Genomic DNA, 230,686 nt, shown 5'->3' with positions numbered 1-230,686 from the left:
TGCATTATTGTAGCTACAGGTTTAAATGCTATCCTAAAGTAAATATCCATTCCATTTGATATCCCGCCTAAAATACCTCCTGAAAAATTTGTTTTAGTGCTTCCATCACTATTAAATAAATCATTATGTTTAGATCCAGTCAATTCAGATCCAAAAAATCCACTACCATATTCAAAGCCTTTGACAGCATTAATAGAAAGCATAGCTTTTGCCAATTCAGCATGTAATTTATTAAAAACAGGTTCTCCAATTCCTACTGGAACATTGTTTATAACACAGGTTATAGTCCCACCTATGGTATCTCCTTTTTTCTGAATTTTACGGATTAGAGATATCATTTTTTCTGCAGCATATGGATCAGGACACCTGATAGAGTTTTCTTCTATTTTTGATAAGTCCAAATCTTGATAAGGTTTTTTTATAGATATGTTTCCCACGGAAGAAACATAAGATGTAATTTTTATGTCTTTTATTAATTGTTTAGCAATGGAACCAGCTACTACTCTACATATTGTTTCACGTGCAGAAGAACGCCCGCCTCCTCTATAATCTCTTATTCCATATTTTTTTTCATAGGTGAAATCTGAATGAGAAGGACGATATATATTTTGAATATGTCTATAATCTTCTGATTGATGATCCTTATTGAAGATAATAAATCCAATAGGAGTTCCTGTAGTTTTATTATCCAAAATTCCAGAAAGAAAATTTACTTTATCCGGTTCATTTCTTTGAGTAACAATAGAGGATTGACCTGGTTTTCTTCTATTTAATTCATTTTGAATTTCTTCAAAATTCAATTCGATTCCAGCGGGACATCCATCAATAATACCTCCTAAAGCATTTCCATGGCTTTCTCCGAAAGTAGTCACTCTAAATAAATTCCCAAAAATATTACCAGCCATAAATTTTAATTTTTTATTTCTATAGAAAGAGGTCTTCCAAAGTGATGGATTTTACTCATACCTATTAATATTTTTTTTTGATAACGTTTTTCTACTTCAAATAAAGAAAAGTTGGATAATATTTCTATATTTCCAATATTAACACGTGAATTACGAACGGATTGATTGATTAAATGAATCAGGCCTAATTTTGTTAGATTATCTTTATATCCTATATTGAGAAAAAGTTTTGAAAAAGATTCTTTTTTTACTTTTTTTAAGCTTTTGAAAAGGAATTTTTTTTTTGAAGAATAATTTTTTTTGTACGAAGAAATAGAATTGTTTAGATTTTTAGAGTTTTTGTAATAGGAAAAAAAACGATTAAATTCTATCCAAGAGAAACGTTTGATTAATTCTTTTCGATCAAATAATTCCAATCTTTTTTGGATTTCTGGAAGAAATGTTTTCATAGATTGTTCATCTACTACTACTTTTTTTATTTTTTCTATAAAATGAAAGAGTTTTTTTTCACAGACTTCTTCTCCAGAAGGAATCATGATTCTCTCAAAACTTTTTCCTATTTTTTTTTCAAATTCTCGTAGATTTTTAGTTTCTCTAGAATGAATAATGCAAACAGAAACTCCAGTATTTCCTGCCCTTCCTGTCCGACCACTTCTATGTACATAGATTTCACTTTCATCTGGAATATTGTAGTTAATGACATGAGTCACATCATTTACATCTATCCCACGAGATGCTATATCTGTTGCCACAAGAAATTGTAAAATTCGATTTCTAAACCTGTTCATGACGGATTCCCGTTGTGATTGTGAGAGATCTCCATAAAGTGCATCAGCATTATAACCATCTTTTATTAAAGATTCAGCTATTTCTCTAGTTTCTTTTCTAGTTTTGCAAAATATAATTCCATAAATATCTGGATTGATATCTACAATACGTTTTAAAGCAAGATATTTGTTTTGATTACTCACTATGTAATAGATATGCCTCACATCGTCAGATGCGAAATTTCGTTTTCCTGTAATAATTTCTATAGGATCTATTAAATAATCATGTGCGATTCCATTCATATATTTAGACATCGTAGCAGAAAATAGTAGACTTTGTCTTTTTTTCGGTAGTTTTTTTATAATAGAATCTAATTCTTCTTTAAAACCCATATTTAACATTTCGTCCGCTTCGTCAAGGACTAAATATTTTATATCGGATAAATGTAGTTTTTTTCTTTCAATTAAATCAATAATTCTACCTGGAGTTCCGATAATAATGTGAGTTTTTTTTTGTAAAGATAATATTTGATTCTCAATACTAACGCCTCCATACAAAGGGATAATTTTGATTAATGAAACATATTTAGAAAAACGGAAAAGATCACGTGTGATTTGTATACAAAGTTCTCTTGTAGGACATAAAATTAATGCTTGAGGGAAACGGAATTCTAAATTTATTTTTTGTATGATAGGCAAACCAAAAGCAGCTGTTTTTCCAGTTCCAGTTTGCGCCAATGCTATTAGATCTTTTTCTGATTTTAATAAATAGGGAATAACTTTTTTTTGTATAGGTGTAGGAGTTTTTATTCCTAGATCTTCTAAAGCTCGAATAATTTTATCATTTAAAAAATTATATTCTTTGAATGTTTTCATAAAAAAATGAAATTAATTAAGAACACTTAATTAAGATTTCAACATTAATACATAATTATACATACTCTGACAAATATAGATATTTAATCTTTAATGAAGATTCAATTATTATTCATTTTTATGAGTCTATTAGTTATAATTTCATATCTTATCATCAGTAGTATAGCAGAAATAGTGAGTCCTGTTCCTAATCCAATCCAAACTCCGCCACCACCCATTTTAAAATATATAGAAAGAATCCATGCTATGGGTAATGCAATAATCCAATAAGAAAAAAAACTTATCCACATAGGAATTTTGACATCTTGTATTCCTCTCAATGCACCGAGAAGTATTCCTTGTAATCCATCAAATAATTGAAAAACGCTAGCAATGATAATCATTTTTTTTGCTATACGAAAAACTTCATGGTCGTTTTTTACATATACATATGGAATGTGATTTCTAAATAAAATAAAGAAAAAACTACATATGAACATAAATATCATTCCCATAAATATAACAGACCATCCTATTTTTCTTAATTCAGAATAATTTTTTAATGCTAATTGATTTCCTATTCTTACTGTTGCTGTTACAGAAAATCCTGTATTTAAAAGAAAAGTAGAAGAAACAAGGCTAATTACTATTTGATGTGCAGCTAATTCTTTAATTCCACATTTTCCAGTGATAAAAGAAGATATAGAAAAAGTACTCATTTCAAATAACATGTGTAGTCCAGAAGGAATTCCTATTTTCAAGATTTTTTCAAAATATTCTTTCTTAAAAAGAAAATGAAAATAGTTGTAGTAAATACGGACTTTTTTATACTTATATAATAGAAGATAAAGACCTATGAGCATAGTTATACGAGAAATAAGAGTAGCATAAGCTATTCCCTTTACTCCTAAATTTGGAAAACCATAAAATCCGTTGATAAACAAATAATTTAATATTATATTGATAAAAGCAGAAATCCAAGTAATAATTAGGCTAGGAAAAACTAAAGATAATCCTTCTGAGAACTTTCTAAAAACTTCGAAGACCATCCATGGAATAAAAGATAAAGCTATAATTCTTAAAAAAGATATGGTATCACTTAAAATTTCTTTAGGTTGTCCTAAATATGGAATAACATAGAAAAAAATATGTATAAACACATACATAAGAATTGACAAAAAGAAATTAAGAATTAAACCATGATAAAAAACCATGGCTCCTTTTTTATATTCTTTTTTAGCATCCAAAGATGCTATCAAAGAAGAAATAGAGGTGGAAATTCCAAGTCCAAATATGATAATAATAAAAAAAACGGCATTAGCTAAAGAAACTGAGGCCAAAGCTTTTTTTCCTAAAAAACCTACCATTACATTATCAGAAAAACCAACAAATATGACTCCTAATTGAGTAAAAGAAATAGGAATAACTAATAAAAAATTTTTTTTAATATGTTGTAAATATGTTATTTTCTATATTATTATGGTTGAGGTAAGGAAATACAAAAGATATTTCTATATTTTTTTTAGGAAGGGGAGTTTTACTATTTGAATAGGAATATTTTTGTTTCTGATTGAAACAAAAATAAAATTTTTATCTAAATCACAATTATTTTTTGTTAGATATCCTAATCCTATTCCTTTTTTTAATACTGGAGAATATACTCCAGAAGTTACTATTCCAATTGTGGAATTTTTTGCATTTTTTAATACATATCCTGATCTAGGTATTTTTCCTTTTTTTTCTACAAGAAAAGATATAAACTTGTTATAGTTTCCTTCTTTTTTTTGTTTCCACAATATTTCTCTTCCTATAAATTTTTTATTAAACTTTGTAATCCAAGATAATCCAGCTTCTATAGGGGTTATTTTTTCAGATAATTCTTGACCATATAAACGATATCCCATTTCCAATCTTAAAGAATTTCTACTGGCTATACCACAAGGTCTTATTTGAAAAGATTCTCCTATTTTCAAAATTTCATTCCAAATATTTTCTGCATGTTTATTACGGATAAAAATTTCCACTCCTTTAGATCCAGTATATCCTGTACGAGATATCAAAACATCATCTATTTCTGAAAACTTTCCTATTTCAAAATAATAAAAAGGAATTTTAGATAAAGAAATATTCGTTAATTTTTGAATAGAAGATAAAGATTTTGGTCCTTGAATAGCTAAAAGAGAATATTCTTGAGATAAATCTATAAATGTTAAATCTTGGTGATTTAAATGATCATTTATCCATTTTTTATTTTTATCAATATTAGCCGCATTAACTATAAGTAAAAATTTTTCTTCTGAAATTTTGTAAATAACTAAATCATCTATAATTCCCCCTAATTGATTAATGAAACAAGAGTATTGAGCTTGTCCGGTCTTTATATTAGACAGATCGTTAGTGGTGAAATATTGTAGAAACTTATGAGAATTTTTTCCTTTTAAAATGAATTTTCCCATATGACTTACGTCAAAAATTCCAACATTTGTTCTTACCGTCATATGTTCTATTAATGAAGACACATATTGAAGCGGCATATAAAAACCCGAATAAGAAATCATTTTTGCTCCTAATTTTATGTGATTCTTATAAAGAACTGTTTTTTTTACATTATGATCCATCATATTCTACAAAATTATTTTTAGTTTCATACAAAGTTATTTTTAAATGTAAGTTAGACGATATTTTTTTTTTTATTCGATTCCACAAGAAAATGACAATATTTTCTGCAGTAGGATTAGTTATAGAAAACTCTTTAATATCGAGATTAATATTTTTGTGATCAAAAAGTTCTTCTATTTCTTCACAAAGAAGATTTTTTAATTTTTGTAAACTGAAAACAAATCCAGTTTCCGAATTTATTTTTCCTGTAAGACTTACTATATATTCATAATTATGTCCATGATAATTTAAATAAGCACATTTTCCAAACACTTCAATATTCTTATGATAATCCCATTTAGAATTGTATAATTTATGTGCTGCACTGAAATATCCTTTTCTACTTATAGTTACTTTCATCTAATTTTTTTTTATAAATCTAAATTAATTTTTTTAGATAATTATTAATAATAATTTTTAACCAAATAGTGTAAGAATTCGGATCAAGTTGAATATCTTTTCTTAATTTTTTTAGAGTAATCCATTTCCAATTATTTACTTCTTTAGAATTAATAACAGGAGAATAAGCGTAATATCCTACAAATACGTGATCTAATTCATTTTCTATTAATCCATTATTTAATAATTCATAATAGGTAAAACAAAATTTTTTTTCTAAAAAACAATCAAATCCCATTTCTTCTATTAAACAACGATGTGCAGCTGTCAAAACAGATTCGTGTTTTTTAGGATGACTACAACAGGTATTTGCCCATAAAAGTGAAGAGTGATATTTTTCTGAAGATCTTTTTTGCAACATTAACAACTTATTTTCATCTTTTTTAGATTTTTCGTTAAAAATAAAAACAGACACCGCACTGTGTAACAAGCCTTTTTTATGAATTTTTTCTTTTTTTTCAAAACCGATAATCTTATTATTTATTCCTAATAAAGGAATAAAATCCTCTTTTTTTTTTTCCATGGTTAATTTTTTAACGGGCAAATGTACGTATTAGTATGGGAATATATTTTTTGAAAACCTTCATTGAAGTTCTTTTTATACATCATTTATATATAGTAATAAAATCTTTTATTACTATTAAATAGAAATTCATCTTTTATTTTTTTATATACATTTGATTCGTTGAAAATGAAAAAAAAAACAAAATTTTATTATGGAGACGTATTATTAAGTAATGACGTTGGGATTTTATTAAAAAAATGGAAAAAAAAAATAAAAAAATATTAGAAGAGTTAAATAGTTTAAGAAAAAATACATTGATGAATACTCTTCAAATAAAATATATCTATTTAGGATTAAATTTTTTAGTGGCAAAAATGCCCGTCAACAAAAAAAAACTACAACCTATAGGTTTTCTTCATGGTGGTGCTACAATAGCTTTAGCTGAAAGTGTTGGAAGTTCTCTGTCTATCATAAATGTAAATAAAAACATTTTTAATGTGTTTAATATTGAAATTTCAGCAAATCACATACAAAAAGTTATGAAAGGTATAGTCTTTGCGAAAGCAAAGATAATTCATAAAGGAAAAACTATTCATTTCATTCAAATTAGTATTTACAATGAAAAAAAGGAAAAGATTAGTTATTGCAAAATGACTAATATAATAATTCCAAAAAAAAAACAATAACTATAAAATGGTAGAAATAAATGTGATCAACTTATATAAAAAAATAATTGAAAATTATTGGAACAATAGAAGTTTTGTACTGTTTAAAAAACCCTATGAAAAAAAAATATATTTTTTTTCTCAAGAAGAGAAATCTAAAAAAGAAAATAACTTTTTCCTCATTGTCAGTTTTGATCAAAACTGTATTATAAAAATTTATACAAAAAAAATTTTTTTTATAAATATAGAAAATCAAAAAAAAATGAATAATTTCATTTTTCCATTGAAAAATAGGGAAACTTCTTTATTAATTTATTCGAAAAAATATAAGAATTTGATTGAAAAATCTATTGAAACTATAAAAAAGAATAGAAATTTAGAAAAAATAGTTGTATCTAGGTGTATTAAAATTCCATTTCAAAATTTTTACTTGAAAAAAACCTTTCAAAAACTTATTTATTCATATCCGAATGCATTTATAACTTTATGGTATGACTTGAATCATGGTTTTTGGATTGGAGCTTCTCCGGAGTTACTAGTTAAATGTCATGATAAAAAGTTAAAAACTGTAGCATTAGCTGGGACTATTTGGGGAAACCATAAATGGACTAAAAAAGAAATCGAAGAACATCATATAGTAATAAAATATTTTCTTAATTTTTTTAAGAAATTTTCTGGAAATCTTTGTATTGAAAAAACTAGAATTTTGAATATAGGGCATCTACACCATTTAGAAACTCCTATTAGTTTTTCTTTTTTGGAGAAAAAGAATTATTTTAAAATATTAAGCGATATGTCGCCTACACCTTCTATATGTGGATTTCCTAAGAATAATTCTTTAGAATATTTACAAAAATATGAAGGATATCAAAGAAATTTTTATGCAGGTTATCTTGGTCCTGTTTATGATGGAGGAAGTAAAATAGAATTATATCTTAATTTGAGATGTGGAAAAATAAAAATGGAAAAAAAAGAAATTATTTTATATGCAGGAAGCGGAATTACAAAGGATAGTGAAACGAATAAAGAATATACAGAAACAGAAAATAAATTCAAAAACATTCTTTCTCAATTTATTTTTGATTAATTTTTTTTCTGTGAAATGGTCTTATAATAAGTCTTACACTTTTATTATAATGAAAATATTGAATAACCCAATTCATTAAAGCGATAACTCTATTTCTAAACCCCACTAAACTAACTAAATGGACAAACATCCAAACAATCCAAGCTAAAAATCCTTTTAATTTAAAGCATGGAAAATCACATACTGCTTTATTTCTTCCAATAGTGGCCATAGTTCCTAAATTTTTGTATCGGAAAGGTTTAATTTGTTTTTTTTCTAGAAAAAAATTAAAATTATCCGCTAAATAATTTCCTTGTTGAATAGCTGGTTGAGCCATCATAGGATGTCCATTTGGATAAGATTTATTTTTAATCATATAAGCGATATCGCCAATAGCAAAAATATTTTTATATCTTAAAGTTTTCAAATAATTATCCACCAAAATTCTTTTTCCTTCCATGTCTTCTTTTAGAAATCCTTTTATCATAGCACCTTTTACTCCTGCTGCCCATATAACGTTAGCAGATTCTATGTTTTTATTTTTATCTATAAAAACAATTTTTCCGTTATAATCTTTAACTAAGCAATCTAACCAAATATTAACTCCTAATTCTTTTAAATTTTTAAAAGCTTGTTTTGCAGAAGTTTCAGACATTCCATCTAATAATCTTGAAGTCGCCTGCAATAAATGAATATTCATACGTTTTATATCCAAATCTGGATAATCATTTGGTAATACGTATTTTTTCATCTCTGCTAGTGCGCCTGCTAATTCTACTCCAGTAGGACCGCCACCAACAATCACAAAAGTCATAAGTCTTTCTCTTTCTTTATAATCTTTAGTAAGTAAAGCAGATTCAAAGTCTTGTAAGATAAGACTTCTTAAATTTAAAGCTTCTGGTATAGATTTCATAGGTAAAGCAAAATGTTCAATATTTTTGTTTCCAAAATAATTGGTAACTGAACCAGTAGCCATAATTAAATAATCATAAAATAAGCATCCAACATTTGTATATATTTTTTGTTTTTCTGTATTGATATAATGAACATGAGCTAATCTAAAAAAGAAATTTTTCGTTTTTTTGATAATCGTTCTAATAGAATGCGCAATAGAATCTGGTTCTAATCCTGCTGTAGCTACCTGATATAATAAAGGCTGAAAAGTGTGGTAATTATTTTTATCTATAAGTACCACTTGAAACTTATCCCTTTTCAATTTTTTTGCAACTTGTAAACCAGCAAATCCTGCACCAATAATAACGACTCTTTTTAGATTATTGACTGTTGGGATATTCATGGTTGTATGTTTGACGTTTATGAATTTATAAATTTATAAAAATTATATTTTCATTTTAATTAATAAATTAATAATTTTGTTAATAAAAAAATAGATCTGTATTTTTTATGACTTATTATTGGATTGTAGGGGTAACATTTTTTGTTAGTGTTATTTTTAGTAAAATATTAAAAAATAAATTTAGAATTTATTCTGAATTGTATTTGAACAATCACATGAGTGGAAAAGAAATAGCAGAGAAAATGTTAACTGATAATGGAATTTATGATGTAAGTGTTATATCTGTTGAGGGGGAATTAACAGATCATTATAATCCTATGAATGGAACAGTTAATTTAAGTGAAAGGGTTTATCATGAAAAAACTGCAGCTGCAGCTGCAGTAGCAGCTCATGAATGTGGTCACGTTTTGCAACATAAGTTAGGTTATAATATGTTAAAATTACGAAATCAGTTGGTTCCCATCTTAAATTTGAGTTCAAAATTTACGAATTTAGTGCTCATGTCTGGACTTGCGATTTTCTATGGTTCAGGAGGAAAGAATGCTTTTCTTCTTCAATTAGGAATTGGCTTGTTTTCCTTAGCTGTGATTTTTTCCTTTATTACTCTTCCAATAGAGTTTGATGCAAGTAGAAGGGCTTTAAATTGGTTAAAAACTAAAAATATAGTTTCCTATCAAGAGTATGATACTGCAAAAGATTCTCTGAAATGGGCATCTATGACTTATGTAATTTCAGCATTGGGAAGTTTAGCTCAATTGATATATTTTATGTCTATTTTTAGTGATAAAAAAGATGACTAGTGATTAGTTACTCTTTTTTTTATTCCTTGCATTTCTCGGATTTGGACGAAGATTTCCATATGTTTTATTTCTTATTTTTCCTCTTCTAGTTTTTTTATCTCCTTTTCCCATCTTTATAAATTTTTGAAATAATTTCTTTATGTATTTTTTTTGCTGTCTTTTCTAAACAAGAAATATCTTGAATATTTTCAATGATTATATTAGAATTTTTTATTTTCTTTTTGTTAGAAATTTGAATATTAAGACGATTCAAAATTTGATCTTCTTTTAAATTATCTCTTTTCATAACTCTTTCAATCATTGTTTCTACGGGAGAAGTTAAAGTTATAATTAAATTACAGTTTTTATAGGCGCCACTTTCAAATAAAATAGCAGATTCTTTGATGAAATATAAAGTTTTTTTTTGAGATAAGATCCAATTTTTGAAATCTAAAAAAACCCAAGGGTGAATAATGGAACATAAAAACTTTAACGCTATAGGATCTCTAAATACTTTTTCAGATAAAAAATTTGTATTGATTCTATTTTTTTCATAAGATTTTTTTCCAAAGAACTTTATAATATTTTTTCTTATATTCTCGATGTTGTTCATTAATATTTTTCCTTTTTTATCAGGTGAATAAACAGGAATTCCTCTTTTTTCAAAAAAAGAGGAAAATAAACTTTTTCCAGAGCCCATTTTTCCAGTAATTCCTATTAAAAAATATTTCATTTTTTTTCTATTTTAGAGGTTATTGGACTAAAAGTATCTCCATAACGTAATTGAGTTAATTCTTTAGATATAGTATTTTTTTCAAGTTTTATTTTTCCTACAATGGTTTCTAATATATAGAAGTGATTTGTGACTTCTATAATTTTTCCATGTATTCCTGAACTCGTAACTATATGATTTCCTTTTTTTATATTTTCTTGGAATTTCTTTTCTATTTTTTGTTTTCGTATTTGGGGACGTATCATGAAAAAATAAAATACAATAAATATTAAAGCAAACATCCAAAGAGTATTTGTTAGAGGATTTTGTTGTAGTATGGAAAACATAAATTAAAAATTAATTCTATAAATAATAATAAATAAAATGAATAAACATAAGAATTGAATTAATTACTTTAATCCTTTTCCTACTTTAAAAATTTTATTGTTTTTATGTAACAATTTAAATACTTGATCTAGAATTCCATTAATAAAAGTTTTGCTTTTATCCATGCAGAAAATTTTTGCAATTTCTATGTATTCATTCATAGTGGCTTTTGGAGGAATACTTGGAAAGTATAAAAATTCACAAATAGCCATTTGTAATATAATTAAATCAATTATAGCTATCCGTTCTATATTCCAATTATTAGAAATATGGTTAATTAATTCATTAAATTTTTTTTTATGAAAAATTGTATTTCTATATAAATTCACAAGAAATTTTTTATTCTCATCGTTTTTATAAATATTATACAATTTAAAATTTTTTGGAGTAGATAATTGAATAACTTGCAAAGTTTTACATACCATTATATGTGCTATATATAAGTCATTGGATCCATTTATATACAGATCTTCTATATATTCTATCAGTTTTTTATTAGGAATTACAATATTTTTGTAATATTTAATAAGAAAATTTTTATCTTTTTCAAAAGAAGAATTTGATTCTTGAATCTCCGAAAAATTTGATTCTTGAATCTCCTTTAATAAACAAAGAACATAATGATCTTGTTTTTCCCATAAAATTTTTGAAGAATTTTTTTTTTTGTAATCATATTCCAATAGATGTTTGTTATTAGATAATATTTTTATTACAGAATTATATGCAATTTTTTGCACCGGACTAATTTGATCTTTAGGTAAAAATTGATTTATTTTTAATGCTTTATCTCTAATTTTTAATATCAAATGAAGAAGAGATATATATAAATCATGTAATTCATCAATGCTTCGAAGCATATTTTCTTCTACTTTACTTGAATCCATTTTAGATAAATGCTGAGCATATAAAAATTGCAAACTTCTTATTCTGAAATATCGCCTAATTAATATTTTTTTAAATGGCATAGATTTTTTTTATAAAAAACGTAAGTATTGCAATTCTTGCAATTATATAAATAAAAAGTGAAACTTAAAAAGTTTGTAATTTTGTGTTTTGTATGGGGGGTTTACTATCTTTTAGTAAGAAATATTTTCGTAAATATAGATCACGTTTATGCATGGGGTTTATACTAATTTTAGTATCTAATTTTTTAACTTTATTACCTATTCCATATATAGGAAAATCTATTAATACCATTAAAAATATTTTCATAAGTTTTTCAAAACATGATACAAGGATTTATTCAAATTTAGAAATGGAGATTTGTATTTACACAGGTATAATACTAATAATTCCAATCATAGGTGGATTTGTAAAATATCACATGAGGCAATGTATTATTACTACATCTAGGATGATTGAATTTGATATAAAAAATGAAATATTTTCGCATTATCAAAAACTTAATTTATCTTTTTATAGAAAAAATTCAACAGGAGATTTAATGAATCGTCTTACGGAAGATGTCTCTTTTATCCGACAGTATATGGGCCCAGGAATTATGTATTTTGTCAATCTTGTAGTTTTATTTTTAATGGTTCTCATACAAATGTTTCGTATAGATAGAACATTAACTTTTTACGTAATATTACCTATACCTATTCTTTTTGTTTCTATTTACTATATAAGTATTTACATAACTAAAAAAAGTGAAGAGGTACAAAATTATCAATCTATTATTTGTTCTTTTATGCAAGAAACTTTTTCCGGGATTCAAATAATTAAATCATTTGTATCTGAAAAATTTTTTCAAGAAAAACATAGAAAAGTGATATTGGAATATCAAAAGAAAAATATAGAATTGGCAAAAATTGATACCATTCTATCTTCTGTTATCATTTTTCTTATTGGAACAAGTCATTTATTAATTCTTTTTTTTGGAGGTAAAAAATATTTTCAAGGAGAAATAAAAGAAATAGGAACTATTGCAGAATTTTTTACGTATATAAATGTTTTAATTTTTCCTTTTATTATTCTAGGATGGGTGGTTTCTATTGTGGAAAGAGCGAAAGTATCACAAATACGTATTAATGAATTTTTAAAAGAAACGCCTGAAATATTTCATGATAATAATTTAATAAAAACTAAAATTTTTGGAAAAGTTCAATTTAAAAATGTTAGCTTTATTTATTATAATAGAAAAGAACAACCTACTCAAACTATAAGTAAAGTATCTTTTACTATCCAAAAGGGAAAAACTTTAATATTGACTGGAGAAACAGGATCTGGAAAAACAACTATAGGAAGATTAATATCTCGTTTATATGATCCTTATAAAGGGGAAATTCTTATTGATAATTTATCTTTGAAGAATCATGATCTTTATAATTTTCGAAGTAAAATAGGTTACGTTCCTCAAGAATCCTTTCTTTTTTCGGATTCTATTTATAATAATATTGCCTTAGGTAGTGTAGAAAAAGCGAAGCCTTGTAAAGTTTATGATGCTGCGAAAAAGGCTATGATAGAAGATGACATTCTTAATTTTAAAGACGGCTACAAAACTGTTATAGGAGAAAGAGGAATTACCTTATCTGGTGGTCAGAAGCAAAGAATATGTATAGCCAGAGCTATTATAAGAAATCCAAGTATTCTTATATTTGATGATAGTTTTTCTGCTATAGATCAAAAAACTAGGAGATCAATCATTCGTTATATAAAAGAGGATATGAAAAATAGTACTATTATCATTATCACGCATGATCTTTCTTATATATCTGATTTTGATCTTATTATTGTTTTAAAAAATGGAAAAATATCTAAAATAGGAAATCCTAATATTTTTTTTGAAAAAAAAATTATTTAGAATAATTTCAGAAAAACGTAGTATAGACCGTTTTTTTTATTTAGATTTGCTCAATTAGGAATATAATATTGTTTGAAATGGACGAAAAAGAAAATATTAAAGAAAGAAATGAAATTTGTTCACGTACTCTAAAAACTGGTAGTCGTACGTATTTTTTTGATGCAAGAGAAACTAGAGCAGGAGATTATTATTTAACTATAACTGAGAGTAAGAAAAACTTTTCTGAAACTGGTGAAGTCACTTATAAAAAACATAAAATCTATTTGTATAAAGAAGATTTTTCTAAATTTCAGAGTATACTAGATGATATGATTCGATTTATTATTAATGAGAAAGGAAGAGAAGTTATCTCAGAACGTCATCAAAAAGATTTTAAAAATCATGCTTTTAATCAAGAAATTAAAGAATCACAAAGAAAAACATCAGAAGCTAAAAATTTTACAAATATTGATTTCGAAGATATATAACAATAATGGTAAAATAGAAAAAGTCATATTTATTTAATCACTAGAATAGTGGTTTTTTTAATTTTTAGTGATTGAGGATTTATGGTTAATTATCGGAATATAATGAATAATGTTAATACTTTTATATTTGATGTTGATGGGGTGTTAACAAATTGTACTTTAAATTTATTCCCTGATGGGAATATGGTTCGTCAAATGTTTGCTAAAGATGGATATGCTATGCAATTAGCAAAAAAAAAAGGATATAACATATGCATTATAACAAGAGGATCTGATTTAATGGTTTTTAGACGTTTGAGAGGTTTGAATATTCGTCATATTTACCAAGGAGTTAACAATAAAAAGAAATATTTAGATGAATATTGTCATACTTTCAATATTACCAAAAATAGTATTCTGTACATGGGAGATGATATTCCGGATATAGAAATCATGAAATCTGTTGCATTACCTTGTTCTCCGATAGATGCTGTTCAAGAAGTTAAAGAGATATCTAAATACATTTCTCCAAAAAAAGGCGGAAAAGGTTGTGTAAGAGATGTAATTGAACAAACTTTAAAAGTTCAAAAAAACTGGTTTTAAAAAAAAATAGTGTCCTAAAAAGAAGACACTATTTTTTTTTATGTACTCTTACATCATTCCTCCCATTCCTCCACCTCCAGCTCCAGGCATTGGAGGAATATTGGTTTCTTCTTTTTTGATTTCTGTAACAACACATTCAGTAGTCAACAACATTCCGGATACTGATGCAGCATTTTCCAATGCAACTCTAGCTACCTTAGTAGGATCAATAATTCCTTCTACTATCATATTTTTATACTCTCCAATTTTTGCATCATAACCAAAATCTCCTTTTCCTTCAGCTACTTTAGCCACTACTACAGATCCTTCTCCACCAGCATTAGCTACTATTTGCCGTAAAGGTTCTTCTAAAGATCTTCTGACTATTTGTATTCCAGTGTCTTGATCAGGATTTTCTCCTATAATATGATCCAATGATTTTATAGAACGAACTAGTGCCACTCCTCCTCCAGCTACAATTCCTTCTTCAACAGCTGCACGAGTAGCGTTTAAAGCATCATCTACACGATCCTTTTTCTCTTTCATTTCTACTTCAGATGCGGCACCTACATAAAGAACCGCAACTCCTCCTGCCAATTTAGCAAGACGTTCTTGCAATTTTTCCTTGTCGTAATCCGATGTAGTAGTTTCTATTTGAGCTTTTATTTGATCAACACGTGCTCTTATATCTTTTTTACTTCCACCACCATTAACAATAGTCGTATTATCCTTATCAATAATAACCCTTTCTGCTTTTCCTAACATGTTAAGTTTAACATCTTCTAGTTTACTACCAGTTTCTTCAGAAATTACAGTTCCTCCTGTAAGAATTGCAATATCTTCCAACATAGCCTTTCTCCTATCACCGAAACCGGGAGCTTTTATAGCTGCTACTTTTAAGGTACCACGTATTTTGTTAACAACTAATGTTGCCAACGCTTCTCCTTCTACTTCTTCTGAAATAATTAATAAAGGTTTTCCAGATTGTGCTACAGGCTCCAATATAGGAAGCAAATCTTTCATAGCAGCTATTTTTTTATCGGATAAAAGAATTTGTGGTTGATCAAATTCTGTTATCATTTTTTCGGTATTTGTAACAAAATAAGGAGACTGATATCCTCTATCAAATTGCATTCCTTCAACCACATCTACGGATGTATCGGTTCCTTTAGCTTCTTCTACAGTAATAACTCCTTCTTTTCCTACTTTTTCAAAAGCGTCTGCTATTAATGCGCCAGTTTTTTCATCATTATTAGCGGAGATAGAAGCCACTTGTTTAATTTTTTCTGTATTTCCTCCAACTTCTCTAGATTGTTTTTTTAAATCCGAAATGACAACTTCCAAAGCTTTATCTATTCCTCTTTTTAAATCCATAGGATTAGCTCCAGCCGCGACATTTTTCAATCCTTCTCTAACAATAGCTTGTGCTAATACAGTAGCCGTTGTTGTCCCGTCTCCTGCAACATCATTTGTTTTAGAAGCAACCTCTTTAACCATTTGAGCTCCTAAATTTTCTATAGGATCTTCTAATTCTATTTCCTTAGCTACTGTCACTCCATCTTTTGTTACTTGAGGGCCTCCAAAAGATTTTTGCAATACAACATTACGTCCTTTTGGTCCTAAAGTTACTTTAACCGCATTAGCCAATGCATCTACACCTTTTTTTAACTTATCTCTTGCTTCAATATCAAATTTAATATCTTTTGCCATAATTTTTATATTATTTTTATTAGTTGTAACTTTGTGGATTTTTTATCCTAAAATTATATAATAGCTATAACATCAGACTCTCTCATAACAAGATATTCTTCCTCATCCCATTTTAGTTCAGTTCCTGAATATTTTCCATATAAAACTCTATCTCCTTTTTTTAAGATCATAGGTTCATTTTTTTTTCCATTTCCAACTGCTATTATAGTACCTTTTTGTGGTTTTTCTTTTGCGGTATCAGGAATGATAATACCTGAAGATGTTTTTGTTTCAGCAGGATCAGGTTTCACTAAAACGCGATCTGCTAAAGGTTTAATCTTTACTTCAACCATATTTAAAATAATTTTTAAGGTTAACGATACTTATCGTTACAGAGCCAAAAACATGCCAAATAAAAAAAATTTGAATTTTTTACGTCTATATAAAATTTAATGCCATAATGGCATATTTACTGTTTACAGTTTAACAAAAAATTGAAAAATAAAGTTAAAAAAAAGACAATAATAGATAAGATCCAAGTTATTTTTTCCAAAAAAATATTAGTTCTTTTTATTCCAAAAAATCTAAAATTTTTTTCCATGAAAGATTGAGAAATAAATCCTTTTTTAGGGTTTTGGATTAAAATGATTCCAATAAGAAACAAACATGTTAAAATAATAAAAAATCCAAGAAGTATGGTTGAATACATTAGCTTTTTTTTTACCAATTATTATTAAATATTCTGTTATATAATTTGATGACAAAATTTTTTGTAATTCTATCTATTATAGAAGAATTATCCATAAAAAAAAGTTCATCACGAGAAATTTTTTCTAAAATTTCAAAATTTTGAGTCCAATTTTTCTCTGGATTAGAATTGTCTTTAAAAAAAATTTTTGCTTTTATTTCAATTATTTTCAATGGATAATTTTTCATTGAAAATATTTTATAATTAGTAAATATTCCTTCTAAAAGAAGATCTCCATTGTTTAAAACTAAACTTGAAGGATTATGTAAAAGGATATAATCTTCTAATTTTTTTTTTATTTCAAAAGAAATAGATATTCCTGGAATATTTATTTCTTCCGAAAAATTTCCAAGTTCTATTGTTTTTTTTCTATTGAAGGAATAAATATGATTATAAAATACAGTTAAACCAGTAATAAAAAAAATCAAAATTTTTCTATAGACCATATTGTTTGATTTTTCTATATAATGTTCTTTCTGAAATTCCTAATTCTTTAGCTGTTTTTCTTCTTTTTCCATTATTTTTTTTTAGAGCTTTTTGAATAAATTCTATTTCTTTTTTTTGCAAGGAAAAAGTATTTAGTTCGTTTGTATTGATAGAATCTTCTTCTATTTCTTCATAATCAAAATTCTCATTTTTTAACGGATTTTTCGATAAATTAGAAGCATGTTCTAATCTAAATATGGAGTCTTCGACTATAGATTTTACAGAGTAATTAGAACTATTAATCATATTTCCAAAAACTTTTTCCATAAGTTGTTGATTCTTTTCTAAGAAATTTTTTTTAGTATCGTTTTGACTTTTTATCAATTGATAGGTTAATTTTTTCAAATTATTCAAATTTTTTCTCATATCAAATAAAATTTTATAAAGAAAATCTCTTTCATTTGAAAAATTATGAAAAAATTTTTCGTTATTTGAATTAGAAATAGATAAAGAAGGAATATTTTCTGGAATATATTCTTTTAATTTTTCTATAGAAATTTCACGTTTTTTTTCAAGTACAGATACTTGTTCTATGAAGTTTTTTAACTGTCTAATATTTCCAGGCCAAGAATAATTTTCTAAATACTTGAAAGCTTCTTCAGTAAGTTTTATTGGAGGCATATGATATTTTTCAGCAAAATCATTAGAAAATTTTTTAAACAATAATCTAATATCGTTCTTACGAAACCGTAAAGGAGGTACACTAATTTGTACAGTATTTAGACGATAATATAAATCTTCTCTAAATTTTCCTTTTTGAATAGATTCTATCATATTCAAATTAGTAGCAGCCACAATGCGGATATTAGTTTTTTGTATTTGAGAAGACCCTACTTTAATAAATTCACCTGATTCTAAAACTCTAAGAAGACGAATTTGTGTAGTTAAAGGTAGCTCTCCTACTTCATCTAAAAAAATAGTCCCTCCATCTGCCCCTTCAAAATATCCCTTACGCATACTTGTAGCCCCCGTAAAAGATCCTTTTTCATGGCCAAATAATTCGCTATCAATTGTTCCTTCTGGAATAGCTCCACAATTTACAGCAATATAAGAATGATGTTTTCTATAAGAAAATTGATGAATAATTTTTGGAATAAATTCTTTTCCTACTCCACTTTCTCCAAGGACCAATACAGAAATATCTGTAGGTGCCACTTGAACCGCCTTTTCCAATGCTCTATGCAGAGCGTAATCATTTCCAACAATACTAAATTTTTGTTTTATATTGTGAATGGATTCCATGTATGGAATAGATTTTATTATTGATTTTCATTCTAATTTTCCTATTAATGTAGCGGATGTATAATCAATGATTCTTACAAAAACGGATTCTCCTATTTTAGAGAGTTTTTTTGGAAAAACTACCACAAAATTTTGTGTATTTCGTCCATACCAATCTTGATTGTTTTTTTTAGATTCTCCTTCTATTAAAACTTCTTGTATTGTTCCCAAATATTTTTTTATTCGAAAAATAGAATGAATTCTTTGCAAATCAATAATTTCTTTTAATCTCCTTTTTTTCACATGTTCTGGAACATTATCTTTTAATTTTTTATAGGCATAGGTTCTAGGCCTAGGAGAATAAGAAAACATGTAACCATAATCATATTTTACTTCATTCATTAAGCTAATAGTTTCTAAATGGTCCTCTTCTTCCTCATGACAAAAACCTGTTATCATATCATGTGAAATAGAACATTCAGGAATTATAGATCTAATTTTCTGTATTAGAGAAATATATTTTTCTCGAGTATATTTTCTATTCATTAATTTTAATATTTTATTACTTCCTGATTGAACTGGTAAATGAATGTGTTTACATATGTTAGAATGTTTTGAAATAACTTCTATTACTCTATCAGACATATCATGAGGATTAGATGTTGAAAACCTAATTCGCATAAAGGGTAGCTTTGAAGCTATTAAATCCAATAGCTTTGAAAAATCAATTATTTTTTCATTATTCTTATTTATTTTTATCTGTTTTTTAAAACCACCTCCAAACCAAAGATAAGAATCTACATTTTGACCTAATAGAGTTACTTCTTTATATCCCTTTTCGTATAAATTTTCACATTCTTTAATTATTGAGTATGGATTACTGCTTCTTTCTCTTCCTCTTGTAAAAGGAACTATGCAAAACGTACACATATTATCACATCCTCTTGTTATACTTAAAAAAGTAGTTATTTTTTTTTTATATGGAGAAGGACTAATATTTTCATATGTTTCATTTTTATTTTCAGATAATAGAATGTGATTTATTTTTTTTTCATCATTCATCATAACTAATCGAATGATATCAGGTATTTTTCTGTAAGAATTTGGACCTATAGAAAAATCTATCAAGTTTGAATATTCAATTGATGTTGATAAACATCCAAGAATACCAAATAATGGAATTTTTTGATTTTTTGATTTTAAATATCTTAGGTGATCTAATCTATTTTTAATAGATATTTCTGCTTTTTTACGTATGGCACATGTATTGAGTAGGATAATATGAGCTTTTTTTAAATTATTTGTTAATAAAAATCCATTTTTTGATAGGATTGAAATGATTATTTCAGTATCAGAAATATTCATCTGACAACCATAACTTTCTATGTAATAGAATAATGGAATTTTTAAGGTGGTCAAAAAATTTTTTTTCATTTTATTCACAAAATTATAAATAAAGGTAAAAAAATAAAATGTCATTATGTCATAATGGAAAATTATCCTTGCAATTTTAGGATGGAAGATGAAGAATTTTTTTAGCCAAAAGAATCATGTTTTTATTTCCTGTGGATTTTTCCTTCACATTAGAGAGTTTCACAACAGAAATCCATTTTTTTTCCGGTAGAGCTTTTACCATTTTTATGACTATGTTCATAGAAGGAGGTCCTACATCATTAGTAAAATTAGTACCTATTCCAAAAAATGGATTTATTTTTTTTTTGCAAAAAGAGGAAATCTTAGCTACTCTATATGGATCTAGATTATCAGAAAATATAATTTTTTTTTTCAGAGGATTTATTTTCAATTCATTATAATGTTTTATAGTTTCATCAATAAATGAAAATGGATTTCCACTGTCATGTCTAATTCCTTCGAAGATATTTGCTAGTTTTTTATTGAAATTTTGGAAGAATATAGAAGAGGTATATGTATCGGATAAAGCTATTCCTAAATTTCTTCCATATATATGGGACCAGTTTTCCATAGCTATTCGATCAGCTATATTGAAACCATATTTAGCTGCATGAAACATTACCCATTCATGTCCATGAGTTCCAAGAGGTTTTTTTGAAAAAATCTGAGAGAAGTGAACGTTGCTGCTTCCCATAAAAAAAGAATTTCCTTCCTCTTTGAGAATTTTTAAAACTAATTTTTGAACTTCATAAGAATATCTTCTTCTAGTTCCATACTCTCCGATTTCAACATTTAACTTTTTGTATTCAGCTAATTTTTTTCTTGTTAGAAAGATAATCTTTTGATCAGAAATACGTTTTGCTCCTGTTAAATGATAATACAATTCAGATATTATCGCCATTAAAGGAACTTCCCATAAAATAGTTCTACTCCACAATCCTTCTATATAGATTTGTATATTTTTTCCATTCTGGAATATATGAACTTCTTTTGGATTGTATTGATATTCTTCTAAAGAATCTAAGTAAGAAGAGTCTAAATAAGGACAATTTTTTTCTAAAAAAATTCTTTCTTTATTTGATAGTTTTAAGTTGGACATTCTTTTTAGATGATCTTTTAATATTTTGGAAAAATTCTTTGGAAAAGAGTGTTTTCCACGATTGATCAATTCATATTTTGCTTGTGCAGAGGGAAACAATTTTATTATGGCATTTTGCATGGTAAATTTGTAAAAATCATTGTCTAATAAAGACCCTATAATAGGGAATTCATTCATTTTCATTAAATGCATTCTATTGGAATTCTTAAAAATTTTTCAAGATAAAATATTTGATAGTTTCAATAAATTATTATTCATTAAATTCATTAAAATTTAATCTGACATAGTACTTTTTTTATAGAATTAAAAAACTTATTCAAGTAGAATATTTTTCTTTATTTAGAAAAAATATTTCTCTAAATTTGCTTTTAAAACAATTTATTTTTAATATGGACAATACGAAATTATACGTTGGAAATTTATCTTATGAGATGACAGAACAAGAATTAAAAAAATATTTTGAATCTATAGGAGAAGTAACTCATGCAAAAATTATTTTTGATGAATCTACATCTAATAAAAGAAGCAAGGGTTTTGGATTTATAGAAATGTCTAATGAAGAGAACGCGAAACAAGCTATAGAAAAACTAAATGGAACAGAATTTATGGGAAGAAATATTATTGTTTCTGCGGCGAGACCAAGAGCGAGAAAAGACTATTAAATTCCTATTTATCTACACGTCTACATCTGTTTTTTATTTTGAATAAAGAGGAAATGATTTTTCAATCATGAAATAACAACGATATTTATTATACAAAAATCGTAGTAAACTAATATATGAAAAAATTACATGGAACAGGTGTAGCGTTGGTTACTCCTTTTAAAAAAGATGGAAAAATTGATTTCGAAGGACTTGAAAAAATTGTAAAACGTGTAGCAAAAAATAAAGTAGATTATTTGGTTCTATTAGGTACTACAGCTGAAACAGCTACTTTAAAAAAAGAAGAAAAAAAAAATATAATTGAATGCGTTAAAAATATTAATCAGACAAAACTTCCCTTAATATTAGGTATAGGAGGAAATAATACAAAAGACATTATAGAAAAAATAAAGAATATAAATTTGGACGATTTTTCTGCAATTCTTTCTGTTTCTCCATATTATAATAGACCCTCTCAAGAGGGAATATATCAACATTTTAAATCTATTGTTAATAACACGGATGCTAGAATAATCATTTATAATGTTCCTAAGAGAACTGGATCTAATATTCTTCCAGACACAGTTATTAGATTAGCTAATGATTTTGAGAATATAATAGGAATAAAAGAAGCTTCTGGAAACATCTTACAGTCTTATAAAATTATCGAAAAAAAACCAAAAAGTTTTGGTTTAATATCAGGAGATGATTTTATCACTTTACCTGTAATATTAGGAGGAGGAGATGGAGTAATTTCAGTAATTGCACAAGGATTTCCAAAGGAAATTTCTGAAATGGTGTCTTTAGCAAAAAAAGATAAGGTTCAAGAGGCGTTTTCCATTTTTTATAAAATAATCAATATGATTGAACTTATTTATGAAGAAGGAAATCCTACAGGAATTAAAACTTTATTAAAGATTTTAAAAATCTGTAACTCTTATGTCCGATTACCATTGATAAAGGGAACTTTTTTTTTAGAGAAAAAAATAGAAAATAAATTAAACACCTATAAATTAGTATAAAAATTAAATAATTATGAATCATGTTCAATGAAAAAATACAGATAGGTTTAAAAAAACAATTAAATAGAGAATTAGAATCTTCTCAACTATATTTATCTATGGCATCTTGGATGGAATGTCAACATGGAAGTTTGGAAGGGATCTCTAATTTTTTATATGATCATTCAGATGAAGAAAGAAAACATATGTTAAGATTAATAAGATATATTAACAAAAGAGGAGGGTCTTCAGATATTTTCATGAAAAGCACTTTTCTTGAAGAAGTTTCGTATAATTCTTTAAAAGAATTATTTCAAAAATTGTTTGAACACGAAAAAATAATTTCTAAAGAAATTAATTCTTTGGTAGAATTATCTTTACAAGAAAGAGATTATTTTACTTATAATTTTTTGCAATGGTATATTGAAGAACAAATAGAAGAAGAAGCTTTGACTAAAATGATCTTAGATAAGATCATTTTAGTTGAAAAAGATAAGGCTGGATTATATTTATTTGATCGAGATATAAAAAATTTTCATCAAAAAATGAAATCATCATGTAAATCATGAATAATAAAGTAATCTTTTTATCATTATTTATGATAATTTTTTCTTGTTACAAAGATCAACATGTATCAAAAAATTTTGATAATCATATTTTTCCTTCTTTTTTCCATAGAAATCCTTCCAATCCTTTTTTTTCTAAAAATGAAATTTCAATATTGAAAAATATTTTCAAGAATTGGAATTTTTTTTCAAAAAAAGATCTTTCTAATTCTAATGGTTATAATTCGGAAGAAAATCGTTTGTTTAAACATGGATTTAATGAATTTATCAATTCATTAAATTTTGATCTGGATCAGACGAAAACTCGTGCAGCTGTTGATACTTTAAATGAATTTATTACAAAGTATCCAAACAGTCAAAAAATACAAGAAATTAGAAATATTTTAGTTAAACTGATAAAAAGACTTGAAAAAAGGGATTATTATATAGCTAATACTTATTTTTTTATGCATAAATATAAAGCTTCTTTAATTTATTTTAAGGACTTTATCAAAAAATATCCAAAAAGTATTTATAAAGAAAATGCTTTATACAAAATTTGTATTATTACATATAAAATGGCAGATAATAGAGAAAAAGCATCAGATTTTTTTGATGCCTATCAAAGATATATAAAATTATATCCTGATTCTTCTTTTAAAATAAGGAAGTTGAATATTTTTTATAAAAAATTATTGAAATTATGAATTTTACAGAAATTAAAGCTCCAATAGATACTATCACTATAGATCGTATAGAATTGGAAAAAAAATCTGGGAAAAATATATATGAAACTATTTGTATTCTAGAGAAAGTTAGTGAGAAAATTAATTGTGAGATTAAGGAAGATTTAGATAAAAAATTAGAAGAATTTAATCTTCTGAATAAGAATAATCTAGAAGAGATTTTTGAGAATAAAGAACAAATAAATCTTTCCATTTTTTATGAAAAACTTCCAAAATCTACTTCCATTTCTATTCAATATTTGTTAGATAACAAAATAAAAATTAATTAAAATTTTCTTTTATAATCGTCTAAAAATTTATTTAGTCCCGTATTCGTAAGTGGGTGTTTTACAAGTTCACATAGAACTTTTAAAGGAGAAGTAACTGCATAAATTCCTATCTTGGCACATTCTATGATATGTAAAGGATGACGTATTGAAGCCGCTAAAATATTTGTTTCAAAATGATAATTTTCATAAACATTCTTTATGTCTTTTATCAAATTAAGTCCATTATATGATATATCATCTAGTCTTCCTAAAAATGGAGATACATAATAGGAACCAGATTTTGCCGCAAGAATAGCTTGTCCTATGGAGAAAACAAGAGTACAATTAGTTTTAATATTTTTTTTTGATAAAAATTTTATAGCTTTAACCCCATCTTCACACATGGGAATTTTTACTACAATTTTTGGGTGTAAAAGTGTAAGTTCTTCACTTTCTTGAATCATATCTATATAATTCGTACTAATTATTTCTGCACTCACGTCTTCTTCATTTTCTAAAAGATTACAAATGGATATATAATGATTCATTATCGATTTTTTATCAATAGATTCTTTAGATATTAAAGAAGGATTAGTTGTAACGCCATCTAATATTCCTAATGCTTTAGCTTTTTTAATTTCTTCTAAATTAGCTGTATCTATAAAAAACTTCATAACTGGAAAACACATTCTGAAGAACAAATTTATGAAAAAAAAATTAGATTTTCTTTGAATCGGTTTTTTTCTTCATTTTCAAAAAATGATAAATAAAAATCTGTAAATTTATATTTTATTGAATGACACATAAATATTATGTATTTTGATGTGATTGTCTTGGGAAGTGGACCTGGAGGTTATGTAGCCTCTATACGTGCAGCGCAGTTAGGAATGAAAACTGCTTTAATTGAGAGAGAATCTTTAGGAGGAGTCTGCTTGAATTGTGGATGCATTCCCACTAAATCTCTTTTAAATACTGCTAAAAATTTACAAAAAATAAGAGAAAATAAGGATTTATTTGGGATCAAAAATCCATTAGAAATTAATTTTTCTAAAATCATATCTAAAAGTAGACAAGTGGTGGATACCATGAAAAATGGTCTATCATTTTTAATGAAAAAAAATGGAATTCATGTTATTTATGGAAATGCTAAGTTAAAAAATGGAAAAAAAATTGAAATTTTTAAAAATGGAGAAAAATTTGAAGAATGTTGCGCTTCACATATTGTCATAGCTACGGGATCTAGATCTAAAATAGATAATAAAACAATTCCCCAAGATGGAAAAAAAATAATAGGATATAAAGAAGCACTTTCTCTTACTTTTTTGCCTAAAAGAATAATTATTATTGGATCTGGTTCTGTTGGATTAGAGTTTTCTTATTTTTATCATTCTATGGGATCAAAAGTCACCATTATAGAACAATGTTCTAAGCTTTTTCCAAATGGAGATGAGGAGATATCTGATCAATTAAAATCTTCTTTTGATAAAAGAGGAATTCAATGTTATGTTTCTTCTTTTGTAAGAGGAATTAATTGTAATAATAAAGAGATTTTAGTTGATATTCATACTCTTGATAGAGATTTTTCTTTAGAAGCAGATATAGTGATCTCTGCTATTGGAACAGTATCCAATATTGAATTCCTAGGATTAGAAGAAGTAGGTGTTTATACTAAAAAAGGTTTTATTGTTGTAGATGAAAATTATAGAACTAATGTAGAAGGATATTATGCAATTGGAGATGTTATAGAAGGACCTTCTTTAGCTCATGTAGCATCACATGAAGCAATTGTATGTATAGAAAATATCAAAGGATTAAATCCTCAAAAAATCGATTATAATAATATTCCTAAATGTGTTTATTGTTTACCTGAAATTGCTTCAGTAGGTTATACAGAAAGAGAAGCTAGAGAAAAAGGATATCAAATTAAAATAGGAAAATTTCCTTTTAGTGCTCTCGGAAAATCTGTTTGTGATGGAAATACAGAAGGATTTGTTAAAGTTATTTTTGATGATCAGTATGATGAATGGTTAGGCTGTCATATGATTGGAAATCATGTAACAGATATAATTTCCGAAGTTGTGGTTGCTAGAAAGTTAGAAGCTACAAATCATGAAATAATAACATGTATTCACCCACATCCTTCATTAAGTGAATCTATTTTAGAGGCTATTGCTCATGCTTATGGAAAAGCTATTCATTTGTGATTTATGATACATATAGTATTATTTGGTCCACCAGGATGTGGAAAAGGGACTCAAGCAAGAATTTTAAAAAAAAAATTTGGATTGATTCATTTATCTACTGGCGTCATGTTTAGACATCATATAAAGTGTCAAACAAGTTTAGGAAAACTGGTTCGTTATTATCTTAAAAAAGGATTGTTAGTTCCTGATCGGATTACTACAAATATGTTGAATGTAGAAATAAAAAAATCTATTTCATCTAGGGGGATTATTTATGATGGATATCCAAGAACAAAAAATCAAGTTTTTTCTTTAGAGGAAATATTAAAAGAGAAATCTATAGGAAAAATAGATATAATTTTTGATTTTTCTATTGAAAAAAACTTGTTAATTAATAGATTATTGAATAGAGGAAAAATAAGTTATCGTGATGATGATACGGATATTATAACAGTTAAAAAAAGAATAGAAGAATATGAGAAAGAAACTGCATGTATTTGGAATGAAGAAAAATGGAAAAATATTATTGTAAAAGTTAAAGCTTCTTTTTCTATAGAAGATGTATCTCTTTTTATTGAAAAAAAAATCATGAATTTTTTTGAATGAAAGATAATTTCATAGATCTTATCAAGATTTATTGTAAAAGTGGAGATGGAGGAAAAGGAGCCATTCACTTTCATAGAGGAAAATCTATAAGTAGAGGAGTATCTGATGGTGGAAATGGAGGAAAAGGAGGAGATATTATTATGCGAGGGAATTCTAATATTCATACATTTTTTCATTTAAAATACAAGAGACATTGGATCGCATATTCTGGTTCTCCAGGAAAGAAAAAAAATTTAACCGGAGCTAATGGAAAAGATTTATTCATAGAAGTTCCTATAGGAACTATTGTTAAAGATAGTAATCAAAACATATTAGCAGAATTTACTAGAAATTTTCAAGAAAAAGTTTTATTCCAAGGAGGAATAGGTGGAAAAGGGAATGCTTTTTTTAAGAGTTCAAAAAGAAGGTCTCCTCGTTATGCACAATCTGGAATAAAGACTAAGGGAAGTTGGATAATTTTGGAATTGAAAATACTAGCAGACGTTGGAATTATTGGATTTCCTAACACAGGAAAATCCACTTTACTATCCAAAATTACAAGAGCAAGACCAAAAATAGGAAATTTTTGTTTTACTACTACAATTCCAAATTTTGGAATAGTTAAGATGAATTATGATTCATTTACAGTAGCTGATATTCCAGGAATTATAGAAAAAGCTTCTGAAGGAAAAGGGTTAGGATACAATTTTTTAAGACATGTAGAACGTAATTTTATTTTACTATTTTTAATTTCTGCAAATACAGAAAATCAGAAAATGGAATATTTAACTTTATTAAATGAATTAAAAAATTTTAATCCAAAATTATTAAGTAAAAAACGTTTATTAGCTATTTCTAAATCAGATTTGATTGATAAGAGAATGAAAAATAAAATAAAAAAAAATTTTTTCCTTCTAAAAGAAAGTGTTATTTTTATTTCTTCTTTTACAGGAGACGGAATCCTTCAGCTAAAAAAGGAATTATGGAATTCGGTTAGGGAGAATGAAAAAAAAAAATAAGGACTACAATCCGTTAAATTTTTCTATAACCATTTCTTTATCTATGTTTAATATTTGATTTTTATTTATCTCTTCTATATTAAACATGTAGTCTACAAATATTCTTTCACAGAAAGAACGTAATCCCCTTGCACCTAAACCCAATTCAAGGGTTTTATTTATTATCATATCTAAAACTTCATCTGTCACTTCAATAGAGATTTGATCCAAATCAAATAGTTTTTTATATTGTTTAATTAAAGAATTTTTTGGTTCTATCAATATTTTTTTTAACATAATTTTATCTAATGAATTTAGATAAGTAATAATAGGGAACCTTCCTATAAGTTCGGGGATCAATCCAAATTTTCTTAAGTCGTTAGCAGTAATATTTTTCAAAAAATTTTTTTCATTTTTATTTTTTTTATTAGGATTAATAAATCCTATAGAAAATTGATGAATTCTGTCAGATATAATGTTTTCTATTCCGTCGAATGTTCCCCCAGCAATAAATAAGATGTTCTCCGTATTAATTGGTATCATTTTTTGATCTGGATGTTTCCGTCCTCCTTGTGGAGGAACGTTAATAATTGATCCTTCTAGGATTTTTAGCAAAGCTTGCTGAACTCCTTCTCCAGATACATCTCTAGTGAGAGATGGATTATTTTTTTTTCTAGAAATTTTATCTATTTCGTCTATAAATACAATTCCTTTTTCCGCGGAACTTACATCGTAATTGGCTGATTGCAATAATCTAGTTAAAATAGATTCTACATCTTCTCCTACATATCCTGCTTCAGTTAATGCTGTAGCATCTGCTATGGTAAAAGGAATTTTTAAAAGTTTAGAAATACTTTTGGCAAGTAATGTTTTTCCCGTTCCTGTATTTCCTATTAATAAAATATTAGATTTTTCTATTTCTACATCATTATTTCCTTCTTTTTTATTAAGAAAATGGATTAGACGTTTGTAATGATTATATACAGCCACAGATATAATCTTTTTCGCTTCATTTTGTCCTATCACATATTTATCTAGAAATTTTTTTATTTCTTTTGGCTTCTTTATTTCTATTGTTTTTTTTTCTTCCACATTTTTTTTTTCCGTAGAAAATTGTCTGTGAATTATGGAGTATGTTTTTTCTATACAAAAATTGCAAATATGGCCACTCATACCTGATATGAGAAAGGTAATTTCATTTTTTTTTCTTCCACAAAAATTGCATTTTAATGAATCTTCCATAAATTTTTCAAGATTCTTTCTAATAGAATAGAAAGGAGCAAGCGAATCTACATCACATCGCTACAACCTAATTACCTTTGCTGTGTTCCCACCCTAGAGGATTGTATAGGGAGCTGATTGTGTAGAACTTGCTCCAAGTTTGGCAAATATAAAAAAAAATTATAAATTCTTCCTTTTCCAATTTTCAATTCGAAATGAAATCCAGTATAAAATACGGAAAAGTTTTTTCACAAAATTTTTTATGGAAACAAAATATGTTTTTGTTACAGGAGGAGTAACTTCTTCCTTAGGAAAGGGAATTGTATCTGCTTCTTTAGGTATGTTATTAAAGCGTAGAGGTTATAAAGTCACTATTCAAAAAATGGATCCTTATTTCAATATAGATCCAGGGACCATAAATCCTTATGAACATGGAGAGTGTTTTGTAACTAGAGATGGAGCGGAAACAGATTTAGATTTAGGACATTATGAACGTTTTTTAGATCAACCAACAACAAAAAATAATAATGTTACATCTGGGATGATATATAAAACCGTTATTGATAATGAGAGAAGAGGAATTTATTTAGGAGAAACAGTACAAGTCATCCCTCATATAACTAATGAAATTAAAAAACGTATTAAAGAGCTTGGAAAAACTAATGATTATGACATTATTATTACTGAAATAGGAGGTACAGTAGGAGATATAGAAATTCTTCCTTATATCGAGACTGTTCGTCAATTAAAATGGGAATTAGGAGAATCCAATGGATTGGTTGTTCATCTAACTTTATTACCTTATATATCAGTAACTGGAGAAATAAAAACAAAACCTACACAACATTCTGTTAGAAATTTAATGGAAAATGGAATTCAAGCAGATATTTTAGTTTGTAGAACAGAAAAACATATATCTAAAGGCATTCGTAATAAATTGGCTTTATTTTGTAATGTCAAACCAGAAAATGTAATTGAATCTATCAATACTAAAATTATTTATGATATTCCATGTTTGTTACATGTACAAAATTTTGATAGAGTAGTTTTAAATCATTTAAATTTGTCCACTTTGATTACTCCGAATTTGAAAAAATGGAAAATTTTTTTGAAAAAGTATAAAAATCCTAAATGTGAAATAAGAATTGCTCTAGTTGGAAAATATGTTTCTTTGCATGATTCGTATAAATCTATTACAGAAGCATTAATTCACGCTGGAACAGTCAATGAAACTTATGTAAATATAAAATGGATTTATTCCGGAATGATCAAAGAAAAAAATATAAAAGAATATTTTGAGGGAATTTCTGGAATTTTAATTGCTCCTGGATTTGGAAATAGAGGGATAGAAGGAAAAATATTAGCTGCCAAATATGCTAGAGAAAATAAAATTCCTTTTTTAGGCATATGTTTAGGAATGCAAATAGCCGTAATAGAGTTTGCTAGAAATGTATTGAAAATACAAGAAGCAGAAAGTTCTGAAACTAATCCAAAAACTTCTCATCCAGTTATTAGTTTAATGAAAGAACAAAAAAATATCATGCAAAAGGGTGGAACAATGAGACTAGGAGATTGGAAATGCTCTTTAATAGAGACATCTAAAATTTTTTCTATTTATGGAAAGAAAGACATTTTTGAAAGACATCGTCATAGATATGAATTTAATAACGCCTATTTAGAAAGTTTTTCTAATGCCGGTATGAAGGTCGTAGGAATAAATCCAGAAACAGGTTTGGTAGAAGCCATCGAATTAGATAATCATGTTTTTTTCTTAGGAGTTCAGTATCATCCTGAGTATAATAGCACTGTGACACATCCTCATCCTTTGTTTACTTATTTTGTACAAATTTCTAAAAATTATAAATCATTTGATTCTCAGAATTATCATTATGTATGAAGGAAAAAAATTTGGATTATAATTCGATAATTGGTTTATTTCTTATATTGTTAATTTTAACTGTTTTTACATATTTTAACACATATAATGATAAAGAATTTCTATCAAATAGATTCGCAGAAGAAAAAAGAATTTCCTCATTTGATAAATTATCTTTTGTTTCAAAAAAAAAATCAAAAAATGATTGTGTATTAGAAAATGAAGTTTTAAGACTAAGGATCTCTAGTTTAGGAGGAATGATCAATGAAGTTTTTTTAAAAAAATACAAAGCCTATGATCTTATTCATGTATCACATAATAAAAATCTTTACTTAATCAAAGATTCTAGTTTTTTATATAAAATGATTTTTTGGGTTAATTCTAATAAGAAACATTTTAAAAAAAATCTAATCTCTACAGATACTTTATATTTTCATCCTTTTTTTTTTCAGAAAAGAGGAAAACTTATGATTTTAATTATGAGGGCTCGTAATCCTTATGGCGTAGGTTTCATCGATCATATATACACTTTAAATGAAGGTTCTCAATACCATGTAGATTTTCATGTACGAACAGTGAATTTATTTCCTTCCATAGGAAAGAAAACTATTTCCATTAATTTAGAACAAAAAGTTTTTTCTCTAGAAAAGGATAGAAATTGGGAAAATTCTTACACACAAATTTATTATTCTCATAATAAAAATTCTCATTCAAAGGTTCAATCCTTATCCGAAAAAAAATCAGAAGAAAGGAATATATATAATTTGAATTGGATAGCTCATAAACAACAATTTTTTGCAACAATTTTTATCCCAAAAAAACCTTTAAAAAATTTTTTTATACGTTCTGAAAATTTTCCTTCAGGAATTTTTTTAAAGAAAATTCAATCCAATATCTTATTAAAGATAAAAGAACATGAAGAGATAAATATCCCTTTTCAATTATATTTTGGACCTTTAGATTTTTCTTTATTAAAAAAGCTTGATCAAAAAATAGAAAATATTATTCCATTCGGTTGGGGTTTTTTAAAATGGATTAATAAATATTTCTTTTTAGTCATTTTTCAATTTTTAGAAAAAACAAATTTGAATTATGGAGTCATTATTATTTTAATGACAATTGTAGTAAAATTAATATTATCACCAATAACTTATAAACAATATAAGTTAAGTGCTATGATGAAGTTGATTCGTCCAGAAATCGACGAGATTAATAAGAAATTTAGAAATTCTGATCCACTAAAAAAACAAAGAGCCATGATGGAACTATATCAAAAAGCCGGGATAAACCCAATGTCTGGATGTTTTTCTGCACTATTTCAAATTCCTATTTTTTACTCTTTATTTAAATTTTTTCCAACTTTGATTAATCTCAGAGGAAAATCTTTTTTTTGGGTAGATGATCTTACATCATATGACTCTATTTTAGAATTACCATTTTCTATTCCTTTTTATGGAAATCATGTGAGTTTACTTACATTATTGTATTCACTTGCTCTTTTAATTTATACAAAAATAAGTAATAATGTAAGTAGTAACGATCCTCTAATCAATCAAAAAAATGCATCAGATATGCCTTTTATATTATATTTAATGCCTATCATAATGCTTCTATTTATAAATAGTTACGCATCTGGACTTTCTCTTTATTATTTTATATCTAATATTATTAATATTGGTTTAATTTTTTTTATTAAAAAATTCCTATTAGATGAAAATAAAATCCGTCAAAAAATTCAAGAAAATAAAAAAAAACCAACAAAACGTCATTATTGGAAATATAGAATAAAAGAAATCATGAAAAAGAAAAAAGATTTCTGATTTTTAAAAAATCAATTGTACTTCTTTTTGAGAAAAGAAAAAAAATTTTTTTTTCTTATTAAATTCAATCACTAAATTTCCTCTTTTTGTTATATTTCGAATAATTCCTTTATATAATCCATTTATTTCACAATGAACATTTTTTTTTATATAGAAAAAAGAGATTTTATCTTTCATATAAAGATGACTTACGTAATAATCTCTTATATTTGATTCTCCTTGAATTGTAAAAAGAAAATATTCTTTTTGTATGGAATAAATTATATTATAAAATAATTTGTCTAATTCAAAATCCTTGTTAAGAATTTTTTTTAAAGAAGTAGCTTGAAATTTATAATCAAATTTTAGTTGATTCACATTTAATCCTATTCCAGCAATTGTTGTATGTATTTTCTTATGAAAGACTTTATTCTCAATTAATATTCCTCCTATTTTTTTGTTCATTAAAATAATGTCATTAGGCCATTTAATCCAAATAAATTTGCTATAACTAAATAAAGTTTTATGAATAGCGTTACTTATAATCATATTCATGATATATCCTTTATCAATAGATAAGGTAATCGATTTAAAAAAAATGCTAAAAGTTAAATTTTTTCCTTTTTCTGTTTTCCATAAGTTTTTACCGACTCCTCTTCCATTTGTTTGATGCATGGACCAAATAACAGTCCAGTTATTCATCCATTTTGAAATGTTCCTTTTTATGTATTGATTAGTAGAATCAACTTTTTTTAGAAAAATTAAATATATTGGCCAAATAAATCTTTTCAAAATATTTTATGTTGAAAAATTTAACTTCTTTAAAGTGAAAACCTTATTTTTGTTTTTGAGTTAGTTAGTAAAAAAAACACTGAAAAAGTAAATTACTAGAATATTTCTACTAAAAAAAATCCGTTTTGCTATTAAAAAAAATTATAGAAGGAATTCAAATGGTAAAAGGTGAAGATATTTCTGTTTTAAACTTTAGAAATAATTTTGTTTGTGATTATTTTGTTGTTTGTAATGGAGAATCTCAAAATCAAGTTTATGCCATATATAGATCTATAGAAAAGATTACAATGAAAGAGTTAAAAGAAAAACCTTGGCATATAGAAGGTTTAAAAAATAGAGAATGGATATTGATAGATTATGTTTCTATTGTTGTACATGTTTTTCAAAAAAAAGTCAGATTATATTATAACATAGAAAACATTTGGAAAAAAAATTTATAGCCATGCTTGATTTATATTTAAATAAATGAAGAAAACCTATGATAGATAAAAAAGTAAAAAGTAAAAACAACTTTTTTTGGATATATGCAATTATATTGGCCATATTTTTAGGGATATTTTTCTTTAAATCTTCTTTTTCTAATCCGAGAAAAATTGATCAAGATACTTTTTTTGATATTCTTATGAAAGGAGAAGTACAGAAAATTATAGTCAAACATAGGGAAATTGTACATGTTTATTTAAAAAAAGAATTTTTACCATCTCATGATATTTTTATTAATCCACATGATATAATCAAAAGTGATCGCAGAAAGAAGTTTATTTCGCATTCTTTACAATATGAATTTGAAATAGGAGATTTGCAATTTTTTCAGAAAAAATTTGAAGAATATAAAAAAAAATATAATCTAGATACTCTGATTGATTTTAAAAATCAGCAAGATTATACTATTACAAAATTTTTTTTTGATTATGGAATATTCTTTATTTTGTTGATTATTTTCTGGGTTTTTATTTTTCGTAGAATTGGAGCTACTGGAGGAGGACCTGGAGGACAAATATTTAATATCGGAAAATCTCGAGCTAAGTTATTTGATGAAAATAATAATGTGAAAATAACATTTAAAGATGTAGCTGGTTTGGATGGAGCTAAAGAAGAAGTACAAGAAATTGTAGAATTTTTGAAAAGTCCTCAAAAGTATACTAAGTTAGGAGGAAAAATTCCGAAAGGTGCCCTGTTAATAGGTCCTCCTGGAACTGGAAAAACTTTATTAGCAAAAGCTGTAGCTGGAGAGGCGAAAGTCCCTTTTTTTTCCTTATCTGGTTCTGATTTTGTAGAAATGTTTGTAGGAGTTGGAGCTTCTAGAGTAAGAGATTTATTCGAAAAAGCAAAAGATAAATCACCCTGTATCATATTTATTGATGAAATAGACGCCATAGGAAGAGCTAGAGGAAAAAGTAGTATAGCAGGATCTAATGATGAAAGAGAAAATACTTTAAATCAATTACTTACAGAAATGGATGGATTTGGAACTCACACAAATGTTATTGTACTAGCTGCTACAAATAGATCCGATATATTAGATAAAGCCTTGCTTCGTCCAGGTAGATTTGATCGCACTATATTAGTAGATCCACCAGAATTGAATGAAAGAAAAGAAATATTTCGTGTTCATTTACAAAGACTTGTATTATCTAGTAAGGTAGATATAGATTTTTTAGCTAAACAAACCCCAGGATTTAGTGGAGCAGATATAGCAAATATTTGTAATGAATCAGCTCTTATCGCAGCGAGAAAAAATAGATCTAAGATAGAAAATCAAGATTTTTTAGACGCTATAGATCGTATTATAGGAGGACTGGAGAAAAAAAATAAAATAATAAAACCAAATGAGAAAAAAAGAATAGCTTATCATGAAGCGGGACATGCCACTGTCAGTTGGTTGTTGGAACACGCGGCTCCTTTGGTCAAAGTAACTATAGTTCCCAGAGGAAAATCTTTGGGATCCGCTTGGTATCTTCCAGAAGAAAGACAACTTACTACTCCAGAACAAATGAAGGACGAAATTTGTGCTTTATTAGGAGGAAGATCTGCAGAAGAAGTGATTTTCAGAAATATTTCAACAGGTGCGTTGAATGATTTGGAAAGAGTTACAAGACAAGCACAATCTATGGTAGCTATTTTCGGATTAAATGAAAGAATTGGAAATATTTCTTATTATGATTCTACGGGGCAAAGTGAATTTTCTTTTTCTAAACCTTATAGTGAAAAAACTGCACAAATCATAGATGAAGAAATCTCTAAAATTATTTCTGAACAATATCAAAGAGCCAAAAATCTATTAATAAGTCATGAAAAAAAATTATCCATGTTAGCTAACGAACTTCTAGAAAAAGAAGTAATCTTCAGAGAAGATTTGAAAAAAATTTTTGGGGAAAGACCTTTTTCAGAGGATTTAGGAGATATTTTGACTACAGTCAGTGATCTTCCTTCTTCTTAAAAGAATATTGTTAATGAAGAAAAAAAAGAAATTAGACTTCCTAATAAGATTTCTCACCGGATTGATTTATATTTTTTTAATTATTTTTTCTATAAAAGAAGGAGAAAAAATTTTCAGAATTGTAATGATGATATTATCATTTTTTTGTTTATTTGAGTTTTTAGTTATTTTAAAAACGAATACTTTTTTGATTAAAATAGCTTCATTTTTTCTACTTTTTTCGATATGTTTAGATTTTTTAAGAAAGGAAGGTTTAATTTTATATATTATATGTTTTATTCCATATTCTATAATATTTTTTACCATTCAATTATTTTCTAAAACTTCTTCTCATAAAGAAAAAATCACACAAATCAGTCATTTAATTTTTGGTTTAGTATATATAATTATACCTTTTTTGTTAGCTTCCTATATATACACTATATATGGAGGAAAAGAGTTAATTCTGGGAACTTTTATTTTAATATGGACTAATGACACTTTATCCTATTTAATAGGAAGAAAGTGGGGAAAGAGAAAAATAGCTGTATCTATATCTCCTAAGAAATCTGTGGAAGGATTTATAGGAGGTTTATTCTTTTGTTTGATTTTTGGTTTCTTATTATATGAGATATGGAAAGAAAAATATTGGTTCATATTAGCTATTGCTATTCCTATTTTTGCAACTATTGGAGATTTAGTTGAATCCACGATTAAAAGATCTTGTAGTGTCAAGAATTCAGGAATCTGGTTTCCTGGACATGGAGGATTTTTAGATAGATTAGATAGTTTTATATTTGTCATGCCTATTATAGCTACAATAGCTGCTGGTGTGACTCATTTTGTTTATTAGTTGTATCAAGGATTTTTATGATTCATAAGGAAGGTTTTCCTTTTTTAATTTATGTATTAATTTTAATATTAATAGGGATTTCTATTTCCGCAATTTTATTTTCTAAACTTCTCAATTTATTTATTTTTTTATTTTCTATTGTGTTGTATTGTTTTCTTATTTTTTTTTTCAGAAATCCTAGAAGAATAATATCTATAAGTCATTATAAAGATGAAAAAAAAGTGCTTTCTCCTGCTGATGGAAAAGTCATAGGAATACAAAAAACTTTGGAAAACGAATTTCTAAAGAAAAAATGTATATGCATATCTATTTTTATGTCTCCTTTAGATGTTCATATAAATAGATTTCCAGTATCTGGAAAAATAATTTATGCAAAATATCATCCAGGAAAATACTGGTTAGCATGGGATAAAAAAGCTTCATTAAATAATGAACGGACCACTACTGTAGTAAAAACGAAAACAAAAAAAGAAATCCTATTTCGACAAATAGCAGGATTTTTAGCCCGTCGTATAGTTTTTTATGCAAAAAAAAATTCTTTAGCAAAAAAGGGAGAAGAATTTGGATTTATTAAGTTCGGATCCAGAGTAGATATTTATTTACCATTAAATACTATCATTCTGATAAAGAAAGGAGAGAAAGTAATTGGTGGAAAAACTGTTATTTCTGTTATTCCACAATAATAAATTCTTCTCCTTTTTCTAAATATAATAGATCATAGATCTAAAAAGATATTTCATTTTACTTCTTCATAATCCACATCCTGTACGTTTTCATTTCCTTTATTATTTTTTTCTTTATTTTCAGAATTATCTGTATGGCTCTTTGTTTTTGAAGCAGCGTAGATTTCTTGGGAAGCATTTGTCCAAGCTTCGTTTAATTTTTTCATACAAATTTCAATTTTCGAAAAGTCTTTTTTAGAATATGCTTGTTTTAATTCTTCCAAAGAATTTTCTATATTTTTTTTATTATTATTAGATAATTTATTTTCATAATCTTTTAGTTGTTTTTCTGATTGAAAAATTTGATTATCTGCGGCATTTAATTGATCTATTTCTCCTTTAATTTTTTCATCTTTTTGAGCATTTTCTTCTGCTTCTTTTTTCATTTTTTCTATTTCATCTTGACTTAATCCAGATGAGGTTTCAATACGTATAGATTGTTCTTTTCCAGTTCCTTTATCTTTTGCAGAAACATGAAGTATTCCATTTGCATCAATATCAAAACTTACTTCTATTTGAGGGATTCCTCTAGGAGCAGGAGGAATATCTACTAAATCAAATCGTCCTATTTCCTTATTGTCATTAAACATAGGTCTTTCCCCTTGTCCTACTCTTATAGTTACTGCAGATTGATTATCTGCTGCTGTAGAAAAAATCTCTGATTTTTTAGTAGGAATAGTAGTATTGGATTCAATCAGTTTTGTAAAAACACCACCTAAAGTTTCAATCCCTAAAGATAAAGGAGTTACATCAAGTAACAAAACATTTTGAACATCTCCAGTTAAAACTCCTCCTTGAATAGCGGCCCCAATAGCAACCACTTCGTCTGGATTAACTCCTTTGGATGGTTTTCTTTGAAAAAAATTTTCAACTCTTTCCTGTACCTTAGGAATCCGTGTAGATCCTCCTACTAAAATAATCTCATCAATATCTTTAGTAGATAGTCCAGCATCTTTTAATGCTTTAGTGCAAGGATTAATAGATCTACGTATTAAATTTTCAGACAATTGTTCAAATTTAGCACGAGTTAATGTAAGAACTAAATGTTTTGGACCTGATTCTGTAGCTGTAATATATGGTAAATTAATCTCCGTCTGAATTGAAGAAGATAATTCAATTTTTGCTTTTTCAGAAGCTTCTTTTAAACGTTGTAACGCCATAGGATCTTTTCTTAAATCTATTCCTTCTTTAGATTTAAATTCATTTGCGAGGTAATCTATAATAACTTGATCAAAATCATCTCCTCCTAAATGAGTATCTCCATTAGTAGAAAGAACTTCAAAAACTCCATCTCCTAGTTCCAATATAGAAACATCAAAAGTTCCTCCTCCTAGATCATATACTGCTATTTTTTTATTTTGATTGCTTTTATCTAATCCATATGCTAATGCAGCCGCAGTAGGTTCATTAATAATTCTTTCTACTTGTAATCCCGCTATTTCTCCCGCCTCTTTAGTAGCCTGCCTTTGAGCATCATTAAAATATGCCGGAACAGTAATCACTGCTTTTTTTACTTCTTTTCCTAAGTAATCCTCAGCGGTTTTTTTCATTTTTTGAAGAATCATAGCAGATATTTCTTGAGGAGCATATAACCGATTTTCTATCTTAACACGAGGTGTGTTATTTCCTCCTTTTTCTACTTTGTAAGGAACATGTTTTAATTCTTCCGTTATTTCAGAATACATTCTTCCCATGAAACGTTTAATCGAGAAAACAGTTTTTTGTGGATTAGTAACTGCTTGTCTTTTTGCCGGATCTCCTATTTTTCTTTCTCCACCTTCTACAAAAGCTACTATAGATGGAGTGGTTCTTTTTCCTTCTGAATTAGGGATGACAATAGGATCATTTATTTCCATGACGGCAATACAAGAATTTGTTGTCCCTAAATCTATTCCTATAATTTTACTCATTTTTATTTTTACATTTTTTCATATATAATCTTTACACACTCCAATCATTATGCCATAATGAAGTTCTAGAATCTATGACAAGAATAAGCTTTTGCATTAACAAAGAAATTGAGTTCTTATATGACAAAAAGTCACTATATTAAATTTTTCTTTGAAAAAATCTTATATTACGGTTAAAATTATAAAAATGGATTCGTTAAGTTTTAAAACTATTTATGGAATAAAAAGTTCTGTTAAGGAAAAAATATGGGTTATAATGGATGCCTCTCATCAATGTCTTGGACGTTTTTCTTCAAAAGTGGCATCAAGGATACGAGGAAAACATAAACCTAGTTTTTCTCCAAATGTGGATTGCGGTGACCATGTTATTGTGATTAATTCTGAGAAAATTAAACTAACTGGAAAAAAATGGAATTACAAAAAATATATTCGTTATACTGGTTATCCCGGAGGACAGAAAATTTCTTCTGTAAAAGAAGTGTTTAATAAAGATTCAAGATTATTAATCTACAAAGCGGTTAAGGGAATGCTTCCAAAAAATCGTTTAAGACATCAAATGATTCAAAATCTTCATATTTATCAGGGATCAAAGCATAAACATCAGGCACAAAAACCTATTTTAATCAAAACAGAATGATACATTCTATAGGAAGAAGGAAAAGGTCTCTTGCTAGAGTATATTTAGAATCAGGAGAAAAACTATCTATTTTAATAAATTCTCAAAACTATGAAAATTTTTTTCCAAAAAGTGTTCACGGAAAAATTTTATATCCATTAAAAAAAATAAATAATCAAAAATTTTACATAAAAATTAAAGTGAATGGAGGAGGTTTTAACGGTCAAGCTGAAGCTATTCGTTTAGCTATATCTCGTGCTCTTTGCAAGTTAGATTCAGCTAACAGAAGTGTATTAAAATCCGATGGACTGTTAACTCGTGATTCTAGAGAAGTTGAAAGGAAAAAATTTGGTAAAAAAAAAGCAAGGAAAAAATTTCAGTTTTCAAAACGTTAGAAAATTATAATAATAATGGAAAAAAAAATTAATACTCAAGATTTATTGAAAGCTGGAGTTCATTTTGGACATATTGCACGTAAATGGAATCCGAATATGCGTCCTTTTATTTTTATGAAAAAAGGAGGAATTCATATTATCGATTTATCAAAAACTATCCAAAAGTTGGAAGAAGCCTGTATAGGTTTAAAAAAGATAGTGTCTATGGGGAAAAAAATTTTATTAGTAGGAACAAAAGCACAGGCAAAAGAAAAAGTTTTTTTCTATGCTAAAAATGTCAATATGCCTTGTGTAACAGAAAGATGGTTAGGAGGTTTTTTAACAAATTTTTCAACTATTCGTAGATCTGTGAAAAAAATGAACAATATAGAAAAAATGAAAAAAAATGGAATACTTGATACTTTATCTAAAAAAGAACGATTATTAATAAGTAGATTATATGCAAAATTGTACAAAAATTTAGGAAGTATATCTTCAATGAACCATTTACCTGGTGGAATTTTTTTAGTAGATCCATATAAAGAAAAAATAGCTTTATCGGAAGCTATAAAATTAAATATACCTGTTTTTGCTATGGTAGATACCAATACAAATCCAAATGAAATTCAATTTCCTATTCCATCTAACGATGATTCTTCTAAATCTATTGACATTATTTTAAAATTTATAACAAAAGCTATTCAAGAAGGTTTGTCTTCTGTGGAGAAAAAAGATAGGAATGAATTAAAAAATAGAAAAATGTCTGAAAAATCATGAAAATTCCAGCCATTCAAATAAAAAAACTTAGAAAATTAACTGGAATTGGAATCATGGATTGCAAAGAAGCTCTGATAAATTCTAATGGAAATCTTGATAAAGCCATTAATTTTTTAAGAAAAAAAGGAGAAAATATTGCGACGAAACGTTCTTTTTTAGAAGTAAAAGAAGGTGCTTTGCATTCTTCTATTAATGATGATCAAACTTTTGGAGTTATTATTGGATTAAGTTGTGAGACTGATTTTCTTTCTAAGAACAAAAATTTTTTGGATTTTTTATCGACCTTATCGAAGATTTCTTTATTATATCATACTAAAAAAAAGTTTTTATCTAGTCTTTATCGTGGGAGAACTATTCAAGACTTGATTATAGAAAAAATGGGAGTAGTAGGCGAAAAAATGGAATTGAAAATATTTGAAAGAATAGAATCTCCATTTGTCACAGGTTATATTCATAATAATCGAAAAATAGCTACTTTAGTAGGGTTTTCTAACCATACTAAAGGGATTAATAAAACTATGGCTAGAGATATTTCTATGCATATCACCGCTATGAATCCTATCGCTATAGATGAGAAAGAAATTCCTGATTCTATTGTAGAAAAAGAAAAAGAAATTATTTCATATCAGGTAGAAAAAGAAAATAAACCAAGTGACATAAAGAAAAAAATTATCTTAGGGAAGGTTAGAAAATTTATATTGGAAAATACTCTTCTCAATCAAAAATTTATAAAAGATAACAAAATTACTATTCGAGAATATATGAATAAATTTAATAAAAATTTGAAGGTACAGATTTATAAAAGGATTACTTTTCCGTAACGAAAGAATGAAGAAATTAATATTGATCATATTAGATGGGTGGGGATTATCCAATCAAAATTCTTTGTATTCTGCTATTTATCAAGCAAAGACTCCGTTTCTAGATTCTTGTTACCAAAAATATCCTTTTAGCCAATTACATGCTTCTGGAATTTCTGTTGGATTACCTGATGGACAAATGGGAAATTCGGAAGTAGGTCATATAAATTTAGGATCTGGGAGAAAAATTATTCAAAGTTTGAAAGAAATAGATAAATCTATTAAAAATAAGATTTTTATGGAAAAAGTTAATCCTGTATTGGATTATGTAATTTCTTCTGGTAGAAAGATTCATTTTATTGGACTATTATCTGATGGAGGAGTTCACTCACATATAAATCATCTTTTTGCTTTATTGGACGCCGCCTATAAAAAAAACATTAAAAATGTATTTATACATGCATTTACGGATGGACGCGATTCTTCTCCTAAAAGTGGAATAAGATATATAAAAAAACTGTTAGAAAAGACAAAAAATTCCGTAGGAAAGTTATCATCTGTTATTGGAAGATATTATTCTATGGATAGAGATAAAAGATGGGAAAGGACTAAAATAGCCTATGATGCTCTTGTTCATTCTAAGGGTTTTTATACTAATAACATTTTAGATTGTGTGGACTCTTTTTATAATAAAGGAATAACTGATGAATTTATAACTCCTATAATAGTTGGAGATCAATGTGGAAATTCTTTTTCCAGAATAGAAAAAGGTGATATTGTTCTTTGCTTTAATTTTCGTTCAGATCGTTCAAGACAGATTACTGAATTGTTAACAACCAATCATCATAGCAGTAGCAGCATTAGTTCTTCTTTCCATATGAATAAGATGAATTTATACTATGTAACAATGACATGTTATAATCCTGTATATAAGAATATACATGTCCTTTTTGAAAGAAAAAATTTGTCAAATACTTTGGGGGAAATCTTAGAAAAAAATGGAAAAAAACAAATTCGTATTGCTGAAACAGAAAAATACCCCCATGTAACTTTTTTCTTTTCAGGAGGCCGTGAAAAACCTTTTAATGGAGAAACTCGTATTTTATGCGAATCTCCTAAAATTTCTACTTATGATTTAAAACCAGAAATGAGTGCAAAAGAAATAGTGAATAAAATTCTTCCTGAATTAAGGAAAAAAGAAACAGATTTTATCTGTTTAAATTTTGCTAATCCAGATATGGTAGGTCACACTGGAAAAATGCTTGAAACTATCAAAGCCTGTGAATTTGTTGATCATTGTACGAAAGTTTGTTCTGAAGAAGCCATAAAAAATTCGTATACAGTAGTTATAGTTGGAGATCATGGAAATGCTGATTGCATGATTAATCTAGATGGAAGTCCTAATACCACTCATACAAATTCATTAGTTCCTTTCATTCTTTTAGATCCAAAATTTATAATGAAAAACGTATTAAGAAGAGAAGCTGTTTTAGCTGATGTTTCTCCGACTATCCTTCAATTAATGGGATTACCTAAACCTTGTATCATGAGTGGAGAATCTATAATAAAAGTATTATGATAAAAACCATTGAGGAAATAATTCTTATCAAAAAAAGCGCATTATTAGCATCTAAAACATTGGGAATGTTGGCTAAAAAAGTGAAACCTGGTATCAGTACACTTTATTTAGATCATCTTGCAGAAAGTTTTATTCGTGATCATGGTGGAATTCCGGCTTTTTTAGGTCTATATAATTATCCAAATACTTTATGTGTTTCTCCTAATTCTCAAGTTGTACATGGAGTTCCAAATAAAAAACCTTTATGTGATGGAGATATATTATCTATAGATTGCGGGGTTTATATGAATGGTTTTTATGGAGAACACGCTTATACATTTGAAGTAGGAGAAGTCTCAAATACTGTCAGAAAATTCCTTGAATGTTCCAAAGAATCTTTGTATATAGGTATATCTAAATGTAAACAGGGAAATTTTATTGGAGATATAGGTTATTCTATACAAACTTGTATCGAAAATTATGGATTTAGCGTTGTAAAAGATCTCGTTGGACATGGTTTAGGAAAAAAAATGCATGAAGATCCTCAAATTCCTAATTTTGGTGAAAAAGGAAAAGGATTAAAATTAGAAGAAGGTTTTGTTTTATCGATAGAACCCATGGTAAATAGAGGAAATCCAGAAGTTATTTTTCATGATGATGGATGGACTGTGAGTACTTCAGACAAAGATATATCCGCACATTTTGAACACAATGTAGCCATTGTAGATGGATCCCCATGTTTACTTTCTACTTACCGTTACATATATCAAGAACTTAATATTCAATCTTTTGAAGAAGAGCCTTTTCAAAACGAAAAAATTAAGTAATTTTACTTCTTGAATAATATAATTTTCGTTCTAATTTTAAAGATATATGCCGACCATACAACAATTAATTAGAAAAGGTAGAACTTCCGTTTCTAGAAAAAGAAAATCTGTGGCTTTGGGATTTTGTCCTCAACGAAGAGGAGTATGTATACGTGTTTATACTACTACTCCAAAAAAACCAAATTCTGCTATGCGAAAAGTAGCTCGTGTTCGTTTTACAAATGGAAAAGAAGTTATTAGCTATATTGCTGGAGAAGGACATAATCTTCAAGAGCATTCTATAGTTTTAGTGAAAGGTGGAAGAGTTAAAGATTTACCAGGAGTAAAATATAAGATAATACGTGGAGCTAGAGATACTGCTGGAGTAAATGGAAGAAAAAAAAGTAGAAGTAAGTATGGAGCTAAAATAGAAAAGAAAAAATAAAAAATGAGAAAAACGAAGAGAAAAAGAAAAGTATATTTTCCTGATCCAAAATTTAACGATTCTTTGGTGACGCGTTTTGTTAATCATTTGATGAAAAATGGGAAAAAAAATTTAGCCTATAAAATATTTTATAAGGCTATGGAAAAAATAGAATTTATAAAGGAAAAGGAAGAAAAATCTGCGTTAGAAATATGGAAAGAAGGATTAAAAAATGTAATGCCTCATGTAGAAGTAAGAAGTCGTCGTATGGGAGGAGCTAATATTCAAGTTCCTGTTCCTATTTCTTCTAATAGTAAAATAACCAAAGCAATGAAATTGCTTATCTCTTGTGCTTCTGTTAGAAATGAAAAAACAATGGCTAGTAAATTAGCTTCTGAAATATTGGATGCTTTTAGAGAACAGGGAGAAGCAGTAAAAAGAAAAGAAAGTATACATAAAATGGCTGAAGCTAATAAAGCTTTTTCACATTTTAGATTTTAATTAATATCATGTCAAAAGATTTAAAGTATACAAGAAACATAGGTATAGCAGCACATATTGATGCAGGAAAAACTACAACTACAGAAAGAATTTTATTCTACACAGGAATCAATCATAAAATTGGAGAAGTTCATGATGGGGCAGCAACCATGGATTGGATGTTGCAAGAACAAGAACGTGGGATAACCATTACTTCTGCAGCAACATGTTGTAATTGGATTTATAAAAATAAGAAATATCAAATCAATATTATTGACACGCCAGGTCATGTTGACTTTACAGTAGAAGTAGAAAGATCTTTAAGAGTATTAGATGGAATGGTGGTTTTATTTAGTGCAGTTGATGGAGTAGAACCTCAATCAGAGACAGTATGGAGGCAGGCAGATAAATATGATATTCCTAGAATTGCTTTTATAAATAAAATGGATCGTCAAGGAGCTGATTTTTTCAATGTTTGTTTGCAAATAGAAAAAATGTTAGGAGCAAATTCTGTTCCATTGCAAATCCCTATTGGATCTGGAGATAATTTTAGAGGAGTAGTAGATTTAATTACCAATAAAGCTATTGTTTGGGATGATAATAATTATGGAATAACATTTCAAGAAATACCTATTCCATCTGAAATGAAAAATATGGTAAACGATTATCATAATAAACTGATTGAATCTTTATCAGAACATGATGATTTTATTATGGAAAAGTTTTTATATGATAATTATTCTATTTCCGAAAATGATATTATTTCTTCCGTTCAAAAGAACACCATAAAAATGAAAATAATACCTATCTTGTGTGGTTCTTCTTTTAAAAATAAAGGGGTCCAAGCTATGTTGGATGCTGTGTGTCGTTATTTACCTTCTCCGTTAGAAGTGAAAGATATAGTGGGAGTGCATCCCCTATATCAAACAAAAGAAACAAGAAAACCTAGTGAAAAAGAGCCATTTTCTGCTTTAGCTTTTAAAATAGCCAGCGATCCTTTCGTAGGTCGTCTAGCGTTTTTTAGAGTATATTCTGGAAAGATTGACGCAGGATCATATAGTTTGAATCCAAGATCTGGAAATAAAGAACGGATCTCTCGTATATATCAGATGCATGCTAATAAACAAAATCCTATTTGTAGGATAGGGGCTGGAGATATTGCTGCTGTAGTAGGATTTAAAGATATTAAAACGGGTGACACCTTATGTGATGAAAAATTTCCAATTCTTTTAGAAAATATCTCTTTTCCAGAACCAGTGATTGGTTTAGCTATAGAACCTAAGTTTAAATCAGATATAGATAAGATGAGTTTTGCTTTGTCTAAATTAATGGAAGAAGATCCAACTTTTCAAGTTCGTACAGATAATTATACAGGACAAACTATTATATCAGGAATGGGGGAATTGCATTTGGAAATCCTTGTAGATAGAATGAAAAGAGAGTTTAAAGTAGAAGTAAATCAAGGAAAACCACAAGTAGAATATAAAGAAGCTCTAACAAATGTAGTAGAACATAGGGAAATTTATAAAAAACAAACAGGAGGTCGTGGAAAATTCGCAGATATTCTATTTCGTTTAGAACCAGGTGATTCTGGAAAACTGGGTTTAGAATTTATCAATAAAATAAAAGGTGGAAATATTCCTAAAGAATACATTCCATCTATAGAAAAAGGATGTAAAGAAATGATAAAAAATGGACCTCTTTCTGGATATGAAATAGAAAGCGCTAAAATAACTATTTTAGATGGTTCCTATCATCCAGTAGATTCTGATCAGTTGTCTTTTGAAATAGCAGGAAAATTTGGGTTTAAAGAAGCAGCTAAAAAAGCAAAACCTATTTTATTAGAACCAATTATGAAATTGGAAATATTGGTTCCAGAAGAAAATATGGGAGATGTTATAGGAGATTTAAATCGTAGAAGAGGAATAGTTCAAAATCTGAATAATCGTGAAAATATAAAGATAATTCAAGGCGTAGTTCCATTATCTGAGATGTTTGGATATGTAACGGTATTAAGGACTCTTTCTTCCGGAAGAGGAACGTCTACTATGGAGTTTTCTCATTATGATGTAGTTCCAAGGAATATTGTGGATAACTTTATCATAGGAAATGATAAATATAGGGAGTATAATAAAAAAAAAAAATAGAAAAAAATTAACAATATCAATACCATGGGTCATGATATAAAAATTAAATTGAAATCTTATGATTATAATTTATTAGATAAGTCAGCTGAAAGAATTGTAAATTCTGTTCTTCCTACAGGAGTAGTGCTTAATGGTCCAGTTCCATTACCCACCGAAAAGAAGATATTTACAGTATTACGTTCTCCTCATGTTAATAAAAAATCAAGAGAACAATTTTTACTTCCTACTCATAAAAGACTTTTACAAATTCACAATGCTTCTTCTAAAACAGTAGATGCGTTGATGAAGTTAGAATTGCCGAGTGGAGTAGAAGCAGAAATCAAAGTATAATAAAAAATGTTTGGTTTAATAGGTATAAATCTTGGAATGACTAGTATTTTTTCCAAGAATGGAGAAAATATTCCATGTACTATCGTCAAAGTAGGTCCTTGTTATGTGATTCAGGTAAAAACTATGGAAAAGGATGGTTATTCTGCTATTCAATTAGGAATAATCGATAAAAAAGAAAAACAAACAACTAAAGCTTTACAAGGTCATTTTAGAAAATCTGGTATTTTTCCGAAAAAAAAATTATTAGAATTTAAAAATGTTTTTAGTCCTTCTATAAAATTAGGGAGTCAAATAAATATAACTTCTTTTGTAGAAGGAGAATTAGTGGATGTAAGAGGAATTACTAAAGGAAAAGGATTTCAAGGAGTCGTAAAAAGACATAAATTTTCAGGTGTAGGAGAGAGAAGTCATGGACAACATAATAGATTGAGAGCTCCTGGATCTGTTGGTGCGGGTTCTGATCCATCTAGAATTTTTAAAGGAAAGAAAATGGCTGGAAGAATGGGAGGAAAACATGTAACTATTAAAAATTTAACAATATTGAAAATTGATGTAACTGAAAATATTTTTCTATTGAATGGATCGGTACCTGGTAATAAAAATTCATATTTAATGATTAAGAAAAAAAAATGGAATTAGAAATTTTGGATATTAAAGGAATTTCTACTAATCGTAAAGTTTCGTTTGATGAAAAATTTTTTTCTAAAAAATCTTATGATCATTCTATTTATTTAGAAGTGAAAAGATATCTATCTGCACAACGTCAGGGAACTCATAAATCTAAAGAAAGAGGAGAAATATCTGGAAGTAGAAGAAAATTACATAGACAAAAAGGAACTGGCGGTTCTAGAAAAGGAGATATAAAAAATCCTCTCTTTAGAGGAGGAGGACGGGTTTTTGGTCCTAAACCTAGGAGATATTTAATGAAAATCAATAAATTAACAAAAAATTTTGCAAAAAAAAATATTATAGAACATAAATTAAAAACAAAAAAGGTAAAAATTATAGAGGATTTTCAATTGAAAAAACCGAAAACTAAATTGGTTTTAAACATATTAAAATCATTACAGTTAGTAAATGAAAAATTATTGATGGTTGTAGAAAAAATGGATAAAAATTTACATTTATCTGCTAGAAATTTAAAAAACTTTCAGTTGTTACAAGCGGAAGAATTGAATAGCTATTCTTTATTAAATTCTTCATATGTTATACTTTCTGAAAGTTCAATAAAAAAAATAGAAAGGATTTTAAATATTTCATAAATTGCAAAATCTATGATTTTAATTAAACCTTTTCTTACAGATAAATCTTCTTTGAAAGAGGAAAATTCTTGTTATACATTCTCTGTACGTATTGATTGTAATAAAAATCAAATCAAAAAGGAAATCTACAGAATATTTGGAGTTTCTGTTAAAAAAATCAGAACAATGATTTATTCTAGAAAAGATAAATCAAAATATACTAAGAAAGGATTTCTATATGGTAGAACCAATAGATTAAAAAAGGCTATTATTCAATTGAAAGAAAATCAAAAGATTGATTTTTTTAATAAAAAATAAATTTGATGTCAATAAAAAAGCTGAAACCAATAACACCTAGTCAACGTTTTAGAATAGTTAACGGGTTTGATCAAATTACAAAATTTTTCCCTGAAAAATCTTTAACAAGAGGAAAGTGTAAATCAGGAGGAAGAAATAATTATGGAAAAATGACTATGCGTTATTTTGGAGGAGGGCATAAAAGAAAATATAGAATTCTTGATTTTAAAAGAAAAAAATTTGGAATATCTGCTATCATAAAATCTATAGAATACGATCCTAATCGATCTTCCTTTATTTCTTTACTTCATTATAAAGATGGAGAAAAAAGATATATTGTAACTATGGATGGATTTAAAATAGGACAAGAAGTGATTTCTGGAAAAAACGTCCCTTTTAATGTAGGAAATTCTACTTTTTTGAGTGAAATCCCTTTAGGAACAAATATTTCTTGTATAGAATTAAGACCTGGACAAGGGGCAAAAATAGCTAGAAGCGCTGGAGCGTATGCACAATTGTTTGCAAAAGATGGAAAATATGCAACCATTAAATTTCCTTCTGGAGAAATAAGAATGGTTATGATTAATTGTATGGCTACTATTGGTGCAGTTTCTAATCCAGATCATCAATTGGAAAAATATGGAAAGGCAGGAAAAAATAGACATTATGGAAAAAGACCTAGAACAAGAGGAGTTGCAATGAATCCTGTAGATCATCCCATGGGAGGCGGAGAAGGAAAAGCATCTGGTGGAATTCCTAGAAATAGAAGAGGAGTCCCTTCTAAAGGCTTTAGAACTCGTACTAGAAAAAAACATTCGGATAAATATATTTTACAAAGAAGAAAAAAATAGAAATTTTTATTATTATGGCAAGATCATTAAAAAAAGGTCCATATGTTTCTCAACAGTTATATAATAAAGTTTTAAATAATATTAAATCTGAAAAAAAGTCTATAATTAAAACTTGGTCTAGGCCATCAACTATTTTACCTGATTTTGTTGGACAAACTTTTGCAGTTCATAATGGAAGACAATTTATTCATGTGTATATTACGGAAAATATGATTGGACACAAATTAGGAGAGTTTGCTCCTACTCGTACTTTTAGAGGACATGCCGGATCTAAAAATAAATTAAAAGTTAAAAATTAAAAATTTACAGTAGGTAAAAATAATTATGGAAGAGAAAGCTATCATCTCTGCTTCTTTGAACGAGGTTCGTAGTTCTCCGAGAAAAATGAGATTATTAGTCAATTTAGTTAGGAATAAAAAAATCCAAAATGCTTTGGATATATTGAAATATAGTAAGAAAAAAAAAGTCTCTATTTGTTTGAGAAAATTACTACTTTCAGTATTGTCTAATTGGCATAGAAAATATTCAAACTTATCCTTGGATAAAGATTCTTCTTTATATATAAAAGAAATTAGAGTTAATCAAGGTAGAACTCTGAAAAGATTGCGTCCGGTCCCTCAAGGAAGGGGTCATAGAATTAGAAAAAAATCAAGTAAAATTTTAGTTTTTTTAGAGAATAGATAAATAAATTTAGTTATATGGGACAAAAAACAAATCCAATTGTTAATCGTCTTGGCATTATCATGGGATGGCAATCTAGTTGGTGTAATAATTATAAAGATAGAATAAAAGAAGATTTCAAGGTAAGAAGATATATAGAGGCGCGTCTTCCTAAAGGAATAGTTTCTAGAATTTTTATAGAGAGAACTCTTAAATTTATAACCATAACTATTAGGACTTCACGTCCTGCTCTGGTTATAGGAAAGGGTGGAGATGAAGTAGATACAGTTAGAAAAGAATTGAGGAAATTAACGAAAAAAGAAGTTCAAATTAATATTTCTGAAGTAAAACGTCCTGAATTGGATGCTCCTTTAGTAGCAAAAAGTTTAGTTAGACAATTAGAAAATAGAATTTCTTATAAAAAAGCCATAAAATTATCCATATTATCTGCTATGAGAATGAATGCTCAAGGAATAAAAATACAAATATCTGGTAGGTTAAATGGATCTGAAATGGCTAGATGTGAGTCTTATAAAGAGGGAAGGATTTCTCTTGGAACTTTTCGTGCAGATGTAGATTATCATATGGCAGTTGCTCATACTGTATATGGAAGCATCGGGGTTAAGGTTTGGATTATGAAAGGTGAAATATATGGAAAAAAAGAATTATCTCCTCTATTTGGAATGCAAAAAAGACATAGATTTTCTAATCATAAGGCTTCTTTTTTTAGAAAGAAAAAATTATAAATTTTTGATACATGAATAATGTTACAACCAAAAAAAACAAAATATAAAAAACAACAAAAAGGACGTATACGTGGAAATTCTTCGAAAGGAATTTCTTTGTCAAGAGGTTTATACGGAATAAAAGCTTTAGAAGGTGCTTGGGTTACATCTAGACAATTAGAGGCTGCTCGTGTAGCGGCTACTAGGTATATGAAAAGAGAAGGAAAATTATGGATCAATGTTTTTCCTGATAAACCTGCTACAAGAAAACCACAAGAAGTTCGTATGGGGAAAGGAAAGGGGCCTGTAGAATTTTGGATTTCTGTGGTAAAACCTGGTAGGGTTTTATTTGAAATAGATGGAGTGGAAATGGAAATAGCTAAAGAGGCGTTAAGATTAGCCTCTCAAAAACTTCCTATCAAAATGAAATTTATTTTTTCTAAAGAATATATAAAATCATGAAATATTCAGATATTAAAATTTTATCCAAAAAAGATATTCAAAATCATATAAAAAAGGAAAAAGATAATTATCAAAAAATGAAATTTGATCATACTTTTGGGTTGATTAAAAATCCTATGGAAATTAAAATTTTTAGAAAAAATATAGCTAAATTAGAAACTGAATTAAATCAAAGAAGAAATGATTCATGAAAAAGAAAAAAAGTCTGTTATTACTATTCCAAATAGTAGTAGACGTAGTAGAAAGCAAAGAATCGGTATAGTAACTAGTGATAAAATGGATAAAACGATTGTTGTTTCTGAAATTAAAAAAGTGAAACATAAATATTATGGAAAAAGCATTTTAAAAAAGAAAAAATATATGGTTCATGATGAAAAAAATATCTCTAAAAATGGAGATAAAGTTAGCATTATGGAAATGCGTCATCTTAGTAAGAAAAAATGTTGGAGATTAGTTTCGATTTTAGAAAAATCATCGAATGTTACAACAGGAATCTAGATGTAAAGTATCAGACAATACTGGGGCTAAAGAGGCATTAATTATCAGAGTTTTAGGAGGAGGGAAAAGAAGATATGCTTCGTTAGGAGATTCTGTTGTCGTTACTATAAAAGAGGCTATATCTGGTGGAGGTATTGTGAAAAAAGGTCAAGTAGCTAAAGCTATAATAATTAGAACAAAAAAAAAAATAAGGAGAAAGGATGGGTCTTATATAAGTTTTGATGATAATGCTTGTGTACTTATCAATCCTTCTGGAGAGATGATGGGAACTAGAGTTTTTGGTCCAGTCGCTAGGGAACTAAGAGATAAAGAGTATATGAAAGTTATTTCTTTGGCACAAGAGGTTTTATAAACAAGTTTTTTTATGATCAAAAAAGGAGATAAAGTTTCTATTTTATCAGGAAATTTTAAAGGAAATAAAGGAATTGTTCTTAAAGTTTTTCCTAAAAAAGAAAAGGCTATTATCCATGGAATTAATATAGTCAAAAAACATATCAAACCTACTGCAAAAAAACCTAAAGGAGGGATAATTGAAAAAGAAGCTCCAATACATATATCAAATCTTAAAAAGGAGAAACTATGATTTATAAATCTAGGCTAAAAAGATTGTATGAAGAAAAAATTGTTCATAGTTTAATGAAAAAATTTAAGTATAGCTCTGTGATGCAAGTTCCTAGACTTAAAAAAATAGTTATTCATCAAGGGGTAGGAATATCTGTATTAAATAAAAAGTTCTTAGATGCTTCTATGGAAGAAATTACGGCTATTGTAGGTCAAAAAGCAATCTTTTGTTATTCAAAACATGATGAATCTGGATTTAAATTAAGAAAAGGAATGCCTATAGGTGTAAAAGTTACTTTGAGGAGAATAAAAATGTATGAGTTTTTAGAAAGACTTATTACTGTTTCTTTACCAAGAGTAAGAGATTTCAATGGAGTAAAAACAAGTAGTTTTGATAGAAATGGAAACTATAACATGGGAATATCTGAACAAGTCATTTATCCTGAAATAAATATTGATCAAATTAAAAAAAATATGGGGATGAATATCACATTTTATACTTCTGCTAAAACTAAAAAAGAAGCTCAAAATCTTTTATCTTATTTTGGAATACCGTTTAAAAAATAAATTAAATAAAAATGGCTAAAGAATCTGTAAAAGCAAGACAAAAAAAAAGGGAAAAGATGGTATTAAAATATGCAAAAATCAGAAAATCTTTAAAAGATTCTCGGAATTACGAATTATTGCAAAAATTACCAAGGGATGCTTCTCCTGTACGTTTAAGAAATAGGTGTTCAATCACAGGAAGATGTAGGGGATACATGCGGCAATTTGGTATATCTCGTATTGTTTTTAGAAATATGGCATCTCAAGGCCTTATTCCTGGAATAAAAAAAGCAAGTTGGTAATATAAAATCATCGATTATGCATACTGATTCCATTGCTGATTTGTTAACTAGAATTAGAAACGCCAGCCTTGTAAAACATCCTCTTTTAGAGGTTCCCTATTCTAGATTAAAAAAAGAAATTACTAAAGTTTTATTAGATAATGGTTATATTTTGGATTATAAATTAGAGAATAAAAAAGGAAAAATCATTAAAATAGCTTTAAAATATTATCAAAATATTTCTGTGATTCAAAAAATAATCAGGATTAGTAAACCAGGATTAAGAAAATATATCAAATATAAAAATTTGCCTCGTGTACTAAATGGATTAGGTATAGCTATTATTTCTACTTCTCATGGAGTGATAACAGATAAACAAGCTAGAAAAAAAAAGTTGGGGGGAGAGATTTTGTGTTACGTGTATTAAAATATAATTATGTCTAGAATTGGAAAAATCCCAATTTCTATTCCTGAAAATGTGAATATAAGTATTATTGGCAATAAAATAATAGTCAAAGGAGAATTAGGAGTTTTGAGCCAAGAAATTTCTGATCAAATTAAATTGACAATACAGGAAGGAAAATTACATTTAAAGAGAATTCAAGAAGATAAAAAATCGAAATCTTTACATGGATTATATCGTGTATTAATTGATAATATGATAAAAGGGGTTTCCAAGGGATTTAAAAAAAAATTGGAGCTAGTGGGAATTGGATATAGAGTTAATTTTCATGGAGACATATTGGAATTAAATTTAGGCTTTTCTCATCATATTATGATTCAAATTCCTAAGGAAATTTATATAGAAGAAAAAACAGAAAAAGGACAAAACCCCATTCTTATTTTGAAATCTCATGATAAACAATTATTAGGTTTAATAGCTGCTAAAATTCGTTCATTTAGAAAACCAGAACCTTATAAAGGAAAAGGAGTTAGATATTTAAAAGAAGAAGTACGTAGAAAAGCAGGAAAATCTGCTTAATTTCATTATTATTATGATAAAAAAAAGAAAGAAAAAAAAAAGAGTATTTGGAACTTCTAATAGACCTAGGATATCTGTCTTTAGAAGTAACAAGGCTATATATGCACAAGTGATTGACGATACTTCTGGAAAAACTTTAGCTTCATCTTCTTCTAGAGAAAAAGTTTTTGGAAATAAAAAAAAAACAAAAATAGAATTATCTAAGGAAGTAGGAAAACTTTTGGGGAAAAGAGCAAAAATGTTGAAAATACAAAAAGTTGTTTTCGATAAAAAAAAATATTTATATCATGGACGAATACAATCTTTAGCAGAAGGAATAAGAGAAATGGGTTTAGATTTTTAGATTAAAAAAGAAAATATATGACTGCATTTTTATCGGAAAAAGAAAAAAAAACAAAATATTCCGGGTTAGAATTGAAAGAAAGATTGGTAGGAGTGACTAGAGTTTGTAAAGTAACCAAGGGAAGAAGATATTTTAGTTTTAGCGCAATTGTTATTAAAGGGAATGAAAATGGAATGGTAGGTTATGGATTTGGAAAATCTAAAGAAGCATCAGATGCAATCCACAAGGCAGGAGAACAAGCAAAAAGAAGTTTATGTAAAGTTTGTATATCCAATGGAACAATTCCTCATGAACAAGAAGCTAAATATGGTGGAGCCCATATTCTTATTAAACCTGCATCTGAAGGAACCGGAATTATAGCAGGAGGGCCTCTGAGAGCAGTTCTTGAATCAGCTGGATTAAGAAATGTTTTATCAAAATCTAAAGGATCATCTAATACGCATAATGTTATTAAGGCGACGATAAAAGCGCTTAGCTATATGAGAGATGTGAAAAAAATAGCTAAACAAAGAGGAATTTCTATTAGAGAAGTATATCATGGATAAAAATATAATTTTATAATTATTATGCAATTATTAAATTTTTTAACGCCAAAAATAGGTTCTAGAAAAAAAAAAACTAGATTGGGAAGAGGACAAGGATCTGGAAAAGGAGGTACTTGTGGAAGAGGACATAAGGGGGCTAAGTCTCGATCAGGATATTCTAAAAAATCCGGTTTTGAGGGTGGACAGATGCCTCTACAAAGAAGAATTCCAAAATTCGGGTTTATAAATATTTTCAAAAAAAAATATTCTATAATTAGTTTAGATACTTTACAGGATTGGATAAATAAAGGAAAAATTTCGGATAAAAAAGTAATTAATAAACAAGTATTATTAGATACTAATTTAGTGAAGAAAAAAAAAGATTTGATAAAAATTTTATCAGGAAGAAAGAAATTGCAATTTTCCTTAAAAATAGAAGCAAACAAATTTAGTAAAAAAGCTGTTATTTCTATAAAAGAAGCAGGTGGAGAAACCTTATGTTTGTAAATAAATAAAATAGAGAAAAATTGTAATGAATAATTTTTTAGTTACATTTTATAATATTTGGAATGCAAAAGAATTACGAAAAAAAATTATAACTACCTTAAGTTTTTTATTAGTATACCGTTTCGGAGCTTATATTCCTATTCCTGGTATGAATCCATTAGGAATCAGTAATTTTTTAGAAAATCTTAATTTAGGTTCTAAAGGTCTTATGCAAATCCTTTCTTCTTTTACAGGAGGGGCATTTAATCGAGCTTCTATTTTTGCTTTGGGGATCATGCCATATATATCTGCATCTATTATTATACAATTAATGTGTATAATTATTCCTTATTTGCAAAGATTACAAAGAGATGGAGAAAGTGGAAGAAGACAAATTAATCTTCTTACAAGATGGTTAACTATAGGCATATGCTTAATACAAGCTCCTTTATATTTAATTTCTTTAACTAAACAATTTATTCCTTTTTCAAATCCAGCATTATCTAACGTTTATCTTCTAAATATGAATACTTTTTATGGGAAAACTTTGTTTTGGACAATAGGAGTTGTCATTTTAACTTCTGGAACATTATTTACTATGTGGTTGGGAGATAAAATAACAGAAGAAGGAATAGGAAATGGTGTTTCCTTAATTATTATGTCCGGAATCATAGCTCGTTTTCCTGATGCTATAACTAAAGAAATTTTTAGTAAATTGGAGGTTGGAAATGGAGGTTTGATTGTTTTATTTTTTGAAATTTTGTTATGGTTATTAGTCATTCTTTTTTCTATTGTAATTATTCAAGCTATTAGAAAAATTCCTGTACAATATGTTTCTCATTATAAATCTTTAGGTTTTAATTCTAAATTGATTCATAAAAAACATCAGTATATTCCATTAAAGATGACAGCTGCAGGTGTAATGCCCATTATTTTTTCTCAGGCTATTATGCTTTTTCCTTTAAATTTTTATCATTATGTTCATAATGATAAAATAAAAAAATTCTTTCATCTTTTTCAAGATGTTTATGGATTATGTTATAATTTAACTTTTTCCTTATTAGTGATAATTTTTACTTTTTTCTATACAGCAATTACAATTCCTGTAAATCAAATGGCTGATGATTTAAAAAGGAACGGAGGACATATTCCAAAAATAAAGCCAGGAAAAGAAACAGCAGAATATATAGATTTGATTTTATCAAAGATTACATTTCCTGGAGCTATATTGTTAGCTATAATCGCCATACTTCCGTCTATAGTTTTTCGTTTAGGGATCACTCAAAATTTTGCATTATTTTATGGAGGAACTTCTCTGCTAATTGTAGTTGGAGTAATTTTAGATATAATACAACAAGTTGATATATATTTATTGAATTATTACTATGATGATTTAATGATCATGAAAAATCGTAACAGCAGATATACTACTGTTAGCAGCAAATTATAGTAAATAATTTTGTATATTGGGTGAATATTAAACTTAATAAGATCTTTGATTTATGGCTAAACAAAAGCATATTGAAGTTGATGGAACAATTATAGAATCTTCTCCAAATGCAATGTTCCGTGTGGAATTGGAAAATGGATGTATTGTTAAGGCACACATTTCTGGAAAAATGAGAATGCATTATATAAAAATATTACCTGGAGATAAAGTGAGATTAGAAATGTCCTCTTATGATTTAAAAAGAGGAAGAATAACATATAGATATTAATTATTAATTATGAAAGTAAAAACTTCTTTAAAAAAAAGAACTGAAAATTGTCAGATAATTAGAAGAAAAGGACGTTTACGAATTATCAATAAAAAAAATCCTAGATTTAAACAAAAACAAGGTTAACTGAAGATTTTTCAGATAATTAGAAGAAATAATTTTATATGTCAATCAGAATATCAGGCGTAGATTTACCTAAATCTAAAAGAGGGATCATTGGACTTACATATTTATATGGAATAAGTAAAAGTTTGTCTAAGAAAATTTTATTTTCCGTTGGAATAAATGAAAATACAAAAATTATGGATTGGTCTGATGAAGAAATTAGCAATGTTAGAAAATATATTTCAAATCATGTGAAAATAGAAGGAGAATTAAGATCTGAAATACAATTGAGTATTAAAAAACTAATGGATATTGGTTGTTATAGAGGAACTAGACATAGAAAACGTTTACCTTTAAGAGGTCAAAAAACTAAAAATAATTGTAGAACTAGAAAAGGGAGAAAAAAAACTGTAGCAAACAAGAAGAAAGCGGTAAAATAAAATTATTTCATATAATAAAATATGGCAAAATCATCATTGGGGAAAAAAAAATCTGTTCTAGTAGATTCATTGGGAATTGCACATATTCAATCCACATTTAATAATATCATTATTACATTGACAAATAAGAGAGGCGAAGTAGTAGCTTGGTCTTCTGCTGGAAAAATGAATTTTAAAGGATCTAAGAAAAACACTCCTTATGCAGCTCAAATGGCGGCAGAAAACGTAGCAAAAGAAGGATTAAATGCAGGAATAAAAAAAGTAGAAGTGAAGGTCAAAGGCCCTGGAGCTGGTAGAGATGCGGCTATACGAGCATTAAGTAATTCTGGAATGATAGTTACTTTAATAAAAGATATTACCCCTTTACCACATAATGGTTGTCGTCCTCCTAAAAGAAGAAGAGTTTAATATTTTTTGTATGGCGAAATATATAGGACCAAAAACGAAAATTTCCCGAAAGTTTGGAGAATGTATATACGGAGAAGATAAATATTTTGAAAGAAGAAAATATCCTTCAGGTCAACATGGAAATAATCGTCGTAGAGGGAAACGATCAGAGTATTTTATACAATTAGCAGAAAAACAAAAAGCGAAATATACTTACGGAATATTAGAACGTCAATTTGAAAAGTTGTTTTTTGAATCCGCAAGAAAAAAAGGAGTTACTGGAGAGTTATTATTACAAGCATGTGAATCTCGTTTGGATAATATTGTATTTAGATTAAAATTTGCTCCATCCAGATCTTCTGCTCGTCAAATAGTTTCTCACAGACATATTAAAGTAAATAATCGTGTAGTTAATATTCCATCTTTCAGATTAAAACCTGGTGATAAGATAGGAATAAGAGAAAAATCTAAAAAACATCCAGTTATATTGGAATCTATAAATCAAAAAGTGGGTCCATTGGTAGAATGGTTAATTTTAGATGAAAAAAATATGTTTGGGATATTTAGAATTATGCCGAAAAGGAAACAAATACCTGAAAATATTAAAGAACAACTAATTGTTGAATTATATTCAAAATAAGGAAAAATCATAATTATGGCTATTTTAGATTTTGTTAAACCTGATAGAATCACAATATCGGAATTTACAGATCAAAAAGGGATTTTTCATTTGAAGCCTTTAGAACCTGGATATGGTCTGACATTAGGAAATGCCTTAAGAAGAGTTCTTTTAGGTTCTTTAAAAGGTTTTGCGGTTACTTCCATAAAAATTAAAGGAGTAAAATATGAGTTTTCTACTATAGAAGGAGTAGTAGAAGATGTCACTGAAATTATATTGAATTTCAAAAAAATTCGTTTTCAGCGTAAAATCAAAGGAGTAACGAAAGAAACAGTCAATGTATTAATCAAAAATAAAGAAAAAGTTACTGGAAAAAGTTTAAACGAATTTATTTCTAGTTTTCAAGTTTTAAATACAGATGTAGTTATTTGCAATAAAGAAAAATCATTTCCCTTAGAAATGAGTTTTACTATTGAAGAAGGAAGAGGTTATGTCCCAGCAGAAGAGAACAAAAACAACAATGATGATTTAATAGGAAACATCCCTATAGATTCTATTTATACACCTATTAAAAATGTAAAATATACAATAGAAAATTGTCGTGTAGGTCAGAAAACAGATTTTGAAAGTCTTTCATTAGAAATAAGAACAGATGGATCTGTATCTCCAAAAATGGCTCTTATGGAAGCTTCTCAAATTTTAATAAAGTATTTTTCTATTTTTTCTCATGAAAAAATAGGAAAAAAAGAACATAAAGAAATTAGCAAAGGAAGAAAATATGATGAAGAATTTTTGCGTATGCGTACATTATTAAAATCAAAGTTGACTGATATGGATTTATCTGTACGAACAAAAAATTGTTTAAAATCTGCATCTATACAGTCTATAGCAGATTTGGTGAGTTGTAATCGATCTAATATGTTAAAAATGAGAAATTTCGGAAAAAAATCTTTGGAGGAATTAGAAAGTAAAATGAAAGAAAAAGGTTTGTATTTTGGAATGGATATCTCCGAATACAAGTTAAACCGAGAATAGATTTATGAATCATAGAAGAAAAAATAATCATTTAGGACGAAAATTGGGACACAGAAAATCTATTCTTTCCAATATGTCTTCATCTTTAATTAAAGAAAAAAGAATCTTTACTACTTTAGCTAAGGCAAAAACTCTGAGAAAATATATAGAACCTATCATTACTAAGTCTAAAATAAAAACTCTTCATTCTAAAAGAAATATATTCGCATTATTAAGAGATAAAATTGCAGTATCAGAACTTTTTAAAGAATCTTTTCAAAAAGTACGTGAGCGTCCTGGTGGATATACAAGAATTATCAAAATACAATCTCGTTTTGGCGATATGTCTAAGTTATCTATGATTGAATTAGTTGATTTTAATGATATTTATTCTTCAAAAAAAAATAGAAAATCTATAAGACGTGGTAATCAAAGGAAAAGGAAGAGGATAGATCAAATAGGTAAAAAACTATGAGCAAAATTAAAACTATCAAAGCTAGACAAATATTAGATTCTAGAGGAAATCCTACTGTAGAAGTAGATGTGGTAACAGAAAAGAATGTATTAGGACGGGCTTCTGTTCCATCTGGAGCATCGAAAGGAGAAAATGAAGCTTTTGAATTACGGGATGGTGGAGAGAAATTTTTAGGAAATGGAGTCATGAAAGCAGTTCATAATGTGAATAATATTATCGCCCCTGAACTAATAGGTTTTTCTGTTATGGATCAAATATCTATTGACAAATTAATATTAGATTTAGACGGAACAAAAAACAAAAGAAGATTAGGAGCAAATGCTATTTTAGGGGTTTCTTTAGCGGTAGTAAAAGCAGCTTCCAAAGAGTTAAATCTTCCTCTTTATAAATACATAGGAGGAGTGCATGCACATATACTTCCAATTCCTTTAATGAATATTGTTAACGGAGGGAAGCATTCAGATGCTCCTATAGTTTTTCAAGAATTTATGATAGTCCCTATGAAGGCTAATACATTTTTTGATGCTATTCAAATGGGATATAAAGTTTTTTATAAACTAAAAAATATTTTACATAAAAAGGGTTTATCAACAAATGTTGGAGATGAAGGTGGTTTTTCTTCTAATTTTGATGGAATCGAAGATGTATTAGATAATATTTTGGAAGCTATCCATCAAGCTAATTATGAACCTTATGAACAAATAGGTCTAGCTTTAGATTGCGCCGCATCTGAATTCTATCAAGATGATAAATATAATTATTCTAAATTTGAAAAAAAAAATAAAGAAAAAGTAGAAAGATCTAAAGAAGAACATGTTAATTATTTGTCTTATTTGACAAGACGTTATCCTATTATATCTATTGAAGATGGAATGGATCAAAATGATTGGGAAGGATGGAAAATATTAACTAGAGAATTGGGAAAAGAAGTTTTGTTAGTAGGAGATGATTTATTTGTAACAAAAGTAGAAAAATTGAATGAGGGAATCAAAGAAGGAATAGCCAATTCTATTCTTATCAAAGTAAATCAAGTGGGAACGTTAACAGAAACAATAGAAACCATAAACACAGGAAAAGAAAATGGATATTTCAACATTATTTCTCATCGTTCTGGAGATACAGAAGATCCTTTTATAGCGGATTTCTCTGTAGCATTAAATATCGGAAAAATTAAAACAGGTTCTATCTGTCGTTCCGAAAGGACTTCGAAATATAATCAATTATTACGTATCGAAGATACGCTAGGTAAAAATTCTTATTATCCAGAATGGAAAGGATGGAAATAAATTATTAATTTTTATCTCCAATAAAGAAACTATATGGAATCAATGATAATATTGGTTTTTATCATTGGGTATTTTTTTATTACTATTGAGAATATTATATCCTTGAATAAGGTTATTCCGTCTCTTCTTATGGCGTCTATTTGTTGGTCTTTAATTATGTTTTGGAATATTCCTGTTTTTGAATTAAATAATAAATGGAAAGATCCTAAAATTTTGTTATTATTTCATCTGGGAGAAGCATCTGAAATAGTATTTTTTCTTATTGGAGCTATGTCTATTATTTCTATTATTGACAGGTATTCTGGTTTTGAAGTATTAAGGGATTTATTTTATACCAATACAAAGCGAAAATTTTTATGGATAATAAGTTTATTATCTTTTATTTTATCTGCTATTATAGATAATCTAACAGCAACTATAGTTGTAGCAACTATTTTAAAAAAAGTAATCTCCGATAACAAAGAACGTTTATATTATTTAGGCTTGGTTATTATATCCGCAAATGCAGGTGGTGTATGGTCTCCTATAGGGGATATTACTACTACTATGCTATGGATATCTAGCAAAGTAACTACTGTTAATCTTATTCAAAAAGTATTTATTCCGTCTATTTTATGTATGTTTTTTTCTACATTAGTCGGTTCATTGATGCCTGTTTTTGATGGATTCATTCAAATAAAAAAAAGCAAATTGTCAAATTTTGATCGTAAAAAAGGTTTTTGGATGTTGAATCTAGGACTTGGTTTTTTGTTATTTATTCCAGTTTTTAAAACTATCACTGGTCTTCCTCCATATATGGGAATGATTTTTTCTCTTGGAATACTAGGATTGATCACTAGTATGCAAAAAAAAGACTTTTCTATGAAAGAAGTGTTTCGAAATATAGATTTTTCTAGTATTTTATTTTTTTTCGGAATCTTACTTTCTGTTTCATCTTTGGAATCTTTAGGGATATTATATAATTTATCTCATTGGATTAACAATATAGTTTCTACATGGAGGTTAACCACATTTTTATTTGGATTAATATCTTCATTTATAGATAATGTCCCATTAGTAGCAGCTACTAATGCTATGTTTTCTTATCCTACAGATCATGAATTTTGGCATTATATTGCCTATGTATCCGGAACAGGGGGAAGTATTTTTCTTATAGGATCTGCTGCTGGTGTAGCGGCTATGGGAATGGAAAAAATAGATTTTTTTTGGTATTTTAAAAAAATTAGTTGGTTAGCTATGATCGGCTATTTATCGGGATTTTTATATTTATTAGTTTATCCGTTTTTTTCTTTGTAAAAATTCTATAAACTCTCCTCCCAAATATGAAAATGGGAAAAAAATAGGAAGGATAATTATTTCAAACCATAATGGTAAAGTGTATAAAAATATATGAATAAAAGCAATAATAAATAAAATAAAACCAGTTAATAATGCATAAGCTTTTTTAGCGTTTTGTACAAAAAAAGCAGTAGTTAATCCTCCTATTAAAGCGCTAAAAATATAGAAAAAAAACAAAGTTATAAAAAATTCTGGAGGAGCATAAATAAATACATATTGTAATTTTTTCAGTGGAATAAATTGTATTTTTGAAAACCACTTTTTTATCCATTTTATAGCATAAAATATTTCAGCAAGACTTACTGATAATCCTATTATTACGGAAAAAATATTACGATACATAATAACATCATTAAAAAAATGATTTTTTTTGTTATTTTGTATATAAAAATAAACATCAATTTTAATATGGATTCTACAATAAATTGGATTTCGATAAAAAAGTATGAAGATATTTTATTTCTTTTTTGGAAAGGAATTTCTAAAATAGAAATAAATAGACCTGAATGTCATAATGCTTTTCGTGTAGAAACTGTAAAAGAAATGATCGATGCTATCGATATATGTCATGAGAGAAAAGATATTGATGTATTGATAATTACTGGATCTGGAAATAAATCTTTTTGTTCTGGAGGAGATCAAAAAACTAGGAAAGGAGCGGGGTATTTAGGAAAAGATGGAATTCCTAGATTAAATATTTTAGATTTTTATAAAAAAATAAGGGAGCTTCCTAAGCCAGTTATTGCGATGGTCAATGGATTTGCTGTAGGAGGAGGACATGTTTTACATGTAGTTTGTGATTTGACTATAGCTTCTGATAATGCTATTTTTAGTCAAGTCGGACCTAAAGTAGGATCTTTTGACGGTGGGTTTGGTTCTTCTTATTTAGCACGTCATATTGGTCAAAAAAGGACAAGAGAAATGTGGTTTTTATGTAAAAAATATTCTGCAGAAGAAGCCTTCAAAATGGGTTTGATTAATAAAGTAGTTCCTTTAGAGGATTTAGAGAAAATAACGATAGAATGGTGTCAGACTATACAAAAAAGAAGTCCTATGTCTTTAAGAATGATTAAACGTTGTTTAAATGCAGAATTAGACGGACAACATGGATTGATGCAATTAGCTGGAGATGCTACTTTAATGTTTTATTTGACAGAAGAGTCTAAAGAAGGAAAAGATGCTTTTTTAGAAAAAAGAAATCCAAACTTTAAAAAATTTCCGAGATTTTTATGAAATTAAAATATTGGTTTTATGCCGTACGTTTTCAAACTTTACTCCTTTCTTTTTCTGGAATTACTCTAAGTTTTTTAATTTCTAAATCTAGAGGTTTTGGAGATTTCATAACTTACTTTCTATGTCTTTTTACTGCTATTTTTTTGCAAATATTGGCAAATTTTTCAAATGATTATGGAGATAGTATTCAAGGAGTAGACAATGATTATCGTATAGGACCAAAAAGAATTATTCAAAGAGGATGGATTTCTTTATTAGCTATGAAAAGAGCTATAAGTATATTTTCTATATTATCTTTTTTTTCCGGTATATTTTTAATTTATAAATCTTTAAATGCGAAATGTTTTTTTATTTTTCTACTCTATTTTATAGGTCTTTTGATTTGCATATGTAGTTCAATTACATATACTCTTGGTCCTTATCCATATGGATATATGGGTATGGGAGATTTATTTGTTTTCATTTTTTTTGGTTTAGTTTCTGTAGAAGGAAGTTATTTTTTATATACTCACGTATTTTCATTAGAGATGATTCTTTTATCATTCTCAGTAGGATTTTTAAATCTTTCTGTTTTAAATGTTAATAATATGAGAGATATTAAAAATGATTATCAAAATGGAAAATACACAATAGCCGGAATATTAGGTCTCAAATATGCAAAATTATATCATATTTTTTCTATATTAATTTCTCTATTTTTAGGAGGGTTTTTTATTTATATAACTCATAAAAGTATTTATCAATGGTTTTTTTTTATATTAAGTATTCCTTTTTTTGCACAACATTTAAAGAAAATTTTTTTTATGGAAAATTCTAAAGAATTTACTTCAGAATTGAAAAAATTAGTTTTAATTACTTTTTTTTATTCTATGTGTATAGGAATTGGAAGCTTTTTTTCTTAAACACATAGGATAATTTTATCGTAATATTTTATTGATTTGAAAATGAAAATAACTTTTTTTACACATAGTACATGTCTATTAGAAATAGAAAAAATCTATTTGTTAGTAGATCCATTTTTTTCTGAAAATCCTATATTCAAAAAAAATACCTCATTGTTAAATGACATGATTTTTCAATTTCATAAAGTGGATTACATCTTAATAACTCATGCACATTATGATCATGTATGTGATGTAGAATTTTTTGCAAGAAAGTTAAATTCTATCATCATTTCAAACTATGAAATATCCAATTTTTTTGAAAAAAAAGGATTAAAAACTTATGGAATAAATTATGGATCTTTTATCTCTTTTCCATTTGGAAAGTTAAAGTATGTTTGGGCCGTTCATTCTAGTGTTTTCGATGATGGAACTTATGGAGGAAATCCTGGTGGTTTTCTTTTACATACAAAAAGAGGAAATATCTATATATCCGGAGATACTTCTTTAACAAAAGAAATGAGTTTTATTCCTACTTTTGGAAAGTTAAAAGTATCTATTCTTCCTATAGGGGGGATTTATACGATGGATATCGAAGAGGCTATCATAGCTTCGAATTTACTACAGTGTAATAAAATATTGGGAGTCCATTATGATACTTTTGAATCTATAAAAATTGATAAAAAACAGGCAATAAAGAAGTTTTCCGAAAATGGAAAAGAATTATTTTTATTGAGGATGGGAGAATCTATAAGAATATGAGGTTATTAGTTCTATAAAGTTTTTTATATATGTATGATAATCAAATCGAAACTAAAGAAACATCAGTTTTTTTTCAAAAAAAAAGTAAAAAATGCCAATAAAACATTTGAATATAGTATAATTTGGTTTTTCATTATAGAAAAAGAAGAAAAAATAGGAATTGGAGAATGTAATCCATTATTGGAAAGATTTTTCAATTTCAATTTTTACGAAAAAGAATTATTGTTTATTTCTAGTAAAATAAACGCTATCAAAAAAACTGAAATTGATTATTATCGTTCTTATATTTCTTATTCTTCGATTTTATTTGGATTGGAACAGGCTTTTTTGAGTTTAAAGAAAAAATTTCCAATTTTATATAATTCTAAATTTACTCATGGAAAAATTGGTCTTCCTATAAATAGTTTAATGTGGTATTCTTCTATAAGAAATAGAGAATATGAAATAGAAAAAATAGAAAAGGAAATATTTAAAGGATTCTCATTTATTAAAATGAAAATAAGTCCAATTTTTTTTCATAATCAATATTTGAATTTTTTTTTACAAAAAATTCAAAATAAATATCCATATATAAAAATATCCATGGATGCAAATGGTTCTTTTAAAAGAAAAGAAGATACTATCTCCTGTATAAATAAGTTTTTTGATATAAATATTATTCATTCCATAGAACAACCTATAGAAGCCGGAAACTGGAAAGAAATATCTACAATATGTAAAGTATCAAAAATCCCCATAGCCTTAGATGAAGAATTAATAGGTATTAATGATTTAAAGTTAAAGAAAAAGCTATTGGATACTATAAAACCTCAATATATAGTATTAAAACCAAGTATATGTGGAGGATTTTCCGGATGTAAAGAATGGATATTAGAGGCCGATAAGAGAAAGATTGGATGGTGGATTAGTTCTTCTTTGGAGAGTCGTATAGGAATTAACGCTATAGCTCAATGGACTTTTAAAATGGAACAAAAACACAAAAAAAATAGTCGAGGAGTGCATGGATTAAATATAGGATATTTTTGTAATGATTTTTTTTCTCCTATTCAGATAAAAAAAGGTTCTATTTGGTATAATTCCTTCCATAAATGGAATAAAAAAAATTTTTTCTAGGAATGTGGATTCGTTTTTATTCAAAGAAAATATCTATTACTAATTTAGTTTTAAGAGGACATCCTTTATACCATTGGCAAAAATCCATTCTTTCTTTCTTAAAGAATTGGAATGATAAAAATAAAACAGTATTGATGAGCTTTACATCTGGAACCACTGGTCATCCTAAAAAAATTTTTCTAAAAAAAGAATGTATGTATAAATCGGCAAAAAGAACCGTAAATTTTTTAAATCTAAAAAAAAGAGGAACTAAAGGTCTATTGTGTTTATCTCCAGATTTTATAGCGAGTAAAATGTTTTTGATACGTGCAATGATATTTCAGTGGGATATTTATTGTATCCCTCCTTCATCTACTCCATTAAAAAATATTGAAGGATATTTTGATATCGCTTCTATGGTTCCCATGCAAGTTTTTTCAAGTTTAAATCATTTGGATAAAATTAGAATTGTTTTGATAGGAGGAAGCTCTATTTCTGTTGAATTGGAAGAAAGATTACAAAAAATCTCAACTATATGTTATGTTACTTATGGAATGACAGAAACATTAGGTCATATAGCCTTGAAAAAAATTAATGGATTAAATAAAACTCCATATTTTCAATCTTTTGAAGATATATATCTAAGCGTAGATAAAAGAAATTGTTTAGGTATATATGATATGGGGACGTTTATTCAAACAAATGATATAGTTCATTTGAACTCTATACATAAATTTAATTGGATAGGAAGATTTGATAATCTTATTAATAGTGGAGGAATTAAAATACTTCCTGAATTAATAGAAAAGGAAATATCTCCATTTATTCCTTCTCATAAAAGATTTTTAATTTCTTCAATTCCTGATAAAATTTTTGGAGAAAAAATAGTATTAATCATTGAAGGTCACTTTTTTTCTGTGAAAATACCTCAATCTGTTTTCTTTGGAGAAAAAAAATTTTATAAACCGAAAGAAATTTTTTTTGTAGAAAATTTTATAGAAAATTCTTTTGGAAAGTTGAAAAGAAAAGAAATAAGAAATTTTGTAATAAAAAATCTTCTTGTAAACTAAAAAAACTTTTTTAGAATTTTTTCAACTGTTATATTTTAGTATGTATGAAGGTAAAATATTTCTTTATATATTTGCAAATCGTGGTTAACGCCTCCCTTTGATTTGATAGAACTCAAAGGGTTTTTTTTGTTAGAATTATTAGTTTTCTTCTTCAAATAAAAAATGAGAATGAATAAAAATATGAAATGGAAAAAATCCATCTGAAAAATGTTTTTCTGATATTGCTAAAAAAATTGAATCTTATTCTATAGAAGAAAAATTCAAAATTTTTTCAGAGATTCTTTCTGGAAGAATAGTTTTTTATACCAGTTTTATTCATAACATTCAGAACATTCTATTAAAAGAAAAAATTTAAATTTCTTAGAATGGAATTCTAATTATCAATTAATACCATTCCTCCTTTTTAATTGGAAGTCAGAAAAACTATAAAAAATAAGAGATATGGATAGATGAGACATGCTATCCAATAGTCGACACTTGCATGAGTGAATAGATTTTGAAAAATTTTTTATTATGTCTAATTCAGATTTTTTAAATAATTTGTTTGAAAATAAAAAAAAAGGATTTTATCCTTTTCCTCAAAAAAAAATGTCAGAAAAATTTGTAGAAGGTTTATTTCATCTTCTTTTTACCCCTGATCAGAATATTTTAGAAAACAGAAAATCTTTAAAGAAAAATTATCAAAATTTACAACAGAAATTATATGACATTTTTCTAGAATTAAATTTTGAAAAAACCCCGTCAAAAAAATTTACTAAAAATTTTTTTGACAAAATTCCTAATATTTATCAAACACTAATCACAGATGCTAATGCTATTTTGAATTTTGATCCAGCTGCAACCGGAATAGAAGAAATTTATTTATCCTATCCAGGATTTTTTTCCACTGCATTATATAGAATGGCTCATCAATTATGGATTCTAAAAGTTCCAATACTTCCTAGACTGATAACAGAATATGCTCATAGTAAAACTGGAGTAGACATTCATGCTGCTGCAGAAATAGGAAAAGAATTTGTGATAGATCATGGAACTGGAATCGTGATAGGATCTAGTACGAAAATAGGGAATAAAGTCAAAATATATCAAGGAGTCACTTTAGGAGCTGCTTATGTGGATAAAAAATTAGCAAATAAAAAACGTCATCCTACTATAGAAGATAAAGTAACTATTTATGCTGGAGCAACTATATTGGGAGGAAAGACTATAGTTGGACATGATAGTGTTATTGGCGGAAATGTATGGGTTACACAGAGTGTTCCTCCATATTCTATAGTCTATCAAAAAAATGAAATAAGAATGCGAAATAACAGTCCTTTTCCAGATCCGGTTAATTATATGATATAATAAAAAAATAAAAAAAGATGAAAGCAGAAAGTATCTTGCAGACTATTGGAAATACCCCTCATGTACGTCTCCTTCGTTTATATCCAAATCATAAAGTTTGGATGAAACTGGAAAAAAATAATCCAGGAGGAAGTATTAAGGATAGAATAGCATTATCCATGATCGAAGATGCAGAAAAAAAAGGAATTCTTAAGAAGGGAAATACGATCATTGAGCCTACTTCTGGAAATACTGGAGTTGGATTAGCTATGGTTTCTGCTGTGAAAGGATATCGTCTTATTTTAGTAATGCCTGAATCTATGAGTCTTGAAAGAAGAAAGATTTTTTCAGTTTATGGAGCAAAATTTGTTCTTACTCCTAGAGAAAATGGAATGAGGGGAGCTATTGAAAAAGCGGAAGAATTGGTGAAGAAAATTCCTAATTCCTGGATGCCAAAACAATTCGAAAATATTTCGAATTCGAATATACATAAATATACTACGGCTAGGGAAATTTTAGAATCATTTCCTGAGGGAATTGATTATTTTATTACTGGAGTAGGAACTGGAGGACATATTACTGGAATAGGAGAAGTTCTAAAGAAAAAATTTCCAACTGTAAAAATATTTTCTGTAGAACCTGTAGAATCTCCGGTTATATTTGGAGGAACTCCTAATCCTCATGCATTACAAGGATTAGGAGCAGGCTTTACTCCCTCTATTTTAAATATTAAGATATTAGATGGAACTTTTTTAGTGTCTAAAAAAGAAGCATTTAGTTATGTTCGTAAAGTTGCAAGAAAAGAAGGAATTTTGGTAGGAATTTCTACAGGAGCAGTATTGTCTGCTATTGCAAAAGAATTATTCAATTTTTCTGAAAATTCTACAATATTGACATTCAATTATGATACTGGAGAAAGATATTTTTCTGTGGATAATCTTTTTGATTCGTAAGCATCGTATCTGAATTGATGAAAACTTCAGATACTTTATTAGTATTTTATATGTGTATTCAAAAATTGGATTATATTTTTGATAAATTGATCATGAATAAAAAAAATATTTATACGGATAAATTGGTAGAAAAAGCAGAAAAACCAGCTAATATTCTATATATATTATGCAAAAGGTGTATAAAAGTTCTCTTGATAATTGTAAAGAGTTAATAAGAAAAGTAATAAGAAAAGAAAAAAAGTTTTTATATTCTTATCAATTAGAGAAAAACACGTTAATTTTCATAGGAGATTTAAATGGACTTCTGATCTCTATTTTTTTTTATAAAAACAATTATTTCGTGTTTTAATATTTTGTGTAGTTCATATCTGTTTTAAACTTGAAAAAAATGTTATCTGAATCAAAAAATAAAGCATTCACTGAATTCATCAAAAATTCTTCTAAAAAAGAAATTATTTGGATGTCTGGATTTTTATCTGGAATAATCTCTTCCTATGGAATTTTAAAAAAATTGAGGAATTTTAAAGAAAAAATTACACTTGTTTATGGAACAGAAACAGGAAATGCAAAAAATTTAGCTTTTCTAATAATAGAAAAAGCTAAAAATAAAAATTTACAAATGAGATTGATAAGTTTAGATCAATACCGTTTGATTGATTTGAAAAAAGAAAATTATTTTTTCATAATTATTAGTACCCATGGAGAAGGCGACCCTCCATCATCTGCTAAATCTTTTTTTAACTTTCTTCATCAAGAGAAAGACCTTCATTTAGATAATATAAAATATAGTGTATTAGCATTAGGGGATCGTTCTTATCCTTTTTTTTGTAAAGCAGGAGAAGATGTGGATAGACGATTACATGAATTAGGAGCTAGTAGACTAATTCCGTTACATAAATGTGATGTAGATTATGAATGTCAAGCAGAAAAATGGTTCAAAAAAATTGTAAATCTTTTTGAAAACGATAAATTTCAAGAAGATTCTATCAAAAGACATGTGAAAAAAAAGAAAATTTCTGGAACTATTATAAATAATATACTTTTAAACGATAAAGAAATAGGTTCTAACAAAGAGATTTATCATATTGAAATTTTAATAAAAAATCCTGAAGATGCAGATTATGAACCAGGGGATTCAGTAGGAGTTTTCGCGGAAAATCCTTCAGAAGAAGTAAATAAAATTATGAATTTTTTTCATAAAAAGAATGATAATAATTTAAAAAATTCAAATAATATATTTAATTTTTTTTATAAAAAAGCAAGTATATTCAATTTATCTAAAAAAGTTTTAAATAAATATTCTACGTTGGTAAAAAAAGACATTCCTCATGATCAAGAATGGAATCTTTTTGATCTTTTAAAGAATTTTCCTATGGAAAATAGAAATCAAGCAAAAGATTTAGTTAGAATTTTGGATTCTATAAAACCTAGATTATATTCTATTTCTTCTTCTCCAAGAGTTCATGATTCTGTAATCCATATTACAGTATCACGTCATAAATTTAAAATAGATGGAAATATTAAATATGGTTATTGTTCTGATTTTCTTTCTAAATTAAAAGAAGGCGATATTTTATCTTTTTTTATTCATAAAAATTATTTATTTAAGTTACCAGATTCAGATAAAGATATTATTCTTATTGGGCCTGGAACAGGAATAGCTCCATTTCGTTCCTTTTTATATGAAAGAGAAGCGATAGGGGCTTCTGGAAGAAATTGGCTTTTTTTTGGAGATCAGCATTTTTCTTCTGATTTTTTATATCAAACGGAAATTCAAAATTGGAAAAAAAACGGTTTACTTCATCGTATTAGTCTTGCATTTTCTAGAGATCAAAAAGAAAAAATATATGTACAAAATAAAATATGGGAAAATCGCAAAGAATTATTTGCATGGATAGAGAATGGAGCGTATGTATACATTTGTGGTCAAAAAAGACCGATGAGTATCGATGTTGAAAATACTCTATTTCGTGTAATAGAAGAAATTGGCGGTACTTCTCCAGAGATTTTTATAAAAAAGATGAAAGAAAGTGGACGTTATTTGAAAGATGTCTATTAATTTTTTTCAAACTGGTAGTTTTTATGATAAAAATCAAGATGATTAGAGAAGACCGTTTTCATCGCATCGAATGAATAGAGCATAAAATTTCAGAAAAAAATTCAACAAAAATTAGATTCCATAGCTATGTGGATAGAAAAATAAATATTCGGATGGGAGGGGTGTGGTTATAGTACATTTATCTGAAAAAATATCAGGAAAGATTCCTTTAAAAATTTTGATTATTAAATTTTTTTTTCAAAATCTAATATTGAGTTTTTTTTATTGAAGACAAAGAATCTTTTTTACAATTATTTGAGCCATTTTATATTTTGATTCTTTGGTCCAGCCAGCTATATGTGGCGTAAGAATAACATTTTTGGAATGAAGAAGATAAAAAAAATTTTTAGGAAATTTTCGATGATAAAAGAAATTTTCAAAAGAACATTTTTCGTATTCTATTACATCTAAGCATGCTCCATGTATTTTTCCATTTTTTAATGCTTTTACTAAATGATCGGTAAGTACACATCCTCCACGAGAGGTGTTAATAAAATAAAAAGGTTTACTGAAATTTTTTATAAAATGTTCGTTAATCATCCCTTTAGTTTTGTTTGTGTAAGGAACGTGTAAACTAATTATATCTGATTTCATAAAAATCGTTTTCATGTCTACTTGTTTTGCATAAATATCTCCTATTTTAGGTAAAATGTCATAACATAATATTGTCACTTCGAATCCTGAAAGTTTTTTAGCGAAAGCTTTTCCTGTGTTTCCATATCCGATAATTCCTATAGTTTTTCCCTTAATTTCTCTTCCTCTATTGGATTCTCTATTCCATTTCCCTTTTCTGATTTCTTGGTTAGAAATAAAGAGATGGTTCATTATAGATAAAAGCATAGCTATTGCATGTTCTGCCACGGAATCTCTATTTCCTTCTGGAGTAGAAATTAAGGTTATCCTTTTTTTATGAACATAGTCTTCATCTATATTTTCCACTCCAGACCCGATACGAGCTATAAATCTTAATTTTTTTGCTGCTTTAAGCACATTTTTATTTAATTTCAACCTACTTCTTAAAATAATACCATCATATAGGGAGATAAATTTTATAATTTCTTCTAGAGGATCAGAATAATTTTCATCGCAAATAAATCCCTCTTTCCTCAATTTATATATGATATAAGGATGATCTTTATCTAAAATTAATATTCTTTTTATCATATTAATTGATTATTGATCATCATTTTTACTACCGTTTTCAGAATTGAAACTTTCATCGAAATCTATAACATTCTTCAATAGATTTTTATTTTTTTCTTTCTCACTGTTTTGATCTTCTTTACAATTATTCCAGTGATAATTTTCTGGTTTTTGAAATAATAATTTTTCATGATAAATTAGACTGGAATCCTTATAAAGACTTCTCATATAATAGGCCCATATAGGTAAGGCCATACTTGCTCCTTGTCCTAATTTTATGCTTTCAAAATGAGAAAATCTATCCTCCCAACCTACCCAAATTCCAGTAGTTAAATTAGGGGTCATTCCTATAAACCACCCATCAGAATTTTCATTAGTAGTCCCCGTTTTTCCTGCTATATCTCCTATAAAAAAATTATATTTATGTAATCTTTTGGCAGTTCCGTATTGTACTGCTCCTTGCATTAATTTTAACATAATATATGCTACTTCTTCACTAAATACTTTCCTCCTACTAAGATCTATATGTTCTTGAATTAATTTTCCGTATTCATCTTCTATTTTTACTAAAATACTGGGTTTTACATAAATTCCATAATTAGTAAATGTATTAAAAGCCCCTGTCATTTCATATAAAGTTAAATCTGCAGCTCCAAGAGCTATAGATGGATGTTGAGGGATTAAGGATACTATTCCCATTTTTTTTGCTAAATTAATCACTGGATCTGGAGTTATTTGAGAAATAAGACGAGCAGAAATAGTATTAACAGATAGAGCTAAACCATCTTTTAAGGTTAAAAAACCTCCATATTTTCCATTGGAATTTCTTGGGCTCCATTTTCCTAAATGAAATTTTTCATTTGATATTTTCGTACAAGGAGTATAATGCAATTCATTGATTGCCGCTGCATATAAAATGGGTTTGAAAACAGAACCGACTTGACGTTGTGTTTTTGCTACATGATCATATTGGAAGTAATTGAAATCTATTCCTCCCACCCATGCTTTGATATACCCAGTAGAAGCTTCTATAGAAATCAACCCAGCTTGTATTATGCTTTTTTGATAACGGATGAATTCCCATGGAGATATCAATACTTTTTTATATCCATTCCAAGTAAATAATTTTGTATTTTTTGGTTTTTTAAACGTTTCTATAATTTTTTCTTCTGAAATTCCTTTTTGTCGTAAATCTTGATAAAGTTGAGTTCTATGCATAGCTGATAAAAGGATTCTATTTGTTTTTTCTGGTGTGATATTTAAAAATGGAGCATTTTTATTTTTTTTTTGAGAATTATTAAATAAAATTTGCAATTGGCTAAGATGTTTTTTTACTGCTTTTTCGGCATAATCTTGCATTTTTGCATCAATAGATGTATATATTTTTAACCCGCTAGAATAAAGATTAAGTTTTTGTCCTGTTTTTTTTTCGTAATCATCTAATGCTTCTTGAATTTCTTTTTTTAAAAATTCACCATAATAAGTTAATAATTCAAAATCTTTTTTTTGCATTTTGAAATTTATTTGTACGGGTTTTTTTAACTCATTTTTATATTTTCTATGGTGGATAAAATCATATTTTTTCATCTGATATAAAACTAGATTTCTCTGTTTTTTAGCTCTATTAGGATATAATTTTGGATTATATAAAGAGGGATTTTCTAACATTCCTACTAATGTTGCACATTCTCCTAAATTAAGTTCGGAAGCTTTTTTATTAAAATAAGTATGTGCAGCCGTTTCTATTCCTTTTGCATTATATAAAAAATCAAATTTATTATAATACATTGTAATGATTTCTTCTTTCGTATAACGTTTCTCTAATTCGATAGCCATGACCCATTCTAAAAGTTTCTGATGCATTCTTTGTAACTTATTTTTTGCAGATGGACCTGTAAATAAAAGTTTTGCTAATTGTTGAGAAATCGTACTTCCTCCTCCTTTTTTTCCTAGAGAAAAAATAGCTCTCAGGAGGGATTTTGCATCTATTCCGGAATGATATTTGAAACGAATATCTTCCTTTGCGATGAGAGCATTAATAAGATTTTTTGGAAGTTCTTGATAAGTAATCAAAGTTCTATTTTCTGAGAAAAATTTTCCTAATAAAATTCCATTAGTATCATATACTTCTGATCCAACTTCCATGATAGGATTTTCAATATCTTTTGTGTTAGGCAAAGTACCTAGATAGCCTTTAGAAGCTGCATAAAAAACTATAAAAATAGCTCCTATACCTAGAAAAAAGAAAAACCAAAAGTAAAAAAGAAGCCAACGAAAGTAAAAACTTATTTTTATATTTCTTTTATTAGACACTTATTTTTTTTAATTAATATTCTAAATATCTGTTATTTGAATGTTAATTCTGTTATTTGAATGTTAATTCTGTTTTTTGAATCACGTCAATTGTTGATAATTTCTCTAAAGGAGGAGAAATTTTATTATTTTCCAAAATTTCTTTGATTTTTTTTATTTCTATTCTAAACCAAGTATTTGGGTTTTTGATATAAGACAGCCACATTTGTTTTTTAAACACATCGATTTTCATACATTTTGCTATTCCATTTTCTGTATATATTTTGCAGTTAAAATCTGGAAAATCTTTTATAGCTGATAAATAAGCATCTAATTCATAATTCAAACAACATTTTAATTTACTACATTGCCCAGTTAATTTCTCTATATTTATAGATAGTTGTTGATATCTAGCCGAATGAGTAGTGACACTTTTAAAATTTTTCAACCATGTTGAACAACAAAGTTCACGACCACAAGAACCGATTCCTCCAATTTTTGCGGCTTCTTGTCTATATCCTATCTGACGCATCTCTACACGTATGCGAAAAGCTAAAGCTAATTCTTTAATCAATTTTCTAAAATCAATTCTATCTTCAGCAGTATAATAAAAAGTAGCTTTTTCTCCATCTCCTTGATATTCCACATCACAAATTTTCATGGATAGATTTAAATTTTTTGCAATTTTTTTAGCTTTTAAAAGACTTTTCAATTCTTTTTTTTTAGACAAACTCCATATTTTTATTTCTTTTTCTGTGGATTTTCTGTATATCTTTCTTGAAAATTTAGACGGGTTATTTTTGTTACGTATTTGTAATTTTACTAATTCTCCGGTTAGAGTTACTGTTCCGATGTCATATCCACTAGATTTCGATTCTACAGTTACAAAATCGCCTTTGCAAAGGTTTATTTTTTCTGTATTACGGAAAAATTCTTTTCTATCATTTTTAAATTGAACTTCTACAAGATCAAAATTATCTAATAAAAAGGGAGATTTAATATTAGATAACCAATCTACTACATGTAGTTTTTTAACACATTGTTTTTTTTGAAACATATTATTTCTATTACTAATACATCTATTTGTTAAACAACCTGAACATAATTTTTCCATTATTTTAATGATTAAAAAAACAAAAATAAAACTTTTCTTATGCTTCTTTTTTTTGATAAAAATTTATATTTATAGATATGAATAAGAGAATAGCCGTATTTCCTGGTTCTTTTGATCCAATAACTTTAGGACACTATGATATTATTATGAAATCTTTAAATTTATTTGATAAAATTGTTATAGCTATTGGAAAAAATTCAGAAAAAAACAATATGTTTTCTATTAACAAGAGAAAGGAATGGATTCAAAAAACTTTTTTAGGATTTTCTAAAATAGAAATAGATTTATTTCAAGGAATGACTATCTCTTTTTGTAAAAAAAAGAAGGCTCAATTTATATTGAGAGGTCTAAGAGATCAATTCGATTTTGAATTCGAAAGAAAAGTTTTTTATGCTAATAGAAAATTAGAGAAAAGGAATTGTATCGAAACCGTTTTTCTCCTTTCTTCTTACGGAAAATCTTATATAAGTTCAAGAATTGTAAGAGAAATTATGAAAAATGGCGGGGATTACACTGTTTTTGTTCCTCATCATGTAAGAATTTAATGAATGGATTTATCACTCTTTTTTTATCCAACCAAGAGTGATTTGTTTTTTTTCTATATCTACGTCAGTCAATTTTACTTTAACTCTATCTCCTAAATAGTAAACTTTTCTTTTTTTTCTACCAATTATACTATAATTATTTGAATGCAAAGTGTAAAAATCCTCTTGGATATCACGTAATCGGATCATTCCTTCTGTTTGGAATCCTAGTAAATCAATATAAACACTCCATTCTGTAAATCCTGTAATAATTCCCTCAAATTCTTTTCCTAGGTATTTTTTTATATATTTAACCTGTAAATATTTTAAGAATTCTCTTTCTGCATCTATTGATAAACGTTCTTTTTCACTGCAATGTTTAGATTGTTCTTCATAAAATTCTATGGAATTCAATTTATTGTTCTTATTTGTTAAATAATAATTTAATAAACGATGGGCTATGATATCTGAGTATCTTCTAATAGGAGAAGTAAAATGAGTATAATAAATAAAAGATAATCCATAGTGCCCTATATTTTTTGTGGAATATTTAGCTTTGCTCATGGTTCGAAGAATTAAATTTTCTATCATGTTTTGTTCTGGTTTTCCTTGAATACTTTTTAATAAATGATTAATAGATGTTTTTAGATTTTTTAGATCTAAAAAATAACCTAAAGGCTCTATGATTTTTTTTAAAACGAAAATTTTTTGAAAATCTGGTTCATCATGGATTCTGTAAATATAGATTCTATTAGATGGTTTTCCATCTAAATTTAAGCTAACAAATTCTGAAATTTTTCTATTAGCTAATAGCATAAATTCTTCTATTAAACGATGAGATTCATTGCTTTTTTCTAAGTATAATCTAGTAGGATTATTTTTTTTATCTAAATGAAACTTTATTTCTACTTTTTCTAGAGAAATTGCTCCATTTTTTAGTCTATTTTTGGTTAAAATTTTAGAAAAAAAGAATAATTTGGAAATATCTTCGTGATAATCTCCTTTTTTTCTTTCTATAATTTTTTGGATTTCCTCATATGTAAATCTTCTATTTGATCGTATAATAGTTTTCCCGAACCAACTTTTTAAAATCTTTCCTTGATTATTCATATTAAAAATGGAAGAAAAACTTAGTTTATCTTTTTCAGGGTGTAGAGAACAAAGATTATTGGATAAGATTTTTGGAAGCATAGGAATAACTTTTCCTACAAAATAAATGGAATTAGAACGTATATATGCTTCTTTATCCAAGAAACTTCCTTCTTTTACATAATGAGAGACATCGGCTATATGAATTCCAATTTCCCAAATAGTAGAGTTTAATTTTCTAATAGAAAGAGCGTCATCTATATCTTTTGCATCAAGAGGATCTATAGTGAAAGTATTGATATTACGCATATCTCTTCTCATATTTAGATCAGAATTTTTTTTCAGTACTATTTCTTTTGCTTCTTTCTCTACCTCTTTGGGAAATTCATAGGATATTCCATATTCAGACAACAAAGAAAAAATTTCTGTTTTATATTCTCCAGACACTCCAAATCTTTTAATTATTTTTCCTAAAGGATTTTTGGAATTTTTTGGCCATTTTGTGATTTCTACCAATACTTTTTCATTATGTTGATATCCTTTGAATTCATTGAATGGGATTAATATATCCACATGAATAGTATTGTTATATACTATAACTAATCCATAGTTATTAGATTTAGATTCCATTTTTAATATTCCAGTAAAATTCTTTCTTTTCCTTTTCAAAATTTGTATGACTTCTCCTTCTATTTTTCTTCCTGATTTACGATTTTTTAATTTTACTTGAACCAAATCTCCTTCTATAGCTCTATTCGTTTTATTTTTAGGAATAAAAATGTCTTTAGGAAATCCCTCTATATTTACAAAAGCATATCCATAACTAGTAATATTGATAAATCCAGTAGCTAAATTGTTATTACTATTAGATAATCCTATAAATTTCTTGATTTTCTTTTCTAATTTCATGATAAAAAAAACATGTCAATTAACCTTTAAAAATCTACAATCTACAAGTAATTTGGAAAAAATAAATATTATACATTTTTCATTTTAAGTTATGCATTGGATATTATTTATTATCTTTGCAATGATCCGTTTTTTTACTATTATCAAAACATAAAAAATTGCTTCTAAGATGACAGGTAAACGTCTATTATATGTTTCTTCAGATTTATTTCCTTTTTCATCAGAGAATCCTATTTCTTTGTCAGTTTTAAAGGCAAGCAAGTTTATGCAGTCTATAGGAAACGATGTACGTATATTCATGCCCCGTTTTGGAGTAATAAATGAACGAAGACATCAATTGCATGAAGTTATTCGTTTGTCAGGAATGAATTTAATTATTAATGAGATGGATCAACCTTTATTAATTAAGGTTGCATCTATTCCTGATGCAAGGTTGCAAGTTTATTTTATAGATAATGAAGAGTATTTTAAAAGGAAAGCTATATATGAAGATGAAAATGGAATATTTTTTCATGATAATGATGAAAGAGCTCTCTTTTTTACAAAAGGAGTTTTGGAAGCTGTTAAAAAATTGAATTGGAAGCCAGATATTATTCATATATATGGTTGGATTAGTTCTTTTATTCCACTATACATTAAGAATTTTTACAAAAATGATCCTGTTTACCAGAATACAAAAATAGTGGCTTCCATTTATAATAATCCTTTTCAAGGAACTATTAACAAGGAAATTATTAAAAAAGTAAAATTTGATGGAATTAAATCTAGAAAATTAAAATTGCTAGAAAATCCAAATTATTTTAATCTGATAAAATTATGTATGTTTTTTTCCGATGCCATAATTAAAGGAGATCTTTCTTTTCCAAAAGAAATAGAAGACTATATAGATGAAAATAAATTATTAGTATTAAAATATTACCCTGTAGAAAAAATAGAAACCGTTTATCAACAATTTTATAAAGAAACTGTTTTAGAAACAGATTAATTTTAAAAAAATTCTAATTTTATTAGTTAGAATGTGTGGTATAATTGGTTATTTGGGATATAGAGAAGCATATCCGATTCTGATTAGTGGATTAAAAAAATTGGAATATCGTGGATACGATAGTTCTGGTGTGGCTATTTTTTATGAAAATGGATATAATCTATACAAAACTAAAGGAAAAGTTGATGAATTAGAGAAAAAAATTTCTTCTTATAAAATTCAAATAAAAGGAACAACCGGAATAGGACATACTAGATGGGCCACACATGGAATTCCGGATGATATTAACGCCCATCCACATGTTTCCAATTCTAATGAACTTATTTTAATTCACAATGGAATTATAGAAAATTATCATGCGATTAAAATAATTCTATTGAAAAATGGTTTCACTTTTAAAAGTAAAACGGATACAGAAGTTTTAGTCAACTTAATTGAATATATTCAAAAAAAAAATAAATTATCTTTGGAAGAGGCAGTACGAGTTTCTTTGAATGAAGTGATTGGAGCATATTCTATAGCTATAGTAGAAAAATCTAATCCAGAAAGAATTATTATTGCAAAATTAGGAAGTCCTTTAGCATTGGGAATAAATGAAAGGGAATTTTTTATAGCTTCTGATCCGATTCCCTTTATTAATTATACTAAAAATGCTCTTTATTTGAAAGATGGTGAAATGGCTATTCTTAGAAAAGATAAAGAATTAGATCTTCGTAAGATTATAGATAATCATAAACTGAATCCAATTATTAAAGAACTTAAAATTAATCTTCAAGAGATTGAAAAAGGGGAATATAAATATTTTATGTTGAAAGAAATTTATGAACAACCAAAAACTATTTTAGACACTCTACGTGGTAGATTATTAATGTCAGATGGGGTGATTTATATTGATGGAATTGAATCTAATAAGGAAGTATTTATTAATGCTAGATGTATAACTATAGTAGCTTGTGGAACTTCATGGCATGCTAGTTTAATTGGAGAGTATTTATTAGAAGAATTAGCTCATGTTCCAGTAGAAGTAGAATATGCTTCTGAATTTAGGTATAGAAATCCTATTATAGAAAAAAAAGATATTGTTATCGTTATTTCCCAATCCGGAGAAACTGCAGATACTATAGCGGCTTTAAAATTAGCTAAGAAAAAAGGAGCTTTTGTTTTTGGAATTTGTAATGTAGTTGGATCATCTATAGCAAGAAATGTAGATGCAGGAGCTTATACACATGCAGGACCTGAAATTGGGGTGGCTTCTACAAAAGCTTTTACAGCACAAATCACTATTCTTGTTTTGATAGCTTTGAAAATAGGAAAATATAGATCAGCGATTACAGATAGTCGTTACAAATATTTATGTCAAGAACTGGGATCTATTCCAGATAAAGTAAGTAGAACATTGAAAATAGATGAAACTATAAAAAAAATATCTAAAATATTTTACCATGTCAATAACTTTCTTTATTTAGGTAGAGGGATTAATTTTCCAGTAGCATTAGAAGGCGCTTTAAAATTGAAAGAAATTTCCTATATTCACGCGGAGGGTTATCCCGCTGCAGAGATGAAGCATGGACCTATTGCTTTAATAGATGAAAAGATGCCTGTTGTAATTATAGCTACAAAAAAAGGATGCTATGATAAGATTTTAGGAAATATTGAGGAAATTAAGGCAAGAAAAGGAAAAATCATAGCAATAGTTAATGAAGGGGATATACAAGTAAGTATGTTAGCAGATTATGTAATAAAAGTTCCAAAAATATCTGAAGAACTTAGTCCATTAGTCACGGTTATTCCTCTTCAATTATTGGCTTACCAAATAGCTTTTATACGTGGAGAAAATGTAGATCAGCCAAGAAATTTGGCGAAATCTGTCACAGTAGAATAATTGTTCTAACGATATTCCTGTATGTATTTTTCTAAAGCTTTAGCCATAGAAGGATATTTTGGGGTTGGAACTTTGATTTCTATTTTTAATCCGGCTTTATAAGCTTCCTCTAAAGTATTTTTACCAAAAGTTGCGATTTTTATGTTGTTTTGATCAAACTTAGGAAAGTTTTCAACTAAAGATTTTATACATGCTGGACTAAAAAAAACTAAGATATCATAATAAATACTCTTCAAATCAGATAAATCGCTAGAAGTAGTTTTGTATAAAATAGCTCTTTTCCAAAAAACATTGAGTTTATTCAGAATTTTTGGTATTTCTTGTTTTAATATATCTGAAGAGGGTAAAAGAAATTTTTCTTTTGAATGTTTCTTTATGTAAGGTAGAATGTCTTGAAAGGATTTTTTTCCAATGTGTATTTTTCTTTTTCTGTACACTATATACTTTTGTAGGTAATTGGCTATAGCTGAAGTTTGACAAACATATTTCATAGAAATAGGAACTTTGAAGCGCATTGATTCTGCCAATCTAAAATAATGATCTATGGATTTTTTGCTTATAAAAAGAACTACAGTAAATTCAGAAAAATTTATTTTCTGTTTTCTTACATCAGTAGATGATGCTCCTTTTACTTCTATGAAAGATCTAAAATCTATTTTTACATTTTCATTTTTGCTGAGTTCTATATAGGGAGAATTTGAACTTGTAAATGCTTGTGAAATGAGAATATTATTAATCTTCATTAGATCATTTATTATTGTGAATAATCAAAGGAACAAAGATTTCAATTTTCAAATGTACAAAAAAGTTAGGATAAATTAACATAAGAACTGATAATGAACAAGTAGAAAACATTTTTGTAAATGAAAAAAATAATTTTATTACTGTTTTTTTTTATTTTTTCAGAAAAAAGTATTCCTATTAGTCTTATTATTCCTCATAAAAAGATGGTGAATCTGATAACGGAGCTTCTTTTGAATAATTTATTTTCTCCTTTGAATGATTCTTTTTATAAGAAAGAGAAAGAGGATAAAATATATAAAAAATATAATATTAAAGAGAGTGATTTCTTGTACAATTATTTTTTTTATACAGAGAAAATAGAAAACCATATTGATCTTTTGAAAAAAGTACAGGAGAATTTATTAAAGAGGCACAGAGCGGAATCGAACCGCTATAAAAGGTTTTGCAGACCTCTGCCTTTCCAATCGGCCACAGTGCCTTAAATCTTTCATCTCATCCATCCAAAACAATACAAACTCTATCCACACGGCTTTGTAGAGGGGGATTTTCTTTGCAAATTTTTATTCTTGTTGATTTTACCAAATCTATTCTATGTTTTTTGATTCTTTGAATGATTCTTTGAGCTAAATGTTCTAATAATTTTGAATTAATTGCCATTTCTTCTTTTACAATGCGATACAAATGTACATAGTCAATAGTTTTTGATAAATCGTCACTAATTGAAGCTTTATAAAGATCTAGTTCAACTTCTAGATTTACCGTATAATATGATCCTAAAGTCGCTTCTTCTGGCATGCATCCGTGAAATCCAAATAATCTAATATTTTCAACAAGGATCTTTCCCATTCTATTTTTCTATAGCATCTTTGTGATTTTTTTCTACTTTTTTCCAGTTAATAATATTCCAAAAAGAAGAGATATAATCAGCACGACGGTTTTGGTATTGAAGATAATAGGCATGTTCCCAAACATCTAATCCTAATATTGGAACTCCTTCGCACCCTATTCCTATCATGATAGGATTGTCTTGATTAGCTGTAGAACAGATAGTTAATTTTTTTTCTTTTACACATAACCAAGTCCATCCAGAACCAAAATGATTCATAGCAATAGAGGTAAATTTTTCTTTAAAAGAGTCAAAGGACTTAAAATCTTTTTCAATGACGCTTTTTAGATACTTACTTGGAGAAATATAATCTAAATGAGGAATCAATATTTCCCAAAAAAAATTATGATTATAAAAACCTCCACCATTATTACGTACTATTTGTTTTTCAATATGAGATCTTCGCAGAATTTCTTCTATAGAAAGATGTGTAAGATCTGTTTTTTCAATAGCTTTATTTAAATTATTAGTATATCCTGCATGATGTTTTGTATAATGAATCTCCATAGTTTTTTTATCTATATAAGGTTCTAGATCCTTATAAGAATAGGATAATTTTGGAAGTTTGAATGACATATTTATTATTATTTAATGCAATGTGCAATGTAACAATTAAAATTAAAAATACAAGAAAAACTATGAAATTATTGCTTTTATTCCAGGAAGCATTTTATTTTTTAAACTTTCTAACATTGCTCCTCCACCAGTAGATAAATAACTAATTTTATTTTCATATTTTTTTATTTTTAATGCAGCAATAGTATCTCCACCTCCAACTAAGGAAAATGCTCCATGTTCAGTAGATTTTACGATAGATTTTGCTATGGAAGTAGTTCCTGAAGAAAAATTTTGAAATTCAAAAACTCCTAATGGCCCATTCCAAAGAATTGTACGAGAATAATTTATGATTTCGCAAAAATTTTTTATAGATGTAGGACCTATATCCAATCCCATCCAACCATCCGGAATAGAATGAATAGAAACGATTTTAGTTTGAGCATAGTTTTTAAAAGAATCGGCGATAATCACATCTTTTGGGAAAAGAATTTTTGTTTTCTTTTGTTTTTTATATTGCTCAATAATTTTTTTCAAAACTTTTAGATCATTATATTCGTCCACAAGGGAATTCCCTACTTTTCCTCCTTGGGCTTTAATAAAAGGATAAGACATTGCCCCACCTATCAATAAGTAATCTACTAAGTTAATCATATTTTCAATGATAGCTATTTTAGAAGAAATTTTTGCTCCTCCTAATAAAATTGTAATGGGGGCTCTTCCTTTTTCTAAAACTTTTTTTAATGATTGAATTTCTTTTTTCATAAGAAACCCTATACATTTTTTTTCTCCAAAAAATTTAGGCACTATGCTAATGGAGGCATGTGATCGATGAGAAACTCCAAAAGCATCGTTGACATAAATATCTCCAAGTTTGGATAATTTGAAAGCAAAATTTTCATTTCCTTCCTCTTCTTCTTTGTAAAAACGAATGTTTTCTAACAGTAAAATTTCTCCATTTTTTAATTCAGAAATTTTTTTTTCTACCGCTTTTCCTATACAAGTTTCAGAAAATTTTATAGGGATTTTTAATTTTTTTGATAAATAAGAAATGATGAATCTTAAGGAATAAATTTTGGAATATTTTCCTTTTGGTCTTCCAAAATGAGACATAAGAACCACTTTTCCAGAATCAGAAATTATTTTTTGAATAGTAGGAATACTATATAGAATGCGCGTATCATCAATAATTTTATAAGATTGATTATTAACAGGAACATTAAAATCTACTCTTACTAAAGCTATTTTATTTTTAAAATTTAAATCACTTACGGTTTTTATATTCTCTATCATAAGTTCAAAATATGAAATGTACAAAAGTAAATAGATTTTAATTATAAATTTTTAATGTATTTTTATGTTTTTATGTTTCTTAAATATTAAATGAATGAATGAGAATAGCCATAGGATCTGATCATACAGGAATAAATTATAAATCTATGATAATTAGCTTTTTGGTGAATCAGGATTATTATATAAAGGATTTTGGTTTTTCTATCTATGGAAAGAAAGTAGATTATCCAGATTTTATTCATCCTACTGCGGAATCAGTAGATAAAGGAAAAATGGATTTTGGAATTATTCTTTGTGGAAGCGGAAATGGAGCAGCTATGACTGCTAATAAATATAAAAAAATACGTGCGGCATTAGTGTGGAATAAAGAAGTCGCATTTTTAGCAAGAAAACACAATAATGCTAACGTGTTAAGTTTGCCTGCGCGTTTTTTAGAAAGTAAAAAAGAGGTTTTAGAAATAGTAGAAATGTTTTTGACAACGGATTTTGAAGGTGGAAGACATAAAATAAGGATAGAAAAAATTCCAATAAAATAAAAATCCTCAGTAGCTCAGTTGGTTAGAGCATCTGACTGTTAATCAGGGTGTCGCTGGTTCGAATCCAGCCTGAGGAGCTTTTCGATCGGGGTAGGGAAGTGTGTCGCTGGTTCGAATCCAATCAACCCCGATTATGAATAAAGTCTGATACTAGATGGAGAGCTTTTTTCTTTGTTTGATACAAATTAATGTTTAGTAATGTAATATCAAATAAATTTGCATATTTCAATTCTATATTCGCTTTCTCTAAACGTGTTTTTATCTTAGAAAAATTTTCTTGATTTCTTTTCAATAATCTTTTTTTTAAGATTTCTATGGAATGAACCAAAACAAATATAGATAGAGAATTATTCGGATATAGTTTTTTTAAATGTAATCCCCCTTTCACATCTACATCAAATAAAATATGTTTATTTTCGTCCCATATTTTAGATATTTCGCTTTTTAAGGTTCCATAGAATAGTTTTGGATAAACTTCTTCCCATTCTGCAAACTGATACTTTTTTATTTTAGAAATAAATTTTTTCATAGAAATAAAATAATAGTCTATCCCATGTTTTTCTTTATTTCTTATAGAACGCGTAGTGCATGAAACAGAAAATTTTAATTCTGTAATTTTTGAGAGTAGATGTTTTGAAATAGTAGTTTTTCCAGATCCTGAAGGACCTGATAAAATAATTATCTTTCCTTTTTTCATTGTGAACTATCAGGATGTCGAATTAAAAAATAAGAATATTATTTGTTTTAAATATTATTTCCTAACTTTGTCTATCTTTTTTTCATTTTTCCTTACTTTCCTTTTCCATAAGTATATGATGGGAATAAAAAGATAATGTTAAGGAATAAATTTTACAAGTTATGAAACTAGGAATAGTAGGTGTGACAGGAATGGTAGGACGTGTTATGATGGAAGTTTTAGAAACTAGAAATCTTCCAATAGAAAAATTATATCTATGTGCTTCCGAAAAATCAGTAGGGAAAGAATTTTTTTTTTTGAAAAAAAAATATCCAATAATTGGAATTCAAAATTTGATTTTAAAAAAACCTGATGTTGTTTTATTTTCAGCTGGATCTTCTGTTTCCAAAGAATGGGCTCCTAAGTTTACAAAAATAGGGACTACTGTAATAGATAATTCTTCTGCATGGAGAATGGATCCTAATAAAAAGTTAATTGTTCCTGAAATTAACATATCTTCTTTATCTAAAAAAGATAAGATCATAGCTAATCCAAATTGTTCTACGATACAACTAGTTATGATTTTATATCCTTTGCATTTGGAGTATGGAATAAATCGTGTTATTGTGTCTACCTATCAATCTGTGACAGGTACAGGAAAAAAAGCTGTAGATCAATTAAATAGTGAAAAAAAATCATTAATGACTTATAAAAAAGTATATCCATATCCTATTTATCAAAATGTCTTACCACATTGTGATTCTTTTGGAGAAAATGGCTATACCATAGAAGAAATTAAGCTAATGAGAGAGACAAAAAAAATCATAAATGATCAGAACATAGCTATCACAGCCACGGCAGTACGTGTTCCTGTTATAGGTGGACACTCGGAAAGTGTGAATGTGACGTTTAAAAGAGAGCCTAATATTGATCGTATTTATCAAATTTTTTCTGAAAAAAAAGGAATTGTAGTTCAAGATGATCCGAAAAAAAATATTTACCCTATGCCATTATTGGCTCATGGAAAAGATGAAGTTTTTGTTGGACGTATTCGTAAAGATTATTCTTATTCAAATTCTCTAAATTTTTGGATTGTTGCAGACAATTTGCGAAAAGGAGCAGCTACAAATGCAATACAAATAGCGGAATTTTTGATTGAAAAAAAATATATTTAGAGCTTTCTATCTATAATTATGACATATTCTCCCAATACTTTCTTTATATTTTCATAATGTAGAATCATGTCTTCAATAGTTCCTCTTAAGGTTTCCTGAAACATTTTAGATATTTCTTTACAGATAACAATTTTTCTTTTTAATCCAAAAAAATCTTTTAAGTCGTTTAATGTCCGTAATAATCTATGAGGAGATTCATATAAGATGATCGTTCTATTATATTTTGATAAATTACTCAATTGTATTTTCCTTTTTTTTTTGGGTAAAAAACCAACAAAAGTAAACTCATTAATAGGGAATCCAGAAATTACTATAGCTGGGATAATGGCTGTTGGTCCAGGTAAACATTCTATGGAAATAGAAGCTTTAATACAGGATTTAATAAGGAGAAATCCTGGATCTGATATACTTGGAGTGCCTGCACTGGAAATTAATGCCAATTTTTTTCCTTTTTTTATTTTTTCCAAAATAGAAGGAATCATTTTATGTTCGTTATATGCATGATAAGTTTTTATATGGGTTTTAATATTATAGAAATTCAATAACCTTTTAGAAATTTTCTTATTTTCTACTAAAATAAAATCCACCTCATTTAATATACGTAAACTTCTAAAGGTGAAATCTTCTCTATTTCCTATAGGGGTAGGAACTATATACAGCATTTTATTTCAAAATATATGAAAAAAAAATCTTAATAATGACAGATCTTGTTTATATTTTTTATCTAAGGATAATTCTCTAACTTTTATGAGAGTTTTTCTATTATATATTTTTTAATAATTTTTTTAAATTAATTGGCTATCAAATAATTACATGTGATTTATATATAAAATTTTTTATGATAGTTTTTCATGGTATTTTTATTAAAAAAATTAATAAATGATGGTGAAATAAAAAAAGGAATGAAAGGTAAGCAATATATATTTAGAAGTTCTCTGGTATCTGGAGAGATCATATTTAAGTATGATTTAAATGGTTTTTTGAGAAAAATCGTGTTTCCAGAAAAACTTTCTTTATCACATTATGTATGGATAGGAAAATATTTACCTTATAACGAATCTATTATAAATAAAATGAAAAATTCCAAAGCCGCGTTTTCTATAGAAGAAATTCCTGTAGACTTATCTTTTAATCGTTTTTGGACAGATTATAAATATAAAGTAGGTAAAAAAAAGATGGCGGAAAATTTATGGAATAGAATGTCTTTATCTGATAGAATAAAAGCTTTATCCTATATTCCTAAGTATTTAGATCACGTAAAAAGAACAGGACATGATCAAGCATACCCAACTACATATTTAAATCAAAGATATTTTGATAGTTAATTTTTAAATCAAAAAACTTTTATTTCTTTCTATTTTTTTTTATTACATCAATAGCATCTTTTAAATGGAAGGAGTTAAAAAACATTTTTTCTTCAATTGGAATGGATTTATTTTTATGTCTAATATAGACATTATACTTGTTTACTCTTAATAAGACTTCTTCTTCTTCAAAAACTCCTAAAGATTTAGGCAATTCTAGAAGTTTTAATGCAATTTTTAAGGAAATTGTATCGATTTTTTGACTAATGAGTAATGGAGAAAATTTAGGTTTTTCTTTGTTTTTAAATTCTCCCATTTGAACAATGGGTCCAAATCGCGCTACTTGGGAAAATATTTTTTTTTTAGATATGGGATCTATCCCCAAAAAACGTTTTTTATGAACTTTTTCCACGTTTTTTTCAACGTATTCTATTTTTTTATGAAATCCATCATAAAAATTTTTTATGATTTTTTTCCAAGAAACTTCTCCTTTCGCTATGTTATCAAATTCTTTTTCTAAATTTGCTGTAAAATCATAGTCCACAATTTCGTGAAAATTTTTTTTCAAGAAATTAGTAGTTAGAATACCTATTTCAGTTGGAATAAATTTATTTTTTTCTATTTCTGTAATTTCATTTTTTTTTTCAATGATTATATTCTTCTCATTCAGAATGAATGATTTTCGATATTCTTTTTTCTTAATAGACTTTTGTAGATTGACATAGTTTCTTTTTTGGATAGTAGAAATGATAGGAACATAAGTAGAGGGTCTACCTATTCCTAGTTTTTCTAAATTTTTTACTAAAGAAGCTTCGTTATATCTGGGTAAATGTTTTGTAAAAATTTGTTTTGCTGTAATTTTTTCTTTTTGTAAAAGAGTTCCTTTTTGGATTTTTGATAAATTTGTTTCTTTTTTTTCAAGATTATCCCCCCCATAGATTTTCATAAATCCATCGAATATGATAGTTTTTTCGGTAAAAACAAAAGAAATCTCAAAATTTGAAGATTGAATATAAAAATTTTTTTTTTCAATATTTGCATCCGTCATCTGTCCTATTATAGTTCTTTCCCATATGAATTTATAAAGGATTTTTTCATATGTATCGAGATCTTCCAAAGAATTTTTTCCTATATCTGTGGGGTGAATAGCTTCATGAGCTTCTTGAGAAAATTTTTTTTTAGATAAAAACTCTTTTGGAGAGAAATATGATTTTCCATATGAAGAAAGAATATAGTTTTTTATTTCTGACAAAATATCTTTGGATAGACTAGTGCTATCTGTACGTATATATGTAATGTATCCTTTTTCATATAATTTTTGTGCCAAAAACATAGTTTTGGATATAGAAAAATTTAATTTTTTACATGCTTCTTGTTGTAAAGAAGCAGTTGTAAATGGAGGTGGGGGCGTTTTTTTTTCTTGTTTAGTAACAATTTTTTTAATAAAAAAAGAGGAATCAATACATGATTGTAAAATTTTTTTCATTTTTATTTCTCCTTCTATTTTTTTTTCCAATTTTGCATTGATAGTTATTTTATTCTTATTAGTGAATATTCCAAATATTTGATATCCAGAATTCGGAATAAAATTTTGAATATTTTTCTCTCTTTCTACTATAAGTCTAAGTGCTGCAGATTGGACTCTTCCCGCAGAAAGTCCAGCGTTAATTTTTTTCCATAAAATAGGAGATAATTGAAATCCTACTAATCGATCTAAAATTCGTCTTGCTTGTTGTGCGTGAACCAAATTATAATCAATTAATCTAGGATTTTTGATGGCATGTAGAATAGCTTTTTTTGTAATCTCATGAAAGACTATTCTTCTAAATTTTTCAGAAGGAATATTTAGGATTTTATAAATTTGATAAGCAATGGCTTCTCCTTCACGATCTTCATCGGAAGCTAACCAAATTAAATTGAAATCTTTTATTAATGTTTTTAAGTTTTGAACTATTTTTCTTTTCTTAGAGAGAATTACATAATTAGGCATAAAATTTTTTTTTATATCGATGCCTATTTTTTTTTCTGGAAGATCTATTAAATGTCCGTAACTTGAAACTACATAAAATTCTTTTCCAAGAAACAGTTGTATGGTATTAGCTTTAGTGGGAGATTCAACAATAACTAAGTTTTTTTTCATGTTTTTTTAGATATTCCTTTCAATAATAAAATTTACCATTGTTTTTAAAGATTTTTTTATTGTACTATCTGGATAAGGATCTAATATTTTTAATGCATTATTACGTATTCTTATCATTTTTTGAATGGCATATTCTATGCCTCCATATTTTTTCACATAATCAATAATTTGATGTCTTTTTTTTTCATCATAATTTTTTATAGAATTTAATATCCATTTTTGATCATTTTGAGATGCTTTTTGAATTGCGTAAATCAGTGGAAGGGTCATTTTTTTTTCTCTAAAATCAATTCCAATAGGTTTTCCTGTTAAATTTTCATTAGATTCATTGTAATCAAATAAATCATCTTTTATTTGAAAAGCTATCCCAGTTAATCCTCCAAACTTTCGCATTTTTAATGCGATATTTTCATTGGCATTTACTGAACGAGCACCTCCTTCACAAGAAGCTGCAATTAGACTAGCAGTCTTATGATAAATAATTTGATTATAAATTCTTTCAGTGATATCAAGTTTTTTAGATTTTTCCATTTGTAACAATTCTCCTTCGCTCATATCTTTAATGGTTCTACAAATAATTTTTAGTAGGTCATGATAATTATTTTCTGTAGCTAATAAAAGACTTTTAGAAAGTAAGTAATCTCCTACTAAAACAGCTATTTTGTTTTTCCATATAGCATTTATAGAAAAAGAACCACGACGAAGATAGCTATTATCGATTACATCATCATGAACGAGAGTGGCGGTATGTATTAATTCTATTAAAGAGGCTGTATGATAGGTTTTTTTTTGAATAGTTCCTAACATTTTTGCAATGAGAAAGACAAACATAGGTCGAATTTGTTTCCCTTTCCTATGAACAATATAATGTGTGATTTTATTCACAAGAGGTACATTACTTTTTATAATGGTATTAAATTGTTTTTCAAAAGCTTTCATTTCTTCATTTATAGATCCTTTAACTTTTTCAAGTATTTTCTTCATAATATCAAATTATTCTCTTTATTCTTGTTAAGATTTTTTTTGTGAAAAATTATAATCTTTATTACAAAATTAGCATGGAATCTCCGTAGGAATAAAATCTATATTTTTCTTTTGTAGCTATTTGATACGCTCTCATAAGAAGATCATATCCAGTAAATGCTACTGTCATCATCAATAAAGTTGATTTTGGCATATGAAAATTTGTAATCATCGAATTGGCTATACTGAAATTGTAAGGAGGAAAAATAAATTTATTGGTCCATCCAAAAAAAGGATTTAAATGTTTATTAGAAGATACAGAACTTTCTATAGCACGCATGGACGAAGTTCCAACAGCACATATACGTTTTTTTTGTAAAATGCTATTGTTAACAATATCGCATGTTTCTTTTTTTATGAAACATTTTTCAGAATCCATTTTATGTTTAGATATATCTTCTACTTCTACGGGTAAAAAACTTCCTAATCCAAGATGTAAAGTGATTTCTACCAAATTTATTCCTTTTATTTCTAATTTTTTTAATAAGTGTTTTGAGAAATGTAATCCTGCTGTAGGAGCTGCTACAGATCCTTCTTCTTTTGCATAAATAGTTTGATATCTTTCTTCATCATTTTTATCCGGTAATCTTTGGATGTATTTTGGTAAAGGAGTTTTTCCTATTTCTTTAATTTTTTTTATGAGTTCTTTATGTGTTCCCCTGAAATGAAGTTGTAATATTCTTCCTCTAGAAGTTGTATTATCTATAACTTCTCCTGTCAATCCATGTCCAAAGTTTAATTTATTTCCTACTCTAACTTTTCTTGCTGGATCAACTAATACGTCCCAAGTTCTATCTATTGGATCTAATTCTCTAAGTAAGAAAACTTCTATTTTTGCTTCTGTTTTTTCTTTATTTCCGAATAGTCTTGCAGGAAATACTTTTGTATTGTTAAAAATAATAGTATCACCTTCTTCAAAATACTGATATAAATCTTTAAAAATTTTATGTTTGATGTCCTTACTTTTTCTATCTATAATCATTAACCTAGATTCATCTCTCTGCTCAGTAGGTTGATTAGCTAAAAGGTCTAATGGAAGACCAAAATCGAAATCTGAAGTTCTCATAATTTTAAGAATGGCCAAAAAAATTGATTTAGAAAAACTAATATTACAGGTTTTTTTGGATAAAATTAGATTATTTTTTTTTTGCTAAAAAAAATATATATACATTTGTTTATACTAAAAAGTTTTTTATTAAACTTTTTAAGTTGTTCTTTCTAATATAGAATAAAAAGCTTCTAGACCTGATTTTGAGGATTTTTTAATAAGATTTTTTCGTATTTTGATTTATTTTATTACAACGGAGAGTTTGATCCTGGCTCAGGATGAACGCTAGCGGCGGGCTTAACACATGCAAGTCGAGGGGCAACATAAAATTTATTTTTTAGATTTTGATGGCGACCGGCGAACGGGTGCGTAACACGTACGTAACTTACCTTTTGCTAGAAAATAGCCTGAGGAAACTCGGATTAATGTTCTATAATATAATATTATTGCATGATAATATTATTAAAGCAGAAATGCGGCAAAAGATAGGCGTGCGTCTGATTAGTTAGTTGGTAGGGTAAAAGCCTACAAAGACAATGATCAGTAGGGGGCCTGAGAGGGTGATCCCCCACACTGGTACTGAGATACGGACCAGACTCCTACGGGAGGCAGCAGTGAGGAATATTGGTCAATGGAGGAAACTCTGAACCAGCCACGCCGCGTGCAGGAAGAAGGCCTTATGGGTTGTAAACTGCTTTTGTATAGAAATAAAGATTCTTACGAGATAAGGATTGTGAATGTACTATACGAATAAGTGTCGGCAAACTCCGTGCCAGCAGCCGCGGTAATACGGAGGACACGAGCGTTATCCGGATTTATTGGGTTTAAAGGGTGCGTAGGCGGTTGATTAAGTCAGTAGTGAAATGTTGCAGCTTAACTGTTAAAATGGCTATTGATACTGATAAACTAGAGTGAGATTGGAGTAACTGGAATGTGTGGTGTAGCGGTGAAATGCTTAGATATCACACAGAACACCGATCGCGAAAGCAGGTTACTAAGTCTATACTGACGCTGAGGCACGAAAGCGTGGGGAGCAAACAGGATTAGATACCCTGGTAGTCCACGCCGTAAACGATGATCACTAGTTGTTGGATTTTATATTCAGCGGCTAAGCGAAAGTGATAAGTGATCCACCTGGGGAGTACGGTCGCAAGGCTGAAACTCAAAGGAATTGACGGGGGCCCGCACAAGCGGTGGAGCATGTGGTTTAATTCGATGATACGCGAGGAACCTTACCAAGGTTTAAATGTACTACGAATAAGCTAGAAATAGTTTAGTCTTCGGACGGAGTACAAGATGCTGCATGGTTGTCGTCAGCTCGTGCCGTGAGGTGTTGGGTTAAGTCCCTCAACGAGCGCAACCCTTATTGTTAGTTGCCAGCGAATAAAGTCGGGGACTCTAACAAGACTGCCGACGTAAGTCGAGAGGAAGGTGGGGATGACGTCAAATCATCACGGCTCTTATGCCTTGGGCTACACACGTGCTACAATGGTCGGTACAAAGGGTTTTGCTACTGAGCGATCAGAAGCTAATCTCTAAAAGCCGATCTCAGTTCGGATTGGAGTCTGCAACTCGACTCTATGAAGTTGGAATCGCTAGTAATCGCATATCAGCCATGATGCGGTGAATACGTTCCCGGGCCTTGTACACACCGCCCGTCAAGCCATGGAAGTCGGGGAGACCTGAAATCGGTGACCGTAAAAGGAACTGCTTAAGGTAGAATCGATAACTGGGGCTAAGTCGTAACAAGGTAGCCGTACCGGAAGGTGCGGCTGGAACATCTCTTTTTTAGAGTTTATTAAAAAGATTTGAAGAATTGGGCTAGAAGTTTTTTATATTTTATAGAGATTTATTATCAGTCTCGTAGCTCAGATGGTTAGAGCGCTACACTGATAATGTAGAGGTCCGCGGTTCAATTCCGCGCGAGACTATATGGGGGGGGAATTAGCTCAGCTGGATAGAGCGCCTGTTTTGCACGCAGGAGGTCATCGGTTCGATTCCGATATTCTCCATTTAAAGTTCTTTAACATAACATACATAACTACATAGATATAAATAGGGTATAAAGTAAAAAAGCTAAGTAAGGGCGTATGGTGGATGCCTTGGCTCTGAGAGGCGATGAAGGACGTGATAAGCTGCGATAAGCTGCGGGGATTGGCACATACAAATTGATCCGCAGATTTCCGAATAGGGAAACCTATCATATTAATCATATGATATTACTTTATTTTTAAAGTAAGGCAAACCTAGAGAACTGAAACATCTAAGTATCTAGAGGAAGAGAAAACAAAAGTGATTCCGTTAGTAGTGGCGAGCGAAATCGGAACAGCCCAAACCATTATGGTTACGGCCATAGTGGGGTAGTAGGTCTACATCAGAATAGGAATATTTTTTTATAGTAGAATGATTTGGAAAAATCAATCATAGAAGGTGATAATCCTGTATACGAAATAAAAAAATAACCTTAGTAGTCACCTGATTAGGACGGGACACGGGAAATCTTGTCTGAATTAGCCGGGACCATCCGGTAAGGCTAAATACTACTCAGAGACCGATAGTGAACTAGTACCGTGAGGGAAAGGTGAAAAGTACTTCGAATAGAAGGGTGAAATAGATCCTGAAACCATACGCTTACAAGCTGTCGAAGCCTTTTAGTAAGGTGACGACGTGCCTTTTGCATAATGAACCTATGAGTTAATTTTTCCGGCAAGGTTAAGTAGTTTTGCTATGGAGCCGTAGCGAAAGCGAGTCTTAAATAGGGCGTTTAGTCGGAAGAATTAGACGCGAAACCGAGTGATCTACCCATGAGCAGGTTGAAGCTGTGGTAACACATAGTGGAGGACCGAACCGGTTGACGTTGAAAAGTCTTCGGATGACTTGTGGGTAGGGGTGAAAGGCCAATCAAACTCGGAGATAGCTCGTACTCCCCGAAATGCATTTAGGTGCAGCATCGTGTTAAAATAAGACAGAGGTAGAGCTACTGATTGGATGAAGGGGTTTCATCACCTACTAATTCCTGACAAACTCCGAATGCTGTCATTATGTTTCACGGTAGTGAGGGCGTGGGTGCTAAGGTCCATGTCCAAGAGGGAAACAACCCAGATCATCAGTTAAGGCCCCAAAGTATATATTAAGTTGAACAAACGAAGTTTAATTACACAGACAGCTAGGATGTTAGCTTGGAAGCAGCTATCATTTAAAGAGTGCGTAACAGCTCACTAGTCGAGTGATTGAGCATGGATAATAATCGGGCATAAATATATCGCCGAAACTATGGGATTGAAAAATCGGTAGGGGAGCATTGTAATAACAATGAAGCTAGATTGTAAGATCTAGTGGAGTGATTACAAAAGAAAATGTAGGTATAAGTAACGATAATGCGGGAGAGAAAACCGCACACCGAAAAACTAAGGGTTCCTCAGCTATGTTAATCAACTGAGGGTTAGTCGGATCCTAAGACGTAATCGAAAGGTGTAATCGATGGAAAACCGGTTAATATTCCGGTACTTGCTTTTATTGCGATAGGGGGGACGGAGCAATGAAACTGTCGCGTACGGACGGAAGTGTACGTTGAAATAGTTAGGTATTAGAATATACAGGAAAATCCGTATGTTTTGCTGATCTATGATAGTACCACAAACCTTCGGGAGAGTGGATAGTACAGGTAAGAGCTTCCAAGAAAAGCCTCTAAGCTTCAGATAAAAGTGATCCGTACCAAAACCGACACAGGTAGTTAAGGAGAGAATCCTAAGGTGCTCGAGTGATTCACGGCTAAGGAACTAGGCAAAATGAACCTGTAACTTCGGGAGAAAGGTTGCCTTCCCATAAAGAAGGCCGCAGTGAAAAGATCCAGGCGACTGTTTATCAAAAACATAGGACTCTGCTAAATTGAAAAATGATGTATAGGGTCTGACACCTGCCCAGTACTGGAAGGTTAAAGAAAAAGGTCAGCTTTTTAAGCGAAGCTTTTGACTGAAGCCCCAGTAAACGGCGGCCGTAACTATAACGGTCCTAAGGTAGCGAAATTCCTTGTCGGGTAAGTTCCGACCTGCACGAATGGTGTAACGATCTGGAAACTGTCTCAGCCGTGAGCTCGGTGAAATTGTAATATCGGTGAAGATGCCGATTACTCGCAATGGGACGAAAAGACCCTGTGAACCTTTACTATAGCTTCGTATTGATTTTGATTAAAAAATGTGTAGGATAGGTGGGAGACTTAGAAGTATTGTCGTTAGGCAGTATGGAGTCAACCTTGAAATACCACCCTTTTTTTATTTGAAATCTAACTCAATCTAAATATATTGAGGACATTGCGTGGTGGGTAGTTTGACTGGGGTGGTCGCCTCCAAAAAGGTAACGGAGGCTCCCAAAGGTACCCTCAACACGTTTGGTAATCGTGTGTAGAGTGTAATGGCATAAGGGTGCTTGACTGTGAGACTTACAAGTCGATCAGGTACGAAAGTAGGGCATAGTGATCCGGTGGTTCCGTATGGAAGGGCCATCGCTCAAAGGATAAAAGGTACTCCGGGGATAACAGGCTAGTCTCCCCCAAGAGCTCATATCGACGGGGAGGTTCGGCACCTCGATGTCGGCTCGTCACATCCTGGGGCTGGAGAAGGTCCCAAGGGTTGGGCTGTTCGCCCATTAAAGTGGCACGCGAGCTGGGTTCAGAACGTCGTGAGACAGTTCGGTCTCTATCTATTGCGAGCGTTAGAAGCTTGAGTGGAGCTGATTCTAGTACGAGAGGACCGAATTGGACGAACCTCTGGTGTATCAGTTGTGTCGCCAGATGCATCGCTGAGTAGCTACGTTCGGAAGAGATAAGCACTGAAAGCATATAAGTGCGAAACTCACCACAAGATGAGGCTTCTTTTTTTAAGGGTCGTTGAAGATGACAACGTCGATAGGCTACAAGTGTAAAGACAGTAATGTCATAGCTGAGTAGTACTAATTACCCGTAGGCTTTTTTATTTTTCCTTTATTATTATTAATTGTATGTTTTGTATGTTATGTTTTTTTATTTTTAATTTTTATGGGCGGTTATAGCAATGTAGATCCACCTCTTTCCATTCCGAACAGAGAAGTTAAATACGTTAGCGCTGATGGTACTGGTTATTCCGGGAGAGTAAGTCGCCGCCCTTTTTTATAATAAACATTCTGAATAGAGATCTCTGCTTTTTGCATTATCTGCACGAAGAATACTTTCACTTCTGTAATAATAAAGACTTTTTAATCCTATTTTCCAGGCTTCTAGATGAACTTTATTAATAAATTTAGCTGGAATATTTTGGTGGAAAGAAAGATTAATACTTTGGCCTTGATCAATATATTTTTGTCGTATACTAGCTTGTTTAATTAATTCTAATTGATTTATTTCTTTGAAACATAGAAATACATTTTTCTCTTTTTCACTCAAACCTGTTAGTCCTAGACAAGATCCTTTTTCATTGGCGATTTCTTCCCATACTTCTGGTAAATTATATCCGCTTTTTACAAGAATTTTTTCCAGATAAGGGTTTTTTCGAATATGCATACCTTTTGCGTCATCATCTACATATATATTGGCTGCTAAGGGTTCAACACCCTGAGATAAGCCACCAGCTAATTTTGCAGAACTTCTATTGGGAGCCATAGCCATTAAGGTTAAATTTCTTCTTCCTGTACCTATGTTCCATTCTGATTCTCCATATTCTTTAGCTAAATATTGAGTTGCTTTTTGAGATTCTGATCGAATTTTTCCAAAGATGTTATGAGTTAATATTTCAGATTTTACAGAAATAAAGGGAATCATCCTAGATTGTAAATAAGAATGCCATCCCAAGGCTCCTAAGCCTAAAGCTCTACTTTTCTCTGCAAAACGAACAGAATCTTCTATTCCTTTAATATTTCTTCCTTTATTAATGAATTCTTGCAAAACTGCATCAAGAAACAAAATAGCATAAAATACAGTTTGAGTATCTTTCCATTCCACGTATTTATATAAATTTAAAGAAGAGAGACAACATACAAGCGTATGACTTTCATCTGTTGGTAACATTATTTCTGAGCAAAGATTGCTATGATGTATTTTCAGTCCATTTTTTTTCCAATTTTCTGGAAGATTTCTATTTGCATTATCTTTAAAGAATAAATATGGTTCTCCCGTTTTTACACGTTCTTTTAGGGTATTTATCCATAAACTTCTTTCTTTTCCATTTTTTTTCAATACTTTTTCCATGAAGGAATTAGAAAGAATAACCCCTTGATGAACATTATGACATTGACGATTAATATCTCCTTTAGGTTCTCTTATTTTTAAAAATTCTGGATATTCTTGATGTTCTATATTCAAGTAAATAGCTACCGCTCCTCTTCGTGTTCTCCCTTGCTTACTAGCAATAATGGCACTATCATATGATTTAACAAAAGGAATAATCCCATCAGAAGCTCCCAAGGTTCCATTTTTGATAGGACTCCCTACGGGTCTGATTAGACTAAAATCATAAGAGGTTCCTCCTCCATGTTTGCTCAAAATAGCCATTTCCAAATTTTTCCTATATATTTCATACATACTATCTCCAACACGACCGGAAAAACAGCTAATAGGTAATCCTTTTTCCGTTCCAAGATTCACCATAACTGGAGTAGAGGGGATCAGCCATCCTTTCCATAAAATATTAAAAAATTTTTTTTCTATTTTTGGCTTTTTAAGAATTTTTGCCGCATTTTTGGACAATCTTTTATATGCTTCAAAAGGAGTTTCTCCATCTAATAAATATCCACCTTTAATTGTAGTCAGATATAGTTCATTATTGGCCCATATAGGAAAATCTATTCCTACTTTCCATCCTTTCTTTTCTGCAATAGGGTGTGTTTCCATTTTTTTAGTACTGAAATTTCCTTTTCTTTATTTCTTTTCCTTTTCTATTTGTTCTTTTAATCTTGCTAATCCAGCAATATCTCCAAGCGTAGATCTTTCGAATTTTCTGTTTTTTATACGTATTTTTTCTTTCTTTGGATCTTTTTCACGATAAATAGAAGTATGAGAAACTACAATTTTTTTTGTTTCTTTATTAAATTCAATTACTTTAAAATTGCTTTTTTCTTCTTTTTTCAAAGTACTTCCATCTTTTTTTTCCAAGAAACGCAATGGAGCAAATGCTTCTATTTCTTGAAAATTTTTCATTTGATCATTTAATAGTTTGACAGAAGCTCCTTTGTCAAATAAATTGACGATGAATCCATTATGAATACTTCCTACATAATAGATTTTTTCATATTTTTCCCATGGATTTTCCGTGATTTGTTTGTGACCTAAATTTAATCTTCTAGTTTGAGGATCTAAAGTTAAAATTATTACTTCTAATTTATCATTGATATTGCAAAACCCAGAGGGATGTTTTATTTTCTTCCCCCATGAAAGATCATTTGTATAAATGATCCCAGATATTCCCTTTTCTAATTCCAAAAAAATTCCAAAGTTAGTAAACTTACGAACAATTCCCACATGTTTTGATCCTATAGGGTATTTATTTTGAATATCTATCCAAGGATCTGGAGTCAATTGTTTAACACTTAAAGACATTTTTCGTTCTTTTCTATCTATAGTCAATATAACTGCCTCTATTTCATCTCCTATTTTTACAAAGTCTTGTGTGGAAGATAAATCATAAGACCAAGACATTTCACTAATGTGTAATAAGGCTTCTACTCCTGGAATAATTTCTACGAAAGCTCCATAATCAGCTAAAACGCTTACTTTTCCTTTTACTTTGCTTCCTACTTTTAAATTTTTATCTAAAGAATTCCAAGGATGAGGTAGCAATTGTTTTAATCCTAATTGAACTCGGTTTTTATCCTTATCGACACCTAGAACTACAAATTTTAATTCTTGCTCTAATTGAACTACTTCTGTGGGATGATTAATGTGAGGCCAACTCATATCAGTAATATGTAACAAAGCATCTACTCCTCCTAAGTCTACGAAAGCTCCATAAGGAAGAATATTTTTAATTTTTCCCTCTAAAACCTGACCTTTATCAAGTTTAGAGATCATTTCCTTTCTTTGTTCTTCTATATCTCTTTCTATCAAAATTTTATGAGATACTACAACGTTTTTAGTCTTTTGATTTATTTTGACCACTTTTACTTCCATCGTCTTTCCGACATATGTGTCATAATCTCTAACAGGTTTTACATTAATGTGGGATCCTGGTAAAAAACATTCAATATCAAAAATGTCTATAATTAAACCTCCTTTAGTTCTAGCCGCTACATAACCTAATATGACTTCTCCTTTATCATGTGCTTCATTGATTCTTTCCCAATTTCTCATAGTTTTTGCTTTTTGATATGAAAGAATACATTGTCCCTTATAATCTATTTTTACCACCATAACTTCCATCTTGTCTCCTACTTTGAAATTAAAATCCTCTCGAAACTCACTAATTGGAATAGCTCCTTCCGCTTTAAATCCTATATCTACAATCAGATTCTTTTCCGTGATATGTGTGATAATTCCTTGATATATTTCTAGTTCTTGTATTTTTGGCAAAGTTTCTGCATAGATTTTTTCAAATTTTTTTCTTTCTTCCTGTTGTTGACTGTTCAAATGAGTTTCGTATTTCGTCCAATCGAAACTTTTTCTTTGATCCTTTAATCCGATTACTAGATTTTCATTATTTTCAGATGAATGTGGGGTATCTCTTTTAATTTCTTCGGTTTGATTAGACATATATTTAATTTTTGTAAAAGAATATCGAAACTTGCTACTACTGCTAAAAATATGAAATGAAGAGAAGAATTTTATCTATCCACTAGATTAGGATTAGCAAGCTTATTGTATATAAAAAAAACAGATAATACAAAACTAATAATTTTTCATCACATAAATTTTTATATCTCCTAATATCTTTGACTTAACTTGTTGTGAATAATTTCAGAAAATCCATCATGATGATGTAAATTGATCATTGTGTTCATAAAAAAAAATTCGTTAAAAAAACATGTATCTTATTGTTGATACCGAAACTACGGGATTACCTGAAAATTATAATTTTCCTATATCCAATACGGATAACTGGCCAAGAGTTGTTCAAATCGCATGGCAACTACATGATTTCTCAGGAAAATTAGTGGAATTTAAAAATTTTATTATAAAACCGGATCATTATGACATTCCTTTCAACGCTTTTAAAATTCATGGAATAACTAATGAAATAGCGGAAAAAAATGGAGAAGATTTAATTGTCGTTCTTAAAGAATTTAAGAAATCTTTTGAAAAGTCTAAATATTTAATTGGACACAATTTAGAATTTGATATCAGAGTTATTGAGTGTGAATTTTTTAGAAAAAAAGAACAAATTTCTTTTAAGAAAAAGGAAATTTTAGATACTAAAGAAGTATCTATTTTTTATTGCAAACTGCCTGGTATAAGAAAAAAATTTAAATGGCCCACATTAACTGAATTATATTATAAGTTGTTTGGAACAAAATTGTCTCATTCACATAATGCAGCAAATGATGTAAAAGCTACAGCTCGTTGTTTTTTAGAACTTTTGCGTTTAGGAATTATCTCATCTGAAAATCTTCAAATAGATGAAAATTTAATTTTTCAGTTCAGGAACTTACATCAGTCTCCCATATCTTCCTCTATGGTCTCTTTTAATAAACCACATTCCTCATATGGAGATATAGTAAAAGAAATGAAAAAAAAGAAGAAGATTAATCATGAAGAATTCAAAAAAAAAAAATATTCTCATATTCATAATCATACTTCTTTTTCCATTCTTTATTCTACCATAGATATTCAATCTTTGATTGAAAGAGCTATATATTTTGATATGCCTGCAGTAGGAATAACGGATTATGGAAATATGATGGGGGCTTTCCATTTTTTAAATGCTATTCATTCTGCCAACAAAAAATATTCTTCCTTAAAAAAATCCATCAAAGGAATCGTAGGATGTGAAGTGTTTATTTCTGATTTTTATTCACAGAAGAAATTTACTAAAGAACAGCCGGATAAACGTTATCATCAAGTTTTTTTGTCTAAAAATAAAGCGGGATATCAAAATTTGTCAAAACTATGTTCTCATGGATTCATAGAAGGTTTTTATGCAGGGTTCCCTAGAGTTGGAAAAGATTTAATAGAAAAATATAAGAAAAATTTGATAGCTCTTACGGGAGATCTATATGCAGAGATTCCACAAACCATCCTGAATAAAGGAAAAATGAAGGCAGAAAAAGTTTTTTTGTGGTGGAAAGAACTTTTTGAAGAAGACTTTTATATAGAATTGTTACGTCATGGATTAGAAGAAGAAGATTATGTCAATAAAGTTTTGCTGGAGTTTTCAGAAAAATATCATGTAAAATATATCGTGCAAAATAATACTTTTTATTTAGATCAAAAAGAATCTTATGCTCATGATATTTTACTTTGCGTAAAAAATGGAGAAAAAAAATCCACTCCTATAGGCAAGGGAAGAGGTTATAGATTTGGATTTCCAAATCATGAATTTTATTTTAAAAGTCCAGAAGAGATGAAAGAAATTTTTTCAGATTTTCCGGAATCTTTTGATTTTTTAGAAGAATTAGTGAATAAGGTCGAATCTTATCATCTTTCACAAAAAGTTTTACTTCCAAAATTTCAAATTCCAGAATCATTTGAAAATTCTCTAGATAAAATAGATGGAGGTCATAGGGGGGAAAATTCTTTTTTAAAAAGCCTCGCGTATGAAGGGGCTAAAAAACGTTATCCACATATAACTCCGGAAATAAAAGAAAGAATTCATTTCGAATTAAAAACAATTGAAAAAATTGGATATCCTGGTTATTTTCTAATTGTTCAAAATTTTATTTCTCAAGCTAAAAAAATGAATATATCCGTAGGACCAGGAAGAGGATCTGTTGCTGGATCTGTAGTAGCTTATTGTATAGGAATTACCGATATAGATCCCATAAAATACAATCTTCTTTTTGAGAGATTTCTCAATCCAGATAGGGTTTCTTTACCAGATATAGACATTGATTTTGATGATAAAGGACGTGAAAAAATTATTGAATGGGTAGTTCAAAAATATGGGAAAAATCAAGTTGCACAAATTATCACGTATGCCACTATGGGAGCAAAATCCGCTATTCGTGATACAGCAAGAGTGTTAGATTTATCTTTAAAGAAAACAGATTATCTAGCAAAAATGGTCCCAAATTTACTTTCATTAAAAGTTCTCTTGTCAGAAAAAGATCATCTTTTAGAAAAGATGAGTAAAGAAGATATGGAGAATGTTAAAAAATTGAAAAGTTTTTCAGAGAAAAAAGATACTCTAGAAGGACAAGTCTTACAACTGGCAAAAACTTTAGAGGGGACTATAAGAAGTACAGGAATACATGCCTGTGGCGTTATTATCAGTCCATATGATATTCAAGAATATGTTCCAGTTTCTATTTCAAAAGAATCTGATTTATTGATCACGCAATTTGACAACCATGTAGTGGAACGAGCTGGATTGTTGAAAATGGATTTTCTAGGATTAAAAACCCTTACTATTATCAAAAAAGCTTTAAATATTATCAAAAAACGTATTAATGTTGAAAAAATTTCATTTTCTTTAGAAGATGCAAAGACTTATTCTCTCTTTCAAAAAGGAGAAACTGTAGCTGTTTTTCAATATGAATCTACAGGAATGCAGAAATATTTACGGTTGCTCAAACCGGATAAATTTGATGATCTCATTGCCATGAATGCCTTATACCGACCTGGCCCATTACAATATCTTAAAAACTTTATATATAGAAAACATGGGAAAGAAGCCATTACATATGATTTGCCAGAAATGGAAGAATTCTTAAAAGAGACTTATGGAATAACGATCTATCAAGAACAAGTCATGTTAATAGCTCAAAAAATAGCTGATTTTAGTAAAGGAGAAACAGATTTTCTTAGAAAGGCTATGGGAAAAAAACAAAAAAATGTATTAAATAAGATGAAAAATCAGTTTATTATTCAAGCTTCTAGAAAAGGATATCCGAAAAAAATATTGGAAAAAATATGGAAGGACTGGGAGTATTTTTCTTGTTATGCATTCAACAAATCTCATGCCACTTGTTATGCCTATATAGCATTTCAAACGGCTTATCTAAAGGCACATTTTCCTTCTGAATATATGGCGTCTGTATTAAGTCACAATATGGATAATATTAAACAGCTTACTTACTTTATAAAAGAGTGCACACGTATGGGAATTTCTGTAATAGGTCCGGATATCAATGAAAGTGATGCCTTTTTCAAAGTTACAAATTCTAATTGTATTAGATTCGGAATGAGGGGGATAAAAGGAGTTGGAGAAAATGCAGTCAAAAATATTATCCAGGAAAGAGAAAATAACGGACCATATACATCTATTTTTGATTTGGTAAAACGTATTGACTTGCGTTTAGTCAATAAAAAGACTTTGGAAAGTTTAGTGTTATCTGGATCATTAGATAAATTTCATATACATAGAAAGCAATATTTTCATTTTGAAGAAGAAAAAAAATTAAGCACTCTAGAGAAGATCATTCGATTTGGATCGAAATTTCAAAAAAGGAAAATACAAGAGAAAAATTCTCCAGAAAAGAAAAAAAAAATTGAAGTAGAAAAACCCATAATTATAAAAAGTGAGCCATGGAATAATATATATAAATTATCCAAAGAAAAGGAAGTATTGGGGATTTATGCCTCTTCGCATCCTTTGGATGATTATTCTTATGAAAGAAAATATTTTACTAATTTATCTTTAGATCAATTAAATAAGTATGAAAAAAAACTTATAGGAAAAGAAATTTATATATGTGGTGTTTTATCGAAAATAGAAAAAAAGATCTATATAAAGAGTGGAAAAAAATATGGAATTTTTTTATTAGAAGATTATCATTCTTCTAAGGAATTTTGTATTTCTGGACAACAGTATTTAAGATATGAACATTTACTATTTAATAATAGCCTGTTGCATTTATATATTTCTATTTCTCAATCGAAATATAATAGCTGTAAAATCCATATTATTCATATGGAAAGTTTACAAAATGTTCTAGGAAAATTATCCGAAAAATTGATCATAAAAATTGATCTGGATGATTTAGACCAGGTAATCATTGATAATATAGATCAGCTATTTTCTCAACAAATAGGAAATAAAAAACTTTATGTTTTTCTTTATGAAAAGGACAATCATATTTCTTTAAATTTAGAATCTAAAAAGTATGGAATTAATATTAACTCTGATTTTTTAAAAAAATTAGAAAAAATAGAAGGCTTGGATTTTTGTTTAAATTAAAACTTTACATTTATTAAAAAGACTTTAATTAACTTTGTACTTATTAAGAAATATTATGAGGAATCACTCATCATATATCAAATCTCAATAAAACGCGTTTATTTTTAGGATTTTTGGTTTCTTTACAAAGATGAAAATAAAAGTTAGAGTATCTCATGATCAGGATACAAAATATGCTTCCTTAATTTGCAAAAAAATCCATGAATCAGCAAAAATTAGAGGAACTGGGATTTCTAAAAAAGATCCAGAATATATTAAATCAAAAATGATTAGTGGAAATGCGGTGATTGCATTTTTTGATGGAAAATTGGCAGGTTTTAGTTATCTAGAAATTTATCAAAATAAAGAATTTGTAGTTAATTCTGGTTTGATTGTTTTTCCTGAATTTAGAAAACAAGGATTGGCTAAAATTATCAAAATTGAAATATTTAAACTTTCTAGAAAAAAGTATCCGAATTCTAAAATATTTAGTATTACAACAAGTCATCCAGTGATCAGAATTAATACGGAATTGGGGTTTAAGCCTGTAGCTTTTAGTGAACTGACCCAATCAGAAGATTTTTGGAAAGGATGTAAAAGTTGTGCAAATTTCGATATATTAACTCGGAACAAAAGAAAAATGTGTCTTTGCACAGGACTTTTGTATAATCCAAAAGATTCTAATAAACAAAAAAATATAGATTACTTAATTCCTGGAGATAAAATTGTTTTGGCCTATAGTGGAGGGTTAGATACGTCTTATTGTTTAAAGTATCTCCTTCAAGAAGGATATGAAGTCCATACAGTAATTATCAACACAGGAGGATTTAAAGAAGAGGAGTTAAAAAAAATTCAAGAGAGAGCTTTAAATATTGGAGCCATATCGCACAAAACTATTGATGCTATAGAAGAATATTATCAAAATTGCATAAAATATCTTATATTTGGAAACATTCTTAAAAATAACACTTATCCACTTTCAGTCAGTTCAGAAAGAATTTTTCAAGCTATTAAAATTGCGAAATATTCAACTAATATCAAGGCAAAAGCGATAGCTCATGGAAGTACAGGTGCGGGAAATGATCAAATTAGATTCGATATAGCCTTTCAAATTATTTGTCCGGAAAAAATAACTTTCTCTCCTATAAGAGATCTAAAAATTTCTAGAAAAGAAGAGATTGATTATTTGCGAAATAGTGGAGTTTATAATATTTGTTTGGATCAAGCAAAATATTCTATTAATAAAGGAATTTGGGGAACTAGTATTGGTGGAAAGGAAACTCTTAGCTCTTTTAACGATTTTCCAGATGAAGCTTATCCGACAAAACTAAGGAGAAGAAAAAGTGAAAATCTAGAATTAGAATTTGAAAAAGGAGAATTGGTAGGTGTCAACAGAGAAAAGGGAAAAGCCATAAAAAATATCATAAAAATTGAAAAAATTGCCTCAGAATTTGCTATAGGTAGGGGGATTCATATAGGGGATACTATTTTAGGTATTAAGGGAAGAGTGGCCTTTGAAGCTTCAGCTGCCATTATTATTATTAAAGCTCATCATTTGTTAGAAAAACATATTCTTACAAAATGGCAACTTTATTGGAAAGAACAATTATCTAATTGGTATGGAATGTTACTTCATGAGGCACAATATTTAGATCCTGTCATGCGTGATATAGAGATGTTTTTAAGTAGTACACAAGAAAGATTGACTGGAACCGTGCATATCATTCTATATCCTTATAGATTTCATTTAGTTGGAATTAAATCTAAATTTGATTTAATGGATTCTAACATGGCTCAATATGGAGAAATGAATCATGCTTGGACAGCAGAAGATGTTAAAGGTTTTACAAAAATATTGAGCAATCAAATGAAAATGTATCATAATTTAAATAAAAAAGAAGAATGATTAAGATAGGCATTATAGGAGGGGCTGGATATACTGCTGGAGAATTAATGAGATTAATGGTTTATCATCCAAAAGTAAGGATAAAGAGCGTGGTAAGTAGGAGCCATCCAGGAGAATTGATTCATTCAGTTCATCAAGATTTATTAGGAGAAATAGATAATATGAAGTTTACCGATTCTTTAAACAAGGATGTTGATGTAGTATTTCTTTGTTCAGGGCATGGACAATCTAGAAAAGAATTAAAAAATCTATTAGAAACTATCAAAGTTATTGATCTTAGTCAAGATTTTAGAATGATCAATCAATCGGTTTTTTTGAGAAGAAAATTTATCTATGGATTACCAGAATTACAAAAAGAGATTATAAAAATCTCTAATAATATTGCTAATCCAGGATGTTTTGCTACAGCGATTCTTTTAGCTGTATTACCCTTAGCTAAAAAAAAACTATTGAAAAGAAATATTCATATTAGTGCTATAACTGGTTCCACAGGTTCTGGAAAGAGCATGAGTGAGACTAACCAATTTAGTTGGAGAAATAATAACATTTCTACTTATAAAATATTTAATCATCAGCATTTACAAGAAATTCAACAAACTATCCATCAAGTCCAAAATAATTTTTCATCGGAAGTTTATTTGATCCCTTATAGGGGAAATTTTTCTAGAGGAATTATAACTACTTTATATACTCATTCTGGTTTTTCTTTGGAAGAAAATAAGGAAATCTATAAAGATTATTATAAAAATCATCCTTTTGTGGAAATTTCTGATCTAAATATAGATGTAAAACAAGTAGTTAACACCAATAAGTGTATTTTACATCTTATGAAAGAAAAGAATCAATTGATTGTTCTTAGTGTGATAGATAATCTTATAAAAGGAGCTTCCGGTCAAGCTGTTCAGAATATGAATCTTATGTTTCATTTGGATGAAATTTGTGGTTTGAAATTAAAATCCGTTCGTTTTTAATTAAAAAAAAATGGAGCTATTTAACGTCTATCCTATTTTAGATATAGAATTAACCAAGGGAAAAGGTGTTTATATATTTGATAAACAAGGTCATATGTATTTAGATTTTTATGGAGGACATGCCGTTATTTCCATTGGTCATTCGCATTCATATTATTTAAAAGCCTTAACAGAACAAATTCATAAAATATCTTATTATTCGAATAGTGTTTTTATTTCTCAAAAGAAAAAATTGGCGAATTTACTTGGTCGTTTTTCAGGATATGAAAACTATTCGTTATTTCTTTGCAATTCAGGAACTGAATCCAATGAAAATGCTTTGAAAATCGCCTCTTTTCATACAGGAAAGAAAAAAATTATTGCTTTTAAAGGAGCCTTTCATGGAAGAACAAGTGGAAGTGTATCTGTGACGGATAATTATAAAATAGTATCTCCTTTCGATGCCCAACATGAAACTATATTTATAGATTATCAAGATCTAAATTTATTAGAAAGGGAATTAAAAACTGGAGAGATTTGTGCTTTAATTACGGAAGGAATACAAGGGGTATCTGGAATTATAGATCCTGGTTCAAATTTTTTTTGTAAAGTTTGGGAACTTTGCAAAAAGTACGATACAATTTTTATTGTGGATGAAGTTCAAAGTGGATATGGAAGAACTGGATCTTTTTTTTATCATCAGTTTTATTCTGTTGAGCCAGATTTAATTACTATCGCTAAAGGAATGGGAAATGGATTTCCCATAGGGGGAGTGCTTATACATCCTAAATTTATCCCTTATTATGGAATGTTAGGCACGACATTTGGTGGAAATCATCTAGCTTGTGCTGCAGGGATTGCTGTTTTGGAGATTATGAAAAAAGAAAATTTAATTGAAAATGCTCAAAAAATGGGAAATATCCTTTTGCAAGAATTACGGATGATTCCTCAAATAAAAAAAATAAGAGGAAGAGGATTGATGTTAGGGTTAGAATTTGATTTTCCTATTCAAGATTTGAAAAATATTTTAATATACAAAGAAAAAGTATTTGTAGGAACGTCTAACAATTCATATATCTTACGATTACTCCCTCCACTGATTATTAACGTAAATCATATTAAATTATTTATAACAAAACTAAAAAATGCCTTAGCATATCTAAAAAATGAAAAATAATATAAAAAAGGCTATGCTTGTACTGGAAGATGGAACAGAATATCCAGCTTATCATTTTGGAGCGAAAATCTCTTCTTCTGGAGAAGTAGTTTTTAATACAGCTATGGTAGGTTACACGGAAAGTTTAACTGATCCTTCTTACAAAGGTCAAATATTGACTTATACTTATCCTATAATAGGAAATTATGGAGTTCCCTCTTCCTCTTGGAAGGAAGGAATCCAGGAATTCTATGAATCCGATCAGGTTCAAGTCACCGGTCTTATTATTTCCTATTATTCCAGTCGGCCGTATCATTGGAATATGAGCTTATCTCTATCGGATTGGTTGGAAGAACATGGTGTACCTGGATTATATGGAGTAGATACTAGATTTATTGCACAAAAACTAAGAAAAAAAGGGGGTAGCATGTTAGGTAAAATTTTAATGGAAAAAGAAGATCTTCCTTTTTATGATCCTAACCAGGAAAATCTTTCTGAAAAAGTATCTGTACAGAATAAAATTCTGTATGGAAAAGGAAAATATAAAATATTACTTGTAGATTTTGGATTAAAGAATAATATTTTGCGTTGCCTTTTACGGAGGGATTGTACTATCATCCGGGTTCCATGGAATTATGATTTTACGAAGGAAGAATATGACGGGTTGGTCCTTTCTAATGGTCCTGGAAATCCAAAAATTTATGAAAAACCCATATCTTATCTTCGTAAGGCTCTGAAAAAAGAAAAACCTATATTTGGAATATGTTTAGGAAATCAACTTTTGGGAATTGCTGCAGGAGGAGATACTTACAAGCTTCCATATGCACACAGAGGACATAATCAACCAGTTGTTTTATTAGAAAAAGGACAAAATTTTATCACATCACAAAACCATGGATATGTTTTGGATACTAAAAATATTTCTAAAGAGTGGAAAATGTTCTTCAAAAATTTAAATGATAACACTTGCGAAGGAATTATTCATGATTACAAACCTTTTTTTTCGGTGCAATTTCATCCAGAAGCATCAAGTGGACCTACAGATACGGAATTTTTATTCGATCTTTTTATTAATTCTATGGAAAAAAAAAGAATCTTCCAAGTATGAAAATAGATAAAGTACTTATCCTGGGATCAGGAGCCTTAAAGATAGGAGAAGCGGGTGAATTTGATTATTCTGGAACACAAGCTTTAAAAGCCCTTAAAGAGGAGGGGATTTATACTATATTGATTAATCCAAATATAGCCACTGTACAAACTTCGAAAGAAGTAGCTGATAAAGTTTATTTTCTTCCTCTCACATTTTTTTTTATAAAAAAGGTTATTGAAAAGGAAAAACCGAAAGGAATTTTGCTGTCTTTTGGAGGACAAACCGCCTTAAATTGTGGAATTCAACTTTTTAAAGAAGGTCTTCTAGAAAAATATCAAATTCAAGTTTTAGGAACGTCTATTGAATCAATTATACAGAGTGAAGATAGAAATCTCTTCCGAAAGAGATTGATCCGTATGAATATAAAAACTGCAAAAAGTTTTGTGGTGGATTCCATGGATGATGCCACATCCTATGCTTTAAAAATTGGTTTTCCTGTCATAATTAGATCAGCTTACACTCTTGGAGGTTTAGGAAGTGGTTTTGCAAAAAATATTCATGATTTAGAAAAAATTATCCATAAAGCTTTTTCTTATTCTTCTCAAGTAGTTGTAGAAGAGTATTTAGAAGGATGGAAAGAAATTGAATACGAAGTTGTTAGAGATAAATATGATAGTAGTATTGCGGTGTGCAATATGGAAAATTTTGATCCTATAGGGATTCATACAGGAGAAAGTATTGTAGTAGCTCCTTCGCAAACTTTAACAAATTCAGAATATTATAAATTAAGACAATTATCTATACAGATAGCCAGAAAATTTGAGATAGTAGGAGAATGTAATGTTCAATTTGCTTTAAATCCAAAATCTGAAGATTATAGGGTTATTGAAGTGAATGCTCGTCTTTCTCGTTCTAGCGCTCTTGCTTCTAAAGCAACTGGTTATCCTTTAGCTTTTGTCTCTGCAAAATTAGCTATAGGATATGGATTACATGAATTAAAAAATTCTGTGACTAAAACTACTTATGCTTTTTTTGAACCCGCATTGGATTATGTGGTATGCAAAATTCCTAGGTGGGATCTGAAGAAATTTTATGGAGTTTCCAATAGAATTGGAAGTAGTATGAAAAGTGTAGGAGAAGTTATGGCTATTGGAGGATCTTTTGAGGAATCTTTACAGAAAGGGATTCGTATGTTAGATATTGGAATGTTAGGATTTATAAATACAAATAAAAAAAAAATTGGATCCCTTCACCTGCTCAAAGAGGCTTTGAAAAAACCAACAGATCAAAGAATTCTATTTTTAGAAGAAGCTTTAGAAGAAGGTTTTTCTATCAAAGAAATCCATGATTTAACAAAAATAGATCCGTGGTTTCTATACCAGTTGAATAACATTTTTCAAACAAAAAAAGAAATTTCTTCTTATGAAAGTTGGATGGATATTCCAGATGAATTATTCCGTAAAGCTAAGAAAGAAGGTTTTTCTGATATGCAAATAGCTAGTCTTTTTATTCATCAAAAAGAGAAGGAGGAGAGAATTTCTGATCTGGAAAAAAAAATAAGAAAATATAGAAAAAAAAGAAGTATTCTCCCATATGTTAGACAAATTGATACTTTAGCTTCTGAATATCCAGCATATACAAATTATTTGTATTTGACTTATCATGCCATTCAGCATGACGTTCTTTACGAAAAGGATGAAAAATCTGTAATAGTTTTAGGATCTGGAGTTTATAGAATTGGAAGTAGTGTAGAATTTGATTGGTGTTGTGTTAATGCATTAAATGCTATTAAGAAAGAATCTTATAGATCTATAATGATTAATTACAATCCAGAAACAGTTAGTACCGATTTTGATGTATGTGATAGATTATATTTTGAGGAGTTAACTTTAGAACGTGTTTTAGATATTATTGATTTAGAAAAACCAAAAGGAACCATAGTATCTATGGGAGGTCAAATTCCCAACAACTTGGTTTTAAAGCTTTATGAAAACCAAGTCAAGATATTAGGAACCTCACCGCTTTCTATAGACGAAGTGGAAAATAGATACAAATTTTCTCATGCAATGGATCATTTAGGGATAGGGCAACCTAAATGGAAAGAATTATCAGATTTTGAAACGATTTATCAATTTGTAGAAGAAGTAGACTATCCTATATTAGTTAGACCTTCCTATGTTCTATCAGGTGCGGATATGAATGTAATTTCTAATCAAGAAGAACTTCATCGTTATCTTAGAGATAAAGTATCGGTTTCTCCAGAACACCCATTAGTTATTACAGAGTTTATAAAAAATGCAAAAGAAATTGAATTAGATGCAGTTTCTCAAACTGGAGAAATTTTATATTATGCGATATCAGAACATGTAGAGTTTGCAGGAGTACATTCAGGAGATGCGACGTTAGTATACCCTCCACACAATCTATATTTATCTACATTAAAAGAAATAGTTCGTATATCTAAAAGAATCGCAAAATATTTTAATATATCTGGACCTTTTAATATTCAATTTTTATCTAAAGATAATGAAGTGAAAGTAATTGAATGCAATTTGAGAGCCTCTAGAAGTTTTCCTTTCGTATCCAAAATATCTCATTTCAACATGATAGAATTAGCCACCCAAGTTCTTCTTGGAAAGAAAAAGAAGAAAAATGAACCTAATTTTTTTACAACCAATTTCTTAGGAATAAAAGCCTCACAATTTTCTTTTTCTCGTTTGCAAGATGCTGATCCTATTTTAGGAGTAGATATGACTTCTACTGGGGAAGTAGGATGTTTAGGATATACTTTTGATGAAGCCCTTTTAAAATCTATGCTTTCTGTTGGTTATACTATTCCAAAAAAAAATATTCTTATATCAGGAGGACCAATTGGATCCAAATTAGATCTTTTAGATATGGTGAAACTTTTGCATCAAAGAGGATATATATTATTTGCGACAGAAGGCACAAATAATTTTTTATCTGATTATGGAATCCCCTCTATACGGGTTCATTGGCCAAATGTTAGAAAAGATCCAAATGTTCTTGACTTGATAAAGGATAGAAAATTAGATCTGATTATTAATATTCCCAAAAATTTAAGTAAATCAGAGTTGGATAATGATTATGCTATAAGACGTTCTTCCGTAGATTTTAATATTCCTCTCCTCACTAATACTCGTTTAGCAAAGGCTTTTATACAAGCTTTTTGTCATTTATCTATGGATAAACTTTTTATAACAGCTTGGGATGAATATGAATAAATGAATTTATGAAAAAATTTTTTAGCGTAGAAGATGTTTTCAATGTGTATGATCTCATTATAGAAGCAATTAATTTGAAGAAAAATCCTTATTGTTTTCAACATATTGGAAAAAATAAAACAATTGGATTGGTATTTTTTAATCCTAGTTTACGTACAAGAATTAGTTGTCAAAAAGCGGCTTTTAACTTAGGATGTCATACTTGGGTATTAGATATTCATCAAGATTCCTGGAAAATAGAAATGAGTGATGGAAGTGTCATGAGAAATACTCAAGAACATCTAAAAGAAGCTATTTCTGTCCTAAGTAGTTATTGTGATATTCTAGCAGTAAGGACTTTTCCAAATCTTTTAGACAGAAATGAGGATTATCAAGAAGTAATTTTTAATAAGATCTTGAAATATTCTAAAGTCCCAGTAATCAACATGGAAAGTGCCACTTTGCATCCTTTACAGTCTTTAGCGGATGTGATGACTATCGCAGAAATAAAACCCTTTTCTGCTAAAAAAAAATGTAAAGTGGTGTTAAGTTGGGCTCCTCATATAAAATCATTACCGCATTCCGTAGCCAATTCCCTTTCTCAATGGGTATCAAAAATAGAAGAAATAGATTTTCTCATTACTTGTCCTGAAAAATATGACTTGTGTAAAAAATTTTCTTACGGGATTCCTACTATTCATAACCAAAATGAAGCATTTTTAAATGCAGATTTTATCTATGCAAAAAATTGGAGCAGTTATATAAATTATGGAAAAATACTTTGTTCTAGTTCTAGTTGGATGATTACTGAAAAAAAAATGAAGTTGACTAATCAAGCTAAATTGATGCACTGTTTACCTGTAAGAAGAAATATGGTAGTGGAAGATGCAGTTTTGGATAGTCCAAATTCCATTATTTTGCAACAAGCAGAAAATAGGATTTATGCGGCACAAATAATTTTTTTGAAAATTTTACAATCTTTATCATGAAAATCCATATAGTAAAAATTGGAGGAAATTTGATTAATGATCCAAAATGGCTGAATGCTTCTTTAGAGTCCTTTTTGCAACTACAAGGGAATAAAATATTCGTTCATGGAGGAGGAAGTAAGGCAACTATTATTGCTGATCAAATGGGAATTACTCAAAAATTTATGCAAGGAAGAAGGATTACGGATCAAGTAACTCTTGATCTAGTGGTGATGACTTATGCAGGTTTAATCAACAAAAAAATTATAGCTAAATTGCAATCTTATGACTGTAATGCTTTGGGATTATGTGGGGCAGATGGAAATAGTATAAAGTCTTCCTTTCGTTTAAAAAAAACAGAAATGGATATTGATTATGGATACGTAGGAGATATCAACAATAGAAGTGTTAACACTTTTTTTTTAAAATTTCTTTTGAAAAAAAAGATTGTTCCTGTATTTTGTTCTATTACTCATAATGGAAAAGGGGTTCTTCTAAATACTAATGCAGACACTATAGCGGCAGGGATCGCTATATCCTTAACCAAAAAAGGGGATGAAATAGAACTGCATTTTTGTTTTGAAAAAAAGGGAGTATTACGATATTTAGATGATGCTGAATCTTATTATAAAAAAATAGATTTTCGTTTATTTCAAATAATCAAAAAAAATCATACTATTAAAAATGGAATGATTCCAAAATTGGAAAATGCTTTTTTTGCATTAAAGAATGGAGTATCTAAGGTAAGTATAGGTCAACCTTATTATTTAAATGATTTGAATAATAAGACCGTTTTATGTCTGTAGTAGATTTAAAAATATTAAAGAAAGAAGCTATACAACTTCTTATAAAAATGATAAATATGCCATCTATATCTAAGAAAGAGAAAAAAGTATCTTTTCTGATAGAAGACTATCTTTCTAGATATGGATTTCATATAAAAAGAAAATTTAACAATATATGGACAGAAAATACTAATTATGATGCTAAAAAAGAAAATATTCGCACTATTTTATTAAATTCTCATCATGATACAGTAAAACCAGGAAAAAACTGGAAAAAAGATCCTTTTACGGCTATAAAAAAAGGAGATAAATTAATAGGTTTAGGAAGTAATGATGCGGGAGCTTCTGTTGTTTCATTAATTTCCACTTTTATATACTTAAACAGTTTATCTGTCCTACCTTACAAATTGGTACTTTCTCTTACAGCAGAAGAGGAAATTTCTGGACCATTAGGGATAAGATCTATTTTATCTGAATTAGGAAAAATAGATTTAGGGATAATAGGGGAACCAACAAAAATGCAAGTAGCTATTTCTGAAAAAGGATTATTAGTTTTAGATTGCCTATCGGAAGGAAAAACAGGACATTCTGCAAGAGATATAGGGGTTAATGCTATCTATATAGCTACAAAAGATATAGAATGTTTAAGAAATATTCAGTTTGATAGAAAGTCTAAATTGCTAGGTTATCCTACATTAACAGTCACTCAAATCCAAGGAGGGATACAACATAATGTAATTCCGGATTCTTGCTCTTTTGTCATAGATATTAGAACTAATGAATTATATACCAATGAGGAATTGATTGAAATGATCCGAAAAAAAATTCATTCTAAAATACAACCACGTTCTTCTCATTCCAATTCTTCTTTCATAAATCCATCACATCCAATTGTATCAAAAGCTAAGTCAATAGGGAGGAAAATTTATGGATCTCCTACTCTTTCTGATCAAAGTATTATGTCTTTTCCAACTATTAAAATGGGTGTAGGAGACAGCAAACGTTCTCATACCACAAATGAGTATATTCATATTTCTGAAATCCTAGATGGAATAGATATTTATATCCGTTTGTTAAAAGACTTTCAATTTTAAAACAAAAAAGGTAAATTTGTTCTCTTTATAAACAGAAAAAGTATGATACAAGAAATAAACGATGATAATTTTGAAAAAATTGTTTTTGAATCGAATCAGCCTGTTTTAGTGGATTTTTGGGCTCCATGGTGTGCTCCATGTAGAAGCTTATCTGCTATCTTAGAAGATATATTTACTGAATATATAGGGAAAGCATTGGTTGTTAAGTTAAATGTAGATAACAACCCGAAAACTTCTTCTCAATATGGAATACGTAGTATTCCTACTATGTTTTTTTTTAAAAACGGAGAAAAAAAAGATATGCATATTGGAGTATCTTCTAAGGAAGATATTAGAAAAAAATTAGAGGCTTTGATTTAATACTTTTTTTGGTCTGGTAGTTCAGTTGGTTAGAATACATGCCTGTCACGCATGGGGTCGCGGGTTCAAGTCCCGTCCAGACCGCCTTTAAACTTTTGAACTTTTTATATGTTGTTTTTTATTTTATATTTGATTAGATCTTCTATCGATATAATTCTCATATGAAATTTTTTAGCCATTTGAATTAATTGTGGAAAACGCGCCATAGATCCGTTTTTATTCAGAATCTCTACCAATACTCCTCCAGGGATGCATCCTGCCATTCTAGTTAGATCTATTGCCGCTTCTGTATGTCCTGGTCTTTCTAATACCCCTCCTTTTTTTGCGCGAAGAGGAAAAATATGACCTGGTTTGTTAAAAGCTTCTGGTTTGACTTCGTGAACTAGTGCTAATATAGTCTTAGCTCTATCTGAAACAGATATCCCTGTACTTACGCCATAACCTCGTACATCTACGGATACGGTAAAAGCTGTTTTTCTAGGATCTGTGTTATTGTTCACCATCATTTGAAGTTCTAATTGATCACATTTTTCCTCTGTTAAGGAAACACAAACTAAACCTCTACCATGAGTAATTAGAAAATTGACAATTTTAGGGGTTACTTTTTCTGCGGCCACTACAAAATCTCCTTCATTTTCACGATTTTCATCATCCACCACAATAATAAGTTTTCCATTTTGTATATCTTGCAAAGCAGATTCTATACAATTTAGATTCCCTTTATCAGAAGAATAAAAAACCATAAATAAATCCTCTATTTTATATTTTAGTTTTAGCTATTATTATTACATATAATAAAAATCATCCATGACAGTTTTATAAGTAATCCATATACTCAGTGGAAAAAAAACAAAATTTGGAATCCAGGCCCCCATCCATGGCCAGATTTCTGCTTTTTCTCCTTGATTTTGTGTAATGGTAAGTAAAGTATGATAAATAATGAATATAATTATGGCTATCAGAGTGGGCGATCCCATCCCACCTTTTCGGATGATAGCTCCTAGTGGGGCTCCAATAAGAAACATTATAATGCATGTTACTGGAAAGGTAAATTTTTTCTGTAATTCGAATTGATACTTGGCTAAGTATTTTTTTCTATCCTGAAGAAACTTTTTTTGATGTTGAAGTTCATCTATTAAAAGGGATAAATGATTTTTTTTATGTAGGAGATTGAAAAAATTTTTTTTTTTCTGAAAAAGGAAATCATAATTCAATTTCTGAAAATCAGAATAAAATTGACAATTTTCTTTTTTTAAAAAATGTATTTTTTCCATCAATTTTTTTGTATCAAGGGTTTTATAGGAATCATCATAATAATGATCTAAGTTTTTGTATTCTATTAAAGGTTTTTTTAAAGATTGAATGAAAGAATCAAAATGGACCATTTGATACGAATAAGTTTTTCCTTCATAAGGATTATCCCTATAGAAAAAACCCTTCATGAGTTTAATTTTAACCCCTCCCTCCTTTTTATTTGGAATTATAACTCCCTTTTCGGCAATAATCGTATTGATTGCTAAATTTTTTCCGTAAAAAAAAATGAATATTTTTTCTAGTAAATTACTATTTTTTTTTTTGCCTATTTTTATGAAAAAATCTGGAAAAAGATTAACAAAAACTCCTTCTTTTAACCTCCAATAGGGGTGAGTTATTGAAATTTGATATCCTAGTTTTTGAGCTTTTCTTTTTGCCTCTGGAATGGAAAAATCAGAAAAAAAATATAGTCCCACGGATAGAAGAAATGTTATACATAAAAGAGGAGACATGATTCTAAAAAGAGATATTCCAGAAGATTTAATTGCTGTAAGTTCTTGAGATTCTGAGATCTCCCCATAAGTCATGATAGAAGTTAGCAAGATAGAAATGGGGGTGACTAATGGGATAATTGAAATTCCAAAATAATATATAAACTTGAGGATAATTAAAATGTTAATATTTTTTCCTGTTAATTCATCCATTTTACTCCAAAAAAATTGAACAATAAATACAAAAAAAATAGAAAAAAAAATGATCAAAAAAAGAGCCATAAATAAACGAATTATGTATAGATCTAGTTTTTTTATTGGAATCCTTATCTTCATGTATTTCTTCTTTATTTTCCTATATAATATAAGAAAAGTATTTTACTCATATTGATTATCATCTGGTTCTGGTAAAAAAAAATATCCGTTTTTTTGAAAAGCTTTTTTCCCATAAAAATCAACTATTTTTTGAATATCTGATAGGTCTATAAAAGGACCTTGTAATCGAATTAGTTCATTCTGATTAGAAAATAAAAGGTCTCCTTTTCCAATTAACTTTTCCGCTCCTATACAATCTAGAATGGTTATAGAGTCTATTTTAGAACTGACTCTAAACGCAATTCTTGCGGTAAAATTAGATTTAATTATTCCAGTAATGACATCAACAGAGGGTCTTTGTGTAGCTATAATCAAATGAATTCCCACAGCGCGAGCTAACTGTGCTAAACGGGTTATATATATTTCTATTTGTTTTTTTTTAAAAGAAAAACTTAAATCTGCAAATTCATCAATAATTAGGATAATATAAGGTAAATGATATTTTTTTTCATATTTACCATTGTATTCTTGAATATTTCTAACCATTGCTTTTTCCAAAAGAGAATATCTATTCTCCATTTCTTTGCATAAAGAATTTAATATATTTTTTACTTCATGTATGTTTGTAATGATCGGATTTGTAGAATGAGGTAAAAGAGCAAAATAAGATTTTGAAATTTTTTTATAGATAGATAACTCTACTTTTTTTGGATCGATCAAAATAAATTTTAGATCTTCTGGTTTTTTTTTATATAATAAGAAGACGATCATAGCATTTATCCCAACTGATTTCCCTTGTCCAGTAGATCCTGCTATAAGTAGATGTGGCATTTTTGCTAAATCTATCATAAAAATTTCATTAAATACGGTTTTTCCTAAAGAAATAGGGAGTTCCATTTTATGACTTTTTTTGAAATTTTCTTCAGAATCAAGAATATTTTTCATATATACGATAGAACGTTTATTATTTGGGATTTCTATCCCTACAGAACCTTTTCCAGGTATGGGAGCTATGATTCTTATAGATAAAGCGGATAAATTTAAAGCTATTTCCTTTTCTAAGTTTTTTATTTTTGAAATCCGTACGCCTACCTGAGGAACTATTTCGTATAAAGTGATAGTAGGCCCTATAGTTGCCTTAATTTTATCTACTGCTATCTTATAATAGTTGAGGAGATGAATAATTTTTTTCTTATTATTTTCCAGATCTTTTTCAGATGATAGACAATCATCATTTTTAGAAGACGAAAGTATAGGAGGATTTATACTTTTTATTTCTTTTTTCTCAAAAAATGTAGGGTGATCAATGGATAAATCCGTTTTTTTATCATTAAAAAAATTTTTTAATAATTTCCATAATTGGATGATCCACCCCATATCTTCATGGACATATTGAATTTTTTTTTTTATTCCATTTTTTAACTTTGGAGTAGGAATCCGGAATATCATGATGGAATAAAGGATGATACTTGTAAGGACCAGGATTCCTAGTCCTACCTTTCCAAATAAGCTGATCAAAAAATTTCCTATTTCAAAACCAAAAATACCACTTAGGATTCCATTTTTAGGAAGAATCAAATAAAAAGTTATAGGAATCCATATGCTGAAAAATAGAAGTTGACATATTATGGATGGATACTTATTCCGCAGAAATTTTCCTTCGAAAAGGATTATGAATCCTGTGATGAACAATAATAAAGGGAAAAAAAAAGCACTAATTCCTATTCCGCAGTATATAAAATAGTGAGATAGAATAGCTCCGATTTTTCCAAGTAAATTTTCTGTTCTTATTTCTTTATCAAAAAGTTTATCCAGTTGACTTTGATCATTTTTCCAATGAAAAAGAAAAGAGAAAAAACTTAAAAATAAGAAAAGACTATTTCCTAATAAAAAAATGCCAGAAATAGTTCGACTCATATTTTTTTTCTCTCTGTTTTTAGGATTTTTAAAATTTTTTTTCATGTTTTTGAATTGAAATTTCTATTTTTCTATCCATAATTAATTATCCTTTCTTTGAAAAAAAAGTTTTTTATACTATATTAGGCTTATTCGATTAGAAAAACATTGCGATAAATATTAAAAAAAAATGAAAAAAACAAGAATGATCTCTCTTTTTATTGTTTTGGGATTTTTTTATCCTTGGCATAAGGTCCATAGTGAAATGATAAAAAAAGGAGAAAAGCTAAGAACAACAATGGAAAAAAATGTCAATCCCCATCGTAATTTTAATATGTACATGGATTTTACGAGTCGTATTCATTCTACAGTAGAAAAAGATATTTTGGATGGATCTCCTTTTTCTACAGAATCTTTCAAATTAGACATAATGGGAAAGGCGAATGATAAAATCAGTTATCGTTTTGTACAAAAATTTCATAATAAGAAAAACCATGTGGATAAAGAGGAGGATTTAGATAATGTGGAAGACCATAAGATGTATGATCCCATCACCATCGATTTAGCTTATTTGAAATATAAGTATAATGAGAAACTATCATTTTTGATAGGAAAACAACCAGTTTCTTTTGGAGGGATGGAATATAATTCTAAAGATCTTCATATAGATCGGTATTTTGATGTATACAAAAATAAGGAAAATCCTATTGGAATAAATTTTATTTATACTCCAAAAAAAAATCAAGAATTACAGTTACAGATGGTCAATAGCCATTCTAGAAAACTAGATGAAGAAATTCACCCTGAACAAGTCAATCATCCTATGGGGTATTCTGCGAATTTGAATTGGAATTTATTTAATAAAACCATTCAAAATAGATGGTCTTATTCTCTGTTTCAAGAAAGTGAAAAGGATAAATTTTGGAAATTATTAGCATTGGGGAGTAAACTAGATTTAAAACCGATTTCTATAGAAGCTGATTACATATTGAGTGATGAAGATATAGAAAAAAACGGTTATTTTACAAAAATAATACGTTCATTAAATAGTGATTATAAGGATTTTCTCTCTATGAGATATAAAACTTATTTTCTAAAATTTAAGTATAACTTCATTCCAAAATGGAATTTCTTTGCGAAAGGAATATATGAAGTTGGAAGATCTAAAACAAGGATTCAGGAAGTTTATGGAGTGGATCAAGATCAATTACTTAAAAAAGGATGTACTTATTATGGGGGGATAGAATATATGCCTGGTCAGGAGGATTTAAGTTTATATTTTTTATATAAAAAACAAAAAGTTGATTATATGAATTTTGTAAGACAAGAAAACAAGGATAAGGATAATCATTCTATAGTTTTGGGATTAAGTTATCGCATAAAATTATTTTAAAACAATATGAATAAAAAAATATCGAGAATCCCGCTCGATATTTTTTTATTTTTTCTAATGAGAATAGGACTTTTTTTTGGATCATTTAATCCCATTCATTTAGGTCATGTAATTCTTGCTAATCACATAGTAGAGTTTTTGGATATAGATCATATTTGGTTTGTTGTTTCTCCAAAAAATCCACTAAAAAAAAAACGGATCTTTTAGATTATGTCCATAGAATGAAGATGGCGCGCATTGCCGTTGAAGGTTATAAAAAGATGAGTGTACTAGATATAGAATCTGAATTTTCTCCTTCTTATACTATTCATACGCTTAATGTCATAGAGAAAAAATATCCTAAAGAAAAATTTACTCTCCTTATAGGAAGAGATACTTTATATTCATTAAAAAAATGGAAGAGTTATAAAACTATTTTAAATAAATATGAGATTTTCGTATATCCTCGTATTGGTTTTTTCTCTAATCCTTTTTTTAAAAAGGAAAATATCTATCTTTTAAAAGCACCTATGATTGAAATATCTTCTTCTTTTATTCGAAATTCTATTCAAAAAGGAAAGAATATCAAACCTTTGCTTCAACAAAAAGTATGGAAGTATGTGAAAAAACATAAATTTTATAGAAAATAATGAAATCAAAAATGGGATGAATTCTTATCCCATTCTTTTCTTTTGTATTCGTAAGTCTTTTTTAATAATCTTTGAAATTCAAGTTCACAAAATATTTTTTTTATGGAATCCCAATTGGGTTGTTTTACATAAAATTTTTCCTCTTGAAAATAAAAAAAGGGAACGTTAGTAACAATGGTGACTAATCTTTTAGATAGAAGACCTAATTCTTTATTCTTTTCAATATTTTTTTTAATCTTTCCGCTAAGATCATGGGTAGAATTTAAAAAATTTTCAATACTTCCATACTTTTGAATAAATTTTCTAGCATATTTTTCTCCTATTCCCGGTAATCCTGGTATATTGTCAGAAGAATCTCCCATCATACTCCATAAATCTATAAGTTGTTTAGGTTCTATCACTCCAAATTTTTCTTTTATTTCCTCAATTCCTAATATTTTTTTTGGATTTCCTTTAAAAGGAGGTCTATAAATCTGGATGTTTTTTGTGACAAGTTGGCTAAAATCTTTGTCCAAAGTAATGATATAAATTATATATCCTTTTTTTTCTGCTTTTTTTGCTATAGTTCCGATGAGATCGTCTGCTTCGTATCCATCTTTTGCATAAAAGGAGGAAATTCGAAAAGACTTTAAAATATTTATAACATAAGGCATAGCGATAGAAATATCTCTTGGAGTTTTTTTTCTATGAGCTTTATATTTAGGATATTCTTTTTTTCGAAAAGTGTTTCGACTGGTATCAAAAAAAGCCGCCATATAAGAGGGTTTTTCCTCATTTAAAGTATTAATCAAAAAATAAGTAAAATGAATGATGGGAGAAGTGTTTATTCCTCGTGAAGTTAAAAGTGGATTTTTGATATAGGCATAATATCCTTGATAAAGAATAGTGTATGTATCTATTAAAAATAATTTTTTATTCTTCATATTTTATTTTTATTATGTAAATATGTAGGAAAAAAGGATTTTAATCACAACTATTTTCCTGTCTATAGGTAGAGTTAGAGTATAAGGGGTAGGGTAGGATGTCATAAGTATGAAAAAATCAAATAATAAATATACAGTAACTGCTGCTTTTCCATATGCAAATGGACCCATTCATATAGGACATTTAGCTGGTGTCTATTTACCTGCAGATATTTTTGTTCGTTATCTTAGACGGAAAAAAAAGGAGGTTATTTTTATATGTGGATCCGATGAACATGGGGTTCCTATTACGATACAAGCTAAAAAAGAAAATACGACTCCTAAAGAAATAGTCAATAAATATCATTTCATGATTAAAGATTGTTTTGAAAATTTTGGAATACATTTTGATAACTATTCCAGAACTTCTACAGTGATTCATAAAAAAATTTCTACTTCTTTTTTTAATAAACTACATAAAGAAAAAAAAATATTTGAAAAAGTATCTGAACAATACTATGACAATCAATCTAAACAATTTTTAGCGGATAGATATATATATGGAATTTGCCCCCATTGTAAACATAAGGAAGCTTATGGAGATCAATGCGAAAATTGTGGTTCTTCGTTAAGTCCTGAAGAATTAATAAATCCTCTTTCTACTATAAGTGGAAGCAATCCAGTTTTGAAAAAAACTAAACATTGGTATTTCCCATTAAATGAATATCAAAATTTTTTGGAAAAATGGATTTTAATGGATCATCAAAAAGATTGGAAAGTGAATGTTTATGGACAAGCTAAATCTTGGTTAAATCAAGGATTAAAACCTCGTGCTATTACAAGAGATTTGGATTGGGGAATTCCTATTCCGAAAGAGATAGGAAAAGTTTTATATGTATGGTTTGAGGCCACTATAGGTTATATTTCCTCTACTATAGAATGGGCAAAAAGAAAAAAAAAAGACTGGAAACCTTATTGGAAAGATAAAAGGACAAAATTAATTCAATTCATAGGAAAAGATAATATTGTATTTCATTGCATTATCTTTCCAGCTGTACTTAAAGCATATAATCAGGGATATATTTTACCGGATAAAATCCTTGCTAATGAATTCCTAAATTTAGAAAATGAAAAAATTTCTACTTCAAAAAATTGGGGTGTATGGATTCATGAATACTTAAGGGATTTTCCAAATCAACAAGATACACTTCGTTACATTCTTATAGCTAAGATGCCAGAAAAAAAAGATAACAATTTTAATTGGAAGGATTTTCAAAAAACAAATAATACGGAGCTGGTAGCTATATTAGGAAATTTCGTTAATCGGAGTCTGACTTTAATTCAAAAATACAACGATGGGATTATTCCCAATCCTGGTATTTTTTCCATAAAAGATAAATCTATTTTAAAAAAAATAAGGAAATATCCGGAAAATATAGGGAATTTGATCGAATCCTTTCGCTTTCGTGAAGCTTTAGTTTGTTTTATGGATTTAGCTAGGCTTGGAAACAAGTATTTAACGGAAGAAGAACCTTGGAATATCAAAAAAACGGAACAACGGATAGAGACGATCCTTTACGTTTCTTTACAAATTGTTGGAATGTTAGCGCAATTAGCAGAGCCATTTCTTCCATGTACGGCAAAAAAATTATTAAAAATGCTTTGTTTGAAAGCTTTTTTTTGGAAAAAAATAGAAAACGTGAAGGAATTTTTATGTCCAGGACATGTTTTAGGAAAGTCTACATTGTTATTTCACAAAATAACAAATAAAAGTGTTGAAAAACAACTAGAAAAATTAGGGAAAATGACTTATGAAAAGTAAGTTACTCTTTGTCTTTTTTTTGTTATTTTTTTCATGTAATGATGAAGATTTCTTAAAAAACCAAGAACATTCTCAAAATATGGATGATAATTCCATATTTCCTTATCATGAAAAAAATAACAATTCAGATAAATTACGATTTTTTATTTCTGATCATATAATAAAAGCTCCTTTAGATGGATATTTTTTTATATGGGGTACTATGAAATTGAGTCATATTCAAAATGAAAAAAAAAAATATCCCACTATAAGTTATGGAATAGATGTATTTATTAATAATTTTTTAAAGTATAAAACTTATTTTAAAGATTGTCTAAATGAAGAGGATAAAAAGATCTCTAAATTAGATTTAAAAGGAAACTTCCATTTAAAAATTCCAGTAAAAAAAAATGATCAACTATACTTACAATATTCTGTAAAAAGAAAGGATCCTATATCTTTATATTTTTTTGATGAAAAACAAAAAGTTTTAAGGAATGAATTAGATCATATAAAAATCTTTTTCCATCCTTCATCACATAATTAATCAGCGGAGAGAGAGGGATTCGAACCCCCGGAGGTAAAAACCTCAACGGTTTTCAAGACCGACGCAATTAACCACTCTGCCATCTCTCCTAAATTTTAATTTCTACAATATTCCTAAGAAGATCTTGCATAGTTTCTCTTCTTCTAATAAGAAAATCTTTTCCTTTGACAATCATAACTTCAGAAGGTCTATAACGAGAATTATAATTAGAGGACATAGAAAAACAGTAAGCTCCTGCATTTTTAATACATAAAATATCCCCCTCACGGATTTCTGAAATTTGACGATTGAATCCAAATGTATCCGACTCACAAATATATCCTACTACTGTGTAGAAACGAAAACGTCCGTTAGGATTCGAAATATTTTCAATGCAGTGATAAGCCTCATAAAACATGGGACGAATAAAGTGATTAAAACCGGAATCTACTCCAGCAAATACGGTAGAAGTGGTATGTTTAATGACATTGACTTTAACTAAAAAGTACCCAGATTCACTCACCAAAAATTTCCCTGGTTCCCATATCAAAGTTACTTTTTTCCCATACACTTTACAAAAACTTTCAAACTTTTCTATAATAGAACGACTTAAAAAAATCAAATCCGTTTTTATATCATTTTTTGTATATGGAACTTTAAATCCACTTCCAAAATCTATATAATCAATATCTGGAAAATCTAGAGCTATTTGAAATATTACTTTAGCTCCTTGTAAAAAGGCTTCTATATCTGAGATATCAGACCCTGCATGCATATGAAATCCCTCTATTTTCAGTCCTGTATTTTTTAATATTCTTTTTAGATGAGGAATTTGATAGTAAGATATTCCGAATTTTGAATCTACATGTCCAACTGAAATTTTATAATTTCCTCCTGCCATAATATGAGGATTGATTCTTATTCCTATAGGATAATCTGGATGATCACTTCCAAACTGTTCTAAAAGAGATAGATTATCTATGTGAATTCTGACTCCGAAATCAACCGCTTTTTTAACTTCTTTTAGGGAAACACAATTTGGAGTGAATAGAATATGTTTTGGAGAAAATCCAGCTCTTAACCCTAGTTCTACTTCTTGAATAGAAACGGTATCTAATCCACTTCCTAACTTTTGTAAAAATTTTAAAACATTCAAATTAGTGTTTGCTTTGCAAGCATAGTTAATTCTTAAACGTGTAACTTCACTAAAAGCTTTCTTCATCTTTATATATTGTCTTTCTATTTTTCTAGAATTATATATATAAAGTGGAGTTCCGTATTTTTTTCCTAGTTGCATTAACTGGTCTCTAGAAACTGAAGAATTGCTATTTTCATTCATAATTCTATCATCTATCTATATCAGGGCTAAATGAATCACATCATTCATGTCTCTAACATAATCAAAGGTTAATCCCTTTAAGTGGTCTTGTTTAATTTCTTCTACATCTTTTTTATTATCCTGTGAAAGGATAATTTCTTTTATATTAGCCCGTTTAGCAGCTAAAATTTTCTCTTTTATTCCTCCCACAGGAAGAACCTTTCCTCTTAATGTAATTTCTCCTGTCATAGCTAAATGAGGCCTTAACTTTCTTCTAGTATAACTTGATACTAAAGAAGTTAACATAGTAATTCCTGCAGATGGACCGTCTTTAGGGACAGCACCTTCAGGAACATGAACGTGGACATTTCGTTCTTCGAACATTTTAGGGTCTATGTTAAAATCCTTATAATGAGCTTTAATATATTGCAAAGCAATTGTGGCAGATTCTTTCATGACCTCTCCTAAATTTCCAGTAATACTTAAATTTCCTTTTCCCTTAGACAAACTGGATTCTATGTATAAAATATCTCCACCAAAATTAGTCCAAGCTAAACCTGTAACAACGCCCGGAACTTTATTTTCTTCATAACGATCCGGATCATTTGGAATTCCTAGAATTTCCTCTATTTTTTCAATACTTAAACGTTTTACATATTTTCTATCCATAGCAATATGCTTAGCGGCATAACGTGCTAATTTAGCCATATGTTTTTCCAGAGTTCTCAAACCGGATTCTCTGGTATAACTTTCTATAACTTTTTCAATTTGTTGAGTGCCAAGTATCAAATCTGATTTTTTCAATCCATTTTCTTTCAACTGTTTAGGAAGAATATGTTTTTTGACGATTTGAGTTTTTTCCTCTACCGTATATCCATTCATCTCTATAACCTCCATTCGATCTATAAGAGCTGGTTGTATATTAGAAAGAGAATTTGCTGTAGCGATAAACAATACTTTTGACAAATCATAACCCATTTCCAAAAAATTGTCGTAAAATGAGGTATTCTGTTCTGGGTCCAAAACTTCTAACATGGCAGAAGAAGGGTCGCCATTCGCTCCTAAACCTATTTTATCAATTTCGTCAAGAACAAAAACAGGATTGGAAGTTCCTACCTTTCGTATGGATTGCAATAACCTTCCCGGCATAGCTCCAATATAAGTTCTTCGATGACCACGTATTTCAGACTCATCGTGTAATCCACCTAAAGAAATACGTACGTATTTTCTTTTAATAGCAGTAGCTATAGATCTTCCCAAAGAAGTTTTTCCAACTCCAGGTGGACCGTAAAAGCATAGAATAGGGGAACGCATATCTCCTCTTAATTTTAAAACTGCCAAATATTCTATAATACGTTCTTTCACTTTTTCTAACCCGTAGTGATCTCTATCTAATATTTTCTGAGCAAATTCTAAATCAAAACTATCTTTTGAGTATTTTCCCCAGGGAAGATCAATCATCAATTCTAGATAATTTCTTTGAACAGTGTATTCTGGCATTTGAGGATTAGTCCTTTGCATTTTTAGTAACTCTCTATCAAACTGTTTTTTAGCTTCCTTAGACCATTTTTTTCTGGAAGCTTTTGCACGCATTTCATCAATCTCTTTTTCATAAGAAATATCTCCTAACTCTTCTTGTATAGCTTTAATTTGTTGATGTAAAAAATATTCTCTTTGTTGCTGATCCATATCACTACGAACACGGGACTGAATATCGTTCTTTAACTTTATTTGTTGATGTTCTACGTTCAGAAAACGCAGTGTCTCCATGGCTCTTTTTTTTAAATCATCGTACTCTAACAATTTTTGTTTGTCTCTAGTAGCTAAATTCATATTAGCTGCTACAAAATTGATTAAAAAAGAAGGGCTTTCTATATTACGAATAGCAATGCTTGCTTCTGATGGAATATTTGGATTATCCTGAATAATTTTTATGGCAATTTCTTTGATGGATTCTACCAAAGCAAGGTATTCCTTATCTTTACAAGAAGGTTTCTTTTCTTCTAAAGCTAGAATTTCTGCTTTAAAATATGGATCTTTTTGAATAAAACGATTGACCTTAAATCTTCTTTTCCCCTGTAAAATAACAGTGGTATTTCCATCAGGCATTTTCAATAACTTCAATATTTTAGCCACTGTTCCTATAGAGTATAAATCTTTTTCACTAAGATTTTCTATTCCGGAATTTTTCTGTGTTAATACCCCAACGGTTTTATCCAATCCATAAGCATCTTGTAATAATTGGATAGATCCACTTTTTCCTGCTATAATGGGAAAAACAATTCCGGAATACAAAACCATATTTCTCACTGTTAATATACATAATTGTTCCGGAATGTCATCTTTAAGAAGCTGATCTTCTTCATCTTGACTCATTAAAGGAATAAATTCTGCTTCAGACTCGAATCCAGATTCGGTAAATATATTTTTTAGTAACATAAAAAAATAGATTTCTTACTTAAATGAGGATTCCTATCCTATTCTTTACTATTCTATCTAGAGGAACCACCACCTTAAATATACTGTTTTCTATATGAAAAAAAAAACCCTAACGGGGTACTTATTTTCTTTTGAAGAAACGATTATTCAGTATGAAAAATTGATTTATTTTTCTTTTTTTTCTTGTTCAAGAAATTTCATAAAAATATCTTCCGTTAAAATTTTTATATGGTTTTTTTTCATACACTTTTCAAGTTTAGAACCAAAGTTTTTTCCTACAACAAGAAAATGAATTTTTTTATTCACCGTATGAAATACTCTTCCTCCTAAAAGTTCTACCAATTTTTTAGCTTTATTACGGGTCATACTAGACAGTCTTCCTGTGAATAAAAAAGATTTTCCTTCAATAGGAGAATATTGGTTTTTTACAGGGTTTTTTTTGTAGAAATCTGAAAAATTTAATCCATGTTTCATCAGGATCTCCACAATTTTTTTGTTCTCTTTAATGGAAAAAAAAGTTTTTATACTTTCTGAAATTTTTTTTCCTATTCCTGAAATAGAGGTTAATTGAGGTTCTTCTGCCTGCATTAAGGAATTTACATTTGAGAATTTTTCGGTTAATTTTTTAGAAATATCTTCTCCTACATGAGGAATTCCTAAAGCATATAAGACTCTTTGATAGAGATTATCTTTTGATTTTTCAATATTTTTTATTAAAAAATCTGCTAGTTTTTCTTTCACTCCATCTATTTGAAGAAGTTTTTCCTTTTTTAATTGATATAAATCGGAAATATTATATAAAAAACCTTTTTGGTACAATTTTTTTATCATTTCCTTTCCAATTCCTTTTATATTCATAGCTCTTTCACTCACAAAATGTTGTATTTTTTTCATGTTTTGAGAAGGACAAAAATTATTGGGACAGTAGAATAATTCATTTTTTTTTCTTAAATGGCTCTTACATGAGGGACATTTTTTTAAGAAATATATAGGAGAGGCATTGATTAATCTTTTTTTTAAATTTATTTTAGCTACTTTAGGAATAATATCTCCTCCTTTTTCTAATAAAAGAGCATCTCCATAATGAATTCCCATTTTTTGGATAAAATGATCATTATAAAGCGTCACTCTTTTCACTATGGTTCCAGAAATTTTTTTTGGCATCACCTCGGCTACAGGAGTAATGATTCCAGTACGTCCTACTTGAAATTTCAGGTTTAATAATCTTGTCTCCGATAATTTTTTTGGTCTAAATTTGTAAGCTATAGCCCAACGGGGATATTTATTCGTATATCCTAAAAGAAATTGATTCTGATATTCATTGACCTTAATGACTATTCCATCAATCTGATAGGGAAGTGTTTTTTTCCATTGAGTCCAATAGTCCAAGAAATGAAATATATCCTTGGTTTTTTTACTACAAAGTAAAAAATTTTCTGATATTTCAAAACCCCAATTCCGTAGGGTTTTTAAAGCTTGATATTGTGTATCAAAAGGCAAATTTTTTCCCATTACAGAGTATACTATACAAGATAGAGTCCGTTTATATACTTCTTTACTATTCTTAATTTTCAGAGTTCCACTCGCTGTATTTCTAGGATTAGCATAAGGTTTTTTTCCACTTATTGTGCGTTTTGCATTGATTTCTAAAAATTTTTTTATAGGAAGAAAAATTTCTCCACGTATTTCAAGATATGACGGATGCTTTTCCCCTATTAATTTTAGGGGAATGGATTGGATGGTCCGTACATTTTCTATGACTTCTTCTCCTTTTTTTCCATTTCCACGAGTCACAGCATGGGTTAAAAAGCCGTTTTTATAAATTAAATTAATAGAAACTCCATCATATTTTAGTTCACATACGAAAGAAAGAGAAGAAGAAATGGATTGATGAATCCTTTTTTTCCAAGTTATTAACTCTTTCTTAGAATAGGTGTTTTGAAGAGAGTACATTTTATATTTATGAGAATAAATGGAAGAATTTGTATATTTTTTTTCTCCTTCTACTCCTATTCTTAGAGTGGGGGAGCTAGGATCATAAAATTCTGGATGTTCTTTTTCCAATAGAAATAATTCTCTTAATTTTTTATCAAAATTGTAATCAGATATCTCAGAAGTATCCAGGGTATAATATTGATAATTATATTCTGAAAGTTTTTTTCTTAGCTGAAATATTTTTTCTTTGATTTCTTTTTTATTTCTATCTTGTTTCATGTTTTTTGGTAATATATAGCACGAATCATTCGGAAAAAACCTTGGAAATCTCTTCTAATTTCTAGATTTATGAATCCCTTTTTTTTCATAAATTCAATGAAATCTAGATAAAGGAATTGATTGATTTCAAAGTAAACACATACTAATACTCCAGTAAATTTTTTTTTGATCCAGGAAAGAATTTTTTGATAAAAAATGAATGGGGCCTCATCAGGAACAAATAAAGCTTGAAAAGGTTCATATTGAAAAATATTCGGATGCAGTAATTTTTTTTCAGAGATTCTTACATAAGGAGGATTGCTTACGACAATGTTAACAGGATATTTTTTTAGAATGGAAAGAGAAATTAAATTTTGCAATATATCCACTTTTTTGAAGAAAATTTTTTCTTTTTGAAATTTGGAATTAATATTTGCTATAAAAAGACTTTCAGGAGAAACATCTACGGCATGAATATGCCGTATTTTAGGAAGTTTCTTTTTTAAAGAAATCCCAATACATCCACTTCCTGTACAAAGATCAAATACTTGAACGTTTTCACTATTTTTTTTGTGATCCTGTATAATCCAGGATACAAGTTCTTCGGTTTCTGGTCTTGGAATAAAGACTTTTTCATTAACTAAGAAATCCATTCCAAAAAAGGAAGTCTTTCCAATTACATACTGAATGGGTCGATTTTTTTTCAATTCCCATAATTTTTTTATCAATTTTTTGTAAATATAGTCTTCTATTTTTTCCTTTTTACTTAATTTTAAAATAATTGTGATTTTATCACATTTCAGCACGTGTGTAGTAAGCAAAAAAAAGAGATTCTCTAACTCTTGAGAGTCTGGATAAATTTCTTGAAGAGCATCATAAAATAGATGGTAGAATTTATCAATAGACATTCTACAATATACGAATTAAAAAAAAATATTTATTTTTCCTACTTAGTTTAGTATTAGAATTTTTTCCTATGTTAGATGAAGATACCATTGTTGCTTTGGCAACTCCTATGGGATCCAGCGCGATCTCTGTTATTCGTATTTCTGGAAATCATTCCATATCCACTGTTGAAAAAATTTTTTTTTCCGTTATACCTGGAAAAAAACTAGGGAATCAATCCACACATACTCTTCATCTAGGGTCTATTGTGGATGAAAATGTTTTATTGGATCAAGTATTAATATCTCTATTTAGATCTCCTTTTTCTTACACAGGAGAAAATATGATAGAGATATCTTGTCATGGATCTTATTATATTCAACAAAAAATATTGCAATTGCTGATCAGAAAAGGATTACGTTTAGCTCGTCCTGGAGAATTTACACTTCGTGCCTTTTTAAATAAGAAAGTAGATTTATCACAAGCTGAAGCTATAGCAGATCTGATTTTATCTGAGAATCAAGCTTTTCATGAAATATCTTTGCAACAAATCAAAGGATCCTTGACTCATACCATTAAAAATTTACGAAAAAAATTATTGGATTTTGCATCTCTCCTAGAATTGGAATTGGATTTTTCCGAAGAAGATGTGATCTTTGCAAAAAGATCAGAACTTTTTTCTTTCTTAAAGGATTTAGAAAAAACATTAAAAGATTTAATTGAATCTTTTTCACTAGGAAATGCGATAAAAAAAGGAATCTATGTAGCTATTATTGGAGAACCAAATGTAGGAAAATCTACGTTATTTAATTACGTGATTCAGGAGAACCGTTCTATTATATCTCATATAGAAGGAACTACTAGAGATAGTGTAGAAGGAGAATTTGTTTTGAATGGGATCCATTTTCATTTTGTGGATACTGCAGGAATTAGAACAACTCAAGATCCAATAGAAATGATGGGAGTTCAAAAAACGATGGAAAAGATACAAGAATCTCAAGTTCTCTTATATCTTTTTGAAGCTTCTACCAAGGAGAAAAAAAAACAGAAAAAAATTCTTCATGAAATTCAACTTCTTCACAAAAAATATCCACTGAAAAAAATTTTAGCTATTGCTAATAAATCAGATGTATCTTCTTTTAAAGACTTCTACAATATAAAGTCAAAAATTCCTTATTTTTTTGAAATTTCTGCAAAAAATCATCACGGGATAAAAAAAATTCTCTATACTTTAAGTAATTTATTCATAAAAAAACTACAAGAAAAAAATATTATTGTGACACAAAGCAGACATTATGAAGCTTTGAAAAAAGCTTTAGAAGAGGTTTTTTTAGCTCATGAAGCCTTTAAAAAAAAGATCTCAGAAGATTTAATTTCTATACATATTAAAGAAGCTTTGCGGTATTTAGGAGAAATAACCGGAGAAATAACAAATGAAGAGATCCTCAAAAACATATTTTCAAAATTTTGTATTGGAAAGTAAGATTCATGATGCAAAAAAAATACAATCTTGTCAGAGTTCGTTTTGCTCCTAGTCCCACAGGTCCATTACATTTGGGTGGAATAAGGACCGCTTTATACAATTATCTTTTTGCTAAAAAATATGGAGGATCCTTTGTTCTTAGAATAGAAGATACGGATCGAAAAAGATTTGTTCCTAATTCTGAATCCTATATTATGGAGACCTTAAAATGGTGCCAGATAGAACCTGATGAAGGAGTTGGTTATGGAGGAGTTCATCTCCCTTATCATCAATCTCAACGTGGAGATATTTATCGATTCCATCTTTCTAAATTATTAGAGAAAGGACATGCTTATTACGCTTTTGACACAGATGAGGAACTTTATATCAAAAGAAAGGAATATCAAAATCGTGGATTAACCTTTTCCTATAATGCGAGTATAAGAATGGAAATGAAAAATTCCTTGAACATGACTAAAAAACAATTATATACAAAATTAAATTCTGGTTTTCCCTATGTTATTCGATTTAAAATTACACCTGGAGAAAAATTGAAAATGGAGGATATGATACGTGGAAATATTGTAGTCCACACAGATAGTTTAGACGATAAAATATTGTTAAAATCTAATGGAATAGCTACTTATCATCTAGCTAATACGATAGACGATCATTTAATGAAAATCACTCATGTGATCAGGGGAGAAGAATGGCTCCCATCTATGTCTTTCCATCTATTATTATATCGTTCTTTTGGTTGGAGTCCGCCTATTTTTGCACATTTACCTTTAATATTAAGAGAGGATGGAAAAGGAAAACTTAGCAAAAGAAACGTAGAAGATTTAGATTTTCCTATATTTCCTTTACAATGGAAAGTTCCAGAAACTAAGACGATCATTCCAGGATACAGAGAGTTAGGATATTTTCCAGAAGCTTTCGTTAATATGTTAGCTTTTTTGGGGTGGAATCCAGGAATCCAAAGAGAAATTTTTTCCTTGCAAGAATTAATTCATTTCTTTTCTTTAAAAAGAATCACTCAATCTGGAGTTTATTTTAACCTAAAAAAAGCCAATTGGTTCAATAAACAATACTTGAAAAAAAAAGGGGGGGAAATATTTTCTTATCTTTCTATAGAATTGCAAAAACGTTCTATTTCCTATGAAATGGATTATTTATATAAAGTCATCCATCTCACAATCGATAGGCTGCATTTTATCCATGAAATTTGGAAACATTCTTTTTACTTTTTTATTTCTCCTAATTCTTATGAATACAGTTCTTTTAATCAAATTTTTCATCAAAATATCATTGATCAATTAGAGTCTTGTAAAAAATCATTATTAAATATTCCTCAATTTACATCCGTAAATTTGAGATTGTTATTTCAGAAATACAATAAAAAAAATAAAGATAAAATGATGAAAATATTTCGTTTAGCTTTAGTAGGGAGTCTACAAGGGGTTGATCTTTTCATGATTTTTGAAATGTTAGGAAAGAAAGAAAGTATCCAAAGGATAGAAAAACTAATGAAAAAAATAAGAGAAAAAATCTAGATTTTTTTGAAAAAAGAACATAAAAACATAGATTTACACTTTTGAAAAAAAAATTCCAATGCTGAGACATTATGAAAATATCATGATAATCACTCCTATTTTGTCTGATGATCAATCGAAAAAAACGGCAAAAGAGTATGAAAATTATCTCATCCAAAAAAATGGGGAAATAGTTCATCAGGAACATTGGGGATTAAAAAAATTAGCTTATCCTATTCAAAAAAAACAAAGTGGATGTTATCATTTATTTGAGTTTTTATTAAGTTCTAATTTAGTCTATGATTTAGAATTGAAATTAAGACAAGACGAACGTATTTTACGTTTTATCACTGTAAAATTAAATCAAGATGGAATAGAATATGCAGAAAGAAGGAGAAATAAATTATTAAACAAAGACCAAAAATTATGATTTTAGAAGAGGAGATCAATCAAACCCATCATAAAAAACAACAAAAAGGGGTAGACAGCGATTTAAGATACTTGTCTCCTCTTAAGATAGAAACTAAAATAGAAAAAAAATATTGTTATTTTAAAAAAAGAAATATTAAGTATATAGATTATAAAGATCCTACCTTTTTGATCAAATTCCTGAATGCGCAGGGTAAAATATTGCCACGTCGTATTACAGGAACTTTACAAAAAAATCAAAATAAATTAAATGCGGCTATAAAAAGATGCCGACAAATTGGACTTTTACCTTTTGTGACAGATGACTTAAGATAAAAAATGAAAATTATTCTCAAAAAAGACGTGGAAAATTTGGGATTTCAATATGATGAATTAAATGTGAAACCAGGATATGCTAGAAACTATTTAATCCCTAAAGGATATGCTATTATCGCTTTACCTGGAGAAGTAAAAAATATTCAAGAAATTTTAAAACAACGCTTAAAAAAGGAAAGTTTTTTCATTGAAAAATCCAAAGAAATAGAAAAAAAATTAAAACAATTGACTATAAAAATAACAGCTAAAGTAGGAAGAGGAGGAAAATTATTCGGTTCAATTAATAATCAAGAATTGATGGAAGCTTTGCACAAAAAAGGGATTTCTATAGAAAAAAAATTTATCAGAATTCCTGGAAATAGAGTTATTAAAACGATTGGAAAACATCAAGCCTGTATACGTTTACATCGTCAACGGGAACTACCCCTAAATTTTGAAGTAGTAGCTGACTAATTTATCAAAGTGTCATATATTAAGAATAAATTGAGTATCATGATAATGACGGTGATAATCCAAGCTAATATTTTTAAAACCGGTCCATTGACAAATGATCCCATTTTATCAGAATTCCCTGTAAAATTTACTAATGGAATAATAGCGAAACTTAATTGTATTGATAAAATAATTTGACTAATTATTAGTAATTCAGCAGTTCCTTTCTCTCCATAAATCAGAGAAGTAATCATAGCCGGAACAATAGCGATGAGTCTTGTTATTAATCTTCTTATCCATGGTTTTAATCGAATGTGAAGAAAGCCTTCCATTACAATTTGTCCAGCTAGAGTTCCAGTAAGTGTGGAGTTTTGTCCTGAGGCTAGCAAAGCTAAAGCAAAAAAAATTCCAGAGAAACTAGAACCGAGTATGGGGGTTAAAAGTTTATGTGCGTCCATAATATCTGCTACTTCTGTATGTCCAGATCTATGAAAAGTAGCGGAAGATATAATTAATATAGCTGCATTGATAAAAAAAGCTAAGGATAAAGAGAACGTACTATCTATAGTGGCATATCTTATGGCCATCTTCTTCCCTTCAATAGTACGTGGATAATTCCTAGTTTGGATAATACTTGAATGTAGGTATAGATTATGAGGCATAACTGTAGCCCCTAGAATTCCAATAGATATATAGAAAGAATGCGAATTTTTGATTATTTCCGGATTAGGGATAATTCCTTTTAAAATGGGAAGAATTTCTGGTTTAGAACTAATAATTTCAAAACTAAAACAAACTAAAATTGTAAAGATTAACGCAGCAACTACACTTTCAATGTATCTGAATCCTTTGTATTGAAAAAATAAAATAAGCAAAACATCTATAGCAGTAATTAAAACCCCCCATGTTATGGGAATCCCAAAAAGCAATTTTAAGGCTAACACAGAACCAATAATTTCTGCTAAGTCACAAGCCGCAATAGCTACTTCACATAAAATCCATAAAAGAAAACTAATAAATGGGGGATAATGGTCTCTACAAGCTTGTGCTAAATCCCGTTCACAAACAATTCCTAATTTAAGAGCCAAATGTTGTAAGATGATAGCAAAAATATTGGATATAAAAATAACGGATAAAAGCATGTATCCGAATTGGGCTCCTCCAGCAATATCTGTAGCCCAATTTCCTGGGTCCATATATCCAACGGCAATCAATAATCCTGGTCCAGTGAAAGCCAATAATTTTTTCCATTTTCCTGTCTTTTGAGGAACAGAAACAGAAGAAAAAACTTCAGATAGGGAAGGATACTTATTCTCTTTTCTCCATCCTTTTATAGGATATTTATTTTTTGGCATATAAAATAAATATGAAATGAAAATATAAAGTTAACCGTTTTCCTTGTTTTTATTTATGTGGAAGTCTAATAGGAATGGAAAAATCTATTTTTCTTTTTATGAAAAAAACAGAATGAAATTGCATAAAATCAAATTATTTTATACCTTTGATTTTTTGTGTACGGACTATAGTGTAGATTGATTTAGATGAAAAGAATAGCTATACAAGGGGTAAAGGGGTGTTTTCATCATGCAGCAGTTTCCAGATATTTTGAGGGTTGTCATTATGAATTGAGGGAGTATTCTTCCTTTAGAGAAGTTGCCTGTTCCGTGGCTAAATCTGATGTGAATATTGGAGTGATGGCTATAGAAAATACTATAGCGGGAACTATATTGACAAACTACAGTCTTTTATCTGAATACAATTTAAAAATAGTGGGAGAAGTCTACATGCCTATCAAACATCATTTAATGGCTTTTCCTGGACAGGAAGTAAAAGATATTAAGGAAATTTATTCTCATCCTATGGCTCTTTTACAATGTGAATCCTTTCTAGAGGAACATTCTGAAATAAAAATCTCAAAATACTCAGATACGGCAGCTGCCGCTCAATACATTTCTAAATGTAAGAAAAAAGGTTTAGCTGCGATTGCTTCGGAAGATGCGGCTAAAGAATATGGGTTAGAAATACTTTCTAAAAATATACAAAGCATTACAAAGAACTTTACCAGGTTTTTTGTCATTAAAAATTCTTCGAAAAAAGAAAATAATTTTAATAAAGCTTCACTCAGATTCAAGATTTTACATACTACTGGAAGTCTGTCTCAGATTTTGAGTCTTATATCCAGTCTTGGAATTAATATGACTAAAATACAATCTATTCCTATTATACAAAGACCTTGGGAATATTCATTTTATGTAGATATTATATTCAATAGTATAAAAGATTATGAAATGATGAAAGAACGTATACAAAAAATTCCATGTCTTCATCAATTTTCTATTATGGGAGAATATAAAAATGGTAGAATCAGATCTGAATGATTGAAGCAGCAAAAAGAACGCATCAAATATCGGAATACTTTTTTTCCAAAAAAATGAAAGAGATTCATCTTCTTGAAAAAAAGGGGATAGGAGTGATTAATTTAGGAATTGGAAATCCGGATCTTCTTCCTCCAAATGGGGTCATTTATAAAATGAAAGAAGCATCTGAATTGAAAGAGGCAAACACTTATCAAAGCTATGTAGGGATAGAAAATTTGCGAAAGTCCATGGCTAATTGGTATGGAAAAATCTATCAAGTAAAAGTGGATCCTAAAAAGGAAATCTTGCCTTTAATGGGGTCTAAAGAGGGAATTATGCATATCAGTATGTCTTATTTAGACAAAGGAGATCAAGTATTAATTCCAAATCCAGGATATCCAACTTATTCCTCTATATCTAAACTTTTAGAATCGGAAATTATTTATTATGATCTTCAGGAAAGCAATGATTGGTTCCCAAATCTCCCCTTTTTGGAGAAGAAAAATCTGTCTAAGGTAAAGATTATGTGGATCAATTATCCTCATATGCCGACAGGTGCCACTATTACTTTTGAAAAGTTAAAAAAATTGGTTTTCTTTGCTAAAAGAAACCATATTTTACTTGTTCATGATAATCCTTATAGTTTCATCTTAAATAGTCAACGTCCATGGAGTATATTTAATATTAAAGAAGCTAAAGGAATTGCTTTAGAATTAAATTCTTTAAGTAAAAGTTATAATATGGCTGGATGGCGTGTTGGAATGGTAATAGGAAACCCTGAATTGATTCAAAATATTATAAAAGTAAAAAGTCAAATGGATTCTGGAATGTATTATCCAATACAGATTGGGGCGATAGAAGCCATGAATCATGATTCAGAATGGTTTAAAAAACTGAATACAGAATATTTAAAACGTCAAAAAATTCTATGGGACATATGTGATCGTCTTTATTTAGAATATAGGAGAGATCGTTCTGGAATCTTTGTTTGGGCAAAAATTACAGATGTAGATAAAAATGATCGTGAATGGTCAGATAAAATTTTAAAAAATTATCACATATTTATTACACCTGGAAGCCTTTTTGGGGATCAGGGAAAAGGATATGTAAGATTGTCTATGTGTCGTCCTGTAAATATTTTGGAAGAAGCAAAAAATAGAATTATTTCATGAATATTGGAATTATAGGATTAGGTTTGATCGGTGGTTCGATTAGTTTAGGGTTACGAAAATCAAATTTTGGAGATAAATATCTAGGAATAGACTCTAATCAAGAAAATGCTTTGAATGCCGTAAAACTTGGAATTGTAGATGAAATAATTCCTTTACAGGATCTTCTTCTACAATCTTCCGTTATCATTTTATCTATTCCTGTAGATGGGATAGAAAGAATCCTTCCAATTATCCTAAACAAAATCAGGAATGATACAGTGATTTTAGATACTGGATCTACAAAGTATGATATTTGTAATCGGGTTTCTTTTCATCCAAAAAGAAGTCGTTTTGTGGCTACACATCCTATTGCAGGAATTGAAAGTTCTGGTCCGATTTCAGCTCATTCAGATCTTTTTTATAACAAGAATTGTATTTTTTGCGATTCTGAACTCAGTGCTCCAGATGCGATTTCTATGGCAGAAAGAATTTACTCTACTATGAAAATGCGTAGGATTTATTTAACCTCTAAAGAACATGATTTTTATATTTCTTATGGATCTCATTTACCTCATGTCATTTCCTTCTCTTTAGCTAATACAGTTTTAAAAAAATTTGAAAAGAAGGAAGATATTTTTAAGAATATGATGGGAAGTGGATTGGATTCTACTACACGTTTGGCGAGAAGCAATCCTGAAACGTGGTTCCCTATTTTTATTTCTAATAGAAAAAATTTAATTCAAGCTATAGATGCTTATATAAATCATTTAGAAATATTTCGTAACTATTTAAAAAATAAAGAATTTCATAAAATTGATCAGTATATAAAAAAGGCAAACGATATAAAAAAAAAATATGTATAAATTAAATGTATTGTGATGGAAAAAGATATTCTGAATAATAGTATAGACAGGTCTTGGATTGAAAAATTTGATAAACCTCTAACCATATCTGGTCCTTGTAGTGCAGAGAGTGAACAACAAATAATGGAAACAGCTAAAAAGTTAGATCCATCCTATGTTCAAGTATTTAGAGCAGGAATATGGAAACCTAGAACTAGACCAAATAATTTTGAAGGAATAGGGGAACGGGGACTTAAATGGCTAAATAATGTAAAAAAACGTACAGGGTTAATGGTCGCTACAGAAATAGCTAATGCAGAACATGTAAAATTGGCGTTATCTTTTGATATAGATGTTCTTTGGATAGGAGCAAGAAGTACGGCCAGTCCATTTACGGTTCAAGAGATAGCAGATTCTCTAGAAGGAAAAGAAGATCAAATTATTTTAGTAAAAAATCCTATACATCCAGATATAGAATTGTGGATAGGAGCTTTAGAACGTTTGTTAGGAAAAGGGATAAGAAAGTTAGGTGTGATTCACCGTGGTTTTTACACTTATAAAACCTCGAAATACCGTAATCAACCGAATTGGAATCTTTTGTTCAGTTTTAGGAATATTCTCCCTAGAATTCCTGTGATATGTGATCCTTCACATATTTGTGGAAATAAAGAAGGAATTTTAGATATTGCAAAAACTGCTTATCATTATTTTAAATATGATGGATTGATGATAGAAAGTCATTGTGATCCAGATCATGCCTGGAGTGATGCTCAACAACAGATTACTCCGGAAAAACTTTTAGAACTGTTAAAACAGTTGACCGGTTCTAATCATGAGACACATCAGAATCATTTAGATTCTTTAAGAATATTTATTGATGAAATAGATGAAAATCTTATTGCTCTCTTAGCAAAAAGAATGAAAATTTCAAAAAAATTAGGAACATTTAAGAAATCCGAAGATATAACGATTTTTCAACCAAATAGATGGGATTCTATTATGAAAAAATATCTAAAATTAGGTAAAAATTTAGGGATCTCGGAAGAACTCCTTGAAGGGGTTTTCAAACTCTTGCATCAAGAATCCATCAATATTCAAAATAGAATCTGATTTTAGAATGGATGAAGGAAAAAAAAAGTTAAAAAATCCGTCATCAAAGAAAAAAAATGGCTTATTTATTCACTAGCGAATCTGTTTCAGAGGGACATCCTGATAAAATTTCAGACCAGATATCGGATGCTATATTAGATCATTTTTTAGCATATGATCCAGAAGCAAAAGTCGCTATAGAAACTTTAGTGACCACAGGACAAATCATCTTATCTGGAGAAGTACATTCTAAAATTTATGTCAATGTTCAGAAAATAGCTCGTGATCTTCTGAGAAAAATTGGATATACTAAAAATGAATACAGGTTCAATGCTGATTCTTGTGGAATACTTTCTGCTATTCAAGAACAGTCTATGGATCTATTACAGGGAATAAAAAGTTTGGAAAAAGAAAATCAAGGAGCTGGAGATCAAGGAATTGTTTTTGGATACGCTATTAAGGAAACAGAAAATTATATGCCTTTATCATTAGAAATGTCACATCATCTCCTAAGGGAACTTTCTTCTATACGAAATGAAGGAGAAAAAATGCCTTATTTACGTCCAGATGCTAAATCTCAAGTAACTTTAGAATATTCGGATAAGAATGTCCCTATACATATTCACGCGATTGTTATTTCAACTCAACATGATGAATTCGATACAAAAGAAAGAATGCAAGAAAGAATAGTTCAAGATATTAAAAATATTTTGATTCCAAGAGTCAAGAATCTCTTCTCTAAGGAGATCAAAAAATTATTTACGAATAGAACAAAATATTACATAAATACTACAGGGAAATTTGTTACTGGAGGACCTCATGGAGATACTGGACTGACCGGAAGAAAAATCATTGTGGATACTTATGGAGGGAAAGGGGCTCATGGGGGAGGAGCCTTTTCTGGAAAAGATCCTTCTAAAGTGGATAGATCTGGAGCTTATGCGGCTAGACATATCGCTAAAAATCTTGTAGCAGCAGGAATTGCAGATGAATTGTTGATACAAATCTCCTATGCAGTTGGAGTTTCTGAACCTATGGGGATTTATGTAAATACTTATGGGACCTCTAAAAGAGAACTTCTTGATGAAGATATTGTAGTAAAGATCCAAAAAATTTTTGATTTACGTCCTTATGCTATCACAAAAAGATTAAAATTAGGTCAACCAATATATGAAGAAACAGCTGTATATGGACATATGGGGAAAAAACCAAGAAAAGTATGGAAATGTTTTTCGGATATAGAAGGTCATCAAAAAAAACAAGAAGTCGAACTGTTTACCTGGGAAAAATTAGATTATTTGCCTGTGATCAAAGAAGTTTTTAACATGGAATAATTCTTCAAAAAAAAATAGGTATTTTTAGTTAAATTTTTCATTTCACTATGTCTTACAATTTATTGAAGGGAAAAAAAGGAATTATATTTGGTGCTTTGGATGAGAATTCTATTGCTTGGAAAGTAGCAGAACGTGCTTATGAAGAAAAGGCCTCTTTTATTTTAACCAATACTCCTGCCTCTTTGAGAATGGGGAAAATTCATGAATTATCTCATAAAACAAAATCTAGAGTGATTCCGGCAGATGCTACTTCTATTACGGATCTTAATTTTTTGTTTGATAAAACTTTAGATCATTTTGGAGGAAAAATCGATTTTCTTTTGCATTCCATAGCTATGTCTATAAATATTCGAAAAGGATGTTCTTATACATCTCTTAACTATGAATTCTTGAAAAAAGGTTGGGAAATATCTGCCGTATCCTATCACAAAATCATGCAAACAGCATGGGAGAAAAACGCGATGAACAAATGGGGATCTATAGTCGCTCTCACATATATTGCTTCTCAACGGAGTTTTCCTCATTATGGAGATATGTCTGATTATAAGTCCTATCTGGAAAGCATTACACGGAATTTTGGTTATCATTGGGGAGTGAAAAAAAAAGTTCGGGTAAATACAGTTTCACAATCCCCGACTATAACTAAAGCAGCAACGTCTATTAAGGAGTTTCAAAAATTTTTTCTTTTATCTGAAAAAATATCCCCTTTAGGAAACGCTTCTGCACAAGATTGTGCAAACTATATCATTACACTTTTTTCTGATTTGACAAAAAAAGTGACGATGCAAAATTTGTATCATGATGGAGGTTTTTCTAATACAGGCATTAGTGAAACGATGATTTCATGATTCCTCCTATTCTTTGAGAAAGAATATCTAAAAAAAATATCATATGAAAAGAATTATTGCTCCATCTCTACTTTCAGCAGATTTGGCCTTTTTATATCGTGATATAAAAATGTTGAATGAAAGTGAAGCGGATTGGTACCACATTGATATTATGGATTCCTCTTTTGTTTCTAATATTTCTTTTGGGAGCTCCTTTGTCAAATACGTCAAAAAATATGCAAATAAAAATAAACCCATGGATGTTCATTTAATGATTATGCAACCGGAACGCTACATAGAACAATTTAAAGCATGTGGAGCAGATCACTTACATATTCATTATGAAGCTTGTATTCATTTAAACAGGACTATTTTTTCTATTAAAGAATCTGGAATGAAAGTGGGAATAGCAGTCAATCCTCACACTCCAGTTTATCTTTTACAAGATCTTATTCAAGATATAGATTTCGTTTTGTTAATGAGCGTCAATCCTGGATTTAGTGGACAAAAATTTATCAAGAAAACCTATCAAAAACTAGAAGATACTAAAGATTTAATCTTAAAAAAACATTCTTCTGCGCTTATAGAAGTGGATGGTGGGGTGAATTTAGAAAATGCTTCTTTATTATTCAAAAATGGAGCGGATATCTTAGTAGCAGGAACTACTATTTTTTCTAATGACAATCCAAAAAAAATGATTCATAGAATGAAATTTGGAAAAACTTAATTTAGTCTATCTCTATCAGTAACAGTAAGAGATCATGATATCTAAAGAAACTATAAAAAAAATATTTTCCGTTTCTTGTATAGAAGAAGTCATTGGAGATTTTATTTCTTTAAAAAAAAGCGGATTAAATTATAGAGGACTTAGTCCCTTTTCCAATGAAAAAACTCCGTCTCTAATAGTTTCTCCTATAAAAAAAATATGGAAGGATTTCAGTTCTGGAAAAGGGGGGAATATTATCACTTTTCTTATGGAACACGAAAATTATACTTATGTAGAATCATTACATTATTTAGCTAAAAAGTATGATATTAAAATTCAGGAAGAAAAGAAGAATACATTTTTTAGGAAAAAAGATCATGAAAATTTATACTTAATACAAGATTATGCCAAATATTTTTTCATGAAACAATTATCTGAAACAAAAGAAGGTCAAGAAAAAGGATTGATTTATTTGATGAAACAAAGAGGTCTTAATATGAAAATAATTCATCAATTTGAATTAGGTTTTGCACTTTCCTCTTGGACAAAATTTACGGAAACCGCTTTAAAAAAAGGGTTTCAAATACAGGATTTAAAAAAATCTGGTCTTACTGGATTCAAAAGATCTAATCATTTTGACTGTTTTCGTAAAAGAGTGATGTTTCCCATACATGATCTATCAGGAAGAGTTATAGGGTTTGGAGGTAGGAAAATTGATAATTCTTCACGTTCTCTTAAATATTTAAATTCATCCGAAAACGATATTTTTCAAAAAGGTAAAATTTTGTATGGTTTATTTCAAGCTAAAAAAAATATTTTAAAAGAGGACCTTTGTTATTTAGTAGAAGGATATACAGATGTCCTTTCTCTACATCAATCTGGAATAAAAAATGTCGTTTCATCCTCTGGAACTTCACTAACCATAAATCAAATCTTGTTAATCAAGAGATTCACGAAATCTATCGTTCTTTTTTATGATGGAGATCGTTCTGGAATTCAAGCTTCTTTAAGAGTGATTAATATGATCTTGGAACAAGAAATGGATCTACGGATATTATTTTTTTCTAACGGAGAAGATCCAGATTTTTTGGCTAAAAAATATTCTTCTTCTCAATTAAGAGAGTTTTTAGGAAAAAAAAGTTATCATTTTATTTCTTTCAAAAAAAAAATATATGAAAAATTTCACCAAGATGATCCCATGAAAAAATCCTTTTTAGTTTTGAATATTTTGAAGAGTATTTCAAAAATCCCCAATCTTCTTCAAAGAGAATTATACATCCAAGAAACTTCTAAGTTATTCCAACTTCGTCAAGAAGTTTTAATTTCTGAATTGGAACGAATAAATAAGAAAAAAAAACTATATAAAAAGATTGATCATCACCAAATTCTACTTAATTTAGAAAGAAATAATACTCTTATTTTTCTTGAAAAAGAATTGATTCAGTTGATTTTGAATTATGGGAATAAAATGTTTAAAAAAGAAGGGACCCATACTCCTACCACTGTTTTCGAAGAAATATTCCATACTTTTCAAGACTATAATTTTCGTTTTTCTTTGGATTCTCATCAAAAAATATTTAATAAAATCTGTTTGCAAAAAGAAAATATAGGAAAAAACCCTTCTTTTTTTGTAAAATATGAAAAAAATAAAAAATCTTATTCATTATCTCAATGGAAAAGAAAAGGAATTGAAGTTTCTTCCAAAGAAGAAAACATAGATCGATATCTCATGGACATTTTATTGAGATATAAAACCCAATATATTTTGAAATTAATTCAACAAGAAATTCGTAATTTTCAGAAAGAAATTAGAAGGGAGAAGAATCAAATGATTCTAAAGAAAATCATGTATTTAACAAATTTAAAAAACGAACTTAATAAAAAGTTACATAGATATGTATAAAAAAAATGGCCTAATCCTTGTATAATATAGACATTAGTAAGATATAGAAAATAAAAAAACCCCTTTTAATTTATTTTGGATTCTTATAAGAATTTTGGTAAATTCGTGCATATAAAATATCGAGAAATGAATACATTAATTGCAAAGAAAGCGCCTAATTTTATAGCTAGCGCGGTATTGAATGGAAAAGATATTGTAAAAAATTTTACTTTAGAAAAGTTTCAGGGAAGTAAATATGTCTTGCTTTTTTTCTATCCCAAGGATTTTACTTTTGTCTGTCCCACAGAACTATATGCCTTTCAAGAAAAAATGAAGGATTTTGAATCAAGAAATGTGCAAATTATTGCGATATCTACGGATACAGAACAATCCCACTGGGCATGGTTGCAAATCCAAAAAGAAAAAGGAGGAATATATGGAGTCAATTATCCTCTTGTTTCTGACATAAATAAAACCATATCCCATAACTATGGGGTTTTATCTGGAGATTGGATTTTCGATAAGGAAGAGTTAAAATCTACTGGAGAGCTTATTGCTTATAGAGGTTTATTTTTAATAGACAAAAAAGGAATCATCCGACATATTTTAATCAATGACTTTCCTTTAGGTAGGAATGTCCATGAAGCCATTCGGATGATAGACGCACTTCAGTATTATGAGAAAAGTGGAGAAGTTTGTCCAGCAAACTGGATAAAGGGAAAAAGAGCTATTCAGGCTAGTCATCGTGGACTTTTAGATTTCTATTCATCTTCAGATGAATAGAAAAAAAATAGCATTTTATACAATAGGATGCAAATTAAATTACGCAGAGACTTCTACTATAGAAAGAAAATTTTCGAATTCAAATTATGAACTTGTCTCTTTCAAGAGGGTCGCAGACATTTATGTGATAAATACTTGTTCTGTCACTGAAAATGCAGAGAAAGATTTCAAGTATATAGTGCGTTTTTTTATGAAAAAAAATGCAAAAGCTTTTATTATAGCGATAGGATGTTATGCTCAAGTTCATCCTAAAGAAATTTCTTCCTTTCCCGGTGTAGATTTAGTTTTGGGGATGAAAGAAAAATTTCAAATAATAGATTATCTTGATCAAGTAAATTTCTTCAAAAAGAATCCTGCAAAAATTATTTCAAAGGAAACAAATTCTTATTTTTCCTCTTATTCTATTGGAGATAGGACTCGTTCTTTTTTTAAAATTCAGGATGGATGTGATTACAAGTGTAGTTATTGTCTCATTCCCATTTCCAGAGGTTTTTCTCGTTCTGAGAGTATGGAAAATATATTGAAAAATATAAGGGTTCTTTTTAAAAAAGGGATAAAAGAGATAGTTTTAACAGGAATAAATATTGGAGACTATGGAAAAAAGATAGATGGAAACCATCCAGGTCGTTCCTATACATTTTTTGATTTAATACAGGCTATAGATCAAATAAAAGAAAAGGGAAGAATACGTTTATCTTCAATAGAACCTAATTTATTGAAAGAGAAATGTATTGAATTTTTATCGAAAAGCAGGCTTTTTATGCCTCATTTTCATATTCCTTTGCAATCTGGAAGTAATTATATATTGGGAAAAATGCAGAGACGTTATAGACGAGAGCTTTATCAAGAAAAAGTCCAATACATCCGTAATTTGATCCCGGATGCTTATATAGGTTCAGATATCATTGTTGGATTTCCTGGAGAAAAACATGAACATTTTTTAGAAACTTATCATTTTTTGAAAAAATTAGAGATTTCTTCTCTACATATATTTCCCTATTCTCAAAGACCAAATACAAAATCTTTTACCATACAGAAACAGGTCTCTCCAGAAGTAAAAAAAAAACGGAAAATCATATTAAGAAATCTTTCCAAACAAAAATATCGTTCTTTTTGTGAAAAACAGATTCATACGAAAAAAACCGTTTTGTTTGAGAAAAATTCTGTGAATCATGAATATTTATATGGATATACGGAAAATTATATTCGAACAAAAATAGATTCGAATCCCTTATGGGTAAATACAGTCCAAGATGTGCTTCTAACGAAAGTAGATCAAGATGGAGTCATGATAGCTAAATCTATTATAGAGGATGAATGAATTCTACATTAAAAATTTCTTGAAAAGATTTTTTTACTAGATGTTTCACCTCTGAAAATGAGAGATGATTTTTTAATTCTTTCTTTAAGGAAGTTACTTCTTTATTGAAAATTCCACAAGGAATGATATGATCAAAATATCGTAAATCTGTATTTACATTTAGAGCAAAACCATGCATAGTAACCCAACGACTCATTCTGATTCCTATCGCACATATTTTCCTATATATTCCATTTTTTATTAACCAAACTCCTGTTTGTCCTTTCTCTCTCTCTCCTTTTATTCCATAATTTTTTAATAAAAAATGGATAATCACTTCTTCCAAAAAACGTAAGTATTTATGAAGATCTGTAAAAAAATCATCCAGATTTAAAATTGGATATGCAACCAGTTGCCCAGGACCATGATAAGTGATATCTCCTCCTCTATCGATTTGATAAAATTCCGCCCCTATTTTTTTTAAAAAATCAGAGGAGACTAATAAATGTTTATTTTTTCCATTTTTACCTATAGTATATACATGGGGGTGTTCTACAAATAGCAAATATCCAGGTTTTTCTTTTTGAAAATGTTTATTTTTTCCTTTTCTTTGGATCAGGTTATTAAACAATATTTTTTGATATTCCCAAGTTTCTTTATATCCTTTCATTCCTAAGTCCTCAAAAAAGAGGATTTTTTTTTTCATCGCTTTTTATTAAAAATTTATTTAATATAATCAAAAAAACAAATGTACCTTCGTCTGGTTTATAACTATCACGTCCGGAACTCTGCATGAAATGAATAAGGCTTTTTTTATGCAAAATTTATCAGAACAACAAATTATACGTAGAAAAAAATTAAAAGAATTAAAATTATTAGGTTTAAATCCTTATCCATCAAATGAATATAGAATAACAATTCCCATTATTAATATACAAGAGAATTTTACAGAAAAGGGACCCATTAGTATAGCTGGACGTTTAATCCGTTTGCGGATTTTAGGAAAGGCTTCTTTTGGAGAAATTCAAGACCATACAGGACGTATCCAAATATACTTTAAAAAGAATCATTTTGATTCAGAAAAAATAGGAAAAGAAAAGTCCTACAATATTCTTTTAAAAAAACTTATAGATATAGGAGATATTATTGGAGTTCAAGGGTTTTTATTTAAAACTAAAATGAATGAAATTACTATCCATGTCCATAAATTAACTTTACTTTCTAAATCTTTACGGCCGTTACCTCAAGTCAAAGTGGATAAAAACAAAAAAATATATGATGCTTTTTCCAATAAAGAACAACGTTATCGTATGCGTTATGTAGATCTTATTGTGAATGATCATGTAAAAGAAATTTTTTTAAAGCGCACTCATATAATACGAGAAATCAGAAATTTTCTGGATGATAAAGGTTATTTAGAAGTAGATACTCCTATTCTACAATCTATTCCTGGTGGTGCCGTAGCTCGTCCTTTCGTTACCTATCATAATTCTCTTGGGATTCCATTGTATTTACGTATAGCTAATGAACTTTATTTGAAAAGACTCATCATTGGTGGGTTTCACGGAGTTTATGAATTTTCAAAAAATTTTAGAAATGAGGGGATGGATCGTCTTCATAATCCAGAATTTACTGTACTAGAACTCTATGTAGCTTATAAAGATTATTACTGGATGATGAATTTTACAGAAAAACTTCTGAAGTGGATTTTCCATCAAGTGAGAAAAAATTTTAAGGACATTTTAATAGAAAACGATTCTATTAGTTTTCAAACCCCGTTTCCTCGTATCCCTATATTGGATGCTATTCAAACACATACTGGATTTGATCTTAGAGAAATGGAAGAAGAGGAATTAAGAAAAGTTTGTAAAAAATTGCATATAGAGGAAAATTCACAGATGAAAAAAGGAAAACTGATTGAAAACATTTTTGAAGAAAAATGTGAAAAACATTACAAAAATCCTACTTTTATTATTGATTATCCTGTAGAAATGAGTCCTTTAACTAAAAGACATCGTGATCAAAAAAATCTATCAGAACGTTTTGAACTTATTATCCATGGACAAGAAATTGCTAATGCCTATTCAGAACTTAATGATCCTATAGATCAACTTGATCGTTTTCAAGAACAAATTAAATTTTCAGAAAAAAAGGAATCTATGTTTTTGGATAAAGATTTTATACGTGCTTTAGAATTTGGAATGCCTCCTACAGCAGGAATTGGAATTGGAATAGACCGATTGGTGATGTTATTTACAAAACAAAATTCTATCCAAGATGTTTTGCTTTTTCCGCAAATGCGTCCAGAAAAAAAGTGAAGTAGAGAATAGGAATTCTCTATTTCAATCCTAATACTTTTAATCCATTTTCCGTAGCGATTTTAACCAAATGGTCTATGTCATAATAATGACATGCTTCTAACATCACACGTAATTCTATCCAAAGATTTCCATCAGAAAAAGGTTTGTATATATCACAGATATTATCGGTTCCAAAAGCCACTATAATTCCTTCAGGAAGCATTTCATCTACTGGAGTAATAGAATTATGACTGGGAGTTAAACGTTCACTTCTAGTATGATCAATCCAAGCAATAGGACAAGATATTACCATTAAATTAGCTCTTTTCATTAATTTGTAAATTTCATAACGATATTTTCTAGTATGTGCTGCTAAAGAAATACTATGTATGGCTACTACTTTTCCTTGAAGGCCATATTCAATAGTTTTTTTTGCTAGTTGTTCAGTTTCTTTTTCCTCATCCGTATTAAATTGATCTACATGGACATGTACTAACTTTCCCTTTTTTTTAGCTGTTTTTAATAAAATATCGAGATGTTCATCTTCTCTTCCATAATCTTTAGCGGGTAATCCACCAATAATATCCACAAATTCTAAAGATTGATCGAACCAATATTTAGATCTTTTATCTAAAACTCCTTTAAGAACTTGATTAGCAAAACGAAGATGTATCGAACGACCATAATTATTTCTCAATTTATTAGCGGCTTTTAATACTCTGTCTTCAATAACTTCATCCACATCAATAAAAGTACATAAAGCTTGTGTTCCTTGTATTAAAAAGTATTCCAAAGCTTTTTCCATACGAATATAAATGTCCTCTTCTGTAGCTAAACGTTTCATTTCATCAACTAAATACCATTTTTTTTTCAGAGAAAAATAAGAGTATTTAAAATTTTTTTTTGTGAGAGTATAAGCTCTGTCCAAGTGAGCATGAGCATTCACCCATCCTCCTTTTTGTTTTACTTTTTCAATAAAAATTTTTTTAGGATTCATTTTAATTGAGTTCAATCTTAAATATTGGAAATCCAAATAACTTTTTTTGTTTTAAAAAATGGTTCTCTAAAATAATTAATTAGAGGATATTCTACCGCATGAGGAAATTTTTTTAATTCTTCAGAAAGGTCTCCTCCTTTTAGATATAAGGCTCCATTATGAATAGATGGACATCTAAATTTATTTTTGATCCAATTATGAATTTTGGATATTTTTGCTACAGCTCTGCTAACCACAAAATCAAATTTATTTTCCAATTTTTCTGCACGTATACAAATAGTATACGCATTTTTTATGTTCAGATTATATATGATTTTTTCTACGATTTTAATTTTTTTACTAATAGAATCCACTAATATAAATTCTGTATGAGGAAAAACTATGGATAAAGGGATCCCTGGAAACCCTCCTCCTGTTCCTAAGTCCATAACATATGATCCAGGAAAAAAAGTAAAAACTTTAGCAATTCCTAAACAAAAAAGAACATGTTGTTGATAAAAATTGTGGAATGTTTTTCGAGAAATAAGATTTACATAAGCATTCCAATATGCATATAATTTTTTTAGAGAAGACAATTTATATATTTGTTGATCCAATAGATCTGGAAAATATTTTTGAATCAATTCCATATTGATAGAGGAATCAAAATTTATAATCAAATTTATTTAGATTTGTAATCATTTCAAATTATCCATCTATGAAAAATAGATTATCCCACCGTTTGCAAAATATATCTTATTCGCAAACGCTAGCTATGTCTATGAAAGCTAGAGAATTAAAAAATAAAGGATATGACATTATCAACTTAAGTTTGGGAGAACCTGATTTTTCTCCACCGGATTTTGTTTTAGACGCGGCTAAAAAGGCTATTGATGAAGGTTATCATTACTATACTCCAGTATCCGGATATTTAGAACTTAGAGAAACAATATGCAAAAAATTTTCTCGTGATAATGGATTGAAATACTTTCCGTCTCAGATTATTGTTTCTACTGGGGGAAAACAATCTATTATGAATGTCCTTTTATCTTTACTTAATCGAAACGATGAAGTGATTATTCCTGCTCCTTATTGGGTGAGTTATTACCAGATGGTCAAATTGTGTGAAGCCTCTCCTGTTATCATTCCAACAACTATGAAAAAAAATTTTAAAATTCATCCAAAACAGTTAAAAGAAGCTATTACACCTCAAACAAAATTATTTATTTTTAGTACACCTTGTAATCCTACAGGAAGTGTTTACTCCTATAAAGAATTAAAAAATTTAGCAGAAATTTTTAAGAAACATCCGAAAATCCTTATTCTTTCTGATGAAATTTATGAACATATTTGTTACGAAGAAAAACATACCAGTATTGCTATTTTTTCTGATATCCATAATCAAGTCATCACCTTAAATGGTTTATCTAAAGCTTTCTCTATGACTGGATGGAGAATTGGATATATTGGAGCCCCAGAATGGATTGCTAAGTCTTGTGATAAAATACAGGGACAAATAACTTCTTGTGCTAATTCTATTGCACAACGTGCAGCCATTTCTGCATTACAAGCTTCTCCCAATGAAATCAAATATATGATCAAGGAGTTTAAAAAAAGAAGAGATTTAGTTTTGAAAATGATAAAAGAGATTCATGGATTTCAGATAAATGAACCACATGGCGCTTTTTATGTTTTTCCAAAGGTTTCAGATCTTTTTGGAAAAAAATTTTATGGAAGAATTATTCAAAATTCTGACGATTTATCTGACTTTTTACTTGAAAAAGCTCAAGTGGCTACTGTTAGCGGAAGTGCTTTCGGAGATAAGGAGTGTTTACGAATTTCTTATGCTTCCACAGAGAAGAAAATTATAGAGGCTTTAACAAGAATAAAAAAAACATTAATGTAATGAATGGGTGGACGACCGGATTCGAACCGGCGCCCCTCAGAACCACAATCTGATGCTCTAAACCAACTGAGCTACGCCCACCATTTCTGGTCATAACAAAGATATGACAATCAATCCATTTATTGACAAAAACTTTCGATAATTTTTTTACAATAAGAAAAAAGATCACTATATATCCATTTTCTGATGGAAACTATTTCTTGAATAGGATATAAAAGGTGAACATTTGCTCCTGCATCTAGTGTAAAATAGATATTTTTTTTGCTTTGTTTTCTAAAATCCCATACTTTATAAAGCACGTGAAGTGTATTCGGTTTCATCCATAAGGAATAGGGATGAGAAGTCATAATCAGGGCATGTAGCGTCAAAGCTTCATGTTCTATTAATTCTCCAAATTCTTGTACATCCCCCATTTTTAATATGGATATTAGTCTATCCATATTTTTATTAGCACATTTAAATCTTTCTTTAGCATAAGGGTGGTTAATCATGAGTTGATGTCCTTTTGAACTCAAAATTTTTTTAGGATATTCATCTATTACTAAAATAGCGTCTCCCATTTTTGTAAAAATGGGATGTATTTTATAGGGATAAGGGATAGCATAAAGATTATTACTTCCCTGGATGGATTTATGCCCCCCCCAAACAACAAGTCCAGGATATATAGATCTACAGGCACTTCCAGAACCCAATCTGGCTAAAAAAGAAGCTTTTCTTAAGAAAAAATCTTTTTCTAAAGAAGAAACTAATTTTTTTTCTATTTCCATGATACATAAAGCTAAAGCACTCATGGAGGAAGCAGAAGAAGCTATTCCACTACTGTGTGGAAAAGTGTTTTTTGTTTCTATTACAAAATTGTAATCTCGTAAATAAGAACAATAAAGTGAAATCCTATGAAAAAATTCCAAAATTTTTGGAAGAAAACTAGAATTTTCTTTTCCAGAAAAGAAAATTCTTATCGATCTCTTTTTTTTTTCTCTCAAATGATAAATTAATCGTGTTTCTGTATAAACCTTTCCTAGAGAATAACTAATAGATGAATTAGACGGAATTTGAATTTTATTTTTGTGTTTTCCCCAGTATTTGATTAGAGCGATATTAGAAGGACTTTTTTTCGTAACTACTCCATTTGTAACTAGAGAATATTTTTTTTTTTTATAAAAAAAACAACTTTTCTTCAAAAAATACGATTTAATTCCTTAACCGGGAGTTCTAGTTCTCACGTTTTTTTTATATAATCTAACATTTTTTTATCGTCTAATTCTCCTTCTGAACGAGCAATGACACAACTTGCCAATCCATTTCCTATAACATTTACAGTAGTACGAGCCATATCCATCAATTCATCTATTCCTATAATTGCTAATATAGGCCAAGTAGGTAGTCCAAAAGACGCTACAGTAGCTAAAAGAATTACTAAAGAAGCTCTTGGAACTCCAGCCACCCCTTTACTAGTCAAAATTAAAGTTAAACCTATAAATATTTGTTGACTAAAACTTAAAGGAATTCCAGAAGCTTGTGCTACAAACACAGTAGCTAAAGATAAATAAAGAGTCGTTCCATCTAAATTAAAACTATAACCTGTAGGAATCACAAAAGCAACAATTTTTCTGGGAACACCTAATTTTTCTAAATTTTCCATAAGAAGAGGTAAGGCAGATTCTGAACTTGTAGTAGCAAACGCTAAGGATACAGGTTCCGTTAATGCCTTTACGAACCCTCTTAAAGGAACTTTAATCCATAAAAGAATAGGGAGGAGAACCACTATTAAAAATATAAGTAAAGCAATATAAAGCGTCAATAATAATTGAAAAAGATTATATAATATATCCAACCCCATATGTCCTACTGTATAAGCTATAGCGGATCCTACTCCTATAGGAGCAAAATACATGATGATCTTAGTGAATTTAAACATAATCTCTGAAAGACTCTCTGCAAAGAGTAATAGAGGACTACGTTTTTTTTCATCCAAAAAAACCATAGATACACCAAAAATAACGGAAAATACCACAATAGGTAACACATCTCCATGATAGATAGATTTAATAAAATTTTCTGGAAAAACATGAAGAATAGTATCTTGCCAAGATTTACTTTCTACTTTCGGTAATTGCTGTTCCGTCATTCCTGAAGGCATCACGATTCCTATTCCTGCTTGAGATACATTAATAGCAATAAGACCAATGAATAAGGCTAAAGTAGTTACTATTTCGAAATATAGAAGAGATTTCCATCCCATACTCCCTAATTGTTTAATATTAGAGTGACTAGCTATACCCACTATTAAAGTGGAAAATAATATTGGAGCTATAATAGTTTTAATCATTCTCAAAAATATTTGAGATAAAAATCTTAGTTCTATAGCAATCTTCGGTTGATCTAATCCTACTTCTATTCCTATGATGATGGATAACAAGATCCAAGTTGTTAAGTCCTTTTTCAGAAAGGCATAAAACATGAACAGAGATATTACGAAACATCTAAACATGCAAAGAGTCCATTTATCCAATCCTAAAAAGGATTTTGATAAGTGGATAAACACATATGCTAAAACACTTAAAAATGCTATGAGTAAAATTTTTTCTTTTTTTACTTTCATATTCCAATACTCATTTTGTAAAATTCAACATCTATCAAAGGATTATTTGGTAACAGACCCGTAGGGACTCGAACCCCAACTAACAGAACCAAAATCTGCTGTGCTACCGTTACACAACGGGTCTATGAAAAATGTAAATATATACCATTTTTTTTCAAAAACCATTATGCCTAAGGCTAACCGAACTTCAGGCACAAAAAAATCATCGTTTTTTTTTTTAAAGATAAAAGAAACGATATTTTTGTACTAAATTATTTAAGACTACAAGATAAAGAAAATTTTTTCTAGAAAATAATGAATTAATTATGTCTGTTAAAATACGTTTAAAAAGAATTGGGAAAAAACATAGGCCTATTTACCATATAGTGGTAGCTGATTCTCGTGCTCCAAGAGATGGAAAATTTATTGAAAAACTAGGGACTTACAATCCTCATACAGATCCTCCTTCAACAATATTAAAAATACAAAAGTCTGTATCCTGGTTAATGAAAGGCGCCCAACCAACAGATACAGTAAAATCCATTTTTTCTAAAAAAGGAGTTTTACTAAAAAAACATTTATTAGAAGGAGTTAAAAAGGGCGCATTTACTGATGAAGATGCCAATCAAAAATTTCATGTTTGGTCAAAAAAAAACCTATTTGAAAGTTAAAAATCCATAGAATAACTATTTTTAATAGAGAAAGGACCTATGCTTTCTCTTCTTAAAGAAAGTAGATAGGCTCCGCTTTTTATCGCAGTTCCAAAATCTTGAGCAATGGATCGAATATAAGTTCCTTTTCCACATTCTACAAAAAATTGAATATAGGGAATTCCAATTTTTAAGATATAAAATTTATAAATTTTTACTTTTCTAGGCTTCATAGGATTTATTTTTTTTCCTTTTCTAGCATATTCGTAGAATCGTTTTCCTTCCATTCGTAAGGCAGAAAAAGATGGTGGATATTGATCTATTTCTCCCTTAAATTTTTTAGATATTTCTTGAACAAGTTCAGGGGTGATATGTGAAGTGGAAGAAAAATTATATTCTTCTGTTTCTGAATCAAAAGATTGGGTAATGCAACCTAGTTTGATAATCCCTGTATAAGTTTTTTTATAATTTTGAATAAAATCCATTTTTTTTGTGTATTCTCTCCCTATAAGAATGATTAAAAGTCCTGTAGAAAGAGGATCTAGAGTTCCCGCATGTCCTATTTTTAAGTTTTTTCCAAGAAAATTCCTAATTTTTTTTCTGATAATTTTCACCACTTTAAAAGAAGTCCATCCCCACGGTTTATCTATTAATAGAAGTTGATCCTTTTCGAATGTGGATTCTGATAAAGTTTTCAAAACTTGAACTTTCCAATCGGTTGAAAAAAATAATGTATAACAATAAAGACAAGTCCCAAAATCATTCTATAATATCCGAATAATTTTAAATTATTTCTTTTTAAATAAGTTATAAAATATTTTATGGATAGAATTCCTGTAATGAAAGCCATTAGATTTCCAATAATCAAAAACTGGATTTCTTGTATAAAAAGTTCTTTTTCCATGGGAATAATAATACGAAAATTCCATGGAAAACTGAAAGAAGTTAATTGAAAATAATAGTCAAATAATTTTTTACATGTGGCAATAAAAATAACCGGAACAGATAAAAAAAAAGAAAATTCAATAGCCTTTCTTCTATGAACATTTTGTAACATACAAGCAGCTATAGTCGCAGCACTTCTAGATATTCCTGGAATCAGAGCCATACATTGGCATAATCCAATAATAAAAGCTTGAAAATAATTGATATGATTACTTTTATCTAAATTTTTTCCATAAACATTTTCCACTTTCAAAAGAATCATCCCTCCGATAATAAGAAAAAAAGCGACTATAAGTGGATTTCCTAAGAAGAAATTTATTCTTCTATTCAAAAAGAAACCAAAAATTCCTATGGGAAAACTAGCTAAAAAAATTTTTAGATAAAAATCTACTTTTTGAAAAAAAAATTTTCTTCTATAGAAAAAAACCACAGAAAAAACCGCTCCAAGTTGAACAGATATCAGGAATAATTTCGTGATCTTTTTCTCTAGTATTCCCATAATGGAAGCTACTAGGATCATATGTCCTGTAGAAGAAATAGGAAAAAATTCTGTAATCCCTTCAATAATCCCTAATAGGATTGATTGAATATAATTCATTAAACATCAATTTTTGCATGAATGGCATTTTTTTCTATGAAACTTCTACGTGGAGGGACTTCCTCTCCCATAAGAATAGAAAATATTTTATCGGCTTCCGAAAAATTTTCTATATAAACCTTGCGTAAGGTCCTTTTTTTGGGATTCATAGTAGTTTCCCAAAGTTGTTCCGCATTCATTTCTCCTAATCCTTTATAACGTTGTATATTGATCTTTTTTCTTCCTCCTAATCTTTGGAGAATTTTTTCTCTTTCCTCATCACTCCAAGCATATTGAGAATGATTTCCTTTTCTAATTAAATAAAGAGGAGGCGTCGCAATATAGATGTTTCCTTTTTCTATTAAGGGCTTCATATAACGAAAGAACAATGTTAAAATCAAAGTAGAAATATGACTCCCATCTATATCTGCATCTGTCATAATAATAATTTTATTATATCTAAGTTTTTTTATATTTAAACTTTTTGGATCTTCTTCTGTGCCAATAGTAACCCCTAATGAGGTGAATATATTTTTAATCTCTTCATTTTCAAGTATTTTATATTGCATGGCTTTTTCTACATTTAGGATTTTCCCTCGTAAAGGTAAGATAGCTTGAAAGCTACGATCTCTACCTTGTTTAGCCGTTCCCCCTGCAGAATCTCCTTCCACCAAATAGATTTCACAATTTTCTGGATTATTGAAAGAACAATCCGCTAATTTTCCAGGTAAAATGCTATTGTATATGGGACTCTTTTTTTGTATTAATTCACGAGCTTTTCTAGCAGCTTGACGTGCTTTAGCCGATAAGATGACTTTCTCAATAATTTTTTTTCTATCGCTGGGGTTTTCTTCTAGATAACTGTATAACCTCTCTCCCACAATTTTATCTACAATTCCTCCTACTTCGTGATTGCTTAATTTTGTTTTAGTTTGCCCTTCAAATTGAGGGGACATCATCCTTACAGATATAATAGCTGTAAGACCTTCTCGTAAATCATCTCCCGTCAAATCTACTTTATCTTTTTTATTATCTTTGTTAGATACAAGTCCATATCTATCCGTATATTTCTTAAATGTCCTTGTTAAAGCTCTTCGAAATCCAGAAATATGAGTCCCTCCCTCCGAAGTATTGATATTATTTACATAAGAATAAATTCTTTCTTTGAAAGAAGTATTGTACTGCATGGCTACTTCTACTATGGTATTTTCTTTTTCTCCTTCAATAAAAATAATGTCCCTTGTTAAGGGATCTTGATTCTCATCTAGAATAGGAAGGTATTCTTTTAATCCATTTTTAGAGAAAAAATGCTCTTCTATATTATTTCTTTCGTCTTTTAAAAATAAGTGCAATCCTTTATTTAAAAAAGCTAATTCTTTCAAACGTGTGGATAATATTTTATAATGATATGTGATCGAATTGAAAATAGAATCATCAGCTAGATAATGAATTTTTGTTCCTTGAAGATGGGTTCTTCCTAAACATTGGACCCTATCAATAGGTGTTCCTCTCAAATATTCTTGTTGGTAAACTTTTCCGTTACGATAAACTGTCACTATAAGTCTTTTTGACAAGGCATTAACACAGGAGATCCCTACTCCATGCAATCCTCCAGAAACTTTATAGGAGTTTTTGTCAAATTTTCCACCCGCTCCTATTTTAGTCATGACTACTTCCAGAGCAGATTTTCCTTCTTTCTTATGAATATCTATGGGGATTCCACGGCCCTGATCCAGGACTGTAATAAATCCATTTTTGTGAATGGTTACCCAGATTTTATTACAATAACCTGCTAAGGATTCATCTACGGAATTATCTATGACTTCATATACTAAATGATGCAATCCTCTAACCCCCACGTCTCCAATATACATAGAAGGTCTAAGCCTTATGTGTTCAATCCCTTCTAGAGATTGTATGCTATCTGCTGTATAATCTGTATTTTTACTCATAAACCATTTTATAAATTTTTCCTATTTTCATAAAAATTTATAGTTTTATAGGATCTTTAAAGATAGAAAAAATCTAAAACATGTTATCACGTGAAAATTTGGGAAAAAGATATTCATTCTCATAATAGAAATAGAGAAATAGAAGAATTTACTTCAGGGAAAGATTCAAAATTAGATTTACTTTTAGCCCCACATGACGTTATTGGAACCATAGCTCATGTGATGATGTTAGAAAGTATTGGATTATTAAATCAAAAAGATTTAGAAATTTTAATTAAAGAATTACGTCATATTTATATACACGAAATATTAACAAATAATTTTCAAATGGATGAAGGAATAGAGGATGTCCATTCTCAAATAGAATTTTTGTTAACAAATCGTCTAGGAAAAGTTGGAAAGAAAATTCACAGTGGTAGATCCAGAAATGATCAGATATTGGTAGATTTGAAACTTTTTATTCGTACAGAAATCAAAGAAATTGTATTCATAGTCTATTCTTTTTTTGATTTATTATTACAATTAAGTGAACAATATAAAAATATATTAATGCCTGGTTATACTCATTATCAAATTGCTATGCCTTCTTCTTTTGGACTTTGGTTTGCGGCCTATGCGGAAAGTTTAATAGATGATATGTTATTAATTCACACAGCTTATCGGATTACTAACAAAAACCCTTTAGGTTCCGCTGCTGGTTACGGATCTTCTTTTCCTTTAAATCGAAAAATGACAACGGAATTATTAGGATTTGAAAATTTAAATTATAATGTTGTATATGCTCAAATGGGACGAGGAAAAATGGAAAGAATCGTAACAGAATCCCTTGCTTCTTTAGCCAGAACTTTGAGTAAAATGGCCCAAGATATTTGCTTATATTTAAATCAAAACTTCAATTTCATCAGTTTTCCTGATTTTCTGACCACCGGATCTAGTCTTATGCCTCATAAGAAAAATCCAGATGTTTTTGAAATCATACGAGCTAAATGCAATAGAATATCTTCATTGCCGAATGAAATTTCTTTGATTGCATCCAATTTGTGTTCTGGATACCATAGAGATTTTCAAATAATTAAAGAAAGATTTTTACCTGTCTTTGATGAATTGAAAAAGTGTTTTTCCATATTTAGGTACATGTTGAATCATATTGTGGTTCGAAAAGACATTCTTTGTGAGGAGAAGTATAAATATTTATTCAGTGTCGAGGCCGTCCATCAACTTGTACAAAAAGGATATTCTTTTAGAGAAGCTTATCAAAAGGTGGGGAATGATATTCAAAATGGACGTTTTAAACCCTTTAAAAAAGAAATTTTTTATCCTTCTCATGAAGGAAGTATAGGAAATTTGTGTAATCAAGAAATTAGAGACATGATGCGAAAACTAATAAATAAATTTGATTTTGAGATCATTCGAAAAGTGATCGAACGGTTAGTTTATGGAAAAAATTCATAATGTAAATCTTTCAGAATCCAATTTTTTTTGGATAGATTTTTTAAAAATCCATTCTTTTATTTTTTTGTGATGTCCAGATAACAGGATTTTTGGAACGGACCATCCTTTGTAAATTTCTGGACGAGTATAAATAGGAGGGGGGCCCATTTTTTCCATTTGAAAAGAATCCGTGATCATGGAATCTGGATTATGCATAACTCCAGGTAATAATCTGGAAATGGTTTCTACTACAACAGCCGCAGCTAGTTCTCCACCAGATAACACATAAGGACCAATAGATATTTCTTTGGAAATTAAGTGATCTCTAATTCTCTGATCAATTCCTTTATAACGACCACACAGGATAAGAATATTTTTCTTACAAATTAATACGTTAGCATATTTTTGTGAAAAAAGGATTCCATCAGGAGTCATAAAAATTTTTTCATCATAATTTCTTTCTGATAATAATTTATCAAAACACTGATATACGGGTTCTATTCTAAGAATCATCCCAGCTCCCCCTCCATAAGGATAGTCGTCCACTTTTTGACGCTTTCCTAAACCATATTTTCGTAAATCATGAATATGAATATTCATAATTCCTTTATTTATAGCTCTTTTAATAATAAAACTTGAAAAAATTCCCTTGAAAATTTCCGGAACTACGCTAACAATATCTATACGCATTTTTTTTCAGTAATATACACTTTGACTAAGAATCTATGAATAAAACTATGGAAAAAATTCTACCTTTGTGAATAATTAGTTACAATGAATTACATCGTATCTATAGTTGGACGTCCAAATGTCGGAAAATCTACTCTATTTAACCGTCTTTTAGGACGAAGAAAAGCAATTGTTCATGTAAAAAGTGGAGTGACACGAGATCGTGTTTATGGAGAATCTGAATGGAACGGAGTTCGTTTTTCTTTGGTAGATACAGGTGGTTATAACCCTATCCATAAAAATTTTCTGGATGCAGAAATTATCAAGCAAATTTTAATTGCCATAAAAGAGGCAGATGTCATTTTATTTTTAGTGGATATACAAATAGGGATACTAGATACAGATGTAGAAATCTGTCAAATACTTAGAAAGTATAAAAAATCTATTTTATTAATAGTGAATAAAGTAGATCACGGAAAATCCATGTCTTATAATAGAGATTTTTTTTGTTTAGGATTTAGAGAATATTACTACATATCCGCTATAAATGGAAGTGGGACTGGGGAATTACTGGATAGATTAATAGAAATCTTGAAAGCATTAGGAACAAAAGAAATAGTGGAAAAAGAAGTTCTTCCCCGTTTTTCTGTCATAGGACGTCCAAACGTTGGAAAATCTACATTGATTAACTCTTTTTTAGAAAAAAACCATCATATTGTCACAAACATTTCTGGGACAACGAGAGATAGTCTTGATGTTTTCTGCAAAAAATTTGGATATAAATGTATTTTAGTGGATACACCTGGAGTAAGAAAAAAATCAAAAATAAGTGAAAGTCTTGAATTTTATTCTACTATGAGAACAGTAAGAAGCATTGAATACACAGATATCTGTCTTTTAATGGTCGATGCGGTTCGTGGATGGGAGGCACAGGATAGAAATATTTTTAGATTAGTTGAAAGAAATCAGAAAGGAATAATCATTCTGATTAACAAATGGGATTTATTAAATCCTGGAAAAAATTGTTCTCTGCAGAAAAATTTCGAAATTTTCATTCGAAAAAAAATTTCTCCATTTGATAATGTCCCCATCCTTTTTATCTCTGCAAAAAATCAAGATGGAATCTATAACATTCTCCCCATAGCTGATCAGGTTTTCAAAATACGTAAAAAAAGATTAAAAACGAATTTATTAAATAGAGTTATGTTACCCATTTTTCAAAAAACCCCTCCTCCATCTGTAAAAAAAAAGTTGATTACTATTAAATATTGTACTCAGTTACCGACATCTACACCAAAGTTTATTTTTTTCTCTAATTTTCCTCATTATATAAAAGAATCTTATAAAAGATTTATTGAAAATAAAATTCGTGATCACTTCGATTTTAGAGGAGTCCCCATACAAATTTTTTTTCGGAAAAAAAAATAATGGTTCATCTTTTGTATTAATAAAACGGTGATCACACATTTAAGAGGAAAGTTAATAGAAAAAAATCCATCTTCTTTAATAATAGATTGTAATGGTGTCGGATATTACCTTCATATATCTTCGTATACCTATTCTTTTTTATTAGAAGAAGAAGGAAAAGAAATTTCGATATATACTTATCTTTTTATCAAGGAAAATCAACATGTATTGTATGGTTTTTTTGAAAGAGTAGAAAGAAAAATATTTTCTCATTTGATATCCGTAAATGGGATAGGTCCAAGTTCTGCTATAACTCTATTATCTTCCTTAACCCCACATGAAATCGAAGAATCTATATATAAAGAAGATCTAGAAGTATTCAATCAGGTGAAGGGAATCGGAAGAAAAACTGCTCAGAGAATTATCATAGAACTGAAAGATAAAATTTCTAGTATTCCTTCTATTATCCTTAAAAAAGGAAAAAACGTTAACTTTTTTGATAAAACCCCTACTTTCATAAAAAAAGAAGCTTTAAGTGCTTTGATTGTACTAGGCTTTTCTCCTAAAGAATCTAAAAAAGTTTTAGAGAATATTTTGGATAAAAACCCTGAATTGACTGTAGAAAATCTTATCAAAGAATCTTTAAAAAAATTGTAAAATAGGTATTTTCAATTTCTAAAAAAAACAAACCCCAAAAATAATATACTTTTGTTTTTGTCGTAAAATTAATACTTACCTCTTTATTATGAAACTTTTTTATCCCTCAATTATAGTGATTCTTTTCGTCTTATCTATTTTTGATCTTATTGTAGGTTTAATTAATGACGCAGTTAATTTTCTCAATTCTGCTATTGGATCCAAAGTGGCTTCTCGTAAAATCATTATGATTTTTGCTAGTTTAGGTATTTTATTGGGTGCTTTTTTATCCAGTGGAATGATGGAAGTAGCAAGAAAAGGGGTTTTTGATCCGTCTTATTTTTATTTTTCCGATCTCACCTTTATTTTCTTAGCTGTTATGATATCCGATATTATTTTATTGAATGTTTTTAACACTTTAGGATTACCTACTTCTACTACAGTATCTATGGTTTTTTGCTTATTAGGTGGAGCTTTTAGTATAGCCATGATAAAAATAGCTTCCCCATTAAGTAATGAACCACTTCATCATTTAAGTCAATACATTAAAGCGGAAAAAACATTAACCATTGGTATAGGAATTTTTTTATCTATTCTAATTTCTTTTTTTTCCGGAGCTTTCATTCATTATTTCATACGATTTTTATTAAGTTTTGAATATCAAAGTAGATTAAAATATGTAGGAGTAATCTGGGCGGCTATTTCATTGAGTAGTATGACTTATTTTTTGATTGTAAAAGGTCTACATAGTACTTTTCAAGGTATCATGGAAGAAAATTTGACAGGATTCTCTTTATGGATTAAACATTTTATCAAGTGGATCCATCATCATTTTTTTTTCTTTGTACTGGTGTTATTTTCCACATGGACTCTTGTGGCAAAGATATTTGTTTCTTTAGGATATAATATCTTAAAATTTGTTGTATTGTATGGAACCTTCTCTTTAGCAATGGCATTTGCAGGAAATGATTTGGTCAATTTTATAGGAATTCCTATAGCTAGTATACAATCTTATAATATATGGAAAGAAGCAGGAAGTCCTCATGCCGAAAGATTTAATATGAAAAATTTATCTGGAAATGTCCAGGTCCCATCTATAGTTTTAATTTTTTCAGGTCTAATTATGATATTGACACTTTGGTTTTCTAAAAAAACAAAAACCATCATCAGTACAGAAATTAATTTAAGTAGACAAAATGAAGGGACAGAAAAATTTTTGTCTAATTCTTTAGCAAGAGGAATTGTTCGATTTTTTTTATATTTTGGAAAAAAATTTTTCAAATTATTTCCAAAAAGATTCTTAGTCAAGATAGAAAAAAATTTTAAGCAAAAAATTCAAAATGAAAACGTTGCTTTTGACTTAGTTAGAGCTTCTTCCAATTTAACCATATCTAGTATATTGATATCTATAGCTACCGTTCAGAAACTCCCACTATCAACTACTTTTGTAACTTTTATGGTTTCTATGGGGACTTCTCTTTCAGATAGAGCCTGGGATCGAGAAAGTGCTGTTTACAGAGTTTCAGGAGTCTTAAAAGTTATAAGAGGTTGGTTTTTAACAGGTTTAATCGCATTTACAATGGCAGGAATTACAGCATCTTTTTTGTTTTTTGTAAAAGAATGGGCCCTGATATTTTTTATGTTCTTAATTGGTTTTGTTTTTTCCAAGAGTTATAAAAACTATCAGAAAGGGATATCTAAAAAATTTGAAGATCAAAAAACGATTTTTGAAACCGATGAGCTGACTTTAGAGAAGACTTTAAACAAAATGATGGATATTTTAGAACCTATCCTAGAATCCATCGAAAATATTTATAAAAATAGTATAAAAGGAATAACTAAAGAAAATTTAAAAAAACTTCAAGATAATAGGAAGCACTTTTTAAAAGTAAAAGAAAGTTTTACGAGCATACAGAATTCTTTAATTCTAGTGATTAGAAAAACGAAAAACAGTGAACCGATTTCTGGGGGACTTTATATACGAATATATAACAAAATTAAAGAAATCATTGAATCTTCCGATGTGATTACTAATCGAACTTTATTTCATGTGAGTAATAGTCATAAACCTTTAAAATACAAGCAAAAAAAAAATTTATTGATACTTGAAAATTTGATGATGGAACACTTCCATAGAATCAAAAAAATCACCAAGACTAGAACTTTTCAACAAGTAAATTGTACAATAAAAATTCAAATTCTCAAAGAAATTGAGGAACAAATGGATCAACAGGTGATGGGGATCATCCATAAAAAATATGGAAAAAAGAACACTATATTGATGTTGGACCTCCTTCTCCCATCCAAAAAAATTTCAGAAAATATAGAAGAGATCTGTCTTTTGCATAACGATGGGTTATCCCATATTTCGTCAAAAAAAGACGCTTCTTTTTTTAAAATTATTTAAAATGTCATCAGACTGCATCCCCGTACGTCTGATAAATCCATCCTTCCTAATACTTCGAATTCCTCATCGTTTATTTTTTTTCCTAAATCATTGGTAGAAATAAAAGGACAAGATAAATAATTAGATAAATCAATAATATCAATTCCACCTATTTTATGGTTCTCTATATGGATAAAAGGATCTTCCGGATCTCTGATGTATACTTTCATCCAAGGAGGACATCTAAAAATTCCGTTTTTTTTTGCATATGCTTGAGAAAGCAATTCGGTCATTCCATATTCAGAGTGAATATTTTTTACCCCAAAACCTTTCTTTAAAAGATAATGTAATTCTTTTCGTATGATTTCTTTTCTTTTCCCCTTCATTCCTCCTGTTTCCATGAGAATCACATGATCTTTATTATATCCATCTAGAATAGGATCCCTATTTCTATGAGACTCTAAAAAGTCTAATAAATAAAGACTAATCCCAAAAATTAAAATATTTTTTTCATAATGAAGAGGAGGTTTTTTTTGAAAAGAAATAAAATTACTTCCATTTTTATATGTTTTTTTGATAAAGTATTTCATCATATAAATTAAAGAAGAATCCTCTCTATAGAAAGGAACTAAAGCTAAAAATTGGAATTTTTCTATGGGACCATAAAAATATTCAAATCCTTTACAAATGCTATTTCTATAAATCAGTAAATCAGCTACATAATGTTTACTTTTTATTCCTGTCGTTCCAGTACTGGTAAAAATAATTTCTGGAATCATTTTTGATGGACTACAAACACAATGAGTTTTAAAAAAGGAAATAGGAAAAAATGGAATTTCAGAAATATTGTTAATCCGAAATGGATCAATTTTTAATAATTGAAGATAATTTCTGTAAATCTGGTTATTTCTTACTTGATAATTGAATATTTCTAAAGTTAAAGCTTCAAATTCTTTTTTGGATTCTATAGAAAAAATCTTTTTTTGAAAGTTCATTGGATGATATTTGAAAATAGAAAGTATAATTCTTCTAATTTTTTAAAAAAAAACAAAAATTCTTTCCTAGATATATCAAAAATATATTGAAACTCTTTTTCAAAGGAATTTGAAAAAAAATTATAAGGAATTAAATTTATTTTTTTATTTGCTTCTTTAAGAAAAAAAATCCATATTGATAGATAAAAAAAATATTTTATCAGACCTAAAAGACCGCCAAATCCTTGATCAAAAGGTTTTATCCATGTGATTTTAAAAATTATTTCTATGATGTTTTTAGTTAAAAAAGCTATAAATATTATAAAAAAAAATGAAATTATTAGAGAAAAACCTGTAAAAAAGGGTTCTTCCTTACTGTATTTTTTTAGTAATTTTTCTGAAACAAAGTGAAAAACATTGATTCCTTTGTATAGGAAAAAAAAACATATTATGAATACAAATAATTGGGAGAGTAATCCTTTTCTGTACCCTTTACATGCACCATATAAAACGATAATTAGAATGATGATATCTGTGCCAACCATAACTTTTTTTACTAAAAAATGAAAAAAAAATTTATACAAAAATTTCATATAAATTGGAATAAAGTCATTTTATATATACGAAATCATTTTTGCATAGAAGGAGAAATTGATCTCATTGGGATTATTTACCTGATAGGGATTCAAGAACTTGGAAAGGGAAAAAATCTTTTTTTGAATAGAGAAGATAAAATTAATATTTTACATATTTCCATATGTAGAATATTAGAACCTTTTGGATATTATAGGTTTATTGGAAGAGACAGAGAAGGATGGCCTCATTATCTTTTAAAAAAGAATCTTCCCCTTTTAAACAAAGAAGAACAATCGTTTTTAATTCAAAAAGCGATCATTCGTTATATGAATGAAGAAAATATTCTGGAGGACATTCAGAAATCATAAGATTTTATGTTTTATGTATCAAAAAGTGGATCAAATAAAAAAGGAGATAAACTGTTTTCAGGCTAAAAATTCTGAAGATTCAGAAGCCTTCAGAATTAAATTTTTGGGTAAAAAAAAGGGAATTTTGACGGTTTTATTTAAAAAATTAAAAAAAATTCCTATTCAGGAAAGAAAAATTTTGGGTAAAATCATCAATGATTTAAAAAAGGAGGTTCAAAAAAAAATACAAATAAATCATTTTAAAAATTTTATCAAAGATGAAGATGAAAATTTTGATCCTACAATTCCAGGAAAATCTGTAGAAATAGGATCTATACATCCCATATCTATTATAAAAAATAGGATTATAGACGTCTTTAAAAAAATTGGATTTCTTTATGTAGAAGGACCTGAAATTGAAGATGATTGGCATAACTTTACGGCTTTAAATATCCCTATCGATCACCCATCTAGGGATATGCAGGATACCTTTTTTTTATGCAAAAATCCAGATATTGTATTGCGCACACATACTTCCTCTGTACAAATACGATATATGAAAAAGAACAGTCCACCTTCTCGTATTTTATCTATCGGAAAAGTATATAGAAATGAAACGATTTCCTCTCGTTCCTATTTTATGTTTCACCAAGCAGAAGGTTTTTATATCGATAAAAAAGTGTCCTTTTCAGACCTAAAACAAACTATTCATTATTTGATCACCTCTCTTTTTGGAAAAGTAAAAATTAGATTTCGTCCTTCGTATTTTCCATTTACAGAACCTAGTGCAGAAGTGGATATATATAATAATCATACAGGATGGTTAGAGATTATGGGATGTGGGATGATAGATCCACAAGTATTGAAAAACGTAAATATTGATTCAGAAATTTATTCTGGATTTGCTTTTGGTATAGGGATAGAACGTCTTGCATTACTGATTTATCAAATGGATGACATTAGAATTTATTTTGATAATGATATTCGTTTTTTAAGACAATTTCAGAGTGATTTTTAATAGTTTTATTTAAACTCTCTTTGTCGAAATACTTCATATAAAATAATCCCACAAGCTACAGAAACATTTAAAGAGGATATTCCGTGTATAGCTGGTATTTTTGCCTTTTCGGAGGTTATTTCTAAATATTTAGGAAAAATTCCATTAGATTCATTTCCAAAAATGATAGCCGTAGGACCTGAAAAATCTATTTTATACCAATAGATATTAGATTTTTCTGTAGCGGAAACAATCTTTAAACCGGATTTCATCAAATACTCTATAGTTTTCTTAATATTTTTTTCTTGACATATTGGAACTTTAAATAAAGCTCCTGAAGAAGTTTTGATAGAATCAGAGCCAATCATGGCTGTATATTTTTTTGGAATAATGATAGCATCTACACCAGAACACGCAGCAGTACGAATGATAGATCCAAAATTTCTTACATCCGTAATACGATCTAAAATGAGTAAAAGTGGGTTTTTTCCTTTTTCATAAAATATAGGAAGTAAATCTTCTATGAAATAAGTTTCTATTGGAGGGAGAAGAGCAAAAACTCCTTGATGATTTTTATTGTTAAACTGATGAAATTTATTTTTAGGAACGATCTGAATGGGAATATTTTCTCTCTTGGAGAGAGAAATTAACTTTTTGTAATAAGGACTACATTTTTTTTTCCATCCTATTTGGAAAAATAGCTTACTAATACTCCTTTTGGATTGAATAGCTTCTATTAAGGGATGTATTCCATAAATAATTTCTAATTTACTCATGAGAGTACATAATTTTATTTTTTAAAAACTTTAAAAAAAGAATTTTTAATGAAAAATCGTATAAAGTCTTTACAGAAAAAAAATATAAAAAAGAAAAGAAAAAGATATAAGATAGTAATAATCCCAAATCCCACTACATAATTTCCAAAATAATAGGATAGAAAAAAAGATAAGGCAAGACTTCCAGCAAAAAAGATCATGACGCCAAGTAAAAGAAAAAAAAAATTCAGAAAAATTTCTGTCATGATGGATATGATCATTTTAAGCGCTTCATTTTGAAAACGTTCCAATTTTCTTTTGATGAAATTTTTAATAAAAAAAAACATTTTTTAGATCAAAAAATTAAGTCCCCAATTCCTCTTCGACTTTGTCCATTTTATCTTTTTTATTTTTTTTCCATTTTTCCTCAAGGTTAGATTTAATTTTATGTACTTTTTTTCCTATTTTTTTACTTATTTCTTGTAAATTATCTCTCAGTTCTTCTGTTTTTTTTCCTAGTATATTTCTAATTTTATCCTCTTTTCTTGGAGCTAACAAAATTCCTACTATTAAACCTGCCATTGTTCCCAGAATCACTCCCCAAAAAAAACTTCCTCCTTTTTTCATAATAACAATTTTATATTTATAATAAATTTAATCATACAATATTTACGCACAAAATTGTCTTTGTTTTTTTAGAAAAATATTTTTCTCTATGTTAGATATTAAAAAAAATTTTTCTCTCAAAAATTTTAATACATTTGGAATAAATGTTTATGCACATTATTTTGTCAATGTGAAAAGTATAGAAGATATACAAGAAATTTTTTGTAAGTACCCATCCATTCCAAAACTTTTTTTGGGAAATGGAAGTAATATTCTTTTTTTAAAGAATTATTATCAAGGAATGGTAATTAAAATTGGGATCAAAGGAAAGAAAGTGATGAATGAAAACGAGAATCAAGCAGTTGTTCAAGCTTTTGCTGGAGAAAATTGGAATGAATTTGTAGGTTGGACTATAAAAAAAGGTTTCAGTGGATTAGAGAATTTATCGTTTATTCCTGGTACGGTTGGAGCCGCTCCAATTCAAAATATTGGAGCCTATGGAGCAGAAATAAAGGATACTTTATTGGAAGTTCAAGTATATGAAACGAATAAGGGAAAAATACGAATTTTCACACGAGAAGAATGTCAACTAGAATATCGTCATTCTTTTTTTAAGCAGTCACATTCCAAGAATAAATTTTTGGTTTTATCTGTTACCTTTCTATTAAGAAAAAAAAATCACAAATTGAACATTTATTCCATTGAAATTCAAGAAGAATTAAAAAAAAGAAATATTAAAAAACCAACTATGTATGATTTAAGTAAGGCTATTCTTTACATTAGAAATAGAAAACTTCCAAACCCAAAAAAAATAGGAAATGCTGGTAGTTTTTTTATGAATCCAATAATAGGGATATTAGATTTTAAAAAATTAAAATCTAAATATCCAACTATTACAGGATATTCTATTTCTACTAATCAAGTGAAACTATCTGCTAGTTCATTGATTGAAACTATAGGATGGAAAGGAAAAAAACAGGGGGATGTAGGTGTATATGAAAAACAACCTATAGTTTTGGTAAACTATGGAAGAGCTAGTGGAATGGATATATATTCTTTTTCAGAAAAAATAACTCAAAATATAAAAAATAAGTTGGGCCTTGTTTTATCAAGGGAAGTGAATCTCATACGATAGTTCGTGAAAAAAACACTCAATAATGAAAAAATTTATGGAAAAAAAGTAAAACTTCACTATCTAAAGGAAAGCATTTACCTTTGTTTTATTTTATTTACTTTTCTTTTTATGCATTATTCCTTACGAGGAAATTCAAAATTTTACAAAATTGTAAATAGAAAAGAAAAAAAATTTTTATGTCAATGACTTTAGAAGAAAAATCCACAAAATATATACAAAAAAAAATCAAAGAAAAACCTGAATTTGGAATAATATTATTAGGAAATCAGTTTCATCCATTGGTCCAGGAAATAAAAAATCCTATATGCATTCCTTACGAGGAAATTCCAAATTTTACAAAAGTATATGGAAAATTTATATCTGGAGATATAGAAGGGAAAAAGGTTCTATTTCTAATAGAACCTTTTTCCTCTTATTATGAGGATGAAGAGGAATATACTCCTTTTCCTCTAGTAATGTGTAAAAATATGGGGATAGATAAATTGATATTAATTAATATTTCTGGAGGAGTGAATCCAAACTACAAAACAGGGGATGTAATGTTCGTAAAAGATCATATTAATCTTTTCCCAGAAAGTCCTAATATGAAAAAATTTATGAAGAATAATTTTTTGGGAATAACAGAACCATATGATCAAAAAATGCTTGAAATGGCAGAGAATATAGCCATGAATCATAATATTATCATACAAAAAGGGGTCTACGTGGCTTATCCTTATCCTCATTATAAAACCCATGCAGAATATGCGATGATACGATCCATGGGTGGGGATAGTGTTGGAATGAGTAATATTGTTTCATCCGTAATTACAGCTAGGTGTATGGATTTACGAGTTTTTGCTATATCCATTATGATGGGGTTATCTGAACAAAAGGAATCTTCTGAATCTATCCATTTGATGAAATCATTTTTTCAAGAAACAGAAAAATCCATCCCTCTTTTAATATTGATTGTCAAAGAATTTATCAAACTTTGTTTTTAAGATCTATTAAACCAATTTAGAATCTCTTTTCTAGGAAAGGGGGACGATTGATAAATTATCTACCATATTTTTCGTAATTTTTATAAAAATTTTTCTTATAGATTCGTTTTGTAAAACGACAGGAATCCCTAAATCGGAAGAGACTCGTATATCTGGTAACAGAGGAATCTCTCCAAGAAAAAAAATATTCATTTTTTTGGAAAAATTTTTTACTCCATTTTTTCCAAATAAGTAGTATTTTTCTTTGGAATCTTTTGGAATAAAAAAAGACATATTTTCTATGATTCCAAGTATGGGGACATGAATGGATTTCAGACGAAACATTCCTACAGATCTATGCACATCCGATAAAGAAATTTTCTGAGGAGTGCTAACAATAACAATTCCTTTTAATGGTATTTCCTGCACAAGTGATAAATGTATGTCTCCTGTTCCTGGCGGTAAATCTACAATTAGAAAATCTAATAACCCCCAATCTGTTTCATGAATAAATTGTCTTAAGGCTTTAGTCGCCATAGGTCCCCTCCAAACAATAGCCTGTCCAGATTTTGAAAAAAAACCTAAAGATAGAATTTTGACTCCATAACTAATGATAGGATTCATGATAGAAGTTCCATTCTTCTGGACAATACAGGAAGATGTTTTATTTTCTTCTAAATTGAACATTAATGGAATAGAAGGACCATAAATATCTGCATCTAATAAACCTACATGAAATCCCATTTCTACTAAAGAAATCGCGATGTTAGTTGCTATTGTGGATTTTCCCACACCTCCTTTTCCTGAAGCTATAGCTATAATATTTTTTATTTCAGTTTTTTTTTTTTCAGAAGTATCTAATTTCATTTCTATTTGTATTTTTTTATCTACATTTTGATATTTTATAGCCTGGTGGATATCTCTTTCTAATTTTTTTTTCATATGCATAGTCGGATTGGATAAGCTTATATATATTCGTATTTTCTCCTGAAATACATCTATTTTTTTAATGATTCCAGATTCCATAATATTTCTTTTATTAAGAAATATATTTTCTAATGCTTTCGTTATTTTTTTTTTCATTGTTCCAGTCCTTCTTTTTTCAGAAATATCTAATTTTATTTTTCTAATTTATTCTATTATTAGAGTACAAATAAAATATCTATGTTAAAAATTCCTCATTTTCATACGAAAATTATCGTTTTTACATGGGATCATTTAAAAAATAGATTTTTGGAAAAATTATTAATTGTTTCGGAGAAAGATAAAAAAAACTTTCTTTCTTTATCCGAAAAACGAAAAAAAGAATTTTTAGGAGTACGCTACGCTCTAAGATATATAGGAATAAATAGGAATATTCTTTACAATGAAAAAAGAAAACCTTTTCTTTTTCCTCAAGAAAAGTATATTTCATTCAGTCATTCTTTTGAAAAAATAGCTATAGCCATTAGCTCCTATCATATAGGTATAGATATAGAAAAATTACGAAAAAAAATAATTAGAATAAAGAATAAATTTATTAGAAAGGATGAATCTATTTTTATCCATCCAAACTACGAAATAGATTATCTACATATCATATGGGGGATTAAAGAAAGTTTATACAAATTAGAGGGAGGGATTTTTCCCAGTTTTTTAGATCGCTATAAAGTTTCTCCTTTTTGCATAAAAAAGGATTTTTGCATATCCTGTTGGATTATGAAAGATTCCTATAGTAAGAGGTTTTCTGCTTTTTACAGAAAAATAGACGATCACTACCTGGTTTATATTATAGATATGGATGATGATGAAGGAATGGATTAATATCCTTTTATTACTATCTTATCATCATAGTAGTTGGATTCATATTTTTTTGGAATTTACGGCTGTGACATTTAGTATATTCAGTGTGATATTTGCACAAAAAAACAACATCTGGTTATATCCAATAGGAATAGTGAGTACTATTATATACAGTTATTTGACTTTCGTGACTTCTCTTTATGGAGATTTTATTATTAACATATATTATACAGGAATGAGTGGCTATGGATGGTATGTTTGGCTATATAGAAAGGATCCAAAAAATAAAAATATAACTTTTTCCGATAAAAAAGATTATTTCTATACGATTTTATGGTTTTTATTCACTTGTATTTTCAGTATAACGGTTTATTTTTTTTTCAATGGAAAACTTCAAACCATTTCTGATTGGATGGATGTATTCACCACAGGGATTTTTTTTTCTGGAATGTATCAGATGGCTATGAAAAAAGTAGAAAATTGGATTTTTTGGATGGTGGGCAACCTTATTTCCGTACCTATTTATTTTTTGAAAGGTTTCATATTAACAGGTTTTTTATTTATTTTTCTTTCCTTATTGGCTATAGAAGGTTATATTATTTGGAATCAAAAAGCACTGAAGAAAAATTTTTAATTAGGGGTTTTTTTTATTAATTGATGAGCTACTTCTTGGATATTATCATATTCGGTTTCTATTCTGTTTTTTAGATTTTTGACTCGTATTTTCTTTTTTTCTACTTCATTTTTTCCTATACTAATAGTAAATGGAATGTGATTATCGTTTGCATATCTGAATTGTTTACTTATTTTTACGGCATTAGGATACAATTGAGTGGAAATTCCTTTTTTTCTCAAAAAATTTATCATGTTATATGCATATAAAACCTCTTCATCTCCGAAATTAATAAACAATACTTTTGAAGGATTACTAGAAATAGTTGAAAATAAATTTTCTTTTTCCATGGCTAGATATATTCTATCTAAACCCAAAGATACTCCTACGCCAGAAAGATTTTTCATTCCAAAAAAGCTAGATAATTGATCATATCTTCCTCCTCCTCCAATAGAATTTTTCATACAGGATCCCTTATTATCTGGAAATATTTCAAATATGGGACCTGTATAATAATTCATTCCTCTAGCTAAAGAGACATTCCATTTCAATTTTGTCTTTTTTAAAGAAATATTTTTTATCTTTTGAAAGATAAAACTGAGATCTTTTATTCCTTTTTTTCCTCTTTCAGAGGATTGGAAAGCGACAGTGAAAGATTCTATTTTTTTTGAAAAATTTTCTTTCATATCAAAAAAACATGCTATTCTTTCAAAAGAATTCGAGGAAATTCCTTTACGAAGCATTTCTTTTTTTACTAGATTTCTTCCTTTCTTCTCCCATTTATCTAAAGAGGTCGTAAAATCTTTCCATAAATGATTTTCTATTCCAGAAATTTCTACTAATCCTCCCAAAATATCTCGATGATTAATATTGATAATTATAGGAAAATTTAATTCTGTAAATATTTCATCACAAAGTTGGATGAACTCAACTTCTTGCCATAAAGAAGATAATGATTGGGTTCCAATCATATCCGCGTCACACTGATAAAATTCTCTAAATCTTTCTTTTTGTGGTTTATCTGCACGCCATACTGGTTGTATTTGATATCTTTTAAAAGGAAAAAGAATTTCATTCCTATGCATAACTACATAGCGAACAAAAGGAATCGTTAAATCATATCTAAGAGCTTTATTGGATAGGCTTTTCATAAAATTCTGATTATTACAATCAGAATTTTCTTTTTTTTTTCTCATAAAATCTCCTGAATGAAGCAACTTAAACATTAAGTAGTCACCTTCTTCTCCATATTTTCCCATAAGAGTAGAAATTTTTTCAAAAGAAGGAGTTTCTATGGGAGAGAAACCAAAAAGTTCAAATTTATTTCGAATAATTTGAATTAAATAGTTTCTTTTATTCATCTCCATGGATGAAAAATCTCTGGTCCCTTTGGGAATACTAGGAGATTCCATATCTAACTAAACTGTAGTCACCTTCTTCTCCATATTTTCCCATAAGAGTAGAAATTTTTTCAAAAGAAGGAGTTTCTATGGGAGAGAAACCAAAAAGTTTAAATTTATTTCGAATAATTTGAATTAAATAGTTTCTTTTATTCATCTCCATGGTTTATAATTAATTATTAATGTCCTCATTTTTATGATTTTCTTTTTTCAGCATATGAGAATGTTTCATCTTATCTATTTTATTTTTTTCTTCGGAAGAAAGAGGAAGATCAAAATTATCTTCTAACATATATTTTTTTTCTACTGTAGGATTTTTAGGATGATTAATAGCTTGATTAAAAATATTTTTTCTTTGATTGAAGAATAAATTTCCCTTAGGAGGAGGAGTTCTTCTTAAACTACTTTTATAAGTCTTTTCTTCTTTAGAAGAAAGAGGTTCAATTCGTCTTGAATAAGAATGAATTCCCTCTATTTTCGTTAATTTTTGTTTATAAGGTTCTTCTAACCTATGAAATATTTTTTTTTCTTCATGATTAATAGCCCTTTGAACTTCTGTTGGAAATCCAGTTGCTACTATAGTCACTGAAATACTTTCTTCCAAACTTTCGTCTTCCCCTATCCCCATTATAATATTAGCATTATTTCCTGCCTCTGCTTGTATATAATCACTGATGATACCGATTTCATCTATGGTAATTTCGATTCTTCCTGAAACAATAAGTAAAAGAACATTTTTAGCCCCTGTTATCTTGTTATCATTCAATAATGGAGAATCTAAGGCTTGTCCAACTGCATCTTTAGCTCTATTTTCTCCTACAGAAATAGCGGATCCCATAACCGCTGTTCCGCTTTCTTTAAGAACTGTTCTTGTGTCTCTCAAATCTATATTTTGTTTATAATGGTGAGTAATGACTTCTGCAATTCCCTTAGCTGCAGTAGTAAGAACTTCATCTGCTTTCGCAAATCCAGCTTTAAATCCAAGATTTCCATACAATTCTCTTAATTTATCATTATTAATAACAATGAGAGAATCCACATTTTTCCTTAATGCTTCTATTCCTTTTTGAGCTTGTTGTAATCTCATTTTTCCTTCAAAATGAAATGGAATAGTGACAATTCCTACAGTAAGAATTCCTTTTTCTTTAGAAATACCTGCAATAATTGGAGCGGCTCCGGTTCCCGTTCCTCCTCCCATGCCTGCCGTAATAAAGGTCATTTTTGTATTAGAATCTAAAATACTTTTAATTTCTTCTAGACTTTCTAAGGCCGCTTTTTCTCCTATTTCTGGATCCGCTCCAGCACCTAGTCCTTCTGTAATAGAAGCTCCTAATTGAATTTTTACTGGAACTGGATTATTATTTAAGGCTTGTGCATCTGTATTACACGCTATAAAGTCTACGCCCGTAATCCCTTGTTCAAACATATAACTTAAAGCATTACTTCCACCACCTCCTACACCAATAACTTTGATAGCAGCTGAACGATTTTTAGAAAATCCAAATGGGACGTTCTCTTTTTTTTGCATTATAAAATTTTCTTTTTTCATTGTTTATTATTCTGTATCATTCAGTATTTGACGAAACTTATCTGCCCAAATTTCAAAAAAAGATTTAGATTTAGTTTTTTTCTTCTTTTTTAAAGAATCCTCATTCTCATAATATATTTCCTTATTGAATCTACGATTTTTATTGTATAATTGGGTTGAGAATAATTCGGAAGTATTTTTTTCCTCATATCTAGACCCCATTTCTGTAAAAAAATATTTTTTCTGATCCTCAATTCCCTTTATAACTAAACCTATAGACGTTGCGTATTCTGGATTACTGATCACGCCATTTTCTCCTCCAGAAATATGTTCATTAGAATAACCTATACGTACATCCATTCCAGTGATATATTCTGTTAAAGGACGAATGTGTTTTAGTTGAGATCCGCCTCCTGTCATCACTATTCCTGCTATAAGTCTTTTTTTTTGTTCTTCATTTCCATAATGTTTTATTTCTATATTGACTTGTTCTAAAATTTCACATACCCTAGTATGAATAATTTGAGAAAGACGTTTCAAGGAAATTTCCTTAGGGTCACGACCTCTTAATCCAGGAATGCAAACAATTTCTGTTTCTTTATTTTCTCCAGGCCATGCAGATCCAAATTTTAATTTAAGTAATTCTGCTTGTCGTTCAATAATTAAACAATCCGTTTTAATATTTTCCGTGATTACATTTCCTCCAAAAGGAATGACGGCAGTGTGACGAATAATATTGTCTTTAAATATAGCAATATCCGTAGTCCCTCCTCCTATGTCTACTAAGGCGACCCCGGCTTCCCTTTCTTCCGTATTTAATACAGCCTCTGCAGAGGCTAAAGGTTCTAATGTCATTCCCGATAAATTCAATCCTGCAGCTTTTACACATCTTCCAATATTTCTAATAGAAGAAATTTGTCCTACAACTACATGAAAATTAGCTTCTAAACGACTTCCATACATTCCTATAGGTTCTCCTATTTCTGATTGACTATCCACCTTATATTCCTGTGGAAGAACATGAATGATTTCTTCTCCTGGAAGCATAACTAGTTTATGGACTTGATCTATTAATTTTTGTATATCTTTCTGATTAATCACATTTTCGAAATCTAATCGAGTAATATAATCATTATGTTGTAGACTTCTAATATGTTGTCCAGCAATACCAACAATAACTTCTTTGATTTTTAATCCTGAACTTCGTTCAGCCTCAGATACGGCTTCTCGAATAGATTCAATAGTCTGAGTAATATTGTTGACCACCCCTCTATGTACACCAGTACTTTTAGATTTCCCTATGCCTAAAATCTCAATTTTATTATATTCATTTCTCCTTCCTACCATAGCTACAATCTTCGTGGTCCCCACATCAAGACCAATAGCTATATCTTGATATTCCATAGACTTATCTTTTTTTTGCGACTACTTGGTCCTTATATTGTAAATCAATACTTTGATATTGATTCATATCGATTTTATTTAGATACTGCTTATAAAAAGCTTTTAATTTATTCAATTTACTTTTAAAATCTTTGATATTTCCTAATATAATATGATGATTTCCTATTTTAGAAATCAAAATAAATAAGTTAGGAACCGTTTTTTTTATACTAATAATTTGATTTTTGAAGAATTCATCAGAATTTATGGTTTGGACTAAATCAGCTAAATGTTTTTTTTCTTCCTTTGAAAAGAATCCTTTTGCTAAAAGAACTTTTGAAGAATAAATAGAAGAAAGTTCTAAATTTTCCCCTTCTTTAGTCAGGTAATATTCTTTATTTCCATTTTTTATTCTTAAAATAGGTTCTTTTTGCCAAATTTTAATATTTAGAGTCCCATCTACACTAAGAAATACTTCCGATTTTTTTATAAAAGGGTAATTGTTTAATTTTTTTTCCATTGTGAATATACATAATTGACCGATTGTTTTTTCAATTTTTTCTATTTTTAGAAGTTGATTAATAATTTCTTCATTGACAAAATGATCCTTAGATAAGGGATCCATGATGATATTGAGCTTTTCAAAGTTCCTATTTTTATGTGTTTTTTGAGAAAAATAAAAAAAGAATATCATAAAAATCATATATAATAATAAAATAGAAATAAAGACTATTTTCTTTTTTCTCATTTATCCATATCGTTTATATAACCATTTTTTGATAGGAAGGATCAAGGTATCAATATTTCCCGCTCCTATTGTCAGGAGAATGTCAAAATTTTTTTTTTTAATTTTTTCTAAAACTTTGGATAAAGGGACCAATTCTTTATTTTTAGAATTCATTTTTATTTTATCTAATAAACTATTAGAACTAACTCCCTTAATTGGGAATTCCCTAGCTGGATAAATATTTAATAAAATTAGAAGGTCCAATTTTTCTAAACTTTTTGCAAAATCTTCTTCAAAGAATTTTGTCCTACTAAATAAATGGGGTTGAAATATTCCTAATATTTTTTTATCCGGAAAACATGTTCTTATAGTGCTAATTAAGGCGTTAATTTCTGTAGGATGATGAGCATAATCATCTATATATATTTTTTTTATAGATTTATAATGGATGGAGTACCTTCTTTTAATTCCTTTAAATAAAAATAAGGATTTTCGAATATCTTTCTCTTTTATCTTCAAATAGTCAGATATAGCTAAAGCCGCAGTGACATTTTTTAAATTATGTAAACCTGGAATAGGTAATGGAAGAGATTTCCAGGTTTCTTTCGGAGTATGAAAATCAAAAAACCATTGATTTTCTTTGATCAAAAGATGATTGGAATAATAATTTTCTTCTTTTTCTACCGAAAAATAGATAGCATTTTTAGACAGAAAAGATTCTCCTTTCTTTTTCCTACTAAGGAATAGTTTTTTATATGGACTTTTGATTTTCTTTGAAAAATCTATATAAGCCTGTATCAAGGCTTCTTTTTTTGGATAAGTATCTACATGATCTTGATCTAAACACGTAATACATGCTATATTCGGAGATAAATGTAAAAAAGAGTGGTCAAATTCATCTGCTTCTACCAAGAAGATTTCCGTACCATGATTCAAAATAAGATTAGATTGATAATTTTCAGAGATCCCTCCTAAAAAAGCCGTAACCTTTTTTCCAGTACTATGTAAGATATGTCCTAGGAAAATACCAGTAGTGGTTTTTCCATGTGTTCCTCCTATAGCTATACAAATTTTATTTTCTGTAATTAAAGCTAATACCTGAGAACGTTTTTTTATATTTTTTCCATATTTTTTCAAAAACCTCCATTGTTTATGATTATCTGGAATAGCCGGGGTATAAACAATTAAACATCGTGTAGAATGGATCCATTCAGGCAAAAATTCTGTTTTATCATGATAGTTGATCAATACGCCCTCGTTTTCTAATTTTTTTGTGATCATGGTTCTAGATCTATCATATCCAGAAACTTTTTTTCCCATGTAATGAAAATATAGAGCTAAGGAACTCATTCCAATTCCTCCTATTCCTAGAAAATAAAAAGACTCAATTTGATTTAGATTCATAATAATCTAATTAATAATCTTTAAAATTTCGTTGACAATATCGTTCGTTGCTTTAGGTTTTCCTAATTTTAAAATATTCCTACTCATTTTTTTTTTTCTTCTACAATCATTAAGTAGTTCTATAATAGAATTCACTAATTTTTTCTCTACTTCCTCATTTTTAATGATCAAAGCAGCTTCTTTATCAGCTAATATTTTAGCATTTTTATTTTGATGGTCATCTGAGGACCAAGGAAAAGGAATTAAAATATAAGGTTTTCCTATTAAACATATTTCTGATATAGTTAAGGCCCCAGCTCTAGATACAATGATATCTGCTGCTGCATAACATATCGGAAGATTTTCAATAAACTCCATTAAAAGGAAATTATGATGATGAGAAATCCTATTTTTCTTGATATTATGAATATCTGCTTTTCCTATTTGCCAAATCAGTTGTAGATCTAAATGAATCATTTTTTTTAACCCTTCTATCCAAGCTTTATTAATACTATTAGATCCTTGACTTCCTCCTATAGATAAAATAATAGGTCGATTCACTTTCAATCCTAAATGAATACAAGCCTGATCTCTACTGGGTAATTTTTGTAATATTCCGGATCTAACGGGATTTCCAGTGATGATAGTTTTTTCTTTTGGAAAATATTTTTTAGCTTCTTCATAAGCAATACATATTTTTTTAGCATAACGAGAAAATATTCTATTGGTAAATCCAGGAAAAGAATTTTGTTCTTGAAGTAGAATAGGAATTTTCTTTTTTTCTGCAGCATATAAAGTTGGAAAACTAACGTATCCTCCTGTTCCAATAACTATATCCGGAGAAAATTTTTCTAAAATTTTCTTTACTAAAAAAAAGCTATATATCAGTTCCATAGATAAAAAAAATCCTGCTATAGAAAACAATTTATCTTTTCCTCCTGAAATATAAATTCCTTCAATTGGATATCCAAATTTCGGGATTTCTTGCATTTCCATGTGCTTCCTGGATCCAATAAATAAAATATTCACTTCTGGAATCTGGTTTCTCAATTCATCGGCTATAGCTATACCTGGATAAATATGCCCTCCAGTGCCTCCACTACCAATAATTATTCTAGGTTTTTTCATGATGAATTTCTTTTTTCCATGTAATCAGGAGTATCATATATGATTCTGCTAACACTTAAGATGATCCCAAAACTAAAAAAAGTCACCCACATAGAAGTTCCTCCAGCGCTAATTAATGGTAAAGTTTGTCCTGTCACAGGAAATAAACCAACAGCTATTCCCATATTAATAAGTGCTTGATTAATAATAGGAAAACCAACAGAAAGAACCAACAAAGAACAAAAATAATTTTGTATTTTCGTAGAAATAACCATAATTCTCAACAAAATAAGAATATAAATAAACAGGAGTAAAATCCCTCCAATAGATCCATATTCTTCTATAATAATTGCATAAATAAAGTCTGAAGAAGATTGTGGAAGAAAAGCTTTCAGAACGCTTTTTCCAGGTCCACGACCAAACTTTTTTCCTAAAAAAATAGCTGTTTTAGATTGTTTCATTTGATAACTTTCTTCAGAATCATGATCCAAAAAATTTTCGATACGACTTTTCCATGTATAAACCCTATTCATGGGATTTTTATCTCCCCATTTTATGACAGAATAAATGTATATTCCTGCTGCTAGGATTCCCATAAATAAAATTCCTATTACTCCAGTAAATGGATATCCTCCTATAAAAAGAATAATTAAAACTGAAATAAAAACAAGAACCGCGGTAGAACCATTAGCGGGAAATATAAGTCCAATAATCAAAAATATGGGAAAAATTAAGGGAAAAAATGAGTGAATCAAGTTCATGCGTTCTTTCTTTTTTTGAGCTAAATATCTAGCACAGTAAATAAACAAAACTAATCCAGCAATACTGGAAGTTTGAAAAGATATATTAATAATAGGGATATGTAACCAACGAGAAGCATTAACTCCATCTAGTTCTTTTCCCTGAATAATTGTGAAAATAAGTAAAATAGAGACTATAGGGATTGAAAGTATAGACATACGATAAAAATATTTATAGTCTATAAACTGAGTAAAAAAAAGAATACAAAAACCCACTAACAAAAAAAGGGCATGTTTGAATAAATAACCGAATACGGTATTCGTTTCTCCATATGTACTAACTAAATTAGTACTCGCTGAGTATACAGGTAAAAAAGAAAATAGAGCTAATAAAGTAATGAAAGCCCATAAATATTTATCTCCTTTTAGATATCTCAAAATATCTATTTTTTTCATATTCATAGAAAAGTTTTCTGACTTCTTGTTTAAATCTAAGACCTCTTTCCTTATAATCTTGGAAAAGATCAAAACTAGAACATGCAGGAGATAACAAAATGTTATCTCCATGAATAGATAAAATGTAAGCCAAACGAACTGCCTTTTTAAGGCAGTTCGTTTCCAAAATAATATCAATGACATTTCGAAAAAAACTTATAAAGTTCTTATTCTTTTTTCCTAAAAAAATTATGGCTTTGACTTTTTCTTTAACCAAGGGGAGGATCTCTCTATAATCATTCCCTTTATCCTTTCCTCCTGCAATCCATATTGTAGGAGCTTTCATACTTTTCAATGCATAAAAGACCGCATTCACATTAGTGGCTTTAGAATCATTAATAAATTGGACTCCATTAATATTTAGTACTTTTTCCATCCTATGCTCTATAGGTTTCAATCCTAATATAGGATGGATCATAGATGAATTTCGAACATTTAATGTTACGGAAACGAGTAATGAAGCCAATATATTATAGAGATTATGATCTCCTTTTAAAGGAATTTTGTCTACATGTAAAAGACATCTTTCTTGATTAAATTTATTACGAATAAATATCTTCTTCTCTTTCAGATATGCGCCTACGCATAATTCTTCCTGAATAGAAAAAGGAATACAATTGGACAAAATGGGATATTTTTGAAATCCTGTTCTGATGAGAGGATCATCATGATTATAAATAAAAATATCTTCCTTATTCTGCTGAGTACCAATTCTAAATTTAGAAGATATGTAACTTTCAATATCATTATGATATCTATCTAAATGGTCTCTTGTGATGTTTAATAAAACGGCTATATTTGAACGAAAATTGAAGCAATCATCCAGTTGAAAGCTACTCACTTCTAATACATAAACCTCTTTTTTTTTTAAAACTTCTCGTGAAAAACTACGACCTATATTTCCTGCTATCTCTACATGAAATCCTTCTTCTTGAAGTATTTTATATACTATGTAACTTGTAGTGGTTTTTCCATTACTTCCTGTAATGGAAATAATATAGGGGTTTTTCAAATAATTTTTTCCGAATTCTAATTCAGAAACCATGGGAATATTCAAAAAATTAATTTTCTTGATTAATGGATCTTGTCTAGAAATTCCAGGACTTTTGATCACTTTAATAGCTTTTTGAAAGATGAGACTTTCTGTATGTCCTTTTTCCTCAAAAGGAATTCTATTTTTTGACAAAATTTTCTTGTATTTATTTGGAATAATTCCAGAATCAGATAAAAAAATTTTTAACCCCATTTTCTTAGCTAATAAAGCGGCTCCGACTCCGCTTTCTCCTCCACCCAATACCACTATTAAATTTTTATTCTTTTCCATATTAAGAAATTAATTATAGAATTAACAAAATCAAGACCACCATAGAAAGCATCATTTGTATGATAAAAAAACGATTAACGATCTTACTTTCATGATAACCTATTTTTTGAAAATGATGGTGTAAAGGAGCCATCAGAAAGATTCTTTTTCCTATTCCATATTTTTTTTTGGAGAATCTAAAATAAAAAACTTGTACTATGACAGAAATATTTTCTATAAAAAAAATACCACATAGAATGGGTAGGATTAATTCTTTTCTAGTTATAATAGCTAATGTAGCTATTATTCCCCCTATAGTTAAACTCCCGGTGTCTCCCATAAAAATTTGCGCTGGATAGCTATTAAACCATAGAAATCCCATTAAGGATCCTAAAAAAGAAAAAGAGAATATCACAATCTCTCCTAGATCAGGAATATAGATAAAGTGAAGATAAGAAGAGAAAATTTTATTACTAGAAATTAAAGAGAACAAAGACAAGGTTCCCAAAATGATAGAAGAAACTCCAGCTGTTAAACCATCAATTCCATCTGTAAGATTAGCGCCATTGGACAATGAAGTAATAAAAAGAATGACGATAGGAATAAAAATAATCCAGGCATATTTTTTCCATTTCTCATTATGTAAAATATTAGCGTAATCAAATTCATTTCTAATAATAGGTAAGGTCGTTTTAAAACCATGTTTTTCTACTGTTACGGAATCAGGTGGTTTGACATATAAATTTTTGCACGAAATGGTCGTGATATTTTTATGAAAATACATTGTACTTCCGATAAAAATGCCTAAGATTATTTGACATGATATTTTCCAAATGGCACTAAGTCCATGTTTATTATATTTGATTTTGATGTAATCATCGATAAATCCAAGCCCCCCCATCCATAATGTGGTGATGATAAGAATAATTACATATACATTACTCAATGTAGAAAAAAAAATCGTAGGAATTAATGTGGAAACTATAATAATAACTCCTCCCATTGTTGGAGTTCCTTCTTTTTCTTTTTGTCCAGTAAGTCCAAGATCTCTGACCTGTTCTCCTATCCTGTTTTTTTTTTGATTCCATAAGATAATGACTTTATAAAAAAACAAGGCTATACAAATAGATAAAATGAAAGATACTCCAGCTCTAAAAAATAGCGGAAAAGAAAGACTGGAATTATTTAAAAAAACCATATGATCATATATCTAAGAAAATTCAGAAAATAAGGTTTTAGCAATTTTTATATCGTCAAAAGGATAACGTTTTCCTCGAATTTCTTGATAATTTTCGTGTCCTTTTCCTGCTATGACAATAATATCTTTTTCTCTGGCCATTCTAATGGCTGTTCGAATAGCTTCTTTTCTGTTAACGATAGTTAAAATATCCTCTTTCTCTTTATTTAGATAGGATCTAAAATTCTTCATATCTATTAATATTTTTTCTGGATCCTCTTCTCTAGGATTATCTGAGGTAAAAATAGATAAATCACATGTTTCATAAACTATTTTTCCCATTAAAGAACGTTTTTCTTTATCTCTATTTCCTCCACAACCTATTATACAAATTAATCTTCCCTCCTGTTTTTTTATTTCCTGAATGGCTTTTAAAAGGTTCTTAATTCCATCTGGATTGTGAGCGTAATCTACAATTATCCGAATTCCTGAATAGGATATAAATTGTTCAAAACGTCCTTTTATAGGTTGAATAGTATTTATTGTTTTCAAGATTTCCTCTTTTTTTTTTCCCAATAATATAGCTGTAGCGTAGCAAGCCAAAAGATTGGAAACATTAAATTCTCCAATTAAAAAAGTGAAAAATTTGTACCCATCAATTAGCAATTGGTTTCCATGGAGATGTTTTTTCAGGATTTTTATCCTGTAATCTGCTTTTTTTTTCAACCCATAAAAATAAGTTTTAGCCGAAACATGTCTTATGATTTTGTGTGAATTTGGATCATCAGAATTAATTAAGGCAAAAGCATTTTTAGGCAAAAAATTTTCAAAAAAAGATTTTTTAGTTGATAGATAATCTTCAAAAGATTTATGATAATCTAAATGATCATGGGTAATATTAGTCAATATACCCCCTGTAAATAATAACCCTGCAATTCTTTTTTGATGAATTCCATGTGAACTCACTTCCATAAATGCATATTTACATCCTTTTTGTATTGATAAATTTAAATATTTATTAATATCAACAATACTTGGGGTAGTATGTTTTGTAGGAAATTCCTGAGATAGAATTTGAATTCCCATGGTAGAAATAAGAATACTTTTTTCTCCCATTTTATAAAATAAATGGTGAAGCATAGTGGCCACAGATGTTTTTCCATTCGTTCCTGTAATGCCTACTAATTTTATTTTTTTTGTAGGATGATCATAAAAGTTAGAAGAAATAGTTCCTAAAGCATCCATCGAATTTTTTACAATTACATAGGTGATCTCTTTATGAAGGAGAACAGGTTTTTTTTCACAAACTACCGTATTAGCTCCTTTTTGTATAGCCTCCGTAATAAATTGATGTCCATCTGTTTTTTTTCCTTTTTTAGCAAAAAATATCGTATCTATTTCTACCAATTGAGAACATATAGAAATCCCTTTTATCCATTTTTTAAGATTTCCTATAATTTCTAATACATGTACTTTTTTTAGAAGATATTTTAATATTTTTTTCATTCTTCTAGTTTCAGAAATATAATTTGATTTTTTTTCAACTTATTTCCTGGTTTTACGGATTGAGTAATAACTTTTCCTATCCCTTGATATTGTATATTTAAACCTCTATTTTCCAAAATAGGAATAATGTCTTTTCCCGGAACAGAAATAATATTTGGCATAATCCCTTTATCAAAAAAATAGTTGAAAGAATAGTTGGTGGATTCTTTAATTTTTTTAATCCAATCAATATCCACTTTTTTTTTACAAAGTGTTTTCTTTCCTATTCTTGGATAGATAGATCTAGCTATTTGATCAAACACAGGAACGGCTACTTCTATTCCGTAATATCCTTTTTCTGGTCTTGAAATGACCACAATACAAGAATATTTTGGATTATTAGCAGGAAAATATCCTACAAAAGAACTATTGTAAGATAAAGGTTTTCCTTTTATCCAATAATCTAATTGTGTAGTTCCTGTTTTTCCTGCATAAGGATATTCTGGATGATAATATTTTTTTGCGGTTCCATTTTTTACGACTCCTTCTAACATATTCTGAATTTTTTTTAGAGATTCTTTTGCAGCTATAGAAGGATTCATAACAATAGGAGTTGTATATTTTTTGATACTTCTTCCATGGAATTTCATTTCTCTAATGAAAATAGGTTTAATCATTTTTCCTTGGTTGGCAATAGCGTTATAAAAAGTGAGAATTTGTAAAGGAGTTAGTTTTATATTATATCCAAAAGTCATCCATGGCAACGTAATACTACTCCAATTTTCTTTTCCAGGTTTTGGGATGAATGGCTGGCTTTCACCTGGAATGTCTATCCCTATTTTTTTATCTAATTTCCATTTGCACAAGTGTTCTACGAATTTTTTTGGATTTTCTTTGTAATTATCATAAATAATTTTTGCTATTCCTACGTTTGAAGAAAGTTCCAAAATCTGTTTTGGATTCATTTCTCCATATCCTTTGTAATGACTATCGCGGATTTTTTTTCCTCTCAATTTAAGAACTCCACCTTTAGTATTCACAATCATGTTGATGTCTATTTTTTTGTCTTCTAAAGCTGCAAGAATCGCCATGGTTTTGAAAGTAGATCCAGGTTCACTTCCTTCCCATACAGAGAAATTTCTTAAATCTTCATAAGTATTTTTTTTTGTTTTTTCCAGATTGATCATCGCCAAAATTTCTCCACTTTTGACCTCCATGAGAATGACACATCCGTGATCTGCATGAGAAATGGATAACTCTTGAAGTAGAGCATGATAAGCTATATCTTGTAAATAGATATCAATAGTCGAATAGACATCTTTTCCATCTTCTGGATCAATTTCATTTCCTGAATTTAAGGGTTTCCATATTTTAGAGCTAATACGTTGTTCTAATCGTTTTCCATCTTTTCCTTTAAGAAATTTACTATAAGCTCCTTCTAATCCAGCTTTTCCTCTATGATCATCGTATCCTAATGTTCTTTTTCCAATATTTTCTAGTATATGAACTCTGCATGTTTTCTTTTCTACGATAAAACCTCCTTTTATTTGTCCTTTATTAAAAATGGGAAAATTTCGTAATGCTTTTAAATGAGGATAATCTAAATTTTTGGCTAATAAGAAATATCTATTTCCCTTTTTTTTTTCGTATTGAAACTTTTTATAAAAAAAAGATCTTGGTTTTTTGAAAAAAGACTCCAAAGAATTGCACAACAAAGAAATATTTTCTTGAAATAATTTATCTGAGATAGATCTAAAATCAATATGAATATCATACCTAATGATAGACATAGCTAAAAGACTGTTATCTGCAGCATAAATATTTCCACGTTTCGCCTTAATTAAATTAGTTCTAATTGTTTTTTCTATAACAGATTTTTGGTATCCTTCTGAAGAATTTTGAATATGAAATAAATTAAAAATAATTAGTGCTGCAATAGAGATGAAAAAAAAACCAATCAAGTAAGATTTATATAATAAAATATATCTTTTTCTTTTCATCATTTTTTTCTTGTATCCATCTCTTTTTTTTCTTCTAAAATTAATTCGTATGGGGGTTCATCTAAATATTTTAACCCATTAATATTTACTAGTTTATTTAAAACAGATGCTAATTGCATTTGCATATATTTACTGTGTATATCTGCATATTCAGATTTCAATTCCTTTATTTCTTCACTAATTTTCGTTATTTTTCTAATTTTTCTATCCATCATGTGTGAACTAGTAATGCTGATTAAAGATAGAATAGTAATAAAAACAATAAAATTCCAACTACGATATGCATCTTTTTTCACTAAAAATTTTCCTTTCAGGATGTCTTTGATAGAAAAATTGGTTTTCATTTGATAGATGATTTATTTTATAGTTTTTCTGCAATTCTTAATCGAGCACTTCTGGATCTTGGATTATTGATAATATCTTGATACCTTGGTTGAATAACTTTTTTATGGATCATTTTAAATGGAAGTATATTATTCATTTTGTTCTTATGAACAACTCCTTTTTTAAAAAAAGATTTTGTGATCCGATCTTCTATGGAATGATATGAAATAATGGCAATTCTACCTCTTTGTAGAATAATCGTAGAAGATTCTAACAAAAGATTTTGTAAAACATGGATTTCATTATTGACTTCTATTCGTATAGATTGGAAAAGTCTAGAAAAAAATCTTTTCCTTTTTTTAAAAGATGTTTTTTTTCTAAAAAAAATCTTCACTAAATCCCATGTAGTGGTAATAGGTTTTTTTAAGCGTTCTTGTAATATTTTTTCAGCAATTATTATTGCATTTTTGAATTCTCCATATTTAGAAAATATATGAAATAATTCCTCTTTCGAATATCGATTAATAATATCTATAGCAGAATGAGTGGATTCTTGATTCATTCTCATATCCAAAATACAATTCAACTGATGAGAAAAACCCCTAATGGGGTTGTCTACTTGAGAAGAAGATAGGCCTAAATCGGCTAATATACCTGACACTTTTTCGATACGCAGTTTTTTCAATATTGGTTTTATGTGTATAAAATTCTTGTGAAATAAATGAAAACGTCTATCTCGTATGGGATTATTTTTTATGGCTTCTTTGTCCTGATCGAAAGCTATTAAAGATGCATTTTCATTTAATTTTTTTAGAATAGCAGAAGAATGTCCTCCACCACCAAATGTTACATCTACATAAATGCCATTTTTGTCCGTAACCAAATTATCTATACTTTCTTTTAAAAGAACTGGTTCATGGTAATAATTCATTTTTTATATTTTTTTTCCCATAGAAAACGAAATTATGCTTTATCCCCATATGTTTCACATAGAATTCTTAGAAATATTTAATTTTTAAAAAAAAAATTTTTTATTCAAAATGAAATTTAATTTAATAAAAACTGATCGTTTTTCTAAAGCGAGAGCAGGCGTATTGGAAACAGATCATGGAAAAATAGAAACCCCTATTTTTATGCCAGTAGCTTCAAAAGGAAGTGTAAAATCTATTCCAACACATGAACTATATGATATAGGATCGAAGATTCTCCTTGGAAATACTTATCATTTGTATTTCCGTCCTGGAATAAAAGTATTGCATCATGCAGGAGGACTTCACTCGTTTATGAATTGGAAAGAGTCTATCTTAACAGATAGTGGAGGTTTTCAAGTTTATTCTATGAGAAAATCTAATAAAATCACAGAAAATGGAGTCTTATTTAAATCTCTGATAAATGGTTCTTACCATTTTTTCTCTCCTGAAAAATCTATGGAAATTCAACGTTTGATAGGTGGTGATATGATTATGGCTTTTGATGATTTTCCTCCTTATCCCTGTAGTTATAAAGAAGCAGAATATTCTCTAGAAAAGACACATATTTGGTTAAGAAGATGTTATTCTTATTTAAAAGAAAATCCAGAAAAATATGATTATAAGCAAAGTTTTTTTCCTATCGTTCAAGGAAGTATTTATCCAGATTTGAGAAGATGTTCTGCAGAAAAGATTGCCTTATTGGAAGCTGAAGGAAATGCTATAGGTGGATTAAGTTTAGGAGAAACTAAAGAACAAACACAATCTATTACTGATATAGTCACGGATATTTTGCCTAAAGAAAAACCTAGATATTTAATGGGAGTAGGAAATCCTATAGATCTTTTAGAAGGAATAGCGCTTGGGATTGACATGTTCGATTGCGTACTTCCTACACGAAATGGACGTCATGGAATGTTATTTACCTGGAAAGGGGTTATGAATATCAAAAATAAAAAGTGGGAAAAAGATTTTTCCTGTTTGGATGAATATGGAAATTCTTATGTAGATAGATCCTATAGCAAATCTTATGTAAGACATCTTTTTTTTGCTAAAGAAAATTTAGCAAAACAAATTGCTTCTTTACACAATCTTTCTTTTTACTTCAATCTCATGAAAAAAGCCAGAACCAATCTTCTACAAGAAACCTTTTCTTCTTGGAAGAAATCAGTAATTTCTTTACTAAAAGAACGTTTATAAAATGAAAATACTAGACCGTTATATCATTCGTAATATTCTTTTTACCTTTATATTGATTACTATTCTATTACAGATCATCTCTGTTATTATAGATCTTTCTCAAAGAATGCATAGATTGGAAAACAATCAAGGATCCATCAAAGATGCTTTAATATATTATTATCCTTTTTGGTCCATATGGTTAGCCTATACATTTTCCCCGATTTCCGTTTTTTTATCAATTATTTTTTTTACATCTAGATTAAATAAATATTCAGAAATAAATGCTATTCTAGCAAGTGGGATTAGTTTTAAAAGGATAACGATCCCTTATTTAATTTCAGCTTCCATTATAGGAATGGGAGCCTTAATAATTAATTATTCTTTTTTACCCCTAGCTAATAAAATGAAAAACAAATTTCATTACCAATATCTATTAAGTTCAAGATACAAAAATCAATACGAAAACAATCAGACCATAAGTACCCAAATTTCAAATAATGAATATTTATTTATTCGAAATTTTTCCAGAAAGAAGAATATAGGAAAAGATTGTATATATCAAAAGTTCCATGGAAATAAATTGATATATCTTCTGAAGGCTAAAAACATATTTTGGTACAAAAAACATCGTATATATATCCTATCTAATTATAGCGAAACCTATCTAAATAAGAATAAGGATATTTTTTTCAAAGGAATTTATAAAATTCAAAATTTTTCTATGACTCCGGAAGAACTTTTACCAGAAGAATATATAGCAGAAACAATGACCATTTCTGAACTGAAAAAGTTTATTGATAGAGAAAAAAAGAGAGGAAATAGTAACATCAATACGCACTTAAATGAATATTATCAAAGAACGAGTTATCCTTTTTCTAATTTTATATTGACTCTTTTAGGATTATCTATCTCATCAAAAAGGGGGGGGACAGCCCATAATTTCATCATTGGAATAATATTGGCATTTACATATATTTTTTTTACAGAAATATCCAAAGTATACTCTACAAAAGATTATCTTCCTTCTTATTTATCTGTTTGGCTTCCAAATGGAATTTTCGGAATGATTACACTTTTTCTTTATTGGAATAGAAATCGTAATTAAATTAATTCATTTCAAATCCTGCTATATATACTTGACCATTTTGTTTAATAGATTTTATTGTCACATCTCCGGAGTATTGTTTTAAAACACGGTCTACATCATTAGGTTTTCTCATTTTTTCTCCATTAATAGATAAAATAATGTCTCCTTCTTCCATTCCTATAGCACTCAATCTACCTGTTCGGATTTCTTGGATTCTAATTCCATAATCAATCCCAAAATCTTTTTTCGACTCTTTTCCAAGAGTCGAAAAAGTGGCACCTAGTAATTCTGATGGAGTAATTTCCTCTTTTTTTCTAATTTTTGTCCTTCCTTGTGAATCTTTTAAAGTCACATTAAAAGATTTCATTTTTCCGTTTCGTATAATCTTCACTTTTACTTTTTCTCCCGGATATTTTGTTCCGACAATAACAGACAAATCTGCCACATTTTGAATGGGTCTTCCGTCTATACTTTTAATAATGTCTCCTTTTTTAAGACCTGCATCATAAGCTCCACTTTTTTCAAAAACTTCCCCGATTAAAAAACCCTGTTGTGGTTTGATATTTTTATGCATTTCATTATTATAAGCTTTCAAATATTCAGCTTTAGAAAGATCCATTCCTCTAACTCCTAAATAGGCTCTTTGTACGGTACCGTATTTTTTGATGTCCTGAATGACTTTTGCCACTAAATTAGAAGGAGCCGCAAAACTATATCCTATAAAATTTCCTGAATTTGAAGAGATTGCCGTATTAATTCCAATTAATTCTCCATTTGTGTTGACTAAGGCCCCTCCACTATTTCCCGGATTAACAGCTGCATCTGTTTGAAAAAAAGATTCTATAGCTGCTTGAGTTTCTCCTCTCAATATGCCTAAACTTCTATTTTTAGCACTTATGATACCTGCGGTCACAGTGGAGTTCAAATCAAAAGGATTTCCGATTGCTAAAACCCATTCTCCTACTTGTACTTTATTAGAATCAGAAAAATAAATAAAAGGTAAATTTTTTTCATTGATTTTTAATAAGGCTATATCCGTACTTGTATCTGTTCCAATTAATTTTGCCCTATAAGTTCTTTGATCACTAAGTGTCACTTCTATTTTATCTGCATCTTTTATGACATGATTATTAGTGACAATGTATCCATCAGGAGATACTAAAACTCCAGATCCATGAAGTCCTGGAATATCATTTTTTTGAGGAAATTTTCCTCTTTCTCCAAAATCATCAGGAAATCCGAAAAAAAAGTCAAATGGATCAAAATGTAATTTTTTGCTATATTTTTTAGAATAATTTTTGATATTGACTACCGCATGGATGGTCTTTTCTACAACTCTGGTAAAATCTGGTAATCCAGAAGAACTAACTAATGAGGATGGATTAGAAGAGGGGGGTTTTGTTTTTTCTATTCCATACAACGGAAATGGAAAGGCTTCTTCTTGAGCATATTTCTTGTATGCTGCAATAGTTATTACTGAACTAAAAATACTACTGGCAATAATATAAATAACTATTTTATTCATTTTGAGTTAAACTATTCTTATACAAATATATATAGTAAAAAGTAAATTTTATTCCAAAAATAATGCTAAATTCGTCTTATTTTTTTTTTGTATGTATGAAAATGGATTTTTTTAAGTACCAGGGGACAGGAAATGATTTTATTATACTAGATAATCGGAAAAAAAAAATCCCGGAAGAGGATCATTCTCTCTTTACAAGATTATGTGATAGACATTTTGGGATTGGAGCAGATGGGATTATTTTGATTAAAAATGATCCTTCTCGTGATTTTTACATGAAATATTATAATTCTGATGGAAAAGAAAGTACTATGTGTGGAAATGGAGGACGTTGTGCTATTGCCTTTTCAAAAAAACTAGGAATTACAAAAAAAAATAAAATCTATTTTAGAGCTATAGATGGAGATCATTGTGGAATTATTCAGGATCATGGATTAATTTCTTTAAATCTTATTGATCTAGAAATAGATATGATAAAAATATCCCAAAAATACGTCTTTTTGAATACTGGATCTCCACATCATGTTCTTTTCGTAAAGAACATAAAAGAAATAGACGTTTGCAAACAGGGAAGAAAAATTAGTAAAGGAGGTGTAAATGTAAATTTTGTAGAAATATCTGGAAAGAATACACTTCAAGTACGCACTTATGAAAGAGGTGTTGAAAATGAAACTTTATCCTGTGGAACAGGAATTACGGCTTCTGTTCTTGCTGCATATGAAACGGAAAAGATATCTCTCGATAAGGAAAAAAATGTGTCAATCTCCACCTTAGGAGGAAAATTGTGGGTATCATTTGAAAAAAAAAATAATCTATATAAAGAAATATATTTAACTGGTTCTGTTCAGTTTATATTTAAAGGATGGATCCATATTTAATGGAAAAAAATCATGAAAAATAAAAATCATTATTCAATCAACGAAGATTCTATAAAATTTCTTGGAAAATATTTAAATAGTTTTTCTCCAACAGGAGACGAAACTGAAGGACAAGAAATATGGAAAAGTTATATAAATCCTTATGTAGAAAAAATAGAAACGGATTTATATGGGACAGTTGTAGGAATATTAAATCCTAATAATTCTCCATACAAATTAATTATTGAAGCTCATGCCGATGAAATTTCTTGGTATGTAAATCATATAACAGAAGATGGAATTATCTATGTTTCCCGTAATGGAGGATCAGATCCTCAAATAGCTCCATCAAAAAGAGTGGTGATCCATACAGAAAAAGGGTTAGTACATGGAGTTTTTGGTTGGCCTGCCATTCATACAAGAAAATCTTCAGAGGAGAAAACTCCTAATGTGGATAATATATTTGTAGATATTGGAGCTTTTGATAGAAAAGAAGTAGAGAGAATGGGGGTTCATGTAGGTTGTGTCATCACTTATCCTGATGAATTTTTAATTATGAATCATAACTATTTTGTATGCAGATCGTTAGATAATAAAATAGGAGGATTTATAATTGCAGAAGTAGTAAAAAAAATAAGAGAATGTGGCCAAAATTTAAAATTTGGATTATATGTGGTGAATTCTGTTCAGGAAGAAGTAGGATTAAGAGGGGCTAAAATGATTTCTCAGGCTATAAAACCTCATATGGCTATCGTTACTGATGTAACCCATGATACTTCTACCCCTATGATGGATAAAAAAACACAAGGAGATATTAGATGTGGTTTAGGTCCTGTTGTGGGATATGCTCCTTCTATACAGAAAAATATTAGAGAATTTATTTTTCATACTGCTAAAAATAGGAAAATTCCTTTTCAACGTTTAGTTTCATCTAGATATACCGGAACAGATACGGATGCTTTTGCCTATTCTAATAAAGGAGTATCGTCTGCTTTGATATCTATTCCTCTTAAATATATGCATACTACAGTAGAAATGGTTCATAAAAAAGATGTAGAACAAGCTGTTCAATTAATTTTTGAAACTTTAAAAGGAATTAATTCTTCAAAAGAAAGATTTTTTATCGATTGAATCTAAAATGGATAATATCTCCATCTTGAACAAGATAATTTTTTCCTACCAAAAGCCTTTTTCCAGCTTTTTTTGCTTCTTCTTCTGATCCGGATTTTATAAAGTCTTTATAATGAAACACTTCTGCGCATATAAATCCTTTTTTAAAATCTGTATGAATGACAGAAGAAGCTTGATAAGCAGTCCAATGATTAGGAATAGACCAAGCACGGATTTCTTCTTTTCCTACTGTAAAAAAACTTTGTAAGTTTAATAATTTATAAGCATCTAAGATGAGCTTATTAATTTCTGATTTAAAAAAAATACTTTTTTGTTCTTTTTGATTCTTAGATTCGTTTTTTAACGATAAAACTATCATAGGAGATTTTTCTTCTTCCACTATTTTTTTTATATTTTTTAAATAGAGAGGATTATTGGAATCTTTTTCATCTATATTGCATACATAAAGAACAGGTTTAATGGTTAATAGATGTAAATCTTCTATGTACTTTTTTTCATTTTCTTTTAGTGGACACCTTCTTATATTTTTTCCTTTTTTTAGATGATCAATTATTTTTTTTAGTGTTTTTATCAAACATTTATGATTTTTTTTTGGTTTTTTATTAATTTTATTTAATTTATTTTCTAGGGTCTCTAGATCTTTAAACTGTAATTCTATATCAATAATTTCTTTATCCCTAATAGGGTTGATGGATCCTTCTACGTGAAGGACTTTAATATCTCTGAAACAACGTATCATATGAATAATAACATTTGTTTCACGAATATGAGATAGGAATTTATTTCCTAATCCTTCACCCTTATGTGAACCTTTAATTAATCCAGCAATATCCACTATTTGGATTTTTGATGGAACTATTTTCATAGGGTTAATGAATGTTTTTAATTCATACAATCTTTTATCTGGAACGTTTGTGATTCCATAATTAGGTTCTATAGTACAAAAAGGGAAGTTTTCTGATAAAACTTTAGAATTGGAAATAAGGTTAAATAGAGTTGATTTTCCTATATTTGGAAGACCAATAATTCCACATTTCATTGTATATTGATTTTTGTTTTTTTATATAGCAAAAAAATATTACTAATTTTTTTCAAAAATTAAAAATTTTTATTCTTAGATATGAAAAATGAAAAAAAGGAGATGCCGTTTTGGGAACATATTGAAGAGATAAGAAAACATTTAATTCATAGTGTGTGTGCAATGATAATTGCGACGATTATTTTAATGAATAATAAGAATGTTATATTTGATTATATTCTTTTTGGTCCAGCAAAAACGGATTTTATTACTTATCGATTCTTCCATAAATTAGGAAAAATATTTCACCGGAGTCATCATTCCTTTTATTTTTTTTCTCACAATTTGGAAATACAAAACAGACAAATATTTGGACAATTTAATATGTATATATGGACCTGTTTGATTGGAGGATTTATCTTATCTTTTCCTTATATATTTTATGAATTTTGGAAATTCATCAAACCCGCCCTTTCGGATGAAGAAAGAAAATATTCTAGAGGGATCATTATGATGGTGACATTTTTATTTATATTAGGAATTCTTTTCGGTTATTTCATTTTATGTCCATTTTTAATTCATTTTGGTTATACTTTTAGGATTAGTTCTTTTCCAAGAAATATATTTGATTTATCGGATTACATATCTTTGATCATGCATTCTATATTATCTATGGGAATCACTTTTTTGTTTCCAATTTTTATATACTTTCTTACTAAAATAGAATTGATCTCCTATCCTTTTTTAAAAAAATATAGAAAACATGCTTTTTTGATCTTATTAATTCTAGCTTCAGCAATTACTCCTGGAGATATTTTTAGCACCATAGTGGTTTTGATTCCTTTAATGATTCTTTATCAATTTAGTATCTATATTTCTTTTTATGTTTCTAAAAAGAAATAAAAAACCTCTTGAAGAGGTTTTTTACGAAGATTTTCGTATAGTTATTTCTACAAGTCTTCCTTTATTTCTTTTAACAGATTTTCCTAGTTTTCTTATTTCCATCCTAGATGGATTGATCCCTTTAGAAACTAAAGCTTCAAATACAGAATTTGCTCTTTTTATGGATAAAATTTTATTGTAAGAATGTTTTCCATAAGAATCTGTATACCCATTTATATAAAATTTTGAATGAGGAAGTTTTTTTGTCATAATTTCATATATTTCATCAATAATTTCTAATGATTTAGGAGATAAGGTAAATTTTCCTAAATCAAATAAAATAGGAGGAAAAAAAACACCATTAGGACATCCTTTGTTTTCTTTTTTTCCATATTTTTTCGGACATACATCTTCATGGTCTGGAATATTATCGGAATCTGTATCCGGACATCCTTTAAATTTTTTTAACCCAAATTTGTTAGGACATAAATCCTCTCTATCTAAAATTCCATCGTTGTCTAAGTCGTCTTCTTTGCAGCAAATTTTATTCTCAGAATTTTCCTCAATATTTTTTTCCTCTTTTTTTTCTATGATAGAAGGCAAATAAGAATTTTCTTGTTCTTTGATTTTCACTCTTTTTTTAGATTCCTTTTTATCTTTATCCGGATCAGGGTTATCTTCTCCTCCAAAACGATAAACGACCCCTATAGAATGTTCCCAAAAATTCAAATAATCTTTTGAATGAGAAGAAACTATGACTTGATTGTAATTGCTTTGAACGTTGACCCCAAAATTAGATACGATCCAAAAATTCATTCCAAATCCACCATCGAATAGAAAAAAATCTTTCTTATTCAATTTATAAATTTTTGATTCTGATATTCTTAACTTTCTATCTCGATAGTCAAACTGATGATAACCTGCTCCTAATTTTAAATAGGGGTCCAGCCAGTAATGAGGAAAAAAATAGAATTTTATTCCGGGATTTAATTTTACAAAAAAATTATCTATTATTTTCCATCTATGATTGTCGACCATCCCCAATGAAACGTTCAAATATCCCCCTATTTTTTTAGTTAGATTATGTCCTAATTCTATATTAGAAAACGGAGGATTTATACTATTATTTTTTTTCTGAAAAAAATCTTTGAAAGGAGAATTTATGGAATAATAGTTAATATCATTCGCTCCTATACGAATAAACCATTTTTTTTGAGAATGTTGAGAAAACCCAGATGAAAATAAAGCAAATAAAGCAATAATAAAAAAATTGACGTTTTTCATAAAACTATAATTTCTTTGAAATTAAACAAATATATATTATTATGTAATATGATGATATGATTTTAAACAGAATCTTTTATAAGGATCGTTGTAGCTCACGAAGAATATCTCTATTTCGAATGGATTCACGTTTATCATATATTTTTTTTCCCTTTGCCAAAAAAATTTGTACTTTTATATATCCTTTTTTACTAAAAAATAATTTAGTAGGAATCAGGGTCAATCCAGGTTCTTTCAGTTTTTTTTCTATTCTGATTAATTCTTTTTTGGTTAATAATAATTTTCTATCTCTTTTGCTTTCGTGATTCCAATTGGTTCCAAATTTATATTCAGCTATATACATGTTAATGGAATATAATTCTCCATTTTTTATTTGACAAAAACTATCCGTAATATTGGCTTTATTGAGTTTTATAGATTTTACTTCTGTTCCAAATAATTGAATTCCAGCTATATATTCTTCTATATATCTATACTGAAATCTAGCTTTTCTGTTTATAATACTCATAATTAATTATTACTTTTGTGAAAAAATAAAATTTTATAAAACTAAGAAAAAAATAAACAGTATGAATGTACGCAGACGTTATTTAAAGGACTTATGTTCTCAAGTGAGAAGAGACATCTTACGCATGGTAAATAACGCAAATTCTGGACATCCTGGTGGATCTTTAGGATGTACAGAATACTTTGTCGCTTTGTATCAAGAAATCATGCATTATGATCCTAAAAAGTTTACGATGGAAGGCTTAAATGAAGATCTTTTTTTTCTATCCAATGGACATATATCTCCTGTTTATTACAGTATATTAGCTCGTTCTGGTTTTTTTTCCATAAACGAATTATCTACTTTTAGAAAATTAAATTCTCGTTTACAAGGTCATCCTTCTACACATGGAAAACTTCCAGGAATACGAATTTCTTCAGGATCTTTAGGTCAAGGGATGTCAGTCGCCATTGGAGCTGCTCTATCCAAAAAAATTAGTAAAGACAATAATTGTGATATTTACAGCTTACATGGAGATGGAGAATTAAACGAAGGACAGATATGGGAAGCCGTTTTATACGCGGGGTCTAAACATATTGATAATTATATAGCTACTGTAGATTATAATGGACAACAAATAGATGGAACGACCGAGGAAGTTTTATCCCTTGGGAATTTGAAAGAAAAATTTCAATCTTTTGATTGGAAAGTTTTAGAAGAATTAGAAGGAAATAATCTTGATAAAGTGATTAATATTTTAAAAAAAGCAAAAAATGAGACGCGAAAAGGAAAACCAGTTTTAATTATCCTGTACACTCAAATGGGATATGGGGTAGATTTTATGGAAGGAAGTAATGCATGGCATGGAAAATCCCCTAATGAAAAAGAATTAGAAAAAGCGCTATCTCAACTTCCTGAAACTTTAGGAGATTTTCCAATAAGACAATAAAATATAAACGAATGTAAAGAAATTATGAAAATATATGAAAATAAAGGATTGAAAGAAACTAGAGCTGGATTTGGAGATGCTTTAACGTTTTTAGGAAGAACAAATACTAAAATAGTAGCCTTATGTGCTGATCTTACTAGTTCTCTATTTATGGATCAATTTTCTAAAGAATTTCCAGAACGATTTTTCCAAATAGGAATTGCTGAAGCTAATATGATCAACATTGCTGCTGGACTTAGCATTGGAAATTATATTCCTTTTGCTGGAACTTTCGCTAATTTTGCAACTTCCCGTGTATATGATCAGATACGTCAATCTATTGCTTATTCCTATAAAAATGTAAAAATATGCGCTTCTCACTCTGGTTTAACTTTGGGAGAAGATGGAGCGACACATCAAAGTTTGGAAGATATTGGAATGATGAAAATGTTGCCTGGAATGACTGTAATTAATACTTGTGATTATAATCAAACTTATGCAGCTACTTTAGCTATAGCCAATTATTTAGGACCGGTATATCTCCGTTTTGGTAGACCTTCTGTGCCAAATTTCACAAATGAAAATCAAATATTTCAAATAGGAAAAGCCCTTCTTTTAACGGAAGGAAAAGATGTGACTATTGTTAGTACAGGTCATCTAGTATGGGAATCCTTGGAAGCGGCTAGAATTTTACATGAAAAAAAAAGAATTTCTTGTGAAGTAATTAATGTTCACACTATAAAACCATTAGATGAAAAAACCATTTTAAATTCTGTAGATAAAACAAAATGTATTGTGACTGCAGAAGAACATAATTATTGGGGAGGGCTAGGAGAGAGTATTGCTAGAATTTTGACTACTAAAAGGCTTTCTATCCCTCAAAATATAGTTGCAGTGAATGACACTTTTGGAGAGAGTGGAAAACCAATAGAGTTATTAAAGAAATATAAAATAGATCGTGATTCTATCATAGATCATGTTAAAATTTTACTGAAAAAAAAAAGTAATCAAGAAAAGAAATAATTTGGAAATAAAAAATCTGCAAAAATTAGTTCATAATTGGATAAAAAATCATGGCATACGTTATTTTGACGTATTAACTAACACTATTCTTTTATCCGAAGAGGTGGGGGAAGTTTCTAGAATTATTGCTAGAAATTATGGAGAACAATCCTACAAGAAATATTCAAAAAAAGAGGATCTTGGAGAAGAATTAGCAGATGTATTGTTTGTTTTATTTTGTCTAGCTAATCAAACTGGAATTGACTTGGAAAAATCTTTTAACAATAAATTAAAAAAAAAGAAAATAAGAGATCATGAAAGACACCAGAATAATGAAAAACTAAAATAATATGTCTTCTTACATTAATATTCATAAAAAACAGAACTCTCTATATGGTTCTGTCTCAATAACGGGATCGAAAAGTGTATCTAATCGTCTTTTAATTTTAAAGGCCATTTATACGGATGATATTCAGATTGAAAATCTTTCCAATAGTGAAGATACTCAAATTTTAAAAAAAAATTTAAATAGTGCTTCTAACATTATGGATATTCACCATGCTGGAACTGCCATGCGTTTTTTAACTTCCTATTTATCTGTACAGGAAGGAAAAGAAGTTATATTGACCGGATCCAATAGAATGAAAGAAAGGCCTATTTCCGTACTTGTAGAAGCTTTGAAAAAATTAGGATCGGAAATTATCTATTTGGAAAAAGTAGGGTATCCACCAATAAAAATTTTTGGAAAGAAAATTTTTGGAGGAGAAATAGATATTAATGCGAAAATTAGTAGCCAATATATTAGTTCTTTGATGTTAATAGCTAGTACATTTCAAATGGGGCTTAAAATATATTTAAAAGAAAAAATCACATCTATTCCATATATAAAAATGACCTTTGATTTGTTAATTTTAGCAGGAATAAAAGCTTTTTGGAAAGATAAAATTATTCATATTTATCCAGGAAAAGAAACAGGAAAAAAATATTTTTCTATAGAATCCGACTGGAGTTCTGCTTCTTACTATTACTCTATGGTGACCATCGCGAAAAAAAGTCATATTACTTTGAGCTCCTATAAAAATGAAAGTTTACAAGGAGATAGAGAAGTATCATCTATATATGAAAAATATTTTGGAATATCTACAATTTTTGACAAAAAAAATAGAATTACACTGAATAAAAGGTTTAATTTTATTCCACCAAGGATCATCCATTTAGATTTAAATAAAACTCCAGATCTAGTGCAAACCATTGTGGTAACTTGTTCCGCTCTTGGGATAAAATGCCACTTAAAAGGTTTAGAAACCTTAAAAATTAAAGAAACGGATCGGTTGCGAGCATTAAAAAATGAATTATTCAAATTTGGGATAAAAATAAAAATTACCAATTCCTGTTTAGAAATAACAGATTTTTTTCAGAAAAAAATCAATTCAAAGATTATAAAAACTTATCAAGACCACAGAATGGCGATGTCTTTTTCTCCGTTTGGATTATTGTATCCTATACAAATAGAGGATCCAAATGTAGTAGAAAAATCATATCCTGATTTTTGGAAAGATTTAAAGTATTTAGGTTTTTCAATTGATTATTATGAGGAATAAAGAATTCTCCTTGCTGTAATAAATCGATTATTCCAATATTTTTGATAAAATGGGGAAATGGTCACTCCATTTGATGTAGATGCATGAATAAAGAATATGTTATGAGTATCTACATGTATAACCATTCCTACATGATTAATTTTTCTTTTAGAAGTACCTGTAGCAAAAAATAATAGATCTCCTTTTTCTATGGATTTTTTTGGAACGAAGTAACCTTTTTTAGCTTGATTAGAAGTTATACGTGGTAATGAAATCTTATGAGTAGCGAAAACCTTTTTGATGAAAGCAGAACAATCGATTCCATATTGAGTATTTCCCCCATATTTGTACGGAGTATACATATAATCTTTCGCTTTTTCAATAATAGAATTATTAATCATTTGAAGAGAATTTTTTTTATTGTATGAGTGATTTCTCTTCTTTCTGAAGAAAATTCTTTCATATTTTTTTTTGTATTTCATATCTCCATATAGTAATGGAATAGAAAAAAAATGAGAATAAAATATAATAAATAAAAGAATTTTAGAATTTATGATCAGGAGAATTTTTGTTTTTTTTTCCTTTTTCAAAAGAAATTCTAATAAATTAAGAGATGATTAAATGTAAGTAAAATACTTGTATTAAATATAAAAAAAATTTAATTTGTATTCGTATAAGTATTTTTTTAAGGCCCATTCGTCTATTGGTTAGGACGTCAGGTTTTCATCCTGGAAAGAGGGGTTCGATTCCCCTATGGGCTATAACGAATAACGAGATTATTTTATGGCAAATCATTTATCAGCTTTAAAAAGAATTAGACAAAATCATACCAGGCGTTTTCGTAATAAATATGTATATAAGAGTACAAGAACAGCTATCAAAAAATTCATGAAAGAAAAAAAAAAGGAACAATACCCCAAGGTGATTTCTATGATAGATAAATTAGCCAAAAAAAACATTATACATATGAATAAAGCAGCAAGATTAAAAAATAAATTAAAAACATTTAAGGATTAGATTAATATGTATGTTTTTGTCTAATAAAAAGATAGAATGTTTTTTGAAATTTCATTTTTATATAGCTTTTTTAGTGATTCTTTTTTTTATCATAGGATCTATATATATACTGTATGTAAAAATAAAAGGAAATTCTTTTTTTTTAGATAAAATTTTTTTTTTTATGGCCATCATCATGTCTGTTCAAATTTTTATAGGTTTTTTGTTGATAAGTTCATTTTTTTTAAAGAATATTTCAGTTCTAGAAATCCTGAAACAAAAAAATCAACGATATCAACTTATCGAACATCCGATAATGATGATGATTGGTTTTTTTTTATTTATTTTATCTTATATAGAATTTAAGAAAAAAGGAAAAATTACTAAAAAATCCGCATGGTTATTTTTTTTATCTCTATTTATTATTTTTATTCGTTTTCCGTTTCATTTATTGATTTAATAATCCTAAAAAAATGGGAATAAGTTCATGTTCTCCGATAGGAATATTTGATTCTGGAATCGGTGGACTCCTTATAGCAAAAGAAATTAAAAATTATATGCCTAATGAATGTATAATTTATTTTGGAGATACTAAAAACATGCCTTACGGAAATAAGTCTAAAGACTTTATTAGAAATCATTCTATGAAAATAGCATCTTTTCTTTATGAAAAAAAATGTAAAGCTATAGTAATAGCTTGTAATTCTATAGTTTCTAATGCTTTAGATGTCATACAAGAAAAATTTTTGAAAAAAATATTAATATTCAATGTGATAGAACCTATAGTCAAAAATAAAGTGTTAATTTCTTCTAAAAAAATAGGAATTATGGCTACTCCTGCTACAATTCATTCTAACTTTTATCAAAGAAACATTAAAAAATATTGTCCACATTTAGATATTGTTCAAATATCTACGCCTTTATTAGCTACAATTATTGAAAATGGATTTGAAAAAAAAAAGATAAATTTTCTTATAAGAAACTATTTTCAATCAATAGAAATAGATACGTTATTATTGGCATGTACACATTATCTATTTTTGAAAAAAGAAATAGATAATTTTTTCCATGGAAAAGTTCGTTTAATTGATATTCAAAAAATTGTAGTTCAGGAAATCAAAAAAAAATTATATGAAAATAATTTATTGTGCCTTCATTCAAAAGGGAATAATCATTCAATTTTTTATACATCTAGTTCTATTTCTCCGTTTTTTAACGAACAAATTAAAATTCTTTTTGGAAAACTTGTGAAGAGACATATTTTTAATTTTTTCTAATTTGCGCATCTATTACGGATAAAGTGGATAGATTCACTATTTCTTCTATGTTGGATTGCATTTGCATAACGTGTGCTGGTTTTCGCATTCCTAGCATCACAGGACCAATGGTTTGAATGTTTCCTAACCCTCTAATAAATTTATAAGTTAGATTTCCTGATTCTAGATTTGGAAAAATAAAAATATTTGCTCTTTTTTTAACAAGTTTTGAAAAAGGAAATTTACTGGCTAATAAAAATTCGTTCAAAGCAAAATCAGGTTGTAACTCTCCATCTACTATTAGGTCTGGATATTTTTTATGTAGAAAAGCAACAGTTTGAGAGACTTTAGAAGAAGTTTTAGAATTCGATGAAAAATTTTGAAAGGATAACATCGCTATATGGGGTTCTATATCAAAACCTTGAACAACCTGAGACGCCATTAGAGCAATTCTAGCTAGTTCTTCACTATTTGGATTTGGAATGACCGCCGTATCTGCTAAAAATAAAGGACCACGTTTTGTTAACAAAATCATCATTCCTGCTGTTTTATGAACTGACTCAGCTCTTCCAATAACTTCTAACATAGGTCGTAAACTTAATGAAAAACTCCTAGAATATCCTGTAATTACTGCATCTGCTTCCCCTTGATCAACCATCATGGCTCCAAAGTGATCATTGGTTCGCATGCGAATTTTTGCATCGTATAGAGTTAATCCTTTTCTATTTCTTCTTTTCCAAAGAATGTTAGCGTAGTATTCTAATTTTTCTCTATTTTTTTCTTTTTCAGGATCTATAATAATTAATTCTACATCCAAATTATTTTCATGCATTAAACATTTTATACGATCTTCGTTTCCTAAAACAATGGGAATAGAAACTATTCCTTCTTCACTTAAAATCTGAACGGATTTCAGAACGTCATATTCTTCTCCATTGCAAAAAACTACCTTTTTCGGATTGGTACGTGCTCTATTTTGAATCATTCTAAGCATTTTACTTTCGTACCCCATTCTGTCGAGTAACTTTTCTTTATAGATTTTCCAATTTAAAATAGGATTTCTCGCTACTCCAGAATCCATAGCTGCTTTAGCGACTGCTGGCGCTACACGAGTAATCAGACGATTGTCAAAAGGTTTGGGAATAATATATTCTTTTCCAAAAAAAATATTTTTTTTATTATAAACAATATTTACTTGTTCTGGAACAGGTTCCTTTGCCAATGCAGCAATAGCATGAACAGCTGCTAATTTCATTTCATCGTTGATCATACTAGCTTGTACATCCAAAGCTCCTCTAAAAATATAAGGAAATCCTAGTACATTATTTACTTGATTGGGATAATCACTTCTTCCAGTAGCTACAATAACATCTGGACGGATTTTTACAGCTAAGTTATAATCAATTTCTGGATCAGGATTTGCCATAGCAAATACAATCGGATCTTTAGCCATACTTTTTAACATTTCTGGAGTTAATATTCCCCCTATGGATAAACCTATAAAAACATCGGCATTTTTAATAGCTTCTTCTAAATTATGAATCAAAGAAGTGTTTACAACAAATTCTTTCTTTTCTGGATTCAAGTCTGTTCGTGAAACATGTAACAATCCTTTGCTATCAAACATAAGAATATTTTCAGGTTTTACTCCAAGTTGTTTATAAGTCCTTGTGCACGAAATAGCTGCTGCCCCTGCTCCACTAACTACCATTTTTATATCTTGAATATTTTTTCTAACATAAGTGATTGCATTAAGTAATGCAGCTCCTGAAATAATAGCCGTTCCATGTTGATCATCATGCATAACTGGAATATTTAGTTCATATTTTAATTTTCGTTCAATTTCAAATGCTTCTGGAGCTTTTATATCTTCTAAATTGATTCCTCCAAAAGTTGGAGCTATAGCTTTGACCACGTTGATGAATTTCTCTGGATCAGATTCATCGATTTCTATGTCAAATACATCAATTCCAGAAAATATTTTAAATAAAAGTGCTTTTCCTTCCATCACAGGTTTAGAAGCTAAAGCTCCTATATTTCCAAGACCTAGAACAGCGCTTCCATTAGTAATAACAGCTACAAGATTTCCTTTGGAGGTGTATTTATAGACATCTATAGATGAACGAGCTATTTCTTTGCAAGGTTCCGCAACTCCTGGTGAATACGCTAGGGATAAATCTCTTTGACTACTATATTTTTTTGTGGGAGAAATTTTAATTTTTCCAGAAGGAAATTGACTATGATAGTTTAAAGATTCTTCACGAAGACTATTTATGTTTTTTCTCATTATGCTAAATATCTAAATAATATTAATAATTCTGACAACAGATATAAAAAAAAAGGGAGTGATATAAGTCAACATTATGATGACCAAAATAAATCTTCCTCAAAAAAGAATTTTTTTTCACCCAATTTCCATCTAATTATAAGTTTATAATATCCTTTTTTCAAAAGGGTTTTTGGGATAAATAATATCTTACTTGAAGATCTTAATATCTTAAAAGACCTGGTAACATCTAAATCTTTAGATGAAGATCGGAATAAAGTAAAAAAACCATGAATATTATCTAAAATTGGTGGAAATATAATTTTAATTCCAGAAGATAAGATGAATATTTGAATTTTTTTAGGAAGTTTTAATACATTTTTCTTTTCATTGATAATTTCTTGATATTTCATTTCTTCTTCATAATACTTATCTGATACAAGTTGACTTCCTATATGAGGAAAAAAAAACGCAATATAAGTGATGAAAATTATAAAAGTAACCAAAGATAATACAATTCCTGTTTCCCAACTGAATTTTATTTTCATAATCCAAACTTATAAAAAATACATAAGAATATTTAAATTGAAAACCAATTTTTCATCAATTCATTTATCCCAATCTATAATTTTTTTTCCTTGAGGAGCTTTATTTTTTATAGGTTTTTTTAGTTTTTTATTTATGAAATAAACATAACTAGATATTTTCTGAATATCATTTCCTTTAATTTCACCTGATTGACCAAAAGCACGCATAGTAGGATTATTCTTGCTTCCATACCATATAATAGAAAATATATTCTTAAATAAATTTTTTTCCATTCTGTTTATCCAGTAATCATCTGTTAAATTAGGACCTATGTTTCCACTTCCATCCGATTGATGACAAGTCGCACAATTTTCTTCAAAAAGAGTTTTCCCACTATCAACAAATTTTGGATCAAAAAAAGCATTTTCTACAGTTACTTGTGGCGTATTTTTTTCAAAAATTTCTATTTCTTTCAGTTGCTTATGATAAGCGGCTTCATATTCTTTATAAGGATTAGAAAAATCCGTGAATAAAAAAGAAAAAAAATAAATTGTAGAAAAAACGATCGTCAGATAAAAAAGATGGACCCACCACATCGGTAATTGATTATCTAATTCCAAAATTCCATCAAATCCATGATCTATTTTTTTTACCTCTTGACTCTTTTTTTTAGGATCATGAAATATAAATTTATAGAGTCTATAAAAATAATTTCCTTCATTTTCTTCAAAAATTTTTCGTCTTTCTTCTTCTGTAAGAAATTTTAGTTTTCTACGATAGATTATATTATCAATAGAATCTAAAATGAACAACAATATCGTTATAACAACAAAAAAGGATATAGTAACTGGATGAACTATGTAAGTTCGATTATTAAAACCTAAAAAAACATAGAACATAAACATTATAACGGACAAAACCGAAGGAATCATAATAAAAAAAGGAATTTTTGATCTCATATAGATTCCTGTTTCTTTTTTTTATTTTCTAAAGGAAGTAGACTTATTTTTTGATAATATTTTTTAGATTTTGAAAAAACAAAGAATAAAATGAAAAAAAAATAAAATAAGAATAAAATTAACATAATGGATTGAAATATTCCAATAGATTTTTCTGTTGAAAAATATTTTTTTAAAAAGTTTATCATTAATTTTTCAAGATTTAATATCTGTACCTAAACGTTGTAAATAAGCAATAAGTGCTATAATCTCTCTTTTTTCCAAAGGAATAAATTTATCTTTTTCTTTTTCTTTCTGTCTTTCTATTTCTTTTTTTAAACTTGGGTATTCCTGATAAATATCAGATACAATTTTATTAGCTTGAATATCCATATCTTTATGCATACTTTTTATGTATTCCATAGTATATGGAACACCTAACTTAACCATAGCTTTTATTTTTTTTTCTGTATTAGATCGGTCTAATTTGTTATAAATAAGCCAAGGATATCTAGGCATAATAGACCCTGGAGATGTAGAACGAGGATTTTCTATATGGTTATAATGCCAAGAATTAGGATTTTTCCCCCCCTCTCTAGCTAGATCAGGTCCAGTACGTTTAGAGCCCCATAAAAATGGATGATCGTATACAAATTCTCCAGCTTTTGAATACTCTCCATAACGAACGACTTCATCTCTAAAAGGACGAACTTGCGCACTATGACAAGCATTACAACCTTCTCTTACAAATAAATCTCTCCCTTCTAATTCAAGAGCTTTATAAGGTTTAACACTAGAAATAGTAGGAACGTTCGATTTTATCACTAAAGTAGGAATTATTTCTATAACTCCTCCAATAGCAACTGCAATGAAAGAAAAAATAGTGAATTTTATGGGTTTTCGTTCTAACCAACTATGAAATTTTTCTTTTTTTTCTATTTTTTTATCTGAAAAAGGAATCCCTTGAAAAGCCTCATCATTAACAAAATATCCTTTTTTTATCGTTTTGTATAGATTATAAATCATCATAATAAAACCTATAAAATAGATGACCCCACCGATAAATCTTATTTTATAAAAAGGAATAATTGATATAACTGTATCCAAAAAGTTTTTATATGCTAAAGTTCCATCAGGATTAAATTTTTTCCACATTTCAGCTTGTATCACGGATCCAAAATACAGGGGGAATATATATAATATGATCCCCAACATTCCTAACCAAAAATGAAGATTAGCTAATGATATAGAATATAGTTTTGTATTCCATAATTTTTGTGTTAACCAATAAATTATTCCAAAAGCCATGAATCCATTCCAACCTAAAGTTCCTAAATGAACATGAGCAATGATCCAGTCTGTAAAATGTCCAATGGAATTTAAGGTCTTAGTAGCCAACATGGGACCTTCAAAAGTAGCCATTCCATAACAAATAATGCCTACTAAAAAAAATTTTAAAACAGGATCTTTTTTCACTTTTTTCCAATCTCCTCTTAAAGTGAGTAACCCATTTAACATTCCACCCCAAGAAGGAGCAATGAGCATAATAGAAAAAATAGTCCCCAACATTTGTGCCCAATTAGGAAGAGATGTATACATGAGATGATGTGGTCCAGCCCATATATAGATAAATATTAAGGACCAAAAATGAATAATAGAAAGTTTGTAGGAAAAAATAGGTTGATTAGAAGCTTTTGGAACAAAATAATACATTAATCCAAGTATAGGGGTAGTTAAAATAAATGCAACAGCATTATGTCCATACCACCATTGCATTAAAGCATCCTGAACTCCTGCATATATAGAATAACTTTTGAAAGAAAGAAGATCAATAGGTAATTCAAGATTATTAAATAGGTGTAACATAGCTACAGCTACCCATGTCCCCAAAAAAAACCAAATGCTTACATATAGATGCTGGATTTTTCTTTTTAAAATACTTCCAATCATATTGATTCCATAAATACCCCAAACACAAAAAATCCATATATCTATAGGCCATTCATGTTCAGCATATTCTTTACTCGTATTTATTCCAAACAAAAAAGTAATCCAAGTAAAAAAAATGAAGAGTTGCCATCCCCAAAAATGAATCCAACTAAGAATGTCACTGAAAATTCTTGTTTTCAGTAGACGTTGTAAAGAATAATAAGAACCTGTAAAAATCACATTTCCTACAAAAGCAAATACAGCAGTATTAGTATGTAACATTCTCCAACGACCAAAACCGATGACTCCCTGAGAATGTCTTAATTTGCTCCCCAATAAAAATTCGGGAAGTTCCGGATAAAATAAGAGAAGTGCAATAAACAAACCTGCCAAAAATCCAAAAACCGCCCAAAATACTGTAGCATACAGGAATGCTTTTACAATACGATTGTTGTAATAGTTCGTTTCTATTTTCATGATCATAATAATATAGAATTATTATTTTTTTTTATAAGTCTCATCTATTAGAATTCTAATTCTAGGAGATTCACAATCATCAAACTGACCAGAATAAAGACTTATTAAAAAAATTATAAGAAAAATTCCTCCTAAAGAAAGACTAGACAATATCATAATAATTATTATATCCATATAACACAAATAAAAAAGTTTTGTTTTATCTCATCTAAGATAGAAATCTACGCGAAACCATCCAAGTAGATAAGATAGAAAAGGTAAGAACTGATAAAGAACTTAAAGGCATTAAAATAGCAGCTATAAAAGGTTTTAAATGACCTGTCACCGCAAATATGATTCCTATCCCATTGTAAAACAAACTAATCACAAAATTAACAATTACTAATTGAGTAGCTATTTTGGATATTTTTAAAAACAAAAAAATTTTCTCCAAATAATTGGCTTGAATAAAAGCATCACAACTAGGAAAAAAATTGCTTGGATTTTCTGATATAGAAACGCCCACTTCACTTTGATTTAATGCAGCATAATCATTGATTCCATCTCCAATCATCATGACCTTTTTTCCATTTCTTTGGATTTTTTTTACATAATTAAATTTTTCTTCTGGACTTTGATTAAAAAGAATTTTACTAGATTTTGGCAAAATAGATTCTAAATATTTTTTTTCTAATTCATTATTATCTCCGGATAAAATAACAATTTCATATTTTTTCAGATTTTTGAATATTTTTTTTATTCCCTTACGATAAAAATTTCTAAATAAAAAATAACCGAAAAATTTTTCGTTTATAGAAACAGCTACTGTTGTTTCTTTACAATTTTTTATTGTGATTCCTAAATATTTTGGAGATCCAACTTTTACTGAAACATTTTGAATGATCCCTTTCATTCCCTGACCTATAATTTCCTGAAAATTATTTATAGAGTAATATTCTTTCATAAAGAACTCTGTAAAAATTTTTTTACTTAAAGGATGATTGGAATTTCTTAATAAAGAGGCTATAATTTTTTTTTCTTTGTGTCTAAGCTTTTTTCCGATAAAAACAACTTTTTCTTTATTGGGATCCGTAATAGTTCCTGTTTTGTCAAAAATTAAAGTATTTATTGTAGAAATTCGTTCCATGGTAAAAATATCTTTTACATAAAATCCCTTTTTAGAAAAAAATCGGATAATATTTCCAAAAATTAATGGACTTGAAAGGACTAAAGCACAAGGACAAGTAATAATTAATACGGAAAAAGTAGTTTGAAAAACTTTTGATACATTGATAAAAGACCAATATATTCCTGTGATGATAGAAATCATTAAAATAATAGGAGTGAAATATTTGCTAAACCTATTAGATATGGAATTTAAATGAAGTAATTTTTTATGAGGAAATTTTTTTTTGTTCCATAGTAAACTCAAATAACTCTGATCTATATTTTTAATTATTTTTAAATAAATAATCTCTCCTTTTTGTTTAGATCCAGCATAAATGCGTTCTCCAATTTTTTTATTAATTAAATGAGATTCTCCTGTAATAAAACTATTATCTAATGATGCTATTCCTTTTATTAGAATAGAATCTGCAGGAATAATTTCTTCGTTTCTGATGGCAATGATATCCCCTTTTTTTAAAGAGGATAGTAAAATTTTTTCTTCTTTATTATTATTGAAAATTCTTGATACGTAAATAGGATAAAAAGATTTGTAATTTTTGTCAAAAGATAGGATTTTTCTATGAGTATGAATTTGAAACATTCTACTAAGAAGTAAAAAAAAAGAAAAACCAGCAAGACTATCAAAATATCCAGATCCTAGATCTAAAAAAACTTCATAACAACTCCATAAAAAAAGAACTCCTATTCCTATAGTAATAGGGATATCCATATTAAAAATGTGTTTTTTTAATCCTAAAAGAGCATATTTCACATGATCCATAAGAGAAAATAAAACAACCGGAAGAGAAAGAATTACCATTAAATAACGGAAAAAATTACGGTTTTCTAAAAACCATGCATCTTCATATGCCCCTACATATTCTGGAAAAGCTAGAAGCATAATGTTTCCAAAACAAAAAAAAGAAATAGCTAATTTTCCTATCAATTTTCTATCAAATATTTTTTCCTGGTTATCTTCGATAGATTCAGAATTGATAGATGGTTTATAACCAATTTTTTCAAGAAAAACAGCTAATTCACTTAATTTCAATTTTTTATTTTTGAATATTATTCCAACTTTTTTATTGGAAAAATCTACAGTAGATTCAAGAATATATTTATGATGATTAGATAGATTTTCTAAAACAGAAATGCACGAACTACAATAAATGGAAGGGATGAAAAAACGAACGAAGGTAAGATTTTGATCTTTAAAATCAATTATTTTTTCTGCTATTTTTTCATCATCAAGAAAATCAAAATTTTCCGTTTTTTTCATTAAGGAATTATTTATTCTCCTATATATTTTTTGTATTCTTCGAAAGACATTAACCGATTATATTCTTTTTTTTCCAAAATTTCTATTTGAAGAATCCAACCTTCTTCATAAGGATTTTTATTTATATACTCTGGTTTTGAGAATAAAATTTTATTAATTTCTAGTATTTTTCCGGAAACAGGCATAAACAAATCTGACACTGTTTTAACAGCTTCTATAGTTCCAAAAACCTTTCCTTCTTTCATTTCTGTTCCTATAACAATCTCATCTATATCTAGGTAGACAATATCTCCTAATTCCTTTTGGGCAAAATGGGTAATTCCAATATAGGCTTTTTCTTTGTTAACCTCGAACCCTATCCATTCATGATTTTTGCTATACTTTAAATTATTGGGATTCATTTTTAATAATGATTTTATTTTTCTTACATAAAAAACCGAAAAATTTTATAGAAAAAAGAATCAAAAATAGTGGATCGTGAATTTCTTATTTTTATTAAATAATTATTTAATCTTTTCTCTATTCCTTGAGAGGTTTCTTGATCTAATTTCCATAAAAGATACTTTTCTATTTGATCAATCAATCGATCATCATACTGGAATGAAGTAGCATAACCAGCCTTTTTAAGACCTGTAGCCCAGCCTTGATAATCTTTTTTTTTAAGAAAAAAAAGTTCAGAATAACGTGATTGTTTCAAAAATTTTGAATGATCATGAAAAGATTCTCTGACAGAATTATATTTACGAAAACATTCCTTTGGGAGATCATCATCGTGATAATAAACATCTCCTCTCCAAGTTTTTCCACATTTGATTCCAAAATGATTATTAGTGGCTTTAGCTAAAGAACTATTTCCAAAAGATGACTCTAACATTCCCTGTCCTAATTTAATACTAGCCGGTATTCCAAACTTTTCCATTTCCTCAACAGCAAATAAAGCATATTTTTTAACATATTCAATAACATTTTGTATTTCCATTTCCTCTTTTTTCTCTTCTTTTGAAGATAAAAAGAGAGAATTTATGGAAAAGAAGAATAAAAAATAAAAAAATTCTTTCATCAGGAATAAAATTACGGATTTTTTGTCTATTGATTGCCTCAAGTAAAAAGGTTCCATACTAAACCTATTTTAATAAAAAAATTTTGTTTTTTAGATTTTTGATTCTCTTCAGGAAAGCCTAGATTTTCTAGACTCGCATAAAAGTTAGTTCTAAATAACTTTAGATTCAAAAAATAATCTATAAAAGGACTTCCTCCTATTTTTTTTGGGAAACATTCGTTCTCTAAATAAAAATAAAATAGATCAAATGGATAGGAAAAGTTTTGATAGGGAAATTTACTAAAATAATGAATAGAAAATCCAGTTTGGATTAATAATGCTTGATGAAAATAATAATCTTTGTAAGAGATGGTATTTCTTGAAATAAAATTTGGAATGGAAAAAATTAATTGATCAGAGTTCTGTTTTTGACATAAAATCATATGGTTGAATTGAAGTTTCCATAGATTATGAATGACTCCTATTTTAAAAATATAGGAAGATATATACTTCCAATATAAAAAATTTTTATTTTCATTTTCATTTTGATAAGGATGGTTTATTTTAGATATGTTCAAAGAACAATCCATATATTTATAAAATATAGATAAGTCTATTGATTTTGTATTTAATACGATATTATTTTTTTTTCTATTATAACAGTTATTATCTCTTTGAAAAATGGGAAAATTGATAAAAGAAGGAAAAATATTTTTGTTCATGTTTAAATTCATTAAAAGATAAAATTCTGGAAAGAAAATTGTATCCAATTGAATATTTGCTTGTAAATGATTTTTGAATTTATCTCTATTTTCTATCATCCATTTTCCATTAGAATGAAATTTAAACATTTTATTAACCAAATAATGAATTTTTGCTTCCATTGTAAATCTATTTAGATTTAGATCTTCTTTTTTATGAAAATTCATAAAAATTTTATAGAATAAATGATTTGAAAATAATTGAGAACGGATCTTATCATAAGAAACTCCTATTTCTATATTTGATTTTTCCTGATTGAAAATTAAAAAACACTCATTTTTTAATGAGGATATATTGATCATATTGTTTGGAAATTCTTTTTTCGAAGAAAAATGAGTTTTAAAATATTTTGTGTATTCCATATGGTTTTTCAAAAAAAATGATTTTCCATTCTCTAATTTTATCCAAGATGAAAAAGGAAAAATTTTTTGAAGGAAATTTATATCCATTCTTTGATAAAAGAAATTCTTTTTTTCTTGAAAAGAATTCATATTATCCGTAGTGTTCCAAAATATTTTTTTTTTTTCTTTTTGTCTATAAAAATTTTGATAGAGATAATGTCCCCAAAATTTATAATGATTGGGGAGATGATTTTGATCGGTAGTAAATGTGATTAAAAAAAAACTATTCTTTTTTTCTATTTTTGGTCTTTTTTGAAAAAAAAGATTTCTATACTCTATAGAATAATTGGTTCTTTTATTAGGGCTTTGAGTAAAAAATCCTCCTAGGATTTTATAAGGAATCTTCATATAAAAAATCTCGGAAAGCGGAGTCTTTACGTCAAAAAATCGAATTTTTTCACGAGAAAAAAAAACGTTAGGATTTTTATTATCAAAAAAAGGAATGAAGATCTCTTTATCCTGATATTGAAATGAACCAAAATTATCTTTTCTAAAAAAATTATAAGAATAATTAGAAGGAGATGTCAGATCTAAATTTTTTTTTTGAGGATTTTCTTCTGTCCAGTATTGATAATCTTGAGGAACAGGAAAAACAGAATGAGAAATATTCATAGAAAAATTTTTTGGATCCAAAGTTTTTATTTCCATGGAAAAAGTGACATAAACTCCTATAAATAAGAAAGTAAAAATGAATATTTTCATATATATAATTAATAATTGTAATTGAATTACAAATTCTACTACTTAATAAATATCCTATAGATATATAAAAAATTTATTTATCTTTGCGATAGGTAAATTCTGAAGTAAAAATATATAGATAATCTTCGATTTGTATTAATCATCCCTAATAGCATAGAAATAGCATAGCAAAAGGGTGGATATCCAACAAACAAAAAAATATTTATGAGGCTCGTCTTTGTGGCGGCCTTTTTTTCATCATGTTTTTCATCATGTCAAAATGTTATAAATCATGTTCAAATTTAGTTTTAGAACTATTCAGAAAAAAATTTTGGCTGATAGTACTACACCAATAGAATTATATTTAAAATTAAGAGATCGTTTTCCGAAAACTTTGTTGTTAGAAACTTCCGATGATCCTATTAATAAAAATAGGTGTTCTTCCATTCTTTGTATTAATCCAGTTTCTGAATGGATTTTAGATAAAAATGTAGTACGTATATCGTATCCAAATTATGTTCATAAACATATTTTCATAAATGATAGATTAGATATCCCAATTTTAATTGATGATTTTCTACAAAAATTTCAAAGCGAAAACACTTCAATTTCTTATTCTGGATTTTATGGATATATATCTTACGATAGTATTCAATATTTTGAAAATATTCAGTTTCATGCTTCTATTAAAGAATCTTATAATTTGCCAAAAATCAGATTTGGATTTTATGGAAATTTAATAATATTTCATCCATTTTATAATGAAATGTATTTAGTAGAACACAAATTTCCTAATATTGAAAAGACATCTATAGATCAACTAGTTGAATTAGTTAAAAGAAAAAATTTTTCAGTTTTTTCTTTCAAATCTATAGGAATCCGTTCGTCTAACGTTACAGATCAAGAATACAAAAAAATGGTAGATAGAGGAATAAAAGCTTGTTTACGTGGAGATGTGTTCCAAATCGTTCTATCCCGTCAATTTCAACAAAAATTTAAAGGAGATGAATTTAATGTGTATCGTGCTTTACGATTTATTAATCCTTCTCCATATTTATTTTATTTTGATTATGGAAACTATAAGTTATTTGGTTGTTCTCCAGAATCTCAATTGGTGATTCATAATCAAATCGCCTACATAAATCCGATAGCAGGGACGATCAGAAGATCAGAGAATGAAAATACAGACAAAAAATTATCTGAAGATCTTTCTAAGAATCCTAAAGAAAATGCAGAACATGTCATGTTAGTTGATTTAGCAAGAAATGATTTAAGTAAAAATTCCTCTAATGTAAGAGTAGAATATTTTAAGGAAATACAGGAATTTTCACATGTATTACATATGGTCTCCAAAGTATCTGGAAAATTAGAAAAAAATATATCCATTATAAAAGTATTTGGAGATTCTTTTCCTGCAGGAACTCTTTCTGGAGCACCGAAATACAAAGCTATGGAATTGATTGATCAAATAGAAAATCAACATAGGGGAGTATATGGTGGAGCTATTGGGTTTTTTGGATTAGATAATAATTATATGAATACAGCTATTGTTATTCGTTCTTTTGTCAGTAAAAACAATATTCTTTTTTTTCAAGCTGGAGCAGGTATAGTTTCCGATTCTAAAGAAGAAAAAGAGTTGGAAGAAGTGAATAATAAACTTATGGCCTTATTTAAGGCTATAGAATTCGCTAAAAATATATGAAAAAGTATGAGAAGTAAAATACTAATATTGGATAATTATGATTCTTTTACATACAATCTTGTTCACGCAGTAAAAAAACTTACAAAAAATCCTGTAAAAGTATCTAGAAACAATGAAATTAAACTTTCTGATATAGAAAAATACAGTAAAATAATTCTTTCTCCAGGACCTGGTATTCCTGATGAAGCGCATATTTTAAAACCTTTAGTCAAAACATATGCTTCTAGTAAAAGTATTTTGGGAGTTTGTTTAGGTCAGCAAGCTATAGGAGAAGTATTTGGAGCTACTCTTCTAAACACTAAAGAAGTTTATCATGGAATAACTAGTTTAATCAAGATTGTTGATTCACAAGAAATTCTTTTTCAAAAAATTCCTAAAAAAATAAAAGTTGGACGTTATCATTCCTGGATTATCTCTCCACACAATTTTCCTAGGGATCTTAAGATTACAGCTATTGGAGATAAAGGAGAAATTATGGCTTTACGTCATAGATTTTATGATGTACGCGGAGTTCAATTTCATCCAGAATCTATTTTAACTCCATATGGAGAAGAAATTATAAATAATTGGCTGAGTATAAATTAATTATGATAAAGTTACTGAATCATCTCTTTTTAGAAAAAACTCTTACAAAAGAAGAAGCTAAAAATATTCTTATAGATCTATTAAAAGGAAAAATAAATCCTACTCAAGTCATAGCTATGGCAATAGTGTATAACATGAGAAAACCTTCTTTAGAAGAAATATTAGGATTTCAGCAGGCTTTGATGGAATTATGTATTCCAGTGAATTTAACAGACTTTCATGCTATTGACATTGTTGGAACAGGTGGAGACGGAAAAAATACTTTCAATATTTCTACTCTAGCATGTTTTATTGTTGCAGGGGCAGGAGAAAAAGTAATCAAACATGGAAATTTTGGTTTTTCCTCTAGAACTGGATCTTCAAATCTTTTGGAAAAGTTAGGTTACCATTTTACGAATAAGGAAGAAAAATTAAGGAAACAATTAGAAGAAGTGGGATTTTGTTATTTACATGCTCCTATATTTCATCCGACATTAGATATCCTATCTTCTGTAAGAAAAGAACTAGGCATAAGAACTTTTTTCAATTTACTTGGACCATTATTAAATCCTGGAAAACCAAAAAATCAATTATTAGGAGTTCACAATCTAGAATTAGCCAGAATGTATTATTATATATATCAAAATACGGAGAATAATTACGCTATTGTTCACAGCTTAGATGGTTATGATGAAATTTCACTTACTGGAGATATAAAATGTTATTCTCCAAATGGAGAAAAATTTTATTCTTTAGAAGAATTAGGAAAAAATAAGGTGAATCCTGAGGAATTAAAAGGTGGAACAGATACGGAAGAAAATACACGGATATTTATTAGAGTATTGTCTGGAGAAGGAAGTATAGCTCAAAATGAAGTTGTTTTGATCAACGCTACATTTGCCTTGAGTCTTTTAAATCAAGATAGTTGGGAACATAACTATGATAAAGCGAAATATTCTTTGAAAAGTGGAAAAGCTAAAAATATTCTCAAAAAGTTGTTAGATTTATGAATCTTCTTGATAAAATTATTTCTGTAAAGCAAAAAGAAGTATCCAAGAATAGGATCCAATATCCCATCCAAAAATTGGAAAATAGCATTTTATTTAATAGAAAACCTCTTTCTTTAGTTAGAAGTATAGAAGAAAAAAGTAGCGTTGGAATTATTGCCGAATTTAAACGTAAATCTCCTTCTAAAGGTATAATTAATGATACAGTATCTATGGAAAAAGTGGTCAAAGATTATGAAGAAGCTGGTGTTAGTGGAATATCTATTCTTACAGATTATTCCTTTTTTTATGGAAAAAATGAAAACTTAACAAAAACACGTTCAATTGTTTCTATTCCTTTATTAAGAAAGGATTTTATTATTGATGAATATCAAATTATAGAATCAAAATCTATAGGATCTGATGTTATTTTATTGATAGCAGAAATTCTCTCTAAGAAAAAAATTAAAGATTTTACTTCTTTAGCAAAGAGTATAGATTTGGAAGTGATTATAGAAATACACTGTGAAAAAGAAATAGAAAAATTGACAGAAAATTCAGATATCATAGGAATTAACAATAGAAATTTGCGAAACTTTCTTGTAGATTTCAAAAATTGTTCAAAACTAGTTTCAAAAGTTCCTAAAAATTATATGAAAATAGCAGAAAGTGGAATTACAGATGTAGAAAGTATTCTACATTTAAGAAAAAAAGGATTTAAAGGTTTTTTAATTGGAGAAAATTTCATGAAAGATAAAGATCCTGGAAAGAGTTGTAGAAACATGATTCAAGCATTAAAAAGTTACGAAAATAAAAATCACAATGAAATTTAGGCATTTAAAAATAAAAGTATGCGGAATGAAATTTCATATACAAGAAATATCTAATCTGTTTCCAGATTTTTTAGGTTTTATTTATTATCCTAGTTCTCCTAGATTTGTAGGATATAATTTCATTCCTCCTAAATTAAAAAAAGGAATATGGAAAACGGGGGTTTTCGTCAATGAATCGAAATACAATGTATTAAAAATTAGTAAAGAAAATAAATTGGATTTTGTTCAATTACATGGAAAGGAAAGTCCTTTTTATTGTGAAGATCTACTAAAAAAAGGCTTAAAATTAATAAAAACCTTTAGTATAGAAGAATCTTTTTCCTTCAAAAAGGTTAAAGATTATATATTCTTATGTGATTATTTTTTATTTGATACTAAAACCAAATCCTATGGAGGAAGTGGAAAAAAATTTAGATGGGAAAAATTATATGAATATAATTTTGATGTTCCATTTTTTTTAAGTGGTGGTTTAGGAACGAATGATTTTGATGAAATTAAAAATTTTTTTCATTCGCACTCTAAAATGTTTGGAATTGATATTAATAGTCAATTTGAAATAGAACCAGGGAAAAAAAATAATATAGCAGTAAACAGTTTTATGAAAAAAATAAGAGAATAATGAAATACTTAGCCGATAAAAATGGATATTACGACTCATTTGGTGGGGCTTTTATTCCTGAAATGTTGCAGGGACAAATAATTGAATTACAAACTCATTACAAAGAAATTATTAAAAGTTCAGAATTTCAAAATTCATTTAAAGATATATTAAAGAATTACGTAGGAAGACCTACTCCTTTATTTTTTAGTAAAAAATATTCCGATAAATATGGAGGTAAGATTTACCTTAAAAGAGAAGATTTAAATCATACGGGATCCCATAAAATTAACAATACAGTAGGTCAAACTTTATTAGCTAAAACATTAGGGAAAAAAAAGATTATTGCTGAAACAGGTGCCGGACAACATGGAGTAGCCACAGCTACTACTTGTGCTTTAATGAATTTAGAATGTATGATTTTTATGGGAGAAAAAGATATGGAACGTCAATCTTCTAATGTTTTACGAATGAAAGCTCTTGGAGCTAAAGTTATTTCAGTTATTAGTGGAGATAAGACACTTAAAGATGCCGTTAATGAAGCTATTCGTTTTTGGATCAATCATTCAGAATGTTATTATTTAATAGGATCCACAATAGGTCCTCATCCGTATCCTCAAATGGTTTCAGATTTTCAATCGATTATCAGTGAAGAAATCAAGAACCAATTAGAAGAAAAAGAAGGATGTAAATTTCCAAATTATGTTGTTGCTTGTATAGGTGGAGGAAGTAACGCAGCGGGATCTTTTTATCATTTTTTAGATCATGATTTCGTCAATCTCATTGCAGTGGAGGCTGCTGGTTTAGGAGTCCATACAAAAAAGACAGCTGCTTCTATCCATTGCGGAACTAAAGGAATATTACATGGAAGTATGACCTTTATTTTACAGAATCAAGATGGTCAAGTTCTTCCTACTTATTCTATATCAGCTGGTTTAGATTATCCAGGAATAGGGCCTATGCATGCAAATCTTTTTTTAAAAAAACGTGTAAATTTTTTACATGCTACAGATGAAGAAGCTTTACAAGCAGGATATGAATTGATCCGATTAGAAGGAATTATTCCTGCATTGGAAAGTGCTCACGCATTAGCTGCCTTAAGAAAAATTTCGTTTAAAATAAACGAGGTGATTATTGTTAATTTATCGGGAAGAGGGGATAAGGATATTAATGTCTATAATAAATTTTTTGATAAGTATTCTAATAAATATGAACAAACTACATAAGTTCTTTGAATTAAAAAAGAAAAATATATTGTGCATTTATTTCACAGCGGGTTATCCAACCATAAGTAGCACAGAAAAAATAGTCACCACTTTACAGGATCTTCCTGTAGATTTAATTGAAATAGGGATTCCTTATTCGGATCCTTTAGCAGATGGAATAGTTATTCAAACTAGTAATAAAATTTCGTTAAAAAATGGAATGAATATTTCTTTGTTATTTTCACAAATAAAAAAGATTAAAGATTCTATAAGAACCCCTATTATTCTTATGGGGTATTACAATCAGTTTTATCAATTTGGAGAAGAAAATTTTTTAAAAAAAAGTAATGAATCCGGAATATCTGGACTAATTTTTCCAGATTTACCTGTCAATGTTTTTTTAGAAAAATATCAAAAAATGTTTAAAAAATATTTTTTATCTATGATATTCTTGGTTACACCAAAAACAGATCCAGATAGAATTTCCTTATTAAGTGGAATAACCGATGGTTTTTTATATTTAATTTCTTCTAATTCTGTAACTGGAAAGCCGATTTCTTTTGGAGAAGAGCAAATTTCCTATTTTAAGAGAATACAAAAATTTTCTCCACATGTATCTAAATTAATTGGATTTGGAATAAGAGATAAAAAAACCTTTGAGATTTCATGTCAATATGCAGATGGAGGAATAATAGGAAGTTCTTTCATTCAATCATTAAATAAAAATAGATTGGAATCTAGTATTCGAGAATATATAAAATCTATTTTAGGATAGTCGTTAATTTTCTTTTTCCAAAAAGAGATGTTCCTAACCGAATATAGGTACTCCCATATTCTATAGCTATGGGATAATCATTACTCATTCCCATGGATAGGATGTAATGTTGGTATTTTCTTTGATATTCATCATATAATTTTTTTAAAAAAAAAAATTCCTGTCTTATTTTTTGAATAGAAGCATGAAGAGAGGCCATTCCCATTAATCCAATAATTTTTACATTTTTCATATGATGATATATATCATGATTCATAATATGATCTGCTTCTTGATTTGTGATGCCTGTTTTATTTCTTTCATTACAAATTTTTATTTGTAATAGACAATTTATCAATCGATTATTCTTAAACGCTTCTTTATTAATTATTTGAAGATGTTCTATTTTTTGAACACTCTGGATGAGATGAATGAAAGGAACTATGTATTTCAATTTATTTTTTTGAATTACCCCAATCATATGCCAACGAATATCTTTTGGTAATTTTTGATATTTTTGAATCATTTCTTGAACATAATTTTCTCCAAAATCTCTATGTCCTATTTGATAGAGTCTTTCTATGGAAGAGACACTTTGGTTTTTAGATACAACTAAAATTTTAATGTTTTTAGGAATGGATTTTTTTATGGAAAAAAATCTAGATTCAAGGTCTTTCATTTTTTTTTTTTTAAGAAAATTTTTTTTCAAATTCTTTCATGATCTCAATTAAAAATTGAACACTTTCTAATGGAAGTGCGTTATATATACTCGCACGATATCCTCCTAAAGATCTATGACCATCTAATCCTACAATATTTTCTTTTTTCCACATGGAATTAAATTCTTGTTCTAGATTTTTGTTTTTTAAAAAAAAAGAAACGTTCATATTTGAACGATCTTCTTTATGAATTTTATTTTCAAATAAATTACTCTTATCTATTTCGTTATATAATAATTTTGCTTTTTTTTGATTCTCTTTTTCTAAAATAGAAAGACCTCCTTTATTTTCTATCCATTCTAAAGTTAACATAGAAGTATAAATAGAAAATACATTTGGCGTATTTAAAATCCTGTTATTTTTTATATGAATATTATAATCGAGATAGGAAGGAATGTTTTTTTTTATTTTTCCTAAAATTTCTTTGTTGATTATAACAATAGTCATTCCTGCAGAACTTACATTTTTTTGAGCAGAAGCATAGATTAAACTAAATTGACAAAAATTTAATTTTCTGCTAAAAATATCGGAGGACATATCACAAACTATTGGTACAGTAGGATGAGGAAATTTTTTCATTTGTGTACCTACAATGGTGTTATTCGAAGTACAATGAAAATAATCTACTTCATCTGGAACTTGATAAGTTTTTGATATATATATATAGTTCTTTTTTTTTCCAGAAAAAAGGATTCTTACTTTTCCAAATTTTTCCGCTTCTTTAATTGCATTATAAGCCCATATTCCTGTGTCTAAATAAGCTGCTTCTTTTTTCATTAAATTATATGGGACCATACTAAATTGCAATGTAGCTCCTCCTTGAAGAAATAAAACCGCATAGTCCTCATTTAAATTCATCACACGTTTGACTAAATCAGTGGTTTTTTCCATTATCTCTATAAAATCTTTACTTCTATGAGATATTTCAAGTAGAGATAATCCACATTGATTATAATCCAAGACAGATTGAGCTGATTTTCTAATCACTTGTTTTGGTAAAATAGAAGGACCTGCATTGAAATTATGTATTTTCATAAATAGAATAACTAATTCTTCCCAAAATTAAAAAAAATCCTAATGGTATTTGCATGAATAAGGTGTATTAAATCAATTATATTTTTACTCCCAATATTCTTTTTGTTTTTTCTGTTACTTTAAATCTATCATCTAAACGATTTCCTACAATCCAAATAATTTTCTCATTTCCATTAACTAATAACCAGGTATGTTCCTTTTCAAAAAGAGAAAATTTTTTCTCTTTATAATATTTGCTTAATTTTTTTTTT

226 protein-coding genes, 9 tRNA genes, 3 rRNA genes and 2 pseudogenes (1 of these 240 cut by a window edge) are annotated in these 230,686 nt (G+C 28.5%); 144 read left to right on the top strand and 96 right to left on the bottom strand.

Features of this window, described 5'->3' with window-relative positions; translation table 11 throughout:
* The 6 genes from aroC to H0H45_RS02230 all read right to left on the bottom strand — a co-directional run.
* Positions 1 to 905: the 5' portion of a chorismate synthase gene (gene aroC / locus H0H45_RS02255; protein WP_185866450.1), read on the bottom strand. It extends 175 nt beyond the left edge of the window; only the first 905 of its 1,080 coding nucleotides appear in the window; the start codon lies at positions 903 to 905; the stop codon falls past the left edge of the window.
* Between the two features lie 5 nt (positions 906 to 910).
* Positions 911 to 2,548, bottom strand: coding sequence for a DEAD/DEAH box helicase (locus H0H45_RS02250; protein WP_185866449.1), 1,638 nt, complete (start codon positions 2,546 to 2,548; stop codon positions 911 to 913).
* A gap of 101 nt (positions 2,549 to 2,649) precedes the next feature.
* A complete protein-coding gene (locus tag H0H45_RS02245) occupies positions 2,650 to 3,894 on the bottom strand; it encodes an MATE family efflux transporter (protein ID WP_238785197.1) in 1,245 nt (414 codons plus the stop codon).
* A gap of 144 nt (positions 3,895 to 4,038) precedes the next feature.
* Entirely contained in the window at positions 4,039 to 5,145 is a 1,107-nt protein-coding gene (gene gcvT / locus H0H45_RS02240; RefSeq protein ID WP_185866873.1) for a glycine cleavage system aminomethyltransferase GcvT, read from the bottom strand.
* Complete coding sequence (locus H0H45_RS02235; protein ID WP_185866448.1) at positions 5,135 to 5,545, bottom strand: 6-pyruvoyl trahydropterin synthase family protein; 411 nt, start codon at positions 5,543 to 5,545, stop codon at positions 5,135 to 5,137. The genes gcvT and H0H45_RS02235 overlap by 11 nt, the downstream gene beginning before the upstream one ends.
* A gap of 19 nt (positions 5,546 to 5,564) precedes the next feature.
* A complete protein-coding gene (locus tag H0H45_RS02230; RefSeq protein ID WP_185866447.1) occupies positions 5,565 to 6,107 on the bottom strand; it encodes an isopentenyl-diphosphate Delta-isomerase in 543 nt (180 codons plus the stop codon).
* 239 nt (positions 6,108 to 6,346) lie between these two features.
* Between H0H45_RS02230 and H0H45_RS02225 the strand changes: the two genes are divergently transcribed.
* Positions 6,347 to 6,775 (top strand): PaaI family thioesterase, encoded by a 429-nt coding sequence (locus H0H45_RS02225; RefSeq protein ID WP_185866446.1) that lies wholly within the window; start codon positions 6,347 to 6,349, stop codon positions 6,773 to 6,775.
* Between the two features lie 7 nt (positions 6,776 to 6,782).
* Complete coding sequence (locus H0H45_RS02220; protein WP_185866445.1) at positions 6,783 to 7,841, top strand: chorismate-binding protein; 1,059 nt, start codon at positions 6,783 to 6,785, stop codon at positions 7,839 to 7,841.
* Here H0H45_RS02220 and H0H45_RS02215 read toward each other — a convergent pair.
* The gene (locus tag H0H45_RS02215) at positions 7,828 to 9,117 is read right to left on the bottom strand and encodes an NAD(P)/FAD-dependent oxidoreductase (RefSeq protein WP_185866444.1); all 1,290 of its coding nucleotides are present in this window, start codon (positions 9,115 to 9,117) and stop codon (positions 7,828 to 7,830) included. The two genes, H0H45_RS02220 and H0H45_RS02215, sit on opposite strands and share 14 nt — an antisense overlap.
* Positions 9,118 to 9,224: 107 nt before the next feature.
* Between H0H45_RS02215 and H0H45_RS02210 the strand changes: the two genes are divergently transcribed.
* Positions 9,225 to 9,917, top strand: coding sequence for a zinc metallopeptidase (locus tag H0H45_RS02210; protein WP_185866443.1), 693 nt, complete (start codon positions 9,225 to 9,227; stop codon positions 9,915 to 9,917).
* A 3-nt stretch (positions 9,918 to 9,920) separates the two neighbouring features.
* Here H0H45_RS02210 and H0H45_RS02205 read toward each other — a convergent pair whose 3' ends face one another.
* The 4 genes from H0H45_RS02205 to nusB all read right to left on the bottom strand — a co-directional run bounded on the left by H0H45_RS02205 (position 9,921) and on the right by nusB (position 11,960).
* Complete coding sequence (locus tag H0H45_RS02205) at positions 9,921 to 10,028, bottom strand: 30S ribosomal protein THX (protein WP_185866442.1); 108 nt, start codon at positions 10,026 to 10,028, stop codon at positions 9,921 to 9,923.
* Entirely contained in the window at positions 10,012 to 10,629 is a 618-nt protein-coding gene (coaE, locus tag H0H45_RS02200) for a dephospho-CoA kinase (protein ID WP_185866441.1), read from the bottom strand. The genes H0H45_RS02205 and coaE overlap by 17 nt, the downstream gene beginning before the upstream one ends.
* Complete coding sequence (gene yajC / locus H0H45_RS02195; protein WP_185866440.1) at positions 10,626 to 10,955, bottom strand: preprotein translocase subunit YajC; 330 nt, start codon at positions 10,953 to 10,955, stop codon at positions 10,626 to 10,628. The genes coaE and yajC overlap by 4 nt, the downstream gene beginning before the upstream one ends.
* Before the next feature lie 63 nt (positions 10,956 to 11,018).
* Entirely contained in the window at positions 11,019 to 11,960 is a 942-nt protein-coding gene (gene nusB / locus H0H45_RS02190; protein ID WP_185866439.1) for a transcription antitermination factor NusB, read from the bottom strand.
* A 92-nt stretch (positions 11,961 to 12,052) separates the two neighbouring features.
* On the opposite strand from nusB, the gene H0H45_RS02185 reads away from it, so the two are divergent.
* The 3 genes from H0H45_RS02185 to H0H45_RS02175 all read left to right on the top strand — a co-directional run bounded on the left by H0H45_RS02185 (position 12,053) and on the right by H0H45_RS02175 (position 14,847).
* Entirely contained in the window at positions 12,053 to 13,798 is a 1,746-nt protein-coding gene (locus H0H45_RS02185; RefSeq protein WP_185866438.1) for an ABC transporter ATP-binding protein, read from the top strand.
* Positions 13,799 to 13,875: 77 nt separating this feature from the next.
* Positions 13,876 to 14,265, top strand: a complete 390-nt coding sequence (locus H0H45_RS02180; RefSeq protein ID WP_185866437.1) for a DUF3276 family protein — start codon at positions 13,876 to 13,878, stop codon at positions 14,263 to 14,265.
* Between the two features lie 102 nt (positions 14,266 to 14,367).
* Positions 14,368 to 14,847: a KdsC family phosphatase gene (locus H0H45_RS02175; RefSeq protein WP_394366641.1), complete on the top strand. Its 480-nt coding sequence runs from the start codon at positions 14,368 to 14,370 to the stop codon at positions 14,845 to 14,847.
* Between the two features lie 48 nt (positions 14,848 to 14,895).
* Here H0H45_RS02175 and groL read toward each other — a convergent pair whose 3' ends face one another.
* The 7 genes from groL to pncB form a co-directional block, all read right to left on the bottom strand.
* Positions 14,896 to 16,536 carry a chaperonin GroEL gene (gene groL / locus H0H45_RS02170; protein ID WP_185866435.1) on the bottom strand — a complete coding sequence of 547 codons (1,641 nt, stop codon included), beginning with the start codon at positions 16,534 to 16,536 and terminating at the stop codon, positions 14,896 to 14,898.
* A gap of 53 nt (positions 16,537 to 16,589) precedes the next feature.
* Positions 16,590 to 16,868 carry a co-chaperone GroES gene (locus tag H0H45_RS02165; protein ID WP_185866434.1) on the bottom strand — a complete coding sequence of 93 codons (279 nt, stop codon included), beginning with the start codon at positions 16,866 to 16,868 and terminating at the stop codon, positions 16,590 to 16,592.
* A gap of 116 nt (positions 16,869 to 16,984) precedes the next feature.
* Positions 16,985 to 17,224, bottom strand: a complete 240-nt coding sequence (secG, locus tag H0H45_RS02160; RefSeq protein ID WP_185866433.1) for a preprotein translocase subunit SecG — start codon at positions 17,222 to 17,224, stop codon at positions 16,985 to 16,987.
* An 11-nt stretch (positions 17,225 to 17,235) separates the two neighbouring features.
* On the bottom strand, positions 17,236 to 17,709 hold the full coding sequence (locus H0H45_RS02155; protein WP_185866432.1) for a hypothetical protein: 474 nt from the start codon (positions 17,707 to 17,709) through the stop codon (positions 17,236 to 17,238).
* Positions 17,699 to 18,991 carry a sigma-54 interaction domain-containing protein gene (locus H0H45_RS02150; RefSeq protein ID WP_185866431.1) on the bottom strand — a complete coding sequence of 431 codons (1,293 nt, stop codon included), beginning with the start codon at positions 18,989 to 18,991 and terminating at the stop codon, positions 17,699 to 17,701. Before H0H45_RS02150 ends, H0H45_RS02155 begins: the two co-directional genes overlap by 11 nt.
* Positions 18,992 to 19,018: 27 nt before the next feature.
* The gene (gene miaB / locus H0H45_RS02145) at positions 19,019 to 20,404 is read right to left on the bottom strand and encodes a tRNA (N6-isopentenyl adenosine(37)-C2)-methylthiotransferase MiaB (protein ID WP_185866430.1); all 1,386 of its coding nucleotides are present in this window, start codon (positions 20,402 to 20,404) and stop codon (positions 19,019 to 19,021) included.
* A 76-nt stretch (positions 20,405 to 20,480) separates the two neighbouring features.
* Positions 20,481 to 21,659, bottom strand: a complete 1,179-nt coding sequence (gene pncB, locus H0H45_RS02140; protein ID WP_185866429.1) for a nicotinate phosphoribosyltransferase — start codon at positions 21,657 to 21,659, stop codon at positions 20,481 to 20,483.
* 212 nt (positions 21,660 to 21,871) lie between these two features.
* On the opposite strand from pncB, the gene H0H45_RS02135 reads away from it, so the two are divergent.
* From H0H45_RS02135 to H0H45_RS02115, 5 genes are all read left to right on the top strand, one after another.
* Positions 21,872 to 22,144 (top strand): RNA recognition motif domain-containing protein, encoded by a 273-nt coding sequence (locus tag H0H45_RS02135; protein ID WP_185866428.1) that lies wholly within the window; start codon positions 21,872 to 21,874, stop codon positions 22,142 to 22,144.
* 116 nt (positions 22,145 to 22,260) lie between these two features.
* Positions 22,261 to 23,145 carry a 4-hydroxy-tetrahydrodipicolinate synthase gene (gene dapA / locus H0H45_RS02130; protein WP_185866427.1) on the top strand — a complete coding sequence of 295 codons (885 nt, stop codon included), beginning with the start codon at positions 22,261 to 22,263 and terminating at the stop codon, positions 23,143 to 23,145.
* Between the two features lie 20 nt (positions 23,146 to 23,165).
* On the top strand, positions 23,166 to 23,693 hold the full coding sequence (locus H0H45_RS02125) for a ferritin (RefSeq protein WP_185866426.1): 528 nt from the start codon (positions 23,166 to 23,168) through the stop codon (positions 23,691 to 23,693).
* A complete protein-coding gene (locus tag H0H45_RS02120; protein WP_185866425.1) occupies positions 23,690 to 24,376 on the top strand; it encodes an outer membrane protein assembly factor BamD in 687 nt (228 codons plus the stop codon). Before H0H45_RS02125 ends, H0H45_RS02120 begins: the two co-directional genes overlap by 4 nt.
* Positions 24,373 to 24,684 (top strand): hypothetical protein, encoded by a 312-nt coding sequence (locus tag H0H45_RS02115; protein ID WP_185866424.1) that lies wholly within the window; start codon positions 24,373 to 24,375, stop codon positions 24,682 to 24,684. The genes H0H45_RS02120 and H0H45_RS02115 overlap by 4 nt, the downstream gene beginning before the upstream one ends.
* On the opposite strand, the gene fsa is transcribed toward H0H45_RS02115, so the two are convergent.
* Positions 24,681 to 25,337, bottom strand: a complete 657-nt coding sequence (gene fsa / locus H0H45_RS02110; protein WP_185866423.1) for a fructose-6-phosphate aldolase — start codon at positions 25,335 to 25,337, stop codon at positions 24,681 to 24,683. The genes H0H45_RS02115 and fsa overlap by 4 nt on opposite strands.
* 138 nt (positions 25,338 to 25,475) lie before the next feature.
* On the opposite strand from fsa, the gene lpdA reads away from it, so the two are divergent.
* Genes lpdA through obgE form a run of 3 tightly spaced genes read left to right on the top strand, consistent with a single transcriptional unit; the run spans position 25,476 to position 28,450 of the window.
* Positions 25,476 to 26,867, top strand: coding sequence for a dihydrolipoyl dehydrogenase (gene lpdA, locus H0H45_RS02105; protein ID WP_185866422.1), 1,392 nt, complete (start codon positions 25,476 to 25,478; stop codon positions 26,865 to 26,867).
* A gap of 3 nt (positions 26,868 to 26,870) precedes the next feature.
* A complete protein-coding gene (locus tag H0H45_RS02100; RefSeq protein ID WP_185866421.1) occupies positions 26,871 to 27,452 on the top strand; it encodes an adenylate kinase family protein in 582 nt (193 codons plus the stop codon).
* A complete protein-coding gene (gene obgE, locus H0H45_RS02095; protein ID WP_185866420.1) occupies positions 27,449 to 28,450 on the top strand; it encodes a GTPase ObgE in 1,002 nt (333 codons plus the stop codon). The genes H0H45_RS02100 and obgE overlap by 4 nt, the downstream gene beginning before the upstream one ends.
* A 3-nt stretch (positions 28,451 to 28,453) precedes the next feature.
* Here the strand turns inward: obgE and clpX are convergent, their stop codons facing one another.
* Complete coding sequence (gene clpX, locus H0H45_RS02090; RefSeq protein WP_185866419.1) at positions 28,454 to 29,671, bottom strand: ATP-dependent Clp protease ATP-binding subunit ClpX; 1,218 nt, start codon at positions 29,669 to 29,671, stop codon at positions 28,454 to 28,456.
* A gap of 241 nt (positions 29,672 to 29,912) precedes the next feature.
* Between clpX and H0H45_RS02085 the strand changes: the two genes are divergently transcribed.
* Positions 29,913 to 31,547, top strand: coding sequence for a CTP synthase (locus H0H45_RS02085; protein WP_185866418.1), 1,635 nt, complete (start codon positions 29,913 to 29,915; stop codon positions 31,545 to 31,547).
* Positions 31,544 to 33,346: a membrane protein insertase YidC gene (gene yidC / locus H0H45_RS02080; RefSeq protein ID WP_185866417.1), complete on the top strand. Its 1,803-nt coding sequence runs from the start codon at positions 31,544 to 31,546 to the stop codon at positions 33,344 to 33,346. The genes H0H45_RS02085 and yidC overlap by 4 nt, the downstream gene beginning before the upstream one ends.
* Positions 33,347 to 33,349: 3 nt before the next feature.
* On the opposite strand, the gene H0H45_RS02075 is transcribed toward yidC, so the two are convergent.
* Positions 33,350 to 34,117, bottom strand: coding sequence for a biotin--[acetyl-CoA-carboxylase] ligase (locus H0H45_RS02075; protein ID WP_185866416.1), 768 nt, complete (start codon positions 34,115 to 34,117; stop codon positions 33,350 to 33,352).
* Positions 34,118 to 34,242: 125 nt separating this feature from the next.
* Between H0H45_RS02075 and rsfS the strand changes: the two genes are divergently transcribed.
* Genes rsfS through H0H45_RS02055 form a run of 4 tightly spaced genes read left to right on the top strand, consistent with a single transcriptional unit; the run spans position 34,243 to position 38,072 of the window.
* Complete coding sequence (gene rsfS / locus H0H45_RS02070) at positions 34,243 to 34,557, top strand: ribosome silencing factor (protein ID WP_185866415.1); 315 nt, start codon at positions 34,243 to 34,245, stop codon at positions 34,555 to 34,557.
* Positions 34,558 to 34,595: 38 nt separating this feature from the next.
* Complete coding sequence (gene ftsH / locus H0H45_RS02065) at positions 34,596 to 36,557, top strand: ATP-dependent zinc metalloprotease FtsH (RefSeq protein ID WP_185866414.1); 1,962 nt, start codon at positions 34,596 to 34,598, stop codon at positions 36,555 to 36,557.
* 13 nt (positions 36,558 to 36,570) lie between these two features.
* Positions 36,571 to 37,389, top strand: coding sequence for a phosphatidate cytidylyltransferase (locus H0H45_RS02060; protein WP_185866413.1), 819 nt, complete (start codon positions 36,571 to 36,573; stop codon positions 37,387 to 37,389).
* Positions 37,390 to 37,406: 17 nt separating this feature from the next.
* Positions 37,407 to 38,072, top strand: coding sequence for a phosphatidylserine decarboxylase family protein (locus H0H45_RS02055; RefSeq protein WP_185866412.1), 666 nt, complete (start codon positions 37,407 to 37,409; stop codon positions 38,070 to 38,072).
* Between the two features lie 53 nt (positions 38,073 to 38,125).
* Here the strand turns inward: H0H45_RS02055 and dnaK are convergent, their stop codons facing one another.
* Positions 38,126 to 40,021, bottom strand: a complete 1,896-nt coding sequence (gene dnaK / locus H0H45_RS02050; protein WP_185866411.1) for a molecular chaperone DnaK — start codon at positions 40,019 to 40,021, stop codon at positions 38,126 to 38,128.
* A 187-nt stretch (positions 40,022 to 40,208) separates the two neighbouring features.
* Here dnaK and rplM point away from each other — a divergent pair, with 187 nt between their 5' ends.
* From rplM to nhaD, 39 genes are read left to right on the top strand one after another with little or no spacing between them, the layout of a single operon-like run.
* Positions 40,209 to 40,658, top strand: a complete 450-nt coding sequence (gene rplM / locus H0H45_RS02045) for a 50S ribosomal protein L13 (RefSeq protein WP_185866410.1) — start codon at positions 40,209 to 40,211, stop codon at positions 40,656 to 40,658.
* Entirely contained in the window at positions 40,655 to 41,032 is a 378-nt protein-coding gene (rpsI, locus tag H0H45_RS02040) for a 30S ribosomal protein S9 (protein ID WP_185866409.1), read from the top strand. The genes rplM and rpsI overlap by 4 nt, the downstream gene beginning before the upstream one ends.
* A 15-nt stretch (positions 41,033 to 41,047) precedes the next feature.
* On the top strand, positions 41,048 to 41,788 hold the full coding sequence (rpsB, locus tag H0H45_RS02035) for a 30S ribosomal protein S2 (protein WP_185866408.1): 741 nt from the start codon (positions 41,048 to 41,050) through the stop codon (positions 41,786 to 41,788).
* A complete protein-coding gene (gene tsf, locus H0H45_RS02030; RefSeq protein WP_185866407.1) occupies positions 41,785 to 42,609 on the top strand; it encodes a translation elongation factor Ts in 825 nt (274 codons plus the stop codon). Before rpsB ends, tsf begins: the two co-directional genes overlap by 4 nt.
* Before the next feature lie 7 nt (positions 42,610 to 42,616).
* Positions 42,617 to 44,167 (top strand): 2,3-bisphosphoglycerate-independent phosphoglycerate mutase, encoded by a 1,551-nt coding sequence (gene gpmI / locus H0H45_RS02025; RefSeq protein WP_185866406.1) that lies wholly within the window; start codon positions 42,617 to 42,619, stop codon positions 44,165 to 44,167.
* The gene (map, locus tag H0H45_RS02020) at positions 44,164 to 44,973 is read left to right on the top strand and encodes a type I methionyl aminopeptidase (protein WP_185866405.1); all 810 of its coding nucleotides are present in this window, start codon (positions 44,164 to 44,166) and stop codon (positions 44,971 to 44,973) included. Before gpmI ends, map begins: the two co-directional genes overlap by 4 nt.
* Before the next feature lie 46 nt (positions 44,974 to 45,019).
* Positions 45,020 to 45,397 (top strand): 30S ribosomal protein S12, encoded by a 378-nt coding sequence (rpsL, locus tag H0H45_RS02015; RefSeq protein ID WP_185866404.1) that lies wholly within the window; start codon positions 45,020 to 45,022, stop codon positions 45,395 to 45,397.
* Between the two features lie 3 nt (positions 45,398 to 45,400).
* Positions 45,401 to 45,877, top strand: a complete 477-nt coding sequence (gene rpsG / locus H0H45_RS02010; protein ID WP_185866403.1) for a 30S ribosomal protein S7 — start codon at positions 45,401 to 45,403, stop codon at positions 45,875 to 45,877.
* 8 nt (positions 45,878 to 45,885) lie between these two features.
* Entirely contained in the window at positions 45,886 to 48,003 is a 2,118-nt protein-coding gene (gene fusA / locus H0H45_RS02005; protein WP_185866402.1) for an elongation factor G, read from the top strand.
* A 24-nt stretch (positions 48,004 to 48,027) separates the two neighbouring features.
* Positions 48,028 to 48,333 carry a 30S ribosomal protein S10 gene (rpsJ, locus tag H0H45_RS02000; RefSeq protein ID WP_012821541.1) on the top strand — a complete coding sequence of 102 codons (306 nt, stop codon included), beginning with the start codon at positions 48,028 to 48,030 and terminating at the stop codon, positions 48,331 to 48,333.
* A gap of 6 nt (positions 48,334 to 48,339) precedes the next feature.
* Complete coding sequence (rplC, locus tag H0H45_RS01995) at positions 48,340 to 48,972, top strand: 50S ribosomal protein L3 (RefSeq protein WP_185866401.1); 633 nt, start codon at positions 48,340 to 48,342, stop codon at positions 48,970 to 48,972.
* Positions 48,963 to 49,595 (top strand): 50S ribosomal protein L4, encoded by a 633-nt coding sequence (gene rplD, locus H0H45_RS01990; RefSeq protein WP_185866400.1) that lies wholly within the window; start codon positions 48,963 to 48,965, stop codon positions 49,593 to 49,595. Before rplC ends, rplD begins: the two co-directional genes overlap by 10 nt.
* A gap of 12 nt (positions 49,596 to 49,607) precedes the next feature.
* Positions 49,608 to 49,892, top strand: coding sequence for a 50S ribosomal protein L23 (rplW, locus tag H0H45_RS01985; protein ID WP_185866399.1), 285 nt, complete (start codon positions 49,608 to 49,610; stop codon positions 49,890 to 49,892).
* A 5-nt stretch (positions 49,893 to 49,897) separates the two neighbouring features.
* Positions 49,898 to 50,722: a 50S ribosomal protein L2 gene (gene rplB / locus H0H45_RS01980; RefSeq protein WP_185866398.1), complete on the top strand. Its 825-nt coding sequence runs from the start codon at positions 49,898 to 49,900 to the stop codon at positions 50,720 to 50,722.
* A 14-nt stretch (positions 50,723 to 50,736) separates the two neighbouring features.
* On the top strand, positions 50,737 to 51,021 hold the full coding sequence (gene rpsS / locus H0H45_RS01975; RefSeq protein ID WP_185866397.1) for a 30S ribosomal protein S19: 285 nt from the start codon (positions 50,737 to 50,739) through the stop codon (positions 51,019 to 51,021).
* 25 nt (positions 51,022 to 51,046) lie between these two features.
* Positions 51,047 to 51,406, top strand: coding sequence for a 50S ribosomal protein L22 (rplV, locus tag H0H45_RS01970; RefSeq protein ID WP_185866396.1), 360 nt, complete (start codon positions 51,047 to 51,049; stop codon positions 51,404 to 51,406).
* Between the two features lie 14 nt (positions 51,407 to 51,420).
* Positions 51,421 to 52,128 carry a 30S ribosomal protein S3 gene (rpsC, locus tag H0H45_RS01965; RefSeq protein ID WP_185866395.1) on the top strand — a complete coding sequence of 236 codons (708 nt, stop codon included), beginning with the start codon at positions 51,421 to 51,423 and terminating at the stop codon, positions 52,126 to 52,128.
* 18 nt (positions 52,129 to 52,146) lie between these two features.
* Positions 52,147 to 52,569, top strand: a complete 423-nt coding sequence (gene rplP, locus H0H45_RS01960) for a 50S ribosomal protein L16 (protein ID WP_185866394.1) — start codon at positions 52,147 to 52,149, stop codon at positions 52,567 to 52,569.
* A complete protein-coding gene (gene rpmC / locus H0H45_RS01955; RefSeq protein ID WP_185866393.1) occupies positions 52,566 to 52,760 on the top strand; it encodes a 50S ribosomal protein L29 in 195 nt (64 codons plus the stop codon). The genes rplP and rpmC overlap by 4 nt, the downstream gene beginning before the upstream one ends.
* Positions 52,750 to 53,067 carry a 30S ribosomal protein S17 gene (rpsQ, locus tag H0H45_RS01950; protein ID WP_185866392.1) on the top strand — a complete coding sequence of 106 codons (318 nt, stop codon included), beginning with the start codon at positions 52,750 to 52,752 and terminating at the stop codon, positions 53,065 to 53,067. The genes rpmC and rpsQ overlap by 11 nt, the downstream gene beginning before the upstream one ends.
* On the top strand, positions 53,048 to 53,419 hold the full coding sequence (gene rplN, locus H0H45_RS01945) for a 50S ribosomal protein L14 (protein WP_185866391.1): 372 nt from the start codon (positions 53,048 to 53,050) through the stop codon (positions 53,417 to 53,419). The genes rpsQ and rplN overlap by 20 nt, the downstream gene beginning before the upstream one ends.
* Before the next feature lie 12 nt (positions 53,420 to 53,431).
* On the top strand, positions 53,432 to 53,650 hold the full coding sequence (gene rplX, locus H0H45_RS01940) for a 50S ribosomal protein L24 (protein WP_185866390.1): 219 nt from the start codon (positions 53,432 to 53,434) through the stop codon (positions 53,648 to 53,650).
* A complete protein-coding gene (rplE, locus tag H0H45_RS01935) occupies positions 53,647 to 54,195 on the top strand; it encodes a 50S ribosomal protein L5 (protein ID WP_185866389.1) in 549 nt (182 codons plus the stop codon). The genes rplX and rplE overlap by 4 nt, the downstream gene beginning before the upstream one ends.
* 11 nt (positions 54,196 to 54,206) lie before the next feature.
* A complete protein-coding gene (gene rpsN / locus H0H45_RS01930; protein WP_185866388.1) occupies positions 54,207 to 54,476 on the top strand; it encodes a 30S ribosomal protein S14 in 270 nt (89 codons plus the stop codon).
* A 16-nt stretch (positions 54,477 to 54,492) separates the two neighbouring features.
* Positions 54,493 to 54,882 (top strand): 30S ribosomal protein S8, encoded by a 390-nt coding sequence (rpsH, locus tag H0H45_RS01925; protein ID WP_202985747.1) that lies wholly within the window; start codon positions 54,493 to 54,495, stop codon positions 54,880 to 54,882.
* Positions 54,883 to 54,891: 9 nt separating this feature from the next.
* The gene (gene rplF / locus H0H45_RS01920; protein ID WP_185866387.1) at positions 54,892 to 55,437 is read left to right on the top strand and encodes a 50S ribosomal protein L6; all 546 of its coding nucleotides are present in this window, start codon (positions 54,892 to 54,894) and stop codon (positions 55,435 to 55,437) included.
* Positions 55,438 to 55,450: 13 nt separating this feature from the next.
* The gene (rplR, locus tag H0H45_RS01915; RefSeq protein ID WP_185866386.1) at positions 55,451 to 55,780 is read left to right on the top strand and encodes a 50S ribosomal protein L18; all 330 of its coding nucleotides are present in this window, start codon (positions 55,451 to 55,453) and stop codon (positions 55,778 to 55,780) included.
* Between the two features lie 17 nt (positions 55,781 to 55,797).
* The gene (gene rpsE, locus H0H45_RS01910; RefSeq protein ID WP_185866385.1) at positions 55,798 to 56,325 is read left to right on the top strand and encodes a 30S ribosomal protein S5; all 528 of its coding nucleotides are present in this window, start codon (positions 55,798 to 55,800) and stop codon (positions 56,323 to 56,325) included.
* Between the two features lie 21 nt (positions 56,326 to 56,346).
* A complete protein-coding gene (rplO, locus tag H0H45_RS01905) occupies positions 56,347 to 56,811 on the top strand; it encodes a 50S ribosomal protein L15 (RefSeq protein ID WP_185866384.1) in 465 nt (154 codons plus the stop codon).
* 25 nt (positions 56,812 to 56,836) lie between these two features.
* On the top strand, positions 56,837 to 58,240 hold the full coding sequence (gene secY, locus H0H45_RS01900; protein ID WP_185866383.1) for a preprotein translocase subunit SecY: 1,404 nt from the start codon (positions 56,837 to 56,839) through the stop codon (positions 58,238 to 58,240).
* A gap of 52 nt (positions 58,241 to 58,292) precedes the next feature.
* Positions 58,293 to 58,508: a translation initiation factor IF-1 gene (gene infA, locus H0H45_RS01895; protein WP_012821520.1), complete on the top strand. Its 216-nt coding sequence runs from the start codon at positions 58,293 to 58,295 to the stop codon at positions 58,506 to 58,508.
* Between the two features lie 9 nt (positions 58,509 to 58,517).
* The gene (gene rpmJ, locus H0H45_RS01890) at positions 58,518 to 58,634 is read left to right on the top strand and encodes a 50S ribosomal protein L36 (protein WP_185866382.1); all 117 of its coding nucleotides are present in this window, start codon (positions 58,518 to 58,520) and stop codon (positions 58,632 to 58,634) included.
* Positions 58,635 to 58,672: 38 nt separating this feature from the next.
* Positions 58,673 to 59,053: a 30S ribosomal protein S13 gene (gene rpsM / locus H0H45_RS01885; protein WP_185866381.1), complete on the top strand. Its 381-nt coding sequence runs from the start codon at positions 58,673 to 58,675 to the stop codon at positions 59,051 to 59,053.
* A gap of 21 nt (positions 59,054 to 59,074) precedes the next feature.
* On the top strand, positions 59,075 to 59,461 hold the full coding sequence (gene rpsK, locus H0H45_RS01880; protein WP_185866380.1) for a 30S ribosomal protein S11: 387 nt from the start codon (positions 59,075 to 59,077) through the stop codon (positions 59,459 to 59,461).
* Between the two features lie 10 nt (positions 59,462 to 59,471).
* Positions 59,472 to 60,080: a 30S ribosomal protein S4 gene (gene rpsD, locus H0H45_RS01875; protein ID WP_185866871.1), complete on the top strand. Its 609-nt coding sequence runs from the start codon at positions 59,472 to 59,474 to the stop codon at positions 60,078 to 60,080.
* A gap of 15 nt (positions 60,081 to 60,095) precedes the next feature.
* Positions 60,096 to 61,094, top strand: coding sequence for a DNA-directed RNA polymerase subunit alpha (locus tag H0H45_RS01870; protein ID WP_185866379.1), 999 nt, complete (start codon positions 60,096 to 60,098; stop codon positions 61,092 to 61,094).
* A 4-nt stretch (positions 61,095 to 61,098) separates the two neighbouring features.
* Entirely contained in the window at positions 61,099 to 61,548 is a 450-nt protein-coding gene (gene rplQ, locus H0H45_RS01865; RefSeq protein ID WP_185866378.1) for a 50S ribosomal protein L17, read from the top strand.
* Positions 61,545 to 62,834, top strand: coding sequence for a phosphopyruvate hydratase (gene eno, locus H0H45_RS01860; protein WP_185866377.1), 1,290 nt, complete (start codon positions 61,545 to 61,547; stop codon positions 62,832 to 62,834). The genes rplQ and eno overlap by 4 nt, the downstream gene beginning before the upstream one ends.
* 33 nt (positions 62,835 to 62,867) lie before the next feature.
* On the top strand, positions 62,868 to 64,130 hold the full coding sequence (nhaD, locus tag H0H45_RS01855; RefSeq protein WP_185866376.1) for a sodium:proton antiporter NhaD: 1,263 nt from the start codon (positions 62,868 to 62,870) through the stop codon (positions 64,128 to 64,130).
* Here the strand turns inward: nhaD and H0H45_RS01850 are convergent.
* Positions 64,104 to 64,514 (bottom strand): hypothetical protein, encoded by a 411-nt coding sequence (locus H0H45_RS01850; RefSeq protein ID WP_185866375.1) that lies wholly within the window; start codon positions 64,512 to 64,514, stop codon positions 64,104 to 64,106. The genes nhaD and H0H45_RS01850 overlap by 27 nt on opposite strands.
* Positions 64,515 to 64,580: 66 nt before the next feature.
* On the opposite strand from H0H45_RS01850, the gene menB reads away from it, so the two are divergent.
* From menB to H0H45_RS01805, 9 genes are all read left to right on the top strand, one after another.
* Positions 64,581 to 65,405 (top strand): 1,4-dihydroxy-2-naphthoyl-CoA synthase, encoded by an 825-nt coding sequence (menB, locus tag H0H45_RS01845; RefSeq protein WP_185866374.1) that lies wholly within the window; start codon positions 64,581 to 64,583, stop codon positions 65,403 to 65,405.
* Positions 65,402 to 66,307, top strand: a complete 906-nt coding sequence (gene menA, locus H0H45_RS01840) for a 1,4-dihydroxy-2-naphthoate octaprenyltransferase (protein WP_185866373.1) — start codon at positions 65,402 to 65,404, stop codon at positions 66,305 to 66,307. Before menB ends, menA begins: the two co-directional genes overlap by 4 nt.
* A gap of 42 nt (positions 66,308 to 66,349) precedes the next feature.
* Positions 66,350 to 67,048 carry a metal-dependent hydrolase gene (locus H0H45_RS01835; protein WP_185866372.1) on the top strand — a complete coding sequence of 233 codons (699 nt, stop codon included), beginning with the start codon at positions 66,350 to 66,352 and terminating at the stop codon, positions 67,046 to 67,048.
* Between the two features lie 33 nt (positions 67,049 to 67,081).
* Positions 67,082 to 68,161, top strand: a complete 1,080-nt coding sequence (locus H0H45_RS01830) for an enolase C-terminal domain-like protein (RefSeq protein WP_185866371.1) — start codon at positions 67,082 to 67,084, stop codon at positions 68,159 to 68,161.
* Positions 68,162 to 68,163: 2 nt separating this feature from the next.
* On the top strand, positions 68,164 to 69,210 hold the full coding sequence (locus H0H45_RS01825) for an AMP-binding protein (protein WP_185866370.1): 1,047 nt from the start codon (positions 68,164 to 68,166) through the stop codon (positions 69,208 to 69,210).
* 513 nt (positions 69,211 to 69,723) lie between these two features.
* The gene (locus tag H0H45_RS01820; protein WP_185866369.1) at positions 69,724 to 70,557 is read left to right on the top strand and encodes a serine O-acetyltransferase; all 834 of its coding nucleotides are present in this window, start codon (positions 69,724 to 69,726) and stop codon (positions 70,555 to 70,557) included.
* 17 nt (positions 70,558 to 70,574) lie between these two features.
* Complete coding sequence (gene cysK / locus H0H45_RS01815) at positions 70,575 to 71,489, top strand: cysteine synthase A (RefSeq protein ID WP_185866368.1); 915 nt, start codon at positions 70,575 to 70,577, stop codon at positions 71,487 to 71,489.
* A 17-nt stretch (positions 71,490 to 71,506) separates the two neighbouring features.
* Entirely contained in the window at positions 71,507 to 71,701 is a 195-nt protein-coding gene (locus H0H45_RS01810) for a hypothetical protein (RefSeq protein ID WP_185866367.1), read from the top strand.
* 176 nt (positions 71,702 to 71,877) lie between these two features.
* Positions 71,878 to 73,548 (top strand): diflavin oxidoreductase, encoded by a 1,671-nt coding sequence (locus H0H45_RS01805; protein ID WP_185866366.1) that lies wholly within the window; start codon positions 71,878 to 71,880, stop codon positions 73,546 to 73,548.
* Positions 73,549 to 73,809: 261 nt separating this feature from the next.
* On the opposite strand, the gene H0H45_RS01800 is transcribed toward H0H45_RS01805, so the two are convergent.
* Genes H0H45_RS01800 through H0H45_RS01790 form a run of 3 tightly spaced genes read right to left on the bottom strand, consistent with a single transcriptional unit; the run spans position 73,810 to position 78,136 of the window.
* Positions 73,810 to 74,751: a 2-hydroxyacid dehydrogenase gene (locus tag H0H45_RS01800; protein ID WP_185866365.1), complete on the bottom strand. Its 942-nt coding sequence runs from the start codon at positions 74,749 to 74,751 to the stop codon at positions 73,810 to 73,812.
* 9 nt (positions 74,752 to 74,760) lie between these two features.
* Positions 74,761 to 77,043 (bottom strand): transglycosylase domain-containing protein, encoded by a 2,283-nt coding sequence (locus H0H45_RS01795; protein ID WP_185866364.1) that lies wholly within the window; start codon positions 77,041 to 77,043, stop codon positions 74,761 to 74,763.
* Positions 77,044 to 77,095: 52 nt separating this feature from the next.
* Entirely contained in the window at positions 77,096 to 78,136 is a 1,041-nt protein-coding gene (locus H0H45_RS01790; RefSeq protein ID WP_185866363.1) for a PSP1 domain-containing protein, read from the bottom strand.
* A 77-nt stretch (positions 78,137 to 78,213) separates the two neighbouring features.
* On the opposite strand from H0H45_RS01790, the gene coaD reads away from it, so the two are divergent.
* On the top strand, positions 78,214 to 78,681 hold the full coding sequence (gene coaD, locus H0H45_RS01785; protein WP_185866362.1) for a pantetheine-phosphate adenylyltransferase: 468 nt from the start codon (positions 78,214 to 78,216) through the stop codon (positions 78,679 to 78,681).
* 12 nt (positions 78,682 to 78,693) lie between these two features.
* On the opposite strand, the gene rnr is transcribed toward coaD, so the two are convergent.
* Entirely contained in the window at positions 78,694 to 80,658 is a 1,965-nt protein-coding gene (gene rnr, locus H0H45_RS01780; RefSeq protein WP_185866361.1) for a ribonuclease R, read from the bottom strand.
* A gap of 169 nt (positions 80,659 to 80,827) precedes the next feature.
* On the opposite strand from rnr, the gene H0H45_RS01775 reads away from it, so the two are divergent.
* Entirely contained in the window at positions 80,828 to 81,643 is an 816-nt protein-coding gene (locus H0H45_RS01775) for a glycogen/starch synthase (protein ID WP_185866360.1), read from the top strand.
* A gap of 31 nt (positions 81,644 to 81,674) precedes the next feature.
* Positions 81,675 to 83,525, top strand: a complete 1,851-nt coding sequence (gene glmS, locus H0H45_RS01770; RefSeq protein ID WP_185866359.1) for a glutamine--fructose-6-phosphate transaminase (isomerizing) — start codon at positions 81,675 to 81,677, stop codon at positions 83,523 to 83,525.
* 5 nt (positions 83,526 to 83,530) lie between these two features.
* Here the strand turns inward: glmS and H0H45_RS01765 are convergent, their stop codons facing one another.
* Entirely contained in the window at positions 83,531 to 84,268 is a 738-nt protein-coding gene (locus H0H45_RS01765) for a uroporphyrinogen-III synthase (RefSeq protein ID WP_185866358.1), read from the bottom strand.
* Positions 84,269 to 84,388: 120 nt separating this feature from the next.
* Between H0H45_RS01765 and H0H45_RS03160 the strand changes: the two are divergent.
* A pseudogene (locus H0H45_RS03160) lies at positions 84,389 to 84,622 on the top strand (DUF4296 domain-containing protein); the annotation flags it as partial.
* 54 nt (positions 84,623 to 84,676) lie between these two features.
* On the opposite strand, the gene H0H45_RS01755 reads toward H0H45_RS03160, so the two are convergent.
* The 4 genes from H0H45_RS01755 to H0H45_RS01740 all read right to left on the bottom strand — a co-directional run bounded on the left by H0H45_RS01755 (position 84,677) and on the right by H0H45_RS01740 (position 87,003).
* Positions 84,677 to 84,747, bottom strand: a tRNA-Cys gene (locus tag H0H45_RS01755).
* 14 nt (positions 84,748 to 84,761) lie between these two features.
* Positions 84,762 to 85,115: a dihydroneopterin aldolase gene (folB, locus tag H0H45_RS01750; protein ID WP_185866357.1), complete on the bottom strand. Its 354-nt coding sequence runs from the start codon at positions 85,113 to 85,115 to the stop codon at positions 84,762 to 84,764.
* A gap of 1 nt (position 85,116) precedes the next feature.
* Positions 85,117 to 85,731 carry a superoxide dismutase gene (locus tag H0H45_RS01745; protein WP_185866356.1) on the bottom strand — a complete coding sequence of 205 codons (615 nt, stop codon included), beginning with the start codon at positions 85,729 to 85,731 and terminating at the stop codon, positions 85,117 to 85,119.
* Positions 85,732 to 85,791: 60 nt separating this feature from the next.
* Positions 85,792 to 87,003, bottom strand: a complete 1,212-nt coding sequence (locus H0H45_RS01740; protein WP_185866355.1) for a phosphoglycerate kinase — start codon at positions 87,001 to 87,003, stop codon at positions 85,792 to 85,794.
* A gap of 98 nt (positions 87,004 to 87,101) precedes the next feature.
* Here H0H45_RS01740 and H0H45_RS01735 point away from each other — a divergent pair, with 98 nt between their 5' ends.
* Together H0H45_RS01735 and H0H45_RS01730 are read left to right on the top strand one after the other, a co-directional pair.
* The gene (locus H0H45_RS01735; RefSeq protein WP_185866354.1) at positions 87,102 to 87,539 is read left to right on the top strand and encodes an RpiB/LacA/LacB family sugar-phosphate isomerase; all 438 of its coding nucleotides are present in this window, start codon (positions 87,102 to 87,104) and stop codon (positions 87,537 to 87,539) included.
* A gap of 3 nt (positions 87,540 to 87,542) precedes the next feature.
* Positions 87,543 to 87,616 (top strand) — tRNA-Asn (locus H0H45_RS01730).
* A gap of 44 nt (positions 87,617 to 87,660) precedes the next feature.
* Here the strand turns inward: H0H45_RS01730 and gmk are convergent.
* Entirely contained in the window at positions 87,661 to 88,236 is a 576-nt protein-coding gene (gene gmk / locus H0H45_RS01725) for a guanylate kinase (protein WP_185866353.1), read from the bottom strand.
* 161 nt (positions 88,237 to 88,397) lie between these two features.
* Here gmk and H0H45_RS01720 point away from each other — a divergent pair, with 161 nt between their 5' ends.
* Positions 88,398 to 89,390, top strand: coding sequence for an aspartate-semialdehyde dehydrogenase (locus H0H45_RS01720; protein ID WP_185866352.1), 993 nt, complete (start codon positions 88,398 to 88,400; stop codon positions 89,388 to 89,390).
* Here the strand turns inward: H0H45_RS01720 and rsmI are convergent.
* Positions 89,387 to 90,052, bottom strand: coding sequence for a 16S rRNA (cytidine(1402)-2'-O)-methyltransferase (rsmI, locus tag H0H45_RS01715; protein WP_185866351.1), 666 nt, complete (start codon positions 90,050 to 90,052; stop codon positions 89,387 to 89,389). The genes H0H45_RS01720 and rsmI overlap by 4 nt on opposite strands.
* Positions 90,053 to 90,292: 240 nt before the next feature.
* On the opposite strand from rsmI, the gene H0H45_RS01710 reads away from it, so the two are divergent.
* Entirely contained in the window at positions 90,293 to 90,715 is a 423-nt protein-coding gene (locus H0H45_RS01710) for a hypothetical protein (RefSeq protein WP_185866350.1), read from the top strand.
* A 19-nt stretch (positions 90,716 to 90,734) separates the two neighbouring features.
* Here H0H45_RS01710 and topA read toward each other — a convergent pair whose 3' ends face one another.
* The 3 genes from topA to queA form a co-directional block, all read right to left on the bottom strand.
* On the bottom strand, positions 90,735 to 92,834 hold the full coding sequence (topA, locus tag H0H45_RS01705) for a type I DNA topoisomerase (RefSeq protein WP_185866349.1): 2,100 nt from the start codon (positions 92,832 to 92,834) through the stop codon (positions 90,735 to 90,737).
* A 6-nt stretch (positions 92,835 to 92,840) separates the two neighbouring features.
* Positions 92,841 to 93,818, bottom strand: a complete 978-nt coding sequence (locus H0H45_RS01700) for a polyprenyl synthetase family protein (protein ID WP_185866348.1) — start codon at positions 93,816 to 93,818, stop codon at positions 92,841 to 92,843.
* A 61-nt stretch (positions 93,819 to 93,879) separates the two neighbouring features.
* On the bottom strand, positions 93,880 to 94,923 hold the full coding sequence (queA, locus tag H0H45_RS01695; protein ID WP_185866347.1) for a tRNA preQ1(34) S-adenosylmethionine ribosyltransferase-isomerase QueA: 1,044 nt from the start codon (positions 94,921 to 94,923) through the stop codon (positions 93,880 to 93,882).
* A 232-nt stretch (positions 94,924 to 95,155) separates the two neighbouring features.
* Between queA and H0H45_RS01690 the strand changes: the two genes are divergently transcribed.
* The 5 genes from H0H45_RS01690 (at position 95,156) to rrf (ending at position 100,047) form a co-directional block, all read left to right on the top strand.
* Positions 95,156 to 96,693 (top strand): 16S ribosomal RNA (locus H0H45_RS01690).
* A gap of 69 nt (positions 96,694 to 96,762) precedes the next feature.
* Positions 96,763 to 96,836: transfer RNA gene (locus H0H45_RS01685), tRNA-Ile, on the top strand.
* A 7-nt stretch (positions 96,837 to 96,843) separates the two neighbouring features.
* Positions 96,844 to 96,917, top strand: a tRNA-Ala gene (locus H0H45_RS01680).
* Positions 96,918 to 96,974: 57 nt separating this feature from the next.
* A 23S ribosomal RNA gene (locus H0H45_RS01675) occupies positions 96,975 to 99,876 on the top strand.
* Positions 99,877 to 99,937: 61 nt separating this feature from the next.
* Positions 99,938 to 100,047: ribosomal RNA gene (gene rrf, locus H0H45_RS01670) — 5S ribosomal RNA — on the top strand.
* The 16S, 23S and 5S rRNA genes sit together here with 2 tRNA genes alongside, the layout of an rRNA operon.
* Before the next feature lies 1 nt (position 100,048).
* On the opposite strand, the gene H0H45_RS01665 is transcribed toward rrf, so the two are convergent.
* Together H0H45_RS01665 and rpsA are read right to left on the bottom strand one after the other, a co-directional pair.
* The gene (locus tag H0H45_RS01665; protein WP_185866346.1) at positions 100,049 to 101,764 is read right to left on the bottom strand and encodes a ribonucleoside-diphosphate reductase subunit alpha; all 1,716 of its coding nucleotides are present in this window, start codon (positions 101,762 to 101,764) and stop codon (positions 100,049 to 100,051) included.
* A 27-nt stretch (positions 101,765 to 101,791) separates the two neighbouring features.
* Complete coding sequence (rpsA, locus tag H0H45_RS01660) at positions 101,792 to 103,618, bottom strand: 30S ribosomal protein S1 (RefSeq protein ID WP_185866345.1); 1,827 nt, start codon at positions 103,616 to 103,618, stop codon at positions 101,792 to 101,794.
* Positions 103,619 to 103,889: 271 nt separating this feature from the next.
* On the opposite strand from rpsA, the gene dnaE reads away from it, so the two are divergent.
* The 11 genes from dnaE (at position 103,890) to H0H45_RS01605 (ending at position 119,796) form a co-directional block, all read left to right on the top strand.
* Positions 103,890 to 108,200 carry a DNA polymerase III subunit alpha gene (gene dnaE / locus H0H45_RS01655; protein ID WP_185866344.1) on the top strand — a complete coding sequence of 1,437 codons (4,311 nt, stop codon included), beginning with the start codon at positions 103,890 to 103,892 and terminating at the stop codon, positions 108,198 to 108,200.
* 130 nt (positions 108,201 to 108,330) lie between these two features.
* Positions 108,331 to 110,085, top strand: a complete 1,755-nt coding sequence (locus H0H45_RS01650; protein ID WP_185866343.1) for an argininosuccinate synthase domain-containing protein — start codon at positions 108,331 to 108,333, stop codon at positions 110,083 to 110,085.
* Positions 110,082 to 111,056, top strand: coding sequence for an N-acetyl-gamma-glutamyl-phosphate reductase (gene argC / locus H0H45_RS01645; RefSeq protein ID WP_185866342.1), 975 nt, complete (start codon positions 110,082 to 110,084; stop codon positions 111,054 to 111,056). Before H0H45_RS01650 ends, argC begins: the two co-directional genes overlap by 4 nt.
* A 10-nt stretch (positions 111,057 to 111,066) precedes the next feature.
* Positions 111,067 to 112,212 carry an aspartate aminotransferase family protein gene (locus H0H45_RS01640; RefSeq protein ID WP_185866341.1) on the top strand — a complete coding sequence of 382 codons (1,146 nt, stop codon included), beginning with the start codon at positions 111,067 to 111,069 and terminating at the stop codon, positions 112,210 to 112,212.
* On the top strand, positions 112,202 to 113,299 hold the full coding sequence (carA, locus tag H0H45_RS01635; protein WP_185866340.1) for a glutamine-hydrolyzing carbamoyl-phosphate synthase small subunit: 1,098 nt from the start codon (positions 112,202 to 112,204) through the stop codon (positions 113,297 to 113,299). Before H0H45_RS01640 ends, carA begins: the two co-directional genes overlap by 11 nt.
* Positions 113,296 to 116,526, top strand: coding sequence for a carbamoyl-phosphate synthase (glutamine-hydrolyzing) large subunit (gene carB, locus H0H45_RS01630; RefSeq protein WP_185866339.1), 3,231 nt, complete (start codon positions 113,296 to 113,298; stop codon positions 116,524 to 116,526). Before carA ends, carB begins: the two co-directional genes overlap by 4 nt.
* Positions 116,527 to 116,534: 8 nt before the next feature.
* Positions 116,535 to 117,494, top strand: coding sequence for a Rossmann-fold NAD(P)-binding domain-containing protein (locus H0H45_RS01625; protein WP_185866338.1), 960 nt, complete (start codon positions 116,535 to 116,537; stop codon positions 117,492 to 117,494).
* Complete coding sequence (gene argB / locus H0H45_RS01620) at positions 117,491 to 118,279, top strand: acetylglutamate kinase (RefSeq protein WP_185866337.1); 789 nt, start codon at positions 117,491 to 117,493, stop codon at positions 118,277 to 118,279. The genes H0H45_RS01625 and argB overlap by 4 nt, the downstream gene beginning before the upstream one ends.
* Positions 118,270 to 119,352 (top strand): M20 family metallo-hydrolase, encoded by a 1,083-nt coding sequence (locus H0H45_RS01615; RefSeq protein ID WP_185866336.1) that lies wholly within the window; start codon positions 118,270 to 118,272, stop codon positions 119,350 to 119,352. The genes argB and H0H45_RS01615 overlap by 10 nt, the downstream gene beginning before the upstream one ends.
* Before the next feature lie 42 nt (positions 119,353 to 119,394).
* Positions 119,395 to 119,712: a thioredoxin gene (trxA, locus tag H0H45_RS01610; protein ID WP_185866335.1), complete on the top strand. Its 318-nt coding sequence runs from the start codon at positions 119,395 to 119,397 to the stop codon at positions 119,710 to 119,712.
* Between the two features lie 10 nt (positions 119,713 to 119,722).
* Positions 119,723 to 119,796, top strand: a tRNA-Asp gene (locus tag H0H45_RS01605).
* A gap of 20 nt (positions 119,797 to 119,816) precedes the next feature.
* On the opposite strand, the gene ribB is transcribed toward H0H45_RS01605, so the two are convergent.
* The 3 genes from ribB to H0H45_RS01590 are packed head-to-tail and all read right to left on the bottom strand — an operon-like array spanning position 119,817 to position 123,734.
* Positions 119,817 to 120,455: a 3,4-dihydroxy-2-butanone-4-phosphate synthase gene (gene ribB, locus H0H45_RS01600; RefSeq protein ID WP_185866334.1), complete on the bottom strand. Its 639-nt coding sequence runs from the start codon at positions 120,453 to 120,455 to the stop codon at positions 119,817 to 119,819.
* A 42-nt stretch (positions 120,456 to 120,497) separates the two neighbouring features.
* A complete protein-coding gene (locus H0H45_RS01595) occupies positions 120,498 to 121,793 on the bottom strand; it encodes an LptF/LptG family permease (protein WP_185866333.1) in 1,296 nt (431 codons plus the stop codon).
* Between the two features lie 42 nt (positions 121,794 to 121,835).
* Complete coding sequence (locus H0H45_RS01590) at positions 121,836 to 123,734, bottom strand: DNA translocase FtsK 4TM domain-containing protein (RefSeq protein WP_185866332.1); 1,899 nt, start codon at positions 123,732 to 123,734, stop codon at positions 121,836 to 121,838.
* A 124-nt stretch (positions 123,735 to 123,858) separates the two neighbouring features.
* On the opposite strand from H0H45_RS01590, the gene H0H45_RS01585 reads away from it, so the two are divergent.
* Positions 123,859 to 125,061, top strand: coding sequence for a porin (locus tag H0H45_RS01585; protein WP_185866331.1), 1,203 nt, complete (start codon positions 123,859 to 123,861; stop codon positions 125,059 to 125,061).
* Positions 125,062 to 125,118: 57 nt separating this feature from the next.
* A pseudogene (gene nadD, locus H0H45_RS01580) lies at positions 125,119 to 125,690 on the top strand (nicotinate (nicotinamide) nucleotide adenylyltransferase).
* Between the two features lie 5 nt (positions 125,691 to 125,695).
* Here the strand turns inward: nadD and H0H45_RS01575 are convergent.
* A complete protein-coding gene (locus H0H45_RS01575; protein ID WP_185866330.1) occupies positions 125,696 to 126,613 on the bottom strand; it encodes a 5'-3' exonuclease in 918 nt (305 codons plus the stop codon).
* Positions 126,614 to 126,722: 109 nt separating this feature from the next.
* On the opposite strand from H0H45_RS01575, the gene metG reads away from it, so the two are divergent.
* Both metG and H0H45_RS01565 read left to right on the top strand, forming a co-directional pair.
* Complete coding sequence (gene metG, locus H0H45_RS01570; protein WP_185866329.1) at positions 126,723 to 128,414, top strand: methionine--tRNA ligase; 1,692 nt, start codon at positions 126,723 to 126,725, stop codon at positions 128,412 to 128,414.
* Positions 128,404 to 128,940, top strand: a complete 537-nt coding sequence (locus tag H0H45_RS01565) for a hypothetical protein (protein WP_185866328.1) — start codon at positions 128,404 to 128,406, stop codon at positions 128,938 to 128,940. The genes metG and H0H45_RS01565 overlap by 11 nt, the downstream gene beginning before the upstream one ends.
* A gap of 4 nt (positions 128,941 to 128,944) precedes the next feature.
* Here H0H45_RS01565 and H0H45_RS01560 read toward each other — a convergent pair.
* The 5 genes from H0H45_RS01560 to H0H45_RS01540 all read right to left on the bottom strand — a co-directional run bounded on the left by H0H45_RS01560 (position 128,945) and on the right by H0H45_RS01540 (position 135,777).
* Positions 128,945 to 129,029, bottom strand: a tRNA-Ser gene (locus H0H45_RS01560).
* The gene (lysA, locus tag H0H45_RS01555) at positions 129,029 to 130,258 is read right to left on the bottom strand and encodes a diaminopimelate decarboxylase (RefSeq protein WP_185866327.1); all 1,230 of its coding nucleotides are present in this window, start codon (positions 130,256 to 130,258) and stop codon (positions 129,029 to 129,031) included. Before lysA ends, H0H45_RS01560 begins: the two co-directional genes overlap by 1 nt.
* Positions 130,259 to 130,273: 15 nt before the next feature.
* Positions 130,274 to 132,676, bottom strand: a complete 2,403-nt coding sequence (gene lon, locus H0H45_RS01550; RefSeq protein WP_185866326.1) for an endopeptidase La — start codon at positions 132,674 to 132,676, stop codon at positions 130,274 to 130,276.
* A 165-nt stretch (positions 132,677 to 132,841) separates the two neighbouring features.
* The gene (ligA, locus tag H0H45_RS01545; protein ID WP_185866325.1) at positions 132,842 to 134,890 is read right to left on the bottom strand and encodes an NAD-dependent DNA ligase LigA; all 2,049 of its coding nucleotides are present in this window, start codon (positions 134,888 to 134,890) and stop codon (positions 132,842 to 132,844) included.
* Positions 134,887 to 135,777 (bottom strand): N5-glutamine methyltransferase family protein, encoded by an 891-nt coding sequence (locus H0H45_RS01540; RefSeq protein ID WP_185866324.1) that lies wholly within the window; start codon positions 135,775 to 135,777, stop codon positions 134,887 to 134,889. Before H0H45_RS01540 ends, ligA begins: the two co-directional genes overlap by 4 nt.
* Before the next feature lie 68 nt (positions 135,778 to 135,845).
* On the opposite strand from H0H45_RS01540, the gene mnmE reads away from it, so the two are divergent.
* The 5 genes from mnmE to rplI are packed head-to-tail and all read left to right on the top strand — an operon-like array spanning position 135,846 to position 139,945.
* Positions 135,846 to 137,237 (top strand): tRNA uridine-5-carboxymethylaminomethyl(34) synthesis GTPase MnmE, encoded by a 1,392-nt coding sequence (gene mnmE, locus H0H45_RS01535; protein ID WP_185866323.1) that lies wholly within the window; start codon positions 135,846 to 135,848, stop codon positions 137,235 to 137,237.
* Positions 137,238 to 137,242: 5 nt separating this feature from the next.
* The gene (gene gltX / locus H0H45_RS01530; RefSeq protein ID WP_185866322.1) at positions 137,243 to 138,769 is read left to right on the top strand and encodes a glutamate--tRNA ligase; all 1,527 of its coding nucleotides are present in this window, start codon (positions 137,243 to 137,245) and stop codon (positions 138,767 to 138,769) included.
* Between the two features lie 58 nt (positions 138,770 to 138,827).
* Positions 138,828 to 139,178, top strand: a complete 351-nt coding sequence (gene rpsF / locus H0H45_RS01525) for a 30S ribosomal protein S6 (RefSeq protein WP_185866321.1) — start codon at positions 138,828 to 138,830, stop codon at positions 139,176 to 139,178.
* Positions 139,175 to 139,492, top strand: a complete 318-nt coding sequence (rpsR, locus tag H0H45_RS01520) for a 30S ribosomal protein S18 (protein ID WP_185866320.1) — start codon at positions 139,175 to 139,177, stop codon at positions 139,490 to 139,492. Before rpsF ends, rpsR begins: the two co-directional genes overlap by 4 nt.
* A gap of 3 nt (positions 139,493 to 139,495) precedes the next feature.
* Complete coding sequence (gene rplI / locus H0H45_RS01515; RefSeq protein WP_185866843.1) at positions 139,496 to 139,945, top strand: 50S ribosomal protein L9; 450 nt, start codon at positions 139,496 to 139,498, stop codon at positions 139,943 to 139,945.
* Here the strand turns inward: rplI and H0H45_RS01510 are convergent.
* Positions 139,942 to 141,279, bottom strand: a complete 1,338-nt coding sequence (locus tag H0H45_RS01510; protein WP_185866842.1) for an Nramp family divalent metal transporter — start codon at positions 141,277 to 141,279, stop codon at positions 139,942 to 139,944. The two genes, rplI and H0H45_RS01510, sit on opposite strands and share 4 nt — an antisense overlap.
* A 186-nt stretch (positions 141,280 to 141,465) precedes the next feature.
* On the opposite strand from H0H45_RS01510, the gene H0H45_RS01505 reads away from it, so the two are divergent.
* From H0H45_RS01505 to mtaB, 10 genes are all read left to right on the top strand, one after another.
* Complete coding sequence (locus H0H45_RS01505) at positions 141,466 to 142,302, top strand: prephenate dehydratase (RefSeq protein ID WP_185866841.1); 837 nt, start codon at positions 141,466 to 141,468, stop codon at positions 142,300 to 142,302.
* Entirely contained in the window at positions 142,299 to 143,453 is a 1,155-nt protein-coding gene (locus H0H45_RS01500; RefSeq protein WP_185866840.1) for a pyridoxal phosphate-dependent aminotransferase, read from the top strand. The genes H0H45_RS01505 and H0H45_RS01500 overlap by 4 nt, the downstream gene beginning before the upstream one ends.
* Positions 143,450 to 144,295: a prephenate dehydrogenase gene (locus H0H45_RS01495; RefSeq protein ID WP_185866839.1), complete on the top strand. Its 846-nt coding sequence runs from the start codon at positions 143,450 to 143,452 to the stop codon at positions 144,293 to 144,295. Before H0H45_RS01500 ends, H0H45_RS01495 begins: the two co-directional genes overlap by 4 nt.
* Positions 144,296 to 144,310: 15 nt before the next feature.
* Positions 144,311 to 145,384: a bifunctional 3-deoxy-7-phosphoheptulonate synthase/chorismate mutase type II gene (locus H0H45_RS01490; RefSeq protein WP_185866838.1), complete on the top strand. Its 1,074-nt coding sequence runs from the start codon at positions 144,311 to 144,313 to the stop codon at positions 145,382 to 145,384.
* 56 nt (positions 145,385 to 145,440) lie between these two features.
* Entirely contained in the window at positions 145,441 to 146,697 is a 1,257-nt protein-coding gene (gene metK, locus H0H45_RS01485) for a methionine adenosyltransferase (protein WP_185866837.1), read from the top strand.
* Between the two features lie 47 nt (positions 146,698 to 146,744).
* Entirely contained in the window at positions 146,745 to 147,545 is an 801-nt protein-coding gene (locus H0H45_RS01480) for an enoyl-ACP reductase FabI (protein ID WP_185866836.1), read from the top strand.
* Between the two features lie 43 nt (positions 147,546 to 147,588).
* Positions 147,589 to 148,251 carry a ribulose-phosphate 3-epimerase gene (gene rpe, locus H0H45_RS01475; RefSeq protein ID WP_185866835.1) on the top strand — a complete coding sequence of 221 codons (663 nt, stop codon included), beginning with the start codon at positions 147,589 to 147,591 and terminating at the stop codon, positions 148,249 to 148,251.
* 34 nt (positions 148,252 to 148,285) lie between these two features.
* Positions 148,286 to 150,133, top strand: coding sequence for a DNA primase (dnaG, locus tag H0H45_RS01470; RefSeq protein WP_185866834.1), 1,848 nt, complete (start codon positions 148,286 to 148,288; stop codon positions 150,131 to 150,133).
* Between the two features lie 126 nt (positions 150,134 to 150,259).
* The gene (locus tag H0H45_RS01465) at positions 150,260 to 150,895 is read left to right on the top strand and encodes a peroxiredoxin (RefSeq protein ID WP_185866833.1); all 636 of its coding nucleotides are present in this window, start codon (positions 150,260 to 150,262) and stop codon (positions 150,893 to 150,895) included.
* On the top strand, positions 150,888 to 152,216 hold the full coding sequence (gene mtaB / locus H0H45_RS01460; RefSeq protein ID WP_185866832.1) for a tRNA (N(6)-L-threonylcarbamoyladenosine(37)-C(2))-methylthiotransferase MtaB: 1,329 nt from the start codon (positions 150,888 to 150,890) through the stop codon (positions 152,214 to 152,216). The genes H0H45_RS01465 and mtaB overlap by 8 nt, the downstream gene beginning before the upstream one ends.
* On the opposite strand, the gene lipB is transcribed toward mtaB, so the two are convergent.
* On the bottom strand, positions 152,200 to 152,901 hold the full coding sequence (lipB, locus tag H0H45_RS01455; RefSeq protein WP_185866831.1) for a lipoyl(octanoyl) transferase LipB: 702 nt from the start codon (positions 152,899 to 152,901) through the stop codon (positions 152,200 to 152,202). The two genes, mtaB and lipB, sit on opposite strands and share 17 nt — an antisense overlap.
* Positions 152,902 to 153,010: 109 nt before the next feature.
* Here lipB and lysS point away from each other — a divergent pair, with 109 nt between their 5' ends.
* The gene (gene lysS / locus H0H45_RS01450) at positions 153,011 to 154,513 is read left to right on the top strand and encodes a lysine--tRNA ligase (RefSeq protein WP_185866870.1); all 1,503 of its coding nucleotides are present in this window, start codon (positions 153,011 to 153,013) and stop codon (positions 154,511 to 154,513) included.
* A 19-nt stretch (positions 154,514 to 154,532) separates the two neighbouring features.
* Here the strand turns inward: lysS and H0H45_RS01445 are convergent, their stop codons facing one another.
* Together H0H45_RS01445 and rsmG are read right to left on the bottom strand one after the other, a co-directional pair.
* A complete protein-coding gene (locus H0H45_RS01445) occupies positions 154,533 to 155,492 on the bottom strand; it encodes an amidohydrolase family protein (RefSeq protein WP_185866830.1) in 960 nt (319 codons plus the stop codon).
* 17 nt (positions 155,493 to 155,509) lie between these two features.
* Complete coding sequence (gene rsmG / locus H0H45_RS01440) at positions 155,510 to 156,121, bottom strand: 16S rRNA (guanine(527)-N(7))-methyltransferase RsmG (protein WP_185866869.1); 612 nt, start codon at positions 156,119 to 156,121, stop codon at positions 155,510 to 155,512.
* A gap of 68 nt (positions 156,122 to 156,189) precedes the next feature.
* Between rsmG and H0H45_RS01435 the strand changes: the two genes are divergently transcribed.
* On the top strand, positions 156,190 to 157,377 hold the full coding sequence (locus H0H45_RS01435) for a pyridoxal phosphate-dependent aminotransferase (protein ID WP_185866829.1): 1,188 nt from the start codon (positions 156,190 to 156,192) through the stop codon (positions 157,375 to 157,377).
* A 6-nt stretch (positions 157,378 to 157,383) separates the two neighbouring features.
* On the opposite strand, the gene H0H45_RS01430 is transcribed toward H0H45_RS01435, so the two are convergent.
* The 4 genes from H0H45_RS01430 to H0H45_RS01415 all read right to left on the bottom strand — a co-directional run bounded on the left by H0H45_RS01430 (position 157,384) and on the right by H0H45_RS01415 (position 160,103).
* Positions 157,384 to 157,458: transfer RNA gene (locus tag H0H45_RS01430), tRNA-His, on the bottom strand.
* Between the two features lie 38 nt (positions 157,459 to 157,496).
* Positions 157,497 to 158,558 carry a diphosphomevalonate/mevalonate 3,5-bisphosphate decarboxylase family protein gene (locus H0H45_RS01425; RefSeq protein ID WP_185866828.1) on the bottom strand — a complete coding sequence of 354 codons (1,062 nt, stop codon included), beginning with the start codon at positions 158,556 to 158,558 and terminating at the stop codon, positions 157,497 to 157,499.
* A 38-nt stretch (positions 158,559 to 158,596) separates the two neighbouring features.
* Positions 158,597 to 159,979, bottom strand: coding sequence for a dicarboxylate/amino acid:cation symporter (locus tag H0H45_RS01420; RefSeq protein ID WP_185866827.1), 1,383 nt, complete (start codon positions 159,977 to 159,979; stop codon positions 158,597 to 158,599).
* Between the two features lie 53 nt (positions 159,980 to 160,032).
* Positions 160,033 to 160,103: transfer RNA gene (locus H0H45_RS01415), tRNA-Gln, on the bottom strand.
* Positions 160,104 to 160,284: 181 nt separating this feature from the next.
* Between H0H45_RS01415 and rpsP the strand changes: the two genes are divergently transcribed.
* Positions 160,285 to 160,629, top strand: coding sequence for a 30S ribosomal protein S16 (gene rpsP / locus H0H45_RS01410; RefSeq protein ID WP_185866826.1), 345 nt, complete (start codon positions 160,285 to 160,287; stop codon positions 160,627 to 160,629).
* Here the strand turns inward: rpsP and truB are convergent.
* The 3 genes from truB to gyrB are packed head-to-tail and all read right to left on the bottom strand — an operon-like array spanning position 160,626 to position 164,082.
* Positions 160,626 to 161,306, bottom strand: coding sequence for a tRNA pseudouridine(55) synthase TruB (truB, locus tag H0H45_RS01405; protein WP_185866825.1), 681 nt, complete (start codon positions 161,304 to 161,306; stop codon positions 160,626 to 160,628). The two genes, rpsP and truB, sit on opposite strands and share 4 nt — an antisense overlap.
* Complete coding sequence (locus tag H0H45_RS01400) at positions 161,303 to 162,151, bottom strand: undecaprenyl-diphosphate phosphatase (RefSeq protein ID WP_185866824.1); 849 nt, start codon at positions 162,149 to 162,151, stop codon at positions 161,303 to 161,305. Before H0H45_RS01400 ends, truB begins: the two co-directional genes overlap by 4 nt.
* Entirely contained in the window at positions 162,151 to 164,082 is a 1,932-nt protein-coding gene (gyrB, locus tag H0H45_RS01395; RefSeq protein ID WP_185866823.1) for a DNA topoisomerase (ATP-hydrolyzing) subunit B, read from the bottom strand. Before gyrB ends, H0H45_RS01400 begins: the two co-directional genes overlap by 1 nt.
* 90 nt (positions 164,083 to 164,172) lie before the next feature.
* Between gyrB and argH the strand changes: the two genes are divergently transcribed.
* Complete coding sequence (gene argH / locus H0H45_RS01390; protein ID WP_185866822.1) at positions 164,173 to 165,534, top strand: argininosuccinate lyase; 1,362 nt, start codon at positions 164,173 to 164,175, stop codon at positions 165,532 to 165,534.
* On the opposite strand, the gene trmD is transcribed toward argH, so the two are convergent.
* Positions 165,529 to 166,203, bottom strand: coding sequence for a tRNA (guanosine(37)-N1)-methyltransferase TrmD (trmD, locus tag H0H45_RS01385; protein ID WP_185866821.1), 675 nt, complete (start codon positions 166,201 to 166,203; stop codon positions 165,529 to 165,531). The genes argH and trmD overlap by 6 nt on opposite strands.
* Before the next feature lie 84 nt (positions 166,204 to 166,287).
* Here trmD and der point away from each other — a divergent pair, with 84 nt between their 5' ends.
* The 3 genes from der (at position 166,288) to H0H45_RS01370 (ending at position 170,632) form a co-directional block, all read left to right on the top strand.
* The gene (der, locus tag H0H45_RS01380; protein ID WP_185866820.1) at positions 166,288 to 167,610 is read left to right on the top strand and encodes a ribosome biogenesis GTPase Der; all 1,323 of its coding nucleotides are present in this window, start codon (positions 166,288 to 166,290) and stop codon (positions 167,608 to 167,610) included.
* 27 nt (positions 167,611 to 167,637) lie between these two features.
* Positions 167,638 to 168,246 carry a Holliday junction branch migration protein RuvA gene (gene ruvA / locus H0H45_RS01375; protein ID WP_185866819.1) on the top strand — a complete coding sequence of 203 codons (609 nt, stop codon included), beginning with the start codon at positions 167,638 to 167,640 and terminating at the stop codon, positions 168,244 to 168,246.
* A gap of 88 nt (positions 168,247 to 168,334) precedes the next feature.
* A complete protein-coding gene (locus H0H45_RS01370; RefSeq protein ID WP_185866818.1) occupies positions 168,335 to 170,632 on the top strand; it encodes an inorganic phosphate transporter in 2,298 nt (765 codons plus the stop codon).
* On the opposite strand, the gene H0H45_RS01365 is transcribed toward H0H45_RS01370, so the two are convergent.
* Together H0H45_RS01365 and H0H45_RS01360 are read right to left on the bottom strand one after the other, a co-directional pair.
* Positions 170,629 to 171,606, bottom strand: a complete 978-nt coding sequence (locus H0H45_RS01365) for a LuxE/PaaK family acyltransferase (RefSeq protein ID WP_185866817.1) — start codon at positions 171,604 to 171,606, stop codon at positions 170,629 to 170,631. The two genes, H0H45_RS01370 and H0H45_RS01365, sit on opposite strands and share 4 nt — an antisense overlap.
* Positions 171,603 to 172,130: a CvpA family protein gene (locus tag H0H45_RS01360; RefSeq protein ID WP_185866816.1), complete on the bottom strand. Its 528-nt coding sequence runs from the start codon at positions 172,128 to 172,130 to the stop codon at positions 171,603 to 171,605. The genes H0H45_RS01365 and H0H45_RS01360 overlap by 4 nt, the downstream gene beginning before the upstream one ends.
* Before the next feature lie 18 nt (positions 172,131 to 172,148).
* On the opposite strand from H0H45_RS01360, the gene H0H45_RS01355 reads away from it, so the two are divergent.
* Positions 172,149 to 172,529: a hypothetical protein gene (locus H0H45_RS01355; protein ID WP_185866815.1), complete on the top strand. Its 381-nt coding sequence runs from the start codon at positions 172,149 to 172,151 to the stop codon at positions 172,527 to 172,529.
* 13 nt (positions 172,530 to 172,542) lie between these two features.
* On the top strand, positions 172,543 to 173,526 hold the full coding sequence (gene pheS, locus H0H45_RS01350) for a phenylalanine--tRNA ligase subunit alpha (protein WP_185866814.1): 984 nt from the start codon (positions 172,543 to 172,545) through the stop codon (positions 173,524 to 173,526).
* A 5-nt stretch (positions 173,527 to 173,531) separates the two neighbouring features.
* On the opposite strand, the gene rlmB is transcribed toward pheS, so the two are convergent.
* Complete coding sequence (gene rlmB, locus H0H45_RS01345) at positions 173,532 to 174,281, bottom strand: 23S rRNA (guanosine(2251)-2'-O)-methyltransferase RlmB (RefSeq protein ID WP_185866813.1); 750 nt, start codon at positions 174,279 to 174,281, stop codon at positions 173,532 to 173,534.
* Positions 174,282 to 174,623: 342 nt separating this feature from the next.
* Positions 174,624 to 174,887 carry a YtxH domain-containing protein gene (locus H0H45_RS01340; protein ID WP_185866812.1) on the bottom strand — a complete coding sequence of 88 codons (264 nt, stop codon included), beginning with the start codon at positions 174,885 to 174,887 and terminating at the stop codon, positions 174,624 to 174,626.
* An 88-nt stretch (positions 174,888 to 174,975) separates the two neighbouring features.
* On the opposite strand from H0H45_RS01340, the gene murB reads away from it, so the two are divergent.
* Together murB and H0H45_RS01330 are read left to right on the top strand one after the other, a co-directional pair.
* The gene (gene murB, locus H0H45_RS01335; protein WP_185866811.1) at positions 174,976 to 176,001 is read left to right on the top strand and encodes a UDP-N-acetylmuramate dehydrogenase; all 1,026 of its coding nucleotides are present in this window, start codon (positions 174,976 to 174,978) and stop codon (positions 175,999 to 176,001) included.
* A gap of 176 nt (positions 176,002 to 176,177) precedes the next feature.
* The gene (locus H0H45_RS01330) at positions 176,178 to 176,984 is read left to right on the top strand and encodes a purine-nucleoside phosphorylase (protein WP_238785251.1); all 807 of its coding nucleotides are present in this window, start codon (positions 176,178 to 176,180) and stop codon (positions 176,982 to 176,984) included.
* A gap of 30 nt (positions 176,985 to 177,014) precedes the next feature.
* On the opposite strand, the gene H0H45_RS01325 is transcribed toward H0H45_RS01330, so the two are convergent.
* Positions 177,015 to 178,046, bottom strand: a complete 1,032-nt coding sequence (locus tag H0H45_RS01325; RefSeq protein ID WP_185866810.1) for an Mrp/NBP35 family ATP-binding protein — start codon at positions 178,044 to 178,046, stop codon at positions 177,015 to 177,017.
* 81 nt (positions 178,047 to 178,127) lie between these two features.
* Between H0H45_RS01325 and H0H45_RS01320 the strand changes: the two genes are divergently transcribed.
* Positions 178,128 to 178,766: a 4'-phosphopantetheinyl transferase family protein gene (locus H0H45_RS01320; protein WP_185866809.1), complete on the top strand. Its 639-nt coding sequence runs from the start codon at positions 178,128 to 178,130 to the stop codon at positions 178,764 to 178,766.
* A complete protein-coding gene (gene pnuC / locus H0H45_RS01315) occupies positions 178,750 to 179,379 on the top strand; it encodes a nicotinamide riboside transporter PnuC (RefSeq protein WP_185866867.1) in 630 nt (209 codons plus the stop codon). Before H0H45_RS01320 ends, pnuC begins: the two co-directional genes overlap by 17 nt.
* Here pnuC and hisS read toward each other — a convergent pair.
* From hisS to rsmH, 14 genes are all read right to left on the bottom strand, one after another.
* Entirely contained in the window at positions 179,376 to 180,770 is a 1,395-nt protein-coding gene (gene hisS, locus H0H45_RS01310; RefSeq protein ID WP_185866808.1) for a histidine--tRNA ligase, read from the bottom strand. The two genes, pnuC and hisS, sit on opposite strands and share 4 nt — an antisense overlap.
* Positions 180,757 to 180,921 (bottom strand): hypothetical protein, encoded by a 165-nt coding sequence (locus H0H45_RS01305; RefSeq protein WP_185866884.1) that lies wholly within the window; start codon positions 180,919 to 180,921, stop codon positions 180,757 to 180,759. Before H0H45_RS01305 ends, hisS begins: the two co-directional genes overlap by 14 nt.
* Before the next feature lie 9 nt (positions 180,922 to 180,930).
* Entirely contained in the window at positions 180,931 to 182,307 is a 1,377-nt protein-coding gene (gene ftsZ, locus H0H45_RS01300) for a cell division protein FtsZ (RefSeq protein ID WP_185866807.1), read from the bottom strand.
* A gap of 6 nt (positions 182,308 to 182,313) precedes the next feature.
* Positions 182,314 to 183,690, bottom strand: coding sequence for a cell division protein FtsA (gene ftsA / locus H0H45_RS01295; RefSeq protein WP_185866806.1), 1,377 nt, complete (start codon positions 183,688 to 183,690; stop codon positions 182,314 to 182,316).
* Positions 183,691 to 183,694: 4 nt separating this feature from the next.
* Positions 183,695 to 184,294, bottom strand: coding sequence for a cell division protein FtsQ/DivIB (locus H0H45_RS01290; RefSeq protein ID WP_238785248.1), 600 nt, complete (start codon positions 184,292 to 184,294; stop codon positions 183,695 to 183,697).
* A 123-nt stretch (positions 184,295 to 184,417) separates the two neighbouring features.
* Positions 184,418 to 185,800 (bottom strand): UDP-N-acetylmuramate--L-alanine ligase, encoded by a 1,383-nt coding sequence (gene murC / locus H0H45_RS01285; protein WP_185866804.1) that lies wholly within the window; start codon positions 185,798 to 185,800, stop codon positions 184,418 to 184,420.
* Between the two features lie 6 nt (positions 185,801 to 185,806).
* Positions 185,807 to 186,907, bottom strand: coding sequence for an undecaprenyldiphospho-muramoylpentapeptide beta-N-acetylglucosaminyltransferase (gene murG / locus H0H45_RS01280; protein WP_185866803.1), 1,101 nt, complete (start codon positions 186,905 to 186,907; stop codon positions 185,807 to 185,809).
* The gene (locus H0H45_RS01275; protein WP_185866802.1) at positions 186,904 to 188,088 is read right to left on the bottom strand and encodes an FtsW/RodA/SpoVE family cell cycle protein; all 1,185 of its coding nucleotides are present in this window, start codon (positions 188,086 to 188,088) and stop codon (positions 186,904 to 186,906) included. The genes murG and H0H45_RS01275 overlap by 4 nt, the downstream gene beginning before the upstream one ends.
* On the bottom strand, positions 188,042 to 189,445 hold the full coding sequence (murD, locus tag H0H45_RS01270) for a UDP-N-acetylmuramoyl-L-alanine--D-glutamate ligase (RefSeq protein ID WP_185866801.1): 1,404 nt from the start codon (positions 189,443 to 189,445) through the stop codon (positions 188,042 to 188,044). The genes H0H45_RS01275 and murD overlap by 47 nt, the downstream gene beginning before the upstream one ends.
* Positions 189,446 to 189,458: 13 nt before the next feature.
* A complete protein-coding gene (gene mraY / locus H0H45_RS01265; RefSeq protein ID WP_238785243.1) occupies positions 189,459 to 190,622 on the bottom strand; it encodes a phospho-N-acetylmuramoyl-pentapeptide-transferase in 1,164 nt (387 codons plus the stop codon).
* A 12-nt stretch (positions 190,623 to 190,634) separates the two neighbouring features.
* The gene (locus tag H0H45_RS01260; protein ID WP_185866800.1) at positions 190,635 to 192,107 is read right to left on the bottom strand and encodes a UDP-N-acetylmuramoyl-L-alanyl-D-glutamate--2,6-diaminopimelate ligase; all 1,473 of its coding nucleotides are present in this window, start codon (positions 192,105 to 192,107) and stop codon (positions 190,635 to 190,637) included.
* Positions 192,104 to 194,089, bottom strand: coding sequence for a penicillin-binding protein (locus tag H0H45_RS01255; RefSeq protein ID WP_185866799.1), 1,986 nt, complete (start codon positions 194,087 to 194,089; stop codon positions 192,104 to 192,106). Before H0H45_RS01255 ends, H0H45_RS01260 begins: the two co-directional genes overlap by 4 nt.
* Positions 194,086 to 194,430: an FtsL-like putative cell division protein gene (locus H0H45_RS01250; RefSeq protein ID WP_185866798.1), complete on the bottom strand. Its 345-nt coding sequence runs from the start codon at positions 194,428 to 194,430 to the stop codon at positions 194,086 to 194,088. Before H0H45_RS01250 ends, H0H45_RS01255 begins: the two co-directional genes overlap by 4 nt.
* Positions 194,431 to 194,447: 17 nt before the next feature.
* Entirely contained in the window at positions 194,448 to 195,341 is an 894-nt protein-coding gene (gene rsmH, locus H0H45_RS01245) for a 16S rRNA (cytosine(1402)-N(4))-methyltransferase RsmH (protein WP_185866797.1), read from the bottom strand.
* A gap of 109 nt (positions 195,342 to 195,450) precedes the next feature.
* On the opposite strand from rsmH, the gene tgt reads away from it, so the two are divergent.
* The gene (gene tgt, locus H0H45_RS01240) at positions 195,451 to 196,578 is read left to right on the top strand and encodes a tRNA guanosine(34) transglycosylase Tgt (protein ID WP_185866796.1); all 1,128 of its coding nucleotides are present in this window, start codon (positions 195,451 to 195,453) and stop codon (positions 196,576 to 196,578) included.
* A 1-nt stretch (position 196,579) separates the two neighbouring features.
* Positions 196,580 to 197,665, top strand: coding sequence for an LptF/LptG family permease (locus tag H0H45_RS01235; RefSeq protein ID WP_185866795.1), 1,086 nt, complete (start codon positions 196,580 to 196,582; stop codon positions 197,663 to 197,665).
* A 1-nt stretch (position 197,666) separates the two neighbouring features.
* Here H0H45_RS01235 and H0H45_RS01230 read toward each other — a convergent pair whose 3' ends face one another.
* Positions 197,667 to 199,172, bottom strand: coding sequence for a Do family serine endopeptidase (locus H0H45_RS01230; RefSeq protein WP_185866794.1), 1,506 nt, complete (start codon positions 199,170 to 199,172; stop codon positions 197,667 to 197,669).
* A 95-nt stretch (positions 199,173 to 199,267) separates the two neighbouring features.
* Between H0H45_RS01230 and dapF the strand changes: the two genes are divergently transcribed.
* A complete protein-coding gene (gene dapF / locus H0H45_RS01225; RefSeq protein ID WP_185866793.1) occupies positions 199,268 to 200,050 on the top strand; it encodes a diaminopimelate epimerase in 783 nt (260 codons plus the stop codon).
* 12 nt (positions 200,051 to 200,062) lie between these two features.
* Entirely contained in the window at positions 200,063 to 201,160 is a 1,098-nt protein-coding gene (locus H0H45_RS01220; protein ID WP_185866792.1) for a M42 family metallopeptidase, read from the top strand.
* Here the strand turns inward: H0H45_RS01220 and ychF are convergent.
* Positions 201,150 to 202,199, bottom strand: coding sequence for a redox-regulated ATPase YchF (gene ychF / locus H0H45_RS01215; RefSeq protein ID WP_185866791.1), 1,050 nt, complete (start codon positions 202,197 to 202,199; stop codon positions 201,150 to 201,152). The two genes, H0H45_RS01220 and ychF, sit on opposite strands and share 11 nt — an antisense overlap.
* 81 nt (positions 202,200 to 202,280) lie before the next feature.
* Between ychF and tatC the strand changes: the two genes are divergently transcribed.
* The gene (gene tatC / locus H0H45_RS01210) at positions 202,281 to 203,081 is read left to right on the top strand and encodes a twin-arginine translocase subunit TatC (protein WP_185866790.1); all 801 of its coding nucleotides are present in this window, start codon (positions 202,281 to 202,283) and stop codon (positions 203,079 to 203,081) included.
* A gap of 21 nt (positions 203,082 to 203,102) precedes the next feature.
* Here the strand turns inward: tatC and H0H45_RS01205 are convergent, their stop codons facing one another.
* On the bottom strand, positions 203,103 to 204,344 hold the full coding sequence (locus H0H45_RS01205) for an OmpA family protein (protein ID WP_185866789.1): 1,242 nt from the start codon (positions 204,342 to 204,344) through the stop codon (positions 203,103 to 203,105).
* Positions 204,345 to 204,420: 76 nt separating this feature from the next.
* The gene (gene smpB / locus H0H45_RS01200; RefSeq protein ID WP_185866788.1) at positions 204,421 to 204,852 is read right to left on the bottom strand and encodes an SsrA-binding protein SmpB; all 432 of its coding nucleotides are present in this window, start codon (positions 204,850 to 204,852) and stop codon (positions 204,421 to 204,423) included.
* Between the two features lie 61 nt (positions 204,853 to 204,913).
* Between smpB and H0H45_RS01195 the strand changes: the two genes are divergently transcribed.
* The 4 genes from H0H45_RS01195 to H0H45_RS01180 are packed head-to-tail and all read left to right on the top strand — an operon-like array spanning position 204,914 to position 208,362.
* Positions 204,914 to 205,780, top strand: a complete 867-nt coding sequence (locus H0H45_RS01195) for a transketolase (protein WP_185866787.1) — start codon at positions 204,914 to 204,916, stop codon at positions 205,778 to 205,780.
* 24 nt (positions 205,781 to 205,804) lie between these two features.
* Entirely contained in the window at positions 205,805 to 206,782 is a 978-nt protein-coding gene (locus H0H45_RS01190; RefSeq protein WP_185866786.1) for a transketolase family protein, read from the top strand.
* 1 nt (position 206,783) lies between these two features.
* Positions 206,784 to 207,110 carry a MazG nucleotide pyrophosphohydrolase domain-containing protein gene (locus H0H45_RS01185; RefSeq protein WP_185866785.1) on the top strand — a complete coding sequence of 109 codons (327 nt, stop codon included), beginning with the start codon at positions 206,784 to 206,786 and terminating at the stop codon, positions 207,108 to 207,110.
* A gap of 1 nt (position 207,111) precedes the next feature.
* Entirely contained in the window at positions 207,112 to 208,362 is a 1,251-nt protein-coding gene (locus tag H0H45_RS01180; protein WP_185866784.1) for a 3-phosphoshikimate 1-carboxyvinyltransferase, read from the top strand.
* On the opposite strand, the gene H0H45_RS01175 is transcribed toward H0H45_RS01180, so the two are convergent.
* The gene (locus H0H45_RS01175; protein ID WP_238785242.1) at positions 208,350 to 208,931 is read right to left on the bottom strand and encodes a C40 family peptidase; all 582 of its coding nucleotides are present in this window, start codon (positions 208,929 to 208,931) and stop codon (positions 208,350 to 208,352) included. The two genes, H0H45_RS01180 and H0H45_RS01175, sit on opposite strands and share 13 nt — an antisense overlap.
* A gap of 99 nt (positions 208,932 to 209,030) precedes the next feature.
* Between H0H45_RS01175 and H0H45_RS01170 the strand changes: the two genes are divergently transcribed.
* The 4 genes from H0H45_RS01170 (at position 209,031) to murI (ending at position 210,614) form a co-directional block, all read left to right on the top strand.
* Positions 209,031 to 209,102 (top strand) — tRNA-Glu (locus H0H45_RS01170).
* Positions 209,103 to 209,124: 22 nt separating this feature from the next.
* Positions 209,125 to 209,358 carry a 30S ribosomal protein S20 gene (rpsT, locus tag H0H45_RS01165; RefSeq protein ID WP_185866783.1) on the top strand — a complete coding sequence of 78 codons (234 nt, stop codon included), beginning with the start codon at positions 209,125 to 209,127 and terminating at the stop codon, positions 209,356 to 209,358.
* 43 nt (positions 209,359 to 209,401) lie between these two features.
* Complete coding sequence (locus H0H45_RS01160) at positions 209,402 to 209,797, top strand: hypothetical protein (RefSeq protein WP_238785240.1); 396 nt, start codon at positions 209,402 to 209,404, stop codon at positions 209,795 to 209,797.
* A 13-nt stretch (positions 209,798 to 209,810) separates the two neighbouring features.
* The gene (gene murI, locus H0H45_RS01155) at positions 209,811 to 210,614 is read left to right on the top strand and encodes a glutamate racemase (protein WP_185866781.1); all 804 of its coding nucleotides are present in this window, start codon (positions 209,811 to 209,813) and stop codon (positions 210,612 to 210,614) included.
* Here murI and H0H45_RS01150 read toward each other — a convergent pair.
* The 10 genes from H0H45_RS01150 to H0H45_RS01105 all read right to left on the bottom strand — a co-directional run bounded on the left by H0H45_RS01150 (position 210,601) and on the right by H0H45_RS01105 (position 222,060).
* Positions 210,601 to 212,880 (bottom strand): NADP-dependent malic enzyme, encoded by a 2,280-nt coding sequence (locus H0H45_RS01150; RefSeq protein WP_185866780.1) that lies wholly within the window; start codon positions 212,878 to 212,880, stop codon positions 210,601 to 210,603. The two genes, murI and H0H45_RS01150, sit on opposite strands and share 14 nt — an antisense overlap.
* 74 nt (positions 212,881 to 212,954) lie before the next feature.
* Positions 212,955 to 213,407 carry a FixH family protein gene (locus H0H45_RS01145; RefSeq protein ID WP_185866779.1) on the bottom strand — a complete coding sequence of 151 codons (453 nt, stop codon included), beginning with the start codon at positions 213,405 to 213,407 and terminating at the stop codon, positions 212,955 to 212,957.
* Between the two features lie 60 nt (positions 213,408 to 213,467).
* The gene (locus tag H0H45_RS01140; protein ID WP_185866778.1) at positions 213,468 to 214,346 is read right to left on the bottom strand and encodes a cbb3-type cytochrome c oxidase N-terminal domain-containing protein; all 879 of its coding nucleotides are present in this window, start codon (positions 214,344 to 214,346) and stop codon (positions 213,468 to 213,470) included.
* The gene (locus H0H45_RS01135; RefSeq protein WP_185866777.1) at positions 214,343 to 214,534 is read right to left on the bottom strand and encodes a cytochrome oxidase; all 192 of its coding nucleotides are present in this window, start codon (positions 214,532 to 214,534) and stop codon (positions 214,343 to 214,345) included. The genes H0H45_RS01140 and H0H45_RS01135 overlap by 4 nt, the downstream gene beginning before the upstream one ends.
* Before the next feature lie 7 nt (positions 214,535 to 214,541).
* Positions 214,542 to 216,731 carry a cytochrome-c oxidase, cbb3-type subunit I gene (ccoN, locus tag H0H45_RS01130; RefSeq protein ID WP_185866776.1) on the bottom strand — a complete coding sequence of 730 codons (2,190 nt, stop codon included), beginning with the start codon at positions 216,729 to 216,731 and terminating at the stop codon, positions 214,542 to 214,544.
* A 21-nt stretch (positions 216,732 to 216,752) separates the two neighbouring features.
* Positions 216,753 to 216,887 (bottom strand): cbb3-type cytochrome oxidase assembly protein CcoS, encoded by a 135-nt coding sequence (ccoS, locus tag H0H45_RS01125; protein WP_238785255.1) that lies wholly within the window; start codon positions 216,885 to 216,887, stop codon positions 216,753 to 216,755.
* 52 nt (positions 216,888 to 216,939) lie between these two features.
* Positions 216,940 to 219,156, bottom strand: a complete 2,217-nt coding sequence (locus tag H0H45_RS01120) for a heavy metal translocating P-type ATPase (RefSeq protein ID WP_185866774.1) — start codon at positions 219,154 to 219,156, stop codon at positions 216,940 to 216,942.
* 11 nt (positions 219,157 to 219,167) lie between these two features.
* Positions 219,168 to 219,557, bottom strand: a complete 390-nt coding sequence (gene gcvH / locus H0H45_RS01115) for a glycine cleavage system protein GcvH (RefSeq protein ID WP_185866773.1) — start codon at positions 219,555 to 219,557, stop codon at positions 219,168 to 219,170.
* Between the two features lie 23 nt (positions 219,558 to 219,580).
* Positions 219,581 to 220,135: a glycoside hydrolase family 73 protein gene (locus tag H0H45_RS01110; protein ID WP_238785238.1), complete on the bottom strand. Its 555-nt coding sequence runs from the start codon at positions 220,133 to 220,135 to the stop codon at positions 219,581 to 219,583.
* Between the two features lie 119 nt (positions 220,136 to 220,254).
* Positions 220,255 to 222,060 carry a putative porin gene (locus H0H45_RS01105; protein ID WP_185866771.1) on the bottom strand — a complete coding sequence of 602 codons (1,806 nt, stop codon included), beginning with the start codon at positions 222,058 to 222,060 and terminating at the stop codon, positions 220,255 to 220,257.
* Between the two features lie 271 nt (positions 222,061 to 222,331).
* On the opposite strand from H0H45_RS01105, the gene H0H45_RS01100 reads away from it, so the two are divergent.
* From H0H45_RS01100 to trpA, 7 genes are read left to right on the top strand one after another with little or no spacing between them, the layout of a single operon-like run.
* Positions 222,332 to 223,741: an anthranilate synthase component I family protein gene (locus H0H45_RS01100; protein WP_185866770.1), complete on the top strand. Its 1,410-nt coding sequence runs from the start codon at positions 222,332 to 222,334 to the stop codon at positions 223,739 to 223,741.
* Positions 223,742 to 223,747: 6 nt separating this feature from the next.
* A complete protein-coding gene (locus tag H0H45_RS01095; RefSeq protein WP_185866769.1) occupies positions 223,748 to 224,326 on the top strand; it encodes an anthranilate synthase component II in 579 nt (192 codons plus the stop codon).
* A gap of 2 nt (positions 224,327 to 224,328) precedes the next feature.
* Positions 224,329 to 225,315, top strand: a complete 987-nt coding sequence (trpD, locus tag H0H45_RS01090) for an anthranilate phosphoribosyltransferase (protein ID WP_185866768.1) — start codon at positions 224,329 to 224,331, stop codon at positions 225,313 to 225,315.
* Complete coding sequence (gene trpC / locus H0H45_RS01085) at positions 225,312 to 226,124, top strand: indole-3-glycerol phosphate synthase TrpC (RefSeq protein WP_185866767.1); 813 nt, start codon at positions 225,312 to 225,314, stop codon at positions 226,122 to 226,124. The genes trpD and trpC overlap by 4 nt, the downstream gene beginning before the upstream one ends.
* A gap of 25 nt (positions 226,125 to 226,149) precedes the next feature.
* A complete protein-coding gene (gene trpF / locus H0H45_RS01080) occupies positions 226,150 to 226,743 on the top strand; it encodes a phosphoribosylanthranilate isomerase (RefSeq protein WP_238785237.1) in 594 nt (197 codons plus the stop codon).
* Positions 226,743 to 227,948, top strand: coding sequence for a tryptophan synthase subunit beta (trpB, locus tag H0H45_RS01075; protein ID WP_185866765.1), 1,206 nt, complete (start codon positions 226,743 to 226,745; stop codon positions 227,946 to 227,948). Before trpF ends, trpB begins: the two co-directional genes overlap by 1 nt.
* The gene (trpA, locus tag H0H45_RS01070) at positions 227,932 to 228,702 is read left to right on the top strand and encodes a tryptophan synthase subunit alpha (protein WP_185866764.1); all 771 of its coding nucleotides are present in this window, start codon (positions 227,932 to 227,934) and stop codon (positions 228,700 to 228,702) included. Before trpB ends, trpA begins: the two co-directional genes overlap by 17 nt.
* Here trpA and H0H45_RS01065 read toward each other — a convergent pair.
* Entirely contained in the window at positions 228,689 to 229,360 is a 672-nt protein-coding gene (locus tag H0H45_RS01065) for a YggS family pyridoxal phosphate-dependent enzyme (protein ID WP_185866763.1), read from the bottom strand. The genes trpA and H0H45_RS01065 overlap by 14 nt on opposite strands.
* Positions 229,361 to 229,370: 10 nt before the next feature.
* Positions 229,371 to 230,435: a 3-phosphoserine/phosphohydroxythreonine transaminase gene (gene serC / locus H0H45_RS01060; protein WP_185866762.1), complete on the bottom strand. Its 1,065-nt coding sequence runs from the start codon at positions 230,433 to 230,435 to the stop codon at positions 229,371 to 229,373.
* Between the last annotated feature and the right edge of the window lie 251 nt (positions 230,436 to 230,686).

The sequence above is a fragment of the Blattabacterium cuenoti genome, from assembly GCF_014252095.1.
Lineage (GTDB): Bacteria > Bacteroidota > Bacteroidia > Flavobacteriales > Blattabacteriaceae > Blattabacterium > Blattabacterium cuenoti_F.
Note: the sequence above shows the minus strand (reverse complement) of the source record. Positions and strands in the feature narration are given on the sequence as shown.

Coding starts and splice junctions, on each gene's coding strand:
- H0H45_RS02250 (WP_185866449.1), bottom strand. CDS start 2,548: ATGAAAACATTCAAAGAATATAATTTTTTAAATGATAAAATTATTCGA.
- H0H45_RS02245 (WP_238785197.1), bottom strand. CDS start 3,894: ATGGTAGGTTTTTTAGGAAAAAAAGCTTTGGCCTCAGTTTCTTTAGCT.
- gcvT (WP_185866873.1), bottom strand. CDS start 5,145: ATGGATCATAATGTAAAAAAAACAGTTCTTTATAAGAATCACATAAAA.
- H0H45_RS02235 (WP_185866448.1), bottom strand. CDS start 5,545: ATGAAAGTAACTATAAGTAGAAAAGGATATTTCAGTGCAGCACATAAA.
- H0H45_RS02230 (WP_185866447.1), bottom strand. CDS start 6,107: ATGGAAAAAAAAAAAGAGGATTTTATTCCTTTATTAGGAATAAATAAT.
- H0H45_RS02225 (WP_185866446.1), top strand. CDS start 6,347: ATGGAAAAAAAAAATAAAAAAATATTAGAAGAGTTAAATAGTTTAAGA.
- H0H45_RS02220 (WP_185866445.1), top strand. CDS start 6,783: ATGGTAGAAATAAATGTGATCAACTTATATAAAAAAATAATTGAAAAT.
- H0H45_RS02215 (WP_185866444.1), bottom strand. CDS start 9,117: ATGAATATCCCAACAGTCAATAATCTAAAAAGAGTCGTTATTATTGGT.
- H0H45_RS02210 (WP_185866443.1), top strand. CDS start 9,225: ATGACTTATTATTGGATTGTAGGGGTAACATTTTTTGTTAGTGTTATT.
- H0H45_RS02205 (WP_185866442.1), bottom strand. CDS start 10,028: ATGGGAAAAGGAGATAAAAAAACTAGAAGAGGAAAAATAAGAAATAAA.
- coaE (WP_185866441.1), bottom strand. CDS start 10,629: ATGAAATATTTTTTAATAGGAATTACTGGAAAAATGGGCTCTGGAAAA.
- yajC (WP_185866440.1), bottom strand. CDS start 10,955: ATGTTTTCCATACTACAACAAAATCCTCTAACAAATACTCTTTGGATG.
- nusB (WP_185866439.1), bottom strand. CDS start 11,960: ATGCCATTTAAAAAAATATTAATTAGGCGATATTTCAGAATAAGAAGT.
- H0H45_RS02185 (WP_185866438.1), top strand. CDS start 12,053: ATGGGGGGTTTACTATCTTTTAGTAAGAAATATTTTCGTAAATATAGA.
- H0H45_RS02180 (WP_185866437.1), top strand. CDS start 13,876: ATGGACGAAAAAGAAAATATTAAAGAAAGAAATGAAATTTGTTCACGT.
- H0H45_RS02175 (WP_394366641.1), top strand. CDS start 14,368: ATGAATAATGTTAATACTTTTATATTTGATGTTGATGGGGTGTTAACA.
- groL (WP_185866435.1), bottom strand. CDS start 16,536: ATGGCAAAAGATATTAAATTTGATATTGAAGCAAGAGATAAGTTAAAA.
- H0H45_RS02165 (WP_185866434.1), bottom strand. CDS start 16,868: ATGGTTGAAGTAAAGATTAAACCTTTAGCAGATCGCGTTTTAGTGAAA.
- secG (WP_185866433.1), bottom strand. CDS start 17,224: ATGTATTCAACCATACTTCTTGGATTTTTTATTATTTTAACATGTTTG.
- H0H45_RS02155 (WP_185866432.1), bottom strand. CDS start 17,709: ATGGTCTATAGAAAAATTTTGATTTTTTTTATTACTGGTTTAACTGTA.
- H0H45_RS02150 (WP_185866431.1), bottom strand. CDS start 18,991: ATGGAATCCATTCACAATATAAAACAAAAATTTAGTATTGTTGGAAAT.
- miaB (WP_185866430.1), bottom strand. CDS start 20,404: ATGAAAAAAAATTTTTTGACCACCTTAAAAATTCCATTATTCTATTAC.
- pncB (WP_185866429.1), bottom strand. CDS start 21,659: ATGAATGAATTCCCTATTATAGGGTCTTTATTAGACAATGATTTTTAC.
- H0H45_RS02135 (WP_185866428.1), top strand. CDS start 21,872: ATGGACAATACGAAATTATACGTTGGAAATTTATCTTATGAGATGACA.
- dapA (WP_185866427.1), top strand. CDS start 22,261: ATGAAAAAATTACATGGAACAGGTGTAGCGTTGGTTACTCCTTTTAAA.
- H0H45_RS02125 (WP_185866426.1), top strand. CDS start 23,166: ATGTTCAATGAAAAAATACAGATAGGTTTAAAAAAACAATTAAATAGA.
- H0H45_RS02120 (WP_185866425.1), top strand. CDS start 23,690: ATGAATAATAAAGTAATCTTTTTATCATTATTTATGATAATTTTTTCT.
- H0H45_RS02115 (WP_185866424.1), top strand. CDS start 24,373: ATGAATTTTACAGAAATTAAAGCTCCAATAGATACTATCACTATAGAT.
- fsa (WP_185866423.1), bottom strand. CDS start 25,337: ATGAAGTTTTTTATAGATACAGCTAATTTAGAAGAAATTAAAAAAGCT.
- lpdA (WP_185866422.1), top strand. CDS start 25,476: ATGTATTTTGATGTGATTGTCTTGGGAAGTGGACCTGGAGGTTATGTA.
- H0H45_RS02100 (WP_185866421.1), top strand. CDS start 26,871: ATGATACATATAGTATTATTTGGTCCACCAGGATGTGGAAAAGGGACT.
- obgE (WP_185866420.1), top strand. CDS start 27,449: ATGAAAGATAATTTCATAGATCTTATCAAGATTTATTGTAAAAGTGGA.
- clpX (WP_185866419.1), bottom strand. CDS start 29,671: ATGGAAGATTCATTAAAATGCAATTTTTGTGGAAGAAAAAAAAATGAA.
- H0H45_RS02085 (WP_185866418.1), top strand. CDS start 29,913: ATGGAAACAAAATATGTTTTTGTTACAGGAGGAGTAACTTCTTCCTTA.
- yidC (WP_185866417.1), top strand. CDS start 31,544: ATGAAGGAAAAAAATTTGGATTATAATTCGATAATTGGTTTATTTCTT.
- ftsH (WP_185866414.1), top strand. CDS start 34,596: ATGATAGATAAAAAAGTAAAAAGTAAAAACAACTTTTTTTGGATATAT.
- H0H45_RS02060 (WP_185866413.1), top strand. CDS start 36,571: ATGAAGAAAAAAAAGAAATTAGACTTCCTAATAAGATTTCTCACCGGA.
- H0H45_RS02055 (WP_185866412.1), top strand. CDS start 37,407: ATGATTCATAAGGAAGGTTTTCCTTTTTTAATTTATGTATTAATTTTA.
- dnaK (WP_185866411.1), bottom strand. CDS start 40,021: ATGAGTAAAATTATAGGAATAGATTTAGGGACAACAAATTCTTGTATT.
- rplM (WP_185866410.1), top strand. CDS start 40,209: ATGGATTCGTTAAGTTTTAAAACTATTTATGGAATAAAAAGTTCTGTT.
- rpsI (WP_185866409.1), top strand. CDS start 40,655: ATGATACATTCTATAGGAAGAAGGAAAAGGTCTCTTGCTAGAGTATAT.
- rpsB (WP_185866408.1), top strand. CDS start 41,048: ATGGAAAAAAAAATTAATACTCAAGATTTATTGAAAGCTGGAGTTCAT.
- tsf (WP_185866407.1), top strand. CDS start 41,785: ATGAAAATTCCAGCCATTCAAATAAAAAAACTTAGAAAATTAACTGGA.
- gpmI (WP_185866406.1), top strand. CDS start 42,617: ATGAAGAAATTAATATTGATCATATTAGATGGGTGGGGATTATCCAAT.
- map (WP_185866405.1), top strand. CDS start 44,164: ATGATAAAAACCATTGAGGAAATAATTCTTATCAAAAAAAGCGCATTA.
- rpsL (WP_185866404.1), top strand. CDS start 45,020: ATGCCGACCATACAACAATTAATTAGAAAAGGTAGAACTTCCGTTTCT.
- rpsG (WP_185866403.1), top strand. CDS start 45,401: ATGAGAAAAACGAAGAGAAAAAGAAAAGTATATTTTCCTGATCCAAAA.
- fusA (WP_185866402.1), top strand. CDS start 45,886: ATGTCAAAAGATTTAAAGTATACAAGAAACATAGGTATAGCAGCACAT.
- rpsJ (WP_012821541.1), top strand. CDS start 48,028: ATGGGTCATGATATAAAAATTAAATTGAAATCTTATGATTATAATTTA.
- rplC (WP_185866401.1), top strand. CDS start 48,340: ATGTTTGGTTTAATAGGTATAAATCTTGGAATGACTAGTATTTTTTCC.
- rplD (WP_185866400.1), top strand. CDS start 48,963: ATGGAATTAGAAATTTTGGATATTAAAGGAATTTCTACTAATCGTAAA.
- rplW (WP_185866399.1), top strand. CDS start 49,608: ATGATTTTAATTAAACCTTTTCTTACAGATAAATCTTCTTTGAAAGAG.
- rplB (WP_185866398.1), top strand. CDS start 49,898: ATGTCAATAAAAAAGCTGAAACCAATAACACCTAGTCAACGTTTTAGA.
- rpsS (WP_185866397.1), top strand. CDS start 50,737: ATGGCAAGATCATTAAAAAAAGGTCCATATGTTTCTCAACAGTTATAT.
- rplV (WP_185866396.1), top strand. CDS start 51,047: ATGGAAGAGAAAGCTATCATCTCTGCTTCTTTGAACGAGGTTCGTAGT.
- rpsC (WP_185866395.1), top strand. CDS start 51,421: ATGGGACAAAAAACAAATCCAATTGTTAATCGTCTTGGCATTATCATG.
- rplP (WP_185866394.1), top strand. CDS start 52,147: ATGTTACAACCAAAAAAAACAAAATATAAAAAACAACAAAAAGGACGT.
- rpmC (WP_185866393.1), top strand. CDS start 52,566: ATGAAATATTCAGATATTAAAATTTTATCCAAAAAAGATATTCAAAAT.
- rpsQ (WP_185866392.1), top strand. CDS start 52,750: ATGATTCATGAAAAAGAAAAAAAGTCTGTTATTACTATTCCAAATAGT.
- rplN (WP_185866391.1), top strand. CDS start 53,048: ATGTTACAACAGGAATCTAGATGTAAAGTATCAGACAATACTGGGGCT.
- rplX (WP_185866390.1), top strand. CDS start 53,432: ATGATCAAAAAAGGAGATAAAGTTTCTATTTTATCAGGAAATTTTAAA.
- rplE (WP_185866389.1), top strand. CDS start 53,647: ATGATTTATAAATCTAGGCTAAAAAGATTGTATGAAGAAAAAATTGTT.
- rpsN (WP_185866388.1), top strand. CDS start 54,207: ATGGCTAAAGAATCTGTAAAAGCAAGACAAAAAAAAAGGGAAAAGATG.
- rpsH (WP_202985747.1), top strand. CDS start 54,493: ATGCATACTGATTCCATTGCTGATTTGTTAACTAGAATTAGAAACGCC.
- rplF (WP_185866387.1), top strand. CDS start 54,892: ATGTCTAGAATTGGAAAAATCCCAATTTCTATTCCTGAAAATGTGAAT.
- rplR (WP_185866386.1), top strand. CDS start 55,451: ATGATAAAAAAAAGAAAGAAAAAAAAAAGAGTATTTGGAACTTCTAAT.
- rpsE (WP_185866385.1), top strand. CDS start 55,798: ATGACTGCATTTTTATCGGAAAAAGAAAAAAAAACAAAATATTCCGGG.
- rplO (WP_185866384.1), top strand. CDS start 56,347: ATGCAATTATTAAATTTTTTAACGCCAAAAATAGGTTCTAGAAAAAAA.
- secY (WP_185866383.1), top strand. CDS start 56,837: ATGAATAATTTTTTAGTTACATTTTATAATATTTGGAATGCAAAAGAA.
- infA (WP_012821520.1), top strand. CDS start 58,293: ATGGCTAAACAAAAGCATATTGAAGTTGATGGAACAATTATAGAATCT.
- rpmJ (WP_185866382.1), top strand. CDS start 58,518: ATGAAAGTAAAAACTTCTTTAAAAAAAAGAACTGAAAATTGTCAGATA.
- rpsM (WP_185866381.1), top strand. CDS start 58,673: ATGTCAATCAGAATATCAGGCGTAGATTTACCTAAATCTAAAAGAGGG.
- rpsK (WP_185866380.1), top strand. CDS start 59,075: ATGGCAAAATCATCATTGGGGAAAAAAAAATCTGTTCTAGTAGATTCA.
- rpsD (WP_185866871.1), top strand. CDS start 59,472: ATGGCGAAATATATAGGACCAAAAACGAAAATTTCCCGAAAGTTTGGA.
- H0H45_RS01870 (WP_185866379.1), top strand. CDS start 60,096: ATGGCTATTTTAGATTTTGTTAAACCTGATAGAATCACAATATCGGAA.
- rplQ (WP_185866378.1), top strand. CDS start 61,099: ATGAATCATAGAAGAAAAAATAATCATTTAGGACGAAAATTGGGACAC.
- eno (WP_185866377.1), top strand. CDS start 61,545: ATGAGCAAAATTAAAACTATCAAAGCTAGACAAATATTAGATTCTAGA.
- nhaD (WP_185866376.1), top strand. CDS start 62,868: ATGGAATCAATGATAATATTGGTTTTTATCATTGGGTATTTTTTTATT.
- H0H45_RS01850 (WP_185866375.1), bottom strand. CDS start 64,514: ATGTATCGTAATATTTTTTCCGTAATAATAGGATTATCAGTAAGTCTT.
- menB (WP_185866374.1), top strand. CDS start 64,581: ATGGATTCTACAATAAATTGGATTTCGATAAAAAAGTATGAAGATATT.
- menA (WP_185866373.1), top strand. CDS start 65,402: ATGAAATTAAAATATTGGTTTTATGCCGTACGTTTTCAAACTTTACTC.
- H0H45_RS01835 (WP_185866372.1), top strand. CDS start 66,350: ATGAAAATAACTTTTTTTACACATAGTACATGTCTATTAGAAATAGAA.
- H0H45_RS01830 (WP_185866371.1), top strand. CDS start 67,082: ATGATAATCAAATCGAAACTAAAGAAACATCAGTTTTTTTTCAAAAAA.
- H0H45_RS01825 (WP_185866370.1), top strand. CDS start 68,164: ATGTGGATTCGTTTTTATTCAAAGAAAATATCTATTACTAATTTAGTT.
- H0H45_RS01820 (WP_185866369.1), top strand. CDS start 69,724: ATGTCTAATTCAGATTTTTTAAATAATTTGTTTGAAAATAAAAAAAAA.
- cysK (WP_185866368.1), top strand. CDS start 70,575: ATGAAAGCAGAAAGTATCTTGCAGACTATTGGAAATACCCCTCATGTA.
- H0H45_RS01810 (WP_185866367.1), top strand. CDS start 71,507: ATGAAAACTTCAGATACTTTATTAGTATTTTATATGTGTATTCAAAAA.
- H0H45_RS01805 (WP_185866366.1), top strand. CDS start 71,878: ATGTTATCTGAATCAAAAAATAAAGCATTCACTGAATTCATCAAAAAT.
- H0H45_RS01800 (WP_185866365.1), bottom strand. CDS start 74,751: ATGATAAAAAGAATATTAATTTTAGATAAAGATCATCCTTATATCATA.
- H0H45_RS01790 (WP_185866363.1), bottom strand. CDS start 78,136: ATGGAAAAATTATGTTCAGGTTGTTTAACAAATAGATGTATTAGTAAT.
- coaD (WP_185866362.1), top strand. CDS start 78,214: ATGAATAAGAGAATAGCCGTATTTCCTGGTTCTTTTGATCCAATAACT.
- rnr (WP_185866361.1), bottom strand. CDS start 80,658: ATGAAATTAGAAAAGAAAATCAAGAAATTTATAGGATTATCTAATAGT.
- H0H45_RS01775 (WP_185866360.1), top strand. CDS start 80,828: ATGACAGGTAAACGTCTATTATATGTTTCTTCAGATTTATTTCCTTTT.
- glmS (WP_185866359.1), top strand. CDS start 81,675: ATGTGTGGTATAATTGGTTATTTGGGATATAGAGAAGCATATCCGATT.
- H0H45_RS01765 (WP_185866358.1), bottom strand. CDS start 84,268: ATGAAGATTAATAATATTCTCATTTCACAAGCATTTACAAGTTCAAAT.
- folB (WP_185866357.1), bottom strand. CDS start 85,115: ATGGGAAAGATCCTTGTTGAAAATATTAGATTATTTGGATTTCACGGA.
- H0H45_RS01745 (WP_185866356.1), bottom strand. CDS start 85,731: ATGTCATTCAAACTTCCAAAATTATCCTATTCTTATAAGGATCTAGAA.
- H0H45_RS01740 (WP_185866355.1), bottom strand. CDS start 87,003: ATGATAGAGAATATAAAAACCGTAAGTGATTTAAATTTTAAAAATAAA.
- H0H45_RS01735 (WP_185866354.1), top strand. CDS start 87,102: ATGAGAATAGCCATAGGATCTGATCATACAGGAATAAATTATAAATCT.
- gmk (WP_185866353.1), bottom strand. CDS start 88,236: ATGAAAAAAGGAAAGATAATTATTTTATCAGGTCCTTCAGGATCTGGA.
- H0H45_RS01720 (WP_185866352.1), top strand. CDS start 88,398: ATGAAACTAGGAATAGTAGGTGTGACAGGAATGGTAGGACGTGTTATG.
- rsmI (WP_185866351.1), bottom strand. CDS start 90,052: ATGCTGTATATAGTTCCTACCCCTATAGGAAATAGAGAAGATTTCACC.
- H0H45_RS01710 (WP_185866350.1), top strand. CDS start 90,293: ATGAAAGGTAAGCAATATATATTTAGAAGTTCTCTGGTATCTGGAGAG.
- topA (WP_185866349.1), bottom strand. CDS start 92,834: ATGAAAAAAAACTTAGTTATTGTTGAATCTCCCACTAAAGCTAATACC.
- H0H45_RS01700 (WP_185866348.1), bottom strand. CDS start 93,818: ATGAAGAAAATACTTGAAAAAGTTAAAGGATCTATAAATGAAGAAATG.
- queA (WP_185866347.1), bottom strand. CDS start 94,923: ATGAGAACTTCAGATTTCGATTTTGGTCTTCCATTAGACCTTTTAGCT.
- H0H45_RS01665 (WP_185866346.1), bottom strand. CDS start 101,764: ATGGAAACACACCCTATTGCAGAAAAGAAAGGATGGAAAGTAGGAATA.
- rpsA (WP_185866345.1), bottom strand. CDS start 103,618: ATGTCTAATCAAACCGAAGAAATTAAAAGAGATACCCCACATTCATCT.
- dnaE (WP_185866344.1), top strand. CDS start 103,890: ATGTATCTTATTGTTGATACCGAAACTACGGGATTACCTGAAAATTAT.
- H0H45_RS01650 (WP_185866343.1), top strand. CDS start 108,331: ATGAAAATAAAAGTTAGAGTATCTCATGATCAGGATACAAAATATGCT.
- argC (WP_185866342.1), top strand. CDS start 110,082: ATGATTAAGATAGGCATTATAGGAGGGGCTGGATATACTGCTGGAGAA.
- H0H45_RS01640 (WP_185866341.1), top strand. CDS start 111,067: ATGGAGCTATTTAACGTCTATCCTATTTTAGATATAGAATTAACCAAG.
- carA (WP_185866340.1), top strand. CDS start 112,202: ATGAAAAATAATATAAAAAAGGCTATGCTTGTACTGGAAGATGGAACA.
- carB (WP_185866339.1), top strand. CDS start 113,296: ATGAAAATAGATAAAGTACTTATCCTGGGATCAGGAGCCTTAAAGATA.
- H0H45_RS01625 (WP_185866338.1), top strand. CDS start 116,535: ATGAAAAAATTTTTTAGCGTAGAAGATGTTTTCAATGTGTATGATCTC.
- argB (WP_185866337.1), top strand. CDS start 117,491: ATGAAAATCCATATAGTAAAAATTGGAGGAAATTTGATTAATGATCCA.
- H0H45_RS01615 (WP_185866336.1), top strand. CDS start 118,270: ATGTCTGTAGTAGATTTAAAAATATTAAAGAAAGAAGCTATACAACTT.
- trxA (WP_185866335.1), top strand. CDS start 119,395: ATGATACAAGAAATAAACGATGATAATTTTGAAAAAATTGTTTTTGAA.
- ribB (WP_185866334.1), bottom strand. CDS start 120,455: ATGGTTTTTTATTCTTCTGATAAAGGGAATCTAAATTGTATAGAATCT.
- H0H45_RS01595 (WP_185866333.1), bottom strand. CDS start 121,793: ATGAAGATAAGGATTCCAATAAAAAAACTAGATCTATACATAATTCGT.
- H0H45_RS01590 (WP_185866332.1), bottom strand. CDS start 123,734: ATGAAAAAAAATTTTAAAAATCCTAAAAACAGAGAGAAAAAAAATATG.
- H0H45_RS01585 (WP_185866331.1), top strand. CDS start 123,859: ATGAAAAAAACAAGAATGATCTCTCTTTTTATTGTTTTGGGATTTTTT.
- H0H45_RS01575 (WP_185866330.1), bottom strand. CDS start 126,613: ATGAAGAATAAAAAATTATTTTTAATAGATACATACACTATTCTTTAT.
- metG (WP_185866329.1), top strand. CDS start 126,723: ATGAAAAAATCAAATAATAAATATACAGTAACTGCTGCTTTTCCATAT.
- H0H45_RS01565 (WP_185866328.1), top strand. CDS start 128,404: ATGAAAAGTAAGTTACTCTTTGTCTTTTTTTTGTTATTTTTTTCATGT.
- lysA (WP_185866327.1), bottom strand. CDS start 130,258: ATGAATGAAAATAGCAATTCTTCAGTTTCTAGAGACCAGTTAATGCAA.
- lon (WP_185866326.1), bottom strand. CDS start 132,676: ATGTTACTAAAAAATATATTTACCGAATCTGGATTCGAGTCTGAAGCA.
- ligA (WP_185866325.1), bottom strand. CDS start 134,890: ATGAAACAAGATAGAAATAAAAAAGAAATCAAAGAAAAAATATTTCAG.
- H0H45_RS01540 (WP_185866324.1), bottom strand. CDS start 135,777: ATGTCTATTGATAAATTCTACCATCTATTTTATGATGCTCTTCAAGAA.
- mnmE (WP_185866323.1), top strand. CDS start 135,846: ATGTTAGATGAAGATACCATTGTTGCTTTGGCAACTCCTATGGGATCC.
- gltX (WP_185866322.1), top strand. CDS start 137,243: ATGATGCAAAAAAAATACAATCTTGTCAGAGTTCGTTTTGCTCCTAGT.
- rpsF (WP_185866321.1), top strand. CDS start 138,828: ATGCTGAGACATTATGAAAATATCATGATAATCACTCCTATTTTGTCT.
- rpsR (WP_185866320.1), top strand. CDS start 139,175: ATGATTTTAGAAGAGGAGATCAATCAAACCCATCATAAAAAACAACAA.
- rplI (WP_185866843.1), top strand. CDS start 139,496: ATGAAAATTATTCTCAAAAAAGACGTGGAAAATTTGGGATTTCAATAT.
- H0H45_RS01510 (WP_185866842.1), bottom strand. CDS start 141,279: ATGCCAAAAAATAAATATCCTATAAAAGGATGGAGAAAAGAGAATAAG.
- H0H45_RS01505 (WP_185866841.1), top strand. CDS start 141,466: ATGAAAAGAATAGCTATACAAGGGGTAAAGGGGTGTTTTCATCATGCA.
- H0H45_RS01500 (WP_185866840.1), top strand. CDS start 142,299: ATGATTGAAGCAGCAAAAAGAACGCATCAAATATCGGAATACTTTTTT.
- H0H45_RS01495 (WP_185866839.1), top strand. CDS start 143,450: ATGAATATTGGAATTATAGGATTAGGTTTGATCGGTGGTTCGATTAGT.
- H0H45_RS01490 (WP_185866838.1), top strand. CDS start 144,311: ATGGAAAAAGATATTCTGAATAATAGTATAGACAGGTCTTGGATTGAA.
- metK (WP_185866837.1), top strand. CDS start 145,441: ATGGCTTATTTATTCACTAGCGAATCTGTTTCAGAGGGACATCCTGAT.
- H0H45_RS01480 (WP_185866836.1), top strand. CDS start 146,745: ATGTCTTACAATTTATTGAAGGGAAAAAAAGGAATTATATTTGGTGCT.
- rpe (WP_185866835.1), top strand. CDS start 147,589: ATGAAAAGAATTATTGCTCCATCTCTACTTTCAGCAGATTTGGCCTTT.
- dnaG (WP_185866834.1), top strand. CDS start 148,286: ATGATATCTAAAGAAACTATAAAAAAAATATTTTCCGTTTCTTGTATA.
- H0H45_RS01465 (WP_185866833.1), top strand. CDS start 150,260: ATGAATACATTAATTGCAAAGAAAGCGCCTAATTTTATAGCTAGCGCG.
- mtaB (WP_185866832.1), top strand. CDS start 150,888: ATGAATAGAAAAAAAATAGCATTTTATACAATAGGATGCAAATTAAAT.
- lipB (WP_185866831.1), bottom strand. CDS start 152,901: ATGAAAAAAAAAATCCTCTTTTTTGAGGACTTAGGAATGAAAGGATAT.
- lysS (WP_185866870.1), top strand. CDS start 153,011: ATGCAAAATTTATCAGAACAACAAATTATACGTAGAAAAAAATTAAAA.
- H0H45_RS01445 (WP_185866830.1), bottom strand. CDS start 155,492: ATGAATCCTAAAAAAATTTTTATTGAAAAAGTAAAACAAAAAGGAGGA.
- rsmG (WP_185866869.1), bottom strand. CDS start 156,121: ATGGAATTGATTCAAAAATATTTTCCAGATCTATTGGATCAACAAATA.
- H0H45_RS01435 (WP_185866829.1), top strand. CDS start 156,190: ATGAAAAATAGATTATCCCACCGTTTGCAAAATATATCTTATTCGCAA.
- H0H45_RS01420 (WP_185866827.1), bottom strand. CDS start 159,979: ATGAAAGTAAAAAAAGAAAAAATTTTACTCATAGCATTTTTAAGTGTT.
- rpsP (WP_185866826.1), top strand. CDS start 160,285: ATGTCTGTTAAAATACGTTTAAAAAGAATTGGGAAAAAACATAGGCCT.
- H0H45_RS01400 (WP_185866824.1), bottom strand. CDS start 162,151: ATGAATTATATTCAATCAATCCTATTAGGGATTATTGAAGGGATTACA.
- gyrB (WP_185866823.1), bottom strand. CDS start 164,082: ATGAGTAAAAATACAGATTATACAGCAGATAGCATACAATCTCTAGAA.
- trmD (WP_185866821.1), bottom strand. CDS start 166,203: ATGCGTATAGATATTGTTAGCGTAGTTCCGGAAATTTTCAAGGGAATT.
- der (WP_185866820.1), top strand. CDS start 166,288: ATGAATTACATCGTATCTATAGTTGGACGTCCAAATGTCGGAAAATCT.
- H0H45_RS01370 (WP_185866818.1), top strand. CDS start 168,335: ATGAAACTTTTTTATCCCTCAATTATAGTGATTCTTTTCGTCTTATCT.
- H0H45_RS01365 (WP_185866817.1), bottom strand. CDS start 171,606: ATGAACTTTCAAAAAAAGATTTTTTCTATAGAATCCAAAAAAGAATTT.
- H0H45_RS01360 (WP_185866816.1), bottom strand. CDS start 172,130: ATGGTTGGCACAGATATCATCATTCTAATTATCGTTTTATATGGTGCA.
- H0H45_RS01355 (WP_185866815.1), top strand. CDS start 172,149: ATGAAAAAAAAATTTATACAAAAATTTCATATAAATTGGAATAAAGTC.
- pheS (WP_185866814.1), top strand. CDS start 172,543: ATGTATCAAAAAGTGGATCAAATAAAAAAGGAGATAAACTGTTTTCAG.
- rlmB (WP_185866813.1), bottom strand. CDS start 174,281: ATGAGTAAATTAGAAATTATTTATGGAATACATCCCTTAATAGAAGCT.
- H0H45_RS01340 (WP_185866812.1), bottom strand. CDS start 174,887: ATGAAAAAAGGAGGAAGTTTTTTTTGGGGAGTGATTCTGGGAACAATG.
- murB (WP_185866811.1), top strand. CDS start 174,976: ATGTTAGATATTAAAAAAAATTTTTCTCTCAAAAATTTTAATACATTT.
- H0H45_RS01330 (WP_238785251.1), top strand. CDS start 176,178: ATGTCAATGACTTTAGAAGAAAAATCCACAAAATATATACAAAAAAAA.
- H0H45_RS01325 (WP_185866810.1), bottom strand. CDS start 178,046: ATGAAAAAAAAAATAACGAAAGCATTAGAAAATATATTTCTTAATAAA.
- H0H45_RS01320 (WP_185866809.1), top strand. CDS start 178,128: ATGTTAAAAATTCCTCATTTTCATACGAAAATTATCGTTTTTACATGG.
- pnuC (WP_185866867.1), top strand. CDS start 178,750: ATGAAGGAATGGATTAATATCCTTTTATTACTATCTTATCATCATAGT.
- hisS (WP_185866808.1), bottom strand. CDS start 180,770: ATGGAATCTCCTAGTATTCCCAAAGGGACCAGAGATTTTTCATCCATG.
- H0H45_RS01305 (WP_185866884.1), bottom strand. CDS start 180,921: ATGGAGATGAATAAAAGAAACTATTTAATTCAAATTATTCGAAATAAA.
- ftsZ (WP_185866807.1), bottom strand. CDS start 182,307: ATGAAAAAAGAAAATTTTATAATGCAAAAAAAAGAGAACGTCCCATTT.
- ftsA (WP_185866806.1), bottom strand. CDS start 183,690: ATGGAATATCAAGATATAGCTATTGGTCTTGATGTGGGGACCACGAAG.
- H0H45_RS01290 (WP_238785248.1), bottom strand. CDS start 184,294: ATGGATCCCTTATCTAAGGATCATTTTGTCAATGAAGAAATTATTAAT.
- murC (WP_185866804.1), bottom strand. CDS start 185,800: ATGAATCTAAATCAAATTGAGTCTTTTTATTTTCTAGGAATAGGAGGA.
- murG (WP_185866803.1), bottom strand. CDS start 186,907: ATGAAAAAACCTAGAATAATTATTGGTAGTGGAGGCACTGGAGGGCAT.
- H0H45_RS01275 (WP_185866802.1), bottom strand. CDS start 188,088: ATGAATATGAAAAAAATAGATATTTTGAGATATCTAAAAGGAGATAAA.
- murD (WP_185866801.1), bottom strand. CDS start 189,445: ATGGAAAAGAATAAAAATTTAATAGTGGTATTGGGTGGAGGAGAAAGC.
- mraY (WP_238785243.1), bottom strand. CDS start 190,622: ATGGTTTTTTTAAATAATTCCAGTCTTTCTTTTCCGCTATTTTTTAGA.
- H0H45_RS01260 (WP_185866800.1), bottom strand. CDS start 192,107: ATGAAAAAAATATTAAAATATCTTCTAAAAAAAGTACATGTATTAGAA.
- H0H45_RS01255 (WP_185866799.1), bottom strand. CDS start 194,089: ATGATGAAAAGAAAAAGATATATTTTATTATATAAATCTTACTTGATT.
- H0H45_RS01250 (WP_185866798.1), bottom strand. CDS start 194,430: ATGAAAACCAATTTTTCTATCAAAGACATCCTGAAAGGAAAATTTTTA.
- rsmH (WP_185866797.1), bottom strand. CDS start 195,341: ATGAATTATTACCATGAACCAGTTCTTTTAAAAGAAAGTATAGATAAT.
- tgt (WP_185866796.1), top strand. CDS start 195,451: ATGAAATTTAATTTAATAAAAACTGATCGTTTTTCTAAAGCGAGAGCA.
- H0H45_RS01235 (WP_185866795.1), top strand. CDS start 196,580: ATGAAAATACTAGACCGTTATATCATTCGTAATATTCTTTTTACCTTT.
- H0H45_RS01230 (WP_185866794.1), bottom strand. CDS start 199,172: ATGAATAAAATAGTTATTTATATTATTGCCAGTAGTATTTTTAGTTCA.
- dapF (WP_185866793.1), top strand. CDS start 199,268: ATGAAAATGGATTTTTTTAAGTACCAGGGGACAGGAAATGATTTTATT.
- H0H45_RS01220 (WP_185866792.1), top strand. CDS start 200,063: ATGAAAAATAAAAATCATTATTCAATCAACGAAGATTCTATAAAATTT.
- ychF (WP_185866791.1), bottom strand. CDS start 202,199: ATGAAATGTGGAATTATTGGTCTTCCAAATATAGGAAAATCAACTCTA.
- tatC (WP_185866790.1), top strand. CDS start 202,281: ATGAAAAATGAAAAAAAGGAGATGCCGTTTTGGGAACATATTGAAGAG.
- H0H45_RS01205 (WP_185866789.1), bottom strand. CDS start 204,344: ATGAAAAACGTCAATTTTTTTATTATTGCTTTATTTGCTTTATTTTCA.
- smpB (WP_185866788.1), bottom strand. CDS start 204,852: ATGAGTATTATAAACAGAAAAGCTAGATTTCAGTATAGATATATAGAA.
- H0H45_RS01195 (WP_185866787.1), top strand. CDS start 204,914: ATGAATGTACGCAGACGTTATTTAAAGGACTTATGTTCTCAAGTGAGA.
- H0H45_RS01190 (WP_185866786.1), top strand. CDS start 205,805: ATGAAAATATATGAAAATAAAGGATTGAAAGAAACTAGAGCTGGATTT.
- H0H45_RS01180 (WP_185866784.1), top strand. CDS start 207,112: ATGTCTTCTTACATTAATATTCATAAAAAACAGAACTCTCTATATGGT.
- rpsT (WP_185866783.1), top strand. CDS start 209,125: ATGGCAAATCATTTATCAGCTTTAAAAAGAATTAGACAAAATCATACC.
- murI (WP_185866781.1), top strand. CDS start 209,811: ATGGGAATAAGTTCATGTTCTCCGATAGGAATATTTGATTCTGGAATC.
- H0H45_RS01150 (WP_185866780.1), bottom strand. CDS start 212,880: ATGAGAAAAAACATAAATAGTCTTCGTGAAGAATCTTTAAACTATCAT.
- H0H45_RS01145 (WP_185866779.1), bottom strand. CDS start 213,407: ATGAAAATAAAATTCAGTTGGGAAACAGGAATTGTATTATCTTTGGTT.
- H0H45_RS01140 (WP_185866778.1), bottom strand. CDS start 214,346: ATGAGATCAAAAATTCCTTTTTTTATTATGATTCCTTCGGTTTTGTCC.
- H0H45_RS01135 (WP_185866777.1), bottom strand. CDS start 214,534: ATGATAAACTTTTTAAAAAAATATTTTTCAACAGAAAAATCTATTGGA.
- ccoN (WP_185866776.1), bottom strand. CDS start 216,731: ATGAAAATAGAAACGAACTATTACAACAATCGTATTGTAAAAGCATTC.
- ccoS (WP_238785255.1), bottom strand. CDS start 216,887: ATGATATTGTCTAGTCTTTCTTTAGGAGGAATTTTTCTTATAATTTTT.
- H0H45_RS01120 (WP_185866774.1), bottom strand. CDS start 219,156: ATGAAAAAAACGGAAAATTTTGATTTTCTTGATGATGAAAAAATAGCA.
- gcvH (WP_185866773.1), bottom strand. CDS start 219,557: ATGAATCCCAATAATTTAAAGTATAGCAAAAATCATGAATGGATAGGG.
- H0H45_RS01110 (WP_238785238.1), bottom strand. CDS start 220,135: ATGGAAATACAAAATGTTATTGAATATGTTAAAAAATATGCTTTATTT.
- H0H45_RS01105 (WP_185866771.1), bottom strand. CDS start 222,060: ATGAAAATATTCATTTTTACTTTCTTATTTATAGGAGTTTATGTCACT.
- H0H45_RS01100 (WP_185866770.1), top strand. CDS start 222,332: ATGTTCAAATTTAGTTTTAGAACTATTCAGAAAAAAATTTTGGCTGAT.
- H0H45_RS01095 (WP_185866769.1), top strand. CDS start 223,748: ATGAGAAGTAAAATACTAATATTGGATAATTATGATTCTTTTACATAC.
- trpD (WP_185866768.1), top strand. CDS start 224,329: ATGATAAAGTTACTGAATCATCTCTTTTTAGAAAAAACTCTTACAAAA.
- trpC (WP_185866767.1), top strand. CDS start 225,312: ATGAATCTTCTTGATAAAATTATTTCTGTAAAGCAAAAAGAAGTATCC.
- trpF (WP_238785237.1), top strand. CDS start 226,150: ATGAAATTTCATATACAAGAAATATCTAATCTGTTTCCAGATTTTTTA.
- trpB (WP_185866765.1), top strand. CDS start 226,743: ATGAAATACTTAGCCGATAAAAATGGATATTACGACTCATTTGGTGGG.
- trpA (WP_185866764.1), top strand. CDS start 227,932: ATGAACAAACTACATAAGTTCTTTGAATTAAAAAAGAAAAATATATTG.
- H0H45_RS01065 (WP_185866763.1), bottom strand. CDS start 229,360: ATGAAAGACCTTGAATCTAGATTTTTTTCCATAAAAAAATCCATTCCT.
- serC (WP_185866762.1), bottom strand. CDS start 230,435: ATGAAAATACATAATTTCAATGCAGGTCCTTCTATTTTACCAAAACAA.